This is a genomic window from Providencia sp. NPDC089933 (assembly GCF_049545585.1).
Lineage (GTDB): Bacteria > Pseudomonadota > Gammaproteobacteria > Enterobacterales > Enterobacteriaceae > Providencia > Providencia huashanensis.
In genome coordinates this window covers 140,484-371,169 of sequence record NZ_JBMWDT010000001.1, presented here as the reverse complement: position 1 = coordinate 371,169, position 230,686 = coordinate 140,484, and the positions used below count along the sequence as shown (strand labels likewise).

242 protein-coding genes, 4 tRNA genes, 2 pseudogenes, 1 CRISPR repeat array and 1 riboswitch (1 of these 250 running past the window's edge) are annotated in these 230,686 nt (G+C 39.8%); of the genes and pseudogenes, 94 read left to right on the top strand and 154 right to left on the bottom strand.

Annotated elements, in window-relative coordinates; translation table 11 throughout:
- The 5 genes from thrS to fos form a co-directional block, all read right to left on the bottom strand.
- On the bottom strand, positions 1-335 hold the 5' portion of the coding sequence (gene thrS / locus ACPEH5_RS01945) for a threonine--tRNA ligase (protein ID WP_042844073.1). The gene continues 1,594 nt to the left of window position 1, outside the view; 335 of the gene's 1,929 nt are visible here — the first part of the coding sequence; it begins with the start codon at positions 333-335; its stop codon lies beyond the left edge, outside the window.
- 257 nt (positions 336-592) lie between these two features.
- Positions 593-1,180: a hypothetical protein gene (locus ACPEH5_RS01940; RefSeq protein ID WP_281110927.1), complete on the bottom strand. Its 588-nt coding sequence runs from the start codon at positions 1,178-1,180 to the stop codon at positions 593-595.
- A gap of 73 nt (positions 1,181-1,253) precedes the next feature.
- Positions 1,254-1,703, bottom strand: coding sequence for a methyltransferase family protein (locus tag ACPEH5_RS01935; RefSeq protein ID WP_042844075.1), 450 nt, complete (start codon positions 1,701-1,703; stop codon positions 1,254-1,256).
- Positions 1,704-1,803: 100 nt separating this feature from the next.
- The gene (locus ACPEH5_RS01930; protein WP_042844076.1) at positions 1,804-2,202 is read right to left on the bottom strand and encodes a hypothetical protein; all 399 of its coding nucleotides are present in this window, start codon (positions 2,200-2,202) and stop codon (positions 1,804-1,806) included.
- 105 nt (positions 2,203-2,307) lie between these two features.
- Complete coding sequence (fos, locus tag ACPEH5_RS01925; RefSeq protein ID WP_042844077.1) at positions 2,308-2,721, bottom strand: fosfomycin resistance glutathione transferase; 414 nt, start codon at positions 2,719-2,721, stop codon at positions 2,308-2,310.
- 454 nt (positions 2,722-3,175) lie between these two features.
- On the opposite strand from fos, the gene ACPEH5_RS01920 reads away from it, so the two are divergent.
- Positions 3,176-3,880 (top strand): MarC family NAAT transporter, encoded by a 705-nt coding sequence (locus ACPEH5_RS01920; RefSeq protein WP_042844079.1) that lies wholly within the window; start codon positions 3,176-3,178, stop codon positions 3,878-3,880.
- On the opposite strand, the gene ACPEH5_RS01915 is transcribed toward ACPEH5_RS01920, so the two are convergent.
- Positions 3,874-4,533: a transglycosylase SLT domain-containing protein gene (locus tag ACPEH5_RS01915; protein ID WP_042844080.1), complete on the bottom strand. Its 660-nt coding sequence runs from the start codon at positions 4,531-4,533 to the stop codon at positions 3,874-3,876. The two genes, ACPEH5_RS01920 and ACPEH5_RS01915, sit on opposite strands and share 7 nt — an antisense overlap.
- Positions 4,534-4,817: 284 nt before the next feature.
- Between ACPEH5_RS01915 and ACPEH5_RS01910 the strand changes: the two genes are divergently transcribed.
- The 5 genes from ACPEH5_RS01910 (at position 4,818) to ACPEH5_RS01890 (ending at position 9,599) form a co-directional block, all read left to right on the top strand.
- A complete protein-coding gene (locus ACPEH5_RS01910; protein WP_071548016.1) occupies positions 4,818-5,729 on the top strand; it encodes a metal ABC transporter substrate-binding protein in 912 nt (303 codons plus the stop codon).
- Position 5,730: 1 nt separating this feature from the next.
- On the top strand, positions 5,731-6,621 hold the full coding sequence (locus ACPEH5_RS01905; RefSeq protein WP_042844082.1) for a manganese/iron ABC transporter ATP-binding protein: 891 nt from the start codon (positions 5,731-5,733) through the stop codon (positions 6,619-6,621).
- Positions 6,618-7,508: a metal ABC transporter permease gene (locus tag ACPEH5_RS01900; RefSeq protein WP_042844083.1), complete on the top strand. Its 891-nt coding sequence runs from the start codon at positions 6,618-6,620 to the stop codon at positions 7,506-7,508. The genes ACPEH5_RS01905 and ACPEH5_RS01900 overlap by 4 nt, the downstream gene beginning before the upstream one ends.
- Positions 7,501-8,367, top strand: a complete 867-nt coding sequence (locus ACPEH5_RS01895; protein ID WP_042844084.1) for a metal ABC transporter permease — start codon at positions 7,501-7,503, stop codon at positions 8,365-8,367. The genes ACPEH5_RS01900 and ACPEH5_RS01895 overlap by 8 nt, the downstream gene beginning before the upstream one ends.
- A gap of 362 nt (positions 8,368-8,729) precedes the next feature.
- Entirely contained in the window at positions 8,730-9,599 is an 870-nt protein-coding gene (locus tag ACPEH5_RS01890; RefSeq protein WP_042844086.1) for a fructosamine kinase family protein, read from the top strand.
- Positions 9,600-9,750: 151 nt separating this feature from the next.
- Here the strand turns inward: ACPEH5_RS01890 and ACPEH5_RS01885 are convergent, their stop codons facing one another.
- Positions 9,751-10,290: a YniB family protein gene (locus ACPEH5_RS01885; RefSeq protein WP_042844087.1), complete on the bottom strand. Its 540-nt coding sequence runs from the start codon at positions 10,288-10,290 to the stop codon at positions 9,751-9,753.
- 282 nt (positions 10,291-10,572) lie between these two features.
- Between ACPEH5_RS01885 and hxpB the strand changes: the two genes are divergently transcribed.
- The 4 genes from hxpB (at position 10,573) to ACPEH5_RS01865 (ending at position 14,376) form a co-directional block, all read left to right on the top strand.
- Entirely contained in the window at positions 10,573-11,238 is a 666-nt protein-coding gene (gene hxpB / locus ACPEH5_RS01880; RefSeq protein ID WP_042844088.1) for a hexitol phosphatase HxpB, read from the top strand.
- Between the two features lie 191 nt (positions 11,239-11,429).
- Positions 11,430-12,005 (top strand): metal-dependent hydrolase, encoded by a 576-nt coding sequence (locus ACPEH5_RS01875; protein ID WP_166687177.1) that lies wholly within the window; start codon positions 11,430-11,432, stop codon positions 12,003-12,005.
- A 181-nt stretch (positions 12,006-12,186) separates the two neighbouring features.
- Positions 12,187-13,578, top strand: a complete 1,392-nt coding sequence (locus tag ACPEH5_RS01870) for an L-cystine transporter (RefSeq protein WP_042844090.1) — start codon at positions 12,187-12,189, stop codon at positions 13,576-13,578.
- A 519-nt stretch (positions 13,579-14,097) separates the two neighbouring features.
- Positions 14,098-14,376 carry a DinI-like family protein gene (locus ACPEH5_RS01865; RefSeq protein ID WP_281110928.1) on the top strand — a complete coding sequence of 93 codons (279 nt, stop codon included), beginning with the start codon at positions 14,098-14,100 and terminating at the stop codon, positions 14,374-14,376.
- Between the two features lie 48 nt (positions 14,377-14,424).
- Here ACPEH5_RS01865 and ACPEH5_RS01860 read toward each other — a convergent pair whose 3' ends face one another.
- The 43 genes from ACPEH5_RS01860 to ACPEH5_RS01650 all read right to left on the bottom strand — a co-directional run bounded on the left by ACPEH5_RS01860 (position 14,425) and on the right by ACPEH5_RS01650 (position 47,806).
- Positions 14,425-15,156, bottom strand: a complete 732-nt coding sequence (locus tag ACPEH5_RS01860) for a carbonic anhydrase (protein ID WP_281110929.1) — start codon at positions 15,154-15,156, stop codon at positions 14,425-14,427.
- A gap of 160 nt (positions 15,157-15,316) precedes the next feature.
- Positions 15,317-16,771, bottom strand: coding sequence for a hypothetical protein (locus ACPEH5_RS01855; protein ID WP_281110930.1), 1,455 nt, complete (start codon positions 16,769-16,771; stop codon positions 15,317-15,319).
- A 78-nt stretch (positions 16,772-16,849) separates the two neighbouring features.
- Entirely contained in the window at positions 16,850-17,872 is a 1,023-nt protein-coding gene (locus tag ACPEH5_RS01850; protein WP_281110931.1) for a DUF6453 family protein, read from the bottom strand.
- Positions 17,869-21,552: a phage tail tip protein J-related protein gene (locus tag ACPEH5_RS01845; RefSeq protein WP_281110932.1), complete on the bottom strand. Its 3,684-nt coding sequence runs from the start codon at positions 21,550-21,552 to the stop codon at positions 17,869-17,871. The genes ACPEH5_RS01850 and ACPEH5_RS01845 overlap by 4 nt, the downstream gene beginning before the upstream one ends.
- Positions 21,552-21,950, bottom strand: coding sequence for a DUF6950 family protein (locus ACPEH5_RS01840; RefSeq protein WP_281110933.1), 399 nt, complete (start codon positions 21,948-21,950; stop codon positions 21,552-21,554). The genes ACPEH5_RS01845 and ACPEH5_RS01840 overlap by 1 nt, the downstream gene beginning before the upstream one ends.
- Positions 21,951-22,011: 61 nt before the next feature.
- Positions 22,012-22,653 carry a hypothetical protein gene (locus ACPEH5_RS01835; protein WP_281110935.1) on the bottom strand — a complete coding sequence of 214 codons (642 nt, stop codon included), beginning with the start codon at positions 22,651-22,653 and terminating at the stop codon, positions 22,012-22,014.
- Between the two features lie 12 nt (positions 22,654-22,665).
- Positions 22,666-23,247, bottom strand: a complete 582-nt coding sequence (locus ACPEH5_RS01830) for a hypothetical protein (protein WP_210831430.1) — start codon at positions 23,245-23,247, stop codon at positions 22,666-22,668.
- Positions 23,247-23,840 carry a hypothetical protein gene (locus tag ACPEH5_RS01825; RefSeq protein WP_281110936.1) on the bottom strand — a complete coding sequence of 198 codons (594 nt, stop codon included), beginning with the start codon at positions 23,838-23,840 and terminating at the stop codon, positions 23,247-23,249. The genes ACPEH5_RS01830 and ACPEH5_RS01825 overlap by 1 nt, the downstream gene beginning before the upstream one ends.
- Positions 23,841-23,842: 2 nt before the next feature.
- Positions 23,843-27,184 carry a phage tail tape measure protein gene (locus ACPEH5_RS01820; protein WP_210831428.1) on the bottom strand — a complete coding sequence of 1,114 codons (3,342 nt, stop codon included), beginning with the start codon at positions 27,182-27,184 and terminating at the stop codon, positions 23,843-23,845.
- Positions 27,185-27,411: 227 nt separating this feature from the next.
- Entirely contained in the window at positions 27,412-27,759 is a 348-nt protein-coding gene (locus tag ACPEH5_RS01815) for a phage tail protein (protein ID WP_210831427.1), read from the bottom strand.
- Positions 27,759-28,223 (bottom strand): phage tail protein, encoded by a 465-nt coding sequence (locus tag ACPEH5_RS01810; protein ID WP_210831426.1) that lies wholly within the window; start codon positions 28,221-28,223, stop codon positions 27,759-27,761. Before ACPEH5_RS01810 ends, ACPEH5_RS01815 begins: the two co-directional genes overlap by 1 nt.
- Before the next feature lie 26 nt (positions 28,224-28,249).
- Positions 28,250-28,654 carry an HK97-gp10 family putative phage morphogenesis protein gene (locus tag ACPEH5_RS01805; RefSeq protein WP_281110938.1) on the bottom strand — a complete coding sequence of 135 codons (405 nt, stop codon included), beginning with the start codon at positions 28,652-28,654 and terminating at the stop codon, positions 28,250-28,252.
- On the bottom strand, positions 28,651-29,040 hold the full coding sequence (locus tag ACPEH5_RS01800; protein ID WP_281110939.1) for a hypothetical protein: 390 nt from the start codon (positions 29,038-29,040) through the stop codon (positions 28,651-28,653). The genes ACPEH5_RS01805 and ACPEH5_RS01800 overlap by 4 nt, the downstream gene beginning before the upstream one ends.
- Positions 29,027-29,353, bottom strand: coding sequence for a phage head closure protein (locus ACPEH5_RS01795; protein ID WP_281110940.1), 327 nt, complete (start codon positions 29,351-29,353; stop codon positions 29,027-29,029). The genes ACPEH5_RS01800 and ACPEH5_RS01795 overlap by 14 nt, the downstream gene beginning before the upstream one ends.
- Positions 29,354-29,361: 8 nt before the next feature.
- Entirely contained in the window at positions 29,362-29,664 is a 303-nt protein-coding gene (locus ACPEH5_RS01790; protein ID WP_423727013.1) for a head-tail connector protein, read from the bottom strand.
- 92 nt (positions 29,665-29,756) lie between these two features.
- Positions 29,757-30,977 carry a phage major capsid protein gene (locus ACPEH5_RS01785; RefSeq protein ID WP_423727020.1) on the bottom strand — a complete coding sequence of 407 codons (1,221 nt, stop codon included), beginning with the start codon at positions 30,975-30,977 and terminating at the stop codon, positions 29,757-29,759.
- 15 nt (positions 30,978-30,992) lie between these two features.
- A complete protein-coding gene (locus ACPEH5_RS01780) occupies positions 30,993-31,598 on the bottom strand; it encodes an HK97 family phage prohead protease (RefSeq protein WP_004911618.1) in 606 nt (201 codons plus the stop codon).
- A complete protein-coding gene (locus ACPEH5_RS01775; protein WP_004911621.1) occupies positions 31,588-32,820 on the bottom strand; it encodes a phage portal protein in 1,233 nt (410 codons plus the stop codon). Before ACPEH5_RS01775 ends, ACPEH5_RS01780 begins: the two co-directional genes overlap by 11 nt.
- The gene (locus tag ACPEH5_RS01770; protein ID WP_004911622.1) at positions 32,810-32,971 is read right to left on the bottom strand and encodes a hypothetical protein; all 162 of its coding nucleotides are present in this window, start codon (positions 32,969-32,971) and stop codon (positions 32,810-32,812) included. Before ACPEH5_RS01770 ends, ACPEH5_RS01775 begins: the two co-directional genes overlap by 11 nt.
- Positions 32,968-34,698 (bottom strand): terminase large subunit, encoded by a 1,731-nt coding sequence (locus ACPEH5_RS01765; RefSeq protein ID WP_231068032.1) that lies wholly within the window; start codon positions 34,696-34,698, stop codon positions 32,968-32,970. The genes ACPEH5_RS01770 and ACPEH5_RS01765 overlap by 4 nt, the downstream gene beginning before the upstream one ends.
- Before the next feature lie 2 nt (positions 34,699-34,700).
- Positions 34,701-35,159, bottom strand: a complete 459-nt coding sequence (locus ACPEH5_RS01760) for a phage terminase small subunit P27 family (RefSeq protein ID WP_117162334.1) — start codon at positions 35,157-35,159, stop codon at positions 34,701-34,703.
- Between the two features lie 136 nt (positions 35,160-35,295).
- Entirely contained in the window at positions 35,296-35,643 is a 348-nt protein-coding gene (locus tag ACPEH5_RS01755; RefSeq protein WP_281111331.1) for an HNH endonuclease, read from the bottom strand.
- A complete protein-coding gene (locus ACPEH5_RS01750) occupies positions 35,585-35,878 on the bottom strand; it encodes a hypothetical protein (RefSeq protein WP_281111330.1) in 294 nt (97 codons plus the stop codon). The genes ACPEH5_RS01755 and ACPEH5_RS01750 overlap by 59 nt, the downstream gene beginning before the upstream one ends.
- Positions 35,875-36,330 (bottom strand): hypothetical protein, encoded by a 456-nt coding sequence (locus tag ACPEH5_RS01745; protein ID WP_281111329.1) that lies wholly within the window; start codon positions 36,328-36,330, stop codon positions 35,875-35,877. Before ACPEH5_RS01745 ends, ACPEH5_RS01750 begins: the two co-directional genes overlap by 4 nt.
- 18 nt (positions 36,331-36,348) lie before the next feature.
- The gene (locus ACPEH5_RS01740) at positions 36,349-36,510 is read right to left on the bottom strand and encodes a hypothetical protein (RefSeq protein ID WP_164565499.1); all 162 of its coding nucleotides are present in this window, start codon (positions 36,508-36,510) and stop codon (positions 36,349-36,351) included.
- An 11-nt stretch (positions 36,511-36,521) separates the two neighbouring features.
- On the bottom strand, positions 36,522-36,992 hold the full coding sequence (locus ACPEH5_RS01735) for a lysis protein (protein ID WP_272536959.1): 471 nt from the start codon (positions 36,990-36,992) through the stop codon (positions 36,522-36,524).
- A 1-nt stretch (position 36,993) separates the two neighbouring features.
- Positions 36,994-37,476: a TIGR02594 family protein gene (locus ACPEH5_RS01730; protein ID WP_196725105.1), complete on the bottom strand. Its 483-nt coding sequence runs from the start codon at positions 37,474-37,476 to the stop codon at positions 36,994-36,996.
- On the bottom strand, positions 37,473-37,841 hold the full coding sequence (locus ACPEH5_RS01725) for a hypothetical protein (protein WP_196724991.1): 369 nt from the start codon (positions 37,839-37,841) through the stop codon (positions 37,473-37,475). Before ACPEH5_RS01725 ends, ACPEH5_RS01730 begins: the two co-directional genes overlap by 4 nt.
- Positions 37,841-38,254 carry a putative holin gene (locus ACPEH5_RS01720; protein WP_147675574.1) on the bottom strand — a complete coding sequence of 138 codons (414 nt, stop codon included), beginning with the start codon at positions 38,252-38,254 and terminating at the stop codon, positions 37,841-37,843. Before ACPEH5_RS01720 ends, ACPEH5_RS01725 begins: the two co-directional genes overlap by 1 nt.
- Before the next feature lie 132 nt (positions 38,255-38,386).
- Complete coding sequence (locus tag ACPEH5_RS01715; protein ID WP_281111328.1) at positions 38,387-39,568, bottom strand: hypothetical protein; 1,182 nt, start codon at positions 39,566-39,568, stop codon at positions 38,387-38,389.
- 140 nt (positions 39,569-39,708) lie between these two features.
- Positions 39,709-41,112: an AAA family ATPase gene (locus ACPEH5_RS01710; protein WP_147675572.1), complete on the bottom strand. Its 1,404-nt coding sequence runs from the start codon at positions 41,110-41,112 to the stop codon at positions 39,709-39,711.
- Between the two features lie 112 nt (positions 41,113-41,224).
- Positions 41,225-41,905: a bacteriophage antitermination protein Q gene (locus ACPEH5_RS01705; protein ID WP_209102189.1), complete on the bottom strand. Its 681-nt coding sequence runs from the start codon at positions 41,903-41,905 to the stop codon at positions 41,225-41,227.
- A gap of 32 nt (positions 41,906-41,937) precedes the next feature.
- Complete coding sequence (locus ACPEH5_RS01700) at positions 41,938-42,477, bottom strand: DUF968 domain-containing protein (RefSeq protein ID WP_423727012.1); 540 nt, start codon at positions 42,475-42,477, stop codon at positions 41,938-41,940.
- Entirely contained in the window at positions 42,474-42,860 is a 387-nt protein-coding gene (locus ACPEH5_RS01695) for a RusA family crossover junction endodeoxyribonuclease (RefSeq protein WP_281111327.1), read from the bottom strand. The genes ACPEH5_RS01700 and ACPEH5_RS01695 overlap by 4 nt, the downstream gene beginning before the upstream one ends.
- On the bottom strand, positions 42,857-43,036 hold the full coding sequence (locus ACPEH5_RS01690; protein WP_281111326.1) for a hypothetical protein: 180 nt from the start codon (positions 43,034-43,036) through the stop codon (positions 42,857-42,859). The genes ACPEH5_RS01695 and ACPEH5_RS01690 overlap by 4 nt, the downstream gene beginning before the upstream one ends.
- Entirely contained in the window at positions 43,033-43,380 is a 348-nt protein-coding gene (locus tag ACPEH5_RS01685; protein ID WP_281111325.1) for a hypothetical protein, read from the bottom strand. The genes ACPEH5_RS01690 and ACPEH5_RS01685 overlap by 4 nt, the downstream gene beginning before the upstream one ends.
- Positions 43,377-45,347, bottom strand: coding sequence for a phage N-6-adenine-methyltransferase (locus ACPEH5_RS01680; protein ID WP_423727019.1), 1,971 nt, complete (start codon positions 45,345-45,347; stop codon positions 43,377-43,379). The genes ACPEH5_RS01685 and ACPEH5_RS01680 overlap by 4 nt, the downstream gene beginning before the upstream one ends.
- Positions 45,344-45,589 carry a hypothetical protein gene (locus ACPEH5_RS01675; protein WP_281111323.1) on the bottom strand — a complete coding sequence of 82 codons (246 nt, stop codon included), beginning with the start codon at positions 45,587-45,589 and terminating at the stop codon, positions 45,344-45,346. The genes ACPEH5_RS01680 and ACPEH5_RS01675 overlap by 4 nt, the downstream gene beginning before the upstream one ends.
- Positions 45,589-46,638, bottom strand: a complete 1,050-nt coding sequence (locus ACPEH5_RS01670) for a helix-turn-helix domain-containing protein (protein ID WP_281111322.1) — start codon at positions 46,636-46,638, stop codon at positions 45,589-45,591. The genes ACPEH5_RS01675 and ACPEH5_RS01670 overlap by 1 nt, the downstream gene beginning before the upstream one ends.
- 8 nt (positions 46,639-46,646) lie before the next feature.
- Positions 46,647-46,850 carry a DUF4222 domain-containing protein gene (locus ACPEH5_RS01665; RefSeq protein WP_102140692.1) on the bottom strand — a complete coding sequence of 68 codons (204 nt, stop codon included), beginning with the start codon at positions 46,848-46,850 and terminating at the stop codon, positions 46,647-46,649.
- Entirely contained in the window at positions 46,816-46,992 is a 177-nt protein-coding gene (locus tag ACPEH5_RS01660) for a hypothetical protein (protein WP_168222832.1), read from the bottom strand. Before ACPEH5_RS01660 ends, ACPEH5_RS01665 begins: the two co-directional genes overlap by 35 nt.
- Before the next feature lie 83 nt (positions 46,993-47,075).
- Complete coding sequence (locus tag ACPEH5_RS01655; RefSeq protein ID WP_281111321.1) at positions 47,076-47,534, bottom strand: YmfL family putative regulatory protein; 459 nt, start codon at positions 47,532-47,534, stop codon at positions 47,076-47,078.
- Between the two features lie 50 nt (positions 47,535-47,584).
- The gene (locus ACPEH5_RS01650) at positions 47,585-47,806 is read right to left on the bottom strand and encodes a helix-turn-helix domain-containing protein (RefSeq protein WP_006657725.1); all 222 of its coding nucleotides are present in this window, start codon (positions 47,804-47,806) and stop codon (positions 47,585-47,587) included.
- A gap of 41 nt (positions 47,807-47,847) precedes the next feature.
- Between ACPEH5_RS01650 and ACPEH5_RS01645 the strand changes: the two genes are divergently transcribed.
- From ACPEH5_RS01645 to ACPEH5_RS01605, 9 genes and pseudogenes are all read left to right on the top strand, one after another.
- Complete coding sequence (locus tag ACPEH5_RS01645) at positions 47,848-48,510, top strand: helix-turn-helix domain-containing protein (protein ID WP_094962335.1); 663 nt, start codon at positions 47,848-47,850, stop codon at positions 48,508-48,510.
- Between the two features lie 349 nt (positions 48,511-48,859).
- A complete protein-coding gene (locus ACPEH5_RS01640) occupies positions 48,860-49,069 on the top strand; it encodes a hypothetical protein (protein ID WP_094962334.1) in 210 nt (69 codons plus the stop codon).
- A 34-nt stretch (positions 49,070-49,103) separates the two neighbouring features.
- Positions 49,104-49,292 (top strand): carbon storage regulator CsrA, encoded by a 189-nt coding sequence (csrA, locus tag ACPEH5_RS01635; RefSeq protein WP_281111333.1) that lies wholly within the window; start codon positions 49,104-49,106, stop codon positions 49,290-49,292.
- Between the two features lie 150 nt (positions 49,293-49,442).
- Entirely contained in the window at positions 49,443-50,345 is a 903-nt protein-coding gene (rdgC, locus tag ACPEH5_RS01630; protein WP_281111320.1) for a recombination-associated protein RdgC, read from the top strand.
- An 80-nt stretch (positions 50,346-50,425) separates the two neighbouring features.
- Positions 50,426-50,941, top strand: a pseudogene (locus tag ACPEH5_RS01625) (hypothetical protein); the annotation flags it as partial.
- Positions 50,942-51,150: 209 nt separating this feature from the next.
- Entirely contained in the window at positions 51,151-51,444 is a 294-nt protein-coding gene (locus ACPEH5_RS01620) for a hypothetical protein (protein WP_281111319.1), read from the top strand.
- A gap of 242 nt (positions 51,445-51,686) precedes the next feature.
- Positions 51,687-51,938 carry an excisionase gene (locus ACPEH5_RS01615; protein ID WP_226693683.1) on the top strand — a complete coding sequence of 84 codons (252 nt, stop codon included), beginning with the start codon at positions 51,687-51,689 and terminating at the stop codon, positions 51,936-51,938.
- Positions 51,913-53,046, top strand: a complete 1,134-nt coding sequence (locus ACPEH5_RS01610) for a phage integrase Arm DNA-binding domain-containing protein (RefSeq protein WP_281111318.1) — start codon at positions 51,913-51,915, stop codon at positions 53,044-53,046. The genes ACPEH5_RS01615 and ACPEH5_RS01610 overlap by 26 nt, the downstream gene beginning before the upstream one ends.
- Before the next feature lie 240 nt (positions 53,047-53,286).
- Positions 53,287-53,673, top strand: coding sequence for a YkgJ family cysteine cluster protein (locus tag ACPEH5_RS01605; protein ID WP_042844092.1), 387 nt, complete (start codon positions 53,287-53,289; stop codon positions 53,671-53,673).
- Positions 53,674-53,767: 94 nt separating this feature from the next.
- On the opposite strand, the gene ACPEH5_RS01600 is transcribed toward ACPEH5_RS01605, so the two are convergent.
- Positions 53,768-54,772: a luciferase-like monooxygenase gene (locus ACPEH5_RS01600; RefSeq protein WP_042844093.1), complete on the bottom strand. Its 1,005-nt coding sequence runs from the start codon at positions 54,770-54,772 to the stop codon at positions 53,768-53,770.
- Between the two features lie 275 nt (positions 54,773-55,047).
- On the opposite strand from ACPEH5_RS01600, the gene ACPEH5_RS01595 reads away from it, so the two are divergent.
- Both ACPEH5_RS01595 and ACPEH5_RS01590 read left to right on the top strand, forming a co-directional pair.
- Entirely contained in the window at positions 55,048-55,371 is a 324-nt protein-coding gene (locus ACPEH5_RS01595) for a hypothetical protein (protein ID WP_166687146.1), read from the top strand.
- A gap of 298 nt (positions 55,372-55,669) precedes the next feature.
- Positions 55,670-55,858: a YegP family protein gene (locus ACPEH5_RS01590; protein WP_042844096.1), complete on the top strand. Its 189-nt coding sequence runs from the start codon at positions 55,670-55,672 to the stop codon at positions 55,856-55,858.
- Between the two features lie 61 nt (positions 55,859-55,919).
- Here ACPEH5_RS01590 and ACPEH5_RS01585 read toward each other — a convergent pair whose 3' ends face one another.
- Together ACPEH5_RS01585 and ACPEH5_RS01580 are read right to left on the bottom strand one after the other, a co-directional pair.
- Positions 55,920-56,237 (bottom strand): AzlD domain-containing protein, encoded by a 318-nt coding sequence (locus ACPEH5_RS01585; RefSeq protein ID WP_042844097.1) that lies wholly within the window; start codon positions 56,235-56,237, stop codon positions 55,920-55,922.
- A gap of 2 nt (positions 56,238-56,239) precedes the next feature.
- Positions 56,240-56,896, bottom strand: coding sequence for an AzlC family ABC transporter permease (locus tag ACPEH5_RS01580; protein ID WP_042844099.1), 657 nt, complete (start codon positions 56,894-56,896; stop codon positions 56,240-56,242).
- Between the two features lie 150 nt (positions 56,897-57,046).
- Between ACPEH5_RS01580 and ACPEH5_RS01575 the strand changes: the two genes are divergently transcribed.
- Complete coding sequence (locus ACPEH5_RS01575) at positions 57,047-57,607, top strand: helix-turn-helix domain-containing protein (protein WP_042844101.1); 561 nt, start codon at positions 57,047-57,049, stop codon at positions 57,605-57,607.
- 59 nt (positions 57,608-57,666) lie between these two features.
- On the top strand, positions 57,667-57,843 hold the full coding sequence (locus ACPEH5_RS01570) for a DUF2526 family protein (RefSeq protein WP_071548014.1): 177 nt from the start codon (positions 57,667-57,669) through the stop codon (positions 57,841-57,843).
- A 117-nt stretch (positions 57,844-57,960) separates the two neighbouring features.
- Here ACPEH5_RS01570 and ACPEH5_RS01565 read toward each other — a convergent pair whose 3' ends face one another.
- The 6 genes from ACPEH5_RS01565 to dalD form a co-directional block, all read right to left on the bottom strand.
- Positions 57,961-59,145 carry an amidohydrolase gene (locus ACPEH5_RS01565; protein ID WP_166687145.1) on the bottom strand — a complete coding sequence of 395 codons (1,185 nt, stop codon included), beginning with the start codon at positions 59,143-59,145 and terminating at the stop codon, positions 57,961-57,963.
- A 58-nt stretch (positions 59,146-59,203) separates the two neighbouring features.
- The gene (locus ACPEH5_RS01560) at positions 59,204-60,439 is read right to left on the bottom strand and encodes a Zn-dependent hydrolase (RefSeq protein WP_166687144.1); all 1,236 of its coding nucleotides are present in this window, start codon (positions 60,437-60,439) and stop codon (positions 59,204-59,206) included.
- A gap of 8 nt (positions 60,440-60,447) precedes the next feature.
- Positions 60,448-61,671 carry a hypothetical protein gene (locus ACPEH5_RS01555; protein WP_042844104.1) on the bottom strand — a complete coding sequence of 408 codons (1,224 nt, stop codon included), beginning with the start codon at positions 61,669-61,671 and terminating at the stop codon, positions 60,448-60,450.
- A gap of 637 nt (positions 61,672-62,308) precedes the next feature.
- The gene (locus ACPEH5_RS01550) at positions 62,309-63,598 is read right to left on the bottom strand and encodes an MFS transporter (RefSeq protein WP_042844105.1); all 1,290 of its coding nucleotides are present in this window, start codon (positions 63,596-63,598) and stop codon (positions 62,309-62,311) included.
- Positions 63,599-63,687: 89 nt separating this feature from the next.
- On the bottom strand, positions 63,688-65,157 hold the full coding sequence (gene xylB / locus ACPEH5_RS01545) for a xylulokinase (protein ID WP_129465826.1): 1,470 nt from the start codon (positions 65,155-65,157) through the stop codon (positions 63,688-63,690).
- Positions 65,158-65,168: 11 nt separating this feature from the next.
- Positions 65,169-66,557 carry a D-arabinitol 4-dehydrogenase gene (dalD, locus tag ACPEH5_RS01540; protein ID WP_042844107.1) on the bottom strand — a complete coding sequence of 463 codons (1,389 nt, stop codon included), beginning with the start codon at positions 66,555-66,557 and terminating at the stop codon, positions 65,169-65,171.
- 176 nt (positions 66,558-66,733) lie between these two features.
- Between dalD and ACPEH5_RS01535 the strand changes: the two genes are divergently transcribed.
- Entirely contained in the window at positions 66,734-67,684 is a 951-nt protein-coding gene (locus ACPEH5_RS01535) for a sugar-binding transcriptional regulator (protein WP_210814552.1), read from the top strand.
- Between the two features lie 97 nt (positions 67,685-67,781).
- Here the strand turns inward: ACPEH5_RS01535 and crcB are convergent, their stop codons facing one another.
- Entirely contained in the window at positions 67,782-68,162 is a 381-nt protein-coding gene (gene crcB / locus ACPEH5_RS01530; RefSeq protein ID WP_129465824.1) for a fluoride efflux transporter CrcB, read from the bottom strand.
- Between the two features lie 111 nt (positions 68,163-68,273).
- A riboswitch (Fluoride riboswitch) is annotated at positions 68,274-68,343 on the bottom strand.
- Between the two features lie 117 nt (positions 68,344-68,460).
- Positions 68,461-69,246, bottom strand: coding sequence for a helix-turn-helix transcriptional regulator (locus ACPEH5_RS01525; protein ID WP_042844111.1), 786 nt, complete (start codon positions 69,244-69,246; stop codon positions 68,461-68,463).
- 98 nt (positions 69,247-69,344) lie between these two features.
- Between ACPEH5_RS01525 and ACPEH5_RS01520 the strand changes: the two genes are divergently transcribed.
- Positions 69,345-70,757 carry an MFS transporter gene (locus ACPEH5_RS01520; RefSeq protein ID WP_071548013.1) on the top strand — a complete coding sequence of 471 codons (1,413 nt, stop codon included), beginning with the start codon at positions 69,345-69,347 and terminating at the stop codon, positions 70,755-70,757.
- 165 nt (positions 70,758-70,922) lie between these two features.
- On the opposite strand, the gene ACPEH5_RS01515 is transcribed toward ACPEH5_RS01520, so the two are convergent.
- The 5 genes from ACPEH5_RS01515 to ACPEH5_RS01495 all read right to left on the bottom strand — a co-directional run bounded on the left by ACPEH5_RS01515 (position 70,923) and on the right by ACPEH5_RS01495 (position 76,239).
- The gene (locus tag ACPEH5_RS01515) at positions 70,923-71,885 is read right to left on the bottom strand and encodes a sugar-binding transcriptional regulator (RefSeq protein WP_042844114.1); all 963 of its coding nucleotides are present in this window, start codon (positions 71,883-71,885) and stop codon (positions 70,923-70,925) included.
- A 162-nt stretch (positions 71,886-72,047) separates the two neighbouring features.
- Entirely contained in the window at positions 72,048-72,701 is a 654-nt protein-coding gene (gene dhaL / locus ACPEH5_RS01510) for a dihydroxyacetone kinase subunit DhaL (protein WP_042844115.1), read from the bottom strand.
- 11 nt (positions 72,702-72,712) lie between these two features.
- Positions 72,713-73,714 (bottom strand): dihydroxyacetone kinase subunit DhaK, encoded by a 1,002-nt coding sequence (locus tag ACPEH5_RS01505; protein ID WP_042844116.1) that lies wholly within the window; start codon positions 73,712-73,714, stop codon positions 72,713-72,715.
- A 12-nt stretch (positions 73,715-73,726) separates the two neighbouring features.
- Positions 73,727-74,998 (bottom strand): MFS transporter, encoded by a 1,272-nt coding sequence (locus ACPEH5_RS01500; RefSeq protein WP_226693677.1) that lies wholly within the window; start codon positions 74,996-74,998, stop codon positions 73,727-73,729.
- Positions 74,999-75,126: 128 nt separating this feature from the next.
- On the bottom strand, positions 75,127-76,239 hold the full coding sequence (locus ACPEH5_RS01495) for an MDR/zinc-dependent alcohol dehydrogenase-like family protein (protein WP_042844118.1): 1,113 nt from the start codon (positions 76,237-76,239) through the stop codon (positions 75,127-75,129).
- A gap of 323 nt (positions 76,240-76,562) precedes the next feature.
- Here ACPEH5_RS01495 and rpiB point away from each other — a divergent pair, with 323 nt between their 5' ends.
- Complete coding sequence (gene rpiB, locus ACPEH5_RS01490) at positions 76,563-77,015, top strand: ribose 5-phosphate isomerase B (protein WP_042844119.1); 453 nt, start codon at positions 76,563-76,565, stop codon at positions 77,013-77,015.
- Between the two features lie 21 nt (positions 77,016-77,036).
- Positions 77,037-79,046, top strand: coding sequence for a transketolase (tkt, locus tag ACPEH5_RS01485; RefSeq protein ID WP_042844121.1), 2,010 nt, complete (start codon positions 77,037-77,039; stop codon positions 79,044-79,046).
- Positions 79,047-79,144: 98 nt separating this feature from the next.
- On the opposite strand, the gene ACPEH5_RS01480 is transcribed toward tkt, so the two are convergent.
- The gene (locus tag ACPEH5_RS01480) at positions 79,145-79,909 is read right to left on the bottom strand and encodes an SDR family oxidoreductase (RefSeq protein WP_423727018.1); all 765 of its coding nucleotides are present in this window, start codon (positions 79,907-79,909) and stop codon (positions 79,145-79,147) included.
- 493 nt (positions 79,910-80,402) lie between these two features.
- Between ACPEH5_RS01480 and fetA the strand changes: the two genes are divergently transcribed.
- Together fetA and fetB are read left to right on the top strand one after the other, a co-directional pair.
- Positions 80,403-81,053 (top strand): iron efflux ABC transporter ATP-binding subunit FetA, encoded by a 651-nt coding sequence (gene fetA / locus ACPEH5_RS01475; RefSeq protein ID WP_042844123.1) that lies wholly within the window; start codon positions 80,403-80,405, stop codon positions 81,051-81,053.
- A 12-nt stretch (positions 81,054-81,065) separates the two neighbouring features.
- Positions 81,066-81,842, top strand: a complete 777-nt coding sequence (fetB, locus tag ACPEH5_RS01470) for an iron efflux ABC transporter permease subunit FetB (RefSeq protein ID WP_042844124.1) — start codon at positions 81,066-81,068, stop codon at positions 81,840-81,842.
- A gap of 65 nt (positions 81,843-81,907) precedes the next feature.
- On the opposite strand, the gene ACPEH5_RS01465 is transcribed toward fetB, so the two are convergent.
- A complete protein-coding gene (locus ACPEH5_RS01465; protein WP_042844126.1) occupies positions 81,908-82,936 on the bottom strand; it encodes a LacI family DNA-binding transcriptional regulator in 1,029 nt (342 codons plus the stop codon).
- Positions 82,937-83,173: 237 nt separating this feature from the next.
- Here ACPEH5_RS01465 and ACPEH5_RS01460 point away from each other — a divergent pair, with 237 nt between their 5' ends.
- Together ACPEH5_RS01460 and ACPEH5_RS01455 are read left to right on the top strand one after the other, a co-directional pair.
- Positions 83,174-83,902 carry an SDR family oxidoreductase gene (locus ACPEH5_RS01460; protein WP_042844127.1) on the top strand — a complete coding sequence of 243 codons (729 nt, stop codon included), beginning with the start codon at positions 83,174-83,176 and terminating at the stop codon, positions 83,900-83,902.
- Between the two features lie 45 nt (positions 83,903-83,947).
- Positions 83,948-85,576, top strand: a complete 1,629-nt coding sequence (locus ACPEH5_RS01455; RefSeq protein WP_166685380.1) for an FGGY-family carbohydrate kinase — start codon at positions 83,948-83,950, stop codon at positions 85,574-85,576.
- A gap of 108 nt (positions 85,577-85,684) precedes the next feature.
- Here the strand turns inward: ACPEH5_RS01455 and ACPEH5_RS01450 are convergent, their stop codons facing one another.
- On the bottom strand, positions 85,685-86,008 hold the full coding sequence (locus ACPEH5_RS01450; RefSeq protein WP_225832900.1) for a hypothetical protein: 324 nt from the start codon (positions 86,006-86,008) through the stop codon (positions 85,685-85,687).
- A 1,122-nt stretch (positions 86,009-87,130) separates the two neighbouring features.
- On the opposite strand from ACPEH5_RS01450, the gene ACPEH5_RS01445 reads away from it, so the two are divergent.
- Positions 87,131-87,421 carry a hypothetical protein gene (locus ACPEH5_RS01445; protein WP_042844130.1) on the top strand — a complete coding sequence of 97 codons (291 nt, stop codon included), beginning with the start codon at positions 87,131-87,133 and terminating at the stop codon, positions 87,419-87,421.
- Positions 87,422-87,488: 67 nt separating this feature from the next.
- Here ACPEH5_RS01445 and ACPEH5_RS01440 read toward each other — a convergent pair whose 3' ends face one another.
- Both ACPEH5_RS01440 and ACPEH5_RS01435 read right to left on the bottom strand, forming a co-directional pair.
- Entirely contained in the window at positions 87,489-88,382 is an 894-nt protein-coding gene (locus ACPEH5_RS01440; protein ID WP_071548006.1) for an endonuclease/exonuclease/phosphatase family protein, read from the bottom strand.
- 254 nt (positions 88,383-88,636) lie between these two features.
- Positions 88,637-89,671 carry a LacI family DNA-binding transcriptional regulator gene (locus ACPEH5_RS01435; protein ID WP_210787273.1) on the bottom strand — a complete coding sequence of 345 codons (1,035 nt, stop codon included), beginning with the start codon at positions 89,669-89,671 and terminating at the stop codon, positions 88,637-88,639.
- A 230-nt stretch (positions 89,672-89,901) separates the two neighbouring features.
- Between ACPEH5_RS01435 and ACPEH5_RS01430 the strand changes: the two genes are divergently transcribed.
- Genes ACPEH5_RS01430 through ACPEH5_RS01420 form a run of 3 tightly spaced genes read left to right on the top strand, consistent with a single transcriptional unit; the run spans position 89,902 to position 91,925 of the window.
- Positions 89,902-90,348, top strand: coding sequence for a PTS sugar transporter subunit IIA (locus ACPEH5_RS01430; RefSeq protein ID WP_129465817.1), 447 nt, complete (start codon positions 89,902-89,904; stop codon positions 90,346-90,348).
- A gap of 21 nt (positions 90,349-90,369) precedes the next feature.
- Positions 90,370-90,657 carry a PTS sugar transporter subunit IIB gene (locus ACPEH5_RS01425; RefSeq protein ID WP_042844135.1) on the top strand — a complete coding sequence of 96 codons (288 nt, stop codon included), beginning with the start codon at positions 90,370-90,372 and terminating at the stop codon, positions 90,655-90,657.
- An 11-nt stretch (positions 90,658-90,668) separates the two neighbouring features.
- The gene (locus tag ACPEH5_RS01420; RefSeq protein ID WP_281111315.1) at positions 90,669-91,925 is read left to right on the top strand and encodes a PTS ascorbate transporter subunit IIC; all 1,257 of its coding nucleotides are present in this window, start codon (positions 90,669-90,671) and stop codon (positions 91,923-91,925) included.
- A gap of 169 nt (positions 91,926-92,094) precedes the next feature.
- Here ACPEH5_RS01420 and ACPEH5_RS01415 read toward each other — a convergent pair whose 3' ends face one another.
- From ACPEH5_RS01415 to ACPEH5_RS01405, 3 genes are all read right to left on the bottom strand, one after another.
- Positions 92,095-92,544, bottom strand: a complete 450-nt coding sequence (locus ACPEH5_RS01415; RefSeq protein ID WP_281111314.1) for a GNAT family N-acetyltransferase — start codon at positions 92,542-92,544, stop codon at positions 92,095-92,097.
- Positions 92,545-92,730: 186 nt separating this feature from the next.
- Entirely contained in the window at positions 92,731-93,675 is a 945-nt protein-coding gene (locus ACPEH5_RS01410) for an SPFH domain-containing protein (RefSeq protein WP_042844138.1), read from the bottom strand.
- A 260-nt stretch (positions 93,676-93,935) separates the two neighbouring features.
- Positions 93,936-94,679: an aspartate/glutamate racemase family protein gene (locus tag ACPEH5_RS01405; protein ID WP_071548005.1), complete on the bottom strand. Its 744-nt coding sequence runs from the start codon at positions 94,677-94,679 to the stop codon at positions 93,936-93,938.
- Positions 94,680-94,800: 121 nt separating this feature from the next.
- On the opposite strand from ACPEH5_RS01405, the gene ACPEH5_RS01400 reads away from it, so the two are divergent.
- On the top strand, positions 94,801-95,688 hold the full coding sequence (locus ACPEH5_RS01400; RefSeq protein ID WP_042844140.1) for a LysR substrate-binding domain-containing protein: 888 nt from the start codon (positions 94,801-94,803) through the stop codon (positions 95,686-95,688).
- 66 nt (positions 95,689-95,754) lie between these two features.
- Here ACPEH5_RS01400 and ACPEH5_RS01395 read toward each other — a convergent pair whose 3' ends face one another.
- Positions 95,755-97,038 carry a dicarboxylate/amino acid:cation symporter gene (locus tag ACPEH5_RS01395; RefSeq protein WP_042844141.1) on the bottom strand — a complete coding sequence of 428 codons (1,284 nt, stop codon included), beginning with the start codon at positions 97,036-97,038 and terminating at the stop codon, positions 95,755-95,757.
- An 827-nt stretch (positions 97,039-97,865) separates the two neighbouring features.
- On the opposite strand from ACPEH5_RS01395, the gene ACPEH5_RS01390 reads away from it, so the two are divergent.
- The 5 genes from ACPEH5_RS01390 to ACPEH5_RS01370 all read left to right on the top strand — a co-directional run bounded on the left by ACPEH5_RS01390 (position 97,866) and on the right by ACPEH5_RS01370 (position 102,449).
- Positions 97,866-98,819, top strand: coding sequence for a 2-keto-3-deoxygluconate permease 1 (locus ACPEH5_RS01390; protein WP_042844142.1), 954 nt, complete (start codon positions 97,866-97,868; stop codon positions 98,817-98,819).
- Between the two features lie 10 nt (positions 98,820-98,829).
- A complete protein-coding gene (gene dtnK / locus ACPEH5_RS01385) occupies positions 98,830-100,104 on the top strand; it encodes a D-threonate kinase (RefSeq protein WP_166685377.1) in 1,275 nt (424 codons plus the stop codon).
- A 16-nt stretch (positions 100,105-100,120) separates the two neighbouring features.
- Positions 100,121-101,077, top strand: a complete 957-nt coding sequence (locus ACPEH5_RS01380; RefSeq protein WP_042844362.1) for a D-threonate 4-phosphate dehydrogenase — start codon at positions 100,121-100,123, stop codon at positions 101,075-101,077.
- 3 nt (positions 101,078-101,080) lie between these two features.
- Complete coding sequence (locus ACPEH5_RS01375; RefSeq protein WP_042844145.1) at positions 101,081-101,851, top strand: DeoR/GlpR family DNA-binding transcription regulator; 771 nt, start codon at positions 101,081-101,083, stop codon at positions 101,849-101,851.
- Between the two features lie 166 nt (positions 101,852-102,017).
- Positions 102,018-102,449: a carboxymuconolactone decarboxylase family protein gene (locus ACPEH5_RS01370; RefSeq protein ID WP_048606953.1), complete on the top strand. Its 432-nt coding sequence runs from the start codon at positions 102,018-102,020 to the stop codon at positions 102,447-102,449.
- A 79-nt stretch (positions 102,450-102,528) separates the two neighbouring features.
- Here ACPEH5_RS01370 and map read toward each other — a convergent pair whose 3' ends face one another.
- Together map and ACPEH5_RS01360 are read right to left on the bottom strand one after the other, a co-directional pair.
- Complete coding sequence (map, locus tag ACPEH5_RS01365; protein ID WP_042844148.1) at positions 102,529-103,299, bottom strand: type I methionyl aminopeptidase; 771 nt, start codon at positions 103,297-103,299, stop codon at positions 102,529-102,531.
- Entirely contained in the window at positions 103,292-103,498 is a 207-nt protein-coding gene (locus tag ACPEH5_RS01360; protein ID WP_048606948.1) for a ParD-like family protein, read from the bottom strand. Before ACPEH5_RS01360 ends, map begins: the two co-directional genes overlap by 8 nt.
- 302 nt (positions 103,499-103,800) lie before the next feature.
- Between ACPEH5_RS01360 and ACPEH5_RS01355 the strand changes: the two genes are divergently transcribed.
- Both ACPEH5_RS01355 and ACPEH5_RS01350 read left to right on the top strand, forming a co-directional pair.
- Positions 103,801-104,226: a universal stress protein gene (locus ACPEH5_RS01355; protein ID WP_042844149.1), complete on the top strand. Its 426-nt coding sequence runs from the start codon at positions 103,801-103,803 to the stop codon at positions 104,224-104,226.
- A gap of 140 nt (positions 104,227-104,366) precedes the next feature.
- Entirely contained in the window at positions 104,367-104,795 is a 429-nt protein-coding gene (locus ACPEH5_RS01350) for a hypothetical protein (protein ID WP_048606946.1), read from the top strand.
- A gap of 5 nt (positions 104,796-104,800) precedes the next feature.
- On the opposite strand, the gene ACPEH5_RS01345 is transcribed toward ACPEH5_RS01350, so the two are convergent.
- Both ACPEH5_RS01345 and ACPEH5_RS01340 read right to left on the bottom strand, forming a co-directional pair.
- Positions 104,801-105,574, bottom strand: a complete 774-nt coding sequence (locus ACPEH5_RS01345; RefSeq protein WP_281111445.1) for a nucleotidyltransferase domain-containing protein — start codon at positions 105,572-105,574, stop codon at positions 104,801-104,803.
- Positions 105,555-106,784, bottom strand: a complete 1,230-nt coding sequence (locus tag ACPEH5_RS01340; RefSeq protein WP_131679939.1) for a nicotinamide mononucleotide deamidase-related protein YfaY — start codon at positions 106,782-106,784, stop codon at positions 105,555-105,557. Before ACPEH5_RS01340 ends, ACPEH5_RS01345 begins: the two co-directional genes overlap by 20 nt.
- 230 nt (positions 106,785-107,014) lie before the next feature.
- Between ACPEH5_RS01340 and ACPEH5_RS01335 the strand changes: the two genes are divergently transcribed.
- Together ACPEH5_RS01335 and ACPEH5_RS01330 are read left to right on the top strand one after the other, a co-directional pair.
- A complete protein-coding gene (locus ACPEH5_RS01335; protein WP_042844153.1) occupies positions 107,015-107,560 on the top strand; it encodes a toxin-antitoxin system YwqK family antitoxin in 546 nt (181 codons plus the stop codon).
- A gap of 173 nt (positions 107,561-107,733) precedes the next feature.
- Positions 107,734-108,201 carry a YcxB family protein gene (locus ACPEH5_RS01330; RefSeq protein ID WP_164975490.1) on the top strand — a complete coding sequence of 156 codons (468 nt, stop codon included), beginning with the start codon at positions 107,734-107,736 and terminating at the stop codon, positions 108,199-108,201.
- Between the two features lie 66 nt (positions 108,202-108,267).
- Here the strand turns inward: ACPEH5_RS01330 and fabV are convergent, their stop codons facing one another.
- Positions 108,268-109,467, bottom strand: coding sequence for an enoyl-ACP reductase FabV (fabV, locus tag ACPEH5_RS01325; protein ID WP_042844155.1), 1,200 nt, complete (start codon positions 109,465-109,467; stop codon positions 108,268-108,270).
- Positions 109,468-109,593: 126 nt separating this feature from the next.
- The gene (locus ACPEH5_RS01320; RefSeq protein WP_048606937.1) at positions 109,594-109,908 is read right to left on the bottom strand and encodes a DUF1090 family protein; all 315 of its coding nucleotides are present in this window, start codon (positions 109,906-109,908) and stop codon (positions 109,594-109,596) included.
- A 163-nt stretch (positions 109,909-110,071) separates the two neighbouring features.
- Here ACPEH5_RS01320 and ACPEH5_RS01315 point away from each other — a divergent pair, with 163 nt between their 5' ends.
- The gene (locus ACPEH5_RS01315; RefSeq protein ID WP_042844158.1) at positions 110,072-110,626 is read left to right on the top strand and encodes an SMI1/KNR4 family protein; all 555 of its coding nucleotides are present in this window, start codon (positions 110,072-110,074) and stop codon (positions 110,624-110,626) included.
- Between the two features lie 33 nt (positions 110,627-110,659).
- On the opposite strand, the gene ACPEH5_RS01310 is transcribed toward ACPEH5_RS01315, so the two are convergent.
- The 16 genes from ACPEH5_RS01310 to ACPEH5_RS01235 all read right to left on the bottom strand — a co-directional run bounded on the left by ACPEH5_RS01310 (position 110,660) and on the right by ACPEH5_RS01235 (position 124,807).
- A complete protein-coding gene (locus tag ACPEH5_RS01310; protein ID WP_264402852.1) occupies positions 110,660-111,220 on the bottom strand; it encodes a hypothetical protein in 561 nt (186 codons plus the stop codon).
- Positions 111,221-111,341: 121 nt separating this feature from the next.
- Complete coding sequence (locus ACPEH5_RS01305) at positions 111,342-111,494, bottom strand: hypothetical protein (RefSeq protein WP_042844161.1); 153 nt, start codon at positions 111,492-111,494, stop codon at positions 111,342-111,344.
- Positions 111,495-111,764: 270 nt separating this feature from the next.
- A tRNA-Leu gene (locus tag ACPEH5_RS01300) sits at positions 111,765-111,851 on the bottom strand.
- 132 nt (positions 111,852-111,983) lie between these two features.
- Positions 111,984-112,070, bottom strand: a tRNA-Leu gene (locus tag ACPEH5_RS01295).
- 6 nt (positions 112,071-112,076) lie between these two features.
- A tRNA-Cys gene (locus tag ACPEH5_RS01290) sits at positions 112,077-112,150 on the bottom strand.
- Positions 112,151-112,173: 23 nt separating this feature from the next.
- Positions 112,174-112,249: transfer RNA gene (locus ACPEH5_RS01285), tRNA-Gly, on the bottom strand.
- Between the two features lie 166 nt (positions 112,250-112,415).
- Complete coding sequence (gene pgsA, locus ACPEH5_RS01280; RefSeq protein ID WP_042844162.1) at positions 112,416-112,964, bottom strand: CDP-diacylglycerol--glycerol-3-phosphate 3-phosphatidyltransferase; 549 nt, start codon at positions 112,962-112,964, stop codon at positions 112,416-112,418.
- Positions 112,965-113,021: 57 nt separating this feature from the next.
- Positions 113,022-114,854, bottom strand: a complete 1,833-nt coding sequence (uvrC, locus tag ACPEH5_RS01275; protein ID WP_042844163.1) for an excinuclease ABC subunit UvrC — start codon at positions 114,852-114,854, stop codon at positions 113,022-113,024.
- Positions 114,821-115,507 (bottom strand): LuxR C-terminal-related transcriptional regulator, encoded by a 687-nt coding sequence (locus tag ACPEH5_RS01270; protein WP_042844164.1) that lies wholly within the window; start codon positions 115,505-115,507, stop codon positions 114,821-114,823. The genes uvrC and ACPEH5_RS01270 overlap by 34 nt, the downstream gene beginning before the upstream one ends.
- 202 nt (positions 115,508-115,709) lie before the next feature.
- Positions 115,710-116,942, bottom strand: a complete 1,233-nt coding sequence (gene pepT, locus ACPEH5_RS01265; protein WP_042844165.1) for a peptidase T — start codon at positions 116,940-116,942, stop codon at positions 115,710-115,712.
- A 63-nt stretch (positions 116,943-117,005) separates the two neighbouring features.
- Positions 117,006-118,559 (bottom strand): AbgT family transporter, encoded by a 1,554-nt coding sequence (locus ACPEH5_RS01260; protein WP_042844166.1) that lies wholly within the window; start codon positions 118,557-118,559, stop codon positions 117,006-117,008.
- 292 nt (positions 118,560-118,851) lie between these two features.
- Entirely contained in the window at positions 118,852-119,259 is a 408-nt protein-coding gene (gene psiE, locus ACPEH5_RS01255) for a phosphate-starvation-inducible protein PsiE (RefSeq protein WP_370661220.1), read from the bottom strand.
- Positions 119,260-119,504: 245 nt separating this feature from the next.
- Positions 119,505-119,918: a GFA family protein gene (locus ACPEH5_RS01250; RefSeq protein ID WP_042844168.1), complete on the bottom strand. Its 414-nt coding sequence runs from the start codon at positions 119,916-119,918 to the stop codon at positions 119,505-119,507.
- 96 nt (positions 119,919-120,014) lie between these two features.
- Positions 120,015-120,275, bottom strand: a complete 261-nt coding sequence (locus tag ACPEH5_RS01245; RefSeq protein ID WP_042844169.1) for a hypothetical protein — start codon at positions 120,273-120,275, stop codon at positions 120,015-120,017.
- Between the two features lie 171 nt (positions 120,276-120,446).
- Positions 120,447-121,934, bottom strand: a complete 1,488-nt coding sequence (locus ACPEH5_RS01240) for a DUF3999 family protein (protein ID WP_042844170.1) — start codon at positions 121,932-121,934, stop codon at positions 120,447-120,449.
- A complete protein-coding gene (locus ACPEH5_RS01235) occupies positions 121,931-124,807 on the bottom strand; it encodes a DUF2339 domain-containing protein (protein ID WP_198861305.1) in 2,877 nt (958 codons plus the stop codon). The genes ACPEH5_RS01240 and ACPEH5_RS01235 overlap by 4 nt, the downstream gene beginning before the upstream one ends.
- Positions 124,808-125,414: 607 nt before the next feature.
- Here ACPEH5_RS01235 and ACPEH5_RS01230 point away from each other — a divergent pair.
- A complete protein-coding gene (locus tag ACPEH5_RS01230) occupies positions 125,415-126,338 on the top strand; it encodes an AEC family transporter (protein WP_048606927.1) in 924 nt (307 codons plus the stop codon).
- A 148-nt stretch (positions 126,339-126,486) separates the two neighbouring features.
- Positions 126,487-127,464 (top strand): class II fructose-bisphosphatase, encoded by a 978-nt coding sequence (gene glpX, locus ACPEH5_RS01225; RefSeq protein WP_370661219.1) that lies wholly within the window; start codon positions 126,487-126,489, stop codon positions 127,462-127,464.
- Positions 127,465-127,511: 47 nt separating this feature from the next.
- On the opposite strand, the gene dtpA is transcribed toward glpX, so the two are convergent.
- Positions 127,512-128,984 carry a dipeptide/tripeptide permease DtpA gene (dtpA, locus tag ACPEH5_RS01220; RefSeq protein ID WP_042844175.1) on the bottom strand — a complete coding sequence of 491 codons (1,473 nt, stop codon included), beginning with the start codon at positions 128,982-128,984 and terminating at the stop codon, positions 127,512-127,514.
- Between the two features lie 927 nt (positions 128,985-129,911).
- Between dtpA and ACPEH5_RS01215 the strand changes: the two genes are divergently transcribed.
- A complete protein-coding gene (locus tag ACPEH5_RS01215; protein WP_042844176.1) occupies positions 129,912-130,940 on the top strand; it encodes an SEL1-like repeat protein in 1,029 nt (342 codons plus the stop codon).
- A gap of 240 nt (positions 130,941-131,180) precedes the next feature.
- Here the strand turns inward: ACPEH5_RS01215 and dpiA are convergent, their stop codons facing one another.
- Both dpiA and dpiB read right to left on the bottom strand, forming a co-directional pair.
- Positions 131,181-131,861 carry a two-component response regulator DpiA gene (dpiA, locus tag ACPEH5_RS01210; RefSeq protein WP_042844177.1) on the bottom strand — a complete coding sequence of 227 codons (681 nt, stop codon included), beginning with the start codon at positions 131,859-131,861 and terminating at the stop codon, positions 131,181-131,183.
- A gap of 1 nt (position 131,862) precedes the next feature.
- Entirely contained in the window at positions 131,863-133,491 is a 1,629-nt protein-coding gene (gene dpiB / locus ACPEH5_RS01205; RefSeq protein WP_048606926.1) for a sensor histidine kinase DpiB, read from the bottom strand.
- Positions 133,492-133,859: 368 nt separating this feature from the next.
- Between dpiB and citC the strand changes: the two genes are divergently transcribed.
- The 8 genes from citC to ACPEH5_RS01165 all read left to right on the top strand — a co-directional run bounded on the left by citC (position 133,860) and on the right by ACPEH5_RS01165 (position 142,067).
- A complete protein-coding gene (gene citC / locus ACPEH5_RS01200) occupies positions 133,860-134,936 on the top strand; it encodes a [citrate (pro-3S)-lyase] ligase (protein WP_226693668.1) in 1,077 nt (358 codons plus the stop codon).
- Entirely contained in the window at positions 134,933-135,229 is a 297-nt protein-coding gene (citD, locus tag ACPEH5_RS01195; protein ID WP_042844180.1) for a citrate lyase acyl carrier protein, read from the top strand. The genes citC and citD overlap by 4 nt, the downstream gene beginning before the upstream one ends.
- Positions 135,229-136,125, top strand: coding sequence for a citrate (pro-3S)-lyase subunit beta (citE, locus tag ACPEH5_RS01190; RefSeq protein ID WP_281111182.1), 897 nt, complete (start codon positions 135,229-135,231; stop codon positions 136,123-136,125). Before citD ends, citE begins: the two co-directional genes overlap by 1 nt.
- A gap of 64 nt (positions 136,126-136,189) precedes the next feature.
- The gene (citF, locus tag ACPEH5_RS01185; protein WP_423727017.1) at positions 136,190-137,662 is read left to right on the top strand and encodes a citrate lyase subunit alpha; all 1,473 of its coding nucleotides are present in this window, start codon (positions 136,190-136,192) and stop codon (positions 137,660-137,662) included.
- Positions 137,663-137,664: 2 nt separating this feature from the next.
- A complete protein-coding gene (gene citX, locus ACPEH5_RS01180) occupies positions 137,665-138,204 on the top strand; it encodes a citrate lyase holo-[acyl-carrier protein] synthase (protein ID WP_042844183.1) in 540 nt (179 codons plus the stop codon).
- Positions 138,191-139,123, top strand: coding sequence for a triphosphoribosyl-dephospho-CoA synthase CitG (gene citG, locus ACPEH5_RS01175; protein WP_131679932.1), 933 nt, complete (start codon positions 138,191-138,193; stop codon positions 139,121-139,123). The genes citX and citG overlap by 14 nt, the downstream gene beginning before the upstream one ends.
- A 205-nt stretch (positions 139,124-139,328) precedes the next feature.
- Positions 139,329-140,762, top strand: a complete 1,434-nt coding sequence (locus ACPEH5_RS01170) for an anion permease (protein WP_048606916.1) — start codon at positions 139,329-139,331, stop codon at positions 140,760-140,762.
- 252 nt (positions 140,763-141,014) lie between these two features.
- Positions 141,015-142,067 carry a 4-oxalomesaconate tautomerase gene (locus ACPEH5_RS01165; protein ID WP_071547949.1) on the top strand — a complete coding sequence of 351 codons (1,053 nt, stop codon included), beginning with the start codon at positions 141,015-141,017 and terminating at the stop codon, positions 142,065-142,067.
- 45 nt (positions 142,068-142,112) lie between these two features.
- Here ACPEH5_RS01165 and ACPEH5_RS01160 read toward each other — a convergent pair whose 3' ends face one another.
- The 4 genes from ACPEH5_RS01160 to ACPEH5_RS01145 form a co-directional block, all read right to left on the bottom strand.
- Entirely contained in the window at positions 142,113-143,252 is a 1,140-nt protein-coding gene (locus ACPEH5_RS01160) for an AAA family ATPase (RefSeq protein ID WP_042844186.1), read from the bottom strand.
- A complete protein-coding gene (locus ACPEH5_RS01155) occupies positions 143,252-143,959 on the bottom strand; it encodes an RNA ligase family protein (RefSeq protein WP_042844366.1) in 708 nt (235 codons plus the stop codon). Before ACPEH5_RS01155 ends, ACPEH5_RS01160 begins: the two co-directional genes overlap by 1 nt.
- 227 nt (positions 143,960-144,186) lie before the next feature.
- Positions 144,187-145,005 carry a VanW family protein gene (locus ACPEH5_RS01150; RefSeq protein ID WP_042844187.1) on the bottom strand — a complete coding sequence of 273 codons (819 nt, stop codon included), beginning with the start codon at positions 145,003-145,005 and terminating at the stop codon, positions 144,187-144,189.
- A gap of 265 nt (positions 145,006-145,270) precedes the next feature.
- Positions 145,271-146,587, bottom strand: coding sequence for a CitMHS family transporter (locus tag ACPEH5_RS01145; RefSeq protein WP_042844188.1), 1,317 nt, complete (start codon positions 146,585-146,587; stop codon positions 145,271-145,273).
- Between the two features lie 594 nt (positions 146,588-147,181).
- On the opposite strand from ACPEH5_RS01145, the gene ACPEH5_RS01140 reads away from it, so the two are divergent.
- Positions 147,182-148,273: an NADH:flavin oxidoreductase/NADH oxidase gene (locus tag ACPEH5_RS01140; protein ID WP_042844189.1), complete on the top strand. Its 1,092-nt coding sequence runs from the start codon at positions 147,182-147,184 to the stop codon at positions 148,271-148,273.
- 60 nt (positions 148,274-148,333) lie between these two features.
- On the opposite strand, the gene ACPEH5_RS01135 is transcribed toward ACPEH5_RS01140, so the two are convergent.
- Both ACPEH5_RS01135 and ACPEH5_RS01130 read right to left on the bottom strand, forming a co-directional pair.
- The gene (locus ACPEH5_RS01135; RefSeq protein WP_042844190.1) at positions 148,334-148,654 is read right to left on the bottom strand and encodes a hypothetical protein; all 321 of its coding nucleotides are present in this window, start codon (positions 148,652-148,654) and stop codon (positions 148,334-148,336) included.
- A gap of 236 nt (positions 148,655-148,890) precedes the next feature.
- Positions 148,891-149,763 carry a DMT family transporter gene (locus ACPEH5_RS01130; protein ID WP_048606911.1) on the bottom strand — a complete coding sequence of 291 codons (873 nt, stop codon included), beginning with the start codon at positions 149,761-149,763 and terminating at the stop codon, positions 148,891-148,893.
- 343 nt (positions 149,764-150,106) lie between these two features.
- Here ACPEH5_RS01130 and ACPEH5_RS01125 point away from each other — a divergent pair, with 343 nt between their 5' ends.
- Positions 150,107-150,319, top strand: coding sequence for a 3-oxoacyl-ACP synthase (locus tag ACPEH5_RS01125; RefSeq protein ID WP_166696792.1), 213 nt, complete (start codon positions 150,107-150,109; stop codon positions 150,317-150,319).
- Between the two features lie 70 nt (positions 150,320-150,389).
- Here ACPEH5_RS01125 and ACPEH5_RS01120 read toward each other — a convergent pair whose 3' ends face one another.
- Entirely contained in the window at positions 150,390-151,862 is a 1,473-nt protein-coding gene (locus ACPEH5_RS01120) for an anion permease (RefSeq protein ID WP_042844193.1), read from the bottom strand.
- Positions 151,863-152,549: 687 nt separating this feature from the next.
- Between ACPEH5_RS01120 and cutA the strand changes: the two genes are divergently transcribed.
- Positions 152,550-152,900, top strand: a complete 351-nt coding sequence (gene cutA / locus ACPEH5_RS01115; RefSeq protein WP_042844194.1) for a divalent-cation tolerance protein CutA — start codon at positions 152,550-152,552, stop codon at positions 152,898-152,900.
- A 349-nt stretch (positions 152,901-153,249) separates the two neighbouring features.
- Entirely contained in the window at positions 153,250-153,591 is a 342-nt protein-coding gene (locus ACPEH5_RS01110; RefSeq protein ID WP_042844196.1) for a carboxymuconolactone decarboxylase family protein, read from the top strand.
- A gap of 56 nt (positions 153,592-153,647) precedes the next feature.
- On the opposite strand, the gene ACPEH5_RS01105 is transcribed toward ACPEH5_RS01110, so the two are convergent.
- The 4 genes from ACPEH5_RS01105 to betI form a co-directional block, all read right to left on the bottom strand.
- Entirely contained in the window at positions 153,648-155,909 is a 2,262-nt protein-coding gene (locus ACPEH5_RS01105) for a TonB-dependent receptor domain-containing protein (RefSeq protein ID WP_281111180.1), read from the bottom strand.
- 384 nt (positions 155,910-156,293) lie between these two features.
- Positions 156,294-157,973 (bottom strand): choline dehydrogenase, encoded by a 1,680-nt coding sequence (gene betA, locus ACPEH5_RS01100; RefSeq protein WP_042844198.1) that lies wholly within the window; start codon positions 157,971-157,973, stop codon positions 156,294-156,296.
- A 39-nt stretch (positions 157,974-158,012) separates the two neighbouring features.
- Positions 158,013-159,491, bottom strand: coding sequence for a betaine-aldehyde dehydrogenase (gene betB, locus ACPEH5_RS01095; protein ID WP_048606903.1), 1,479 nt, complete (start codon positions 159,489-159,491; stop codon positions 158,013-158,015).
- Positions 159,492-159,513: 22 nt separating this feature from the next.
- Positions 159,514-160,116: a transcriptional regulator BetI gene (gene betI / locus ACPEH5_RS01090; RefSeq protein WP_042844367.1), complete on the bottom strand. Its 603-nt coding sequence runs from the start codon at positions 160,114-160,116 to the stop codon at positions 159,514-159,516.
- Positions 160,117-160,325: 209 nt separating this feature from the next.
- Here betI and ACPEH5_RS01085 point away from each other — a divergent pair, with 209 nt between their 5' ends.
- On the top strand, positions 160,326-162,368 hold the full coding sequence (locus ACPEH5_RS01085; protein WP_281111179.1) for a choline transporter: 2,043 nt from the start codon (positions 160,326-160,328) through the stop codon (positions 162,366-162,368).
- 54 nt (positions 162,369-162,422) lie between these two features.
- Here ACPEH5_RS01085 and ACPEH5_RS01080 read toward each other — a convergent pair whose 3' ends face one another.
- Positions 162,423-162,779, bottom strand: a complete 357-nt coding sequence (locus ACPEH5_RS01080) for a hypothetical protein (RefSeq protein ID WP_166686064.1) — start codon at positions 162,777-162,779, stop codon at positions 162,423-162,425.
- Positions 162,780-163,280: 501 nt separating this feature from the next.
- On the opposite strand from ACPEH5_RS01080, the gene ACPEH5_RS01075 reads away from it, so the two are divergent.
- Positions 163,281-164,201: a chitinase gene (locus ACPEH5_RS01075; RefSeq protein ID WP_166686063.1), complete on the top strand. Its 921-nt coding sequence runs from the start codon at positions 163,281-163,283 to the stop codon at positions 164,199-164,201.
- Between the two features lie 20 nt (positions 164,202-164,221).
- Here ACPEH5_RS01075 and kdgR read toward each other — a convergent pair whose 3' ends face one another.
- Positions 164,222-165,001 (bottom strand): DNA-binding transcriptional regulator KdgR, encoded by a 780-nt coding sequence (gene kdgR / locus ACPEH5_RS01070; RefSeq protein WP_042844205.1) that lies wholly within the window; start codon positions 164,999-165,001, stop codon positions 164,222-164,224.
- 226 nt (positions 165,002-165,227) lie between these two features.
- On the opposite strand from kdgR, the gene ACPEH5_RS01065 reads away from it, so the two are divergent.
- Together ACPEH5_RS01065 and ACPEH5_RS01060 are read left to right on the top strand one after the other, a co-directional pair.
- Positions 165,228-166,181 (top strand): sugar kinase, encoded by a 954-nt coding sequence (locus ACPEH5_RS01065; protein WP_042844206.1) that lies wholly within the window; start codon positions 165,228-165,230, stop codon positions 166,179-166,181.
- A 2-nt stretch (positions 166,182-166,183) separates the two neighbouring features.
- Complete coding sequence (locus ACPEH5_RS01060) at positions 166,184-166,801, top strand: bifunctional 4-hydroxy-2-oxoglutarate aldolase/2-dehydro-3-deoxy-phosphogluconate aldolase (RefSeq protein ID WP_042844207.1); 618 nt, start codon at positions 166,184-166,186, stop codon at positions 166,799-166,801.
- Positions 166,802-166,865: 64 nt separating this feature from the next.
- Here the strand turns inward: ACPEH5_RS01060 and ACPEH5_RS01055 are convergent, their stop codons facing one another.
- The 3 genes from ACPEH5_RS01055 to cbpA form a co-directional block, all read right to left on the bottom strand.
- Positions 166,866-167,459 (bottom strand): hypothetical protein, encoded by a 594-nt coding sequence (locus tag ACPEH5_RS01055; protein ID WP_129465794.1) that lies wholly within the window; start codon positions 167,457-167,459, stop codon positions 166,866-166,868.
- Positions 167,460-167,601: 142 nt separating this feature from the next.
- Positions 167,602-167,895: a chaperone modulator CbpM gene (locus ACPEH5_RS01050; protein ID WP_042844210.1), complete on the bottom strand. Its 294-nt coding sequence runs from the start codon at positions 167,893-167,895 to the stop codon at positions 167,602-167,604.
- The gene (cbpA, locus tag ACPEH5_RS01045) at positions 167,895-168,836 is read right to left on the bottom strand and encodes a curved DNA-binding protein (protein WP_071548837.1); all 942 of its coding nucleotides are present in this window, start codon (positions 168,834-168,836) and stop codon (positions 167,895-167,897) included. The genes ACPEH5_RS01050 and cbpA overlap by 1 nt, the downstream gene beginning before the upstream one ends.
- A gap of 259 nt (positions 168,837-169,095) precedes the next feature.
- Between cbpA and ACPEH5_RS01040 the strand changes: the two genes are divergently transcribed.
- Complete coding sequence (locus ACPEH5_RS01040; protein ID WP_166686877.1) at positions 169,096-169,542, top strand: GNAT family N-acetyltransferase; 447 nt, start codon at positions 169,096-169,098, stop codon at positions 169,540-169,542.
- Between the two features lie 137 nt (positions 169,543-169,679).
- Positions 169,680-170,399 (top strand): DNA-binding protein, encoded by a 720-nt coding sequence (locus ACPEH5_RS01035; RefSeq protein ID WP_166686876.1) that lies wholly within the window; start codon positions 169,680-169,682, stop codon positions 170,397-170,399.
- Positions 170,400-170,846: 447 nt separating this feature from the next.
- Here ACPEH5_RS01035 and ACPEH5_RS01030 read toward each other — a convergent pair whose 3' ends face one another.
- Together ACPEH5_RS01030 and ACPEH5_RS01025 are read right to left on the bottom strand one after the other, a co-directional pair.
- A complete protein-coding gene (locus ACPEH5_RS01030) occupies positions 170,847-171,560 on the bottom strand; it encodes an RNA polymerase sigma factor FliA (RefSeq protein WP_042844212.1) in 714 nt (237 codons plus the stop codon).
- A gap of 450 nt (positions 171,561-172,010) precedes the next feature.
- Positions 172,011-173,105 (bottom strand): FliC/FljB family flagellin, encoded by a 1,095-nt coding sequence (locus ACPEH5_RS01025; RefSeq protein ID WP_166686875.1) that lies wholly within the window; start codon positions 173,103-173,105, stop codon positions 172,011-172,013.
- A 367-nt stretch (positions 173,106-173,472) separates the two neighbouring features.
- On the opposite strand from ACPEH5_RS01025, the gene fliD reads away from it, so the two are divergent.
- From fliD to fliT, 3 genes are read left to right on the top strand one after another with little or no spacing between them, the layout of a single operon-like run.
- Positions 173,473-174,909 (top strand): flagellar filament capping protein FliD, encoded by a 1,437-nt coding sequence (gene fliD, locus ACPEH5_RS01020; RefSeq protein ID WP_129465790.1) that lies wholly within the window; start codon positions 173,473-173,475, stop codon positions 174,907-174,909.
- Positions 174,910-174,914: 5 nt separating this feature from the next.
- On the top strand, positions 174,915-175,313 hold the full coding sequence (gene fliS, locus ACPEH5_RS01015) for a flagellar export chaperone FliS (protein WP_004909969.1): 399 nt from the start codon (positions 174,915-174,917) through the stop codon (positions 175,311-175,313).
- Positions 175,303-175,692: a flagellar protein FliT gene (fliT, locus tag ACPEH5_RS01010; protein ID WP_042844217.1), complete on the top strand. Its 390-nt coding sequence runs from the start codon at positions 175,303-175,305 to the stop codon at positions 175,690-175,692. Before fliS ends, fliT begins: the two co-directional genes overlap by 11 nt.
- Positions 175,693-175,757: 65 nt before the next feature.
- Here the strand turns inward: fliT and def are convergent, their stop codons facing one another.
- Positions 175,758-176,267 carry a peptide deformylase gene (gene def, locus ACPEH5_RS01005; RefSeq protein WP_166685265.1) on the bottom strand — a complete coding sequence of 170 codons (510 nt, stop codon included), beginning with the start codon at positions 176,265-176,267 and terminating at the stop codon, positions 175,758-175,760.
- Positions 176,268-177,004: 737 nt separating this feature from the next.
- Here def and ACPEH5_RS01000 point away from each other — a divergent pair.
- Positions 177,005-177,454, top strand: coding sequence for a DUF1097 domain-containing protein (locus ACPEH5_RS01000; protein ID WP_281111178.1), 450 nt, complete (start codon positions 177,005-177,007; stop codon positions 177,452-177,454).
- 447 nt (positions 177,455-177,901) lie between these two features.
- On the opposite strand, the gene ACPEH5_RS00995 is transcribed toward ACPEH5_RS01000, so the two are convergent.
- From ACPEH5_RS00995 to ACPEH5_RS00985, 3 genes are all read right to left on the bottom strand, one after another.
- Positions 177,902-178,399: a hypothetical protein gene (locus ACPEH5_RS00995; protein WP_048606812.1), complete on the bottom strand. Its 498-nt coding sequence runs from the start codon at positions 178,397-178,399 to the stop codon at positions 177,902-177,904.
- A gap of 108 nt (positions 178,400-178,507) precedes the next feature.
- Complete coding sequence (locus ACPEH5_RS00990) at positions 178,508-178,867, bottom strand: MmcQ/YjbR family DNA-binding protein (RefSeq protein ID WP_166686874.1); 360 nt, start codon at positions 178,865-178,867, stop codon at positions 178,508-178,510.
- Between the two features lie 431 nt (positions 178,868-179,298).
- A complete protein-coding gene (locus tag ACPEH5_RS00985) occupies positions 179,299-179,616 on the bottom strand; it encodes a hypothetical protein (protein WP_129465787.1) in 318 nt (105 codons plus the stop codon).
- A 556-nt stretch (positions 179,617-180,172) separates the two neighbouring features.
- On the opposite strand from ACPEH5_RS00985, the gene ACPEH5_RS00980 reads away from it, so the two are divergent.
- Entirely contained in the window at positions 180,173-180,304 is a 132-nt protein-coding gene (locus ACPEH5_RS00980; RefSeq protein WP_048606810.1) for an entericidin A/B family lipoprotein, read from the top strand.
- Between the two features lie 231 nt (positions 180,305-180,535).
- Here the strand turns inward: ACPEH5_RS00980 and ACPEH5_RS00975 are convergent.
- The 4 genes and pseudogenes from ACPEH5_RS00975 to fliE all read right to left on the bottom strand — a co-directional run.
- Positions 180,536-180,658 (bottom strand): annotated as a pseudogene (locus ACPEH5_RS00975) (cold-shock protein); the annotation flags it as partial.
- 7 nt (positions 180,659-180,665) lie between these two features.
- Positions 180,666-180,878 (bottom strand): transcription antiterminator/RNA stability regulator CspE, encoded by a 213-nt coding sequence (gene cspE, locus ACPEH5_RS00970; protein WP_042844225.1) that lies wholly within the window; start codon positions 180,876-180,878, stop codon positions 180,666-180,668.
- 347 nt (positions 180,879-181,225) lie between these two features.
- Positions 181,226-181,633, bottom strand: coding sequence for an ASCH domain-containing protein (locus ACPEH5_RS00965; protein WP_042844226.1), 408 nt, complete (start codon positions 181,631-181,633; stop codon positions 181,226-181,228).
- Positions 181,634-182,503: 870 nt separating this feature from the next.
- Positions 182,504-182,815 (bottom strand): flagellar hook-basal body complex protein FliE, encoded by a 312-nt coding sequence (fliE, locus tag ACPEH5_RS00960; protein WP_042844236.1) that lies wholly within the window; start codon positions 182,813-182,815, stop codon positions 182,504-182,506.
- Between the two features lie 244 nt (positions 182,816-183,059).
- Between fliE and fliF the strand changes: the two genes are divergently transcribed.
- The 13 genes from fliF (at position 183,060) to fliR (ending at position 193,999) form a co-directional block, all read left to right on the top strand.
- Positions 183,060-184,745, top strand: coding sequence for a flagellar basal-body MS-ring/collar protein FliF (gene fliF, locus ACPEH5_RS00955; protein WP_281111177.1), 1,686 nt, complete (start codon positions 183,060-183,062; stop codon positions 184,743-184,745).
- Complete coding sequence (fliG, locus tag ACPEH5_RS00950) at positions 184,742-185,734, top strand: flagellar motor switch protein FliG (RefSeq protein ID WP_042844239.1); 993 nt, start codon at positions 184,742-184,744, stop codon at positions 185,732-185,734. The genes fliF and fliG overlap by 4 nt, the downstream gene beginning before the upstream one ends.
- Positions 185,727-186,446 (top strand): flagellar assembly protein FliH, encoded by a 720-nt coding sequence (fliH, locus tag ACPEH5_RS00945; protein WP_042844240.1) that lies wholly within the window; start codon positions 185,727-185,729, stop codon positions 186,444-186,446. The genes fliG and fliH overlap by 8 nt, the downstream gene beginning before the upstream one ends.
- Positions 186,443-187,807 carry a flagellar protein export ATPase FliI gene (gene fliI / locus ACPEH5_RS00940; protein ID WP_129465775.1) on the top strand — a complete coding sequence of 455 codons (1,365 nt, stop codon included), beginning with the start codon at positions 186,443-186,445 and terminating at the stop codon, positions 187,805-187,807. The genes fliH and fliI overlap by 4 nt, the downstream gene beginning before the upstream one ends.
- A gap of 11 nt (positions 187,808-187,818) precedes the next feature.
- Positions 187,819-188,262 carry a flagellar export protein FliJ gene (gene fliJ / locus ACPEH5_RS00935; protein ID WP_042844242.1) on the top strand — a complete coding sequence of 148 codons (444 nt, stop codon included), beginning with the start codon at positions 187,819-187,821 and terminating at the stop codon, positions 188,260-188,262.
- Positions 188,263-189,636: a flagellar hook-length control protein FliK gene (locus ACPEH5_RS00930; RefSeq protein ID WP_281111176.1), complete on the top strand. Its 1,374-nt coding sequence runs from the start codon at positions 188,263-188,265 to the stop codon at positions 189,634-189,636.
- Between the two features lie 164 nt (positions 189,637-189,800).
- Positions 189,801-190,280: a flagellar basal body-associated protein FliL gene (gene fliL, locus ACPEH5_RS00925; RefSeq protein WP_042844245.1), complete on the top strand. Its 480-nt coding sequence runs from the start codon at positions 189,801-189,803 to the stop codon at positions 190,278-190,280.
- A gap of 5 nt (positions 190,281-190,285) precedes the next feature.
- Complete coding sequence (gene fliM / locus ACPEH5_RS00920; RefSeq protein WP_042844246.1) at positions 190,286-191,293, top strand: flagellar motor switch protein FliM; 1,008 nt, start codon at positions 190,286-190,288, stop codon at positions 191,291-191,293.
- Positions 191,286-191,702 (top strand): flagellar motor switch protein FliN, encoded by a 417-nt coding sequence (fliN, locus tag ACPEH5_RS00915; protein WP_042844248.1) that lies wholly within the window; start codon positions 191,286-191,288, stop codon positions 191,700-191,702. Before fliM ends, fliN begins: the two co-directional genes overlap by 8 nt.
- A gap of 22 nt (positions 191,703-191,724) precedes the next feature.
- Positions 191,725-192,183: a flagellar biosynthetic protein FliO gene (gene fliO / locus ACPEH5_RS00910; protein WP_129465773.1), complete on the top strand. Its 459-nt coding sequence runs from the start codon at positions 191,725-191,727 to the stop codon at positions 192,181-192,183.
- 36 nt (positions 192,184-192,219) lie between these two features.
- On the top strand, positions 192,220-192,939 hold the full coding sequence (gene fliP, locus ACPEH5_RS00905) for a flagellar type III secretion system pore protein FliP (protein WP_173424801.1): 720 nt from the start codon (positions 192,220-192,222) through the stop codon (positions 192,937-192,939).
- Positions 192,940-192,947: 8 nt separating this feature from the next.
- Complete coding sequence (gene fliQ / locus ACPEH5_RS00900; RefSeq protein ID WP_042844250.1) at positions 192,948-193,217, top strand: flagellar biosynthesis protein FliQ; 270 nt, start codon at positions 192,948-192,950, stop codon at positions 193,215-193,217.
- A gap of 2 nt (positions 193,218-193,219) precedes the next feature.
- A complete protein-coding gene (gene fliR / locus ACPEH5_RS00895) occupies positions 193,220-193,999 on the top strand; it encodes a flagellar biosynthetic protein FliR (RefSeq protein ID WP_042844251.1) in 780 nt (259 codons plus the stop codon).
- 376 nt (positions 194,000-194,375) lie between these two features.
- Positions 194,376-195,243: a CRISPR direct-repeat array (repeat unit 28 nt; unit sequence TTTCTAAGCTGCCTGTATGGCAGTGAAC).
- Positions 195,244-195,512: 269 nt separating this feature from the next.
- Here the strand turns inward: fliR and flgL are convergent.
- The 11 genes from flgL to flgB all read right to left on the bottom strand — a co-directional run bounded on the left by flgL (position 195,513) and on the right by flgB (position 205,757).
- Complete coding sequence (flgL, locus tag ACPEH5_RS00890; RefSeq protein ID WP_042844258.1) at positions 195,513-196,448, bottom strand: flagellar hook-associated protein FlgL; 936 nt, start codon at positions 196,446-196,448, stop codon at positions 195,513-195,515.
- A 28-nt stretch (positions 196,449-196,476) separates the two neighbouring features.
- Positions 196,477-198,120, bottom strand: coding sequence for a flagellar hook-associated protein FlgK (flgK, locus tag ACPEH5_RS00885; RefSeq protein ID WP_166686867.1), 1,644 nt, complete (start codon positions 198,118-198,120; stop codon positions 196,477-196,479).
- A gap of 142 nt (positions 198,121-198,262) precedes the next feature.
- The gene (gene flgJ, locus ACPEH5_RS00880) at positions 198,263-199,243 is read right to left on the bottom strand and encodes a flagellar assembly peptidoglycan hydrolase FlgJ (protein ID WP_042844260.1); all 981 of its coding nucleotides are present in this window, start codon (positions 199,241-199,243) and stop codon (positions 198,263-198,265) included.
- The gene (locus tag ACPEH5_RS00875; RefSeq protein WP_281111175.1) at positions 199,243-200,346 is read right to left on the bottom strand and encodes a flagellar basal body P-ring protein FlgI; all 1,104 of its coding nucleotides are present in this window, start codon (positions 200,344-200,346) and stop codon (positions 199,243-199,245) included. Before ACPEH5_RS00875 ends, flgJ begins: the two co-directional genes overlap by 1 nt.
- Before the next feature lie 33 nt (positions 200,347-200,379).
- Positions 200,380-201,162: a flagellar basal body L-ring protein FlgH gene (locus tag ACPEH5_RS00870; RefSeq protein ID WP_208292487.1), complete on the bottom strand. Its 783-nt coding sequence runs from the start codon at positions 201,160-201,162 to the stop codon at positions 200,380-200,382.
- An 81-nt stretch (positions 201,163-201,243) separates the two neighbouring features.
- On the bottom strand, positions 201,244-202,026 hold the full coding sequence (flgG, locus tag ACPEH5_RS00865; protein ID WP_042844262.1) for a flagellar basal-body rod protein FlgG: 783 nt from the start codon (positions 202,024-202,026) through the stop codon (positions 201,244-201,246).
- A gap of 18 nt (positions 202,027-202,044) precedes the next feature.
- Entirely contained in the window at positions 202,045-202,800 is a 756-nt protein-coding gene (locus ACPEH5_RS00860) for a flagellar basal body rod protein FlgF (RefSeq protein ID WP_166686866.1), read from the bottom strand.
- A 15-nt stretch (positions 202,801-202,815) separates the two neighbouring features.
- Positions 202,816-204,036, bottom strand: a complete 1,221-nt coding sequence (gene flgE / locus ACPEH5_RS00855; RefSeq protein ID WP_048606790.1) for a flagellar hook protein FlgE — start codon at positions 204,034-204,036, stop codon at positions 202,816-202,818.
- A gap of 27 nt (positions 204,037-204,063) precedes the next feature.
- Positions 204,064-204,921: a flagellar hook assembly protein FlgD gene (locus tag ACPEH5_RS00850; protein ID WP_048606788.1), complete on the bottom strand. Its 858-nt coding sequence runs from the start codon at positions 204,919-204,921 to the stop codon at positions 204,064-204,066.
- 12 nt (positions 204,922-204,933) lie between these two features.
- Positions 204,934-205,338 (bottom strand): flagellar basal body rod protein FlgC, encoded by a 405-nt coding sequence (gene flgC, locus ACPEH5_RS00845; protein ID WP_042844266.1) that lies wholly within the window; start codon positions 205,336-205,338, stop codon positions 204,934-204,936.
- Positions 205,339-205,343: 5 nt separating this feature from the next.
- Positions 205,344-205,757, bottom strand: coding sequence for a flagellar basal body rod protein FlgB (gene flgB, locus ACPEH5_RS00840; protein WP_042844268.1), 414 nt, complete (start codon positions 205,755-205,757; stop codon positions 205,344-205,346).
- A 208-nt stretch (positions 205,758-205,965) separates the two neighbouring features.
- On the opposite strand from flgB, the gene flgA reads away from it, so the two are divergent.
- The 3 genes from flgA (at position 205,966) to ACPEH5_RS00825 (ending at position 207,667) form a co-directional block, all read left to right on the top strand.
- Positions 205,966-206,634 carry a flagellar basal body P-ring formation chaperone FlgA gene (flgA, locus tag ACPEH5_RS00835; protein ID WP_206226935.1) on the top strand — a complete coding sequence of 223 codons (669 nt, stop codon included), beginning with the start codon at positions 205,966-205,968 and terminating at the stop codon, positions 206,632-206,634.
- 280 nt (positions 206,635-206,914) lie between these two features.
- Positions 206,915-207,217, top strand: coding sequence for a flagellar biosynthesis anti-sigma factor FlgM (flgM, locus tag ACPEH5_RS00830; RefSeq protein WP_042844270.1), 303 nt, complete (start codon positions 206,915-206,917; stop codon positions 207,215-207,217).
- A gap of 9 nt (positions 207,218-207,226) precedes the next feature.
- A complete protein-coding gene (locus tag ACPEH5_RS00825) occupies positions 207,227-207,667 on the top strand; it encodes a flagella synthesis protein FlgN (RefSeq protein WP_042844271.1) in 441 nt (146 codons plus the stop codon).
- 370 nt (positions 207,668-208,037) lie between these two features.
- Here the strand turns inward: ACPEH5_RS00825 and flhA are convergent, their stop codons facing one another.
- Together flhA and flhB are read right to left on the bottom strand one after the other, a co-directional pair.
- The gene (gene flhA / locus ACPEH5_RS00820; protein ID WP_042844272.1) at positions 208,038-210,137 is read right to left on the bottom strand and encodes a flagellar biosynthesis protein FlhA; all 2,100 of its coding nucleotides are present in this window, start codon (positions 210,135-210,137) and stop codon (positions 208,038-208,040) included.
- Complete coding sequence (gene flhB / locus ACPEH5_RS00815; protein ID WP_048606786.1) at positions 210,130-211,281, bottom strand: flagellar biosynthesis protein FlhB; 1,152 nt, start codon at positions 211,279-211,281, stop codon at positions 210,130-210,132. Before flhB ends, flhA begins: the two co-directional genes overlap by 8 nt.
- 198 nt (positions 211,282-211,479) lie before the next feature.
- Between flhB and ACPEH5_RS00810 the strand changes: the two genes are divergently transcribed.
- The 3 genes from ACPEH5_RS00810 to ACPEH5_RS00800 are packed head-to-tail and all read left to right on the top strand — an operon-like array spanning position 211,480 to position 212,567.
- Positions 211,480-211,686: a type II toxin-antitoxin system CcdA family antitoxin gene (locus ACPEH5_RS00810; protein WP_072035164.1), complete on the top strand. Its 207-nt coding sequence runs from the start codon at positions 211,480-211,482 to the stop codon at positions 211,684-211,686.
- Positions 211,686-211,994, top strand: a complete 309-nt coding sequence (locus ACPEH5_RS00805; RefSeq protein WP_272663741.1) for a CcdB family protein — start codon at positions 211,686-211,688, stop codon at positions 211,992-211,994. Before ACPEH5_RS00810 ends, ACPEH5_RS00805 begins: the two co-directional genes overlap by 1 nt.
- Positions 211,995-212,009: 15 nt before the next feature.
- On the top strand, positions 212,010-212,567 hold the full coding sequence (locus ACPEH5_RS00800; RefSeq protein ID WP_129465770.1) for a hypothetical protein: 558 nt from the start codon (positions 212,010-212,012) through the stop codon (positions 212,565-212,567).
- A gap of 20 nt (positions 212,568-212,587) precedes the next feature.
- On the opposite strand, the gene ACPEH5_RS00795 is transcribed toward ACPEH5_RS00800, so the two are convergent.
- The 13 genes from ACPEH5_RS00795 to flhD all read right to left on the bottom strand — a co-directional run bounded on the left by ACPEH5_RS00795 (position 212,588) and on the right by flhD (position 225,258).
- On the bottom strand, positions 212,588-212,887 hold the full coding sequence (locus tag ACPEH5_RS00795; protein WP_042844276.1) for a helix-turn-helix transcriptional regulator: 300 nt from the start codon (positions 212,885-212,887) through the stop codon (positions 212,588-212,590).
- 216 nt (positions 212,888-213,103) lie between these two features.
- Positions 213,104-213,742 (bottom strand): protein phosphatase CheZ, encoded by a 639-nt coding sequence (locus tag ACPEH5_RS00790; RefSeq protein WP_042844277.1) that lies wholly within the window; start codon positions 213,740-213,742, stop codon positions 213,104-213,106.
- A gap of 24 nt (positions 213,743-213,766) precedes the next feature.
- Positions 213,767-214,159 (bottom strand): chemotaxis response regulator CheY, encoded by a 393-nt coding sequence (cheY, locus tag ACPEH5_RS00785; protein WP_034782834.1) that lies wholly within the window; start codon positions 214,157-214,159, stop codon positions 213,767-213,769.
- Positions 214,160-214,198: 39 nt separating this feature from the next.
- On the bottom strand, positions 214,199-215,266 hold the full coding sequence (locus ACPEH5_RS00780; protein ID WP_281111174.1) for a protein-glutamate methylesterase/protein-glutamine glutaminase: 1,068 nt from the start codon (positions 215,264-215,266) through the stop codon (positions 214,199-214,201).
- Positions 215,266-216,102 carry a CheR family methyltransferase gene (locus ACPEH5_RS00775; protein ID WP_042844279.1) on the bottom strand — a complete coding sequence of 279 codons (837 nt, stop codon included), beginning with the start codon at positions 216,100-216,102 and terminating at the stop codon, positions 215,266-215,268. Before ACPEH5_RS00775 ends, ACPEH5_RS00780 begins: the two co-directional genes overlap by 1 nt.
- 150 nt (positions 216,103-216,252) lie before the next feature.
- Complete coding sequence (locus ACPEH5_RS00770) at positions 216,253-217,821, bottom strand: methyl-accepting chemotaxis protein (RefSeq protein ID WP_129465769.1); 1,569 nt, start codon at positions 217,819-217,821, stop codon at positions 216,253-216,255.
- Between the two features lie 116 nt (positions 217,822-217,937).
- Positions 217,938-219,623 (bottom strand): methyl-accepting chemotaxis protein, encoded by a 1,686-nt coding sequence (locus ACPEH5_RS00765; RefSeq protein ID WP_131679911.1) that lies wholly within the window; start codon positions 219,621-219,623, stop codon positions 217,938-217,940.
- 104 nt (positions 219,624-219,727) lie between these two features.
- On the bottom strand, positions 219,728-220,225 hold the full coding sequence (gene cheW, locus ACPEH5_RS00760; RefSeq protein ID WP_042844283.1) for a chemotaxis protein CheW: 498 nt from the start codon (positions 220,223-220,225) through the stop codon (positions 219,728-219,730).
- A gap of 16 nt (positions 220,226-220,241) precedes the next feature.
- Positions 220,242-222,308 carry a chemotaxis protein CheA gene (cheA, locus tag ACPEH5_RS00755; RefSeq protein ID WP_042844284.1) on the bottom strand — a complete coding sequence of 689 codons (2,067 nt, stop codon included), beginning with the start codon at positions 222,306-222,308 and terminating at the stop codon, positions 220,242-220,244.
- 103 nt (positions 222,309-222,411) lie between these two features.
- A complete protein-coding gene (gene motB / locus ACPEH5_RS00750; RefSeq protein ID WP_042844285.1) occupies positions 222,412-223,329 on the bottom strand; it encodes a flagellar motor protein MotB in 918 nt (305 codons plus the stop codon).
- A gap of 7 nt (positions 223,330-223,336) precedes the next feature.
- On the bottom strand, positions 223,337-224,224 hold the full coding sequence (gene motA, locus ACPEH5_RS00745) for a flagellar motor stator protein MotA (protein ID WP_042844286.1): 888 nt from the start codon (positions 224,222-224,224) through the stop codon (positions 223,337-223,339).
- A gap of 96 nt (positions 224,225-224,320) precedes the next feature.
- Positions 224,321-224,911, bottom strand: coding sequence for a flagellar transcriptional regulator FlhC (flhC, locus tag ACPEH5_RS00740; protein WP_042844287.1), 591 nt, complete (start codon positions 224,909-224,911; stop codon positions 224,321-224,323).
- Positions 224,908-225,258 (bottom strand): flagellar transcriptional regulator FlhD, encoded by a 351-nt coding sequence (gene flhD / locus ACPEH5_RS00735; RefSeq protein ID WP_042844288.1) that lies wholly within the window; start codon positions 225,256-225,258, stop codon positions 224,908-224,910. The genes flhC and flhD overlap by 4 nt, the downstream gene beginning before the upstream one ends.
- Positions 225,259-226,911: 1,653 nt before the next feature.
- Between flhD and ACPEH5_RS00730 the strand changes: the two genes are divergently transcribed.
- Entirely contained in the window at positions 226,912-227,340 is a 429-nt protein-coding gene (locus ACPEH5_RS00730; protein ID WP_042844289.1) for an antitoxin HicB, read from the top strand.
- Positions 227,341-227,478: 138 nt separating this feature from the next.
- Here the strand turns inward: ACPEH5_RS00730 and ACPEH5_RS00725 are convergent, their stop codons facing one another.
- Together ACPEH5_RS00725 and ACPEH5_RS00720 are read right to left on the bottom strand one after the other, a co-directional pair.
- Complete coding sequence (locus ACPEH5_RS00725) at positions 227,479-227,691, bottom strand: AAA family ATPase (protein ID WP_129465768.1); 213 nt, start codon at positions 227,689-227,691, stop codon at positions 227,479-227,481.
- Positions 227,692-227,783: 92 nt separating this feature from the next.
- Positions 227,784-228,140 carry a hypothetical protein gene (locus tag ACPEH5_RS00720; RefSeq protein WP_042844291.1) on the bottom strand — a complete coding sequence of 119 codons (357 nt, stop codon included), beginning with the start codon at positions 228,138-228,140 and terminating at the stop codon, positions 227,784-227,786.
- 351 nt (positions 228,141-228,491) lie between these two features.
- Here ACPEH5_RS00720 and ACPEH5_RS00715 point away from each other — a divergent pair, with 351 nt between their 5' ends.
- The gene (locus ACPEH5_RS00715; protein WP_048606782.1) at positions 228,492-228,707 is read left to right on the top strand and encodes a hypothetical protein; all 216 of its coding nucleotides are present in this window, start codon (positions 228,492-228,494) and stop codon (positions 228,705-228,707) included.
- Between the two features lie 1,007 nt (positions 228,708-229,714).
- The coding region (locus ACPEH5_RS00710; protein ID WP_423727011.1) for a hypothetical protein at positions 229,715-230,686 on the top strand (972 nt) is incomplete at its 3' end.

Below are 230,686 nucleotides of genomic sequence, written 5' to 3'. Positions count from 1 at the left end.
AGCGTATGGTCTAAATCGACATCATAATAAAAACCGTTGTCGATAGTTGGACCGATTGCCATTTTGGTGTTTGGCCATAATTGCTTGATGGCATGACCTAACAAGTGAGCACAAGAGTGACGAATAATTTCGAGTCCGTCGTCATCTTTACTCGTAATAATTGACACATTAGCATCATGTTCAATCATTTCACACGCATCAACACGTTCGCCATTAATGCGACCGGCGATACACGCTTTTGCTAGACCCGCGCCAATATCGCGAGCCACGTCCATCACAGAAACAGGATGGTCAAACTGACGCTGACTTCCATCAGGAAGAGTAATAACAGGCATTAAAAAATCCTTATCAGCAGTGGTGACCCACACGCCAGATCACTTGCTTGATTATTCCAAAATTATAAATCAATACGTTACTAACGATTTCTCACTTCACTATGCGAGATATGTACACAATTCTAGTTAAATTAAGATAACATAAATTGATACATCGCGAGTAACTCAACTATCAATGATAACACAGACATAATTTATGGCGATAGCGCAAAGCCGTTTATTGTTCTTCTTCATAAGAAAAATCAATACCTTCCAGATTAAATGGCGAATAAACCATCCAAAGCAGGAAATAGTTTTTCTTTTTCTTTGAAATACACCCTATACCAAAGAGATCCACTAGGCGCCGTTAATTCTTCAATGATTAAGTTACCTTGTTTAAGAGTAATATATCGCTGAATTGATACCCATAACGTATACCCAAGATATACCACTCCAATCAAGGTAAGTATTTGTACATTGATATTATCTAATCCCCATATTTGCCAAAGAATATAGCTACAAAATATAACTTGAATGAAAACCCTAATCATAAATGCATTGCTGAAAAATGACTGGGCGTGCTGTAATGTTGCAAAACAGGGGTTAGCTAATGTCTGCCTTTTCTCTTCAACTGGAATACCTTGGATATAAACCATCCAATCTGATGTATCACTGTTTTTTAGTATTACTCCCTTTTCTTTCATTGCATGTATTTTGAACGATACCAATACTGCCCATCCCACACCAATAACCAGTAAATATGCGATAAAAGTACTTACAGAAAAAAATGCAAGGAACAAACTAATAACAATCAAACACGCTAACTTACCTGAATTAATCCAAAATGGAGCAACTTGATAATTCATTAATTACCTTAGCCTGTGCGTTATAGAAAAATAGACTCAATCATAGATGAGAATAAGTCTCATTAATATGATTTTATAACCAACGCCTCGTTTGTTTGTGATAACTATCCCATTCTGCTTTAAAGGATTTAGCTAAAAAGTTTTCTTCTTGCGGAATTGTATATAAATCGGTTACTAGCCAGAATACTAAGCCAGAAACTAAGAAATATGGGGAATGTGTTAATAGAGCCAGTGCCAAACTCATGGAAGTAAAAGCCAGATACATGGGGTTGCGGGATAATCGATATGGGCCATTTGTGATGAGGTGCGTTGCCCGCACACTCGGATTAGGCGATGTTTTATGTTTATAAAAATAAAATAAACTTGTTGCCACCCAACTGACACTTTCTAGAGCAACTAAAATCCCTAAAACCCCCAGCCAGCCAGAAAAATACCAATCTAACGCACCTTGTTTAAAAAGAAAATAAACTGCAACGCCATTCGCAATTAGCCAATTCAACAATGGAAATTTTAGAATTTTCATTATGCTGCCTTAAACTCAAAAATAAGGTAATCAGCATATTATAAAACAATAGAAAGGCTTTGTATGGGATATTACCAAGCAAAATAACTAACCCAAAAAATTAATTATTAGGCCCTAAAGAGAATACACTTTTTAACCCTTCTAATTTGCTATACTCCTGCTGGCATACAAGGTCACGAACATCTGACGGCATTGCATCAATCCTTGCTTGGATATTCGTCAGTTGCTCATCTAAGCTATTCATACCCTTAATATCTACAATGTCTTGGTTAACTTTAAGGTAGCTTGCAAAGTTTTGCAGATTATCCTCTAAGCTATCACAGACATTATTGCTCACTAAACTTTTAGGTAAAATTGTACTAAGCGATGTTGGCAATAGTTGAGATATAGTTGGATAAATATTTTGTTTCCACTGCTGAGGGAAAACAATCAAAATCATTGCGGTAGCCAAAACCAACAACATTGACGCCCCTGCGAATGTCGCTATGAGTTTTTTCATACCTATTCCTATTTCTTTAATAATTCATTAAAAATAGGATATATCACTCTACGTAAAGCTATTTTTAAAATTAAAAATCATTTGTAAAGAAATTCTCAGGCTTATTTAATAAAATTTCATACCCTCATAAGGGGCTTCTTGGCAGCTTTTTAAACGTTGCAATAAGCCACCCACATGCAGTTCTAATTTGTGCCCATCAGGGTCAAGAAAATAAAATGATTTCCCCTCACTCTTATTTTCTTTCCAAACAATGACATTAGCCTGTTTTAGTTTGGCAACACAGATAGGAAAATCTGCCTCACTAACTGTAAAAGCATAATGAGTGTAATCTGTTTCGGTATGTGAAAAAGATAAGCGTGTTTTATCTAACGATAAACATAACCATAAATCCCCACAGGAGATATACGCTCCATTTTTCCAACTTGCATGTAGCTTCATACCAAGTAATGATTGATAAAAGAAGATGCTTTTCTCAACATCAGTCACTGCAATGGTTAAATGGTTAATTCCAACTAACATACTATTTTTCATCCTATATGAACGCTAAACGATTTCTTTTAATGAATTTACATAAACTACCAGTAAATAACATTGTAACCGTTACAATCTATAACACATCAACATTAAGACAACCTGTTAATAGATGCCCTTAACCTTTTTATGACCCCCATAAAAAGGTTTTTTTTTGCCTATTATAATTGAATACTTTTAGCTCATCCACATATGTCTATGTTATTGATAAAGTTAATTGAGTTATTCACAAAGGAAACTGAGGGTTATCCACAGTTAATGTGAACAACTTTTTCGTCCCAGTACTCATTTGTAGTTTACATAAATTCTTAATCGTATTTTGTTTTAATATTAAAACATTAATCTAGGTAGATATGCTAAGGTACAGATCTATAACAAATTTTGTTATCATCTAAGATAAGGGTACTCATCTATCTAAACTGGGAGCTTGTATTTAATCACTATGACAAATTTCCTCGAGCTATTTCAAGCTGTTGGTATTGGCCTTGTTTTATTGCTTCCACTCGCTAACCCTTTAACAGCGATTGCGGTCATGCTCAGTATTTCCGCAAATATGACCAAAGAGCAACGTGATCACCAATCGTTACTCGCTTCTATTTATGTATTCGCAATTATGACTATAGCCTTTTATGCAGGCCAATTAGTGATGAATACATTTGGTATATCAATACCTGGGCTTCGTATTGCAGGTGGGTTAATTGTTGCATTTATTGGTTTTGGTATGTTATTTCCCAGTAATGATTCAGGAGAAGACCAAACAGCAGCAGCTCTTGATGACCCTAATGTCCCTAAAAAACGCCAAGAGTCACCCAGTATTGCCTTTGTTCCATTAGCAATGCCAAGTACTGCGGGGCCAGGTACTATTGCGATGATCATCAGCTCAACGGCCTCATTGCAAGGGAATGTCAGCTTTGCTCCTTGGGTATTAAAAGTAGCGCCAGTACTCACCTTTTTAATTGCGAGTCTAATCGTGTGGATTGGTTTGAGAGGTGCGACATCAATTATGCGATGGTTAGGAAATAGCGGTATTGATGCAATAGCCCGTGTAATGGGTTTCTTATTAATCTGTATGGGAGTGCAATTTGTTATCAACGGTATTGTTGAGATTGTCGCGCAACTCCCACACTTATTGAAGGAATATCAGTAAGACATCGCTAATGCATTGTATGCATTTTTAACTTTCCACAAATAGCGCGGAGCTTGTGGTGCGGGATGCTTAGTTTGAACGTGTTGATAAAACTCTTCAGGTGATAAACTATTAATCATAGCTATTGCCCTACTTTTATCATTATCAAACGTTCTTAATAGTGCCCCTGCGCCATTCACATAAGCCACAACTGTTGCGTAATATAACGTTTGCGGGTGGCTAATACCTGCAAGCTGCTGCTCCCTCAAAATTCGAATATATGCAGTGCCTATATCAATATTTTTTCGAGGGTCTTTTAAATCGCTAGAACTAGGTTCACCGGACTTTCCTTGATAACGATAAGCGTCTCTCCCCGCAGTTGATGCTTTAATTTGCATCAAACCAATCGCATTTGATTTGCTTACAACTTCCGGCCTGAAATTCGACTCTACCTCAATGATGGCCCTAATTAAAGTTTCATCAATACTGTAGCGGGCTGCTGAGTCCCGAATAAATTCATCAAAAGGAGTGCGAGGGAATACACCATTTTGTGTCGTCGCTGGCAAGGTGTTAGGGTTATCCAACATTCGTTGCTTCGCCACTGGTCTATCTGGTTCACTAGAACAACCAGCAAGTAGCAGTAACAGAATAGCCCCGCTAATCATTTTCTTCACTATTATAATCCTCTGCTACTTAAGCCGATGGAAGAATAACTAATCCTAGGAAAAATAAAATTATTTTTACTTAACTTTTACTTCAGGACGTGTTTTAGTCATACAAAATAACAATAAAAACCAGCATTTCATAATGGGTATGTATGTTATTCCACAATATTTGTGTTTATTTACTCAAACGATATTGATTATCATTATCAGTTGAGTTATAAAATGTAATTGTTATAAACCTTAACAACTATATGCTAGAAAACGCTAAACCAATAATGTCAGGGTCAATTTTTATGAAGAAGAATTTATCTCGTTTATCTGCACCTCTAATAACAACCTTATTTGTGCTAACAGCAATTATATTTGCTAGCCAACCCGCCTTTGCGAAAAAGTTTAAAGTTGTTACTACTTTTACAATTATTCAAGACATAGCACAAAATGTAGCTGGTGATGCCGCAATTGTCGAGTCAATAACCAAACCGGGTGCTGAAATTCACGGATATCAGCCAACCCCTAAAGACATAATGAAAGCCTACGATGCGGATTTAATCCTATGGAATGGTATGAATTTAGAAGTTTGGTTCCAACGTTTCTTTGAAAACTTCAAAAATGTCCCTGCTGTCGTGGTAACCGAAGGGATTGAACCCATGCCAATCCGTGAGGGTGAATATAAAGATAACCCGAACCCTCATGCATGGATGTCACCCGCTAACGCTAAAATATATATAGAAAATATCCGTGAAGCCTTAGTGAAATATGATCCTGAAAATGCTGAAGTATATAATGCAAATGCCAAAAAATATGCGGCGCAAATTGCAGCACTTGACGCTCCGCTTCGCGAACGTTTAAACCGTATCCCAGAAAACGAACGTTGGTTGGTGTCAAGTGAAGGGGCATTTAGCTATTTAACTAAAGATTATGGCTTTAAAGAGGTTTATTTGTGGCCGATTAATGCTGAAGAGCAAGGTTCTCCACAGCAAGTTAAAAAAGTCATTGATACTGTACGCAAATATAAGATCCCTGTCGTATTTAGCGAAAGTACGATTTCTGATAAGCCAGCTCGTCAGGTCAGTAAAGAAACAGGGGCAAAATATGGCGGTGTATTATATGTAGACTCATTATCCACTGCTGATGGTCCTGTACCCACTTATATTGACCTGTTAAATACGACTGTAGACACGATAGCGAAAGGATTTTCACAGTAATATGAATCACTCTAATCAATTCGAACACCCGAATCTTATCGTCGATGATGCAACTGTAACCTATAACAATGGCCATACAGCTATCTATGACGCAAGCTTCAATATCTCAGGTGGCTCTATTTGTGCTCTCGTTGGCGTAAATGGGAGTGGTAAATCGACGCTGTTTAAAACGATTATGGGGCTAGTCACCCCATCTTCTGGCAGTGTAATGTTAAACGAACAACCCATCAAAGCTGCCTTAAAAGAAAACGTCATTGCTTATGTTCCACAAACAGAAGAAGTTGACTGGAATTTTCCCGTTTTAGTTTCAGATGTTGTGATGATGGGGCGTTACGGAAAAATGGGTTTTTTCCGTATTCCCAAACAAGCAGATAAAGATGCCGTAAAAATGGCGCTAGATAGAGTTGACCTTACAGGGCTTGAGCATCGTCAGATAGGCGAACTCTCCGGTGGTCAAAAGAAACGGGTTTTTCTCGCTCGGGCTCTCGCACAAGAAGGTAAAGTTCTATTACTTGATGAACCGTTTACCGGTGTTGATGTTAAAACAGAAAATGCCATTATCGACCTATTACGCAGTTTGCGGGATGAAGGGCACCTGATTTTAGTTTCAACCCATAATTTAGGGAGTGTTCCTGAATTTTGTGATCATGTGATTTTAATTAATCGCACTGTATTGGCGAGTGGTCCGACCGAAACCACATTTACACAACGAAATTTACAACAAGCCTTTGGTGGGGTCTTGCGCCATATCAACTTGTCAGGTCAAGAACTTCATGACGACGATGACCCGCGTTCTGTTACTGTTATTACCGATGATGAAAGAGCTGCTGTCTTCTATGGTCATGACCATGATGCGCCAGTTCGAAAAAATCAAACTAAGGGTTCCGAATGATTGAAATGTTATTACAGCCCTTTCAATATGACTTTATGGTAAAAGCCATTTGGGTAAGCGCCATTGTCGGTGCAGTCTGTGCTTTTTTATCTGCATATTTGATGTTAAAGGGCTGGTCATTAATGGGAGACGCACTTTCCCACTCCGTTGTTCCAGGCGTGGCTGGTGCTTATGCGTTAGGTTTACCTTATGCTGCGGGGGCTTTCTTTACTGGTATCCTTGCGGCACTTGCCATGACATTAATAAAACATTTAACGCGGTTACGTGAAGATGCTGTCATAGGCTTTATTTTTTCCACATTTTTCGCTGCAGGTTTATTGATTGTTTCTTTAAATCCGACTTCAGTAAATGTGCAAAGTATTATTTTCGGTAATATTTTAGGCATTGCTGATGCTGATGTCTTACAAGTAGAAATTATTATCGGTGTTTCATTCATCGTTTTACTATGTCTATGGAAAGATTTATTAGCCGTCTTCTTCGATGAAAGCCATGCTCGTTCTATTGGGTTAAACCCGTTACGTCTGAAAATTATTTTCTTCACGTTATTAAGTGCTTGTACGGTCGCAGCATTACAAACTGTTGGCGCTATATTAGTTATTGCCATGGTAGTTACCCCAGGAGCAACCGCATATTTATTAACTGATCAGTTTAAGCGCTTACTTATAATTTCAGTTACCATTGGCACAGTCACGAGCGCAGTTGGTGCTTATATCAGCTATTTCCTTAATGGTGCTACTGGTGGTCTTATCGTCACATTACAAACCATTATTTTCCTGCTGGCATTCTTCTTTGCACCTAAACACGGTATTTTTGCTTCACGCCGTAAGGCAAGGAAAGAAGTCGCCCAGCTCCACCAATCACACCAACAAGGAGCATCTCATGAGTGATTTTATTGACGTATTGATGGCTCCGTTTGCATTTCCATTTATGCAAAAAGCACTCGTTACCGCAATAGTCACTGGGACCGTCTGTGCTATTCTCTCGTGTTTTTTGGTGTTAAAGGGCTGGTCACTAATGGGGGATGCTATTTCCCATGCTGTTTTGCCGGGTATTATTATCGCTTCAGTATTAGGTATCCCTCTCGCTATTGGGGCATTTGCTTCGGGTTTATTCTGTGCTGTTGCAACAGGTTATTTAAAAGAAAATAGCCGAATAAAAGAAGATACGGTTATGGGGATCGTTTTCTCAGGTATGTTTGCCATTGGTTTGGTTATGTTTGCCAAAATCGATACTGAGCAGCACCTCACACATATTCTTTTTGGTGATATTTTAGGGATAACCAATAGTGAGTTTAAACAGATTTTACTGTTTGCCGGAATCACCATCGCAATTATTTTACTGAAGCGTAAAGACTTTATGCTTTATTGCTTTGATCCAAACCAAGCCCGTGTGATTGGCCTACCCGTCAAGCTGATTCATTATGGTTTACTGTCTTTACTTGCATTAACCATTGTCGCTTCACTGCAAGCTGTTGGGATCATACTGGTTATTGCCATGCTGATCTCACCGGGAATTATTGCGTTTGTTCTGTGTCGGAGCTTCGGGAAAATGCTCGTTGTCGCGATTATCGCTTCGGTAACATCAAGTGTGATAGGAACTATTCTAAGCTTCCATATCAACGCTACCACTGGGCCAACAATTGTAGTGACTCAAGCAGTTTATTTTGTAATTGCTCTGTTATATAGCAAATTAGTGTTAGCTCGAAAAAGAAACCAAACTAACCCTCAAAGTATGCATACCGCATAATGCATTGAGAGAAAAAATAAAAGCTGAACCGCTGTATGATAAGTTCAGCTTTTTCCTTTCTGAATAAAGATAACATACAAACACTTTGGCATACTGATATCCCTCCTCTTTTATTGATAAAATTATTAACTAACAACACTATTAAAATGGTTAATTATTTTCTCCAGCAGACCTCGGGGTTAATTAATAAAAAACAAGTAAACCGAACCGCCTCTGCAATAACCTAGATTTAGGTTTTATACCTGATAATTATTCAGTTTTTTCGTGATACCCTCTTATTTTTAAACAATTATCACTGTTAATTCCTAAATTATCACTATAGTATTGTATTAATGAATACCAAAGCAGAGGCGAGGTGAGTCATGTGGCAAGCAATGTGTCGTTTATTAAGTGAACACTTAGGTGAGGCAGAGCTACGTAACAAAGTCATTCTCTCTGGTGGTGATATTCACCATACGCTACGAATTGACTACGGCGACCATACCGTGTTTATTAAGCAAAATCGGCGTGAATTTTTACCTTTGTTCAAGCAAGAAGCCGAACAACTTGAAATGCTCGCTAAAAGCCAAACCATAACTGTACCAAAGGTTTATGGTGTAGGTAGTAACAAACACCACAGCTTTCTTCTTCTCGAATATTTTCCTCTTAAACCCTTTGATAGCACCAACGCTTGGCACTTTGGTCAACAATTAGCAAGGTTACATCAATGGGAAGAGCAACCCAGCTATGGGTTTGATTTTGATACCATGCTAAGCACTGTGGTTCAGCCCAATGGTTGGGAAAAGCGCTGGAATTCATTCTTTGCAGAAAAGCGGATTGGCTTACAATTACAACTTGCCTCAGAAAAAGGGATGGTTTTTGCCGATATTCAGCAAATTGTCGATATTGTTAAACACAAGCTAGCAGGTCACCAACCCCAACCCTCTCTTTTACACGGCGATTTATGGCCTGCTAACTGCTCTATCACCCATCAAATTGATGGCGTACTTTATGACCCAGCATGTTATTGGGGAGATAGAGAATGTGATATTGCTATGCTCCCACTATATAAAGAATTACCAATACAAATTATTGATGGCTACCAAAGCGTTTGGCCACTTCCAAATGGTTTTTTAGATAGGCAACCCATTTACCAGTTGTATTATTTAATCAATCAAGCCCATATTTTTGGTAATGAACAAAGTTATCAATTAGCACGTACTATTGTAGATAACCTACTCAACGAAAAATAACTTTTTAGCAACTCTAATCACAAAGTATCAACCAGCCAAATAAGTTGCGTTATGAATTAGCGGTAAATACTGATATCTCGGGGAGCATACCTAAGTATGTGCCCCGAGTCGCTAAACACAGCCAACACTCTCATAACGTAAAATTTGAAAATCACCAGTTCAAGAAACGTAATAGAAAATACAAGGCAATTCCTAAAACAATAGGCCAAAAATAAAGAATAAAAAATTGTGTAAAAATAGTGTGCCGTGGAATAGTCACTTTTGCTTCGAGTTCTTCTTTGGAAATTTCTAACCCTTTCGCTTTTTCTATAATCACGTGGTCTTCTAAGCTTTCGCGAATAAATTTAATTTGCCGGTACATACGTAAACCTGAAGCACTAAGCGCTAGCCCAACAAAAATAAAGATAAAAATAATGATAAAACCAATATTGCTACCTGAAAAGCCATTCGCGACTTGAGGCACTGGTGAGTTATTCCAAAAGAAATTTAAAAACGGTGTCGTTTGACGTACCATTTCAGCCATTAATTTAATAAAGTCATTGGCAACCGCATTAATACCTTCACCTGCAAGCCCTTTCATGCCAGCAAGTTTAATTAAAGACGCTAACGTCGAAATTAATGCTACCAGAAAAACAACCCACCCAAAAATACGTTTGCCGATCGCGACATAATTGGCATTGTGGTAATTCATTACTGCTTTTCCTCAGAGTTATTATTCTTGATAAACTTTCATGGCTAATAATAGCTGAAATAATGAAATGCCTCCAAATTTCAATTCATTATTGATAGTAATAATTCGACTTTCAGAATGTTCAACATACTAACATCCTGGGTTCAAGGCGATTTATCGCGCAGAATGCCTAATTATCTTGCCATAAAGCTGATAATACTGATGTCAATTAATACGAATATTAGCCCTTTGCTGGTACTATAGTTGGCTCGTTAATTAATACGACCTGAATGGAGTTTTGATATGTACCATAACCTTCCCATCCAATCGGTTATTTTTGATATGGATGGTTTATTGATCGACTCGGAACCTTTCTGGGCACAGGCTGAACTTGAAGTTTTTTCACAACTTGGTGTCGACGTTTCAATTGCAGATACCCTGCCTGATACACTGGGTTTACGTATTGACCATGTGGTTGAACTTTGGTACCACGCTTCCCCTTGGCAAGGATGTAGCCAAGAAGAAGCCAAACAACGAATTATTGACCGAGTTGTTGGCTTAGTTGAAGAAACTCGCCCCATTTTGCCAGGCGTACAACATGCGATGGAACTTTGCCGCTCGATGGATCTAAAAATAGCCCTCGCTTCGGCTTCCCCCCTGTACATGTTAGAAAAAGTGTTAAACTTACTGGATATTCGTGACTACTTTTCTGCCGTCGTTTCCGCAGCGGATTTACCGATGAGTAAACCACACCCAGAAGTTTACCTTAAAGCAGCCTCTGAATTATCAACTAAACCAATTAATTGTGTTTCATTGGAAGACTCTTTTAACGGTATGATTTCTGCGAAGGCTGCAAGAATGCGCTCTATTGTTGTGCCTGATAGCCAGCATTTTAATGACCCTCGCTTTGGCTTAGCCGATATCAAGCTCACCTCTTTGAATGAGTTAAAGGCTGAGCATTTACGTTAAGAATCAGTATGTTGATTAATTATCACTCACCCCTGCCTACTTAGGTAGGGGATTTGCTTAAAAATATAAAATCCTTTCCTTATTTGCTAATAAATAAGAGTTTTTTTACCTTTCTGCCTCTATCATATTCTTTTCAAACACTTTATACTGCCAATTAACTGTATAGATAAACAGATGGTATTTTATCCACCATGACTGCTGAAGGGCATCTGCTTTTTTCCGTCGCCTCTTTAATAATGGCCCATAAACTTCAACTCACCCCTGAGCTTGCTCAAGGTGATTGGCTACACATGGTTCCGGGTGCATTATTAGGCGCGTTATTACCCGATATTGACCACCCTTCATCTCTTCCCGGCAGGTTGCTACGCATTTTTTCATTACCAATTTCTAAACTCTGCGGTCACCGGGGTTTTACTCATAGCTTAGTTGCATGGTTACTAGTAATGGCAGCTTGTTATCAATGGATGCCAATAGAATGGCAAGTGCCAAATGACCTTATTCAAGCCTTTTTATTAGGTTACCTCAGCCACCTAATCGCCGATATGCTTACACCTTCTGGTGTACCGTTTTTATGGCCATTACCTCAACGTTTTTGTTTTCCCATTATTCGAGGGAAAAATAGCAAACGAACAGAGCGTTTTATTGCTGTTATTTTGACGGTTTGTGCCTGTTTTTTGCCTATTGGATACCAACTGGATTTTTATAGCCAAATTGAGAATGTGATAAAATACATTCATTATCAGTTAGATACTCACTTTGCTATCTAAATTAAAGTTTTGTCATATACTGTAAGTATGAATAATACTATCTTATTACCATTTGATATAAGAAAAGTGCTTTTTCTATTGATAACATATAACCAGTTGTTTGAAGCAACTAAATCCTTATAACCATTAAGGATTAAAGGGCAAGTAACATACCTTATAAAAATATGATTTGGAGTTCGGAATGAATATTCCTCTAATTATTAATGTGCTCGGCTTTGTAGCACTGCTAATACTGTTGGCAAAACTGGGAGCTAAAGGCTGGAGCCTATCTAAAAAAGTGTTAGTAGGTCTGGTTTTTGGTGTCGCCTATGGCGTTATACTGCACCTAGTTTATGGCAGTGGTCATCAAACGGTAAAAGACTCCATTCTATGGTTTAATATTGTTGGTAATGGTTATGTTCAGCTATTACAAATGGTAATTATGCCATTAGTGTTTGCTTCAATTTTAAGCGCAGTAGCAAGGCTACATAAAGCGTCATCACTGGGTAAAATTAGTTTTTTAACCATTGGTACATTGTTGTTTACCACGGCTATTGCCGCATTAGTTGGTATTTTAATTGCTAACGTATTTGGTTTGACTGCTGAAGGCCTAGTCCAAGGTCAGTCAGAAACAGCTCGTCTATCCGCTATTGAAAGTAACTACATTGGTAAAGTCTCTGACTTAACTGTACCTCAGTTAATCTTATCCTTTATCCCTAAAAACCCATTCGCAGATTTAACCGGTGCTAATCCAACATCGATAATCAGTGTCGTTATCTTTGCTGCCTTTTTAGGGGTAGCCGCTTTACAACTGTTTAAAGATGACAAAGAGCGCGGTGAAAAAGCATTAGCAGCAATTGATGTATTACAAGCATGGGCGATGAAGTTAGTTCGCTTAGTGATGCGTTTAACCCCTTATGGTGTTATGGCGCTAATGATTAAAGTGGTTGCGAGTTCGAATCTTCACGACATTATTAACTTGGGTACTTTCGTTGTCGCATCCTATGTGGCACTTGCCATCATGTTTGTTGTACACGGTATATTGGTTACCTCTACCGGCTTAAACCCAATTAAATTCTTTAAGAAGGCAGGCCCTGTATTAACATTTGCATTTACGAGCCGTTCGAGCGCAGCAAGTATTCCATTAAATATTGAAACACAAACTCGTCGTTTCGGTATTCCTGAATCTATTGCCAGTTTCTCTGCCTCTTTTGGGGCAACCATTGGTCAAAATGGTTGTGCCGGTATTTACCCTGCTATGTTAGCCGTCATGGTGGCACCAACAATGGGGATTAACCCATTTGATCCCCTCTGGATCGCAACGTTAGTTGGTATTGTCACAATCAGTTCAGCGGGGGTTGCTGGTGTCGGTGGTGGCGCAACATTCGCAGCATTAATTGTGTTGCCAGCAATGGGGCTACCCGTCACTTTAGTCGCACTATTAATCTCTGTTGAACCATTAATTGATATGGGTCGTACCGCATTAAACGTCAGTGGTTCAATGACCGCCGGTACGGTGACGAGCCAACTTATGGGAGAAACGGATAAAACCGTATTTAACCAAGACGATGATGGCGAATTAAAACATGTCTAGTTTTTAAACATTCATCGATACAAAAACCTGCTTATAAGCAGGTTTTTTATTGCTGTAAATTTATGATTAATCACATTAACCCTGCATTTAATAATAAAACACGGGCTTTTATACTGAAAATCATTGCCATCAACTAACATAACATTAGATAATAAAATCTGAGCAACGTTTTCTTGAGCTTCCTGCTTGTGTTGCGTCATCCCATTTTCTATGGGAATTCTATCAACATTTATTTGTGGTTTTTAATATGACTAATGTTCACAGCATGAAAAGTAATGCAACCGATTAATATTAAAGAAATAAATAATCAAAATGCGTCCAAATTAACGCTTTCAAGTGATTCGTTTAACTATATGATAGATCAAGATTATTTAAATAGTTTTGGGGAACTACTTTTAACCTCCTGTTGAGTCTGATTAATAAAATTTCTTGATTTACACTCCACAATTACTGTATATAATTACAGTTGCATTTTGCTGTATATAAAACCAGTTCGTTTAATCTAAGAGGGAGTGTTTTATGGTGACCATCAAGATCCGCTTTAATAGCAATAAAAAAGGTAAATTACCGACAGGTACTTTTGAAGCATTAAGAAATGAGATTACCAAAAGATTAAGCACCAAATACCCCGATCTCAATATCGATATAAACTGGAGCACTCAAGATAATGTGTCTATTGACGGTCTTGGGAAGAATGAGAAGAAAACGTATATTGAAGAAACACTGGAAGAGATATTTATCGATGGTGATTGGCTTCCTGAAACCCAAGAAGCCGAAGTGGAATATTTTGATAAGTGATCTATGTGCGCCAACTACCCGAGCTGGCGCTTTATACCGAAATTTATATCAGTTCACAATTAGCCTACCATGTAATGGCTGAACTGGTCGATTATTTGAATGCTCTAGAGCTTGTTGAAATTGCTTTATTTGTTCTTTTGATGCACTTATAGGCTGCTTCATGACTAACCATACTACACCTTCAGTGCACGGTGGAGTGGTTAATGAACCACTAAAACGGTAATAGCTTTTATCTTCCGGATAAAGAGCTGTTAAGTCGATACTTTTACCTAACTCTTTTTCCTGATTTTTTTCTTTTGGTATATTACTCAATACTTGCTCTATCGCTGGGTTAGCATCACCTTCCTCTAACATGATTGCTAGTACTGAAACTCCCCCATCATTTTTAGAATGAACAAAATGCAGCTCCAGTGGATATTGTTTACCTTTTATTTCATTTTCGCTTGGGCTATGAAAGTGAAATTGTTTTAATTGGTAAGTTGCCCCATCAATGGAAAAATCGTCATCATCATTAACATTGATTTGTATTGAATGCCCATTGTTGATAATTTTTTGTGCGTGCGTATGTATATTTATAGCTAATGGCTTTAAATTTCCATCAATAACGTTATCAATATTAATTGGTGATTGATTAAATCCACTTTCACAAACTTTAAATTCGTCACTCAATTTCCCCCAATTTTCCGGTGCGCCGCTACCTTCGTATGTCCATAATGAATTAGCTTGTGATGAAAAAACGAAAGCAGCCAAAATACATAATATTATTTTATTGTAACTCATGTGATAATAACTCAAGTTTTTAATATGGACTTTAAAATTACACCTTTATTCAGATAAATAGCATTAGGATTTATCTCATTATTTTAGACGAAAGCATGCTCTATCTAAAATAAAGCATGCTATATCCCATCATAATCAAAATATCACTCAAAAAATCAACCTAAATCTCTAAATCCATTTCCGCTTCTTCTTCCGCTAATCGCTCTGCTTCTAGCTTAGCGAGTCTCTCAGCTTCAGCTTGCTTTTGATTGTAGGGTGAGTTAGATGGCATTTCGACACGCATGTCTATCCAGCGCGATTCAGGTACGTCACAAGGTTCGTAGTTTTCGAAGTAAACAGGCACGCCTTCTTCATCAAAGTGCTTAATGCGCTTGTTCTGGAAACGTTCTGGCATATCTGCGTTCTGTTGGTGGAAAACAAAAACTTCAATGTCACCATCTGGTCTCACCTCGTAATCAATGAGAACCATGTTTTTACCGTTATGGTCTTGAGGAATGACAAAGCCGTTATTGATACCCCATGCACCATCTGCATTAAAGCCTACAACGCCTTTAATGAGGTAATGGCCAACACCAAGGTGCTCCATTTCAACACCTTCAGATTCGTCATTTAACTCAATGTCATCAGCAAAGAGCTTAACTATCGGTGATGCGGCTTTTAAGTTGCCGTTTGAATCTTTAGTTGTATTTCCTGTTGAGTAAAACTCAACCCAATCAGACATCACTGTATTCGAAGTTGGTGACTTCAAGAACAGCCTTGTATTCCAGTCTGGGGAGTGTAGAATTTTCGTTGACACCTGCGGATCACGACCAAAGAATATACCACCACCGTATTGGCTTGGGGCTCCTATTGAGCCTGAATTATGATAGAAAAAACCAAATTGGCGTTTTTTTGCAACGGTAAAATCATTTTCGCTCATACCGTCATTAACTGAGCTTCCCCCCAAACCAAAATCACCAGCTCTAATTACTCTAACACCATTAAATATAAGATCTTTATTATCTGTAAGCATTAAAATTGAACTGGCTGCTTGGTTTGCCATAGACATAGTTTTGTCTTTTCCACCAAAGCCTACATATCCCATATTGTCGCTTTCATTTACATCTTTAAATCGTAAATATATGCCAGAATTGCTATCTGTCTTTCTTAATACTAGCACCTCACCTTTACCTGAAATTGACCCACCCGATTTATCAAACTTCTTATCCAACTGCTTATCCATTTCTTTTGTTGTGCGTAGCTGTTGGGTTGTTTGGTCTGGCAATGTAACAGTGATAATGCCTTGTTCGGTCATCCAACGCGTTAATATGTCGCTGAACTGTACATTCGCACCATTCATCGACACAATCTTATTCATGGCATCTGAAACAGAATGAACCATCGTCGTGAGAATGACGTACTTTGCTCCTGTTGCTGCGGCTGGTATTGGGAAATTTAACGTGAGTTCAGTATCTGATTGAATCGACTGAATACTGTTGTTGTGAACCGTGGTGCCAATTTGAATTTGAATTGCTTGCTCTGCTGAAACACGATTAATATTGTTGAGCCATTTGGTTCCAGTACCGACTAATTTAGTACTGTTTGCTGTTGTTGTGACTGTGCCTGTACTGTACATATGATTGATTCTCCGAAATTTAGATACAAAAAAAACCGCAATTAAGCGGCTTAATTTGTGCTTGATGTTTTTTAGAAACTAAAAGTAATCATTAAAATCAATGCAGTATGAACTGGAGTACACTATTTTATTGTACTCTCTATTTGCATACCCTTTATAAAAATCAGATGTATACATTCTTGATGCAATAAGTTTGTTTCCTTCAACCCTAAAGCCTGATAAGTAGCAATTTATAGTTGCACCTTCATTCTCTAGCCATGTATTAGGCATATCCATTGAAAACATAGGCCTTTCAAAAGAACTTACCGCCGTATTGTTGCTTGTGCTTATTGTGTTCCCATTATTAAAAAATGGAATATAATCTGAGTTGAAAACTACTTTGCCCTGTTTATTCCAAATCGTTAACCCATCAGTTGGCTGTAGATTTAAACCGTATGAAAAAACAACAACATATACCCAGCCTGCCCCCCAAGTCATAATCCTGTTGTTGGGCCGGTCATAGCGAAGTACTTGATTTGTGCTTTCCGGTCGCAGGAAAACTAATGCAGAACTACGATTGGGGATATCCGCCGGTAAACTCCAGTACCCTCGGTTACTACTGACATCGATATGGATTTTTTTACGATATACGCAATACGCAACTTCATTTTCTTGAGTAATACTTCTAAAGTTATCTATTGCAGACGAAACACCAGCATTCAAGAAAAGCCCATAAGAGTCGGGTGGGTTATCTTTAAGCGTTCCATATAAAAAGAAATGAGAATAACCATCACTTCCGGGCAAATATCCTTGGTCTCGAGAATAATGACTGTATTCACATCGAAATGTATCGCCATCAATCCAATATCTGCCTATTTTCAGCATTTGTACAGATCCATAAGCCCAGAAATGTGTTAGCGCAGTAGGTACTATTACAACATTATACTTCTCCATTCCGGGGACTTTTTCATACTTCCTATGATCATACCATTCGTTCTTATTCGCCCCCTTCCACGGCCACACTTTTATATGCGCTAAAAAAGTTAATGGGTATCTGTCTTTTGTAATCTCCACATACTTTCCACCATCTTTAGGATTAATAAATAACCCCATATCACTCATGGTCTCCTCCCAACTTTAACCGCCCATCGCCCTGACTGGTCATAAATCATCAGCCCAGTTGCATCTAAAATGACACGCCCAGCATCGCCGCTCACTTTAAAATCGCCGTAAACTTCCAATTTATTAAACTCTGCGCTACCTGTTTCCGCGTCAAGCCTATAGCCTGATTTACCTTTTTCATATTTCTTAGAGCGAATTTCCATACCGATCAGTAATTTTTCAATGTAGGCTTTATTGATAAAAGCTTCATTCATAAATACTTGACCATTTTCAACAAAGAAAACAGGTTCTAGCTTTCCACTCGACGGATTGAAAATACCGAAGGTGTCTGCACTGAAACCTATTTGCGTAACGACTTTGCCATTTTTAACACTAGCCCCAACTAACATAGCAGCATCATAGGATTGGCCGTTGTACATCACCGCAGCTTTAAATGAAATGATAGAAGATGCATTTCCTTGGTGATCGACTTCTACTTTTGACATTTTTTCAATCGCTGCATGAGTTTCATCAAATTGAGCATCAAGACGCTCTATCGACTGCGCAAATGCATGATTGTTATCAGCAACAACTTTATCAATGCGAGTGATTGATGCTTTAGCGCGTAAAAGCTCTGTGCCTTGCACGTTTTGCTGTGCCGTTAACTGCCCGATAGCTTCTACTTGTGCTAATTCTTCATTGCTCATCGTCTGTTCGATATGATTGATTGATGCCTCATTATCTTCAAAGCGTGACTCTGATTGTTGTTTTACTTCTGTGAGTGTTTTATCAGTTTCAGCAATAGCCGTTGTATTTTTCGTAACCGCTGCACTGATGTTTGATAGTTCCCCCTTGTTTTTATCAATTTCATCTTTGTTAGCATTAATATCTTTGCCAAGCTCTGCTCGAACTTGTTCTGTGCGCTCAGATTGAGCCTTGTCTTTCTCAGCAATCGATTTACGCACATCAACAAATTCAGCTTCTGACTGCTCACGCTGCACTTTTACGTTCTCAGCTAATTCGGCTGTCGCTTGCTCATTTGTTGCTGTTGCCGTTGCAAGTCGGGTGACTTCGGATTTTGTTTTCAATAACTCTGAATTAGTTTCATTCACTTGTGCATTGGTTTGCATCAGTGCTTCAGAGAAAGAAAACTCAAGATTAGTGATAGTTTGATTGATATTAGTGATATAACCCGTCATTTCACCGAACTGCGCGGTTGTTGACTGCTCAAACTTCGCTTGCGCTTGTTTTAAATCAGCCGTTGCCGTTTCGACAGTAGTGACACGGCCTTTGATGTTGCCGACTTCTTTGTTTGTTTCACCTAGATCTGCTTTGACTTGACTGATTTGCTGTGCTGTCGCTTTCTCATAAGTCGCCTGAGCATCTTTAATATTCAGAATTTCAGATGCATTAAAGTCGACTTTTGCTGTGATTTGCTCTTGCCAGCGTGCCGCGGCTTCTCTGTCAGTGACCTGTACTTGCTCAATGCGGAATATCTCAGCTCTGCGATCTGCAACTTCTTCTTTTAAGCTAAAGTGAACTTCAGTCGTAAACTTTGTGTTCATCATTACAGCTTCGTTAACAGCTTCTATCTCGCGATCAATGCTGATAACTTTTTGCTTGAAGTCGTCATTGTCGATTTGTAAGTCGGATAGATTGTCTTTGTTGAAGTCAATTTGCTTTTGTAGCTCTTGCCCGGCTTCAGTGCTGAGGAAGTTGTTCCCTATCTCATCAAGCATATCTTGCGGTGTTCCGCTGGCTTGTCCTGCCGCTTCAACAAATTGAGATTTTCCATAGCTGTTAACTGTTCGAACATAAAACCAATAATCAGTGCCGGCTTTTAAATTCTCCTTAGTCCAGAATTGACCCTGACCTTGTCGGTTGGCTTTAGTTGTCACTTCGGTGTCATTCGTGCTTGCCAGTTTTTTGTCGCTGAACCAGAATTCGAACGTATAGCCGTGTTGCGCAGTTTCGCCACCGTGCGGAATACAAGTCAGAGAGAACATGCCGCCAACCATTTCAACGCTAACGGGTTTAGGTGGAGCCTGAATATCAAAATCAACAATCGCAGGGGCGGACATCGCGCCAGCAGCATTAATTGAGCGAACCTCCGCACGATATGAGCCGCGCACAAGGCCCGATAAATCAACTCTATCTTGAGGCACTTGGATTGACTGAATAACTTTGCCACTTTCAATAATGTTTACTGTGTTATAGCGAACATCTGCAGCCGCTGATTGCCAACTCAAATAACCCTGAACAGCTTCACCGATATTGGTGGCCACAAAAGCAAGGTTAAGCGGAGGAGCCACGCCGCCAGTGGGTAAAACAGTGAATGGAGGCCGAACAAAAGGCTTACCTATAATGTCTTCATAAATATAAGCGCCATCCTCCTCGAGGAGAACATCAACGCCCTCTTGCGGGTGAAATTTCCACTCAGCCACACGACACTCAAAGTTCTGTATGCCAATATGTGGTAAGTTCAGCAAGCAAACATCCCCTGGTCGATACGCATAACCATCCATGTCCATTTTTAATTGAATGCGACGACCTGCGCGTTTTTTGCGTAGATAGAGATTGGCTAGTCGTGCTGCTTGGTATGGGCTAGTGACAAAGCGATAGTCTATATTTTCTTTAATCTCTAACCCGTCCTCCTCAACCCACTCATCAATAATAATGGGCTCAAAGTCAGTTTTAACATATTGCTGCTCTGCATCGACAAAGGTACCGTAAATCGCATTAGTTGCATCACGTAGCGCAAGTTCAGGTGTGATGTTAACGGTGTCGATGATTTGATTAGGTTCAATGCGTAATACTGCGGGGCCATTGTATGCTTGCATCAGAATGCCGTGCTTACCTGCAACATAAGTGGGCTCTGCGGCAATGCAGCGGTGCATATGATCAAGTAGTGATGATGGTGATTCAGAAAGCTCATAAGCGCCATTGATAGTATAGCGGGGTTCCGTATTCCCTTCTGGGGTTACAACTGGTTCATAGCTTAAATCTGCTGCCGTTTTAAATTCATCAAAATTTAGTTCTAAATCAGGCACATTGAGATAACTGCGATAGTAATCAAGCGCAATCAATACTCCGTTGTCAGTCCAAGCATCTTTACCAATGCGCGGATCGAAAACCTCTTTGCCCCACATTTCAACTTTGACATTAGGCACACCATAAGGGAATTTTTCCGCATCGTATTTCAGTGTTAACCGCAACCACGCTAAATTTTCGCCGATCATGTCATCTTTCCATGATGGCGCATGCTTCAATAAATATGGGTCACTTGTGGTGCGCCCATTATGAAACTCGTAACTGACCTTGTCGCCAAAGGTTTCTATCAAATCATCATTTAACCAAATGCGACCAATTTTATGAATTGGATGGGCGGCTAGTGCAATGGCCATAAATAAACGTTCGCCATCTGTTTGGTCGCCTTTTTCTTCTTCTGCAAAAAATAATAGGCCCGAACACACGGTTTTTCCCACAATAATCGTTTCTGGCGCAACCGCTGAACGTAGCATTTGCTTGCGTTCAGATTGGTCCCGATAGCGCATTGATGGCATTTTTTCTTGGAAAATAAACGTGCTAGCCGCCTGAACCGCAATACCAGCCACAATTAAAGCGGTACCTAACCCGCCTGTTGCCATAACACCCGCAATCATTAAACCAGCGGAGACGATATTAGAGACAACTTTACCCATTACTCAACTCTCCACGCTTTAATAGGTTTTTGATTAACTGGTCGCGCGCCATTCTCAGTGACAGCCCATATTTTATTAGCCCACAGCACACCAAGGGTTTTGCCGTCGTCACCATCAAACATAACAAGGTCACCACGTATCGCTTTATCGGGTTCTATTTCTTGAAAGAAACCCGAGAGGCCAGTTTCCAGATCTCCGAACTCAGATTTTAAAACTCGCATAGCCCCTGATTTGGTTTTGTATCTGCCTCGAGCCTTTTCTGCGATATCGACACCACACACTGCAATAGCGCAATCAGCAGCAAACAAGCAGCAATCATGCTCACCCCAAACAAACGGTTTTTGCATAGCTTGGCGCAAGGTTTCAGGAAGTTGAGTTGTCCAATTTGGGTGTCGCATTTGCTGATCTCCGGGCATAAAAAAACCCGCCGAAGCGGGTTTGAGTGTTAGCAATTTATATTTAATTAAAACTCAATGATTTTTGTATATGCGTCTGATTCTTTTCATCATAAGTTACCACTGTTATATAATTATCCCGAACCAAAGCGCCAAAACTATTTTGAGCATCAAAATAGCCATTTATCTGGAAAGAACATAATCCAGCACTTGTAATTGAAACTTCCGAATAATGGGGGAATTTGGCGGTAGATGGGGATTTTAATTTAGACTTTATCATTTGCTGTGATGCCAAATACGCCATTTCTTCATTATTACAATAATCAATATCACTACTGCTCTCTGAACCAAAAAACATTTTCAATACAAAGAAAAAAAGAAGTGCGCCAGCAGCAATTATAGTGATATGCATCAATATGTTGCTTTCCTCTTTTTTATTCTCCATTACTGTGTTATCAACTGAACCTTCCTCAACTTTTTTCCTTGTTGCATTCGATAAATTATTCAGATTCACATGATAAATTGGGTCAGCATCTGTTTTTTCACGGCTATAAATGAGTATATTATTATCTTCCATCTCCTCTAAAATCATGCAAGCACAGTTATATCCCACACCAAGTTTTTCAATCAGATCTCTTGCTGTAATACTGCTCTGTCTGGATAATAATCTAAGTGTTCGATTATAAGATTCTTCATATGTTAGCATTGAGTCCATCCGTTACTTGTAGATAAAAGTTGGCGCATCCTTCTTACTCCCCCAGTAAATCGCGCGTTCTGCCATTTGGGCAACATAACGAAATATCCTATCACCCTTGTGCCTTTTAACCCAAGATTCATCGGTAAATCTATCAGGTAAACCATTTGACCACCGCTCAAAACGATTCGATACAGTAACAGAAACCTCATTTAATTTTCCAGTAGACACGCCAATATTAGAAATTTGCCCTGCAAAAATAATTTCAGCTAAACTTGGTTTGCCATCTTTATCCAGTGCTATCAGCATGATACTGACATTCCTGCCGCGGCTACGCTCATTCATGACATCCGCGACTAATAAAGAATCAAAGCCAGAAAGAGAAAGGATTAATTGTTGCGGGCTGGTTGAGTTATTTTCTGTTACCGGCTCAATCTTACCTAAAGAGCCCACACCTTGGTACACCTCACCCGCTATAATTAAATTACCGATTCCTGTATGCGCCCTTGTCGTGCCTGATTTTAATTCTAGCATTGCTGCAATAACTAACTCGGCCCCATTATTTATCGCATTAACCATATCGTTCGAAAAAGGGTGGTATAACATTAATACAAAGCCTCCTTCAGATTTATCGTTACACTTGAGAAAACTCCGGGGCGATATTGAAAACTCCCTTGATCATTACTCGTCAATTTAAAAATGCCGTAAGGCCTGACGGTTTCTATTTTTTCATTAACAGCTGGTGATCTCCGAAGAATAGGTGAAATTGGAATAACAGCACCACCACTTTTATCACTAATCACATTGTCAGTGATCATTTTCAATTCATTGCTTACTGTAATGTAATCGCCTTTTCGTAATACGATAGAATTTGCAAGCCACCCCTTTGTTTGCAATATAGCTCCGGTTTGATTAGCTACGCTCACAGTGGGCTCCCCTTTGTTTAATAAACCAGGTCTAACCCAATTACTTATTTTTACTCGACCACTTTCTCCATCAAGTTGAGCCATTAGCACCTCCAATTCTCTAGAGGTATTTTCCGTTAAGTTATTAAAAGTTAAAGTGCACCGCCAGTGGCTTCCGGGGAAACGCACCGTTTGTTCACTTCCCGTAAATACAGAAGTAAAAGTTTGACTATTACTGAATAGTTGCCAACTCATCGTTGAAGGTGCGACGTTTTCTGGCCATGTTAGCACCATACTTATCTCCCAAGCGTTTTTCTGATATTTCCATTAGATTGAAAGTCACGCTGAATTCTTGCAATAGCATCATCAGAACCTTGCTTAGCACCTGACCTGGCCGCTTGCTGCATAGCCTCTAGCAAAGCCTGATCCCCATTACCTGAAACCTGTATATTTTGATATATTTCAACCTTATTCATTTGGCTATTATCTATGGAATTACTCCCTGCTCTTTTCCCTGCGGCTTTAAATTCACTAGCACCAAAACTAGCATTATTCACTGTTCTCTCTATTCCGTTTCGCCTTATAGACTCAAGGTTTTCCACGCCAATACTTTTGGTTGCCCATGCATCGAATACATATTCTTTGCCATGAACAACCCCAGATATTTCATTGACTCCCTTATCACCGGTATACCCACCACGACTATATCCTTTCCAGCTTGTCGGCATTCCCATCGCGCCTGTTCCTGAAGCGGAACCACTAGCACCAACTGATGCACCTGACACAGCTCCACCAGCTAGTCCCCCCATCAAACCTGTTAAAGCATTCGTTATCATTGCTTGCATTGCAATTCTGACAAGGTCTTGAATAATAGACTGTGCTAAGGATGCAGATATATCTTGAAGGGATTCCGAAAATGATTTTGAGCCTGTTATCATCCCTGTGAGAGAATTTCCCATTCGCTGCTCAATAGATTCAAATAAATTTATTTGCATCCGTTGCCAATTGCCTTGAGCAGCATAAAGCTCTTTACTAGCTTGAAGTTGAGCTTCTTTAGAGCGGGTGCTGGCCGCAGTCATTAATTGCTCATAACGCTCTTTGCTAACAATCCCATTTTGATAAAAAGCTTCGTACAGAGCTCTTTGTTCTTCCAGTTGATTTTTTAACTGAACAACAGGATCGATTTCGCCAAGAATGCTAATATTCGGTAAAGCAATACCCCTCGCTTGCTCTGAAAGTCGATTCTTCGTTGAATCTTGTTCCAAACGCATTTTGGCGTGATGATATTCTTTATCCGTTAATAATCGAGCATCCAATAAAGACTTTAATTCCTTATTGGTATCTTGCTCATTTCTAATAAGTGCTCGGGTTGGTGAATATTTCTCAGCCAATTCGGCTCGTTGCTTCATATGGTTTTCTGCGTTAAGGGTTTTTAATCGCTCAAATTCCCCTTGTTTCATTCCACCAGCTTTATAGCTTTCTTGAAGCTTTCTGAGAGTTTCCGTTTCACTTAATGAAATTTTCTCTAGGCTTACAGCATGCTCCGCTTCGATTTGTCGGCGTAATTGCTGATATTGATTTAACTGCTTTGCCCCTGAAGTCCCTTTTGGTGGTAACTCCTTTGTCCCTGTGGTTCCTTCTCCATCAGGTTCGGGCGGCTTATTCTCTCCTGTTATTTTCCCTGAAATAATAGCTTGACGCGTTTTAAGCCGCTCATTGGCTATTTCTAATCCCTTGTTAAAATCTTCTATTTGGCTTAACAATGAATTTTTTTGCTTCTGAGCCTCATCAGGGTCTTCATACATAAACCCTAACATCCCTTTACTTCTATTTCTTAGTGATGCAATTTTTGTATCGGAGTACCCTTCCAGTTGACGTTGAGCAATTGCTCTTTGTTCAGTGAGATTTTTTATATCATCTTGAATATCATCAATTTGAACGGAAATTTTTACTTTTGATAATTTCATCAATTCTGCAGTGGTTTCAACAACTGCATCTTTTAGACTCAGGGCGCTTTGCCGAGCTTCAATTGATTTATTATGGAAATAATATAATGCAGAACCAGCCAACATGATTGCACCAACAGGTCCACCCATGGCTGCATATGCCCCCCTGAGTGCAGTTGATGTCCCTGCCAAGGCTCGCTGGCTATAAGATAGCCGATTTGTCGCCGATTCTAATTCTCTTGTGTATTTTATTTTTTGGTTGGTAGCTTCAATTTCAAGGCGAGTTAACTTATCTCGCTCTCGTCCACGGTTAAGAGTTTGCATATCAAACTCTTTCATTTTCCTATCATGGTCTGTCAACTTTTCCCCTTGAAGGGCAAGGTACTTTAACTGCTCATTAGCATCGGCTATCCCTTTTAAGGCCGTATCTCTCATCTGTACGGATGCCGCCCTTGATGCTTTTTGTATGTCATACCACGCGGTGGTTTGGTCTTGCAGCCCCTTAGAAAGTCGCCCCCCAAGCAATGGAATAAGCCCATAAGCCGCTACATCCACTACCGTATTTAAATTTCCAGCCAGTGCATTTACTGCATCTGTAGTTGTATTAATCCCTGCTCGCAGTGGTCCAGATGACATTTGCCCGACTTTTATTGCCATACCTTCAAACGCTGATGATAAGCCAAGTAAGTCACCATTAAGATTATTGGTTCTTTCTTTAGCCTGCTCATAAGCCGTATCTGTTCCAGTTAATGCCTGAGTTAACTCTTTAACTTTCTTGGCATTCTGTGAAAGGATCATGGCAGTGTTTACATTTTCAAGACCAAATAATTTTGTTAGTGCCGTTGTTGAATAATTCTTTTTACCTAGATTTTCTAATGCACCGCCAAGACCAACAACCGAGGGTTTAAGGGTTTTATCCGTACTCGCTTCTAGCTTCAAGATCATGTTTCTAAGTGCGGTACCAGCATCTGCCCCTTTGACCTCACGCTCCGCAAGTGTTTGGATTGCCGCATTTAATTCCTCAAAGCTCATTTTGGCATTCGCAGCTGCTACACCACTTTTCTTAATTGCTTCAGATGTTTCATTAACTTCTGAAGAACCATACTTTGCACCGGCTGCTAACACATTAATATAGCGATCTGTATCTGCAACAGACGCACCAAACTGGTTTAAAGACAATGCTAAGGTCCTTGTTGCATCTGGCAAGGTTGTCCCTGATGCCTGTGCTAAAATTAACGCACTTTTGGTGACATCAATTAACCCTGTGCTTGTTTTCATTAAATCTGGCTTAGCTGAAGCCATTAATTTAATAGCCTCAGCACCCTGCATCGCTGAAAATTGTGTAGTGCGGCCCATCTCCTGTGCAGCTTCATCAAATAGCACCATTTGTTCTTTTGTGGCACCAGTTATTGATGCTAAATCAGATAAAGACTGGCTATATTGGCGGGTTGTGTTGATGATTGCGCCTAACGATAAGCCTGTTCCAGAAATAAGTGCCAATTTCCCAGCTACGCTATTTATTGATTTTGATAGCGATGCAAATGATTCTTCTGATTTTTTATTATCAGCACTAACTTTACGTGAAAATCGCTCTGATTCACTGCCTGCATGTCGGTAAGCATCTGCTATTTGTGTTCTAAAGCTAACATCATTGAGCAGTAACCCGACTTTCAGATCAGCTAAATTTGACATGTATTACCTCAGCATTTTCATGACGGCCGAGCACTGTTCATCTATTGATGATGATGCAGGCGTTTGAGTTTCTAATGATTTATTGTTGGTTTGAATGGTTGATTTAAGTTCGAAGTGAGCCTGCCACCCCAATAATGTGGCAGCAGGCAAGGCTAAAACGCGATAAGGATCTATTTCGCCTAGTTGCTCAGAAAGCTCATAAGCGAAACTTAATAACGGTGTATCCGTTAGTTTTTTTTTGCTTCTTCCAGCGTGCCAACAGAATGACGTTTAACTAATGAAATAGCTTCAATCAGCGAGGCGTTGTCATGAATGTCGAGTAATTCTTTTGCCGTTGGTAATTCATTTTTACCAAGCTCCTTGCCATCATCATCAACTATGCAAGACAAAATCATTTCGACATTTTTTAATGATGCTTCTGTGACTTTCCCCTCCATGTTTAACTCTGCCGCTTCTTCTTCCAAAGTAAGCAATTCTGAAGCTGTCATTCGACGGATATTTACATCAACACCAAGGAGTTGAACTTTTTGAACATGAACACGTGGAGTCAAGAAAGCTGCCTTTAAGTTTTTCATTACTTAGTGCCCCCAGTTGTTGCTGTTCCCCAAACCAAGTTATTTTGTTTACCTTTTACTGTAACTTGAATAACTTCGCTCGCTGGAGCGCTGATATCAGCCATTTCCCAACCAGATAATGCCAAAATCATTGTTGCTGTACGCTTGTTGGGTAATTCAATATAAAACTGAACTGTTTTCATTCCTTGAGCTGCATTTAGAAACGCAGTGAAGTCTGCGTTTTGCGGATCGTCAATAAATCCTAGCGTTTTTTCAGGACCTTCTGGCATATCTGAAATGAATTGTTTGTTTTTATCAATTAGCGTTGTGCAATCAACGAAATTACCGGTTAAACCCGTCGCGCCTATTGCTTTACAATTCACAAGTGGTTTTAAAGCTGCAGGAAGGTCACCCACCTCCCCCCATTTAACAACCGTGCCAGCAGGAAGCATGGCGTACTCTGGCGAAGATTTTTGATCTGCCATAATATCTCCTAATTTAAATATGTTAATTATCTAATTCGATACAAGGCGTCTCTAATCTCTGTAGCAAGAATATTGAGAACGGCTTGTTTGTTGTAATCCAATGCTGGACGTATAAATGGGTGCGAAACTTGCTTTACCGTCCCCATTTCTTGAGCTAGTGCTTTCATGAAGTGTTTTTTAGAAGGGCCAACAGTAATCAACACTGAACCATTAAGTTTTTTACTTTTCGTTGAACGAATTTTGATGCTGTCACGCATATGTGCTGACTGTGTTGTTTCATCGAAACCTGCATGTTGCTTCATATCTTGCAACACTGGTTCCATCGCTTTTTTCCCAGCGTCACGCAATATTTTTGTTTTTATTTCCCCCTCAATTCGACTTAATGCATCACCTAGTTCACGTAACCCAGTTACATTCACCCCAAATTTCATTTAGCCCCCTCTGGATAAGTGATAATAAAATCACGCATCACACGCCAAATAACCCGTTTATCCGTCTGTTCTTCTCGGTTCTGCATAAAATTACCTCGCTGAACTGTTTGAACGGGATAACGGCCAATGTGACCATGAGTGATGTTTTCCCATGCATTGAGCACTGCTTTTTCAAGCTTTAATGCTTTTGAATAATCATTAGGAATTTGAAAAGTGATTTGAAATCGCGCTTGAACAAGAGAGGTTTTAGCTAAACCGGTTATCATTTTGGGGTCGCTTATTTTCTGATAAGTCACCCCTTCAAGCACATTTGAAGGAAGCGCGACAGGGTAAGTATTCAATCCCGTTAGTCGCTCTAAGTCTGCCTTGATATCAGTTTCTATCATGTCGACTGTCGACCTCCGCAGTTATAATTAAACGGTCTGGCTGGTTTCTATCTAATGCACGTACCGTGAAATTGCGCTTTTGATAAGCAATTATCCATCCCTCATCAATATCGCTACGAGGCCGAATAGTGAAATGATAGGTTTCGATAACTTGTTGCTGATCTGCTGTGCGAATTTTACGATTAGACATCGCCTCCGCTTTAGCCCATACATCAGTGACTTTTATTAGCTCTGTTTTAGATTCACCAAATTCGTCTCTGATTTCTTCAGGGCGTGATAACGCAATGCGTTTATTAAGTTCGCCGGCTTTCATTCGGTCACCTAAAGATTAATGAAGCGATAAGGCTCAAGTAATGCTTTGAAGCCAGCCGACATTGCTGTCGTTTCCCTACTTTCATAAAAGTGACCCACCGCAAGCATAATGGCCAATTCAATATCATCAGATATCAACAAACCATCGGGATCAGTTTCGGGAATATTTTCATCATAAAGCGTTCTATTAATGTAATTCTCAGCCCGTTTTTTAGCGGCTAATGCATACGTCATCAATAAGTGATCTTCTGCTGAATTATCATCATCAATCCGGCACTGGGCTTTAAGCTTTTCAATTGTTGGAAATGGCATAAATCCCCCTTAAAACCTGCGACCACCCCAGATCGCAGGCACAAAAAAACCGCAATTAAGCGGCACTCGGCTGACTAAATACAACCTAAAAACTATTTTGTTGCAGCTTTACCGACTAACGCTTTAATTGCTGAGGTATCTTCAAGTACGCAGTCAAAGCGGTGGAAAGCTAAGAACGCTGTTTGGTCGAATTCAGCGTAACGCTCAACTAAGCGCTTTAATGTCATATAGGTAACACGACGGACAATAAAGCGGTCAAAATCACCACAGAAGATGAATTTTTTACCCGCTTCCATTTTATCAATGGCCTGATCAACCACATATTGCATACCTAAGATGGTCGAAGGAGCAACACCGGCAATCGATGGCAACCAAAGTGGGCGCTTTTGCGCATCCTCCATTTCTTTCAGGTTTTTTAATGTGTCATCGTTGAACGCTAAACGGAACTTAGGCCCGTTACGGTAGGCGGGATCAAGCTTATGAGCTAACGCGTTGATGTCTTTCCAGCCAAATGCTGCTGATGCCTCAACCGTGCCAGTGACGGAAGCATCCAGACCTTTAGGTTGTAACGGGGTTCCCGCACCAGTACCTTTGACTAAATATTTAGCTTCACCACGACCAATACGCTGAGCGATACGACTGCCTAAGTAAGCTTCAATGCTTACACCGCTATCTTGAAGAAGCTCATTTGAAACACGAATAATTTTAGACGAAAGCTTTTTCGCCCCCAAAATGGCGGTGCCAAACTCAACATCTTGCTCACTAGCCGCCGTGTTTTCGCCTAATAACTCCCCTTCTTCCTCAGTACCATCCGAAGTGGACCATGTAATATCTTGACCATTTGAGGTATTTAAGATTTGAGCGACACTCGCAATACCACCGTACGCTTTCATCTGGTCAATAATTTTATTCAGCATTTGAGTTGGTACTGTGTACCCCCCTTTTTCATCAGGAGATGTACCTTGAGCACGAAGCTCTTTCAGGGCTTGCTTTTCCTCTGCCGACAGCTCACCAAAACCACTGCGTACAAAGCGATCAAAAGCCAAGTTGCGGCATTCAGCTTTTGCAGCCTCTGGGTCATTTTCGGAGTTGTTGCGCCGTTCTTGCTCATTATCATCAACAAACTCCTGGTCTAACGAACGAAGTTGCTCTTCGCGCTTAATCTGCTCATCCAATTTTTCCAGCTCAGTATTAGCCTTGTTCCATTCAGTACGTTGCTCTTCCGTCATCATGCCTTCACCCACTTTTTCATGGATTGCACGCATTTCTGTCGCGATAGTGTTACGTTTTTGTTTTAATTCATGAAGCTTCATAGTCATAGTATTACCTTATGCATTGAGTAAAGTTAAAAGGCGCTCACGCGCTAATTTCTGATTGATGGCTTTTTGCAGGTCACCACTGTTACGGGCTTCTTTCCAAGCTTCCATCGAGCGGACTGCGGCACCTGCATCTTGATAGGCGGGATACGTTACGGGGCTAACATCAAATAAACGGGAAACCTTGTGAATTTCACGAATAATTACCCCCTCATCATCTTGGTACCAATCCTCGCCATCGCGAGCGACTCTAAAAGCAAATGAGCTTTGATTGATATCACCTCGCTGCATGGGAGCGAGTACTAAATCACGGATAGTTTGAGTGTCAGGCGCAGTAATGTCATAGACCAAACCACGTTCACTGACGCTTAACGAAAGCGTACCTGCAGAGGTTCTCCCTAAAATATAGTTAGGATCATGATTGAATAACCCACGAACATCATCTTTAAGTACATCGTCGAAAGCGCCCGGCTTAATAATTTCTTTAAACCCGTACATCAATTCAGAACGTGAATCGAAAACAGAGCCCAACCCGATGATATGGGTGGGTTTATTATCCTCTCCTGGTTCTGCTCTAACTTCGCCTACATAGCAGCGTGTTTCTTGATTACTGCTCATCATTATCTCCTTTGGGTTTTTCTGTCTGACTACCCACAGGCTGAGCAGCGTTAACGCTGACTAACATTTCGTCCAGCCCATCAACGGGGTTCATATCTTCGAAAGCACGCACTTCATTTCGGCTCATCCAACCATCAGTAATACCGTAGTGATAAAACTCAGCACGCTCCTTTGCAGTACCACGCAATAAACCCGCAAGATTAAATCGAACATAGAAACCTGCACGGCGCTCTTGTCGTGTAAATAAACGTCGGTTTAATTCCTGCTCCCAGTTCACTGTCCATGGCATGATTGAATGCCGAACAAACTGAATCGCTTGCTCTGAAATGTTAGAGAAAGTGGCTTTTTCAAGGTCATTTATCATATGAGCGGGCACATTAAAGATACCGGCTATCATTGAACGATTGAGTTTCAGCATATCAATGAGTTGAGCATCAACAGGAGAAACTGTTAATGCTTTATAGTCAAGATCTGCAGGAATGAGCATCGTTTTGTTCTCCTGACTACGGAGGGCAGCACTTGCCTTTTGCCACATATCTTTTATCCGTGCCCAGCCATCTTTATTTAGTTCGCCTTTAACCGATAAAATCCCTGCGGGTCTGGCATTCCCACCAAAAAACGAACTGGTATATTTCTGACCACTCATACCCATACCAATGGTTTCTGCATGCTGAGCAATAGGACTTAACCCCATGCGCTGGTTGTTACCCAAGGCACGAATATGGATCATATCGTCTGGACTGATTGCAAAATTACCAAGTTCATTATAAACACCGTAGGTATAGCGCCCTCCTGTATTGAGCAATGTGGTTTCCCAAGGCATACACGCTTCAAGGTTAGTGACCTCGCCTTTACGGTTACGGACAACCTGTGTGTAGCCATTCCCCCAGCCTAAAATGTGACGATGCTTTGTTTCACGCCATTTATAGCTAGTTTGCCATTCGTTTGGCTCATCATGAACCAAGTAAAATAGTGGATGATCACGTGCCGTTTCGACTTTATTGCCTGATTTGCGCATCACGTGTAGTGGCATTTGAGCAATTGAGGAAGAAAGCACGGAAATACAAGCGTAAACAGCCCCTAATTTCATCGATGTTTCAGGGCTTACATGCACATCTGCCGTAAATATACCGTCAGTATCGATAGAGTCGGCCGTAATCGGTACCGAGGGATTTTCAATATTCGTTAGTTCATCATCACGAAAAAGCGCATTAAGAAGCACGTTTCCCCCTCATTGCCGCCACTAATGCATAAACCACCAGCGTTGAACCGCCGATCATCAATGTATTGGGGAGCCCATAGTTTAGATAACAGCCTGCCATCACCGCCCCAAAACCGACTAAGGCAGTGATATCGAGAAATAAATTTTTCATAGGAATAGTAAATCTTCGTCTGGGTTGAGTGAGGAAAGGAAATCGCTATCTTCATGCAGCATCGCTCTTCCGACTGCCATCATTGTCGAAACCGCACCATCAATTTTATTTTCATTGCCATCTTTGGTTGGCCTAACGACATCATCGCTACCCGGCAAATATTTACCAACCACATTTTGAAAGCACCATGTCATGATAGGATTTCCATCATGATGGAATCGACCTGCAGCAAGTGCGGCTTCAATCTCTTTCATGGGATCACTCATATTTGTGTAGTTTTGCGTAATCGAAATAGGCTCCAGCCCTTCATCCTGCAATCGATGCGAAAGCGCAATAGCACCCGAGGGGTCGATAGGACTTGAAACGATGTTGAAATGCGCTCTCAATTTTAAAATTGAGTCCTCAATGAGCCGATAATCAACTTCTGCGCCATCGCTCGGAATGAGAGCACCTTGATTGACAAAGCTTTGATAGCGTTCAGCTGTTCGTAATTTGTCAGTATCCGTTGAATAAATAGTATCTTCAGGTGCAAAAAATAATGGTGACACTGAAAAATAATGCTTTTTACCGTTAATTTCGCGCTTAAAGATTGGTGCGACACAGTTCAAATCTAGCTTTGTCGCTAAGTCGATCCCTAAATAAACATCCTCGCCGTAGAAATCTTCAATTTTTAGGCTCTTGTCCTCCGCTTTTCGCCAGTGGTCCATGTTATAGAACGCTGATTTAGCGGTTACCCAAATATTGAAATGCTTCGTTTTGATTTGATTGGTCTGTCTGGGGGTTGTTATCCCTAGCTCTTGCTTTGCTAACAGGTAGTCATATTTGACAGAGACGCCACAGTTAGGATTCGATTTAATGACTGCTTCAGGTGCTTTCCAGTCATCCTCTTTATCTATCGTGTAGATGATGCCAAAGATTTGATCGTTAGCCCCACCAGTACGAATCCCCTCAAGAATTTCAGTTACTTGGCTGCGTTTATCATAACAAGGGCTTTGAATATCAAAACCTGCTGTCGTGATAATCAGTGTAAGCGGTTGCTCACGCGCGCCCATACCCGTTGTCATTGTCGTATACAGCGCATCCGTTGAATGCTCGTGATACTCGTCAATAATCGCGCACGTTGGGTTATCACCATCACCAGGATCACCAATTAAGGGCGCAAATACAGAACCATCTGGGCGGGTCATTTTTTCTGCCCATGGCTTGATTTGAAAGCGTTTTCTTAATGATGGAAGCTTTTTGACCATCGCTAAAGCAGGTTCAAAGACTTTCCATGCTTGCTTTTCGGTGGTTGCACCGCAATACACCTCAGCGCCGTACTCACCATCAGCACAAAACATATAATTACCGACCGCAGCCGCAATGAGTGATTTACCATTTTTACGAGGTACTTCGACATACATTTCTGTAAATCGACGATTGCCACATTTCTTTTTTACCCAACCAAAAACCACACAGAAAATAAATAGCTGCCATGGCTCCAGTGTGATCCGTAGCTTTCGCTTTGCCCAATCACCTTTTGTGTGCGGCATAAGCTGAGCAAAACGACAAAACCTCTCAGCCTTATCTTTATCAAATCGATATGGCCAGTTTTTATCTTTCGCTTTCTGGAGGTCGTCTAAATGCCGTTGACATGACTGTTTGACATAGATACATGATGGAATTTTTCCGCTAACAATATCTCTAGCATATTGATTTGCCGCGTTGACGCTCGGATAAGTAGCCATAATTAAAACTCATCGAATTCGTTTCCATCATCATCTTTCTCTTTTGCGCCAGTGCTTCTCATTCGACTCAACGGGTCTAGGCCGAGCAATGATCCCAATCGTGCTATTTGCGAAACGCTGTCATTTCGAACAGCAACAGCTGGGTGCTTTTTAAGCCCACCAGATCCGCTCATTTCAGTAATACCACCACTTTCCAAGTCCATTTTGGCGTGCTTTAAAATAACCTGTTCAGCCGTAAGCATTAGTTGAAAAGCGTTACAATAAGCAACAAGTAATGGGGCATCTTCAAGTTCGAACGTGCCGCGATCGATTAAAATCTTACTTTGTGTTTTCCACAATTTTATTGCCGCATCACCCATCAATTCATCGGGTGGAGCGATTCGAGTAATACTGCTTTTTCCGTTTTTAGCAGGTAAATTTTTGCGTCGACCGCCACCCGAGGCACGGATACCAGTTGCCATTTAGCCTCCTAAAAAATGTTAAAAAGTTTCGAAAAAAATAATCCTTAATTCGCGTCCGTAAAAATTTACCTGAAGCGGCAGTCCTAGAAGGTGAGAGGGGTAGAGATTTGACCCGCCCCCCCACTGTAGATGGTTGTCACTTGCGTAATCGTTCTGTTGCTGTCTTTCTTTTATGACACGGCCAACACAATGATTGCAGGTTGCTATCATCATCAGTTCCTCCATGCGCTTTGGGTATGATGTGGTCAACAGTCTTGGCTTCTACAGCTCGAGGCAGGCAGTTCTGGCACAAATACTTATCACGCTGAAGGATTCTAGGTCGTATCTTATCCCACTTAGAGCCGTAACCTCTTTCATGTCGGCTCTTGCCCAGCTGGTGGTTCTCCCATCCTGTATTCATGTGGTCTTGACAATATCCGCTCCGGTCAGATGTTGTCTTGTTGCATCCACGCTTTCGGCAAGCACGAGGGATACGCGGTGGCATGGGCGACTCCTACTGTAACTTGTGATTTATTTAACAGATCATCAACTATCATCTGCTGTTCTTTTATCTCAGAATCAATAGTTGCTCTTTTCTTTTCCACTTCGGGCGGAAGCTCTTTATCATCAAGCATTGTGATTGCGTTCTTTATTAAATGAAGAACGATGAGCTTGAGTGCTTCATTGAGTCCCTTCGATTCATAGTTATAAACTGGTCGTCTTTGCTGTGAGTTACTCATAATGACCACCCAGACTTAGCTGATTGAATATCCGAACGAATATGCCCTAGAGAGGTTGCAAGTGCTTCATCTGAATTCGCCATAGCCTGGTTTATTGATGCAATGGATGAACCTAATGAGCTAAGTGAGGTCTCCAGTGCCTTGATACGACGCTGGTCTTCTGTTTCTGTTTTAATTACATTCTTTAAAGGACCGCTTTCTGCATACTCAGCAGTGACCACCTTAAGTGCCGCTTCTTTAATTGCATTTGTTTTAATAAATACCTGACCACTTGTAATAAAGAACTTATCAGCGCTAAATCCAACACTTGTTGGCTCCTTCAGCCCAGTGCTAACCATCAGCCCTTCAATGCGCTTTAGTTGTGCTTCCAATTTATCTAAGTCAGTGCTATCGACTGATATCTTTATAGATAGGGTGGCTATTTCTTTTTTATCTGACATGACTGTCTCCATAAATGAAGAGGCCCCTAACTAATTAGAGGCCTTTTGAAGAATATCTTCGGCTATGTTTGTGAATGCGACTATGCCAGCCTCATAATCTGAGTTAATAACTTCCCTGAGCTTCTTTTCAGCTGCATCAACTCTATCTCTATACCCGGGCACTGCATCAACTAACCGATTAAGTTCAACCATTTGATTATCCATTAGCGTTTACACTCCGCAAAGTACCAATCTCTCAAGCCGAGGTATTGCTTTTCGAGTGTTTCAAGCTGTTTAAGGAGATCGAAATAATCTTGTTCAGAGTCTCTCGCCAAGGTGGCGGATCTGCTAGCATCCACGCTGGAGGTGGAACCGTTTTCGGGCTTTGGACAGTCGGCTTTGATCCGCAGGCGCTTAGTGCCATTGATAACATCAATACGCAACTGGTCAATTTCAGCTTTTGCATTTGTGAGTTCCGTTGTGTGTTTGGTGTCGAGTTCGTGAAGGGAGTTAATGCGCTTTTCGTAGTCTTCATTAATAGCAACCTGCTCATTGAAATCACTATTTAACTTAGAGAAACTACTTTCTAACTTAGTGTGTTTATCATTCAACTTGTCAAAGTCATCAGCAACCCACCAGAGCCAAAATAGCAAAATGACACAAGCGGCCATTAATGCTTTAGTTAGCGAACCCATATCACGACTCTTTCACTGACAGTGCAGCGTCACCGATTGGCAGAGGTCGGTTATCAATTTCCACCCCATCTGGCCAGCGGTACGAAAGAACACGCTCTTTTGGGAATGCTTTGATATTAACTGCATCTGATTGATTACCGCCCAGCAACAATGGATTGCCAGATTTATCCTTACCAACAACAAAACCAACATGCCCACCGCCAGTACGCTTGCCAACACAAATACAACCGTATTTTGGTTCATTCAGCTTAATACCAAATGTTAGATAAGATTGTGAAGAGTCTGAACGAGGTGAGCGGATACCAGCTCGTTCTAGCATTGCATTAGCATAGCCAGCACACCAAGGAACATCTTTGGCGGTACCAACTAAGCCACGCAACTTACTATCAATCCACATCTGATCTACAGCTTTCGAGCCTGAATCGGTATGCTCAGACACACCGATTTCTTTTTTAGCCTCAATTAACCATTTTGGATCTGTCATTTTTTCACCATAAAAGTAAAAGGCCGCTTAATTAGCAGCCAGATTGATTTGATTCGGGACATTAACTTACTAATGACAACAATTGACATGATGTTGCCACCAGCGGAAAAGATAACGAGGAAAAAGACACCATCAAAAACAACATCAGATGGTGCTGACACTCGTTCACCACCTAATGTTTCCCATATCTGGTAAACCCAACAAATAATTAAAATAGTGCCTACCACAGAATCTCTTCGCTTCTCATAACGACAAAGAAATACAGTCGCGGCTGAAACAAGCATGAACGAAATATCAGCAGCATCCAACGGGTGAACCTCCACCCAGTGGGTTAAATCCGTGAAGATAGTTAAGAAGGTTTCCATCAGTTACCCCCTTTATTTCGCCAATCTTTAATAGCTTGTACGATACTGCTAAAGTTTCGGTCTATTGATGCTGCAATACGACTAAACAACTTTCTAAGGTTGTCTTTGTTTGCAGCAAGCACCAGAACGGGGATTAATAATGCCGAAATAATAATGGCTGTAATCTTAGGGCTAATTTCCCATGACCAGACTTGAGCAATAAACTCAGAAGCCTCTTTAGCAATGAGGATCCCCGCACCTAGCGCCAAAATAAAATGGAATATCTTTCGTCGGTTATTATCTTTGGATGCAATGACGGAAACTGAAGCGCCAATAACTGCCCCTAGCACAACACCATAGTCGGCACCAATAAGGAAACCGCCCATCGCGCCACCGCCAGCAGCACCGAGGGTTATCCCTATTGATGTGCTCATAAATGATTTTTTCTCTTGATTTAATAGAAGTCCACCAGCAATAAAAGCTAGTGAAGGTTAATGAATTCAATTGAAATTAGACAATAAAAAAGGCCACCTGAGTGACCTATTATTTTTCATTTTACGAAAATTTTATTTATTGCGTTTAGTAATTGATTCTATAACTGATGCAAGCTGCTCAAGCCCATCAAATGTTGATGGTATATTATTTTCATTAGGCTGTATATTTGAGAATATAATATTCTCAAATTTTTCTAGCGCCTCTCTATTATCCTTGCTCTTAGAGAAATCAGAATAATTATCAATAAACATGCATAAATTCATTCTAAGCTTTATTTGAGTAAGCTCAGCTTTAATTGAGTTATAATTTAAAAGTGAGACTCTAAAAAAATAAAGAACTATAATAGTTAATGCCGTAAACCCTAAATAATGAACCACATTAACATCAGATGCTTTAATTGCAGTTTCATTAATTAACTTAAAACTTAGGGGCACTAAAGATAAAAATGCTAGCAAAATAAGAACAAATAAAGAAATCCATCTTTCTCTGTTTTTCGCAATATAGAAATCAGAATATCCCTTTGTTAATCCAGCAAAATTATACTTCACCCCCAGATTTTCCAAATAGTTTTTCAGCTCTATAATTTTATTTTCTTTTATCTCTAAATCATCATGTATTTTTTTTGATTTTTCTTTATAAAAACTATCAATTTCAGATTTATAATCCGCAACCTTACTTTCAGCTATTATGCATTCCTGATGCTTTTCTGTAATGTTGTCTTCTATTTTATGAAATTCAGCCCTTACATCATTAAATTGCTCAATTTTATTTTTTAAATCATATATTGACATGCTAAATACATGGTTTTTATATTCGTATGCAGAATATTTAAGTTGTTTTACAAAATCATCATCTAGCAAATGAAATTTTTCTTCATTACTTTTTATAAAATAAACACTTCTAATAAAAAGATTATAATAAAACCCATTAGGTTGAACTGTTAAATATTCAATGAAATACCTTAAAATCACCACAAAAGAAAATAAAATTTCCATTCTAGTGTTAGACCTAATAAGTAAGTCTTCTTTATTTGAAATAATACAAACCTCATAAATTTTACTTTCATTATTAACGAATAATTCAAAAGAGTCTTTAATTATTTCAAAAAAATCCAATAAAAAATCAACTTCATCTTTTTTTAAACTTTGATTTTTTATTGCTGGAAATAGTTCATTAACTGCCCCTTCACGCGATAATGCTCTTGAAATATTTCTTAAAGAATTAGTTCTTAGACTTTCAGCTTCATTAGTCATTGGATCCCTTAAATCATGCCAAGTTATGAATCAATTTTCTGATTCTAAACGAAACAACTAAGGTATCCAAATAAAAACCCCGCACAAATGGCGAGGTTTCATTTTATGAGCTAAGTGATAACGTAGTAACTCTTATCGTATCAGCGATTTCTTTTCGCGTATTCTTTTGACAGTTCTTTTAGAAGCTCTTTTTCTTGCCTTTGTTGATAATCCACTTCAGCTTCAACCTGAGAAAAACTTTTACTAAATCTAGTGTTGGTCCTTGAATTCGCAGTTGGCTCATTGCTAGTAAAATTCTTCTGGAAGTCTAACTTAATCCCTCTAACTTCAGCATGCATACGAACATAACCTCTCAGCATATTTTCATTAAAGCGGTACCAGCCCTTCCTCTTACCAGCGAAAGCTGGAATTACAACGCTTCCATATTCATCCTTTTTTAAATAAGAAAGTATTCTGCTGAATGCAGAGTCAGTCAAAGGACTAATTTTTAATTGCTGACACACATCTTGATATGACTGCCAAACGTCACCTTTTTTCCTTTGTAGATCTGCAGAGTCAGCAACAGCCCACAGTACATATGCATACTGGGCATCTCTAGCCTCAGTGGCCTGATTATAGGATGACTTCAGACTTTGCTCAACCGACCTTACTGCGCTATCTAATCCTTCAATAAACATTGCATAATTAACTTCTCTGATATCTTCTTCTCTATCAAAAATGTTAAATAATATTTTTTCACATATAATATGGACATAATGAGGAAATCCATCACTTAAACCAGAAATTCTAAATTTTAGATCTTCAGGGATAAATATTCCAAACTCAGTAAAAGCTCTTTCAATTATATTAGCTCTTCCATCCCATGGTAGTGGCTCAAGCTTCAACTCGTGTATTTGCCTAGCGCTTGAGGCGTGCCCATGCAAGACCTCCTGAAATGACTCAGCTATGCCGGTAAATAATATTTTCACCTTGCATCGCCTATCACCAAGCTGCTTCAGCAAGGTCCCAAACTTTTCTCTTTCTTCTGAAGCTTCTATACGGTCAAATTCATCAATAACAATATAAGGAACTTCTGAATGGATTCTCTCTAGGTGCTGTAAAGCATATACAGCGGAAGAAACATCGTAAATTTCGATATTCGTGACTTCTTTTGTGTTTTTATGCTCGAACTTTATTCCATTTCCAGCGAAACCAAGAGTAATAGTTGCAGACCAATCACTCTTTTTTTTATGACCATCAATAGCTCTACGCAATGCTTCGGAAATTATAGATTCTAATGTAGATTTAGAATCACAGCTCAATAAAATAGGATCGGCTTCTTCTTGTAATTGATATGCAACAGAATGAGCTAAAGATGATTTGCCAACTCCTCTGCTACCATAAATAAATGAATGTCTTCCCGGAGCCATTAGAGCATCCGTTATTTCATTAATTTGTTTATTGCGACCAAAGAGAAACTCAGGGCTATCAATAGGCGTAGACGGCCTAACAACCTGATACAAACGATTAAGGAACTCACTTCGCGATAACGATCCGATAGCCATTAAATCTCCTTGATAACAATATATGAACCAAAGAGATAATAACAAAAAACCCCGCAATTGCGAGGTTTTATATATAATTTTGGCAACATACCAAATTAGCCTTAAATATGGCCTATTTTGTTGACTTTTGCAAGTTATGGTACCTATTTTTATTGATTTGTTTAAATCGCATACGCCCCATAGAAAGCAGTGCACATTTATCTAGTTCATAACATATTTGAAGCATGTCATCCCAATATGCTTGATAATTTTTACTCCAATTGTCACGTTCAACACCCACCAGCCGCGCTAGGTCAGTTTGTAAGTAATCACGACCAGTACAAACCTGAACAGATAACCAAACCAATGACCTCAATCTCTCTTTGACCTTTTTGGTTATTTTCTTACCTTTATGCTGTTTTTCAAATTCAGACCATATGTAAACGCTAATATTGACCTGATGGTCAAATTTCAAACTATGCCCATAACAATACTTTATCCATGAGTGTTGCTCTTCACTTAACGCATTGATAGCCCTACGCCATGAACACAGTAAGAAATCTTCATGGTCTATCATCGGCTTTGGAGTTCGGCAACAGCGAGTTTCCAATACATAAACTGGATCCGTATCACGGCAAACAAGGCGACCATTTAATTCCAAGTCCCTTTTTCTAATTCTTGGGGTTGTCCTAGTATCTGTTAGCCCAAAATCTTCAAATGCTGCAAGCTGCCCCTTAGTTGCGACTCTTAAATTTGATGTAGCTACCCATGCCATATCGCTTAAATATTCCAAGTCATGCGCATAAATTGGCATATAAAACCCTCCACTGCGTTCCGCACAACGCATTAACCAAAAACACCCAGTGCCGCTGAACGGTCTAGGAATCGAAATAACAAAACCAACTGACTTCCGTGCTCCCTTTCCCATCCGTTTGGATCCTTATGCAACTCGCTGTGGTGAATGCGACATAATGGAATAGTGAACAAATCATGGGCTTTAGTGCCCATTCCACCCTGACCATGGCCTATTAGATGATGTGCATCATCCGCGATTGAGTTACATATGCAGCAAGGTTGAGATTTAACCCAACTGAGGTACTTTTCACTTTCCCAGCGCTGTAATTTTGGTTTCTTCATAAAGCTTGCTGGTGGCTCTGGATCTACAGACAGCCTTAGCACTGGCTTTAATACTTCAATCTCATTCATCACGTCGCTGAAGCCTTGGTCAGAAAGAGAGATAAGGCCCGATGGTTTATGCTTTAGCTCCTCAGGTAAAGTCATGAGCAACATTCTGCCGACGAATGCATTTAAGTTTGCTCCTGGTCTAAATATCACAGCATTAATTTCAGGAACGATAATTGGAGTTAATATCCATTTGTGGCTCATGATATTTTCTCCACTTCTGCATTAAAGGGTCTTATCTCAATTTCAAATCGACCATCTTTTACGACTTCACACCAAGTGATATCAGCATGCTTTACTTGATCATCGTCATTCCAAACCCCAGCATGTGTTAACGCATCAAATGGTGCTTTCAGATAGTTATCAATATCCCTCCTATGCTTAGTGGGTGGGTACATCTTCACAATGACAGATACATGCTCAGTGATTGCTTTCGGTCTTTTGCGCAATTGTTCATAGATGGCGGCGGCTGCATTTGCTCGGAAAGCCCGCCCCTTTGCACTGATTAACGTTTTACCGTTGATGTTCCGCCAGCAGGCATTTACACTCGGTGGAAATGGCAGTATTAAAGTAATTGAAGATTTCATTTTGATACCACCTCATTCCAAATTTTCACCGCTTCTGTCCTATCGTTTATTGCTGGGCTTTTTTTTCCACAACCATGACAATAAACATAAAACCATGTCCTATATTCAAGAGTTTGAATATGCAGATCTTCACTTCCACACTTGCATTGCTTTAGCTCCGGCATTTTGTTTTTCATACTCTCACTCCAGCAAGCAATGCATTGAATTTTAATATCAGAGGGTCATGCGTTTTCATTAACTCTTTAACGTCACACTTTGCATATTTGTTTGTTTTCTTTCTGAATTTGCCTACTTCAAGCTCTTTTTTTGTTGTTTTTTCATACGCGTCTGGGTTGATAACATAAATAATGTGCTTCCCGTCTTTTTTGCCCGATTTTCTTACTGCGCCGCATTTGTATAAAAAATTAATCGTATTGCTTGAGTGATTGCTTGTAGATGCATACACTTCATTAATTAGTTTCGTTGTAATCTCATTTCCTGTTTTTAAATCTTCAACAATTCGAATATGTAAAGGTTTCATGCTGCCACCCCTAACTTTTTAGCTAACCACTGCGCTTGCTCTATAAATGCCTTACCGCGCTGCTCTAATTCTTCTCTGCTGATGTAATCAAATGCTTTTCCGGTCCATGTTTTATCGAATACAACAATTGCCCCAGCAAAGAATGCACCAGTTGGTTTTTGTTTTTTATCAGCGGGAATAAACCACTTCGGAACGTCAAAACCAAGACGACCCCGGATAAAACAGATGTGATCTGCATTTTCTGGCCACCACACCTCACTCGTTGCCGCTTTCAATAAAAAGACATAACGGCCACCAAGCTCCCGCATCGCTGAAGCATGAGACATAATGTGACGAACGCCAGTGATTGCCTGTTTTTCATGATATGAACTGCGTGAGTACGGAGGGTTACCAAAGGCAACACCGCCAATTTCTTTTAACTTCGCTGACCAGTCTTGAGTGAGGGCGTTATCTTCAGCGGTGTAGAAATGAAGGCACTTGCTATTCTGTCCATCAGTGAATAGATCGAGAGTAAACGGTCCATAGATAGCGTTAATGCCCCAAAATAATTCCTCGGGTGTTCTCCACTGATCCCCAACCTCTTTAAGTTCGTGGGTTGGCTTTGACTTCAATAAATTGAGCTTTTTAACATACTCGCTTTGCGGAATGGCTTGCGCTACAGCATTGCAAATACGCTCACCAATCCAGCGCATTACTGGTACTGCCATGCTATTACCCAAAGCGCGATAACGGTGACCATCTGGGCAATCATCAATAGATTTGTCTTTGAAAGATACTTTAGTGTGATTATCAGGAAAGCCCTGTAGGCGTTCGCATTCAATGGGGGTTAATCTGCGTACGATGTTATTAACACTAACACCGTGGCGATCTACTTTGGTTAATGTGTATGATATATCGCTTTCGTTATAGCCATTTCCATTACCGCCATTTTCAGGCTTGCGACCAATTGTATTACCAGCTAATGCGATAGCAGGCTGCTGAGAGGCTTGCAAACAACCTACCGTTTCAGAACTAGCACCCAGTGTTGATGATGTTTTTCCACCAGCCTGTGGATTGAAAGAAATTACATCAGTAGCTCTACTTACAATGGGTATATACCCACCGCCCATACCCATTGCAGATGTTAGGGTTGGACTAATACCCATACCAATCGCTGCGTTTGGGTGCTCTCCACCAAGTAAAATAATTTCAGTAGGGCTAAGTTCTGGATCTATAATTAAATGCCCCGCTAAAGCTTGGTTATCATCTGCGCCTGTTGCTCCAACGCCATTTGCAGTGAGGGCGGCAACCGTTTGTTTCTCTTCGCTGCACGATTTAATACCCCCAGACAGGCTTTCTCGCTCAAATAATATTTCGGCGACACTGATGTCTTTTCTAGCAGTTGCGACAACGAAGACACGACGACGTCGTTGGGGCACTCCGAAATATTGAGCATTGAGGATTCTCCAGCTAATAGTTCTTTGTGGTCCAGACACAACACCAGCGTTTGACCATTTTCCCCCTGCTGACTTAAGTTCTTCACTTTCCCCGGCAAGTCCAGCAAGAAAGCATCCAAAGGCATTGTCTTTACTACTGAGGACGCCGGGGACATTTTCCCAGACGATGATTGCTGGCTCTTTGCCTTCGTTTTTTCTGATTTCATCGATACAATCCGCTAATTCAACAAATGATAAAGTTAATTGCCCACGCTCATCACTTAAGCCACCGCGTAAACCCGCTACGCTGAACGCTTGGCATGGAGTGCCACCCACCAACACATCTGGTGCGGTTACTTCACCCGCTTTCAATTTGTCGGTAATAGTGGTCATGTCGCCAAGGTTTTTAACTTCTGGCCAGTGATGATTTAATACCGCGCAAGGGAATGGCTCTATTTCACTAAACCACTCAGGTTTCATGTTCAATGGTTCCCAAGCAATGCTTGCAGCCTCAATGCCAGAGCAGACAGATCCGTAGGTTAATTTCATCAGATAGTACCTCGCTGCTGGTGGGATTTAACATACTCGCGCATATGCTTATAACGCTGCTGAACTTGAAAATCGTCAGCATAATGATTTAAGTGGCGAAACTTCCTGCATGTAACCAAATCACGACGGGATTGATTCCATCTGTTACGAAGCTTGCGAATAGTGCGCCATTTACGTAGCTGTTTGAACATGGCAATCATGCCTAACACGTCAACGCCATAGATTGTTTTAGTTTCACTACGCATCACGCTGTCACCTCTTTCGCTGCTTGCTCTGCTGCCTGTTGCCAAATGCCTGCCCATGCCTTACGACCTACAAAATCAGTCATGCGACGAACGCCTGATTTCCCAGCCAGTTCACTTGCAATTTCCTCAATACGATTTTGAGGTTTTGAACGGGAACCAATAATTCTTGTGAATGCTTCATCACGCTCAACAGCATCGACCTTAACTTTTTGCCCACCAGCAAGGCGCAATGTGAGGTCGTCCCACTGGTTACGCAGTGTTCTTGGGCACTGAACATTTTTCTTCCAAAACTCGTCTTGGCTAATACGCTTGTAAAACTGACAAATTTCTTTGTGACTGTGACCATCAACGGTAACCATCAAGCGAACATCGTTTGCCCAATCAGTAAGATTTGGGGCTTTAGGTTCTTTCAGGCCAAGCTCTTTGAATACCTCGCACTTGCGCTCAAATAACCATTCCGCGCATTTGAGGTCATTGGCTGAGCCCCATTTTTGAAAGTTAGTGCTGTAAATCACCGCCTCTGGGTAACGATTTAAAAAATCAATTTTTGACTGGTCGCTGGATTCGTTAGAATTCTGCGACGAAGAGTTAGTTACTGATGGATCATGTATTGAAGTTACTGACGGATCGCCCCCAGATTCTGGCGGGTCAAAACGGTTATTTTTGCTTAATTCTGACGGGACAGATTTTGATGCAACAGATTTTGATGTGTCAGGATTTGACGTATCAGAAACTGACGCTTGAGAAAGTGCAGCCATTGCCGCTGAAGCTAATTTATCAACGTTTAATTGATAGATATTGCTCGCATTGCGGTTACCTTTACGTCGCTTTTCGCTTGATAACCAACCCGCTTTCTCTAAATTTTTAATTGCCGTGCGCACAGTACTTTCCCCTGCCCCAATTTGACGAGCAATTGTCGGTACCGATGGCCAACAAACACCATCATCATTTGAAAAGTCGGCGAGACGGGCCATTATCGCAACAGAGGTTATTTTTAAACCTGCACTTGCGCAGCCATCCCATACATAACTTGATAGTTTTACGCTCATGCTGTTACCTATTTAACTTCTGTATAATATTTCTTGAATTGTTCGAGGGGCTCAAAACAGGGGTGCTCATAGTCATCAAGCATGAAAACAACCCGTTGCCTTGGTTTGTCCCACTCAACAACATGGACGACGCGTCCCCGCTTATCTCTAAAGTAACGATTGAGGTTCTTATGTTTTTCATTGGACACGATTCCCTCTCCCAAAAGTTGCATTAAAATCATCTACCAACCACTCAACAAACTTGTAGTTGGTCTCTTGCCGCCCTTCTGGTACCTTTAGTTCATAGACAAAACGACCGTCGCGGATAGATGCGCGTACTTGCGTTCTACCCCGTAAATTCGTTAAACTGCTCATGCTAGTTACTCCACACAAGTTGTTATTAGCACTCGACGCTCGGGACCGCATATCCTGAGCGTCACCCTTTCTAGTTATGCTCATCATTGTTTAATCCCATAAACCGTTTTTAATGACTCAATAAACCCTGCAGCGTACCCAAACACCTTTGCCAACTTGCGATCTATTGCCTTAATTTCCTCGTCAGTAAGAACGCCATCAGAAATGCTATTTTGAATCAGTACAGATAACGCACCTTGCATAGCGCCAAGATTCATGCGTATTTCAAAAAGTTCGACTGCATCTAAATTCTCAGGCTCGACTTTAGTTGCAGGAACCATTGAGTGGCGATCCATGTGATATTCCACCAGCAACTTAGTGCCTGATAATTCTTCAATTGCTTCAAGCTCATCATTTTCAAAGAAACGACAGCCGTTTTTCTCATACAACTTGTTATTGAAGGTGGTTTCAGAAATACCCAATGCGCCAGACATTGCCGAGCGCCCACCGGGGAATGCTTTACACATCTCTTTCACGACTTCTTTTAATGTTTGTTTGCACATATCTACAATTCCGTTGTTTTGTTTGTAGTTAACTCAGTTAGTTGGATTTGTTATTGTTTGCCTGTTCCAATTAGTTCATACAGATCTGGTCTTATTTCATGAGGTAAAACAGCATTGTTGGTAGCTTTCACAATAGACATAACCAACCTTGCGTCTACACCACCTCCATGAAGCCAACGCCAAACTGTAGGTTGGCTAACGCCGCATAAGTCAGCTAGTTTTTTTTGCCCCCCAGCAATATCAATTGCTTTTTGAATTGCTTTGTTTTTCATTTTTTAACCCTTTTAGTATTGTCGTGAGATAAATAATAGCAATGAGTATTAATTTATACAATAGCAATGAGAATTTGATTTTTAATACGCATGACTATAAATTCGCATTCATGAAAACGACACTGTCTGAACGCCTTCAAAAGGCTATGAAATATAGGGGCAATATGACTCAGGGTGCTTTAGCTGAAGCATCAGGTGTTGCTCAACCTACTATCTGGCGTTTAGTTAATGGAAAAGCTAAAGGCTCTGTTAAATTAGTTGATATAGCTAATGCTCTTGGCGTGAATGTTGATTGGTTGGCGAACGGAATTGGGGAAATGGAAGGGTCTAATAACGAGCAAAAATTTAGGCTAGATAAATCTCTTAATATTTCAGTTTGGGATGAGACTGGTGAGACTGACGATTTCGTTTTATCCCCCATGGGCAAGCCATTACCGTCTTACCGTGCATATGTCCTTAGTCGCAATACAGGGTGCGCTGAGGCACCTAACGGGAGTATCGCCATTGTAGATACTGAGATAACACCAGGAACGGGGGATCTGGTGATAGCGCAGGTCAACAATTCTATTTCTGTATATAAATTTTTAGATGGTGGTAGTCACGGCTTCCTGTCAGTTGATGATAATAGAGTGCCATTGATTGATTTATCCTCTGCACTATTTATCGGAGTAGTTGTCTTTCTTGTTCGTGATTTCAGGAGGTAGCTTGTTTTCTTTTTTTTACTAACAAGCACCTCTCTATACTCACCAACCCCATCTCTCACCAAAACTATCACCATCGTCTCATTCCTCTCGAATATAACATCGTAGCTTTTGGTTATTTACTGTGTATTTATACAGTAAATTGTTTTATACTTTATATTCTCAAGTAAAATTTGCAAGAATTATTCTATAAAAATTCTAATAGCCTTTCGTATTATTATAAAAATAAAAAAATAATCCTTTTAATTTCAATTAAATGCAATCTATCTTAAAATAAATAAAATATACTTATTGCTATAATTAATACTCATTGCTATATTTATTCCATCAAGACAATTACTAGGTGGATATCATGCAAACCAATTCAAATGAACCAATCGTTACTTTTAGTGTGCCAATGTCGCAGGATGATGTACGCGAGTGGATACTAGAAAAAGCTAAACAAATTAATAACCTGCAAAAACTACGCAATGAACGTGATGAGCTGCAATCTAAACTCGAAAAGCTCGACGAAGAAATTGCAGAGTGCATGGATATGTGTGCAGTTACTGTTAGTGCTTAACTGAATTCAATTGTGTGGAGTGCTTAGTATGGGAATGCTTATTTTGACACGTCGAATTAATGAAGAAGTTATGATCGGCGATGATATTAAAATTAGAATTTTGGGTGTTAAAGGGAACCAAGTGCGGATTGGTATCGCTGCCCCAGAAGATGTATCAGTACATCGTGAAGAAATTTATCAGCGTATCTTAGCTGAAAATAGTATTGCCACTGCTAGTAATTGACCCTTGTAGTTTTTGGCGGTGTTGTGCCGCCCTTTTTCATAATACATAAGGCCGCTGATATTCAGTGTTCATACTAGGTAAATATATTCATTATTTGTCAGTGGTCTTATTTATTGTGTGGAGTGTTAATAATTATGCGGAGATTAACAGATGAAGCGTTTTCCAATTACTAGCTGTGTTATTTTTAAGGCTGAATTACCCAGTGCCGAAGTTTTAGAAAGTCATTTAAAAGAATTACCCTTTGTTGATATTTTAGAGTCACATTCTATTAGCTACGGATTTATTCCTAATAAAATCACTGGTGAATTAGTTACACCAATTGAAGGTGGCTATATTATTACTTTTCGTATTGATGAAAAGATAATCCCTAAAGCGGCTATTGCATTTGAAGTTAATAGACGTATTGAGAAATTGAAAGAGCAAGGCGCTAATGACTTAAATGAAACGGAAGTAAAGCGAATCGCTATAGAGGAAATGCTAAAGGTCGCTTTAACTAAAACAAAAATCATCACCGCCCTTTATCACGTTAAAAAAGGTTTTCTTATTGTATCGAGCACTCGCAAACCAGAGCACCAAGCGCTTGTTAGATGCTTAATTAAGGTTTGTGGTTCGGTAAAAACAGAAACAATCCATGTTGATGATGCTAAGAACGGTATAACAACTCGCCTGATTAACTACATAAACAATGAACCACCAGCAGACTGCTTTGGCGGGAAGTTATATCCTTGCAACTTCTACTTGCTGCAAAGAAAAGTAGAGAAAAAATTAGAGTCTGTTAAATACGACGCTGAACTGCACTATGTCCAACGCGAATTAAGTGAGAGTCTATCAAATGGATTTCGTGTCAGCCTATTGGAATTATCAACCCTAGATATTGTCTTTAAATTAAGTGATAACTTCGAATTCAAGGGAATAAAACCAATTAGTGAAGTTGACTGTGATGGTGATAGAGTTTTCCGTCATCGGCATGTTAATTCTTTATTTATGTTTTATATGATAGACACCATTGAGTTATTAATTGAATTATTAAAATACAAAGAAAAAACAGAGTAACTATTTAACCAACACCAAGGAATTTAACTCTCTTTATTAAGAGACAGAATCTTATTATCTAAATTTTGTGTGGAGTAATTATGTCTTATATTTCAACTTTTACAGGCAAGCATTTTGATTTTATCAATATCAGTGCGGATGATATCGATATTAATGATATTGCTCAGGGTTTATCTAATGAATGTCGTTTTGCTGGGCAAATTAGCCAATTCTATTCTGTTGCTCAGCATTCCGTTTATGTAAGTCAAATTGTCCCACCAGAATATGCGCTGGAAGCATTACTACACGATGCATCAGAAGCCTATTGCAAAGACTTACCTAGCCCATTAAAAGCTCTGTTACCAGAATATAAAGTGATTGAAAAAAATGTTCAGAAAGTTATTTGCTACAAATGGGATATACCAAGAGCTATTAGCGATGTTGTTCATTATGCAGATTTAACAATGCTGGCAACAGAACGCCGCGATCTAGAAATTGATGGTGATAATCTCTGGCCTATTTTAGACGGTATTCCGGCAACTGATTTAATTACAGTTAGCCCATTGTCACCTATACAGGCAAGAGCAATGTTTATTTATCGCTATAACCAGCTAACGGGAACGATACCTAAATTCGATGCAGATATAAAATTAATCACAATCCGTGGTGAATGCGCTTGGGGTGACATTTATTCCGATAAGAAAAAACGCTTTCAAGATGGTGACCCTATTCAAACATCACGAGTTATCAATATCGATACCTATCTTGCTGATGGTTATATACAAACAGTTAACTCAGTTTACAGAATTATTGTGTGAGGCGCGTCATGACTAATAAATATAATTGCCCTGAATGTCGTTCAGTGGTTAACGCATGGGCTGATTTAGACGCAACACTAATATTTCAAATCAATAAAAATGGAAAATTAGTAAAGCGTAAAATTAAAAATGCACATCAATCAGATTGTCGCTGTGGCGTTGAATGTACTGAATGTGATTGGATTTTATATGCTGACAGTGATTATTCAGAATATCCTCATTTTGAAGAGTTAGCATCACAGGCTCTTGCTCATCAAGAGGAAATAGAAACCTTAAACATAAAATCTAAATATAGTGACTGACTCGCTGGGATGAATATGAGTGATAACCAGAAATACACAGCAATTAATTACAGTCGCAGGTCAGCTTCAAGGAAAAGTTATTATCTGTGGTTATGACAACGATCTATATAACGGCCAACTCTCGAGCTGGCGAAAAGAAATAAAGACAACAGCAGCAAACGGTCATGCCGGATCAGTAAAGCGTACCGAGTGCCTCTGGTTGAATTTTTAAATCTGTATGCGGCAGATGTGTGGAGGTAATTATGTCTAGAATGGTATCTCTAGAAGCGTGGGCAAAATTAGAATTTGGTGAAAATGCTCCCAGCCCACAAGTACTAAGAAAGTACGCTAAAGCGAACATGATGGTGCCACCAGCCCTAAAAATGGGTAAAAAATGGGTGATAGATCGTGATTCTCGATGGGTTGGGGTTGTATCAAAGCCACAATTACCTAACGGTGCAAGCGATAAACTAAAAAGGATATTATCTGATGGCTGCAAGACCACGCTCTCATAAAATTACAATTCCTAATCTATATCGAAAGCTTGATAAACGAAACGGAAAAGTTTACTGGCAGTACAAACACCCGCTAACTGGAACCTTTCACAGCCTTGGCACGGATGCCGAGGAAGCCGCACTTGTGGCATCTCAAGCAAATACAGTTATCGCTGAGCAACAAACAAAACAAATACTCAGCGTTAATGAACGATTATCTACAATTAAAAACAAGAAAGTGGGAATTAGCGTTACAAACTGGATCGATAGATATCTAGAGATTCAGAAAGAGCGAGTCGAACTAAACGAATTAAAACTAAACTCATACAAACAAAAAATAAAGCCCTTAAATTTATTTAAACAGCATTGCGGGACACTACCACTCAAGGATATTACAGCATTAGAAATAGCTGGGATCATTGATGAAGTAAAAGCACTAGACCACAACAGAATGGCGCAAGTTGTGCGTTTTGTTCTTATCGATGTTTTTAAAGAAGCACAGCACATGGGCCATGTTCCTCCCGGTTATAATCCTGCTCAGGCCACCAAAAAACCAAGAAACAAGGTCAAGCGTGAGCGTTTATCATTTGAAGAATGGGAAAAAATTTATAAGCAATCTGCAAACCACCAGCATTATTTGCGCTGTGGGATGTTATTGGCGGTTATAACAGGGCAACGGCTTGGTGATATTACTAACATGAAATTCTCAGACATCTGGGATGGAATGTTACATGTACAGCAAGAAAAAACAGGGACCAAGTTAGCAATACCTCTATCGCTAAGATGTGATGCGTTGAATTTAACATTAAGTGATGTTGTTTCTATGTGCCGAGATCTTGTTGTTAGCCCCTATCTACTACATTACAAACATACTGCAGGTAATGCAAAAATTGGAGGGCAAGTATCAAACGCCTCATTGACTACATCATTTAAGAATGCACGAAACAAATGTGGGCTGGAATGGGAGGATGGTGCTGCACCATCTTTCCATGAACTTAGATCATTATCTGAAAGACTGTACAGAGAACAAGGGATAGATACACAAAAATTACTTGGTCATCGAACCCAAATAATGACAGATAAATATAATGATGATCGTGGAAAAGAATGGCAAATTGTTGTAATTTAATCGACTCGGTTTCCATACTATTTTGGGGATAAATTTTGGTGGGGTTTTGGGGAAGTTTTTTAAAGCACTAAAAACAACCCCAAATGCAGTACCATTTCTTATGTGATTTCAACATTGCATATGTCCACCATCAATACATATTACTTCAATACAATGAATTACCAAGTTTAATTCAATATCTATATTTCGATTAACATTAACATTTCTAATCGTTTTAAATATTTGGAGTTTTATCTTTATATGACTAATGTCCATATACTAAAAACTGATCCTTCAGATAACCCCTGTATAAGCTGCGGTGCTTGTTGCGCCTATTTTCGTGTCTCATTTTATTGGGCTGAAGCCGAAAGCGGCGGCGGTGTTGTTCCCCAACATTTAACTGAGCAGATTACGCCGTTTATGAGCTGTATGCAGGGTACTAACCAAAAACAAAACACCCGTTGTACCGCCCTAGAAGGTACAATAGGCAAATGTGTATCTTGTTCCATTTATGCTCAAAGGCCTACGCCGTGTCGTGAATTTGAGCAATCTTGGCAGGATGGAATATATAATGAAGCCTGTGACAGAGCGCGAGCAGCGCATGGTTTACCGCCTTTAGAGCCTCACCACCCGCAAATCGCTTGCTAACCGTCAATGACCCAGAGTTCTCTGGGTTATCTTTTCTGGTTATGAATAAAAGTTGATTGCCCGCGCTCTTGCAAACAAATGCTATGAAGCTAATTTAAACAATTTCATTCATGACTTGCATAGCTAACTCGAAGGAATATAAACGTGCTTGATGATCGAAAATTTGACCATTTACCATGATTTCATCGGCTTGAGTTTGGCGTAAAATGGTTTGTAAACCGTAACCCACCTTAGTTTTATCCCCCACTAATGACATCCCCAATGCTTGTTGCACACCAAATTCCTCTGCTGGCGACCAAATGTTTTCCATACTTTCAACAGGGGCGGGAAGCTGCGATGGCTGACCTCGGCGCAACATAACGAAAGCTTGTTGCATCGACGTAAATAAAAACTCAGCCTCGCGCTGGGTGTCTGCCGCAATAATATTAATGCAGACCATGGCATAAGGTTTTGACAACCGTGATGATGGCTTAAAGTTAGCACGATAAACCTCAAGTGCTTGCAGCAGCAAGTCCGGTGCAAAATGTGAAGCAAACGCAAATGGCAACCCCATTTGAGCCGCTAACCTCGCACTGTATAAGCTTGAGCCGAGTAGCCATACGGGGATTTTCTCACCATACCCAGGAACCGGGCGTACCGCAGGCTCTGGGTTAGTTGCATCAAACCAACTCACGATTTGTGCTACATCTTGCGGGAAATTATCAATATCCGTATTCATATGACGACGTAATGCTTGCATTGTCCTTTGGTCACTTCCAGGGGCTCGCCCAATACCTAAATCAATTCGCTCAGGATACAACGTATTAAGTGTGCCAAATTGCTCGGCTATCACCAATGGTGAATGGTTCGGTAACATGACGCCCCCAGAACCAAGTCTCAAAGTGTGAGTATTCGCGGCAAGGTAGCCAATTAACACTGAAGTCGCTGCACTAGCTATCCCTGTCATATTATGGTGCTCTGCCAACCAATAACGGTGATAACCCAATTTTTCCGCTAATTTTGCGATATCAAGGGAATGAGCGAAAGCCTCCTTGGCTGTGGAACCTTGAATAATTGGTGCTAAATCAAGCAAAGAAAGGGGTGTTTTTTTATCAGACATATACGCTCACTTTGTTAGGGTTTTATTGATATAGAACCTAACTTACCATCGTAGACTATCCGATTTGATGTCTCCAGTGCTTAAGTTCCCATTAGCACAAGAGGTCTAAAAATGTAAAAAAAAGTCTACTAACCCACTGTTTTCTCATGAATATGAATTAAGATTGAACAAAAAGTGCAGTAATTAAGGAGCTTCAGTCAGCGGAGGTAAAAGCGATTGCGGGTGGAAATCAATTGGTTAACTATTGGTTCATCACCAATATAAAGGAAATCGCAATGAAAAAAATAACTACCAGTTTATTCGCCCTAACGTTAATGTCTATCGGCTTTGCTGCGACAGCAGCAAACATCGGCAATGGAGGGAATAACCACATGCCACGTCAACATATGGGAAATGGCAATCACCATAATATGGTTTATAGCGTGGCGGAACAGACAACTACCCCAAATGAAACAATAAAAAAGCTGGCGGATAATACACCTAAAATTGAAGATGGCAAACGCTACATGGTTAAAGTAACCGTGATGGAAGTCCCTGAATTTAAGAACATAACTCCAATGCCGATGCCTAAAGCTAACAATACACCAGTAACCCAGTAGTAAGCTATATCAGTTAACTTACATGGCGTTATCGGCAAAACCTTTTTTATCGATAACTATAATCGACTAGCCTTATAAGATAGAAGCCGATATCTTAGCCACATAATAAAGAGTTCTATATATCCTACGATTGCCTCTGTTTATCAGGGGCTTTTTTTTGAACTTTTTCTGAATTTTATCCCCTCTTCTAGTAATAATACCTAATAGCGACTAACCTTATTTAAGCAGATATTTATTTGCTGCTTATGATTTATTCCTCGGTTTTCATATTTTTAACCACAAAAGTCAGGAGCCTACCATGGGGTATTATGAATTAAAAAAATCTACCAAAGATGTTGCTCAGCCTTATTATTTCGTTTTAAAAGCAGCTAACCATGAGATCATTGCGACAAGTGAAATGTATGCATCTAAACAATCTGCATTAAAAGGTATTGCGTCAGTACAAACCAATGGCCCTTCTGAGACGATTAAAGACTTAACCGCTTAATTGATAGCCCCTACTTTCTTTAGGTAGGGGCTTTATCGCGCTAATTACAATTAGTTGTATTCTAAATTAACCGAAGTAGCGCAGTGACAATTGCCGCAGACAAAACTATGACAATAAATGGTTTTTTATACCATGTAAGTACGCCTGCAACTAACACCCCTACTATTTTTTGCCAATCCGACAACTGTTCTCCTGAAAATAATGTAGAGGTTACGGCCACAGAAAACAAAATAATAATTGCTGCCGCTGAAAAAAGGGCTTTGCTATTTTCCGATAAAATCACCCGGCCTCTAAGTAATGCACCAGATGCGCGCATTAAATAAGTACCGACCGCTAGTAGTAAAACCCCGCAAAATATTAACCATGGGCTGTTTGTCATGACTATTTCCTTATATAAATAACTAGGCTCAATAATGCGAGTAAAACAGGTATCCCAGCAGGTAAGACGGGGGTTACCAAAACAGCAATAACGGCGCCCACAATGGCCGTAATCCGTAAGCGTTTATCCGTGAGCGCAGGCAATGAAAGCGCTAAAATAATCGCAGGAAACATAGCATCCATGCCATAGACATGTGTGTCACTGATTAAACTGCCTAATACTTCCCCAATCAGTACACCTATAGGCCAACAAAGTAAAATCCCGACCCCACACAGCCAAAATGCGGCGCGTTTTTCTGTATTTGTTTCTTGTGCTAAGCCAAATACAACGCTTTCATCGTTCATGATGTGGTAACCCAATAGCGCTTTTGCCCCCTTGCCTGTTAGGTCACTAACCGCAAAACTAAAAGGAATATGCCTTGAATTAACCAGTAGACCCGCTAAGGCAGCTGAAATGGGGCTTCCCCCTGAAAAAATAACCCCAATAAATAAAAATTCAGAGGCTCCAGCAAGTACTAAAATAGATAACGTCAGAGGGACCCACCAATCAAAACCTTGAGAAAGGGCAAGTGCACCATATGAAATACCGACAATTAAGTCCGCAATACAAACGAGAGCGATATTTTTCACTGTGCTATTATTAAGTGTTGAAGTTAGCATTTTCCAATCGTTCGATATAAAATACATTTGTTCATTATGTCGATCTTTACTATAAAGTGCAATCAATACTCAGAAAAATTCAAGTTGCAGGTAGGTGACAAATGCGTAAGCCTCATCATCTGTAGCGAGTATTATAAATAGGATAAAAAATTGAACTTACCTTCGCCCCCCATTGAGTTGATCTCCAAAGCACTGGCTCGTGAAAGGCAAAAAAATGGGTTATCGTTGTCCGAGTTATCTCGTAAAGCAGGTATTGCGAAGTCGACCTTATCGCAATTGGAATCTGGTAGTGGTAACCCAAGTATCGAAACCTTATGGGCGCTTTGTGTTGCGTTAGATATCCCTTTTGCTCGTTTAATTGAAGAAAAACAAGATGCTGTCACTGTGATACGCCACGGGGAAGCCCTTCCCGTCAGTGCGGAACATGCTAATTATTTAGCATTTTTATTATCATCTGCACCTAATGATTCACGACGTGATATTTATACTGTTATTGCCCAACCGGGTCGTGACCGTATTTCAGAACCACATATGCATGGTGTAAGTGAACATATCATTATTATGGCCGGTAGGGCTTTGGTTGGCCCATTAGATAACCCTGTCGAGTTAAAAGTTGGGGATTATATTCATTATCCAGGAGATGAGCCGCATATCATGCGAGCCTTAGAACCCAATACGATGGCCGTTATGGTCATAGAGAAACAAAATTGACATCATAAATACCTATAACACTCTAATAGCCATAGACTATATTAATTGGAGCTTAAAACATGCCCTACTATGATGAAATTATCGAAAAAGTTGACCGGCTCATTGGTGAAAACTCTGTTCACCATATGAATGAAATGCTAATGCAGTTATCCCATGACCCACAACTCAATGAAGACCAACGTTTTACACAACAACAGCGTCTAAGGGAGGCTATATTTGCCCACCATAATGTATAGCGACCAAATACTTAGCCGCTATACTGAGTGTTAATAAACAAAATAAATAGGCAACAAAGTCAAAGGGAGGCCCGGTATAGGTAGAATAACGAGCCCTAAGAACATTAACATACTCAATTAAAATTCCTGCTGCTGTAAATAGGCCCATGCATATTGTGCATGTAACTCAGCCCCCGTCGCCATCGTATCTTCATCGATATTAAAACAGCCGTGGTGATGTGCCCATTGCGTATCCTTCTCAGCATTCCCGGTACCTAGCAACGCAAAACACCCCGGAATATCTTCAATGTAGAAGCTGAAGTCCTCGCCCCCTGGGGTTGGCCTTTCGTTGATCAACGCTTGCTCACCAAAGGCTTGCGAAATAACTGACTGAGCAAGCAGTGCGCTGCGCTCTTCATTGATCACAGGTAAAGTCCCATAAATATAATCGACTTGTGCTGTTGCACCATAAATCGCTGCAGTATGTTCTGCATAACGGCGGATAGCGGCTTCAATACGATTACGCGTTTCAATATCGAAACACCGTACCGTTCCGTCCAATACCGCATTTTCAGCGATAACATTAAAGCGAGTTCCCACTTCCATTTTACCAATCGTTACCACTGCTGAATCTAATGATGAGGTTTCACGAGAAACAATAGCTTGTAAATTCATCACAAAAGCCGAAGCAACAACCGCAGCGTCTATTGTCGCCTCTGGCATAGAACCGTGCCCACCTCGCCCTTTAAAGGTGACTTTTAATAAATCCGCAGACGCAAATGAACCGCCAACATTACAAGAAACTTTGCCTGATGGCGTCGTTGTCCAAATGTGCATACCAAACACGTTATCCACATTTTCGATAGCCCCTTGTTTGATCATCGCTAATGCACCCTGAGCAATCTCTTCCGCAGGTTGAAAAATCAAACGCACATTGCCGGCTAACTCTTCACGTACCTCGTATAGCGCTTTGGCCGCGGTTAACAACATGGCTGTGTGTGCATCATGACCGCAGGCATGCATTTTCCCTGCTGTAGTGGATTTATATTCTAACGAATCGTTTAATTCCAATACGGGTAACGCATCAATATCAGCACGTAATGCAACGGTTTTGCCTGGCTTCGCCCCCTTGATTTCAGCGATAACCCCTGTTGGCTCAGTTAAGCGATATTCTATGCCTATTTTGTCTAATTCTTCGGCAATACGTTTTGTTGTACGTACTTCTTCAAATGGCAATTCAGGATGAGCATGTAAATCACGTCGAAATGCAATCATTTCTTGAGTATGTTTTTTGATTGCGGCTGTAATAGTTTTGCTGATCATTTTTCTACCTTTTACCCCATCACAAAATAACGTTTTGCATGGCTTATATAATTAATAATTAACATTCTATGAGTGACTTAACGGTTTCAAACATCACATCAACACCGCGTGCAATTTGTGCATAATCAGTCCATTCATCCGGATGATGACTAAGCCCATTGCGACTTGGGACAAATATCAGTCCCGTTTGGGTGATCTGTGCAAAAATCATCGTATCATGCCCTGCACCACTGACCATGCTACGAAAACGTAGCTTTTGAGCGCTGGCATGTTCTTGCATTAGAGTATGAATCTCGCTATTTAGCTCAGTCGGTTGAACATATAATGGCTGAATAATGTCACTGCTTATTCCCGCTTCAGTACTTTCTTGCTCTGTTAAAGCCATAATTTGAGCGATGACTTTTCTAAGGGCTTCATCGTTTTTAGAACGAATATCAACACTGAAGGTGACTTCACTTGGGATCACGTTAGCCCCATTTGGTAAAACCGCCAACCGTCCCACTGTCGCGACAGTATTATCCCCCGCAGCTTCTGCAAGCTTAGGGATTTGGCTGATAATTCGGCTAGCGCAAACAAGGGCATCTGCGCGCATATTCATCGGTGTTGTGCCAGCATGCCCTGCTTTACCTGTGAGTTTTATTTCTAACTGGCTAATACCAACAATTGTTTCGACGATGCCAACATCTTCATTCGCCTGTTCTAATACGGGACCTTGCTCAATATGTAATTCTAAAAAGGCTTTCACTTTTTTAGGGTCAAGCACAGCTTCTGACGCTTTGTCGGCATTAAAACCCGCAGCAGCCATTCGCTCAGCGGCACTTACCCCTTGCCTATCTTTTAATTGGTGCAATTCTTTGGTGCCAATTAGCCCCGTGATCACACTTGAAGCCATCAAACCACGGCCAAAACTGGTTCCTTCTTCTTCCACCAGCGCAATCACCTCTAATGGGTACTTTGGTGTTAAGTTTTGTTCGCGTATCCGAGCAACAACATCTAACCCCGTGACTATCCCCGCTGGTCCATCAAATGCACCACCGTGAGGAACTGAATCAAAGTGAGAACCAATAATAACTGCCGGTAAATCAGGCTGTTGACCTTCCAAACGCCCATAAATATTCCCGATCGCATCTTCGCGAACGTGTAAACCTAACGCGGTCATTTCCTGCTTTAAATAATCACGAGCTTGTTTATCTTGCTCGCTATAGCTCATCCGCGTTGTACCTTGACCTGGTGTCGCAGTATATTCTGCCAATTGTTCTAAATGGCGCTGAATTCTTGAAGTACTTGTTTCCATTGTTTTATTTACCCCGCTACTGGAACAATATACGCAACCATAATGCCCGCTAATACCACAGAAACCATAGTGACAGAAATAAAACCACCCACTAACATTGGCCCTAACATATGGCTAGTTAATACTTGGCGCTCTTTTTCATCTTTTGTTAATGCATTAATCGCTTCATTGGTAATGATGTAATCTGCAGGGAAACCATACAATGCAGTGAGCGCAACAGCAAAAGCCATTTCTTTAGTCACGCCTAGAATTTTGCCAACAATCCATGATGCGATAAACATTCCAATCACTGCAGCACAAATTAATACCACCATCGGATAAACTAGGCGTAATAACATATCTGGGGTGGCATGGTTTAATGTATCAAAAATAAACAACATTAACGCCATAATAGCAAAGCCAAAGCCATTAGCCTTTTGCAATGGCTGCCTTTCTAAAAAGCCTAATGAAGATGCAATTACACCGAATAATAAGCACAGTACAAAAGGGCTAATACTAACAAAAGGTGCGGCAAAACTGGACGCTAAATATGCTAAATACCCTACGAAAGCTAGACGTAAGAATTTGAAATAGCTTGTATTATAGTGGCTAGGGATTTTTTTAAACATACGAGGCATTTCGTCTTCAGAAACGAGTGTTTTGACTTCAACCTCTTTTGTTTCTCCAGTAGCTAATGTTTCTTTCCATTGACCATTACGGTATTTTTCCAGAACTCGGCGCCCTTCTTTTTTTAACATTATTGCGGTTAACGGATAACCCGCAAAACCTTGCATAACATAAATTAAAATAGCGAAAACCGATAAATCAACCAAACCAGCTTCCGCTGCACCTTTTGACATAATTAGTGAAGAGACAATACCACCAACTAATGGAGGTACAGCAACCAATACTGTATTTAAATCGAATAGCATTACGCCAATAATTAAGGTAAAAATGATGATCCCTAAAATACCCGCTAATGAAACTAAAATAGTTTTCCACTGACGCAATAATTCTTTTAAAGATAACAGTGTTCCCATATTGGTAATTAGCAAATACATTAAGGCAATTGCCACCACTTGAGGAATACCCGCAATACTGACAATATCTTTTGGGAAAATAGTCCAATAACCGATTAAAAATAATACCGCACACACGAAAACAGAAGGAACCCATGCTTTCGTTCTAACCGCAATAGCATCCCCGATATATAATATCCCCACAATCAGAAACAGAGCTAACATCTGTGACATAACTTTTTCCCCGCATTTATCTTTTTTTATTAGATTATTTTTTGGTGTTATAAGCTTTTAATTTATCTTTTAACTTTATTAAAAAATTTATTTTGTTTGATAAAACATCAGTATTAAGAGCAATTCGCTGCAAAAATACAAAATTGCAACAAAAATCATAATAACACCGAAAATACAGATGTATAGATAACAAAACAGGAATTAAGTAGGTTAGAATAAAGGTAATAATCTTGTTCAATAGTCAGATATAACAACAGAAAGCATCGTCTCCTTAATATCATCTTAATGATAGTTCAGATATTAATATTTAATCTCACTTATTAGCTTATTTATAACAAGATCGACTATAGACTAAATTTTAATCTATGAAATTATATTCTATTGCTTCAGGATGTATTTTCAATAAATCTCGCGATAACAGCAGAAACAGCCTTACAAATATGACTAATATTTCCATTTGCGTGGAATATTATACTTTATTTAACCGTTAATCTGTTTCTCTTTATATTGCCACTGTAAAGGAGGATATACCTTTCGCTTTTTTTGCCTTTTCTAATACCTTATTTACTCTCTAAATGAGAAAAGCCCTATAACCATAATATGGCCATAGGGCTCGATTTGAGTTTAATAAAATAAGTTAATTACTCGTTTGCTGCTCTACTACAGACTTAGTGGTTTTTACCTTACGATTATTTTCAAAACCCGGTTGTGGGACTTTAATAAAGAATGTCAGAACACCTGCAAAAATATACAACCCTGTATACGCCCAAACCACACCAACAATATCAAAGAAAGGTAAGACCAAACTGGCGATCGCAGGCGCAGCAAAGTTACTTAACCCAGCCGAAAGATTATAAATAGAAACCGCTGCGCCTTTATGGTTAGGCTCAATACTTGGGAAAACCGCAGTCATAGGTACAAAGGCAGCGACAAAAATCCCTAATAAAATGGCAGGTATTAAAGCAATCGCAAAGTTATGCCCAAAATAGACCGGTAAGTAGTAAAACATCAGGCTTGAGATAGCCATACCTAAACAGCCAAACCACCTGACTTGGCGTATCCAACCTATATGCTCCCCAACAATCCCCCAGAAAATATTAGTAAAAATAGTCACAAAGAAGAACACGGCCCAAATTTGTAACCATTCTGAGATGGTAAACCCTAAGCGGTCAACAAATAGCAATGGCATGATGATCGCAAAACCAAACAGAGAAATCGTGTTAATGATGCGAATCAAACTGGCCATAAAGATATCTTTATTGGTGAATAAAATGGTCGCAGCACGCGACAATTCCGCCATTTTATCCTTCATGGGTAAGTTTACTTTTGAACGGTCTACTGGAACATGGCGTAAGCTAAAATAAGCAATCGCACCACCAACTGCGACCCAGCCGATTGCCATCCATAATGTGCCGGTTTCCCCTATCATTGGAATAGAAAAACTAGGTAAATAGCTACCAATTACGCCTATCCCAACAGAATACATCGCCCAAAACCACCCAGTTGCGGCAGCAAGGTGAGCTCGGGGGATCACCTGTACTAACATCATCATAAATGAGTAAATAAATAGCGGGTAAGCCAACCCACGAATACCGTAAAATAATAACATTAGAGTATAGCTTTTCAGGCCTAAACCAAAAGCCATAAATAAGGCATGCATCACTATCCACAGAATAAACCCAATCATCATCGCTTTAAGTGGAGTAATAATTTCAGCCACCACACCCGATGCCCATGCGGCAACCGCTGCCATTAAGCCATATACCGTAAATACCATAGCGGATTGCGTCGGTGTAAAACCTAAGTCAGTAATATGTTTGGATAAAAAAGCCATTTCAAAACCATCACCACTCATAAAAATAGCGATAGCGATGAACCCCCAGAACAAATGCTTAGGTAAACCAAGCCAATACTGCTTCTGTTCCATTGCAGTTTCCTCATTGTCATTTTGTTATTTTAATCAATCGCGAAGAGTTAACAGTAATGGCGGTGTGTAGGGAACACCGCCATACTGACTTACTGTGGCAGTAATTCCCTTGCTTGTTTTTGCTGTTGGTACAATAAACGGAATACATCAAGCCGTTGATGTAACCAAGTTTGGTATTGTTCTTGCGGTGAATAAGTGTCTAACACATCAGGTTTTTGGCATACTGTTTCGGTATCTCCGCCATCCGCCAGCCACGCTAGGCGTGCTGCACCTAACGCACCGGATGAACTTGCAGGGTGTGTAACAATCGGTATATCAATCACATCGGCAATTAATTGTGCCCAGACAGGGCTACGAGCTCCCCCGCCAGTTAAACTACAACGGCTAATTTGTGTGCCCGTTTCAGTTAGAACTTTCATGCCATCTGCAAGGGCAAACGTCACTCCTTCTATCACCGCATAACCAAGCTGAGCACGTGTTGTTTCATTCCTTAAGGCGAAAAAAGACCCCATTGCGTAAGGATCATTATGCGGAGTTCGTTCTCCAGAAAGGTAAGGTAAAAACACGGGAGATTGTTTTTTTTGCTGTTCAGTCAATTGGCCTACTTCATCCATCAATTGGTTTTCCGTTGTAGACAACAACTGGCAAAGCCAACGTAAACAGTTGGCGGCGCTTAGCATCACACTCATTTGATGCCAACGGTCTGGTAAAGCATGAGCAAATGCATGCACGCCTTGATGTGGTGCCGCCTGCAATTGATTGTTCACGACAAAAATGACACCTGACGTGCCAAGAGAGATTAATGCATCCCCTTCATTAACGGCACCAACCCCCACAGCGGAGGCGGCGTTATCCCCACCGCCTCCCGCCACAATAACATCTGCACTGAGCCCCCATTGGGAAGCTAAATCTGCACGAAGTACACTGCTTTTCTCTGCACCTTCCACTAAAGTAGGCATATGTTCGCGAGTTAAATTTGTTGCAGCCAATAGTTCATCAGACCAATCACGCTTTGCGACATCGAGCCATAGGGTTCCTGAAGCATCTGACATATCACTGATAAACTGTTCAGTCATTTTCCAGCGCAAATAGTCCTTTGGTAGCAATACCTTAGCAACTTGATTAAATACCTCAGGTTCATTACGTGCTACCCATAATAATTTGGGCGCAGTGAAACCGGGCATGACAAGGTTGGCACCTATTGTCAAAAACTCTGGGTGGTTTTCCATCAGCCATTCACATTCATTCGCGCTTCGGGTGTCATTCCATAAAATACAATCCCGTAGCACTTGATGATGATTATCAAGTAATACCGCACCATGCATTTGCCCAGATAAACCTATCGCTTTTACTGCTGCCCATGCTTCTGGTGCTTTTTGACGAAGTGTGGCTACCACCGAATTAGTCGCTTCCCACCAGCTATCTGGCGATTGTTCCGCCCACTGAGGGTGGGGCCTTTGCACGGTTAATGCCATATGGCTAGAGGAGACAATTTCTCCCTGCCTATTAATTAAAACTGCCTTCAATTCTGAAGTGCCGAGGTCTATTCCAAGGTACATCGACTTTCTCCTTACAGAGGTTGATGTGGTGATTTCAACCAGCGTTCAACATCTGCCACTGTATTTTTCATTAATTCATGAAACTGCGTTGAATGCGCTAATGTGCTAAATAGCATTTCACTGGAAACGAATTTTTCCAATGCATCACTGGCATTCATCAAGGGTAGATAATATGCAGCATCAAGCACGCCATCTTGGTATTCATACGGTAATTTGCCTTGTGCCCAACGCTGTAAAAAGACAAAAAATAGTGCGGGAAGTACTGCTGTTGCTGCAGGAACTTGGCCTCGTTGATAGCATTCTTGTAGTGTTGGAGTGATAAAGCCTGGAATTTTTGATAAACCATCAGCGGCAACTCGCTGATTAGTATCTTTTATGTAAGGATTACTAAAACGAGCTAAAACGACATCGCGGTATTGCTCAAGATCTAACGGGCTTGGTGATAACGAAGGGATGACATCTTGCGTTACATAGTTCCAAGCCATCTGTTTAATAGCCGCTTCACGGGTGCTATCATCAATAAAATTCAAACCAATGAGTGTTCCCGCCCAAGCAATACAGCTATGGCTTGCATTCAAAATACGGATTTTGGCTTCTTCCCACGGTAATACTGAATCCACCATTTCAACATCGACATTTTCTAGTGCTGGACGCCCATTAATAAAGTCATCTTCAATTACCCACTGAATGAATGCTTCCCCCATTACCGGAGCTTTATCATCCCAGCCTGTATGTTGTTTTACACGTTCAGCCACATCTGGTGTTGGCCGAGGTGTGATCCTATCTACCATGGTATTTGGTGAGCGAGTGCTTTCTTTTACCCACTGATATAATTCTGTTTCACCTTTTAATTGTAAAAAAGATAAAAAACCATGCCTGAAACGCTCACCGTTATGACGTAAATTATCACAGTTTAATAAGGTTACCGGCTCACCATGTGCGGCTAAGCGTGCCCGTAAAATATGGGTCAATGCACCATAAATAGTACACATTGCGCCTGCCAAATCAGCCTTGATATCTGGTTGCTCAGCATCCAGCTCATGCTGTGGAGTCAAATAATAACCTGCTTCTGTTACGGTAAATGCGATCACTCGAGTCGCTTTATCACAACCTTGTTCAACGAGTTGGCTTAAATTAGAGTCCCAATGAAGGATTTTACGCACCGAGGTAATTTTTTCGTACTGACGTTCCCCTTCAGGGGAAACCGTTTCGAGTGTGTATTCTCCATTTTGTTTAGCTAAGTTATCAAGCAATATATTAGCATCATTGCGGATATTCCCTAATGCGATTGACCAACTATCATCACCTTGTTGAATTAAGCGGTGTAAGTACCAAGCTTGATGAGCACGATGAAATGACCCAGCACCGATGTGCATCCACACTGATTTTTGCTTTAACATTGTGACCCCTTAACTTAGAATAAATATTTGCTACAAGTTTGGGCATATGCCCGTTTGTTATATTTTAGTTTCAACTTGATCACAATTACTGCGATAATGCTCACAATATTGACTTTTGCCCTTTTAATAAGCAATTGCCCAGAATTACAATGTCGTAAAAAAGCAGGAGACAGTCCATGCAGAAAGAATTAAAAAAAATGGAGCAAGCAGCGCGTGCAGCATGGTTATATTTTGTGGCAGGCAAAACTCAACAAGAAATTGCTCATGAACTTGGTTTATCACGACAAGTAGCACAACGCCTTATTTCACTAGCCAAAGAACAAGGCATGGTCCATGTTCAGATCACTCACCCAATTACTGAGTGCCTTAAACTCGCCAATGAAATTCAACAGAAATACCAACTAACACATTGTTGTGTGGTTCCATCAGGCCAGCTTGATACTGGCTCAACCCTCGATATGATTTCAGTGGCTGGCGCTGAATTAATGGAACAATTAATCGAACAAGACAACCCCCAAGTGATCGGTATTGGTTCAGGCCGAACATTACGAAGTATTATTGATGCCCTTCCTTACCTAGAAACCCCGCAACATCAATGTGTTTCATTGATTGGCGCTATCGCTCGGGACAGTTCGGCAACACGTTATGATATTCCACTGCGTTTTGCAGAAAAGCTGCAATGTCGACATTATATCTTACCTGCCCCGCTATATGCAGATAGCCCAGAAGATAAGGCCATGTGGTGCCAACACCGTGTGTATAAGGAAGTAACAGAAAAAGCCTTAAATGCAGACATAACTTTTATTGGTATTGGTGAGGTGGGAAAAGGCTGCCCGCTGAATTCGGAAGGCTTTGTCACCGATGAACAACTGGAAATGTTACTTAAGAAAGGCGTAGCCGCTGAGCTATTAGGCCATTTTATTCAAGCCAATGGGGAAAGGCTATCGACAGCGTTAGATGACACACACACCAGCGTCCCTCTATTTGCACCACCGAATAAACCTGTTATTGCTTTTGCTGGGGGTTCTCATAAAACTCACGCGATACAAGCGGTATTAAATGGCGGTTGGGTCACAGGGTTAGTAACCGATGAAGCCACAGCTCATCATTTATTAGAAAATAATTAAAACAGAAACTCAGGCGATAATGCATCGCTTGAGTTTCTTCTTTTTTATAACGAATCATTCCATTAAAAAATGGTTTGTTCAGTTTATAAGGTTAATATTACCCCTGTGCTAACCAGTGATGACACAGCATACCGAGCAAAGTAAAGACCAACGCGCCAATAACATGGATGGCAATGGTGCTGATGGCAAAGCCAAATTTTCCCTCTTGAATTAAAACGAGCACTTCAAGTGAAAATGTGGAGAAAGTGGTGAATGCACCACAAAAGCCCGTCACAATAAATAACTTATAGGCGGGGCTAATATTGGCGTTGGCAAAATAAGAAATAGCAAAACCAATAACAAAGCCACCCACTAAGTTGACAACAACAGTACCAAGGGGAATATTGGGATAAAAGTGATTAAGTTTCAGGCTAACAAACCACCTTAACCACCCACCGAGAACAGAACCCAGCGCTATTGCAAATAAAGAGGCATACATAGAAACTTCCTTTAATGTCTGGCGGGATAAATGAAAGGAAAGTTTCCTATTAGATCATTCATGCCCTAAATTCAGGGCACATAATACCTACGTACCCTATCTTTTGAAAAGGTTAACGTAGGCATCATCAGCCCTACATGGGCGGTTTTGTAACAGGAGGAATGCCATCTCCCATAGTTCTACATAAAATCATAATGTTATTTATTATATTATGTGAACTCTTTTTAAAAACATACTCCTAAATAATTCAAGTTGCAACTCGTCAAGGCGAGAGATTAAAAAGAAGTAAGCATATAATTTATTTAGGAATATAAACTAATAGTCGATTCCCTTTTTCAATATCAAACGTCAGTGATGTGTAGTCATAATGTTCTAAATTTCCTTGATAAACCAATTCACGGACACCAGTACAAGGCTGATAAATCTCATGCTTATTCCATAATTGATTAAATAGCGCAGATTGCCCCACCAGCGTTTTTACTAATGTTTTGATATTAGGGTCATTTTTAGTCAAAGCATAATCACGACGAAAACTTGCGAGTAACTGTTTAGCGACTAACGGCCAATCCGCAAACCGTTCTTGATAGCGAAGGTCGGTGAATAATAAATAAAGAAAATTACATAAATACGGTTCAGCTTCGGAAAAATGAAAATAATCATCAGCACGTGAATTATAAGCCAGTACATCCCAATGCAAATTAAGCACATAACATAAATAGTTATCTGGAAAATCAGTGATCATTTTTGAAATTGCCGAAGGCACACAGTGTTCTGTATTTCCAGTCGCTATAGGCTCTCTGTTATGCGTAAGTAGATAAAGATGCTGGCGTTCAGCCGTATTTAAATTAAGTGCATTTGACAGGTTATCAAGAAATTGCGTTGAAACCCCTATCTCTCGGCCCTGTTCAAGCCATGTGTACCACGTCAAACCAACACCAGCGAGTGCGGCAACTTCTTCTCGGCGCAATCCTGGCGTTCGACGGCGAGTTGTGCGTGGTAAACCGACTGATTCAGGAGAGACACTTTCACGTTTTTGCTTTAAAAAATCAGCCAACTCAGGGCGGTTACGTTCTCTATTTTTCATAGCCTATTGCTTTTAGTAATAGTATAACTAGTTAAATTGTATCAGGATAATGCATTCATTATAGTCCCCATTTATTTGTCTGTCTAAATGGGAAAAATATGAACCGACACCAAAGTATTGCGCTATTTGTTTTATTACTGGCAGGTTTTGTGACAATTTTTGATTTGTTTGTTGTCAATGTAGCCATTGTAAGTATCCAGCAATCATTGAATGCCAATCTGACACAAATCACTCTCATCATTGTCGGCTATGAATTAGCATTTGGGCTGCTGCTGATCACGGGGGGACGATTGGGCGATATTTATGGCAAAAAAAGCTTATATCGTGTCGGAATGACGCTGTTTACAATCACCTCTCTACTTTGCGCTTTAGCACCAACGGCATCTTTATTAGTCACTTCTCGGTTTCTACAAGGGTTATCTGCTGCCTTATTGTTCCCTCAAGTCTATTCCAGTATCCGCATTAATTTTAATGAGCAGACAGCTAAAAAAGCCTTTGGCTATCTGGGAATGAGTTTAGGATTGGCCGCTATTGCTGGGCAAGCTTTAGGGGGTTGGTTAATTACACTCGACCTGTTTGGCTTAGGCTGGCGGACAATTTTTCTAGTCAACCTCCCCATTGGTGCGGTAGCTGTTTTTTTATCGGGTTTTCTACTTGAAGGCCATCGAATGAAAGTGAATTTAGATTGGTATGGTGTATTCCTGTCCAGTAGCGGTATTTGTTGCGCATTATTTCCATTACTCATGCTACCCGTCTGGGGATGGTCAACGATAGGCACAGTATTACTCATTAGTGGGATTATGCTTCTTACCTTATTCGTCTATCAAGAAAAACGATTAGAAAAGCAAGGAAAAGCACCGTTATTTACCCTATCCATTTTAACCCATCGTGACTTTGTCATTGGGCTTTTGGTTGTCATGAGCGTGTACGCAACATCATCTGCTTTCCCTTTGATGCTATCGTTGCTACTGCAAAAAGGCATGGGCTTAACCCCGTTTTTATCCGGTTTAATATTTGTTCCTTCAAGTATTGGTTTTGTTATCTCATCAATTATAACGCCATATTGGACCCGTCGTTATGGTGACCGAGTCATATTTTGGGGGGCCATATTCTACGCAATAAGTTATGTGCTACTCCTGATAGCATTGTATGCTTTTTCATTAAACAGCCCAGTGGAATGGCTATCTCCAATATTATTCTTCATCGGCTTTACACAAGGCATGATTATGACGCCAATGTTAAATCTCGTGTTAGCAAAAGTCACCCCTGAGCTTGTCGGCCAAGCATCTGGTTTTACCGCAACACTACAACAAATTGGCGCGGCGATGGGGGCGACAAGTGTTTCGGTCATTATGCAATATGCATTGGCGGCTATGCCAAAACAATTACCATTTGAACAATTAAAATGGGCCATCAGTTGGGGGCTAGGGTTTAATGTATTGATGGCAATCTGTGCCGCTGTTTTGTTATTGATGATCACTGGGCGGTTGACCTTGCTGTATAAAAAATAGCTTACAGCACGGTTTCGCTATCAACGTAGCTCTCGGCATGGTGGTTTGCTTTTACAGCATCACCATGCCGCTTAAAAAAGACAAAATCAATCACCCTTAGGAGGATTGTCATGTGCCATAGGCTCACCAACAGAGTTATTGCTTATTTAAGATAGGTCTCGTCCATTATTGGGACATTTTTAAAATCGTCCGCACATTGCTGGCACTAGTGGCGATAATATCAATCGCCCCAGTACGTAAGGCCCCCATGATCGCCATCGCTTTTGATGACTCAGATGCAATCGCAATTACACAGGGGATTTTTCTCAGCTCATCAATACTTAAACCAATCACCCGGTCATTCATGACAGTGTCTACATGTTGCCCTTGTGCATTAAAAAAATCATAACCCGCAATATCCCCAATAACCCCTTGATTTAAGCTGGCATCAACAATTTCACGAGGCGTAAACCAACCTAGCTTAACCATATAGCTGTCTTCATTCATGTCACCAATACCAATCAACGCTATATCCGCTTTACGGGCGCGATCTAAGGTTTCCTTGATGGTGCCGTTTTTCATGAATGACTGTTTTAATTCGTTATTTTCAACATAGGCTGGTGCATATAAGGTTTCACTGGTTCCACCAAATTTTTTCGCTAATCGGCGGCTGATATGGTCTGCATTAATCGAATCACCAGGGCGATGAGTCCCGCCTATCCCACAGATAAAACGGCAATCTTTTTCAGGTACAGCTCCTCCGCTGTCTGCCACAACCGCCACATTGCGCCCTTGCCCTACAGTAACAATCATATTGTCGCGTAATGTGGTTGATAAATAATTGGCAACCAACGTCCCAACTTGATAGCGTTGCTCTTCTTCATCTGGATGGTCTAATGCGATTAATGCACGGGATATTGGAAAACGGGAGAGTAATTGTTGCTCTAACTGAGTACTAAAAATAGGATGATAGCGTACGTTGATCTCAACAATGCCTTCCTCTTTGGCACGCTTTAATAGGCGCCCCACCTTAATCCGCGATATACCAAACTTATTGGCGATCTCTTCCTGAGTAATTTCATCACGATAATACGCTATCGCAATTTCAGTGAGTAGCTCGATATCGGAAGATGTTTGTGATCTATCCATAAGATAGTGGTTTCCTCTTTATTGGTGTTAATCGCAACAAGGATAATAAGGTTTTAGTATAGCGTTTCTAGTGGCAATTAATAAGTAAGTTGTAAAATAGAGTGGATATATACGCCTAAACAACAGTGACGTATATATCCATATAATGACTAGGTTAGGTAATCAGGCATTAGCTAGAGCAGCTTGTTTTTCGACACTTTGAGCCAATTGACATAACAAGAGACAGCAAGAGGTTGCTCCCGCATCTAACACGCCTCTTGAACGCTCACCTAAACGGCTTGCACGACCAATTTTTGCCACTAAATCCAATGTGGAATCACGCCCTGCAATCGCAGCTTCTTGCATTGCGTCAAGCGCTTGTTTAAAGCTTTTACCTGATGTTGTCGCTTCTTCGAATGCTTGGGTCGCGGGGATCAACGTGTCCATTAAACACTTATCACCAACAGTGGCACTGCTGATATCTTGTAATTCAGATAACCCATTTTGCAGCATGGCGAGAAAATCTTGTTGCGTTAGCTCTGTTTTACCTGAAATGCTGTCAGACATGCCCATAAAGAAGCTACCATACAACGGCCCCATTGACCCGCCAATACCTTCCATCAACGCATCTGAAATTTCTTCAAACCCTTCACTCAATGATAGTTGACGACCTTCTATTGCCTTGGCACATAAATTGAAACCTTTTGCCATATTGATCCCATGGTCACCATCACCAATAGCACCATCAATTTCGCTCAGGTATTCACGATTTGTCACAATAATATTCACTAAATCAAGGGTTACTTCACTGCCACAATCCGTTGATATAACTTGCATAACTGGCTCCTTTACTTAACCTGAGTTAAACCTAATGAATACGCAGGTACATCCATCAGTGTTTTTAATTCATCATCTACCTTCATTAAGGTTAGAGTAACGCCCATCATTTCTAATGAAGTAAAGTAATTACCTACGTAATTGCGAACAATGCGCACACCTTTCTCACTCAATTGTTTTTCAACTTCTGCGTAGTAAATATACAGTTCCATTACGGGAGTCGCGCCCAATCCAGAAACTAGCACCACGACTTCATCCCCTTGTTTTGCCTGCATATCATCTAAGATTGGCGTTAACATGGTTTGAGCCATTTGTGCAGCAGATTGAATTGGCATGATTTCAATACCCGGCTCACCATGGTGCCCAATGCCTAATTCCATCATGCCATCTTCAATATGAAAATTAGGATGCCCTACCGCTGGAATGGTACAAGACGTTAGACCGACACCAATAGAATGGCAGTTATTAATAGCTTTTTGCGCTGCGCCAATCACGCCATCTAGGTCATAACCTTTACTGGCGGCGGCGGCACCAACTTTCCACATTAAAATTTCACCGGCTACACCACGACGCTTTTCTTTTTCGCTGGCGGGTGCTGAGGCAACATCATCGGTTGCCACCACCGTTTTAATTTTCATGCCCGCTTTTTCAGCTTTTTTCATCGCCATTTTGACGTTCATGTTATCGCCTGCATAGTTGCCATATAAGCAAGCAACACCAGCGCCACTGTCAGCCGCTTTAAAGGCATCTAAGAATGCGCCTGCGGTTGGTGAGGAAAAAATTTCGCCAATCGCCACCGCATCTAGCATATTTTCGCCAACATAACCTAAAAATGCAGGTTCATGACCAGAACCCCCGCCGGTGACAATCCCTACTTTTCCTGGTACTGGCGCTTGTGGATATTTTAAAACCCGAGCGTTCTCCGTTTGCGCAAAATATTCAGGGTGCGCTTTCAAATAGCCTTGAATCGCATCTTCAACAACAAGATCAGGTTCATTAATGATTCTATTCATAATTCCCTCAATTTACTTATTTTCTGGTGTTAGCTGCATCTTTGCTGACTGTTCAAGCAGTTCTTGCGGTACAGTGATAAATTTCATCAGTATCGCACTAAATAAATAAAGCCCTGAGAAGATCCAAATCACGCCCAATGCCCCAACACTACTAATGAATATCCCTACTAATGCTGGACCAACAAAGGTACTTAACCCAGCACCTAAGTTAAGTACTGACATTGCGGCACCTTTGTTTTCAGGAGCTAGCGTTGGCATGATAGCTGAAAGTGGCACATATCCTGCCAAGCATGCGCCAAACAAACCGGCGGCAATCATCATCAGGGTATAACTGTGACCGAAATAGTACGGTACGTAATAAAACATTAGGGTACAAATCATACAACCGACACAACCGAACCAAATCACAATATTGCGCCAACCAATTCGGTCACTCACAACACCAAAAATAAGGTTAAAGGCAATATTGACAGTCCAAAGTGCGGCATAGATATGTAACCATTCTGTTCGAGAAAAACCAAAGTCAGCGAGAAACATTGGCATGAAGATCACAAAACCATATGCCGCTGATGTGTTAATGGTTCTTACAATGCCCCCTAAACCGATTTTAGGGTTTTCAAATGCGATGGTAATTCCTTTAAATAAATAGCTGAGCGAAACTTTTTCTTTTGGTTTTTCTTGTACATCGCCCGCTTTATTGCGATTGAGCGCTATCGCTATAAATGCCCCAATAGTGACAAATATCAGCCCACTCCATAACGTCGCCATTTCACCGAGAATAGGTAATGCATAACTTGAATACATCACGCCTAATACACCTAGCCCGCCACTATAAACGAACCAGAAAATTCCGACGGCTGAACCTAATTTTTTAATAGGTGCTTCATACGCTACCCAAACTAAAAAACCATAAGCAAACATTGGATAACCAAACCCGCGTAAGGCATAAGTTGGGACCATGATAGATAAACTATTGCTTGGCAGCCCGACGGATAAGAAAATAACCGAGCCAATCACAAACATCACAAAGCCAAAAATCATCACTCGACGCGCCGTATAAATCTCAGCAAGCACCCCTGATAACCATGCGGCAACCGCTGCAAAAAAACCATATACACTAAAAAGTAATGAAGATTCTTCAATACTCATTCCACGGCTAATAATAAAAGGCGATAGCCAACCTTGTTCTAGCCCTTCCCCCATCATAAAGATAAGGACGCCAAAATAGCCAAGTAGTAACTTTGGTGAAAAACCCGTTACTTTAGACAATTTATTGATTATCATATCGTTAACCTCAGTGCTTGTTCGCTGGGTTAGGACCTGAATAACAAGCCTTGGTAGGGTGACATTTATTCAGGTCCAATTTTTATCGTTATTTTTTATTTCGCGTTTAATTTGAACCGGCTACAGCATTATAGGTTCGGGTCTAAAACCACTTTAATATGCGGGTCACCTTTCGCCATCATAGAAAAGCCTTCTGCGAATTTTTCTAATGGTAAGATATCAGTGACGACACCTTTTGTTGGGAAATCACCATTACCGATACCTTCAATGACTAACGGGTAGCAATATGGGCCTAGGTGAGAACCTAATAAGTCCAGTTCCTTACGGTCGCTAATAATGCTCCAATCAACGGTCACTGGGTCTTTAAATACAGAGAACTCGACAAATGTTCCAAGTTTACGGATCATTTTCAGCCCCTGTTCTACAGATTTTGGTGCGCCTGTCGCTTCAATGTAGATATCGCAACCGTAGCCTTCCGTCATGTCTTTAACGATTTTATCCACATCATCACGTTTCGGATTCAATACGATATCCGCGCCAAATTCTTTTGCTAGTTCAAGGCGTTTATCAAAGAGGTCTAAAACAACCAGTTTTCCAGCACCAGACTTTTTAATCGCACCAATCATTCCTAAGCCTAATGTTCCTGCGCCTGAAAGTACTACCACATCCCCCAATTTGACATTGGCGCGCTGCACTGCATGTAAGGAGCAAGCATAAGGCTCAATCAAAATGGCATCTTCAATTGGCATATCAACAGGAACATGGTAGTTAATCGCTTCTTTAGTGAATTTCATGTATTGAGCCATACCGCCATTCACATTTTTTTGGAAGCCATACAGGTCATGTTTTTCACACATCCAATATTCACCACGTTTACAAAAACGGCACTCCCAACATGGGACGATTTGTTCGGAAATAACACGGTCGCCCAATGCAAAACCTTCTACCTTTGAACCAAAACCAACAACATGACCAATAAACTCATGCCCTGGGATCATCGGCGCTTTAATATACGCAGGTTGTTCATCATCCCCCCAAAAACTTGGGGCACCTTCGAAGGCTTTCACATCACCTGCACAAATACCGCAAGCTTCTACACGCACTAGAATTTCTTCTTCACTAATTTTTGGCACATCCACCGTTTCTAAACGGTAATCTTTCGGTGCATAAGCAACCACGGCTTGCATTTTTTCTGGGATGCCTGCGCTCATCGTTGCTTTTGAATCACAGTGTTCACACATAGTTCTATCCTCGGCGGTTTGTAAAATGAACATAAGTTCAATGAAGATACAAATTAACCATACCTTCTTTTCTTTATCCTTGCCCATAACCAGATTGTCAAAGTGTGATTTAGAGCAAATATTCTTATAAAATAGCTTTTAAACGACTACTTTTCGCTATTTATCGAAAAAAAATGTAATTTAAAGCCCTAGATCACAGAATCAAGCATACCAAAAATAAAAACATATGTTCACCTATTGATTATTTGTTCATAAGATCCTATTTTCTATTTAGTACAATTGAATAGTTAATGAACATTTGTTCAACCATAAGGATCTCTATCATGCTATCTATTGCCATTGGTGCTGATGACGCTGCATTTGAAATGAAAGATTTAATTAAAGCTCACTTAAAAGAGCTAAATATTGAAGTGACAGATTACTGCTTAAAGACTGGGGTTGAAGATGAAATGTACCCCGACGTTGCTCATGCCGTCGCCACCGCCATCACACAAGGTAAACACCAACGCGGAATTTTAATTTGTGGCACGGGTATTGGGATGTCTATCGTAGCCAATAAAGTTGCGGGGATACGTGCAGCGCTTTGCCATGATACTTACTCAGCAGAGCGGGCACAAAAAAGCAATGACGCGCAAATTATCACTTTCGGAGCACGGGTAATAGGCCCCGAATTAGCCAAAATAATCGTCGACACATGGCTAGCTTCCCATTATGAAGGGGGACGTTCAGCACCCAAAGTAGCCCGTATTAGTGAATATGAAAATGGGGAACGTTAGTTTTAATTTGGGAGTTTTGTTATGTGCACACAAACACAAAATAAATTAGCAAATGCAATCCGCTTTCTTTCAATCGATGCTGTACAACAGGCAAATTCGGGTCACCCAGGTGCCCCTATGGGGATGGCAGACATTGCTGAAGTATTATGGAGAGACTACTTACAACATAACCCAGCCGACCCCTGCTGGCCTAATCGCGACCGTTTTGTGTTATCAAATGGCCACGCCTCAATGTTGCTATACAGTTTGCTTCATTTAACGGGCTATGATGTTTCTATCGAGGACTTAAAGCAGTTTAGACAATTACATTCAAAAACACCTGGTCATCCTGAATTAGGCTACACACCGGGAGTTGAAACCACCACAGGCCCTCTGGGACAAGGTATTGCTAATGCAGTAGGAATGGCTATCGCGGAAAAAACACTAGCGGCTACCTTTAACCGCTCAGGTTTCCCTGTTGTCGATCATTTTACTTATACTTTCCTCGGTGATGGCTGCTTGATGGAAGGGATTTCCCATGAGGTTTGCTCTTTAGCAGGGACTCTTAAGCTCAATAAGCTGATTGCTTTTTATGACGATAACCAGATCTCTATTGATGGTGATGTACAAGGCTGGTTTACCGATGATACCGCACAACGCTTTGAAGCCTATGGTTGGCATGTTATTAGAGCCATTGATGGGCATTCGCGTCCTGCAATTAAAGCCGCGATTGAGCAAGCCCATCAACAAACCTCTAAACCAACATTGATTATTTGTCGCACCACTATCGGATATGGCTCCCCCAATAAAGCGGGAACAGCGAGTTCACATGGTGCTCCCCTTGGGAACGATGAAATTGCATTAACGCGTCAACAATTAGGCTGGGAGTACCCACCTTTTGAAATCCCTGAAGAGATTTACCAACCATGGAATGCAATAGAGCGTGGTGCTGAACAGCAATTACGTTGGGAACAGGCTCTACGGGAATATGCCAAGCAATATCCAGAATTAGCCCTTCAATTAAACCAGCGCTTATCAAACCAACCCACCGGATCATTTAGTTCAGTTATCAATGAGTACATTCAGCACCTGAATAATAACCCAGCAGAAATTGCCACTCGTCAGGCTTCACAAAATGTTCTCAATATTATCGGCCCTGTTTTACCTGAGCTAATGGGTGGCTCGGCAGATTTAGCGCCGAGTAACCTGACTTACTGGTCAGGCTCAAAACCTATCAATGAATATCCTGCGGGTAATTATATTCATTATGGTGTACGGGAATTTGGCATGACTGCCATTGCCAATGGTATTGCATTACACGGAGGGTTTCGCCCTTACACCGCAACCTTTTTGATGTTCTGTGAATATGCTCAAAATGCGGTACGCATGGCCGCCTTAATGAAATTACCGCAAATTCTGATTTACACCCATGATTCGATTGGCTTAGGTGAAGATGGACCGACTCATCAACCGGTCGAACAATTAGCCGCATTGCGGGCTACTCCCAACCTTTCCGTATGGCGGCCCTGTTGCCAAGTAGAAACCGCAGTTGCTTGGCAACAAGCCATACTGCAACAAAATAAGCCGACGGCCTTAGTCCTTTCAAGGCAAAATCTCCATCAGCACTCACGTACCTCTGAGCAACTTACCTGTATCCAGCGTGGGGGGTATATTTTACGAAGTAATAGCCAATCACCTGAGTTATTGTTAATTGCGACGGGCTCTGAGGTCACCTTGGCGGTTGAAGCCTGGCAGGTTTTAACCGCACAGGGTTTTAACGTCAATGTTATATCAATGCCATCCACTGATACTTTTGATAAACAACCTGATGAATATAAACAACAGGTTTTACCTAATCATGTTCGTCAACGTATTGCCATTGAAGCTAGCATTGATGATTACTGGCGTAAATATGTTGGCTTGGATGGGTTAATAATGGGAATGAATAGCTTTGGCGAATCTGCACCTGCTAAGCAGTTATTTGACTATTTTGGTTTCACTGTTGAAAAGCTAATTAGTATGTCACTTTCATTATTACAGGCCGATAAATAATTAAAGCTAAGTTTTATTAAAATTCGTTATCCTACTTTGTAATTATTATTACAAGCCAAATAATAACATTATTATTTGGCTTATTTTTAATTAGATAATTATTGAATACTATATCCACCATCAATAACTAAATTATGTCCAGTGATCATATCAGATGCATCACTGGCTAAAAATAACGCACATGCCGCAATTTCTGACGGTTCAGCAAAACGTCTAGCAGGAATTTTTTCTTTCATTTCATCACCTTTCTCCCCTTCCCATGCTTTTTTACCTAATTCCGTCATCACAATAGTTGGAGAAATTGCATTAGTTTGTATCCCTTTAGGGCCCCACTCCAGCGCTAATACTTGAGTTAAGCCAATGATCGCTGCTTTACTGGCACAATATGCGGCATGCTGATCTAAAGCAATGACCCCTGCTTGGGAAGCCATATTAATTATCTTCCCTTTTCCTTGTTTAATCATGATATTACCAACTGACTGACAAACAAGAAAGGTACCTTTTAAGTTCACATTCATGGTTAAGTCCCAATCAGACTCAGCTAAATCTTCCGCAGGGGCTAATGCCACAATCCCCGCACTATTTACAGCAATATCCAATGAGCCATAATGCTGTAAAACCTGTTGAACCATTTGTGAAACTGACTCAGAATTTGTGATATCACATTGAATACCTAAGCTATTTCCTAGCGTTTTAGCTACCTTAGTAACCTTTTCTGATTTATCAACTAAGGCAACTTTAGCCCCTTTCTCGGCATATAACTGAGCAATGGCGAGCCCAATACCTGCGGCTCCCCCTGTGATCACGGCCACTTTACCATCAAGAGAAAAGTTGGTGTTATATCCACTAAATTTTTTCATTATAATTCCTTAACATCATGATGTGATATTTAATAAAAATATAATATGAATACGATGGTGAAACTGAAACACCATGATATTCGATGAGAGTTAATTAATATTTAGTTTTACTAATATAATAGTGTTACAGGTTTAAATCTATATTTATAATTTATAAAAATGAGCCACTTCTCATATTATTAGAAATGAAAAATAAGATTAAGAACATTTGTTCATAATTAAATTCAAACTGATTATTTGTTTATATTAACATGAGTATTTAATCCATTTTTTCGATAGCACAATGACAGATTATAAAACAATCATAGTCCCCTATTGATAGTCCTTTAACCACTATCTGCATAATACAGTATAAATTTAGCAATAACTGGCGCATAATATTAGTTATATCTAAATTGATATTGAACAACGTAAATGTACTGTCATCAGATAAAATAATGGAATGGGTATCATTCGCGTTAAACTGCGTATTTTAGTTAAATAGGTCATTGATAATATGGAACAAAACCATTTACTGCTACAATTGAAGGATATTGGTTATACCATTGATGGGAAAACAATTCTCGATAATGTGCAGATTAACCTACAAGCAGGTGATTTCAAATTAATCACAGGGCCTTCCGGTTGTGGAAAAAGCACCTTATTAAAAATAGTGGCATCTTTAATTTCCCCCACTCAAGGTTCGATCACCTTCAAGGGAAAAGATATCAATACTATTTTACCAGAAACCTATCGCCAACAAGTTTCATACTGTACGCAAACGCCTGCTTTATTTGGCACAACAGTATATGATAATTTGGCATTTCCATACCAAATAAGAAAGTTACCTTTCAATAAAGATAAGATAATAAGTGACTTAAACTATTTCTCACTGCATGAAACTATTTTAGAAAAAGGTATCAATGAGCTTTCTGGTGGGGAAAAACAACGTATTTCTCTTATCCGTAACTTACAATTTTTACCGCAAATTTTGCTATTAGATGAAATAACCAGTGCCCTTGATGAAGAAAATAAAATCAAAGTAAATGAATTTATTCACCACCTTACCACTGATAAAAAAATCGGGGTGTTGTGGGTAACCCATGACCAAGATGAAATATCTCATACCAATGAGGTTATTACCCTTCCCATTCATCATGAAGAATAATAGGATATTACTGTGCACCAACCAGCCATCTCCAATGAATCACTAACATTTTCGGTCATGTTAGTTTTAGTGGCTATTTTTATTAGCCATAAAGAAAAACTTTCCCTAGAAAAAGATATAATTTGGAGTACCTGTCGAGCTATCATCCAGCTACTAATAGCGGGTTATATCTTAAAATACATCTTCAATGTTGATCATAAACTGCTCACCATCGCCTTAGTCATGTTTATTTGCGTTAATGCTGCGTGGAATGCCAAAAAAAGAAGTAAGTATATTGATAAAGTTTATGTTACGGCATTAATAGCGATTACATCTGGTACATTCCTAACGCTGCTTATCCTAATATTATCCAACGCAATAGAATTTACGCCTATGCAAGTCATCCCTATAACGGGCATGATAGCCGGGAATGCGATGATAGCCGTAGGATTATGCTTTAATAACCTTGGTCAACGTTTTGCCAGCCAACAGCAACAAATCCAAGAAATGCTGAGCTTGGGAGCAACACCGAAAGTGGCTTCTGCTTCCATAATCCGCGATAGTATTCGCGCATCATTAATCCCCACGGTTGATTCAGCTAAAACAGTTGGAATTGTTAGCCTTCCCGGCATGATGTCGGGGTTAATTTTTGCAGGCGTTGACCCACTGCAAGCGGTCAAATACCAAATTATGGTGACATTTATGCTACTGGGAACCGCCAGCCTTTCAACTATCTTGGCCGGTTATATGACTTATACGAAGTTTTATAATCAACGGCATCAACTCTTAGTCACAACACTCAATAAGTAATTCGCCATAGCCCGCCTGTAAGTTAATTTTGTGCAGGCGGTTTCAATCATCATTATTAGCTTGGATTAGCTTATTCCTACTGGCAAGACTTCAATCAGTTGAGCTTGGCTATTTTCGTTATCAATTAAATTAAAAATATGATTAAGCATAGTAGGCACATCTTGTTTAACCATTTCAATATCATTACCTAGCAATGCAACAAATGGGTCCCAGTCGAAACAACCTAAATTAGGTTGCTGTAACCCAGTATACCCTTTATGCCCTAACCAACGCATCACTCCTTCTAATGAAATTGTTGAATTAATAAATAAGCCGCATTCCGCTATCTTTTGCGGGTCATTATTATGCTGCTTAAAGAAAACAGAGAGCGCTTTTTCTGCTTTTTCAGGCGCATAGCCACAAGCCAAAATATTTTCACTGGGGACATCTATGCTTAGCTCGCGATGGGCATCAATAAACCCGCGAATACGCTCGCGAGTATTATGATCATGCTCACGTCCACCAATAAAAATTAGAGCGGCGCCCTGTATAAGTGGCGTTTTTTGTTTGCGCAAAATACGTTGGGTTAGCGTTTTCGCCCCGAGATAATTGTCTGAAATGACCGAAGGCGCCAATGTGCCCGGCAAGTCTAAATTCAAAGTAGGCACGCCGGAGACTTGGCAGATTTCCGTAATTTTATCGGGGTTGGTTGCCCCTGTCGAAATCAACCAATCCACCTGATATGAAAGCATAGCGCGTGCCGCTTCAATTTCGAGTTTAGGATCACGTCGCGTACAGGTGATAATAGGAAATAGCCCTCTTTCACGTGCCATTTCCTCAAAATGCTCAACAATTGAACCGAAATAACGGTTGTCATATTTGGGTACTAACATGCCGATAATTTTAGACTTATTGCTGCGTAATAAGCTGGCCTGCTTATTTACAGAATAATTTTGTTCTTCCGCGATACGCATTACTTTCTGTGCAAGCTGTGCGCTAATCCGCCTTTTTTGCCAATTTCCATTGAGTACAGCACTCACCGCACTGGCTGAAACCCCCGCTAATTCTGCAAGGTCGTAGATCGTTGTTTTCTTATTTTGTCTGATCTTTGTCACAGATTCATATCTCCATTTTTTACTAGCTTGACACCAAAGTAGAAAAGTCGCAATACTGCTACATCGATTGAGCAGAACTGAAATTGATGAATTCTGAGCTGATATAAAACAAAAAAATATTATCAGTCTTTCATATGTAGCCACCTATCCGTTCCTGTGACTCATTGTCATTTCATTGATTTCACAATGCTTTTTATTCTTATATTTCCGCTAAAATACCCAATTGGAGTAAAAATTATGGCTATTTCCATTGAAAACAAAGTCGCAGCAATCACAGGTGCCGCTTCTGGTATCGGTCTTGAGTGTGCTCGTACACTGATCAAAGCAGGCGCTAAAGTCGTTTTGATAGACCGTGCTGAAGAAAGATTGAATCAACTCGTGGCTGAACTTGGCGAAAACGCTATTCCATTAGTCATCGATTTGATGAACCCCAAACAAGTTGATGGGATGTTAGATGAAATCCTAAAAAAAGCAGGTCGTTTAGATATCTTCCATGCCAATGCGGGTGCCTATATTGGTGGGCCCGTTGCTGAAGGCGACCCCGATGTATGGGATAAGGTATTGAATTTAAATATTAATGCAGCTTTTCGTAGTGTTCGTGCCGTATTACCACATTTTATTGCTCAAAAGTCTGGCGATGTATTATTCACCAGTTCAATCGCTGGGGTCGTTCCTGTGATCTGGGAACCAATTTACACTGCATCAAAATTTGCCGTTCAAGCGTTTGTCCATTCTACACGCCGCCAAGTCTCTGAGCATGGTGTGCGTGTTGGTGCAGTATTACCAGGCCCTGTTGTCACCGCACTACTCGACGATTGGCCGCAGGAAAAAATGGATGAGGCATTAGCTAATGGCAGTTTAATGCAACCGATTGAAGTGGCTGAAGCCGTTTTATTCATGTTGACGCGCCCCAAAAATGTCACTATCCGTGATTTAGTTATCGTTCCAAATAGCGTCGACCTCTAACCTACCAACTTGTCATAGATTACAGCCCACATCTTGGAGGAAAAAATGAGTAATCCAACGACCTCATTAAATAATAATGACAATGTCGTTATTGGTATTGATGTTGGCACCGGTAGCGCGCGTGCCGGTGTTTTTGATATGGCTGGTAATATGCTAGCCTCAGCCAAACATGATATTTCACTTTTTCGCGATAGCGCTAATTTTGCGGAACAGTCGAGTAATGAAATATGGGAAGCAGTTTGTTACTGTGTCAAACAAGCGATCACCTCTTCTAATGTAAAACCACAACAAGTGGTTGGAGTCGGTTTTGATGCAACCTGCTCACTGGTCGTCATTGGACACGATAAGCACCCGATCACTGTTAGCCCGTCGAATGACCCTGAACGTAACATCATTGTGTGGATGGATCATCGAGCGACTGAACAAGCAGAGCGTATTAACCAGTTAAAACACCCCGTTTTAAATTATGTGGGCGGCAAAATTTCTCCAGAAATGGAAACACCAAAGATATTGTGGTTAAAAGAAAATTTACGCCAAACCTATGATAACGCATGGCAGTTTTTTGATTTAGCTGATTTTTTGACATGGAAATCAACGGGTTCACTGGCACGCTCAACCTGCACCGTCACCTGCAAATGGACCTACCTTGCCCATGAAAAACGTTGGGATGCTGATTATTTCCAACAAGCTGGTTTATCTGAACTGGTCGAAGAAAATTTCTCCCGCATTGGGCAACAAATCGTTGAGCCGGGCACGCCTTGTGGTTCAGGGTTAACAGAACAGGCCGCACAGCAAATGGGCTTACTCGCAGGCACTCCTGTTGCTGCCGGTATGATTGATGCTCATGCAGGAGGGATTGGGACTGTAGGTGTGAACGGTGATGCAACTGCAAATATGGCCTATGTATTTGGTACCTCTTCATGCACCATGACAACCACCAAAGAACCTGTTTTTATACCTGGGGTCTGGGGGCCTTATTATAGCGCTATGGTTCCTGGTATGTGGTTAAACGAAGGGGGACAAAGTGCCGCTGGTGCTGCAATAGACCAACTGCTTTCATTACACCCAGCCTCAGCGCAAGCTCAAATAACAGCCAAAGGACAAGGGAAATCATTACCTGTCATGCTAGCAGATTTAGTTCTAGAAAAAGCTGATTCTCCTTCTCAATCCGTTGAACTAGCACAAAAAATACATGTTGTCCCAGAATTTCTAGGTAACCGAGCGCCTTTTGCCGATCCACATGCAAGAGCTGTGATTGCAGGTTTAACAATGGATAACAGCATGGAAAATTTACTGTCTTTCTATGTTGCCGGTGTTTGTGGTATTGGGTATGGTTTGAGGCAAATTATTGAAGCACAAGCTAAATCAGGTGCTTCAATCGAAAATATCGTTGTTAGTGGTGGAGCGGGTCAACACCCACTAATCCGCCAATTACTTGCAGACGCATGTGGTGTGCCAGTTATTTCAACCCGAGCAAGTGAACCTGTATTGCTGGGTTCCGCTATCCTAGGTGCTGTTGCAGGAAAAGTCTGTAATGATGTCGCACAGGCTATGAATAAGTTTAGTGCGATTGATTTAACTTACCACCCGAATAAGGCCTATAAAGCGCATCACGATATACGGTTTGCGTCTTTTTTACACTTACAGAAATGCGCTAGAGAGTTAAAAGGTTAAATAACTATTAGCTAGCCTTATAATGAAGAAAGCCGCTTTATGGCTTTCTTCTCTCTGTTCCCTGTTTATTTGTATGTTGAACGGATAAAAAGCCCTTACCGACTAATCTCAAAAGCAATATTTTTGCCATAATGCATTTACCATCTCCATCGGTAATAAGTCATAGTCCCCTTCAACCATTGGAATAGACATTGTGACTCTACCATCATTATAGGTATACGCTTTCACAATAAATTTTTTGTACCCTTCTAACTTAGCATTTTTTACGCGAAAAACTTCGCCACAAACATAGCCTAAGTCCCCTTTGTCTGCTGTTTGCCGAATAAAATTATATTTCACTCCTTTAAATGACGCAGATTCAGGATAAGACAAGTAATCTTCCACACTACTTTTTGCCATTTTTACCAAATCAGGTGTTGGTGCATAATTCATCGTTACTCCTAAAATAAAAGAGCACCCAGTTAACAATAAGATTGTGAGCAACTTTATGATATTCATGTTTTTAAGCTCTCATAAACGCAATGACACAGCCAATTGACCAAAATGACACAACAGTACTTCTCTCAAAAATACCTGAGTAGTTATTTTTAGCTAATTGTAAGTAAATAAGAATTAATTTAATAATAGATGGTACTACCTACTTAAGAATACCTTATTAGACAACCGCATTTGACCTAATCGCTATTTTCCGTAATAGTAATAATCTACGTAAATAGACACAACTAGTTTCATATAGGTTATTCGTATTTATACTTTATTTTACCCATCACATGAGTAAGTATACCAGCATTAAGCTAAAAATATAAATAGTACCCGAAAGATTAACTGTTTCAATTTGTATTTTTTTCACAAAAAGCGTTTCTCTTTTATATGATAGAAACAATAATTGGACTTAATTGTTAATTATCATTTAATAGTAATCACTTCAAATATATTATTAAACAATTCGAATTAAGAATTAGTGTGTCTAATTGTTAATAAACTCATATAATGCGTATATAGACTCAGTATATGAGTAAATTATTTATTTATTTTATTATTGAGTAATTTTATAAATAAGATTATCTCTTCCAAGAAAAACACACAAAAAATAAAAGTAAATATAAATCAATAAATTACAACCAAAAGGAAAGTTAGGTTATCTTCTTCTACTAGTTTCATAAGTAGCGTCATTACCTTTCCATTATCAATATTATTTTACATCCCATATTGCCCACAGCCCAAAAAACCAAAACAAAAAATATCGTAATGAATTGATTAATAATTGAAAATTATCGATAATGAGATTGCAATGAGCATTTTGAAAGTGATAAAAAACAGATTAATACAATAATTTAACAAATAAACCATAAGAATATTTAACGATATCATTATGATTTAAATCTTGTGTGTACCTCAAACATCTCCCAATTCGTCTAGTTAAACTAACCCAAATTACAGAATATTCCTATAAAAATCCCCTATTAAACTAATACATAAAATTTTCCGACTAAAAATGACAAATTTAAATTTCAAATTCAGGTAGCATTGCCTTCCAAAGAAAAAGGGTATGCCATGACACAAATTCAATTACTTTTGCTTGCAACCAACAATATAAAAAACAATACAGACCTAAGCCATTCTCAAGAATCTTATGTTTACCAATACTATTATGCTAATGTGGCTAATCAGTTTGGTTGTATTAAAAGCTATATTGCTGAGTTTATTAAACAAACCTCTTCCGCCTTAGATAATGACCCACAGTTATCGGAACAACGTCAACAAATATATTCAACCGTTGAACGTTATTTGGAAATAGCTGAAAAACGTTATATTCAGAGACAGAAATTGCTTCAGAAAAAATGAAAGTACAGATGTAACAAAGGCCTGCAAATGAGGCCTTTACCGATACAACTCCGTTTTACCTACCTATCTACTGCTCTTGTAACTCCAATTCCGCTATCACTGGCAGATGGTCACTGACACTTGACCATTGAAACTCTTCGCTATCCGTTGGTATTTGCATTTCATTTACATTCCACACTTGCCCTTTAAATGTAAAAATGTGGTCTATGTCAATCGCTGGATTAACTGCTGGCCAACTACGATAATCCGTCCCTTTTTTCTCAACGGGCTGCCACATATAACGGATTTCTTGAATAGGTTGTTCATTAGCCGTTGAGTTAAAGTCACCAGCTAATATTTTTATTGATGCAGCTATATTATCAAAACCAGTGTCTGTATCCCCAATGCTCGCATCTAAAATATGACGAACCTGCCCAATACGCACTGTTGGGTCTTTTTGCCAATCAAGATGAGTCCCCATTATAATAATTGGCGCATCAAAACCCGGTTTTGTTATCTGAGATAATAATACAACACGTTGCTCCGCATCGCCTGAAGGCAAGTTAATGACTTTTGATTTTTCAATTTTATATTTTGATAAAATTCCTACGCCATATTCACCACCATCAAAATCTAATGCTTTACCAAATGCAAAGTGCATCTTGTTAGCCTTAGCGATTTCCTCCAGTTGATTAACATGTTTACTGCGCGCCGTTTTGTTATCAATTTCGGTTAAAACAATGACATCTGCATCAATTCTCGCAATTGCTTTATTTAAAGCATCGAAATTTTTCACATCTGATGCCAACTCGTTCTTTCCGATATTATAAGTTGCAACTTTAATCGTAGGCTTATTCGCGGTATAGACCTTATTCGGCGTACCTCCGTCTTGCACCTTAAGTACTTCAGACCCCGTGGTTGTTGCTAATGCACCGCAAGAAACTAAAATTGCGGTAGAAATAACTGTTTTTAATAATTTCATTATATTTCCCCTGCTATTGTCTAAAGCTATAAAGAGGTCAATACCCGTCAAAAGTCTAAACTTAAGTACAGGTGAAATATGACCTACTAATATACTGTAGCAAGGAATAAGAATGATGCAGTGACCAAGTCGACAATCTTATTTTGAGAGGCAAAAAAACAATCTTTTTTAGAACAAAAAAGTGACTTATTATAGAATTTCTTGTTTAAGAGACAGTTAAATAACAAAATAGTGTGACTAAATCGATAGCCCCCCTATGCACTTTGCCTAGCTTCGAACTTATAAGGGAAAATGACTTCTTCTTGTCTCTGTGAAAGATCACCGTCAGTATCCGCTAACCATCTTTGCAACTTCTTGGCAGCTTCTCTCGCCATTTTGCTATAATCAATGCGTACCGAAGTCAAGGATGGGTGAATATGGTCGCAATTTGCGGACCCTTCAACACAAGCAACAGCCAACATTTTCGGCACTTTAATCAAGCGCCTTTGACATTCAAAAATAACCCCTAACGCAATCATTTCGTGGCTACAAATCACAGCCTCAAGTTCAGGCTGACGAGTTAGTATTTCGCTAATCGCCTGACGTCCAAAATCCATGGTAGCAACATAAGGAGTCGTAATGCTTTGATCTGCACTTTGGTTATATTCGAGCATGGCCTTATTCCAGCCACTTAGTTGCTGGCTTTGCATTTTATTATCCATTTGAGCCCCAATATAGCCTATCTTCTTATACCCTTTTTGTAACATATAATGTGTTAAAAAATTAACCGCTTCCCCTATATTACTTTTAATATTCAATGTAAATGGATGACTCCCTCCCCCAGCAACACTGATAACAGGTATATCTACATTTTTAAGGTAGGTGTATACCCCCTCTGAATTAATCGCACCAAAAATGATCAAGGCCGCAGGGTTACTCTGTAATAATGTAGATAAAACTTCAGATTCTTTTTTCTGCTGATAATCATGACTACCAATGACAACTTGATAATTATTTTTATTCAAAACCTCTTGTAATGATTGCAGAAATACTGAACTAGCATTATCACGTAACGACGGAATTAAAACGGCGACTGTTCGGCTTTGGCCTGACGCCAAAATACCCGCAGCTGAATTTGGAATATAACCCAGTTCTTCAACTGCCTCGTTGATTTTTTCACGTAATTTGTCTGAAACCAATTCAGGCGTACGAAGCGCTCGGGATACTGTCATTGACCCAACACCTGCATATTTTGCAACATCTTGCAGCGTGACTCGCCCTGTATTTTTTCTTTTTCGTGTTTTTTCCATAAAATACTTTTAATTAGCCTAAACTTATTATTAACCCGAGTAACTTACCATAGGTTGAATTTGTTAATCAGCCAACAAGTGTCCTGAATTAGTATTTGTTCGCTATTTTTATTCAAAATGATAGCGCTATCACGAAAATGAAAGTTTAAGCTAGATAGCGCTACCATAGATCACTACTATTCATTCAACCATTAAAAAAGATAAAAATTCAGCATACCAGGAGTAACTCTATGCTAACGACATTACTGACCCCTAACGTCATTCAGGTCGTCGAAAGCGCCACTGATTGGCAAGATGCGATAAAAATCGCCTGTAGCCCTTTGGTTAATAATAAATTCATCGAACCAAGATATATTGATGCCATTATTAAATCACATAAGAAAATTGGCCCTTATTATGTATTAGGACCTGGCATTGCGATGCCACACGCACGCCCAGAAGATGGCGTAAATCAATTATCACTAGGTTTAACTGTTATTAAACAAGGCGTTGAATTTGGTTCTGAAGGCAACGACCCAGTTAAGTTATTAATTGTTCTCGCAGCAACAGATAGCAACAGCCACATTGGCGCTATCGCAAAGTTGGCGGAGCTTTTTGATAATCAAGAAGATATAGACAGCATCATGCAATCAGAAAACGTAGATGACATTCTTAGCATCATCGCTAAATATGAATAATTAAATATTAAGGTAAATATTATGAAAATCACTGTTGTTTGTGGAAATGGTTTAGGCACAAGTTTGATGATGGAAATGAGCATCAAAAATATTTTGAAAGACTTACAAGTAAGTGCTGATGTAGATCACGTCGATTTAGGCTCAGCAAAAGGAACTGTAAGCGATATTTTTGTAGGAACAACTGACATTGCAGAGCAATTGGTTGCCCAACAAGTCGGTGGCGAAATCGTAGCGCTCGATAACATGATTGACAAAGTCGCGATGAAAGAACGCCTGTCTGTTGCTTTACAAAAACTTGGTGCAATGTAAGCGGAGGCACTATGTCATTTTTTCGTTTTCTGATGCAGGATGTTTTATCTGAACCTGCTATTTTAGTCGGTTTAATCGCCCTTATCGGTTTAATAGCGCAAAAAAAACCGGTGACTGAATGTATTAAAGGCACCATTAAAACCATCATGGGTTTTGTCATTTTAGGTGCAGGTGCTGGTCTAGTCGTAAGCTCATTAGGTGATTTTTCAGCTATTTTCCAACATGCATTTGGTATAAATGGTGTTGTACCGAATAACGAAGCAATTGTTTCCATTGCACAAAAAAGCTTCGGCCGTGAAATGGCAATGATTATGTTCTTTGCGATGTTAATCAATATTTTGATTGCTCGTTTGACGCCTTGGAAATTCATTTTCTTAACCGGTCATCATACCCTATTCATGTCAATGATGATTGCAGTGATCTTAGCTACAGCAGGAATGGAAAGAACCTTACTGGTTACTGTAGGCTCACTGATTGTTGGTTTCTGTATGGTCTTTTTCCCAGCAATCGCTCACCCCTACATGAAAAAAGTCACGGGCTCAGATGATGTTGCAATCGGCCATTTCTCGACAATTTCTTATGTATTGGCCGGCTTTATTGGTAGCAAATTCGGTAATAAAGAACACTCTACCGAAGATATGAATGTACCAAAAAGCTTATTATTCCTACGTGATACTCCAGTCGCCATTTCATTTACCATGTTCATTATCTTCATTATTACTTGCTTATTTGCAGGTGGTGATTTTGTACGTGAAGTCAGTGGCGGTAAAAATTGGTTCATGTTCTCATTGATGCAATCTATTACATTCGCTGCGGGTGTCTATATTATTCTGCAAGGTGTGCGTATGGTTATTGCCGAGATAGTTCCTGCATTTAAAGGGATTTCTGACAAATTAGTACCAAATGCAAAACCCGCTTTAGACTGCCCAGTAGTATTCCCATATGCCCCAAATGCTGTATTAGTAGGCTTTTTAAGTAGTTTTGCAGCAGGTGTTTTAGGCATGTTTGTATTGTATGCATTAAACATGACCGTCATTATTCCTGGTGTTGTCCCACATTTCTTCGTCGGTGCAGCCGCTGGGGTATTCGGTAACGCAACAGGCGGCCGTCGCGGGGCTATTTTAGGTGCGTTTGCTCAAGGCTTGTTGATTACTTTCTTACCTGTATTCCTATTACCTGTTCTGGGTGATATTGGTATTGCTAACACTACATTCAGTGATGCTGACTTTGGTGCAATCGGAATTTTATTAGGTATTATTGTTCGTTAAAACACATAAACTCCCCAATATTGTTATACTATTGGGGAGTCATTGATTAATCCAGAAACATTAAGCATCACAGCAACTCCTTGATTACGATATAGCACAACTATCAAATAACTATCACAAAAATACAAATTAGAGCTACCACCTTAGCGATAAAGCCTGACTTTAATGCCTATAGGTTCAAAGCATATATATGCTCACCATCAATAATCTCACCAGTAAAGCTGAACCCATGACTGCAATATATTTTTTTAGCAATCATATTTTCCTCATCTAACCCAAGAGAGATTCTTCGTATTCCTAAGCTATTTAAATACACCAAAATTGCAGAAAAAGACTGTTTTCCTAAACCTTTACCAAGGTATTTATAATCCAACATAAAACGACAAATAAAAGCATGAGTTGGCTGTTCATCAACTATTTTGTACATAAAAAAGCCAATTAATTTATCATCCCAATAAAGTGCTTTGGGGATATATTCCGGATAATAGTGAGACTCCGCTATTGAGTATGCATTGCAACATACGTGCTCTTCTAATACGATAGCAATACCATTTTTATTTGATGTAAGTTCACATACATCCCAAAAATTGAGTTTTGTTATTTCTTCAATATGAACCATAGATATTTTACCTAATTTTTAATACCGCTAAATACCGGTTAATTTCTGTTGTTAAATAATCGGGGAAGCTTATTAGACAACAAGTCGTTGGTCGATTTCGCGTCAATTGTGCTCAGTAAAATAAAAAACCAGCCCTAAATGAATAGAGCTGGTTTCAATAATATAATTTTTGTTAATCAGTGTTGATTATTGGCTATTTCGCATATCCATAATCATTTTACCGTCATAATCTGCGCCAACAACAATGTTAGGCACTTCACCTTTATATTTATGTGCTTTAATTTGTTCAATTTCTAACTGTTTCCAGTTAATCATTTCACGGGTGATTGTGCGTTGTAATATCGCATTAGCCTCTGCTTCCTTCTGAGCCGCATATAATTTTGCATCAGCCTCTTGACGCATCGCAAAAGAACTTGCTTGCGCATTACGTTCCCTCGCTATCGCTTGCTGTTCCGCTGATTCCCTTTCAGCTTCAGCAATCACCACTTTTTTCTGTGCTAACTCACGCTCTTTTTCGGCTTCTGCTTTCGCTTGGTTGATCTGCTCTTGGCGCATTTTAGTGTTGACCACTTGTTCCTGAACAACTTCTGGTAGAGTAATATCTTGGATCATGATTTCTTTTATTGTATACCCATATGGGGATGCATACCCTTGAATTGCATCACGGATAGACTCTTGAAGCTTCCTTTGTGTATCAGCCGTATACAGGTCTTGTGCATTAGCGACGTCTTTACCAAATTCGAGAATGGTTGAAATAAGCTTTTGGCGTACATATTTATCCAATGCCTCACTTTCAGTACCACCATTAATACGCAATACTGGTGCTTTAGCACCATCAAACTGTAGCATTACAGTAATATCGACAATCGATTTTAGCTTATCCTGTGAAGGCACTCTTAATTCCTTTAATGAAACACGAATGTCTTTCGTCGAATATGTATCGAAAGTAGTAAATGGGTTAATAGGGAAATGCAAACCTGCATCATAAGCGACAGGGTCTACTTTACCTAGAAATGTTCCCACTTTAACAGAACCGTCTTGCACAATTGTATATGAATTAATACCAATAATACCGATTACAAATAGCAATACTGCACCAACAACCAATTTAACCATTGATTTAAATTGCATGAGTTAATCCCTATCTAACAATATTAGTCATTATAATAAACCGACTATTGTCACTACTTATCGGACAACTACAAGTCTAATATTCCTAAAGTTAAAGGCTAACCCATCTATCCAACAAGATAAAACAGCTCAAATTACAGTCAATTAAAAATTGAATGCAAAAAAATCACAATTACATGTTATACATGCATTATTATATATTTATTATTTAATAGTTTTTATGTTTATCAGATTACCCCAGTGATGGCGAATGATAATTTTCAATGAAATTCAATTAATTTATTTGTTTTTTCTTCATCTACCTCTCTTTTCTCATCGATAGTATACCAATTAATAGCTTCTTTTATTAATGCTTCTGTTGCATCAATAAAATCCTCAGGGTTATTTTTTGAAAGCTCTTCTAATATTAAAGGAATTTCAGTGCAACCCATTACAAACTTATCAATACCACGTGATTTTAGTTGGCTAATATAAGGATAGAGCAACTCTCTTGCTTTAGCTAAATCACCCGATTTATATAAAATAATACTCTGCATTATTTTATATTGATTAACCTCATCGGGAACAATACATTCAATATTGTTCACATTTAGTTTTTCTTGATATAATTTAGTATGAATGGTTGCTGTCGTCGCCAATAGTGCTACCTTTTTAACATTATCCTCAATTATTTTTTTACATGCTGCATCAATAATGCTGATAAAATTAATATTAATTTCTTTCTTTAAGTCCTCATACCAATAATGTGCCGTATTACATGGCATAATAATGCAAGATACACCTGCACTTTCAAGTATTTTAAGTGAGTGTATCATTGCTGGTAATGGTGATGGCCCATTATAAATAATATTTTCTGTTCTATCTGGAATATCAGGCAATGACACAATAATAATAGGAATATGTTCTTGGTCCTTACTTGCATGTGTATTATTGATTAATTTAATAAAAGCATCCGCGGTTGCTCCGGGTCCCATTCCCCCTAACATACCTAATATTTTTTTCATAAGCCCTCCATCAAATTAATGATATCATGACATATTGTTAGCATTAGGTAATTGCAGAGTTTCTATAAGTCATGCTAAATTTGCATAGTAGATTAATAACTAAAAACCATTAGAGGACACAATGATCAGTAATCTTGAAATTAAATGGTTGCACGATATTGTTGTACTAGAAGAATGTAGAAGTTTTACGTTAGCTGCAGAAAAAAGAAATATATCACAGTCTTCTTTCAGCCGAAGAATTCAATCAATTGAATCATCGGTTGGCTTTGAAATATTTGATAGAAATACCAACCCATTACAACTTACCACACAAGGAAAAAGCTTTATTGTTTATGCCAGAAATTTACTTGATGACATTTATTTTCAAATAAACCGAATTAAAGGTATAGATAATGACAAGCAAAAAATTAATATTTCGGCTGCGCATTCACTTTCAGTATTTTTACTTCCTGACTTTATTTCACAATTTTCAAAAAATGTAGATAAGATTTTTTTTGTAGAGTCAATAAATGTTGATGAAGCAGTACATAAACTCAAAGAAGGGCAAAGTGATTTTATATTATCATTTTATAACGAAGAGTTAATGTCATCACCATTCTTACACACGAAAATACTAGAAAGCCGGCTACATCTTGTCTCTCCCTGCGACGAAAAAAAACGCCCTATTTTCAATATTGATAGCTCAACATTGCCTTTAATGAAGTATACAGATGAAAGCTATATGGGGAGGCAAGTCAACCAATTAATCAATAAATCAGATAACCTTCCCTTTGAACTTTCTTTTGTTTCATCTATGAGCGATGTATTAAAACGCATGATACTAACAGGTAGCGGCGTTGGTTGGTTACCTGATTACTCAATTAAAAATGAACTTGAAAAAAATGAATTAGCTATTTTAGACCCAAAATTATCAGTCACTATGGGGGTTTATATCTATCGAACCGAAGCTAGGTTAAATATCTCATCAGAACGCTTTTGGCAGTTTATGAGAAACCAAACTGCGCAATAACTACCAATGCTTAAAGAAATAGCCCTTCTGATAAGAAGGGCGTTAACTAGATAATAGTGACCATCACTATAAAGTTGTGGGTGTTTTTTCGCTCATCACTATTTCAGACTCCTCATTTACACGCCCTTTTCTCTCTTCTAAACGAGATATAACCGCGGTAGAGATACTGTTACCAACAACATTTGTTGCCGTTCTTCCCATATCAAGAAATTGATCGATGGCAAGTAATAGTAAAATCCCAGCTTCAGGTAAACTAAACATAGGTAATGTCGCGGCAACAACCACAATAGATGCCCTTGCTACACCAGCCATACCTTTACTCGTTACCATTAAGGTTAACAAAATAAGTATTTGCTCTGTGATACTCAAGTCAATCCCATAGGCATTCGCAATAAACAATACGGCAAAAGACTGGTACATCATTGAACCATCAAGGTTGAAGGAATAACCAAGAGGCAATACAAAACTTGTCACTTTTTTAGGGACACCATACTGATTTAAAGCTTCCATTGTTTTTGGATAAGCTGATTCACTACTTGCAGTTGCGAAAGCGAGAGCGACAGGCTCACGAATTAATTTCCCCAAACTAAAGACAGATTTTCCTAAGAAAACATAGCCAGCAAAGAAAAGTACTGCCCACAATACCGCTAAAGCAATATAGAAAAGCCCAATTAATTTCCCATAGTCATAAAGTAAACCTAAACCTTCAACCGTCACGGCTGAAGCAATTGCAGCGAATACCGCAATCGGTGCAAAGCTCATCACATAATCGGTAATACGGAACATGATGCGAGATAAGTCTTCAATTAAAGTCACTATGGGGCTTTTTTTGTCTTTACAAATAAATGCAAGACCAGAGCCAAAAAAGATTGAGAAAACTAATATCTGTAAAATTTCATTGTTCGCCATTGCTTCCGCAAAGCTTTTAGGGAAAATATGTGTGATGAAAGCTTTCAGAGTAAACCCTGATGTATTTAAACCACTATCTACCGCAGCCGCTGGAACTGTTAAATTTAAACCTACACCTAGTTGGAATACATTGACAAAAACCATTCCAATTAATAATGAAATTACAGCTGCTGAAATAAACCATACCATCGCTTTAATTGTAATACTACCAACAGAAGAAGAGCCTCCCATTGATACAATCCCTGACACGATTGTTGCAAATACAAGTGGTGCAATAATCATTTTTATTAAACGTAAAAAAACATCAGTAATAATATTCATATAAGATGCGATATTTTTTGCTTCTTCTACTGATGCGGCATAATTATGAAACCCCCATCCTAATATAATACCTAGAATAATAGCTATCATAATTTGTTTCATGAGTTTGTGTCTGTTCATTCGTACCCCTATTTTATTTATTTAAAGTCATAGTTATCACCTATAACCTTTTATTGGATGCGACTCTTGAGCCTGAAATCGATAGTTACATTTTTTTAACTTAAAGAGAAATGCAAATGGGCGAAATACCATGCAAAAAATGCATAAGACAATAATTTAATTTAACACACTGAGATATAAGGCTTTAAATAGAATAGACCTTACAATAAACCTAACATTATATTTTAAAAATTATCCTTTTTATTTAAAAAATTTATTTTATTTCAATGTTGATAAAAATAATTCTGTATTAGATTAAATACTGTTTGAATAAAAATAAGTTTAAAGACCGCTATCTACTTAACTAAAGCAAGTATGACTTATATAATGTTTGATACTTCTGATCCTTTCTTGTGGTCCTTTCTTCTACTGCATTTATTCATCTGGAAATTAGCCATAAAATAGAAGTGGTAATGCTAATTATTATAGTCAGTGAACAGTTAAATTTAGCAACGCTTATTATCTCACCTATTCAACTCCTCCTTTAAAATACGACTTTTATCCCGCTAAATTTGAACCAAGAAATGTTAGCTAATATGCCATCAATAAGCTTATGTGCATGATTGCAGTCATTAAATAGTCAACATGATCGATTTCAATCAAAGTATCGGTGCACTCCATACGCCCTATTTCTGAAGTTATCTCACTATATTTAACGATAAAAAGGCTGTTTATGAGTGAAAATGATACTTCTCCACTAAAAATCATTAATGAGATCTAGGTCACGGCTGTTTTATTTTGATTGAATATAATCATTATGACTAAAATAAATCATGGCGGAGAAAACCATGCAAATAAAAAAATCGATAGAACGCATACCTGGCGGCATGATGGTTGTGCCATTAGTCATCGGTGCTCTGATCAATACCTTTGCACCCCAGTCTCTCGAAATAGGAGGCTTTACCACTTCACTATTTAAAAATGGCGCTCCCGCACTGATAGGGGCGTTTTTACTGTGCATGGGGGCAGGCATTAGCTTCAAAGCAGCCCCTCAAGCCCTATTACAAGGCGGTACAATCACATTAACAAAATTAATTGTCGCTATCGCTCTCGGGCTCGGTGTCGATTACCTGTTTGGTATGGACGGCATCTTTGGTTTAACTGGCGTTGCAATTATTGCTGCTATGAGTAATTCAAATGGTGGCTTATACGCTGCGTTAGTGGGGGAATTTGGTAACAAACGGGATGTCGGTGCTATCTCAATTTTATCTCTCAATGATGGCCCTTTCTTTACCATGATCGCATTAGGTGCCGCAGGGATGGCAAATATTCCTTTAATGGCCTTAGTTGCAGTTCTCGTCCCACTGATTGTTGGTATGATTTTAGGTAACTTAGATCCGCATATGCGTGACTTCCTGACAAAAGGCGGGCCAATATTAATCCCTTTCTTTGCTTTCGCATTAGGTGCAGGGATCAACTTAGAAATGCTATTACAAGGGGGCTTAGCGGGAATTTTATTAGGTGCCCTCACCACATTTGTTGGAGGTTGGTTCAATATCAGAGCTGACCGTTTAGTTGGCGGCTCAGGTATTGCTGGCGCAGCCGCATCAAGTACCGCTGGCAATGCCGTTGCAACGCCACTGGCAATCGCCCAAGCAGACCCATCCCTTGAAGCAATTGCGCTATCTGCAGCCCCATTGATTGCAGCCTCGGTGATCACAACAGCCATTTTAACCCCAGTTCTGACGTCTTGGGTCGCTAAACGTCAACAAGCTAAACAGCCTCAAGCTGCCGAAGAGTGAGGAATTAGTCATGAAACTACTCGTTATTGCGGACGATTTTACAGGCGCCAATGATACTGGCGTCCAGTTTGCAAAAAAACAGGCTCGAACTGAGATATTACTCGATAGCACACAAAAACATTCGTGGTTTGCTGATGTCGTGGTGCTCAACACCGAAAGCCGTGCACTAAATGCAGAAACTGCCTCGGATAATCTCCGAGGTAGCTTAAAACCCTTTTTATCACAAACTGAAAAGCCTTTAATTTATAAGAAAATTGACTCAACATTCCGCGGTAATATCGGCATAGAAATTGAAACGGTTATGTCTGAAGCCAATCTTAAACTCGCTATTGTTGCCGCAGCTATTCCTGCTGCTGGACGAGTAACCTTAAACGGTGAGTGCTTAGTTAATGGAAAGCCACTGATAGAAACTGAGTTCGCATCTGACCCAAAAACACCCGTAGTTTCATCACGTATACAAACGATAATTCATCAGCAAACTGCTCTTCCCGTGATCGAGATCTCTTTAGAACAAATACGTTCAGGGCAGTTCGCAACATGGCTACAAGCACAAGCGCCTACACAAGCAACTATTATTGTTACCGATGCCGAAAATGAGCGTGATTTAACCTTAATCGCTGAGGCCGTTTCCTCATTAGTTGAACCTTGCCTATTAGTCGGAGCCGCTGGGTTTGCAAATGCCTTACCTGAAGATAATTTTATGAGTAAAAGGCGAGGATTACCGCTATTTATCGTTGCAGGCTCCATGAGTAGCGCGACCATTGAGCAAGTAAATTATGCACAAACACACTGTAATGCCAGCGTCATTGATATTGATGTAACACAGATCCTTGCATCCAATACACAAAATGACTACATGGCTGCACTTATTAAAGAAGTTAGTCATACATTAAACCAACAAAAACACACCATCATACGTAGTAGTCGAGATGTGCAAGATAGGCATCATATTGATGAGCTATGCATAACCTATGGCATGACGCGTAATGAATTGGGAAAAACAATCAGCGACTTTATTAGTTTGCTGACATTAAACACGCTGTCTGTTGCCAGCATCGGGGGACTTTTTTTAACTGGTGGTGATATCGCTATTGCGGTTGCCAATACTTTGGGAGCAAAAGGTTATCGAATCCAATCTGAGGTTATGCCATGTATACCTTGTGGCACCTTTATTGATAGTGAAATCGATGACTTGCCCGTCATAACAAAAGCGGGAGGGTTTGGCCAAATAACCACTTTATGCGAAGCCATCAAATATATTGAGGAAATTTATTGTGAAAAATAATGTCGTTGCTATTACTATGGGTGACCCTGCGGGAATTGGCCCTGAGATTATCGTTAAATCCCTTGCCGAAGGTGAATTAGCAGGAGCTCCCGCTGTTGTTATTGGTTGTGCAGCAACAATGCAACGTTTAATTACATCGGGTTTGGTTCCTCAAGTAAAACTTAATATCATAAACAATATCAATGAAGCCCAGTTTTCGGCCGATACTATCAATATCATTGATGAACCTTTAGCTGCCCCTGATGAACTTGTCGCGGGCAAAGTTCAAGCACAAGCCGGTGACTTAGCATTTCGCTGTATCAAACGAGCAACTGAGCTTGCGCTGGCTGGTGACGTTAAAGCAATTGCTACTGCGCCATTAAATAAAGAAGCTTTGCACCTTGCAGGGCATAATTATCCTGGGCATACCGAACTCCTTGCCCAGCTAACGAATACTAAAGATTATGCCATGGTGCTTTACACTGAAAAATTAAAAGTCATTCATGTCACAACCCATATCGCATTACGAAAATTTTTAGACACATTAAACAGCGAACGTGTTGTTACTGTGACTCGCATTGCATCGGATTTTTTAAAACGAGTTGGCATTGAAAAACCACGTATTGCTATTGCAGGGGTTAATCCCCATGCTGGAGAAAACGGTTTATTTGGTGACGAAGAAATCGTATATTTACAACCTGCTATAGAACAGGTAAGGTCTGAAGGCATCGATGCGTATGGTCCTTGTCCCCCAGACACTGTATTTTTACAAGCTTATCAAGGGCAGTACGATATGGTTGTTGCAATGTACCATGACCAAGGCCATATCCCATTAAAATTATTAGGTTTTTATGATGGTGTTAATATCACTGCTGGCCTTCCATTCTTACGCACATCTGCGGATCATGGAACCGCATTTGATATTGCTTGGACAGGCAAAGCAAACCCTGAAAGCATGGCTATTTCCCTTAAACTTGCAATGAATGTAGTGTAATCAATGAGCACAATGGATAGATTGGATTTAATACTTGAGTACCTTAAACAGCATAACCTTGTGACTGTTGATGAGCTTGTACAAGCATTATCTGTTTCTGCGGCCACTATCCGGCGTGATTTAATTAAACTAGATGAAACTGGGGTTATATCTCGCACTCATGGTGGGGTAACGCTAAATCGTTTTATTCCAGTGCAACCCACGACAGTCGAAAAAAACCAACGTAACCTAAGAGAAAAGCGGGCTATTGCAAAAGCAGCAGCCCGTTTAATTGAACCGGGAAACACCGTCCTTCTTGATGCAGGGACTACTATGCTTGAGCTAGCTCGCGAGCTAACGCATATGCCGCTGCGCGTTGTGACCGCCGACCTTCACATTGCCCTTTTCCTTTGCGAGTTTAAACAGATAGAAGTAACCATTATTGGTGGGCGTATTGATGATAGCAGCCAATCCTGCATCGGTGAGCATGGACGAAGCCTTCTTCGTAGTATCTACCCGGACATTGCATTTATTAGTTGCAACTCTTGGAGCTTGAGTAAAGGGATCACGACACCAACTGAAGAAAAAGCAGGTCTAAAACGTGATCTTATTAAAAATGCAACACAATCTGTTATGTTAGCGGATAGCAGCAAGTACGGGAAATGGTCATTATTTCGCGTTGCCCAAATGGATGAACTGACTCATATTATTACAGACAATCACCTTCCTCCCGATGTTCAACAGCAATTTAGTCACTCTTGTAGCGCTAAACTATTACTGGTCCCCAGTAATTAATCTGTTAAGCAGCCTATACAACCATCACTCCTCTTCGTCGGCGAATAAGTATATACTCACTTAAAATTAGTATAAAAATATGACTAAAAGCCCGACTAATAAAAGATTCATAAAAATATTTTTAATATTGTATTTATCTAATAACGGAACTTACGAGGAATTATCCATGAGTGCACTAAGACTGGCTTATCCGACATTATCCCCTGATGCCTATAAAGGGCTTATTGATTGTAAAAATGCACTCAATAAAAGTGGATTAGGCAAAGAACTTGTTGAACTTGTTTACTTAAGGGTTTCTCAAATCAATGGCTGCGCTTTTTGCCTAGATATGCATGCCAATTCCTTACGCTCTTCGGGGGTTAGCAATAAAAAAATTGACACGCTAGCAGGTTGGCAAGTTAGCCATCATTTCGACCCGAAAGAACGAGCCGCATTAGCTTGGACTGAAGCGGTTGTGAATATCGCCACAAGTGGTACATCGGATGAGCTATTTGAAACACTAAAAACCCATTTTACCGATGTACAAATTTCAGACCTTACTATAGCCATTGGGTTAATGAGTGCATTTAATCGCATAGCAATCGCACTAAGGCAATAATTAATAACAATCAGCCAGTTTGCCATCGATTACTGATCACAAACTGGTATTTTAGTTTTATCTAATAATTTATAAGGGGCTATTTTTCTTCATCTCGTAATGTCAGTACTTCATAACCGTCTTTAGTCACTAATACTGTATGCTCTGATTGCGCTGATAATTTTTTGTCTCGAGTCACTACCGTCCAACCATCTTTTTTGGTTTTAATTTTCATTCCACCTTGGTTAATCATCGGTTCTATCGTAAATGTCATGCCTTCTTTTAATTCAATTCCTTTACCGCGTACACCATAATGCAGCACTTGTGGATCTTCATGCATTTCACGCCCAATCCCATGTCCGCAATATTCCCTAACGACACTATACCCATGAGACTCCGCATAATGTTGGATTGCTGAACCAATATCACCCAATGTGGCACCTGGTTTAACTTGTTTAATTCCTTCCCACATCGCAGCATAAGTATCTTTAACTAGCTTACGTGCTAAAGGGGAGGCTTCTGGCATAACATACATTTTGCTAGAATCAGCAATAAAGCCATTTTTTTCTAATGTGATATCAACATTAATAATATCTTTTGCTTTTACTATTTCATCTGTTTTAGGAACGCCGTGGCAAACAACTTCATTCAATGAAGTATTCAAAACATACTGGTAACCATATTGCCCTTTACTTGCAGGACGTGCCTGCAATTCATTAACAATGTAACTCTCAACTTTGTCGTTAATTTCCATCGTCGAAATACCCGGAACCATAATAGAATCGAGCATCTTAAATACGCTAGCTAAGAGCCTTCCTGACTCACGCATGAGTTCAATTTCATCTGCTGTTTTAATTTTAATGTTATTCATGAACTTTTCCTTTTGATTCAATAGACTCTTTTTCTAGCATTTCGCTGATTAGCATAGTAAATGTTTTATGCGGATTTAATTCAGCTTGCATACCAACTTTGATCCAAAACTCTGCCTGTGAGTTAATTGAACGAGACATTACTTGGCTTGCATGACGTAAATAATCATGTAATTCATCTGAAATTTTAACAATCCCCAAAATACCCTCACAATACAAAATAGATACAAACCATATACGGATCATATAACATTGAATTAACCGATAAAAGAGCGATAACGGTCAATAGCACAAACCGCATTAAAATTTTTGATTGCGTATTGAGTAAGTTATTGAGATTGAATACTTCATCAAAGTATTTGCCTAATTAACATGCTAACCTTAGTTTTAGAGGCATATTTTATTCTATAATTAGCTATGTCTATTTTATCGGTTTACCGCCCTATTTTTGTAAAAATAAAGCTTAATGGTTGCATGTTCACAAGATGATAGCTGGAGAAAAAATGTACACTAAAATCTTAGTCCCCATTGATATTACAGAAAAAAGCTTAGCTCATTTAGTCATGCCTCATATTCAGCACCTATCTGAGTATGAAAAATCGCAAGTTCATTTTTTAGCGGTTATCCCTACCATTCCCTTTTATACAACAATGGGTTTTGGTTTTGCAGAAAAAGCCGATAGCGAACAAGAGAGCGTAACCAAAAAACTAGCAGAGATTATTAAAGAATTTAAAATTCCCGCTGATAAATATAGTGCACAAGTTCTGATGGGTACCCCAAGGGATGAAATCTTACGAGTTGCAGAAGAAATTAATGCAGATTTAATTGTTATCGGCTCACGTCGACCAAGTATGTCCACTTATTTCTTGGGGTCGACCGCCTCAATGGTTATTCAAAACTCTAAAGTTTCTGTTCTCACAGTACGATAAAACCCTTATCAAAAATAATAAAATGCGGCTCCAGCCAAGTTAGCTTACGTTTAATCATTTATCCTAAATATATTTAAAATAAACCTAGTTAACTTATAATCAATACAAATAAAACTTTATCTTTTTACTTAAGGGATTTAATGAAAAAGTATCTACTCGGGGTCAGTATTACTATAAATGTTATTTTAGCTATTGCTTTAATTACTACTATTATGATGTTTTTCAACATAAAAAGTAAAATTAATACCATGGTTGAACAGATAAAATCAGGGGAATATATTGAGCTGGTTAAGCAAAACTCACAACAACTCTTACCTGATTCACTAAAAGAACTGAGCACCATAGAAATCACTGACAACCCATGTGGGTATTTCTACCAAAAAGTTGACAGTACAGTAGAATATTTAAACAACAACCCTGACATAATTGGCGCTGAAACTTATGCAAGCCAGCTAACAAGCCTAAAAGGTGCAATCGATAAAACACCATCAGTTTTAAAAGAGAAAGCCTGTAGAAAAGGCATTTCAAGCTTCAATTACATAATTGAATCAATACAATCAGAAAAATAATAAGCTTAACCCGCTATATTTCTTTCATGATCTAACCAATTAATAAAGGCTATTAAATTATCTATAAATTGGTTAGTATCAGCTGAAGGATGTAAACTCTGAGTAAAAAAATAATCTAATCGACTTTTTTGCTCAGGGTATCTACCCGTAAATTTTTGCATATAATCCTTTAAACTACTTGACCAATCCCGGTCAGTATCTAACCTTAATACATCTGTTGAACGTATTAATTTCCTTGCAGCCGCTCTTTGTAATAACTTTAATTCATCGAAATTATTGCAATTTTTTATTTTCTGTATATAGCCATTTAGCACCTCAACAAAATCACCATTCACCGCTTCAGCAATCTGCCGTGAAGGCATAAAAGGATTAAATTGGGTAGACAAATCCGCCCCGTAAATACAACGGCATTGGTGCTTTATCCAATACCCCCAGCTATATAAATTATCTTTATCGACAACTTCAGAGTATAAACCTATATCAAAGTCTATTTTACTAACGTTGCTGTACTGAGTGACTAATTGTAGTTGCATTTCAGTTAGCCCAGCATTCTCTTGTACAGTCGCTGGTTGCAATAAAATGACACAAAGGTCGAGATCCGATTGCTGAGGCGTTGCGCTTCCCCTCGCAACGCTTCCATATACATAAACACTATGTAATTTCGTTTTGAATAGCCAAGCGAGTTGCTCCACTGTTTCAGTAATTATTTCCTGAAATGCCGATTGGATTGGAACCTCTTCTAGCATTGGAATATAACCATTAAGATTTAACGTCATCATTTAGCTCATTATCCAGAACCAAAGTCTCAACTTGAACTAACCACTCATAATAACCAATAACTTCTCGAGCATTTAACCAGCGCGACAGCATATCTAACATTAACATGACGCTCACTTCTTGTTTTTCTTTTTGGCTATGATTATTAGGTAAGTAGTGTATCCGCTGTGCATAGCTTCCTGTTGGTGTTGATAGCGCTACATTTAAGTATTGGTCATGATAATCACCAATTGCGAGCCCAATCTGTACGGATTGTTGAGCTGCATTATCTTTGGCTTGTTGCAATAGGCTTATTAAGCTTTGTTCCGACTGCGGAACAATAACTTGACCATGATGCACTAAGATATTAGCCGCATTTAATGTCCAATTTAATAAACCTGCGCTAAATTGTTCACTCAGCGCTATTTGGAGCCCCCTATCTTGTAATTGTTTAGCAATTTTCTGAGCAAAACCTTCCGTCCCCTCAAAAATCATATTATCGCCAACACCTTGTTTAATCGCATGCCAGCATTTCTCCATTTGTTGGCGTCGTGATGCAGGCCCTGTCAGTTTTAATTCAATAATTGGCATTGATGAACGATATCCAAGCACACAATCATCCGGTAAAGAGATACTATCAAACTGTTTTGCCAAACTACTTTCGCTACGCCCAAAACTAGTTAAACGCAAACAAACTGGCGGTTCCGGTAATGTAAATTTCTCACGTATTTGAGGTAAGATTTGTTCAGTAATCATGACCTTAAATTCTGAAGGAACCCCAGGCGTGAAAAAAAGCACACAATCATTTAGTTTTAATGAAAAACCACAAGCAGTTCCAACGGGGTTATCAATTAATTCTGCATTTTCAGGTAATAATGCCTGCTTGCGATTCGTTTCAGGCATGACTCGCCCTCTCGCAATAAAATAGTTTTCCATAACCGTAACCCACTGTGAGTGTTCTACCAGAGGAACTCCCACAGCTTTAGCCGCTGCTAATGCACTTAAATCATCGCTTGTTGGGCCGAGCCCTCCATTAACAATCAGAATGTCTGCATGTAAGCTGCGTTCAAGAAAAGTAGAGATTAAACTCTCTAAATCATCCCCAACTGTCGTTCTGCTAGATAAAGGAAGCCCTTGCTGAAAGAAATAATCCGCCAACCAAGCCGCATTTGTATCGATTATTTGCCCATGTAAAACTTCATCGCCGGTACTTAACATTTCAACAACTAACATCCATGACTCCCTTTTTTACAAAATCACTTAACTTCATTAAATTACCTTATAATCGTCCTGACTAAAATCAGTTATTTAAAAATGTTCAAATAAACGATAAAAACAAATGCTGGGCTTATAACTAAAAATGAATAAATTAAGATAATTCTCACAACACGCCGTTATAAAAAGGCTATAGTCATATAGTTATTTGAATCAATTATTTTTTTACAGCAAATAATAGGGTTTATATGTTAATGCTAAATCGTTTTAAATCAGTTGTATTATGTTCTCTAGTTTTATTTATCTCAGGGTGCCAACTCGCTACTTCCTCAAAATCAGAATCCAAATTTTCATCCTTAGATGAACTTAAAAATATTGAATTTCCGTCCACAAAAGCACCAAAAGGTATTTCGGATGGGCCATTTGGAATGGAATATGATAATGGTAAACCAGAATTCAAAACATGGATAAAAAAAGGATGTTTCGACAAATACATCAAAACCTATTATGAAAATGGGAATCCAGAATCTGACATTCAACTTAAAGATTGTTTAGTCAACGGAACTATACGTAATTATCATAAGAATGGGCGTATTGATCTTGAGATGACGGTAAACAAAGGTAAATTATCAGGTCCATTTACAATTTTCCATGATACCGCAAGCAATAAACCTAATATTACAGGTACATTTAATAATGGTGTACTCGTAGGTACGGTAACAGAATTTGATGAAAACGGTACAGTCACTGGCAGAGCCGTCATTCGAAATGGCGAAGTTTTTATAGAACAATAATCACTTAGCTTATTTTTTGAAGAAACTAATCTGATTGTTTATTTTATATAAGCGATCAGATTTACACCTCCCACAATTATCGTTACTATCCTCACTATAACCACTCTATAAAACAACCTAAAAACCTGATTATGATAGATCCAATTTCTGTAATACTTAATCGTGCAGATTATATGAAATTCAGTCGTTACAGCCATAAAAATCATTATTTCACTAAAGATAAAACCAATAATTTACCTTTTTTAGTTTTAGTCATGATTTTTGTCGTTGCCTGTGTTTTCACTTTTCGGTATTTTAATGCAACCTTACCAATTATATTCACTTCATTTTTACTAGCAGTACTGCTGTTTATCACTTTTGCATTACGTCTTGTTCAGGTCCTAAATAAAGCAATTCCTGATGATAATGGTTTTTTATTTACTGAACGAGAATATTGTATTGATGAAGAAGGTATACATGAGAAAAGTATCCATGGAACTTCTTTAATAAAATGGAGTGCTGTACAATTTATTAGAACCGATGGTGATTTATTATATCTGTACTTGGATAGAATCTACGCAATTATTATCCCCGCTCGTAGTTTCGCATCAGAACAAGCCAGCCAACAATTCATCCAATATGTGAAAAGTAAAATAGATTAATAGATAATATAAAACCCGCATTGATAAATGCGGGTTTTAATCACAGCTTTTATGATATTAAAGCAATTAAATGAGTTCTTTTACTTCAAAGTTAACTTCACCGCTTAAATCAGCATCATAATCAACACCATCTAAGCCGAAACCAAATAAGCGTAAAAATTCAGCTTTATACCCTTGGTAATCTGTTAATTCATTGATGTTATTATCATTAAGCTGCTGCCAAATTTCGCGACATGTACTTTGTACATCATCACGCAGCTCCCAATCATCTAAGCGCAAACGGTGCTTTTCATCTGTTTCAGGTGACGTGCCTGTAAACAATTTAGTTGCGAATAAACGTTGGATTTGTTCGATGCAGCCTTCATGTATCCCCTGCTCTTTCATGATCTTAAATACAATTGAGATATAAAGAGGCATCACAGGAATAGCTGAAGACGCTTGAGTAACGACAGATTTTAATACTGCGACGTACGCAGCCCCACCCTTCGCTTGCAATTTTTGGTTGATTGCATACGCAGCGCGGTCTAAATCTTCTTTAGCTTTACCTAACGTCCCATGCCAGTATATTGGCCAAGTCAAATCTGTACCGATATAAGAATAAGCCACAGACTGTGCATTGTCTGCCAGAACACCGGCTTCATCTAATGCGTTCATCCACAGTTCCCAGTCTTGCCCGCCCATCACCTTAACGGTATCAGCAATTTCTTGTTCATTTGCAGGTTCAACAACGGCTTCAATCAGCACATCTTTGTTGGTATCCAACGCAACTGATTTATACGGTTCACCGATAGGTTTTAACGCAGAACGTACCACTTCACCTGTCTCTGGCATTTTACGAACGGGTGATGCAAGTGAATAAACAACAAGGTCAATTTGGCCTAAATCTTGTTTGATTAAATCAATGACGGTTTGACGGCATTCATTCGAGAAGGCATCACCATTGATGCTTTTTGCATATAGCCCCTCTTCTTTTGCTGCTTTATCAAAACCGGCTGAGTTATACCAACCTGCAGAGCCTGTCTTACTTTCACTGCCTGGTTTTTCAAAAAAAACGCCGATAGTAGCCGCACCGCTGCCAAATGCAGCATTGATACGAGATGCTAGACCATAACCGGTGGATGCCCCAATAACTAGAACTTTTTTAGGGCCATTTTTCAGCTCGCCGCGTGATTTCACGTAGGCTATTTGCTCACGTACATTGGCTTCACAGCCTGCTGGATGAGCTGTAGTACAGATAAAACCACGAATTTTAGGTTTGATAATCATAATAATTTTTTCTTGGTAGCTAACAATCAGGTTCTAATATACCTGATATTATCCATTTACTTAAGACAGAGTGAGCATAAACATAGTGAACAGACCAGTTTATTTCTCATTTTGCCAATAATATGTCTATTTTAAGTCGTTCAAAGCTTCAAGAACACGCCTCAGTGAATCCAGTTCTCTCTCAAGCTCACTGGCTTTTCCTCTAGGATAATAATCATATCCCCTTGTTGCTCCTGAATAACTGTCATAACATTTATCACCCAGCTTATGGATTTTTTTCTTTATTTTATAAATTTTATGTTTATTACCATGAGATACAGCACTACGAAACTCTTTCTCTAATTTTATCAGTTTTTTCTCACAACTATAATAACTAGAACCCGCTTGTGACGATAAGGGTATCAACATGACAAATAATGTAAGTAATACGGCTTTTTTCATTATATTTTCTCAGTCTACTTAATAAAATATTTATCATTAGTCCATCACCTAATGATATTTTCATCTACAAGACTTTTCTTAGTTGGAAAACGATCGCAATTTATGTAAAAAATCCGGAAAATAACGCACTTTATATACCCATCAGATTAAGGAGTATTTCACTATGCCCCCAGAACAATTTCATGAACTGATTTGGGAAACTCTGCAGCAAATAAATAAAAAAGATTTTCACGTCGTTGCGGCACATTCACCGACTGAGGAAGCAATTCGTGATTTAGAGAATGTAACAGGCATTACGCTACCCGAAGATTTTTTGCGCTTTTCACAACGTACTAATGGGCTATGTGTCTTAGCTCAAGAAGACGCTTGGCCAGAAGCAAAGCTGTTTGATGTTGGCCCTGCGTGGACATTTCATCGTGGTTTAGTCATTTTAGGCATCGAAACTGAAGAACTACCTGAGTGGGCAAGTATTAAAACTGCTTATAACAGTCTAAGGGAAATTTATGAGGTTACTGATGTCTTACCATTATTAAAAATCATTGGGGACGGCAACCATTACTGGGGAATTAAACAAGATGGTAGCTATGTTGAAGTCTTCGATGGGGAAGCAACTTCTTTAGAATGTCATTTCACTGATATCTACCACGCGGAGATTGAGTCACTTATTCAAAGGCAGAAAGATATGAGCGAGCTGATTAAAAAACGCAAAAGCAAATAAATCTAAGAAGTTGCGTACTTGCTTAGAAGCCGCCTATTGCGGCTTATTTGGAATTAAACTATGAATAACCATAACTGAATAAATAATGTTTTTTTTGTCTTGTATCTTTCTGAAATGGGAGTTACTCACAATCCCGACCATAATTCGCATATCACCTTGTTCATATACTCGCTTAAATGGTGTCGTTTCATCATCTGAGATTTTATCTAAGAAAAACACGTCTCGCTTATAACGTTCAATGGTTTGTTTTGGCAAGCCATATGATTCAAACATTCTCTGGTTAATTTCATCATATTCATTAAGGATCACCATCTGGTCACGACTAGCATTTCCCTGTGCTGAAATTAACATCAATGTATTATTTTCCCGTGAAAATATTAATAGAAAGGGTTTATTATGAAATTCAGGAGAACCTACAACAGAGCATAGCGCCCCGCCTTCTTGAAACCCAGTGCACTGGGTTTCTTTTAACCGTAATTTTTTTAAATCACTTGGTTGTAGCCCCCACTGAAAACCATAAGGGGCACTCTGTTTATTTGTCATGCAACCAGAGGTTAATACAACCAAAATAGAAATCAAAATTCCCTTTATCATTGCTTGTAGCATCCTAATTAAATTATCTCATTGGATACTAACAAAAGTAGTCGATTAATCAAAAGGTAACCTTCCTTTTATCAAATAAAATAACCTCGCATAATAAAGGTAATTTACAACTTTATGCTTCTTTGTTTTTTCGTTGTTTTGCCTCAGCCATTGCAATTTCTTTCAACCAGTCAGCTAATAGCGGCTTTGTTTTCACCGTATCTAATAGCGCTCGTTCGTGTTTAGTTAACCGTACAACGACAACTTCTGTTTTCATGTTAGACATAGTCAGGTCCTCTTTTAAAGTTAGAATACTGACATAAAACACTGGCGGAACGGTCTGACTTACGGTTTTTTACACCAATTTAGTGTTAATTTACATGGCATACCCATGTGCTTTCTTTTGGTGGGTGATATATGAGTGGGAAGCGAAAAATGGCTGGGCAGTTAAAGCATCACGTAACACTAACTTTGTTAAGCCAAAATTTAGATACAAAAAAACCACCTCAAGGTGGTTAAATGTTAAACTTAAAGAGTAACCTCAATTAAGTTTAGATGGTGCCCAGGGCGGGACTTGAACCCGCACAGCCTAAAGGCCGAGGGATTTTAAATCCCTTGTGTCTACCGATTTCACCACCTGGGCCAAATTGTCTTTCTTACAACATCTAGGTAAATTACTCATTTACCCACTAATCAATATACTGTGGTAGACAATATATATTGACCAGTTATAACTTAAAATAAAACACACCATTGAGGCTTGTTTACTTCAAGATGGTGCCCAGGGCGGGACTTGAACCCGCACAACCTAAAGGCCGAGGGATTTTAAATCCCTTGTGTCTACCGATTTCACCACCTGGGCTAAATTTGGAGGCGCGTCCCGGAGTCGAACCGAGCTACACGGATTTGCAATCCGGTGCATAACCGCTTTGCTAACGCGCCTTATCCTAATTTCTTGCGAAATTTGGAGCGGGAAACGAGACTCGAACTCGCGACCCCGACCTTGGCAAGGTCGTGCTCTACCAACTGAGCTATTCCCGCTTAAAGCTTTACTTTTCAGCTTATGCTTTTCAAACTGGCTGATTTACTTATTTATTTTGGTAAACCATGTTGCCGTTCGATGCGATGCATTCTACTGATTTCACCTTTCGAGTCAATACAATTATTGAAATAATTGGATCGTTCGCTGTTTTTTCAATCATTTCGATCACGCTTCGCTCAAATCAGCCCAAGCAGCCTTTAAATATTGGAACATTGACCAAAATGTTAAGATAGCCGCGATGTACATTAATGCAATTGAAAGGTTTTCAATTAATGGCGTTGGACGCCACAATAGCCCCACTAGTGACATCATTTGTGCTGTCGTCTTAAATTTACCAATCCAAGAAACAGCCACACTGCTACGTTTACCAATTTCAGCCATCCATTCGCGTAAAGAAGAGATGATAATTTCACGAGCTATCATCGTTGCGGCAGGTAAAGTCACATACCAGACATCATAGCTTTCCGTGACTAATACTAATGCCGTAGCAACCATAACCTTATCAGCGACAGGGTCTAAAAACGCACCAAACTTGGTGGTTTGCTTCCATAGCCTTGCTAAAAAGCCATCAAACCAGTCAGTAACCGCCGCGATGACAAAAATAAGCGCGCATGCGAAAGGCCCCCAACTGACAGGGAGATAAAAAGCTAATACAAAGAATGGTATTAGGATGACGCGAAATAATGTCAGCCACGTTGGTATGTTTAATTTCATCACGCTCACTAACTTTTTGACCAAGTTGGATATTATGAATATGTTGCCCTAAGACACTCACTGTTTCAATGCATTATAGATCTTTTCTGCTAGTGCGTATGAGATCGAGGGCACTTTTGCGATTTCTTCTATACTTGCATTACGTAATGGCTGCAAGCCACCCATATATTTTAATAACATCTGTCGGCGTTTCGGCCCAACACCTTCAATCGATTCTAGTGCACTGGTATTCTTTACTTTTGCCCGTCGCTGGCGATGCCCTGTAATTGCATGATTATGTGACTCATCACGAATATGTTGGATCACATGTAATGCTGGCGAATCCGGAGGTAATACAAACCCTTCCCCTTCCGGTTTTAAAAATAATGTTTCCAGTCCTGCTTTACGGTCGGTACCTTTAGCCACCCCGATTAATAACGGGTGGTTTTTATCCCAATCCACCTCAAGTGAAGCAAAAACATCTTTGGCTTGCCCAAGTTGCCCCTTTCCGCCATCAATAAAAATGATATCCGGTACTTTACTTTCATCAATATGTTTACCATACCGACGGGTCAACACTTGATGCATTGCGGCATAATCATCCCCAGGCGTGATCCCAGTAATATTATAACGCCGATATTCTGATTTCACTGGCCCTGTTTTATCAAACACAACGCAAGAAGCGACCGTTTGCTCCCCCATGGTATGAGAGATATCAAAACATTCCATTCGGTTGATCGACGTTAAGTTAACAACTTTCCCAAGTGAATCCAGACGTTGCTGTATTGTTGAGTGTTGAGCTAACCGTGTAGAAAGCGCTATTGATGCATTCGTACGTGCTAATTTCAAATAACGCGCTCTTGCTCCACGTGGTTGGCTTTGAATATTAATTTTTCGCCCTGCTAGTTCAGACAATGATTGTGCTAATAGGTCTTTTTCTGTTAATGCAAAATCAAGCAGAATTTCACCTGGCAAGGTTCGATTTTCGCTGCCTTGTAGATAAAATTGCCCTAAAAATGTTTGGACGACCTCTTCAAGTTGAGTATCTGTTGGCACTTTAGGAAAATAGCTTCGGCTGCCAAGCACTTTACCTTGGCGGATAAAAAGAACATGAACACAAGCCAAACCCGATTCAAAAGAAACGCCGATGACATCAAGGTCATCACTATCACCAGAAACATATTGCTCTTCCGTCACTGCGCGCACTGCTTGAATTTGATCTCGAAAACGAGCAGCCTCTTCAAAACGCAATGCTTGGCTGGCTTGTTCCATTCGTTCAACTAACCCAGCTAGAACTTGTTTATCTTTGCCCGTTAAAAATAGGCGTACATAATCAACTTGTTGCTGATAATCTTCATCAGACACTAACCCTTTTACACAAGGGCCTAAGCAGCGACCAATTTGATATTGCAAACACGGCCTTGAGCGGTTTTTATAAACACTGTCCTCACATTGGCGAATAGGGAACAGTTTCTGCATTAAGGCTAATGTTTCCCTAACCGCGTAAGAACTTGGGAAGGGGCCAAAGTACTCCCCTTTCGCATGTTTAGCGCCTCGATGCATTGAAATACGCGGGTGGGCTTCTTTGCTTAAAAAAAGATAAGGATATGATTTATCGTCTCGTAACAACACGTTATAACGAGGTTGGTATAATTTAATATAGTTATGTTCAAGGAGTAATGCTTCCGTTTCAGTATGGGTCACAGTGACATCAATAGAAGCAATATGCTTAACGAGCTGCTCTGTTTTACGGCTGCCCACATTTTCACGGAAGTAGCTTGATAAGCGTTTTTTAAGATCTTTCGCTTTACCAACATAGATAACAGTGCCCCCAGTGTCATACATTCGATAAACACCCGGTTGATTCGTTACTGTTTTTAAGAACGCTTTTGACTCGAACTGTTCTGCCACTCGGATAAACCCTGTTTTGCTGTAATTAAACCATAACCAATAGCTATATGTGTTAATTCTACATCACTACCGATATTAAGTTTACTAAACATTCTATATCGATAAGTATTTACTGTTTTTGGGCTTAGAGATAGAGCCTCCGCCACGACCTTAATCGGCATACCTTTGGTGATCATCAACATGATTTCGAGTTCACGTCCCGATAATAAATCACATAAATCTTTCTGGTGACTATAATCTAACCGGTGCAGAGCAAGGTCTTGTGCTATATCTGGAGAAATAATTCGGCGCTTTACATTAACTACCCGTATCGCCTCTATCAGGTCTTCTTCTGTGACATGAACACTCAACAAACCAAAAATACCTATATCTAATGCTTTTAAAAAAAAGGCATAATTATTTCTTACATTATAAATAATTATCCCAACATCTGGTTGAGTTCGTCGAAGTGTTTGTAATGTTTTCAATGAATCATATTGTAATTTAACACTACTGATTAAAATAATATTCGCTTTTTGGTTTCGATTCCATGTAATCACTTGCTGAATAGATGGAAATGAAGCGATAGTTTTGTAACGTGAATGCCGAGAAAATATAGCTTCAAAACCGCGAATAGTAATATTATTATCATCAATGATTATAATATTAATCAATTACTCCCCCTGTGTTTATTTAGAGATAACAGTTAGAATAATAAATTAAATAGTTACAAAGTCATATATTCTTTTTCATTTATCTTATTTTAAAGTTAAAAAAACTATAACTACAAAGTATTCACCGAGTAAATAATATTAACTATTCAATAAAAAAGGCCACTTTATAACATGGCCTTTTACGCATAATATCAATACTAAACTATTTTTGCCCAACTAAACGGCAAATAGTCTCTGATACCAAATAACTTTTCTCAAAAGAACTCACAGGTAAAAATTCAAAACAGGAGTGGAAATTGAGTGCCCCTGTGAAATAGTTTGGTGTTAAGATGCCTCGAGCCGATAAAGCAGAGCCATCAGTCCCTCCACGCATAGGGATTACATTTGCTTCAACACCTTGAATTTTCAGTGCATCAAAAATCAAATCGATAGCAGTACGGTCATCCCCTAGAGAATCACTTATATTGCTATAAACATCATCAATTCTAAATTCAATTTTAGCTTTAGGGTGACGGGCTCGGATCAACTCAATACTTTGTTCAATAAAACGCTTACGCGCTTCGTAGCTATTGCGATCAAAATCACGAATAGCCATTTTGATTTTTGCGTTATCGGGGTTTGCTACTAAATCTGTCACATAGAAATACCCTTCGCGCTGTTCCGTATGTTCCGGTGTATCAAAACGATCAAAACAGCCAATAAAATCATGCGCAACACGAATAGGGTTTAATAATACATTCTTAGCTGACATAGGATGCGCAGTAATACCTTTAATTGATACCTCAATAGAGGCCGCATTAAAGGTTTCAAAAACAACTTCACCTAATGCACAACAATCAATAGTGTAAGCAAAATCTACCTGAAAACGGGATAAATCCATGATTTTCGAACCACGTAAACCGATTTCTTCATCAGGTACAAACGCGACATAAATATCCCCGCAATCAAAATCAGCATGTTGCAGTTTATTCATTAATTCCATCACAACGGTAATCGCTGCTTTGTTATCTGCACCAAGTACACTGGTTCCATCACTGAAAATAATATTTTCACCTACATAGGGTGCCGCTTCAGGATGCTCTGCCGTTTTGAACCAGATATTTTCATTGGCATTTAAACATAAGTCTTTCCCCTCATATTTTAATGTCTGTGGTTTAATCACGGGTGATAAGCCAACATCAACGGTATCTAAATGGGTGACGAAGCCGATTTTTGGCGCAGTAGGCTTATTGCCTGGTCGCATCGCATATAATATGGCGTGCTCATCAATATAAATATCTTTTAAGCCGTAACTTTCAAGTTCTTCCGCTAACAGTTTAGCTAATTCACGCTGCCCTTCTGTACTTGGTACAATAGTACTTGCTGCATCACTTTGGCTTTCAATTGCGAGGTAGCGATAAAAACGCTGCTCTAATTGTTTACCTAACTCATTCATTTTATATTCCTTAACTTTTTTATATCTACCCGACATATCAAGTATGTCGGGTATTAAGCCCGCTTATTGTGCAGGGTGCCATGTATAACCACTGTCAAAACCGATTGGGATATCGAATGCCCAGAAAAGATATAACGTACTCGTCAGAATAATTAATAACCCGATGGTAAATGGGATCATCATAGAGCACAACGTCCCTATCCCTGCATTTTTATAGTATTTCTGGCAATACATCAGTATCAAAGGATAGAAAGGGAACATCGGTGTGCTTACGTTCATCGCTGAATCACTCACACGGAACGCAGCTTGAGTTAATTCTGGCGAAATTCCTACTGCCATAAGCATTGGTACTAATACTGGCGCCATAATTGCCCATTTAGATGTCGCTGATGTGATCATGATATTTAATATCGCGGTCAACAAAATAACACCAAAAACAGTCATGCCAGAAGGCATATCTAATGTCCGCAATAATTCAGCACCTGATAGTGCTAATAATGTACCTAAATTAGAATGCTGAAATGAATATAGGAATTGAGCGGCAAAAAAAGCAAAAACAATAAATGGGATCAATGATTTAGTAATGTTTTCCATTGCCTTAACGACATCTCTTGTTGATGTAAAAGATTTCGTCATATACCCATAAACAATCCCTGGTAACGCAAAGAAAATGAATAACAATGGCACAACGATTTGCATGATCGGGGCTTTCGGGCTGGTTAAACTGCCATCAGGGCCACGTAATGGAGAAGAATCTGGCCATAACAACGCAAATAAGCCAATACCTAAAGCAATCAGAACTAACCCTGAAATACGAAAAGCACGATGTTCAACTGCGGTAATCATCCCTAATTTTTTCTCAGAGTCAGTATCAACATCGCTTGAAGTAATCGGGCAATTTTTATTTAACCAAGGCTCAACAATTTTTTCAGTAATAAACCAACAGGTGAAAATAACACCAAATGTTCCACCCAAACTAAAAAAATAGTTACATAGCACATTAACGCTATAACCGGGGGCCAACATTTGTGCGGCATCCTGCGTAAAACTCTGCATAATTGGGTCAATTATAGAAGGCGTATAACTTGCAGTAAATCCACCTGCTAACCCCGCAAAAGCTGCCGCAATACCAGCTAATGGATGACGCCCACTGGCATAGAACATCATAGCAGCAACTGGCATTAGAATGACATAAGCAGAATCAGAGGCAATGTGAGAAACAATACCCACAAAGACCACGGTTGGAGTCAACATTCTTGGGGAAATAAACGATAGCATTTTTTTCAATGCCGTATTAATAAACCCACTACTTTCTGCAATGCCAATACCTAGTGTGGCAACAATTGTTATACCAAGCGGAGGGAAATTAATGAAGTTTTTAACTGCCGCTGTAATAAATAGTATTATTTCCTCATACTGAAACATATTAACAATAGAGATTTTATCTTTTGATATTGGGTGGTAATAATTGAAATCTACAAATGAAAGTAGATAAGATAAAAACCAACATATAATAAGGGCATAAACGAACAGCATGGTAACATCTGGCATAACATTACCGATCCGTTCGACACGGTTTAAAAACCCTTTTTTCTTAGAGAGTGTATTAGTTGTCATATTTACAAGTTACTTATGTTATTAGAATTGGGACTTTATAACAGTAAATAACCTATATTCAAAAGTAAAACACTTTCGTTATTAGTTTTTATAGGATAAACCAGATAAATTCAATTTCATTAATAACATTTAAGTTTATTAGTTTTTAGCTAATTTACCGTATCTTAAATTTTATTAATTTATAGTATGACATCCAATATATATTGCTTAAGTATCCACCAGAATCATCTATAGACAAAAAAGAAATCAAATCTACTCTTTTTTGCCTATGGATAAATTAGCTTAATTAATATTACTCTCGTTTTAGTTTTTCAGTGTTTGCAATAAAAAGGGCAATGACAAGAACCAGAATTGCACCAGCATGCAATAAAGTTGTCATTGGGTCACTATGATCGACAATGATAAGGCGAATGATTGCCGTTATACCGATATAGATAAAATACCTTAGTGGGAAGTGATAACCTGACATAAAATACTTGATTATTAAGGCAATAAACTCAAAATACAGAAAATATATGACAATGCCTTCTAATAATTCATACGCTGTTGCCCCATTGGTACTTCCAAACATCAATGAAGCCATCGTAACGGTTTCTTTTGCTAAAAAGAAAACAAGCACCGCGGCTAATGCTATCAAACCAAGGTTTAATATCCACTGCAGTACCCACGCGATATTGCTAGCGTGACGCATTCCTTTCATACTGTTCATTTATTTTCCCTCAAAACAACCTGCGGATGATTTCAATAATGCAATGCCCGACGACTAATGAGCAATATTTAAACTAACTTGCCGAGGCGAGCCCATGCCCTTAATTATAAATCAAATTTAATGCACACGCATAACATACAAATTAAATTTAACAAAAGAAATAGAAAACAAAATACGAAATGAGGCTTTTTGCCCTGTTGTTTATAGCATATAGTTTAATCCATAAGCTGTGCAACTTAATCCGATACCCCTCCCATTAGTTTTATGATGTCTTGCTCTGTAAGCATAGGGGTTTTTTCAACGAAATTATAATACTTTGGCTTACTTTCAATATAAATCTGCATACTCATTTGCGCATTTTTACTTTCTTCGAATAAAGCTGCGGACACATAATAAGTGGATGGGGAAATTAAGTGATAAAAAAGATGGGTACCGCAATGTTTACAAAATGCTCTTTCTCCCCAAGACGATGAAGCGAATACCGTTATTGCCTCCTTTCCTTCGATAGTTAAATTACTTCCCCCATCAATGCTGAAACCCGGGCCCCCGTTCCATTTTTGACACATACCACAATGACAAACACTAATTTGATCAACAGACTTAGACACGCTGATTGTTACAGCACCGCATAAACATAAACCCTTATACATGTTTTATCCTCATACTGATTGAGATTGTTTTTTTCGTTATCAATACGGATTTTAGTGATTAGTTATCTTTAAAAACATCATAGATACTTATTTAACTTATATTTCAAACTGCCGTCCAGTAAATCGTTTATCATTCGTGATGCTACGCAACTGGGCACTATCTAACTCTTTAGTTTCACGTTCTGACTCAATATCAGCTTCGTTTTGAGTGATATTTAACACACTGTATTCATAAGCCGTTGTCTTATGTAATGCTAACTCCGTTAATACTGTGTTATCTGCTGCCTGAGCGAATATTGAAGTCCCCGTAAAAAAAATGATTGCAACAAATAAACGTGTTAGTAATGATTTTTTCATAATGCATCCTCCCTTTAACCACAGTTTTAGCGCAAATGCTTGTCAACGAATACAGATTTTAAGTAATTGTTCTCATGATAAGGTAAAGGGATGTCAGGTTTATTTTATTTAAATTTTATTAGCAAAAAGGGAGCAAAAGCTCCCCCTTTAAGTTAGTGAACAAAAAACTATTTAGAGTTCATCATTATTGGTTTTATTTGTCGAATTCACTTCTTTTAAAAGGTACCAGCAGAAGTACAATAACGCGAGTATCCCTAAAAATAATAAGACCCATAACGAAACTGTTATCCAATTAGAGGTATCATCGACTTGTTTGGCTACGGTTAACCTTTCAGCACCACCGAGCTCAATCACTTCATTATTAGGATATAACTGGGGATAATGCGACATTAACTCGTCAACACTATAAGCCTGCCCAACTAGTTGGTTATATGTTAATTTATCAAGCTCTGCTTGCTTATTCCCCCACACTAGCAAGTAAGGTGCAGCGCCTTGTAAATTAACGATAAGATTATACCCATCACGCTTACCGATAAGCCGCGGCGGCTGATCTTCCCAACTACCTTTAAGTGCAGATACTCTAACTTTATTAACCATTTCCCCATAAAGATTGATGCTTGGGTTACTGACTAGTTCCCCATCTATTGTTTGGTTATAAGCAACAAGATTAGCTAATGGTTTCCAAACATCCCCTTTATCTGATGAATATTCAACCTTTAATGGAATAACTCGATTTGATTGCTGTAAATGAATTTGCAATTCACCTAATGGTTGGGTCGTGGGTAATTGATATATAATATGGTCTTTTGAAACCCCATCATTTGTCATTTCAAAATTGAATATTTCTTGTCGGCGAGTTGAGTTCAGTGTGTTAGATAGCGCCTTGACCTTCACTAACTCAGGTAGCGTTACATCTGGCGCACTGACAATAACGGCCATTAGATATGGCGCGCTTAGCGCTTTAGAATTGCCATTTAACAGCTCAATATTATTACTCGCAATTGTTTCTGAATTTAATTTCAAATTCATGATAGGTTGATTAGTTGCGATATTTAACCATTTTTCTTTATCATCACTTGCAAAAACAAAGACTTTTCCTTGCCACTCTTCCTCCGTTTTTGCCCACTCCAATGTTAATTTTTGAACTGGCGTATTTTGGGCTTGGCTTTGATCTCGTGTTAATAAATAAGCATGATAAGCAGCATTATCTTTTAGTTGTATATTTGGTAATTCAATACGATCGACTTTACCTGGTACCGTCTCAACTAGCAGATGCTGCTTTTCTCTACGGATGTCCTCACGAGAATTTACATTATCCAGTTGAGTCACTAAGCGCTGAGGAGCAAATGAGACTTTATTGCTAGAAATAGACTTTTCAGCATCATAAAAAAGTACAGAAGGTATTTCATCCCCCGTACCATTAAATACCCGAACATCTTGCAATGTATTTGGATATGCTGAATTTATATAAGCACTTGTAGGAACTTCTAACCAATAAAATGGCTCTGATGTATCTGGAATATCAATTTCCATCCCTTGGTAAAAACTATAAGGCGTATTTTCTTTCGGTGTTCCAGCATTAAGGTAGCTAGAAAACAATGATGACAACAAGAAGACAGCAAATAGCCCTCCTAGCCTTTTACTTTTTATTTGTCTCATGATTGCGTCTCCTGTTCGACTTTCTCTTTTATATCCTTTGGCGGTAATGGTGAAAAATACCCAACAATTAATATCAATAATGCAACACCGATAAAGGAGATAGCGCGAGATATCCCCCCTTGTCCATGAATATCCACTAAGAATAATTTAGCGATAACACATGCGAAAATACTGGCCCCCATAAACCACCAGATACGACTTTTTTTCATCGCTGCAATAACAATGCAAAGCAATGCAGCAAGCGCCCAGCTAATGGATAAAACAGTTTGAATCAAACGAGAATCATAAAGCACCGCATAATTCCAACTTAGCCCAGCAAAATCAGCTACTGCGCGAATTAAAATACCGTTAAACCAAAATGCTGATAATAGAATAATTGAGACCAATAAACCTCGGATTATCCAATAATCTACCTCTGTAGCCTTACGTATTTTTTGCACAAAACCTTTTTGCATCAGAATAAGGGCAGCAATACTGAATAAGCCCGCCTCATCTAATGGATTAATTAATGGAATATAATTCCAGAATGTTAATTTGCCATCTTCTAAATTAGCGTAAGCAGATAATATAATTAACCCGATAGCAACAGGAAGCATCCAATACCAATACATTAACCCATTACGTTTCATTGGTGGCATTTTATTTTGCTGTAACCAATACAGGGCTAAGATAGTTAAGGTTATCGCCATCACATAAATAAAATAGCCCATCTCATGCATACCCCAAGGTAAAATAGAGACAAACCAATTTACTTGGGTCAAAATAAATACAAGGATTAACCACAAGTTAGCGCCATGGAGGGTCCATTGCATCCATTGATTACGAAGTTTATACGCATGAATAACAAACAAAATTGAGCTACCGAGTATCACCGCCCATATTAATGAGTTTTCCCCGCGCCCCATTGGGTTTTTATCATATAAGAAATCTAAACCAAGGTAATAGTAACCAGCAACCCATAAAATTGATTGGCAAAATAACAAAGGTATCCAGTTAATTCGAATAGCATATAGACGCCATAACCAGACGGAGATCACCACTAACACTAATATTATAAAGCCTTCAGACTCCCGACTCCACGATAAAATATCAGTAAATAGTGGTAACCAGCAGAGCCATGTAAGCAAACCTAAAAATAAAAAACCATAACTAAATAGGGCAAAGTTACTGTTTTCTTTGCGGCGAATATGAAATAACCCACCAGCACCAAAACAAGCTACCAATAATAATGGCACCATATAAGTACTGCTTCGGCTCCAATATACATAAGGGTAGTCCATTAGTAACGTAATCGCACTGATTACAATTAATAATGAACCAACCGTAGCCATTTTTTTCTGCCCCTGTTGTAAACCAAGCCAGAGTAGTAATAACCCTTCTAATGACCAAACAATTGATGTCCATTCAAGTGTCAATGCCAATGGGATAGCCAGTGTTACAAAACCTGCACCAATAAGAATATTTGCTAAAGCCATATTCTTACCGACCTCTTTATAGCGCTTATGTACCTGCAACCCAGCAACCAAGTACAATAAACCAATTAACAGAGAAATAAATGCAGGCAATAAACCTACATCATCCGCAATAAAGAATTGAAGGGCAATACTGATTAATGGCGGTACAAACAACAATGTATTATCAACAATTAATTGCTTATCGTGCTCAAAGCGGAGTGAAAATAATTGTGTTAACGCATTAAATACTACTAAATTAGCAATGATAAATAATTGACAGGAGATGTAATAATCAGATTGGTAATTGCTCAAACCCCATAAAATAGCGACACCATAGGTCATCACCATACCAACTAAATTCAGAGGGCGCCAAGCTTGCCATACACTAATAATTAAAATCCCAATCGACAACATTAGGTAATAAGAAAACAAAATTACATGGCTACCCCCTCCCGTCGAAAGTAAAACAGGAGCCAAATAACCACCAAGAGAAGCAAGAATAGCCAAGCTAATCGTACGTTGTAATAATGCTAAGGCAATACTCGCTGCACAAATCAACAACATAAACACAAATGCCATGCTATAAGGCAACATGGTATATAACTTAAAGGCAGCAAAAATGGTGATATATAAACAGCCTACCCCTCCACCTTGAAGGATAAGCCCAAATAATGGTTTCTTATTACGTAATCGCCAGCCAATTCCTAGTAAAACTAAACAACCTACCGCGCTAAAAATTAAGCGTATTTGGGGGGAAATAATCTCATTTTGCACACTGTAATTTAATAAATACGCGACCCCTAGGAATAATAATAGTATCCCTATTTTGGCAACTGGGTTCCCTTTTAGTAACCAACTAAAGAAATGCCCAAATATAGACTCATTATTTCCCGTCGTTTTTTGATTAAATTGACCCTGAGTAGATGTATCTACTTCCTGATCATTAAAACGATTTGGTTTAGTCGCTTTATTAAACCGATTTGGGTCCACCCCGCTACGTGCTTGAGAGCCTACAATTGCTGATTGCGTATATGCCGGCACTGGAATGGTTTGGTTTGTAGAATCAGCTGCTTTTTCAGATTGCTGATATGCAGTATCGCCGGATAAGGGTTTAAATGATGGTTCAGGCTCACTTACTGGACTAGATTGGATTGGTACGTTTGTAACTGCCTGTTCTAGCTCATCTGTTACCCCAAAAATGCCTTGTTGGTCATCAGACGAACTGGCAACATTTTTCGAAGGCGTAACATTCGATTGCTGATATTGGCCTAAACGAGTTTCTAGAGAGAAAACTTTCTGGTTTAATTCAGAAATTTGGTACTGCATACGGCCCGTTCGGCTGATTGCTATGATAGCCAATATTGGTGCTAACACAAGCAAACATACTAATACGACTCCTACTAGTATCCAAGTATCCACAAATAGGTTTCCTCAAAATAAATTTCACAATCTAAAATACAGCTAGAATAGGGTTTTGTGATCACCGCTAGTGTAGATAGCATTGATTATCTTGCCAACTCAATGTAATAAACTGTTACAAAATAACCCTTATACTACGTATTTAGTTGAAAAAATACGCTTCCTACCCTTTCAATCTCAGTTACTAATACCCCCATTGAAAGTTTTAGTAACTAAGAAAATCCTTAATCATCATTTAATGATGATTTGACATATTAAATTAACACTTACCTATTTATTTTTAGTTCCTCTAATTATAATTAGAGTTGCTCTGAATAACAAAATTAGTCTAATTATGATATTTATATCATGCTTCCATGCTTCAAATATTCATACAGAAAAACACCATCTTTAAACGATGGTAGTTATTTATTATTTTATCAATTATGATTTCCATCAATTATAAGTTTATCTATTGATAGAGGTTAAATATCTACCACTTCCAACGTGAAATGAGTTTATTTAAACCACAGTAATATGAGAGATATTCGATACCGCTTTAGTATGAACAGGCTCATAACTAATTATTGACACATCAAAATCTGACGAATAGTTTAAGGAACATATAATGCTACTCCACATTATTCTAGCCGCCCTTGGTCCTATCGTTTTAGGGTTAGCTGTTGGTTGGTTATCAGGTAAATACGGTTTTATTAAAAGAGAATATTCACAAGCATTCGCTGACTTTGTTGTCAAAATAGCCTTACCATTTGCATTATTTTTAGCCGCCGCACAAGCACCACCCTCAGTACTCTTAAATATTGATTATTTGTTAGCATTGGCCGTCGGTTTAATCGCTACATACGTTATTGGTTTCATTTTCGGTAAGTTTATCTTCCGGCACAATAAAAAAGATGCAGCAATGCAAGCGCTATCTGTTTCTTTTCCGGATATGGCTTATTGTGGACCACCAGTCTTACTAGCTACTGTCGGTTCATCAGGTTTAATTGCTATGGTGCTAGGAAACCTTATTTATACGGTGATTATTATTCCATTTACTTTGCTGATGATCAGTGGCTCGCAACAAGGGCATAGCGTGATTAAATCAATCGGTAAAGCTATTGCCCAACCTTTAGTATTCCTTCCTATTTTAGGCGCCTTGCTCGCTATTTTTGGTGTTAAGTTACCTGAAATCTTACAGAATTCAGTCAATGAACTTGGTAAAACGGCAGGAGGTGTTGCTTTATTTTTCCTTGGTTTATTGCTATCCGGTATTAAGTTAACTATTAGCAAAGAAATTATATTTAACGTTTTTATTAAAAATTTTGTTCAAGCCGCGTTGATTTTGGCAACAGGTCTTGCAGTAGGTTTACAAGATGACCTCCTAAAAGCCGCCTTTATCATTGGCGTATTACCCACCGCCACTGCGGTTCCCGCCTTAGCAATCAGTAATCAAGCTTATACTGAAACCTCCGCAGGCACCGTGTTATTAAGTACACTTGCCGCTTTAATCTCCATTATCGGTGGAATCGCTATTGTTGAAATGCTTTAAATTGAGCGGCGGGTTTATATTCACCCGCCGCCCCTCAACTTTTCCCCGTTGATTTAATCACCAATTATTTGCCAGATAGATCACAAAAAACGTATCATATCCCTAAGTACTTTTCTTTTATGCACCTGGGATATTTATAAAAATGAAAATTAGTGATGAGTTAGCTGTTGCTATTGCTTCCGTCACCGAAGTTGCCGCTGTTGCTGCCTTCGATTGGGTTGGTAAACAAGATAAAAATGCAGCCGATAAAGCCGCTGTAGAAGCCATGAGAAATCGTCTTAATGAAATTGATTTTCATGGTAAAATTGTGATTGGTGAAGGTGAAATTGATGATGCTCCGATGCTTTATATCGGCGAGCAAGTAGGTAAAAAATCAGGCACCCAAGGGCTCGATATTGCGGTTGACCCCATTGATGGCACTCGTATGGTTGCGTGTAATGAACACAATGCCATAGCCGTACTGGCTGCTGCTCCAACAGGTTCATTACTCCAAGCACCAGACATGTACATGGAAAAACTCGTCGTTGGTGCCGCTGCAAAAGGGGCTGTTCATCTCGCTAATCCCCTCGAAAAAAATTTAGAATTCCTTTCCGCTGCATTGAATAAACCCATTTCAAACTTATCAATCGCAGTATTAGATAAACCACGCCATCAGCATATCATCAAAACCATTCGTAATTTTGGTGCTAACGTGATTACCATTCCTGATGGTGATGTATTGGCATCATTGCTGGCAATACTACCCGAGCATTCAATTGATATGATGTATGGCACTGGTGGCGCACCTGAAGGCATTATTAGTGCGGCCATCGCTCGTGCATTAGGCGGTGATATGCAAGCAAGATTGGTCCCTCGTGACAAAGCAAAGGGGGATAGCGAAGAAAATAAACTACTCGCCGCTCAAGAAGCCATTCGATGCCAGCAAATGGGCATTGAGATTGGGGAAATTTTATCATTAGAGCAAATGGTAAATACAGATGATGTAATTTTTGCCGCAACGGCAATTACGCCAACAGTGTTAATGGGCGGAATTTCAACAGATGCTTATAGCCGTTTTTCAAATACCCTTTTAGTTAACGGCCGTGACCGCTCATTAAAAATCATTAATAACCGCTTATTTAATTAGCCTTTCCATGATATTAAAAAAGGGCCTTTCGGCCCTTTTTTGAATCATTATTCTGCTCGTTCCAGCGTCATACGATTTAACAATGGTGCAGTTAACACCATGACTATCGCAATAGCCCCTGTCACTAAACCAATCTTCAAGAATACATCACTGTACACCGCTAATGACTCAAGCTTACTGGTCAGCTCCCCTTCTGGCGCTGCTGCCATAGAAGCGACATAACCCGCAATAAATGCAGCCGCTGAGTTAGTTAAGAACCACGCGCCCATAATAAAGCCCATCAAACGCTGTGGAACTAACTGAGCTACCATTGCCAGCCCAAGACCAGAGATCATCAGTTCACCAATGCTTTGAAAACCATAACAGATAATCAACCATTCAACAGAAACAATCCCCGCTTCGTTTGCAAATTTGGCGCCAAGCGGTAGTACTAAGAATGCCGCAGAGCATAACACCATACCAATCGCGAATTTATGCGGCATGGGTAAGTTATCACCCATTTTATTATAAATTGCGGCTAATATTGGGCTACCAATCATAATCCATAATGGGTTTAGTGCTTGATACTGTGCAGGTTCGATAGAAAAACCAAACACTTCATGCTCTACGTTATGTAATGCAAAGAAGTTGAGTGAGGTTGGCATTTGGCTATACAAAACAAAAAAGACAATTGCTTCGAGCATCAAGATCAGAGCCACCACCATGCGCCGACGTGCAATCCCCTGAAGAGCTAGCGTTTCTTTAATAAAGATAACCAAAATACCTAAAGAAATAACCGCTAATGCTGTACGCGCTACCCCTAGGTTATGCAATAACCAAGTCGAAATTGCAATCAAGGCAATAACACCCGCGACTGTTGCAACTAACCGTGAAATAATGACCGGAGCAAAGTCAGGTTTTGACCCATGTTGGGAAACCCACTTCTTACACATATAGAAGTTAATCAGCGTAATAATAAGGCCAACAACACTGAGTGAGAATGCAACATCCCAACCATAGTGTTTTGCTAACCACGGTGTTGCAAGCATAGAAAAGAATGAACCAATATTCACAGACATATAGTACATGGTAAATGCACCATCTAACCGCGGGTCATCTTTATCATAACAGGTTGATAACAGTGATGAAGGGTTCGCTTTAAAGAGGCCGTTACCAACGGCAATAGTCGCTAAACCTACATACACCATTGAGACATCATGCCCTGAGAAGGCAACAAACGCATACCCCGCAATCAACGTTAATGTTCCAAGAACAATAACCCGTTTTGTACCAAGTATTTTATCACCTAACCAACCACCAATTGCAACAAAGCCGTAAACTAATGCCGCAAATGCAGAGAATAAAGTGATGGATTCAGTTTCTGACATACCAAGAACTTGGCTAAGATATATAGGTAGAATACCTTGTAAACCGTAGTAACCAAAACGTTCCCAGAGTTCGATGGAAAAGATGAGATAGAATGAGCGAGGTTGCTTAAACGCGTTAAGACTGACTTCCTCTTTGTTATTTGTTGTGGACACAAGTTACCTCTAGTACAACCTGTAGATATGCAAAAAAAACCACGGAACGCTCTATGCGCTCTCGCATTGTTATTACCCCAAGAATTCAACGTCGGAAAGATTCACTTTTGGTAGGAGGAGCATCATTCCTTGATCTCAAAACAAACAAAACTGTGTGCAAACTTGTTTCTGGATCTCAAGCATAAATTCAATGAGTTAAAGCACATTTGATTATTTATTCAACGTTGACTGGTAGATAACCCGCCAAGAACGCAATAATCAATTAAGCCATATACGCTATTTATGCACCAAAATTAAAGAATTAGCTAGTATTAATTACTGCATGGATAAAATCTTATCGTGATTTACTTCAATTTTTAACAAAATAGCGAAACTATCAACGCCCACTATTTAATCACTTGTATACTTAATGTTAAGAATATTATTCTGCCATGAAACTATCGCACCACCGATTATTAACATTAGTGATATGAACGAAAAGCATAATTCAAATAAATAAAAACCAAGAATATATTGAGTGCAAGAAAATGGTTCGAGGGTTTAATGAGTGGGAAAAATACGTAAAATTTTGACAAAAAAAAGCCCAGTAACAAACTGGGCACAATGCATTCTACTCAAGGATCTTTTTACTAAATCAAACTATCACTACGTAGGTGCATTATTACATTACTTCGTGTAAAGAAATGAATGATGAGGGTAAATATATGAATGTTTACGCAAGCAAACAGTATATAGATACTAGTAAGACATGCTAATTTCAGAAAAAGTTCATATTTTTTCTCTTTTTTTATTTTTTCACTTTTTAGCAATATTTAACCATTTGATTTGATAATCATAATGTACAATTTGCTTTAACCCTTGCAGGTCTGAACAAAACCAAATAAGTTACCCGCTAAACTGTGACAAAACCAACATTGAGGTCGCCTTGTGAAAAAAAAACTTCTTCCTTTAATTATCATCGGCAGCCTCTTTGCACACTTAGCTTTTGCTGAGCCTACGCCAACCCCTCTAGATGAAAAAACATTATTAGGGTTAGCAAATGAAGGGCAAGCCGAAGCCCAATTCAATTTGGCCATGTTTTATCAATCCAATAAGCAATTTGAAAATGCAATAAATTGGTACCTCTTATCAGCCCAACAGGGGTTTACAAAAGCGCAAATTAACCTTGCGCTCATGTACCAACAAGGTACTGGCATCCCAAAAGATGAAAAACAAATGCTGCACTGGATGAAGATAGCCGCTGAAAACGGCGACCCTATTGGCCAGATGAATATGGCAGAATACACCTTATATGGTATCGATAAGGCTCTTGAGAAAAACCCAGCAGAAGCAGAAAAATGGTTAAAAAAAGCGGCCGAACAGCAATTTCCAGCGGCTATGTTAACCCTTGCTTACTGGTATGAAGAAGGTAAAGCAGTAACTAAAGACCCGCAGAAAGCACAAAAAATATACCTTGAACTTGCTGAGAAAAACCATCCACAAGCCCTCTACTTGCTTGGCTATCAATCCGCAACAGGTATGTATGACAAAGTCAATTACCCACAAGCTTTCCAATATTTTACTCGCGCAGCGGAGCAAGGCTTTTCCCCTGCTCAAAATAGTTTAGGTATGCTGTACCTAACCGGGCAAGGCACCGAAAAAGATCCCCAAGCGGCAATAAAATGGCTAACTTTGGCGGCCGAGCAAGGTGAGGTTTCCGCACAATTTAATATTGCGCTTATCTATGCTCGCGGTGATGGCATTAAAACTGACCAGACTAAAGCCTGTCACTGGTTTATCAAAGCGGCGCAGCAAAATAGTGCTGATGCCCAATATGCAGCTGGGGCATGCTACCAGTATGGGATGGGGGTTGAAGCCGATGATAAAAAAGCGCTACGTTGGTATAAGCTTGCCGCCGCTAAAGGTGATGAACGAGCTGCAAAAAAAGTATTAATTTTGGAAAACCAGCGCAAATAACTTAATGAGGATGCAATTTATGTGCAGCGATAATTGGATGGGGCGAACAAACGTTTTTATAGGCATTTCGCTTTACTCTCATAATGTAATTTAATCTACATGCCCCCCATTTAACTCCCTTTTATATCATGACGTTATCGTTACCCATTGAGCCAAAGTGGTGCTATATACAAGAAGTTCTGCATTGAATATATACCCCATGCAGAACTTTTATCGATATGCGCAGATTAATACAAACATTCACATTTTTCTGCGGTAGACTCGCTGTGGTCGCCCCACTTTCCCGTATTCAATTTCAGCCTCAATTTTATTTTTTGCCAAACAATATTCCAAATAACGTCTTGCTGTTGTGCGGCTCAATTTTATTGTTTCAGCGATACTTTCAGCTGTATATTCTGCTTCTGAATCAGCAAATAGCGCTAATATTTTTTCTAATGTAATGATGTCAATCCCCGTCGGTAGCTCTTCTTTCGATTCACCACGCGCATAAGTATTAAACATATCATCAATTTTACTTTGGTTAGTTTTACTATTCGCTTGCAGAACAGATTTACGTTGAATATACCTATCTAATGTTTGCCCTAAACGCTCATAAGCGATAGGTTTCACTAAGTAGTCAAAAACCCCTAAGCGAATTGCTTCAGAGACCGTTTCCATGTCGCTTGCTGCGGTTGTGAAAACAATATCTGCGTTGTTTCTTTCTTGTATTAATTCATGAACCAAATCAATACCTTTACCATCAGGTAAATAGTTATCTAATAAAATTAGATCGGGTTTCATATATTCAATCATTTTCCTAGCTTCAGCTAGGTTCCCCGCAAGCCACACTTTGTCACATGCAGGGTACGTTTTTATATACTCGCCATGCATTTCTGCCAGAAGTAACTCATCTTCCACAATGAGGATTTTTATCTTAATCATTTTATATCTTCACTTTCGGAATAAAAATTGAGAATACTGTACCATGCGGTTGATTTTCTTCAATAATCACCGCGCCATTACAGCGCTTAACATAAGATGCAACTAAATAGAGCCCAATACCATGGCCATCTGTTGCATCTGTCTTGGTTGTCACTCCACGTTCAAACCATTTATTTTGAAGCTCTTCGGGGAAACCACAACCTTGATCCACAACTTCAATAACTATTTCCTTTCCTTCATCAGAAAGGTATAACTCGACCTGCTTATTCCCTTGGTTGCTTTTCAAACTTGCTTCAAAAGCATTATCCAATAAATTACCCAAGACAGCACAAAATTCAGTACTGTTTAATGAATCAGGTAAGTCGCGCAGTTGGCTACCCGCCGTAAACTTTAATTGTAACCCTAGCTCTTTGGCTCGATGATACTTACCAAATAATAAGCCAGCAACTTGCTTATCAAAAAATTGCCTGCGTAACGTATCAATCAATTGTTGTTGGGACTCTGATTCACCTTTAATTAGAGCCAAAGCTTGGTCATACTCTTTCATCTGCAATAAACCACTTAATGTTGACATCCAATTAAGGTGTTCATGGCGTAGTGTGCGTAAATTTTCAACATACTGACGCACTTGTGTTAACTGAGAATTTAAGGATTCAATATCATTTTGACTACGAAAGCTGATTACAGCCCCCACAAGTTGCTCACTATCACGAATAGCTACTCGATTTGCAATCACATTTAGCCCATTAAATTCACAAATCACATCATGCCGAGTTGTCGCAATATCGGTCATAAAAAAATCAGCGGGCGATATTCTTTCTGAAACGCGCATACCCGTTAGTTGCCCTAATGGCTCACTCAACATGAGCATTTTTCTAGCATTCGAATTGATATTGATAATCTGCCCTTGGGTATTAACAGCGATGACCCCTTCAAAAACGGCATCAAATATCCCTTTTTGTACTAACACTAATTGTGTGATTTCCTCTGGCTCCATGCCCAACATTTGTTTCTGTATTAGGCGTGAGAATGCCCAAGATAAAAACAATAAAATAATCAATATACCGAGAAACGTAGCGCCAGTTTGTACAAATAGTTCACTGCGGGAGGTGTCAATTTTATTGGTTAAATAACCAATAGAAACCACCCCGATAACTTTACCCTGCTCATCAAAAATGGGCGTTTTTGCTCGTACCGCATTTCCCATCGAACCTTCACCATTGATGAAGTAACTTTCGCCCCGCTCCAATGCACCTGGTTTGTTCCATTGCATTTTGTAGCCAATTTTCTGGCTGTTTGGGTGATATAGGCGAATCGAGTTTTCATCACCAATCACCACATAATCATAATTCGAATCTTGATTGAGTTTATCTGCAATAATTTTCAGTCTTGGGATATCTTTATTTTTTACAGATTGCACCACCCCTTCAATTGAAGCGATTAGCTTCGCTTGGCTCATCGCTAGAGACCTAATATTCGCAATCAACCGGCTTTCCGCAGTATCTGTAAAATATTTACCCAACCCAAACGTCAAAAAGACAGAGACAAGTAATAGAAGAAAGAATACTCGTACTGAAAACGAAATCGAGCTTACTTTTTTCAGTGAGGAGAATGCATATTCTTTTTTCATGTTAAATCTCGTTACACTATGAAAAGTAAAAAATTTGTTAAATACAAAGATAACAATATAACGGATAACTCAGGTTAAAGCCAAAGGTATAATACACATATTAATAATTAAACACATAAAAACCAAGCAATAAAAAACATATCCAATAATTAAAAACTTTAAAACCATTAAACAAATACAAACTCATTTAAGAAACATGAAATAGGTCAAGTATATTAAATACAGCTTCTTTAATATTAATATTGAAAAGGGAAATTAAATAATTACTTATATTAAGCGCACTAAAAAATTCTAAAAATAATTATTTAATTAACTTTAACATTAGCAACATTTTAAAAACATCTCTAAATGAGATGCAGGATACTATTATGTTCGAAAACATAACGTTTAATCAGGTAAAACGTCATGAGAACAGGAAACTTGCTGAAATTACTCAGTTTTTAAAGGAAAACGATTTAGAGCTTGATTCAAGTATCGACGTTTTTATTACTATAACCCGTAATGAAAAATTAATTGCATGCGGGGGATTAGCTAAAAACGTGATTAAATGCGTTGCAATTAGCGATGATGTTCGTGGCGAAGGCCTTGCATTAAAGTTAGCAACAGAACTTGTTAATCTCGCTTATGAAAATAACACAACACATTTATTTATTTATACCAAATTTCAGAACGAAAGCCTATTTCAACAATGTGGTTTTCATACTATTGCAACTGTCCCTGATGTCATGGTGCTGATGGAAAACAGTTGCTGTTATCTAAAACGCTATATTGAAAGCTTAAAAGCACAGCGTAAAGATGGGAAAAAAATTGGCGCCATTGTGATGAATGCCAATCCATTTACCCTTGGACACCGTTATTTGATAGAACAAGCGGCAAAAGCGTGCGATTGGCTACATTTATTTGTCGTCAAAGAAGATACCTCGCGCTTTCCTTATAAAGTTAGGCTTAATTTGATTGAGGCGGGCACAAAAGGGATAGACAATCTCACTATCCATAAAGGCTCTGAATATATTATTTCTCGAGCGACTTTCCCTTGCTACTTTATAAAAGATAAAACGGTTGCCAATAACTGTTATACCGAGATCGATATTAAAATTTTTCGTCAATATATCGCCCCAGCTCTTGGGATCACCCATCGATTTGTAGGTTCTGAGCCTTTTTGCCAAGTCACTAATCAATATAACCAAGACATGCGCTTCTGGCTGGAAACGGACGCTATGAATTATCCACCTATAGAACTCATTGAATTTCCGCGAATAGTCATCAATGGCACGGCGGTTTCCGCCTCGCAAGTTAGAAGACTGCTCGCTAAAAAAGATCTTGCGGCAATTAAAGCGATTGTGCCTGAAGCGACATATCAATATTTACAAGAAATGCTCGCTAACCAAGTAACAACCACAATAAACCGCACCGAAAGTTCTGAATTAGCCATAGGTGAAATATGAAGATTAAACACGCAGCAATAGCTGGCACGCTTGAATCAAGTGATGTCATGGTTCGCATAGAACCTTTAGAAGATACTCAAGAAGTTTCAGTGCAAGTAACCAGCAGTGTCGAAAAACAATTCGGTGATGCCATCACGCAGATCGTACAAGAAATGATACAGCGGCATGAAATCCAAGGTGCACAAATCATCGTTGATGATAAAGGTGCATTGGAATGCGTACTCAGAGCACGTCTTGAAGCATTATTCGCTCGCGCTTGTGATATCGACTACCTACCTTGGGAGGAAAAATAATGACTCCACAACAAAAATCACGGACACGCAGAAGCATGCTTTTTGTTCCTGGCTCAAACGCAGCGATGCTAAGCAACTCCTTTATTTATAAAGCAGATGCGCTGATGTTTGACCTTGAAGACTCCGTTACACTGCGTGAAAAAGACACGGCTCGACGTTTAGTTTACCACGCATTACAACATCCGCTTTATCAAGATATTGAAACTATTGTTCGTATCAATGCATTGGATTCCGCATTTGGTGTCGCCGATCTTGAGGCCGTCGTTCGCGGTGGCGCCGATATTGTTCGCTTGCCAAAAACCGATACTGCGCAAGACGTTATTGATATTGAAAATGAAATTCTACGTATTGAAAAAAGTTGTGGTCGTGAGGAAGGCAGTACTGGATTACTGGCCGCCATTGAATCCCCTATGGGGATCACCCAAGCTGTTAATATTGCACATTCATCACAACGACTTATTGGCATCGCACTAGGTGCCGAGGACTATGTCCGCAATTTGCGCACCGAGCGGTCTCCTGACGGCGTTGAACTCCTCTATGCTCGGTGCGCCATTTTACAAGCCGCACGCTCAGCTGGTATCCAAGCTTTCGATACCGTTTATTCTGACGCTAATAATGAAGAAGGCTTTCTACGCGAAGCCGCTCACATTAAACAACTCGGCTTTGATGGCAAGTCATTGATAAATCCAAGACAAATTGAGTTACTTCATAACCTGTATGCACCTACTCAAAAAGAAGTCGACCATGCTCAACGTGTTGTTGAAGCAGCTGATTCAGCTGCCCTTGAAGGTAAAGGTGTTGTGTCTTTAAACGGAAAAATGGTCGATGGCCCAGTGATTGATAGAGCCCGTCTTGTATTATCACGCGCAGCATTATCAGGCATTCGGGAAGAGTGAGGCAAATAAAATGACAAATAGTACTCAGCGTCAGGCTCGCGTATCAGCCTACCTACAACCAAATATGGATGAAACTCAACAAGAATTCCAAGATATTGGCAAAATACAACAGCAGGTACAAAAACCGAGAAATCGCAAACTGTGCGATGATTTACAAGTTGCTATCCGTCGTTCTGGCCTCAAAGACGGTATGACGATTTCATTCCATCACGCATTTCGTGGTGGCGACCTTACCGTTAATATGGTGATGCAAGTGATTGCCGAAATGGGTTTTCGTAACCTTACCCTTGCTTCTAGTTCATTAAGTGCATGTCACTCCCCCTTAGTTGAACATATTCGCCACGGCGTTATTCGTAAAATTTATACCTCAGGTATTCGGGGGCCATTAGCTGAGGCTATTTCATGTGGAGAATTGGATGAGCCAGTACAAATCCATTCACATGGCGGACGAGCAAACTTAATACATAGCGGTGAGCTATCAATCGATGTAGCCTTTATTGGTGTTCCTTCTTGTGATGAGTACGGTAATGCCAATGGCTATACAGGAACTGCAAGCTGTGGTTCTTTAGGTTATGCCAAAATTGACGCAGAAACAGCTAAAAAAGTGGTCATGCTGACAGAAGAATTATTGGATTACCCACATAACCCATCCAGTATTAAACAAGATGAAGTTGACTACATTGTGAAAGTAAAACGCGTAGGCGACGCAGATAAAATTGGCGCCGATGCGACCCGTATGACATCTAACCCTCGGGAACTTCTCATTGCCCGTACCGCCGCGGATGTGATCGAAAAATCCGGTTATTTTAAAGATGGTTTTTCATTGCAAACAGGGACTGGCGGTGCATCTCTGGCAGTAACTCGTTTTCTTGAAGATAAAATGAGACGTCACAATATTACCGCAGGCTTTGCATTGGGCGGGATCACGTCAACCATTGTTGATTTACATGAGAAAGGCTTAATTCGCAAATTATTAGATGTACAAAGTTTTGATAAAGCCGCCGCAGAATCATTAGGCCGCAACCCTAATCATATTGAAATCAGTGCGAATCAATATGCTTGCTTTGATTCTAAAGGGGCCTCCGTTGATATGCTTGATGTGGTGGTACTCAGTGCGCTAGAAATCGATACTCGCTTTAATGTCAATGTATTAACCGGCTCTGACGGTGTCATTCGTGGAGCTTCAGGTGGTCATAGTGATACAGCGGTGGCCTCAAAACTCTCCATCATTGTGGCACCATTAGTTCGCGGGCGCATCCCAACCTTAGTTGATGAAGTATTAACTTGTGTTACTCCAGGCTCAAGCGTTGATATTCTCGTGACGGACCATGGTATTACAGTAAACCCAGCTCGTCCTGAATTAAAACAACAACTTGAAAGCCAAGGGATTAAAACTGTTTCAATGGACTGGTTAAGAGAACGAGCACAACTCTTAACTGGTACTCCTAATCCAATTGAATTTACCGATAAGGTCGTGGCCGTTGTTCGCTACCGCGATGGTTCGGTCATTGATATTGTTCATCAAGTGAAGGAGTAACTATGTTTTACCCACTGCCTGATACTCAAGAGCAATTTGAAATTTCCTTACCTGAACTGCTAGATAGCCGTGATGCCCGTCAGGCTCGTCAGCAACAATGGATTGGTCTCCATCAGGTAACCTTGATTTCATTTACTGTCGTTTTCCCGGGAGCGGTTAAAGATAACTCCCTTGTTAGACATGTTTTTAATCAAGGACTAAATGCGCTTAAACAAATTGCTTCACGCAGGCAGTGGGTGTTTTTATCACAACAATCATGGGCATTAAAAACAGGACCGGAATGTTTGGCTGCTGTTGATGTCGATGCAATTGAAATTAAAAAAGCGTTAATTGAAATTGAAGAGTTATCGCCAGTGGGACGGCTATGGGATTTTGACGTTTTTGATGCGAACGGACAGCAGTATTCTCGCTCACAATTAAACCTCTCTTCAAGGCGTTGTTTGGTTTGTGAGAATGAAGCTAAGGTGTGTGCTCGACATCGAACACACCCACTTGGTGAGATCCTTAACCGTATTGAGGAGTTAGCTAATGCAACACGCTAAACAGTTAAACTCTATCACTGAAGAACAAGTTCAGCATTACAGCCAATTAGCTTGGCAAGCTTTGCTCGCTGAAGTGAATTTAACCCCTAAACCGGGGTTAGTCGATAAACATAACACAGGTGCCCATAAAGATATGGCACTGACCGATTTTCACTTAAGTGCCAATGCAATTGCAAAATATTTCCCTTATTTTCTACTCGCAGGGGCTCAGCATAAAGATTTACCGATAGAAAACGTTTTAATCAATATCCGTAGTATTGGTATTAATTGTGAAACGGCCATGTTCCGTGCAACTCAAGGTGTAAATACGCATAAAGGCAGTATTTTTTCCCTAGGGTTGGTATTAACTGCAATCGGCCGTTTAATTGCCTTACAGCAACCCGTGCTGCCTCAATATATTAGTCAGTTAGTGGCAGGAATGTGTGTTGGAATTACCGATGAATTAAAAAAACCAACTGATACCCCAACGGCAGGGCACCGCCTATATCAGCAATACGGGCTAACAGGTGCTCGAGGTGAAGCGCAAAATGGTTACGCGTTAGTCACTCAACATGCACTCCCTTACTATTTACAACAACTCGCAAAAGATAAAGCAGACGATATTGCCCTACTTGATACCTTAATTTTATTAATGAGCCTGAATGATGACACTAATATTGTTAATCGTGGAGGTATTCAAGGGTTAGAGTGGGTAAAACAACGCGCTATACAATTATTACATCAAGGGATTAATACCCACAATGATTTAATTTTTGTAAAAAATTTCGATAATGAATGTATTCAACAGAATGTCAGCCCCGGCGGCAGCGCAGACTTATTAATATTGACTTGGTTTTTTTCCCGATTAGCAAATCAACATCACGGTTTAACATTACAAAAATTCAACATTATTAATATAGGAAGAAATAAGAAAAATTAAATTAATTAAGTAAATAAAAACCAATTAAATATTTATTAATAAAAAACATCCGCTTTAGAATGAATTACTAATAAAACCAATTTATTATTTTCATTCAAGATGCAGCCATATTAAAAATTGTTATTTTAACAAATTCCTAATATTAAAGTTCATTCAATTTAATATTAAATAAATTTAATATTGATTTAATCAAGGAAATTGGCTTATGCAAAAAGAAAAAATATGGAAGCTATTTATATTAATAGCGATTCCAATTATCATTGCTTTAATACCAACACCAACTGGGCTCCCACATATTGCTTGGTTATTATTTGGTCTTTATCTTGCCGCCATTGTAGGGTTAGTATTAAAACCCTATTCAGAACCCGTTATCTTATTAGCCACTATTGCAGCAAGTGCTGTCATTATTGGTATTACAGGTACTAAAGATGTCAAAGCAAGTGAAGTGCTCAGCGGTTATGCGTCTGGGACCACATGGTTAGTATTTGCTGCATTTACACTGAGTGCCGCATTTGTAATTACCGGTCTCGGGAAACGTCTCTCGTATATATTAATAGGTAAGCTAGGCGGAACAACGCTTGGGTTAGGATATGTCACTGCTATTCTGGATTTAATTATTGCTCCTGCTACCCCATCGAATACTGCACGAGCTGGGGGAATTGTTTTTCCTATCATCAATAGTGTCGCGGTTGCTTTAGGGTCAGATCCAGAAAAAAGCCCTCGTAAAGCAGGTCACTATTTACTGGTTAACGTATATATGGTGACTAAAACCACCAGCTATATGTTTTTAACTGCCATGGCACCGAATGCTTTAGCATTAGCGATGATGACCGACATCATGGGGATCCATTTAAGTTGGGGTGGATGGGCACTCGCCGCTTCAGTTCCCGGCTTAATCATGCTGATTTTAACTCCCTTAATGATTTATAAGCTTTACCCACCAGAATTAAAAAAAGTAAATAACAAAGAGATCGCGGCAAAAGGCCTTGAAGAATTAGGCCCGATGACTATGCGTGAAAAATTACTCAGCATTGTATTTATTATTGCGCTTTGTGGCTGGATTTTTTCCGACTTAATCGGCGTAAGCGCATCCAGTGTTGCTATTGCCGTCATGGCATTAACCCTGATCCTTGGTGTTGTTACTTGGGATGATGTCTTAAAAAACAAAGGCGGCTGGAACACGCTGATTTGGTACGGTGGGATCATCAGTATGTCTGGCGTACTGACTAAAGCGGGTTTCTTTAAATGGCTAGCTGATACCATGAGCCAATACCTTTCTTTCGGCGACCAAGCCATGCTTGCCTTCTTCGTCATCATGTTTATCAGTGTCGCGATACGTTACTTATTTGCCTCTGGTGGTGCATATGTCGCCGCGATGGTTCCAGTATTCGCGACAGTCGGTATGGTAGCTGGTGCACCTCCAATGCTACTGGCTCTAGGCTTACTTTTCTCTAATGCCTACGGTGGTAGTGTAACTCACTATGGTGGTGCGGCTGCGCCTATCGTATTCGGGGCGGGTTATAACGATATTCGCTCTTGGTGGATTATTGGTGGCCTTGTCGCATTCATTAGCTTACTTGTTCATATGACTATCGGTTTAGGTTGGTGGGAAATTTTAATTAACACTGGGTTAATTTAATCCTCACTCCTTTATATAACGGTATGGGCACAATGATTATTGTGCCCAATTTAACTAAACATTATTTCTCACGCTTCTATGGTTATTTGCAGCCTTTAAGCTATCGCGTAAATATTTATCGGCTTCCCCTAAATAGTTCTCGTTGTGGCTAGGCGGCAAATGAAGGCATCCCAAGGAGCATACAAAGGTATGTGACTTGGGTAACTGAGTGTAGCCAACACCGCCACAGCGGGAAATATAACGGGTAAACAGATGAAAAAGATCCCTTGCACATTAATGCGTGGCGGCACCTCGAAAGGTGTATTCCTACTCGCAGATTCTCTTCCCAACGATATTCAACAGCGCGATAAACTCATTCTTGCATTGATGGGTTCTGGTCATGCTTTACAAATTGATGGCATTGGAGGTGGTAGCCCACAAACCAGTAAAGTCGCCATTATTGGCCCCTCTTCTCACCCTGACGCTGATATAGACTATTTATTTGCACAAGTTTCTATTATGGAAGCGATTGTCGATACAGCGCCGAACTGCGGTAATATCCTGTGTGCGGTTGGCCCTTTTGCCATTGAAAAAGGCTTAGTCCCTATTCATCATGACACGACCACGGTAAGAATTCGTAATGTGAATACCAATACCTTTATTAATTCAACAGTACAAACACCTAATGGCGAAGTGAATTACCTTGGTGAAACCTCAATTGCTGGTGTACCTGGGTATGCAGCACCTGTTGCGCTAACATTTTTAAATGCCTGCGGTACTAAAACTGGGAAACTTCTGCCAACTGGGCACTCAATTGATACCTTTGACGGTGTTGAGGTGAGTTGCATCGATATGGCAACGCCTGTGGTACTCATTGATGCCCCTCAGATGAATAAAACCGGTTATGAGACGGCTGAACAATTAGAAACAGATAGCGAATTTATGCAGAAATTGGAAGCTATTCGCATTAAAGCGGGGGCAGCAATGGGTTTAGGTGATGTGAGCAAAAAAGTGATCCCCAAACCTATTTTGGTCTCTCCTGCTATCCATGGTGGTACCATCAACGTACGCTATTTTATGCCTCATAAATGTCATGGTGCCCTTGCTGTAACCGGCGCTATTGCTATTGCCACCAGTACCCTTTTACCTGACAGTATCGTGAAACAATATATTGATTCTGTGGATATGAAAAATATCGCTATTGAGCATCTCAGTGGAATGTTTGAAGTCTCATTAACTCCAAAAAGTGACTTTCCTGAGGGGCTACAGGCATCAATTATCCGTACAGCAAGGAAGTTATTTGAAGGTGATGCGTTTATTCCATAATACAAAATGAGAACCTGCCTCTTACCTAGAGGCAGGTAAACCATGCTATATCTCCCCGAACAACTCAACAAACTCACTATTAATATAATAAGAAACTTGGTGCGCTTCATCGGGAGTGGGTAATTCCAACTTGCCTGCCATTCTTTCCATAATATTATCTGGAACAGCATATTGCCGTTGTTGATTTTGTTGCCGCCATTGCTTGAATGGCACTTCCAAATAAACTAAATGAACTTTTGCTTGATAACGTTCAAATAGGCTGATCATACTGGCTCGCAAAGAAGCGCTTAACGAAGTCGCATTCCAAATAAAATCCGTTTTAGTGCGCAGTAAACCTTTAGCTTGCTCTTTCGCTTGTTGAGCCACCCACCCTTGTGCATTTTTATCTGCAGGGTTAATTTTATGTTCTCGACGAATATCATCGAGGCAAATTATTTGAGTTTGTGGATAAAACTGTTTTACAAAGTGATCCTTCCCCATACCGGGTAAACCGCATAACATAATCACTTCGCTACCAAACTCCTCAAAAGGGAGGTAATCTGCCGTGCCCTTCTGGTAATGAAAATATTGGAAACGGCCCGCTAAAGAGGCAAATGATTTAGGCTTATCCCAACAATCTTGCTCACGACAAAATAATTCAAACAGCTCAATTCTAGCGAGTAAATCAGCTTTATCTTCACAAGTTCGGCCTATTGCATCCGCTTTCGCCAACATACACAACAACGGCATTTCGACACGTAAAGAGGCGGCAAATAAAGTACGCTCAGGGTCTGGTTTTTCCATTATCCATAACGGTAAGCCGTGAAAACGCACTAATGCAGCAATATGTTCACGAATGGCAAAAGGTGTTTCTATTTGACGAAATAATATATTCCGTACAGATAACTCACCTTTTTTAGCGTGCCCCGGTGAATGAATTCGCCCCTCTTCATCTTCACGTGTGGTACTGCGCTTTTCTACGTCATGCAATAATGCCGCAGTCCAAACCACCTGCTGCTTAAACGGTGATAGTTGCTGATATTCAGGCAAACTTTCAAGCGCGGCTAACACCATTTGGGTATGAATAGCCACATTACCCTCTGCATGGTGCAAGCTATCTTGTGGTACATTTTGCATGTCGCGGATAAAATCAAATTGAGCTTCAAGCTGCGACCAATCGCGGTTTTTTGTCAATTGCCAGCTCATCATTGCCCTCCTTGATATTCAAAAGCCAGTTTGGCTCTTTGCCAATTACGCTTCCAGTGGATATCTGTTTTGACATGATTTTTACGCACATATTTAAATACATGCGACATAAAATCATCTACTGGGAAGGCTTGGCTATCACGGCTAACAATACCTTCCATGCTACATGCTTTGCCTGTATGTGTATCATAGGCAATAAATTGGCTATCTTGGGATGCGGCTTCTATTAATCCACGGGTATATTCTTGCTCAGACATATTCTTATTCAATGATAAATCCAACTGAGGCACCGTAGGGAAATCAAATAATGCTGCATAAAATTGCACTTCTTCCCAACTAAGCCAATAACCCCCTTGCCTAACGGCAAACAGATAAAAATAGTCTTCAATATGTTGATACTCAATGGAATGCACAGCATAAAGATTTTCACCGAATAGTTCGATATCACCTAAATCATCTTTAATTAACTGCCAACGCTGACGTATCTGTTGGCTCCATGCAGATTGTGTTGGCGCGCCATGAGAGCGTGCAAACACACCATAGCGATTTAAACAATTGTTTTCGCCATCGAGTTTTTCTGTGTGAATTAATTGCCCAATATTTTGGATGTGCGACCACCAATCGCTATTGATGCGATCGTCACTAGTCGTACCGGGTGAGAACGGATAATGATACGTTCTACCATACTTTCTTGATTGCATATTCATCATGCTTTCTCTAAAGAATAGAAATCACAACAAATCTTTTGCAAGATTTGCTTCTTTTATTGTTGAGAAATCAAGTGTTGGTATTACATATCTAGTCCGAGTGTCGGCCTCATATTGATGCTGCCTAGCGTTTTCTCTAGGCCTGTTTGTGTTATATTCAGTGAGATCCTAACTTAACTGTCAAGGAAAAAACTATCAATTTATTCCTAAACTCATGAAAAACGCAGTTATTCGATAACAATTCGGCTTTCATCAATAGGGTATTTCACTACGACTTTATTGCAGTACAAACAATTATCTTGCAAAGTGACTGGCTCTTGCCCTTTAGTCGTCACTTTTTGCCAAATTTCATTATGGCGATAAATCACCCCTTTTTCACGGGTAAATTTATGGTTTTTCTCATAAATATGGTATTTCGCCTCTCGCGGATCACTGCATAACAACTCCCCTTCAAGTTGGTGCTCAGCAATATTAAAAACCAATTGAAATGCACTTTGAGTTGGGTTGTAAAAGACAAGGTCGATGTAATTATAAAAAATGGCAGCGCCTGAGCCAAACGGCAATACTCTGCCCTCATCAGGAAAAGGGTCAAAACTATGATTAGCACGCTCAACCACCTGTAATGGTGAGTGCAAAATCATCCAGTGTATTAGGTTGCTGAGCTGGCAAATTCCACCACCAATACCACTACGAGCTTCGCCAAATGATAATTCCATCCCCTCAAGAAACCCCCTACGCGCTGTGGGCTTTCCCACTAATCGACAAAAGGAAAAATACTCCCCAGGGTATATCGTAATACCATTCATGGCTTTAATGGCTATGCGCAAGTTAGTCACTTTGTTGTACTGCAAACGTAAATCCGACTCACCTAATTTGCGGATTAATTTGGATGTGTGCTTATTGTAGCGATATTCAAGACGTTCAGAAGATTTCGCTTTCGCATAATATTGAGAGGAAAATGCCCAATGCAGTCTTCGAGCTAGACGTTTTTGAGTCACACGCAGCCAATAGAGGATAGGATGATAAGAAGAAAGTGGCCGACGCATAACAAAACCTTATTGATAATAATTAACCAATAAATCATGTCATAACCGTAAATTTTACGACATAGTAACTATCTGATAATTCGCAATATAGCTATTCAATCACCTTGGTACCTGTACCGACTACAGATTACAAACCAAAAAATAAACTGGATGTATTCTAATCTGATGCTATTGCAACTAGGCGACAAAAAGTAACCCCTAGAACATACCAATGTATGACTAGGGGTTACTTTTAAAGCCAACAACACTGCGGCGCGAAAGCCAATTAGTAGAGACCGAGTACCGCACCAGCGCCAAGTAAAAATAGACTAAATAGCCAAATCCACCCAAATGAATAACGCAGGTGACGCCCCATATCAATCCCCGCTAGCCCCATGGCTAACCAAGCTGCCGGTGAAAATGGGCTAACAAAAGTCCCTGCATTATTACCAATAGCCATAGAGTAAACAACAGCAGATGGGTCTACCCCTACAGTGGCTGCAATTTGTTGAATTATCGGTAATAAAGCAAAATAATAAGCATCTGTACTGGTGAATATATCCATCGGCACACCCAAAATACCAACAAAGATATGCACTTTTGATACCCATTCCATTGGTAAAATAGCAGTTAAATCTTTTGCTATCGACTCAAGCATTCCCCCTTCAGATAAAATCCCCAAAAATGCTCCAGCTGCAAGTATAATCGCGACCATACCGAGTGCTTGTGGCGCATGAGCAGATAAGACCTTCATTTGGTCTCTAGGGTTAGGGAAGTTCACCATCAGTGCGATTGATAGTGCTATCATAAATACATATGGAGCTGATAATAAACCAAATGCCAGACACACCACCGATGCAACAATTAAACCACCATTAATTAATGGCTTTTTAGGCTTTTGGATAGTTTCATTGATTTCGCCAATTTCTTCACTCGCAGGTAATAATGAATCCATCTCATACGGCGTCGTCCCTTTCAACCGTGCGGAAGCTATGCGGCGTTTCTCGCGCAAACCCATAATAATAGCGAATACCACAGCGCCACCCATACCAATTAATTGAACAGGTATAAGTTGCTGCCATAAAGTTGATGCGTCAATTCCAGTGACTGCAGAGGCGCGCCCTAAAGGCCCTCCCCAAGGCACCATATTCATCACCCCCATGCTTGCACACATCAGTAATAACATTAAATATGGGCTCATACCTAGCTGTCGATATAAAGGTAATAATGCAGGGATAATAATTAAAAATGTTGCTGCTCCTGAGCCATCTAAATGGACAATACCCGCGATTAGGGTAGTCATAATACAAACAACAACAATATTTCCACGAGTCATTTTGACCATTATCCGAATTAATGGGTCAAAAATATGGAGATCTTTCATCAAGCTAAAAAACAAGATGGCAAATAAAAACATTGCAGCGACTTTCGAGACTTTATTAATCCCACTCTCGAAGAAAACTGAAATTTCCGCTACAGAATATCCTGCAAATAATGCACCAATAAATGGTATACAGGACATTGCGATAATAGGGCTCACTTTTCCCATCATGAGCAATGTCACGATAGATACAATGATTAAAATACCAATAATTGTTAACACATCGACTTCCTTCTTAGAATTATATTTTTCAGGTGAAATAAGCTTTAATTAACTAGCCTAATTATTTAATGCTATTTTACGACTATGCAAATTGCGTAATTAAATTGTCTATTTGATTCAATATCAGTATGTTGCTTATATAAACCATTAGAGACAAGTGCAAGGCTATTTTTATATTTTTGCTGCGATAACAACTTGTTCACACTAATTAAAATCACTATTTAAAATAAAAAACCAGTGTATTTTTCTATTACAACCATTAAAACCATAAGGTGAAATTAAAACCATTATATATTGGTGATTATTTATTTAATTTATAAGTGACAGAATTATAAATACCAAGATAATATATTTACTCTACTATTTTATTTTTTATGCTATTTTTTTAAGTATTTCAGCTATTTTTTAGCCACCAACACAGGGATTTATACTTTTTTTTATGTTTTTCAAAGATCCAAAAAACTACTTGCTTTTTAGTTTCAACTTTATGTAAAGGTAAGGTTGATTTGCAATATCACACCATCTCACAAAAAGACCAAAATAAACTAGGTATAATATAAGAATAACTAAAGTTATCTAAAAAGGAATGTTCCTATGAGTCATCTTTTTTCATCCGCATCAATAGGCCAAGTTTCACTAGAAAATAGAATTATCGTTCCACCTATGTGTCAATATTCAGCAGACAATGGGATGCCAACGCCGTGGCACAAGGCGCATTATATGAACCTCGCTTTGTCTGGTGCTTCATTAGTCATTATGGAAGCTAGTGCAGTTACGCCCGAAGGACGTATTACACACAAGGATTTAGGGCTGTGGAATGATGAACAAATGGCCGCCATGCAGCAAATGCTGGTAGATATTAGGCAATATTCGAATGCACGTTTAGGAGTGCAAATAGCCCATGCAGGTAGAAAAGCCTCTACTGATTTACCTTGGTTTGGTGGAAAAAGCCTTCAAGCAACTGACCCTCATGGGTGGCAAACCGTTGCACCATCCGCGCTTGCTTTTGGTGATAACTACCTACCACGTGAGTTAACTATTGAACAAATTATTGAAATCAAAAAACAATTTATTGATGCAGCAAAACGAGCAGAACAAGCTGGATTTGACGTCATTGAAATTCACGCAGCTCATGGGTATTTATTGCATGAATTCCTATCCCCAGTTTCAAATCAACGCCAAGATGAATATGGGGGGAGCTTCGAGAACCGAAGTCGCTTATTAGTGAATATTTTTCATGAAATTAGAGAAACAATTAGCCCAAATATTGCAGTTGGCGTACGGATTTCCGCAACTGACTGGCTTGAACACGGATGGAGCGTTCCCGAATCTATCGAGCTTACTGAAATATTAGAAGATTTAGGTTGTGACTATATCCATGTCTCCTCAGGTGGCCTATCTGCGGAACAACAAATTCCTTTAAGCCCTAATTACCAAGTTCCATTGGCTCAAGCAATTAATGAACATACTATGATGCCTGTTATTGCTGTTGGCCTTATTACAGAGCCATTACAAGCAGAGGCTATTCTGGCGACTCATCAAGCGGATTTTGTCGCTATTGGGCGGGGGATTTTATTTGAGCCACGCTGGCCATGGAGAGCTGCTTGTGAATTAAATCAGCAAGTTAATGTTGCACCACAATATTTACGTTGTGCACCACATCAGTTTAAAAATTTATTTAAATAGAAATAAAAAACCCGCAGCACTTATACGATGAATAGCCATCAAACTGCGGGTTTAAAGCGACTAACGTGCGTTTTGCGAACACTGCTGAACAAATTCGATCATGGATTTTTGGAATTCAGGTTCTGCATCACCTGACTTAGCCAATTCACCATCAATACGTTTAAATTCAGCTAAGCCATATTTCTCAATTGTTTTGTCATAGGCACATCCGCATATCGCTGAAACAGCATTTGCTGTTTCGCCCTGTGGATTCCCTGACCCTGCAACACAAGTATTCACAAAGTTAGTTTTATATTCAGCAATTTCTGCCTTTTCATCAGAACATGCAGATAACACAGCTACTGCCCCAACCATACCCAATATTAATGCTAATTTTTTCATCTTATGCCCATTTTCTCATTAAGCGCTTGACCCAAGAAGACAACAATAAACAAATTATCGTCTTAGTACTTCGCTATTTTGGATAGATAATTTATATTTACAACACCATTAATCTTAATATACAAAATAAGAACTTCTAATTTAGATAAATATTCCTATCTATGATTGTTACTATTAATCATAGACGTTTTCCTATAAAAGATCTGCAATCATTAAGTTATTTTTATAATTTAATTTCACTTAGGTAGCGAATTTGAACAACGCCAACGATAATAAAATAAAGCACATAAAATCAATATACAACCCACGATTTGAATCAAAGGCATCCGTTCGTGATACCAAATAGCCGCAACAAATACTGTCATAACAGGCTCTAGGATCATAATAATTGCAGCGTTTGCAGCTGTTGTGTTTTTCTGGCCAATAAGCTGTAAAATAAACCGTAAACTCGTCGCTATCACCACACTTGCAATAAACCACATCATCGTCGGTGCAGTAATACTGGCAGGCCACTCTTCCAAAAAGATGGATAGCACCAAGCCTACAGTACCTGTGCAAGCTAATTGTATTGTCGTTAAAGGTAAAAGCGGCACGGTTCTGGTATATAAGCTGGTATAACAAAAATAAATAGCTTGGACGATAGCAGCACAAAGAAACCATAGTTGGCTCGCCTTAAATTCAAGTTGTGCCTTAAATAAAGTTAAGCACGCCAAACCCACTACAGCAACAGGAAGGGCTTGCCAAAAATAACGCACTGGCTTATTTTTTAAAATGACCCACGCAACTAAAGGAACAAATAGCATGGCTAGGCTCATAATGAATGCCCCTTCCCCTATCGAATCCGTTGTTGCCACTGCGTAGATCCATAACACCATATTCAATGCCATCCAACCGCCTGTCATTAATATTTTTGGCAGTTGTTGAAGAGTTACTTTATTTTTCTTTCCGCGACAAAATGGCAGTAAAATTATGGCGGCTAATAAGAAGCGGCTGCCGAGAAAGGCGAATATAGGCATTCCCTGTACAGCTTCGCGAGAAAAAACCCACCCCCAAGCTGCAATTATCGTGGTCAGCACTAAGAAAAATTCTGCCTTTCTTTGCGAATACATGTGTTCCTCTAAATAAATTCACCCTCAAGCACTTACATCATACTGGCTTTTGTAGGCAAACCAATCATATTTATTCGCTTTGTTAATTCATTTTCCAAATAAAAAAATACTTATCCAAAAAGCATAAATATGACCTTAGATGAGTAACCATTTCCTCTTAATGAAGCTAATTTAGCGCTTAAACTTCCTTTTCCCTTATTTATTTAACTGAAACCGAGTTTTATCGTAAAAAAGGAGGAAGTTTGTATAAAACCCCATCAATTTTTCTGACTTTACATATCTGAAATAATCACAGCAGACAAAATAAGCCACATATCATTACCTTAATAAAAGGCAAGTAATCATGATGATGCAAAAAAATGCCGACACTGCCACTGATATAGTTAATAACGTTAAAAATGCCATTAATACTCGCAAATATGCACATGCTGATGAAATAAGCTTATTATGGCAACATGCAATGAAATCCCCCCATATGATCAGTTGGGGGCATGTGATGTTAATTGCGCTAATCGTCGCGGCTATCATTACTGTGATTAGCACATTATTTTTTTAAGTTAAAAACACCAATAAAAAATCGGGCTGTTCGCCCGATTTTTTATTCTAACTAGATAAATTTTTCACTATTACCAGTAACCTAAGAATTTCCACCAAATGCTACCGATAAAGAACCAAACGGCTAAATTTACAACACTCATGACAAAACCCGTTTTCCACCATTCGCCTAACGTCGCATAACCCGAACCAAAAATAATCGGCGCTGTCCCTGTACCATAATGCGTTAATGACATCATTAGTGAAGATGAGAAAGCTAACGTTAAAGCTAATAACATTGGCGGGGCACCAAGTGCTAAACCTGCGGAGAAAAATGCCGCATACATTGCTGTAATGTGCGCTGTGGTACTTGCAAAGAAGTAATGCGAATAAACATAAATTAAAACAAGGATTAGCATCCCCCACACCCAGCTTATTCCCATACTGTCAATCGTGCTACCAACAGTCACTGACATCCATTTAATTAAGCCTAGTTTGCCTAAGAAGGTCGCCATCATAACCAAAGCAGAGAACCATACTACCGTATCCCAAGCCCCTTTATTTTTCAGCACATCATCCCAATTAATAACCCCTGTTGCTAATAAAATACTCAAACCAATAAAAGCAGCAGTGGTAGCATTAACACTATAGGCTGGACCAAAAACCATGGCGGGCACACCAGCCCACATCAATAATAGCAGCCCGAAAACAGCAAGGGTTATTTTTTCGGGTAATGAAACCGCACCCAACTGTTTCAAACGCTCTTTAGCAAAATTCGGGGCATCAGGTGTTGAGGTAATTTCTGGTTTATACATAAAATAGATCACCAAAGGCATTAAGATTAATGACACAATGGCAGGTACAAATGCAGCTATTGCCCACATACCCCAAGTCAATTCATTACTTTGACTAGTTTCACTAATGATCAAACTTACTATCAATGGGTTTGGTGCAGTGGCAGTAATAAACATCGCAGAGGTAATGGGGTTAATATTGTAATTAACCAGCGATAAATAACGCCCTATTTTACTTGAGGTCCCATCTTCAGCTTTTGACCCAAAGCTATCCGAAATAGAACGCATAATGGGGTGAATAATCCCCCCGCCCCGAGCGGTATTACTTGGCGTTACTGGTGCAAGAATGGTTTCTGCAATTGCTAATGAATAAGCTATACCGAGTGTTTTTTTACCGAATAGGGAAATCACATAATAACCTATCCGAGCCCCAAGACCTGTCTTATTTAGGCTCATGGAAACCATAATAGAAATACCAATCAACCAAATTAAGTCATTGGAAAAACCACTTAATGCGTCAGCAATAGCGCCTTTGGTTGATTCTGGATTAGTGACTCCGGTTACAGCAACTAAAGAAATAGCCACAATAGAAACACCACCAATAGGTAATGCTTTACCTATAATGGCGGCAATTGTGCCAACAAATAATGCTAAAAGGTGCCAAGCATTTGGATTAACCCCTTCAGGTACAGGGATCAAGAACCAAATTATTAGCGTAATGGCAACTGCGATTAAGGTCGGTACAGGCTTTAAAGGTGTTAACTTATTCATAAGGTTATCCATGTACGTATAAAGATGGAAATACAGATTAATTTCAGTTATATATTCTGATTTTTATCATTATGTTAACAATACAGCTCAAAAACTTTGATCATTATCAGTGAGTAGCTTGGTTTTATTAAAAATAGCCAGACTATTTTGTAACAATAAGTAATATATAATTATAAGGTTATATTGACTCATTTTTAAAAAAAATAGAGGACCACACTCTTATTTTAAAGAGTGAACCTATACAGCGAATTAATAATTCTCACATTTGATGATGTCAATACAGTTAACTATTCATTGTAATCAGTAAATTATTTCGATATTACCTAATATACTAAAATTTCAATTTTATTTATGTTTTTTCCTCTATTTTTGCAGGCTGAATCGAATTAATAAAATAAAAATAGTAAATAGTGTTATTTTTTTTGAGTGGATAAAAATACCACACCACGCACAATTGATTAAAAAAAAACCAAAATGAACAGTAATAATACTTACACAGCTTAAAAACAAACCAGATAACCGAATTAAACCAATATGACTCTCTTTATTAAAAGTATTGTTACCTAACCTAATAATTCCAATTAGAAATAACTATAAATATTATGCCTTGTTTCCATACACAGTGTGAATATTTAATCTAACATTAATAGTAGTTTCATTTCTAAATATGACTGATAAGGAAATTAAATGTCTACCATGAACACTTATACCACTAGTAATCATCAACCTTGCATTGTGCTATGTACAACGAATAGCCATGAAAGTGCAATTAAAATTGCACAACATATTTTAGCGAATCGCCTTGCAGCCTGTGTTTCACTATTACCAGAAGTGGTATCTATATATCTTTGGCAAGGTAACATTACACAAGATAAAGAAATTTTGCTTTTGATTAAGACAACACACGATAATCAGCTCAGTTTATTTAATGCAATAAAAGAAATTCACCCATACGAAACACCAGAACTTATTCGTCTTGACCCAAGCCAAGTCGAAGATAATTATTTACAATGGTTAATTAATTCCGTTAAAAAATAGCTATCTACATGAATTAATAAACATTATTTTACAGCTCAGCGCTTATTTATTTTTTTACAAAATTATTTTACTGGTCGGGTATGGTTTATACATAATTAGTGGTATACCAATAGGCTCGCTTTATATTTATTTTCCCTCCTTAATGTTTGGAGGGTTTTTTTTACCTAAAATTCCAGAACACTTTTCTATACGCCTTAAACTCACCACCAAACCCAAAAACCCAACATAAGCTAAATTTAACATATTTTAATTCATTGTTTATATTTCACGCAAATACCAGTTGATCATTTACATGATTACATTATATTAAATTATATAATATAAATAACATAAATATAGTGAGGAAAAAATGTCAGACTTCAAACAAATAACAACTCATATCAGCCAAAATTTGCCTGAACTCGCTAAGCATATTCCTGATGTGATGAAAAATTTTTCTAACCTAGTTAGTTCAGGTAGCCAAGATGGTGCATTAGATAAAAAAACAAAGGAATTGATTGCTATCGGTATTGCTGTGGCAAATCGTTGTGATGGCTGTATTGGTTTTCACACCAAAATACTGGTTGATTTAGGTGTTACCGAACAAGAGTTAGCAGAAGCACTCGGTGTGGCCATTTTTATGGGGGGTGGGCCTTCTGCAATGTACGCAGCAGAGACCATGAGTGCATACAAGCAATTTACAAGTAAATAAATATATAATGTTGTCTCTGAACCTACTGGCTCAGAGACAACTAAATTGATTGCAATTTAAAAAGTCGCTTCTAACCCAAGCCTGAAGGTTCTTCCTGGAATCGGCATATAAATAACGGTTCCTGGGTCAAATGCATAACGATTCGTCAAGTTATCAATATTAAAATTCACATGGATATTTTTCTGAATAGAGTATTTACCTAACAAATCAAATGTTGTCGTGGAATACAGCTTGGTAACAGGTGCTGCAGCTGTTCCAGCTAGCCATTCTTGTGGGTAATCTTTCCCTGAGTTATAACGTACACGTAAACCTGTTTGTAATTTTTGATCAAACATTTTTATTCCAACAATTCCGGTGACAACTTTCTTGGGTGGAATACGTGAAGGTGATAACCCCCATGCAAAACCAACCGAATTACAAGCAGATGGTAAACTCCCTAGCGCCATTTCATCCCGAGAGCAAAGTTCTGCATTGTTATAAAAAGTGGCATCAACGGAACCAAATGCATAATTTGAATTGTATTTTAATTCAACCTCATAACCTGAAAGCTTAAACCTGTCATAGTTTTTGGTTATGACGTAAGGTGATGACCAATCCTCCAATTTAGGGTTCACACCTTGTGAAAGATAGTCTTTGATATCATTATTAAAATACGCCACCCGCAACTCGGCAACATCTTCATCGGCAATCAAGTTATTTTTTTCAAGGTTCATGCCAACCTCAAACGACTTGGCATGCTCAGGTTTTAGTGGGGAGTTAGGGCTATAAGAGTAAGTCTGACCGGATGCCGTTGTTTCAAATAAACTAGGTTCTCTATAACTATCTGAATATTTAGTATAAATATCCAATTCATTCGTCATATGAAAACGCAATTCACCGAATAAATCATTCTTTGGCCCGTAATGAAGGCTTTTCCCTTGAACATGGTCATCAACATCAAACGAGTGGATGCGCCAACCCGCCAGCGCCGTGACCCAATCACCTTGGTACTCAACGTTAGTAAATGCGGATGTATTAATACCTTTCGCATTACGTGTTACCGGCGTCAGTTCGTCCCCCTCTAGTGTTCCGTCGGGTGTCCATATCGGCTGATAAGTCTTACTAAGTGGCTTTGATTTCTGCTGCATATATTCCACACCATATGTAATCCCGATGGGATACGCGGCAAGCTCGGAAGTATTTTCTAAATTAAATCCAAGCCGCTCATCGGTATAACGGTGTTTATATTGATCACCATAATGAGCATTTACATTATCCGATGTACCATTACGTTGCCTAAACTTACCTTTCGTCCACCATACTCCTAAATTCATATCAACCCATAAAGAATCAGGTTTATACGAGTAGTTTAATGACGCGGTATCTATATTTGCGGTTCCTAACGACCACTGTGGCATTTTATTATCATACTGATACCAATAAGCAGCTAAAACTTCGCCAGCTTGCTGTTCGTGGCGACGATAATTTAATTCAATACTAGAATATGGGTTAAGATAAATATTCGTCTTTAATAATGTTGACTGACTTTCATAACTCGTATTAACCACTTCTTGCCCGGGTTTTATCGGTGCATCTGTGGATGAATATTTATGATAACCATTTTTCCCTGCAAAAAAATTGCCTTGTTTTCTGTCACTATGCGCAATTAACACGTCAAACTTATCATTTCTATAGGCAATACCAGTGGTTATGGAACCATTATTAAAATGACTATTTTTAACCCAATTAGATAACCGATACTCTGACTCCCGCCCTTCCTCTGATGCTATAGAAGGCCGTCGGTTATTGTTATAAATATTTCCTTTAAATAAAAACCCGAATTGCTCTCCTTGGGGGATAATACTATTAGCAGATAACGTTTTTAATTTAACTGTTCCACCGATAGCACCGCCGGAGAATTTACTCATCGATGCTCCTTTTTCGATCTCTATGGTATCAACCAAATCCATATCAATATAGGTTCTATCGGTGCTACCTTGATAACCTCGCCATGTATTCGTCGATTGCAAACTACCATCGATAATAATAGGCACTCGGCCATTACCTTGTAGACCTCGAATACCAATATCTAAAGCACCTGCTTCATTTCTGGCATTATTTATTTGAAGAGAGGTTTCATTAGCAAATATATCCGAATTAGTTGTGCCTCTTACTACCGAAATATCTTTAGTCTCTATTCGCTTACTATTTGACTTTATTTTACTCGCAGTAACGAGAAGTTTATCTTTCTGCTGTGCTGTATTGGCTTCATCCGCTAAAACCGTCCCTGAAGAACATATAACAAGTAAGCTAATTATATTTTTATTTTGAAATATCATTTAAGTAATGCCTTCATTAATTAATGAATATTTAATACAAATGAAGAAATATCGTACAATCAGCTTGAAAATATCCCCTGCTATACTTTAATTCGTCAATTAAAAGTGAGATGTAAGTGCAATTAGATAAATACAGCTAACACCAAAAACCTTATTTATTGAATGGTTAAGGGCGATTTTTTCCTCGTATTAATCAATTATCCTGAAATATACACCAATAATAACAATAATCAAGATCATAATGAATATCATTTGCATTCTCATTAATATAACTATTGTTTATTAATTCCTTTATGATTTCACCCCATAAAAAAAGCGGCTGATATAACTATCAACCGCTGTTGAATAACCAAAAACCGGGTTTAATAATATGCTAGTGCCTTATTACCCCCTTAAAGGCGTTTTTCTAACCGGCGTATTCCCCGCCACAAAATAATCCGCTTGGCTGACAGGTAGTGGTGCCCGATTACGTATTTTATCTGCTATTTTTTCAGCAATCATAATCGTCGTTGCATTCAAATTACCGGTAATAATTAATGGCATTATTGATGCATCAATCACCCTTAACCCTTCAATACCGTGTACCTGCCCTGCACCATTAACAACTGCCATTTCATCATTACCCATTTTACAAGTACCACAGGGGTGAAATGCGGTTTCAGCGCGCTCTCGAACAAAAGCATCCAGTTCTTCATCGGTATTCACCTGTTTACCGGGGCTTATCTCTGCACCACGATATGGGTCGAGAGCTGGCTGAGCCATAATTTCACGGGTAATACGGATAGCTGCACGAAACTCTTCCCAGTCCTGTTCCGATGACATGTAGTTGAATAAAATACTCGGGTGTTGCCTAGGGTCTAATGATTTTAAACGTACTCGCCCACGGCTAGGAGAACGCATTGAGCCGACATGAGCTTGGAAACCGTGCATATTAACTGCATTACTACCATTATAATTAATTGCAACTGGTAAGAAATGAAACTGAATATTCGGCCACGCAAACTTATCACTAGTACGAATAAAACCGCCCGCTTCAAACTGATTACTGGCACCAATTCCCGTCCCTTTGAACAGCCACTGAGCACCAATCATCGGTTGATTATACCACTTTAATGCTGGGTATAATGAAACTGGCTGTTTGCATTCATACTGCAAATACATCTCAAGATGATCTTGTAAGTTTTGCCCAACACCGGGCAAAACATGTACTTTAGGGATATTAAACTCCGCCAATACATCTTCAGGACCAACCCCTGAGCGTTGTAATATTTGTGGCGATGCAATCGCCCCTGCACATAATAACACCTCTTTACGCGCTTTTATCACCGTTGCAGTTGTACTGTTACCTGGGTAATACTTCACGCCAACCGCTTTTTTTCCTTCGAACTCAATAGTATCAGTGGTTGCATGAGTCACAATCGTTAAATTTTTTCGCCCTTTCGCTTGGTCTAAATAACCACGCCCCGTACTTGCTCGACGTCCTTGAGGGGTTACTGTGCGATCCATAGGACCAAACCCCTCCTGTTGATAGCCATTTAAATCATCAGTTTGCGGGTAGCCTGCTTGAACCCCAGCCTCAACCATTGCATGAAATAGCACATTATTGCCATTTTTAGGCGTAGCTACACTTACGGGCCCATCACCACCATGGTAATCATTTGGACCAATATCCCGCGTCTCCGCTTTTCTAAAATACGGTAAGCAATCTAAATAGCGCCAATCTTCTAGACCGGGAGCTTCAGCCCAGCCATCAAAGTCCATCGCATTTCCACGGATATAACACATCCCATTAATCAGTGATGAGCCGCCAAGCCCTTTTCCTCGACCACACTCCATACGGCGGTTATTCATATGTGGCTCGGGGTCAGTCTCATAGGCCCAATTATAACGTCGACCTTGTAATGGATACGCTAATGCCGCTGGCATTTGTGTGCGAAAGTCGAACCGATAATCCGGTCCTCCTGCTTCAAGGAGCAGCACAGTAACTTCAGGATCTTCTGTCAGGCGGGTAGCAAGAACGTTACCGGCTGAACCAGCACCGATAATAATATAGTCATAGACCATTGTTATCTCCTCTGTTTCAGTCAAAATAAAATGATGTGATTAAAAAACCGATGAAAACTCCCCAAGTTCAACTTGAATAGATTTGATTTGTGTATAATTTTGCAGCGTTATCACGCCATTTTCACGACCAACACCTGAATGTTTATAGCCACCAACGGGCATCTGTGCAGGAGATTCGCCCCATGTATTAACCCAGCAAATACCTGCTTCTAATTGATTAATTACACTATGCGCTCGCGTTAAATCTTGAGTAATAACCCCCGCCGCCAACCCATACACACTGTTGTTGGCACGAGCAATGACTTCCTCTTCCGATTGATAACCTAAAATACTCATTACTGGACCAAAAATTTCTTCCTGAGTAATTTGCATTTCATCATCACAATCTGTAAATACCGTAGGAGCAACATAAGCGCCATCAGCAAAGTGACCATCCACTAAACGCTGCCCACCACATAACAAACGAGCCCCTTGCTGCTTCCCTAATTCGATATAACGCAGTACATTTTCCATATGCGCAAAACTGACTAATGGCCCAAAATTCGTGTCCTCTTCAACAGGAGAACCGATTTTAATCCGCGCAACACGCTCAACAATTTTATGTTCAAATTGTGATTTAAGAGAATTAGGTACAAATACCCGTGTACCGTTCGTACAGACTTGGCCTGAGCTATAAAAATTAGCCATCATAGCGATATCAGCAGCTTTATCTAAATCTGCATCATCACAAATAATTAATGGTGACTTACCACCAAGCTCCATGGTGACTTCTTTCAATGATGAAGCAGATGCATTGGCCATGACTTTTTTACCCGTAGCTATCCCACCCGTAAATGAGATTTTAGCAATATCTGGGTGCTCTGTTAGCCATTGGCCGACTTCCCCGCCTGCTCCAGTGACCACATTGAACACCCCAGCTGGTAAACCTGCTTCGGTATATATTTCAGCCAGTTTTAAAGCCGTTAACGAAGTCACTTCACTCGGTTTGAACACCATCGCATTTCCAGCTGCAAGCGCTGGCGCCGACTTCCATAAAGCGATTTGAATTGGGTAATTCCATGCACCAATACCAGCAACAACACCTAATGGCTCACGACGGGTATAAACCAATGCGCTATCACGTAACGGAATTTGTTGCCCTTCCAGCATCGGTGCTAGCCCAGCATAATATTCAAGGACATCAGCCCCTGTCACAATATCGACATAACGAGTTTCAGATAACGGTTTACCGGTATCCAAGGTTTCAAGATAAGCCAGCTCATCATTACGTTCGCGTAAAATATCAACAGCGCGGCGTAAAATTCGTGAACGCTCCATCGCTGTCATTGCCGCCCACACCTTTTGGCCTTGTTTGGCGCTTTCTACTGCCCATTGAATATCTTCGAGGCTAGCAGATTGTAACTTGGCAATGACCTCCCCATTTGCGGGGTTGATTGCCGAAAATTGACTGCATTCTGGTTGTGAGCTATCGACGTAACCACCATGAATATAAAGCTTATGGATTGGTGGATGTTGCATATTATCTCCTTTGAATTGATATTTAGGTTTTTGTTACCTCTGCCCGATGAAGTTGCATATCGATATATTCATTAGTGATTTTCAGTGCCTCTAGGACTGGGAATACTTCATTACTTAAAGCACTCCTTAACCATAAACCATCAATTAGCGCCGCAAGCCCTTTTGCAGCCATCCGCGCATCGGATTTGCTTAATACCCGCCCAAATTCATAACTTAAATTCGAATAAAGCCGCCTATCATTCACCTGTTGTAGTCGGTTTAAGTTAGGCTGGTGCATACTACTAGCCCAAAATGCTAACCACGTTTTCATCGCGGCTTCGCTAGTCTGTGTTGGGTCAAAGTTACCTTCAACAATCGCCTGTATTCGCAATTTTGGCTCTGCATCCGGTAGCATTCTTAAGCGCATCGCAACTGCAAGCCCAAGTTGGTATTGAATATGGCGCATAGCCGCTTCAAGTAACCCGTTTTTATCTCGAAAATAATGGCTAATAATACCTGTAGACACCCCAGCTTTACGGGCGATTAACACAAAGCTGGCTTCTTGCATTCCAACTTCGTTAATCACAGCCAAAGTGGCCTGAATTAACTGCTGTTTACGTATCGACTTAATTCCTACCTTCGGCATAGTATTTAAACCTAAAAAATACACTGTTCCCTTTTATTAAACGTTTTTTTAATTGAATGTTCAATCAATATTCTCTATTGTATTTTACAATTAATTCACAATATATGCAGGAGGGATATGGAGGAAAACCAAATTCACACTAATTAATCAATTAGTTAGAGTGAAAAGTAATTTTAACCTGTTAAATAAATAAAAATGTGGAACTGCCGATGACAACTCAACATAGTTCGAAAAATCAGCAGAAAGACAAATTAAATTCTGTGGTTTTTTTCACTTCCGCTGGTCTTATTCTAGCGTTTTCTTTTTTTACAATTCTGATGACCGAAACAGCAAATCAGTGGATCGTCGCCACCTTAGGTTGGGTATCAAAAACCTTTGGTTGGTATTACCTATTAGCGGCAACCTTGTACATTGTTTTTGTTATTTTTATTGCAACATCACGCTTTGGGAATATCAAACTCGGTCCTGAGCAATCCAAACCTGAATTTAGCGTTCTTAGCTGGTCTGCAATGCTATTCGCTGCGGGGATTGGTATTGATTTAATGTTTTTCTCTGTAGCTGAACCCGTCACTCAATATATGCTTCCGCCAACAGGCGATGGAGAAACCTTAGAAGCAGCCCGTCAGTCGATGGTGTGGACACTATTCCACTATGGCCTAACGGGCTGGTCTATGTATGCATTAATGGGTATAGCTTTAGGGTACTTCAGCTATCGTTATAATTTACCTCTGACCATTCGGTCTGCACTTTACCCTATTTTTGGTAAACGCATTGAGGGGCCTATCGGCCATACCGTTGATATTGCTGCAGTACTGGGGACTATCTTTGGTATCGCAACGACACTTGGTATTGGGGTAGTACAACTCAATTATGGGCTAAAAGTGTTGTTTGACTTACCGCAAGGCTTAACGGTACAAACTGGCTTGATCTTTCTATCCGTTGTCATGGCGGTGATTTCAGCGACCTCTGGGGTTAATAAGGGTATCCGTATACTCTCCGAGCTCAATGTGCTTCTAGCTTTAGGCTTGATTTTATTCATATTATTTGTCGGTGATACTGAGTTCTTGCTCAATGCGTTAGTGCTCAATGTAGGGGATTACGTCAACCGCTTTATAGGGATGACACTCAATAGCTTCGCATTTGACCGCCCAACTGATTGGATGAATAGCTGGACACTGTTCTTCTGGGCTTGGTGGGTGGCATGGTCGCCATTCGTTGGGTTATTCCTCGCCCGCATCTCTCGTGGCCGAACGATCCGTCAATTTGTGATTGGTACTTTAATTATTCCTTTTGTTTTCACTTTATTGTGGCTATCCATTTTCGGAAATAGTGCTTTATATGAAATCATTCATGGCAATAGTGAGTTAGCACAAACTGTACTCGAAGCCCCTGAAAAAGGGTTTTATTCCCTACTTGAGCTCTATCCTGGCTTTGGTTTAACCGCCTCAATCGCCACCATCACAGGGTTACTTTTTTATGTTACTTCTGCGGATTCCGGCTCATTAGTATTAGGGAATTTCACCTCGAAACTCAGTGATATCAATAATGATGCACCTAATTGGTTGCGTATATTTTGGTCCGTCGCGATTGGCTTACTAACTCTAGGAATGCTAATGACTGATGGGGTTGCTGCCTTACAAAATACCACGGTGATCATGGGGCTACCTTTTAGCTTCGTCATTTTCTTCATTATGGCAGGGTTATATAAGTCATTAAAAGTCGAAGATTTTAGGCGCGTTAGCTCATTAAACACCAATGCACCCGCACCACTGTATGGCAATGGTACCCTCAATTGGAAACAACGTTTAGGCCGTGTGATGAACTTCCCCGGTACGACTTATACGCAACGGATGCTTGATTTAGTTTGTATCCCTGCGATGCAAGAAGTGGCGAAAGAGTTATCTTTAAGGGGAGCAAAAGTGGAGTTTAATACGATGCCACCAATTGCAGATGAACGGTTAGAACATTTAGAGCTGACCGTTGACCTTGATGATGAACAAAGCTTTATCTATCAAGTCTGGCCGCAACGCTATTCTGTTCCTGGCTTTACTTATCGCGCCCGCTCGGGGAAATCCCATTATTACCGTTTAGAAACCTTCTTATGGGAGGGTTCCCAAGGGAATGATTTAATGGATTATACCAAAGAGCAGGTAATTAGCGATATTCTCGACCAATATGAAAAACATATGAATTTCATTCACTTAAGCCGTGAAGCTCCGGGAGCAACATTGACTTTCCCTGAATCAAGTTAACTTAAAATCAATAAGGGAGCCTATTGCTCCCTTATTTCTCAGTAAACCTGCTTATCAGTAGCGCCCCGCTTGCTCCAACATTTTCTTCATTTGTTGTCGGTCATTCACCCAAGGCCTAGAGTTTGGGCACCCTGCTCCCGTAGGGTTGGCATCACAAGCATTAAACTGATGTAGTATTGAATTTTCATCCGCATTACGTTGGTCTAATAAAGCTTGATAACTTTGTTCCTCTGCTGGAAGTTTCTTCTTGGGATCAAAGACAAACTTTTGTTGTGCCTGTAATTTTTTAGCACCTTGGTAGTCTTGATTAAACTCGCGATCAGCGGGTGATTTTTCTTTAAAGGTAAAATCGCTGGCAAAGCCGTAAGTAGTGAAACTAAGAAAAATAACAAAAATAATCTTTTTAAACATATGAATATCCTACTGTGCCTGTAAGTCAGTATTATATAACGCAGAATTATCACATCCAAAAATGATTAAAATAAAATATAATATAATCTTATTATTCAATATGTTAATTATAATAAAACATCAAATCAATTGATTGATATAGATACTATTAGTAATGAACTATTAACATGACATTAATCATGCATCAGTAATATAAATACAGTTCACCTCAATCACAACCAATTGTTCTTAATAATTACCTCTCACATGAAAGACCAATGATGTGATGATATGAAATAAGCCAAGATGCAAAAAAGACTAACTACCATCATTCAAATTAACCTAATAATTTGTATCGAATTACCTCCATTATCATGATCATAATAGGACTGTAACCTATTAGATTACTAATAATTTTTAGTCTTGTTCCTAAGCCTATTTTCTATAAAAGTGACCTTGCCCTATTAGTTAGTATTGGGCACCAATTTCACTTTATCTAACTCATTAGACTAGGAATATACAATGAATAAAACCTATTTTGGTCCTTATATCGATGTCAGTGTCGATGCCACTTGGAACGATTGGCAAAACTACCCTGATGGCAGGCCAAATGCTAAATACAGCCAAGCTGCAATCCAATATGGGGTTGATATACTTTACCTTGGTTTTTTAACTGCGGACCGAAATAGACAAGCGGCATGGTCCGCCCAACCCACAATGCCAATAAGCTGGGCTAAACCCTTGTGTGACGAACTTATTGCTGGCGGAGTAAAAGTTGCAGTGTCATTCGGAGGAGCCGCTAATCAAGATGTCTCATTGGTACAGACACAAGAAGAACTGATCAAAACCTATCAAGAAGCTATCGATAAACTAAACGCATCGCATATAGATTTAGACTTCGAAAATGGCCTCTATGATGCTGATAATGCATTTTCTGCTTTAAAAGTGATTGTCGACAATAACCCAAAAATCACCTTGAGCCTAACCCTACCCACCCTACCGACAGGGTTAACAAATACTGGATTAGCATTAGTGAAAAAATCTGTAGAAGCAGGTTTGGTCATGAAAGTTAATGGAATGGCAATGGATTATTATGACCCAAACATCATTAGCTTGGGCGATGCCGCTATCAAGGCTGCCATCAGTATTAAAAACCAATTAAAACCTTTCTACCCATCGGTAGAAGATAAGGAAATGTATAATTACGTTCAAATTACCCCGATGATTGGCCTAAATGATGACCATGCTATGTTCAGTTTCCATGATGCCGACATTCTAAGCGAATTCGCAAAAAAAATAGGTTTGAACCTCGTGTCGATGTGGAGCTTAACCCGTGACCGTCCTGGTAATAAACCCTACCCAGAAGCAACAAGCTCAGGTAACCCAGAACAAACCTATGATTTTCAATATACAGAACTATTTACTCAAAAACTTAACTCATAGATAACCCGTTATCACCAATATTATGGGTATTGGTGATAACCCATTTTTTCTGAAATATTACGCCCCGCCGTTTTTAGTAATTCAACATAATCATCAATACATTGTTCATCAAAGCGGATCGTTGGAAATGAAATGGATAGCCCTGCAATCACATGCCCTAACCGGTCATATACTGGGACAGCGATACAACGTAAGCCAAGCTCTTGTTCTTCCCTATCCTGCGCATAATGACATTCGCGAACGGTGGCTAATTCCGCCAGCAAATCATCCAACGTTAAAATCGTGGTATTGGTTTTTTTGGTAAATAATTCATCTTTTAATGCACAGCGGATAGCGTCTTCACTTTGCCAAGCCAATAAAATTTTACCTATCGCGGTACAATACAACGGGTTACGGCGACCGACCCGTGAATACATACGTAAATTATAACTAGAATCTATTTTGTGAATATAAATGATAGCGTCTTCATCTAATGCGCCTAAATGCACGGCCTCATTGGTGAGTCGGCCAATCTGGCGCATTTCTTTATCTGCAATTTCAATCAGGTCAACGTACTCGAGGGATTTCGCCCCTAATTCGAAAAGCTTCAATGTCAGTGAGTATTTATCTGCCTCACCTTCTTGCTCCACATACCCCAGCTGTTTCATGGTTTGTAAGAAACGAAATGTTGTCGCTTTTGACATCAGCAAACGCTGGGAAAGCTCCGATACACCGATTTCCTTTTGTTCACCAAGAGCGCTAAGTATGCTAAATACTTTGACTACAGCTGAAACGGCGTCCGTTTGAGTCGTCTTATCCATTGCTTTTCCATCATCCAATTCAATTGATAGCGATATTATAGCGAAACCAGCCAATACCACTCTAGGCTAAATAGCATAATAGGCAGGTCACAGAAAAACAAGAACAGTGATTCAATATTTTTAAAACAGTGTTTCATTTTTATTTGAAGTTATGAATAAAATGAGTTTTAATAGCTCTATCAGGTCAGTATTAGTTTACTAAGTCGTAATCGCGCAGGTGGTAAATATGAGTACACATCCGCAAGTTGCCGTCATTGGCGAATGCATGGTTGAATTACAAAAATCGGGTGAGCTTTACAGCCAAACTTTTGGTGGGGACACGCTAAATACCGCGTTATACCTCTCACGTTTAACTCAGAAACACGGAGTGACAACCCGATATATTACTGGTTTAGGGAAAGACCCATTTAGCCAACAAATGCTTACCCGCTGGCAGCAAGAAGGGATCAATACCGATGATGTGTTTATTTCTGATACACGGTTACCGGGTATGTATTTAATTGAAACCGCCCCCAATGGTGAACGCCGTTTTTTCTACTGGCGTGATAACGCAGCAGCAAAATTTTGGTTAGATGAAAATAGCAAAGCACACACACAGCAACAGCTTAATGCACAACAATTCATCTATTTAAGTGGCATTAGTTTAGCTATTTTACCTGACGCCACACGCCAATTGTTATTAGAAATTTTACAGCAAGCCAAACAGCATGGCGCAAAAATTGTATTTGATAATAACTACCGCCCAGCTCTTTGGCCTTCAAAACAAGCGGCACAGCAAGCTTACCAGCAAATTTTAAGCCTAACCGATATCGCTTTTTTGACCTTTGATGACGAACAATTGCTATACGGTGATAATCACGAAACCGATGCAATTCTTCGCACTCAACAATATGGCGTTAATGAAATCGTGATAAAACGCGGGGCTGATGCTTGTTTTGTGGTTATTGATAACCAACGCTTTGAAATTCCTGCAAATAAAATTAGCCATGTTGTTGATACAACTGCCGCAGGGGATTCCTTTAGTGCCGGCTACCTAGCTTGCCGCATTTTAGGTGGCAGCCCTTGCGATGCGGCAAAAACAGGTCATTTACTGGCTGGAAGCGTCATCCAACACCGGGGAGCGATTATTCCATCCGAGGCCATGCCAACCATTACTTTAGCCCCCATTGAAAAGGTTTAATCATGAATCAATTAATTGAAAAAATTAAGCAGCTGAAAGTTGTCCCTGTGATCACCATTAACCACGCAGAACATGGGGCGCCACTAGCTAAAGTGTTGGTGGAAAATGGCCTACCGTGCGCAGAAGTCACTTTCCGCACCCCAGCCGCGGTACAAGCTATCAAAAACATGCGCGCTGCCTACCCTGAGTTGCTGATCGCAGCAGGTACCGTATTAACCACACAGCAAGTTGACCAAGCCATTGAAGCAGGCGTGGACTTTATTGTCAGCCCAGGCTTTAACCCGAAAATTGTTGCCTACTGCCAACAAAAAAATGTGATTATCATTCCGGGCGTCAATAACCCAAGCTTGGTAGAGCAAGCCCTTGAGTTTAACCTCACCACCTTAAAATTCTTCCCTGCAGAAGCCTCTGGTGGGGTTGCGATGCTCAAAGCACTCGGCGCCGTTTACCCTGTTAAATTTATGCCAACAGGTGGTATCGGTATGAAAAATATTAAAGAATACACCGCATTACCGTCTGTATTAGTGTGTGGCGGTTCGTGGATGGTACCAAATGCATTAATTGACAGTGAAAACTGGGATGAACTTGCAAAATTAGTTGCTGAAGCAGCGGCTATTTAATTAATAATAAAAATCTCGTTGTTATTGCGCCCTTACTGGATGGTAAGGGCTTTTTGCTAACGGCTTAGATAGAATACATTCGAGTAAAATATTCGCTGATTTTGTCATTATCTAACAATCTATCTTTGGTAAAATCTAAAGTATCAGAAACGACAATGTATTGCCTTAGAGGGATAGGTATATCTGATATTGTCGCATAAATCGTTGGCACTAAATGGCGAAAATAATCTCCCATTTTTGTTTCACCATCATAGCCCACAGGAAAGTCTTCCCCTTGGTTATAGCCTTCAATGCCTTCAAATACAAATATTCCCTTTTGTGTTGCAAGATAAGCATCTGTCAGTTTATTACCTTCATCTAAGCAATTTTTATAACTGGTAAAAACAGTTTCTTGGGAATAATGCTTGTATCTCCAATAGGAAAATAGATCAACTGAAAAACCACCATTTTTCTGTATGCTATTTTCATATTTAGCCGATTCACAATATATAAACTCTCTTAAATCAACATATAACTCACTAATATTAGGTATGTTGATATACACTTTGGGTAACCATCCCCAGCAATTATTCAGCATAAATGCTAAATAACCGTTTTTATCCATTGCAACCCATGAATAAATATTCCCCCATTCAGGTCGCCAATCAGTAGTTAACATAAAAGCCTCTTATATCGTTCACAATACAATTAAATTTTTATAGATATTGAGTGAATTGGCCCTATACTTTAATTCAATGCATAAGGCCAAAATGAAACAGACTCTATATAAAAAGCTCAATAGTCATTAAATTATCAGAAACCTAACCAATAAAACGCTGCAACTGTAAACGCAACATCTCATTTTCGCGCCGTAGCCTTTCATTTTGGTCCATCAGGCTCATTGCCATTGCGATGCCCGGCCAGTCAATCTCTAATTCATGATAAAGGCGTACCGCCCTTCTCACGACCACCACGGCTTGGTCGTCAAATAACCATTCATCTCTAATTTCAATAGGTTGTACAATCCCAAGCCCGACGATTTCCTGTAATTCATCTTCAGCAATCCCCGTATGAAAGCAGAAATCAATAACGGTTAATGTAGTTAACTGTTCCATTATTTACCTCCCCAATTTTTACGTGGGTCAAAATGCGTTTGAGCCTCCGCCAACTTCTGCCACAATGCTTTCGATTCCGCATCATTACTATCGGGCATTACAATTTTTATAATGGCGTATAAATCCCCTGCACTATCTTTATGTTTCAGCCCTTTACCTTTAAGTCGCAATTTTTGCCCCGCTTGGCTATTGGCGGGAACCGTAATAACAATCGGGTCCTTTAAGGTTGGTATAGTAACTTTAGTTCCGAGCGCCGCCTCCCAAGGGGCTAATGGCACAACCACTTCTAGGTCATAGCCTTTAATATCGAATAAGGGGTGTGGCGCAATACGGATGGTTATCCATAAGTCACCGTTTTCACCGCCATTTTCTCCCGCGGTCCCTTGCCCTTTTAAGCGAATGCGTTGCCCATCAATTACCCCCGCAGGGATGGTCACATTGAGTGTTTTAGGGATTTCATTTTCGATAAAACCAAAAGCGTTGTAGACCGGTAAGTTATAACTGATAGTGCGTTTATGTGACTCTTGGCTTTCTTCAAGGAAAACGGCTAATTCAACCTCTAAGTCATGGCCACGATGGCTGCGTGCTTGCCTTGTACTGCCGCCGCGTGCGCGTTGGGAAAACATCGATGAAAAAATATCATCAAAGCCCCCCGCATCAAACCCTTGTTGGGAATAGCCTTGGCTTTGTTGACCTTGGTGCCTTTGATTAAAATAAGGGTCATTTCGATGTTCCCACATTTCATCGTATTCGGCGCGTTTTTCTTTGTCACTTAATACCGCCCACGCTTCTGCTATCTCCTTAAAGCGGGCTTCGGCATCCGATTCTTTACTGACGTCGGGGTGATATTTTCGCGCTAAACGGCGATACGCGGTCTTAATGGTTTTTAAATCATCGGTGCGTTTTACACCCATGATGCTGTAATAATCCTTTAGTTCCATAGTCATATCTCGTTCACTTATCTGTTGAATAGAATTCATATGGTGTTTAGCTTTACTGCTTAAATGGGCTAAACATAACGACTTACCTTGAATTTAACTTAAGACATTTATATGGCAATTGGAATAGTAGAACAATGATAAATATTAAATATATTGGCAAATAATGAAGATGCAAATCGATAACATCCCACAAAAACAGGAAATTTTCGCTATTTAGAGCTAAACCTATAAGAGAGCTCACGTCTTGCAAGGGGAATTTATGGATGCCATCGCCAACCGATTGACCTATAAAATGAATTTTGCCATTAACATTGAGGATTTTATTCGCTTAATCCATCAGTCATCATTTAAAGAAACCGTACCTACCGATAACCTAACCAAATTAGATGCAATGCTAAATAATGCGGACTTATTAATTAGTGCATGGGATGAAGAGCAAGTTGTGGGTTTTGTAAGAGCGGTCACCGATTTTAGTTCTTGCTGCTATATCTGTGAGCTTGCCATAGATACCAATTATCAAAAGCACGGTATCGACCGTCATTTAATGCGCCTTGCCGCTGAAGAACTGCCTTCTGAATGCAACCTTTTATTTTTTTCGACCGACAGTAACCTCACCGAGTACCTAAGACTGGGGTTTACTCAATCCCCAAGAGCGTGGCACACCACGGCAGAGAATTTTTTGGCTAAATTAATAGAAGGGGAATGATAAATAGACTATCTACATAGCCTTTCTTTTGCGTCGAGATCAGTAAATAGCGTATAATATTTCACTTATGTCACCTAGCCGCCTGTGTGGCGTAGTGAGTTTGCGATAGCGCGTACACCTTTTAGTCAGGATGCAATATGTATTATTTTTTAGCTGTCTTACTCCTTATCTTTAGTATTATCCTTTTAAGAATACGCGCCGTTAAAGCAGCAAATAAAAGCCAAGTTATTCCTTTTAAAACCTTTAGAGAATATGAAGGCATTGATGATTATGAAAAAGCGGTAAAACATGCTGTTTATGCCATATCGAAATGCCACACAGTCATGGATAAAATGAAATGTTATTTTGACCTGCGCGTTTTATCCTACGCTTTATATTCCGATTACGAACATGAAGAGAATATGGTCACCGCCCTTGAAGGACTACTGACTCAAAAATTCACATTTACGTATTCTTCTTTTATTATCCCCTACCCTGAACCCGTTGAAGAAACTGCCTTAGCGCGCTTTTATTTGACTCAAACACGAGCCCATTGCCCCCAAAATATTTGGGATTACCTGCTTGATGCTTCTGTCATGACCAATGAAGAAATTGACGCCATCAATACCCTCGAAAATGCCCTTGAAGTACATCATACGTTAATGGGAACGATATTATATGATGAGAAAATAGGCTGTTATTTTGATGAGGACTACACTAAACCCGCAATTTACGATAATGATGTGTATACCGTGACTGAAGCACAATTAAACCAATGGTTAGATGAGGAGCTGGATTTGATGGCTTTTTATTGTGAGTCACTTTTAAAAGTGTGCATCGAATATATCAAAAAAGAGAATGGCATTATTCGCGTTTAGCTACCGGATAACGCAGATATCAAGCGGCAAGCCACGAATATTGTAGAAAATAGATTTAATTTAAATGCTTTTTAAAAGTACCTTTTGAACTAATACGTTAAATAATTCATTCTGTGATACAAAGCACTCAAAAAATCAGTTTCTATTTAGAGGGTATTAAAAATATCCCCTTATGCAGATGCTCTAAATAATTCGTGTTGTGGGTAGAAGACCAGTGAGGATATCTCGGGGAGCATACACAAGTATCGAAAACTCAGGGAATATCTAAAAAACAGTTTCAATTTAGGTTTTATTAAAAATTCACCCTATGCGGATGCTCTAAATAATTCGTGTTGTGGGTAGAAGACCAGTGAGGATATCTCGGGGAGCATACACAAGTATGTGACCCGAGTAGCCGAGCGCAGTCGACACCCCCACAATGCGAAGTATGACGAGCATCGAGGAGCATCACTTAAGGCGGCCACGAAGTCGTTTCACGGCCTGACTATGAAGTTGACTCACCCTAGACTCCCCCACATCCAACACCGCACCAATCTCTTTTAAATTCAGTTCTTCTTGGTAATACAGCGTTAGCACCATTTTCTCACGCTCAGGCAATTGCTCAATAGCCGCTGCAATTTGGTCGCGTAAACTGGAATCCAATAACAAACTCAATGGGTTGCCACCATCATCTTCATCCATTTGCGGCTCACAGCTTTCCCCGTGAACCTCATGCCACTCATCATAAGAAAACAACTGGCTATTATTCGTATCTAATAATGCTTGACGATACTCCGCAAGGTCGATATTCAGTGCTTTGGCGATTTCCGGCTCGGTAGCACTGCGCCCTAACGATTGCTCCAACGCACCAATAGCTTTGGTCATTTCACGCGCTTGGCGGCGCACACTGCGCGGCACCCAATCACGGCTACGCAGCTCATCGAGCATCGAACCTCGAATACGTTGCACCGCATAGGTGGCAAACGACGCCCCTTGGGTAACATCGAAACGTTCCAATGCATGCAATAAACCAATGCCCCCCGCTTGAATTAAGTCGTCAATATCAACACTGGCAGGTAGTCTGACTTGCAGTTTCAGGGCTTCATGGCGTATTAGAGGGTAATAACGCTCCCATAGGCTATTTTTATTGATCACACCTTCGGCAGTATACAAATCACTCACAACCTGAATCACCCTTCAAGCTTTATAAAAGGTACTCATTATCAGTGTTGGATTTGAATTCAATCCGTAGAGTAAGGCAATAAATAGGGCTTTATTTGCCTTATCCTAAATAGGTAAAATTTGAATGATTACAATGTTAATTATTGTTTTAACACAATTTTTAGGGAATTTTACTGGCAATACAAGTGAGAGTGGTGGTTTTGTTGAGAAGCAATTTTTGAACCATTTTTAGCTTTTGGTGTTTTGGCTTTAAAAACATGTTTCTTTAGCCTATATAGTTCGTGCTATAGCTAGGCGGCAAATAAGTTTATACCGATGAGCGTACATAAGTACGTGATTCGGATGAACTTATGAAGCCAACAACGCTATGGTGCGAAATATGACGGCTAATATGACGGGCAAAGAAAAGGCCAGCATCGCTGGCCTTCAATATCATCCACCAATTACGAATTAACGTAACAGACTTAAAACACCTTGTGGAACTTGGTTAGCTTGTGCTAATACAGCAGTACCTGCTTGTTGCAGAATCTGACCACGGCTCATGTTAGAAACTTCAGTTGCGAAGTCAGCATCTTCAATACGGCTACGTGCTGCGCTCAGATTGTTAACAGAGTTGTTCAGGTTGTTGATGGTAGATTGGAAACGGTTTTGAATCGCACCTAATTTAGAACGGCTTTCATCAACTTTGTTGATAGCGTTATCTAAAACAGCTAGTGCATCATCTTTAACATCTAATCCAGCTTTACCGTCAGTAACCTTAAATTCACCATCTTCAACATCGATAACAGCTTTATCTACATCTGCCCCTGTACCTACTTTCAGTGACGCAACAACTTCAGTACCATCATCTTTCGTTACAACAAATTTGTCCGTAACATCTACGCCATCTTCTTGATATTTACTGATCGCTGTAATACCTGAACCGAAACCAGTTGCACCTGCAATCGCACCATTAGCAGTTGCTGCATCTATTGTAGCACCTTTAGCGGTAGCTTTACCCGCAGCTTTCACATCAAATAATTTATCGCTTGCTACACCTAATTCAGTTGTATCAACCTTATCTAAGTTAAATTTGATAACTTCTTTATCGTTAGTACCCACTTGGATACTCATTTCAGTTTTTTCGCCGCTCAGGACATTAACACCGTTAAACTGTGTTTGTTCAGAAATACGGTCGATTTCAGCTAAACGCTCAGTCACTTCATTTTGGATTGAAGTTAAGTCAGAGTTAGAATTAGTCCCATTTTTAGCTTGAACAGTTAACTCACGGATACGCTGTAAGTTATCGTTGATTTCATTCAATGCACCTTCAGTGGTTTGTGCAATAGAAATACCGTCGTTGGCGTTACGTGCAGCTTGAGTTAAGCCTTTAACGTTTGAAGTAAAACGGTTAGCAATCGCTTGGCCAGCTGCATCGTCTTTTGCGCTGTTGATACGTGAACCAGAAGATAAACGCTCAATTGCAGAACCTAGTACGCCTTGTGAACGGTTTAAATTGTTCTGAGTGGTCAGAGACAAAATGTTAGTGTTGATAACTTGTGCCATGATGTGATCCTTATTATTCAAATTAATGCGTTAAGCCCAAATGCTTAACTTGATGAATTTCGTCAGCAACTAGGTTATCGGCTACAAAAAAGTCCCCTTTAGGCTTTTTAGTGAAAATTTTTCTTTTCACGGGCAGAAATGGCTTTATAACCCGCTTTTTAGCCCTTAATTTTTTAGCAAACAAATTTGTTTTTATTAATTTTCTTATTATTTAATTCCAATAGTAATAATTACCTACTTTTATCTTCTCAGTTCTTGCCATCACTCTTTTTCAGAATAGTCTAAAATTTTGCTCCATTTCGCCGATAACAGTCTAAATAGATTTTATGTTCAAGGTTTATGTCACAGACATAGCGTAGGAGAAAACATGGCAGGAATATCTACACTCGGTATCGGAGCAAACTTAGATTTAAATGTGCAAATGGACCAAATTGAAGCGATGGAACGCCGTCGACTTGATCCATTAACCACCCAAAAAGCCAGTTATGACGCACAAATTAGTGCCTATGGCAAAATGCAGTCATCATTAGAAAAACTGAAAAAAGCGGCGGAAGACTTAAAAAAATACGGCGATATCAGCACCACTAAAGTCACCGGAGAATATAAAGCTTTTGATGTGAAAACTGACGGTAAAGCCGTGGCAGGTGTCCATGATGTACTGGTCACACAACTAGCTAAAGCACAAACTATTGCGACTAAAGGCCATTCTGACAATAAACAATTATTAGGCAGTAATGCTAAAGAACGTACCATTACCATCACTCAACCATCACAAAAAGAAGAAAAAGATAAAATTGTTATCAAACTTGATAACCAAAGTACGTCGTTGATTGAGCTTGCCGATGCAATTAATAAAACTGATAAAGGTGTTACCGCCTCCGTCATTAAAGATAAAAATGAGCAATATCACCTCGTTGTCACATCGAAAAAAGAAGGTACGGATAACCGTATTAGCATCAATGTCGAAGGCGATGATGAGCTTGCTGCAATTTTAAACGTTGAGTCAGAATTAGACGCTGATAAAAATGTAATACTTAAAAACCCGGCTGGCATTGGTATGGAGCAAAAAGTTGCCCCGCAGAATGCTCATTTGACGATTGATGGATTCGAACTTGAGTCTCAAACTAATGAAGCCAAAGATTTATTTCCTGGTTTAACCTTAACGCTAAAAAAAGAAAGTGAAGACAACAAAGCAGATCATTTAATGGTATCCGAAGACATTGAACCCGCAAAAGCGAAAATTAAAGCGTGGGTGGATGCTTATAATGAATTTCAAACTTTAGCGAAAGAACTCACTAAATACACACCAAATGAAAGCGGTACAGCACCAAATAAAACCAATGGGCCACTCATTGGCGATTCAACTTTACGTGTTATTCAAAGTACTATGCGTACTCAAGTACGTTCATCACAAAATAGTGGTGAGATAGATCTACTGAATAAAATGGGAGTTAAACAAAAGGTAGACGGCACGCTAGAAATTGACAATAAAATATTAGATAAAGCGCTTAAAGAAAACCCGTCAAGCGTTAAGGTATTTTTTGCTGGTGACGGCAAAGAAACTGGTTTTGCTACCGAAAACTTTAACTTCTTAAAAGACACTTTAGACAGCAAAGAAGGCACGTTACACAATGCTACCGATGGTATTCAAAAGAAAAAGAAAAGCTTAGACAAACGTATTGAGCAAACTAATAAACAAATCGAAAATACCATGGACATGCACCGTCGACAGTTCCAAAACCTCGACAAAATGATGAGCTCACTCAATAGTACCACTAACTCTTTAGGTCGACTTTTAGGTTAAACATTATGTATCAAAGACACGCACAGCAAGCCTATCAGCAGGTTGATTTGGAAAGTGAAATTACCAATGCGACCCCATACCAATTGATCCAGATTCTGTTTAAAGGGGCGCTTAGTGCCCTGAAACGCGGTGAGATTTTTATGCAGCAGGGTAAGGTGGCGGAAAAAGGTAAAGAAATCTCAAAAGCTATCGACATCATTGACACAGGGTTAAAGCAGTCGTTAAATTATGAGGCTGGCGGCGAGCTTGCTGAAAATTTAGCAAGCTTGTATGAGTATATGACAATGCAGTTACTTCGCGCCAACCTCGAAAACAACGTGGCTTATGTCCAAGAAGTTTACCAATTACTCTCCGATATCGCTTCTGCATGGCAGCAAATCGGTGCAAATGTGGATGAAAGATAATCAGGTGGACAATAAAAATCCTATCGATTTACATGAAATATACCGTAATGTCTTAGTATTGAGTGAAGAGTTAGTTGCCTTAGCGCAATCCGGGGAATGGGAGACATTAGTCTCCCGCGAGACAGAATATGTCCTTGCGGTGGAAAACCTCACCCAGTTGACCCAAGCGTTCGAACAACAACAACCAATCACTGAAGAATTTATTCAGTTATTGCATAAAATTATTGAAAATGAACGTATTACTAAAGAATATTTACAGCAGCATTTAAATTTCTTAAGCAAAGAAATGAAACAATTAGACCAAAAACGGGTACTCAATAATAGCTACGGCCAATTTGATGAGCCAGATACCCCGATTGTCATTCGCCCCATGGAATAAAAACCAGTCCGTGTGTCAGGCCATTAGACCTGACACGCCATTTCGGATATAAATACCAAAAACGACTATTGTTGCTGTTTTAAACGCTGTTGTTTTTTCAGCTTTTTCAATAGCATATTACGTTTTAGTGGTGATAGGTGGTCGAGGAACACTTTGCCGTGTAAGTGGTCAATTTCATGCTGCATCACAATCGCCAAGAACTCATCAGTATCGACTTCAAACGCTTTGCCATGCCTATCGAATGCTTTAACTTTAACACGCAGAGAACGCGCTACATCCGCATAAATTTCAGGGACTGACAAACACCCTTCTTGGTAGCTAGTTTCCCCTTCACTTTCCACGATTTCAGGGTTCACAAACACCATTGGTTGGTCGCGGTTTTCTGAAATATCTATCACCATAATCGACTTGGTTTCAGCAATTTGGGTTGCAGCAAGGCCAATTCCATTATCAGTGCTGTACATGGTATCGATTAAATCGTCAATTAAGGTTTGAACTGCGGCGAAATCCGTCACAGGGCTACATTTAATACGCAGTCTCTCATCAGGGATTTCAATAATTTCTCTTACTGCCATGGTTTAAATCCTATTAATTCAGTCTTTATTCTCAATAATTAAATCTATTGCTCAGCTAAAGTTGCTATATCACCACAATGGCGGCCACAACCACTTAATAAATATAGTAAAAATAGATATTAAGAGTTAAATAGGCTGACACATTAGGTTATTTAGCTATTTTTAAAAGAATAAGTATAAAAAACATTATCGGCTTTTTTATTTACTAACAATATGCAAAAAATGACATCTAGATTGAACGCAATTTATTCAACACCCTATTAATGATAAAGAAAGTGAACAAATTGAGTTAAAATTCCCTGAAAAAACAAAGTATAGTGAAATTTGACAGAAAAATACCATGTTATTTAACAAACTGCATCAAAAATTGGCAAAAAGTGTCATTCTATACATCGTCCTGTTTACACTCTATCAATATTGGTTCACTTATCGCAGCGCTATCCCCTTTAAGCTAAGCTGATATTTTACACCATTGTGCGATGTAATCGATTGCAATTGATCTAAGCGTAAATAATCGCGGATACAAATTGCAACGCTTTATTTATCTCTATACAATGCTCGCCTTTACAAGGAGGCATCCTCCTCATTCAAGCAATAATCACCTTATTATTAATAAGTTAACTTGGTGCTATACCCATTAACAGCATCAGGCTATTAAAAAGAACACAAAGCTGAATCGAATCAACTTAAAGTCATACAACCTAGAGATATACTCTACATAACTTAAAGTGCATATTGTGAAATTACTATTTTGTCTTTCGTTAACCACCGCCATTCTCTCTGGTATTTGGGCTTGGGTCGCAGACTCTTTAGGGTTAATTAGCTGGGCTGGTTTTCTTGGCTGTACAGCTTATTTTGCTTATCCAAAAGATGGCGTTAAAGGGCTTGGTATTACTGCTTTAACGGTTAGTAGTGGCGTTATTTGGGGGTTAGTGATCCTCAATAGTGGCCATTATATTCAACATCTACCCAGTTATGTGGGTTATTTTATTACAGGCTTAGTTGCTTTTTTTATGTGTATTCAAGCCAAAAAGCAGTGGCTAGCTTATATACCCGGTACTTTTGTGGGGACATGCACTATTTTTGCAACACAAGGCGCATGGTTAATTACCATTCAATCATTACTTGTTGGCATACTTTTTGGTTTTGCGATGAAAAAGAGTGGGCTTTGGATATCGGATAAATAGTAAAAAAAACCGCCACTCAGGCGGTTTAAACATAAATATAACCAAGGGAATTTCAAACAAATTCAATATTACATTAAACGGGTATAACAGCAACACTTAACATAATGATTTAATTAGGAATTACTAATAACCTCCACTAAGTAACCCTACTTAAATCAAAATATTAAATAAACTAAATATTATTAATGAAGCAATTAAAAATCAGATTAATACTCTTTTTTTGACTAAAAAAGATTATGACTTTGAGCAAAAACACCCCAATATCCATTGGGGTGTTTTTCAATATTTCATAATTAAGATTAATCTGCCTTAATTAATAACCATTAATGCTTTAACTGCCAATTAATAACATTAGTTTACTAATTTAATAACCATATACCGCTTATATTTAAATTAAATTTATTATAAAAACGACCAATCAAGTTATTTTTAATATAACCCAAAGTATTAAGGTGTGAATGTTACAACTCCAATAGGGTTGTGTGTTGATTTAGTTGTCAGCCAAATACTAATGTTACCTATAGGTGTTGTGAACCTCTCACTTGTTTTATCGCAAGCCTCACTGTTTTGGCAATTTTGCTTTATCTTAGTGATGAGGTCTGCATTGAAACCATTTTTTTGCAGAAAATCAGCCTCAATATTCAGCTTTTCATTAAAATTCTGGAAACTGGGATTACGCCCATCAATCCCCGCGAATGTAGAAATAACTTTGACCAGCGCTCCTTTATCAAAGGTGAGTTCATTTGAATAGGACCATTGATTAAAAGGCTTCTGATTTTCAAACTTACAAGTTGTGATATTTTCTTTCGTTTCACAGTTACCATCTTTAACAAAGTTGATACTTTCCATTGACTGCCCCCAAGTTAAGCCAAATGGAGCATCAGGCTTGCTATCACAGCCAACTAATAAAGCTGTAAAAGCCATTGCGACTAAAATTTTTTTCATCATCATGCCTTTTTAGTGATCTATCGTTTGAAAGTAGTAAATGATACTAACAACTGGATACCATAACGCTAAAGAAAAAATACAGTAACAAGTTTACAAACCAACCCGCTATTTATAGGTTAGTTTATAACTTTCATCGATCAACAAGGTAAGCTCGTGCTTATTAAAATCACTATTCAGGTGTACCGTCACCCAGTGCTCCTTGTTCATATGGTATGCAGGGTAAACACCTTTATTTAGCTTTAAAGAACCAACTAATTCAGGGGCAGCTTTCAGGTTTATAATGTCAATTATCTTACCCCCTCCACCTTCATATAATTTATTTGCTGGAATACTCATCATAACAGCAAACCACTTTGAGTTGTTTGTATGCCGAAAAACAAGGTATTTAGGTAGCTTAGCCCATGGGTGCTCAGGAGCTACACCATAATGGCTCTGTATATAATCAATGACCTCGTCTCTCTTCATGTTTTGCCCTCATCAACTCACTGCAACCATGTTAGATCAGTAAAAATGCAAATTAAAACCAATAAATACCTTGATGCTTTGGAAATAGGGTTATACAACTAGAATACCAATAAGTGCCTAATCTACAGATAAATACAGCTCTCACTTTCTAGATTACTTATTGAATTTTATTAATTATTTTTAAGAATATAGTCTAGTTAACTTTGATAACGTTACTCTTGCTGTTAAAAACTTACAAAAAGAAACATATTTTTAACTATGTATTCATAAGCTAACTAAAGAAGCGGTATAGTGAACACCAATGTTAATCTCATTTAATACATTCCTTTCGGCTCCTACTCGGAGCCATTTTTTTCTTGATATAATCGTTAACCTAAGCAAACCCGATAGAACACTTCACATAGGACAAAATTAATTTTTTAGCCGTAATCTTATTCACAACTATCACCCCATCTCTTTTGAAAGTCATTCTCTGACATTATTTCACCTTCAAAATCAAATAATGGAAAAGAATACACGCATGAGCCCTGCTTACTTGCGGCCACTTGGACGATAAACCGTTTATATTTATAAGGGCTCCCATCCTTAAAAGTAAAAACTTCGCCGCAGACATGACCAATCACTTTATTTTTCATGCTAGTGCCGTTTGAATAAAACGTGACATTTTTAAAACTAGCCGCTTGAGGTTGATACATAAAATCAGCAACCATCGCTTTTGCGCCGTCAATAACGCTCGGGTTTTTACTCACATTCAGAGAAACGCCAAATATAAATGCAAGCAATACCAATAATAGAACACATAAGAAACGCAAAATCTTAGTTAGCACAGCAAATAACCATGAATGAAATACAGGCTCAAAATGTACTCTTTATAACCATCCAGAGCAATAAAAACGCGTATTCATCAGGCAATTACATTAATTGAGTGATTAGGTGACATGGATAAAACTCGCGTAAAGGATAAATGACCAAGCAACGTTAGCTCAAACCTTTACAAAATTATTCTGGTCATTTTTTAACCATAACTATACATTAATATTCTCAGCTGAAGAATGTTAAAAACACTGAGTACATAGAACCAAGCAATAAATTACTCTCGATAGCATACTAATAAGACAGTCTAGTGTATTTAAACCTTGATACCCTGCGATCCCTTAACCCTATTGCAGGGTTCTTTTTATTTCCTGAAATACTCATTTATTTACATCGGCAAAATGAGCCAAAAATGACACTGTTGATATTCTGCTATAATTAAATAAGCACTATCTGATGACTTGTGTTTTTTTACAACGAGAGGAAGAAGATATGTTAAAAAAGATCAGTTTATTCGTATGCTCAATCGCGGTTATATTCTCTTTAACAGCCTGTAATACCACCAAAGGCGTCGGTGAAGATGTCGAGGCTGGAGGCGAAGCGATACAAAGAGCGGCTCAATAGTGACCCAAGGCAGGCTGAATTAGCGTCACTAAAGGCTACTTAATGTAGCCTTTATAATATGAATAGGGTTATTATTTTATTAATTATCTGAAGATCATGCATATATATTATTGGAATTTAATCGCCATATAATAAGTTATCGTAAAAACCTAACCTATTAATGTCAAAAAACCCCGCACTTGGCGAGGTTTTAAATATTGACCTAACTAGCAGCTAATTAGCTTGAGCTTTCATCGCACTTTTGCAAAAAATACATTTTGCACCATGTGGATTACTTACTGAAATATCAAACTGTGAAGTCCGATATTGTGAGCCGCTACAGCAAGGACATTTAAAATAAAAATAAATTTTTATTGTGCCCTTAAAGCGCAACTACATTTGCAGCAGCTGGACCTTTCATACCATTTTCAATGGTAAATGAAACTTGTTGGCCTTCAGCTAAAGATTTGAAGTTATCGCTCTGGATTGCAGAGAAGTGAACAAACACATCTTTACTGCCATCAGCAGGAGTAATAAAACCAAAACCTTTATCATCGTTAAACCATTTTACTGAACCAGTCATTGTATTAGACATAGAATTTCCTTTAATTTTTTAATTTTGCCATAAGGCATATGTGCGGTTTGTTTGGTATTTTTACTTATGGGAATTAATTAGAAGGAATTCGCAATGAAGAGGTATCTGAGATAGCGCTTAATGGTGAACATCTTAAAACTGACTAGCATAAATAGGCCTGTACTTCCAAACCAGTGAACGAATTAGACCACAAATATTTAGAGATAGCAAACTTTATTATACTAACCATTAAATAACTAGCTTTATAAGAGAAGTTTAATGACCAGGGTTTACGGCGCATAGGATAAATATGTTTATTTTATATTCCATCCAATAAAAACCCACTGTAAGCGGGCCTTGTAAGTTTTTTAAATGACTTCAATTAGCTCAAACTCTTCAGCAACTAGCTCCATATCATCAGAAAAACAGCCTTCTCGAGTAAAAAAGTCCTTATGACCCGCTCTCCAAAAATCTAAGCTTAAATCACCCTCACCTTCTTTCCTCGCAAACTCTTCAGTAACTTCATTAAACTTAATTAGTTTTAATGCTGTTGTCCGTATCACACACTTAGGCTCTTTAGCCCCATTAAGGATAATATTGATGCCACCAATTTTAATTAAATCTTCAGATAAATAGGATTTCAATGAACTACATGACGCTGTTTTACGCCCATTAACTACAAGAGCAACTAACTCATCAGCAAGTTCGGGGCTATCACCGAATGACCATACCGATGCATTTGGGTATTTAGTTTTTAATTTATCCAAAGTATTCATTATCAATCTCTCTATATTCTTTATTAGCCTGACAATATATATTTATTATGGTCACTTGTCATACTTGTGGCATATCACTAAACGTCCTAACTATTTCTTCATGAGGTTTTGGTAGATGGATAATAGAGCGCAAATCTTTTGGAAAAGAAAGTCAGTGATAATGGAAACTTTAATGAAGGTTATGGAAATGGAGCAAGACTAATCACATGGCTAACGGACAAGCACGTGAAAGAGGCCCATTCAGGAAAAATTAAAAGGCATTAATAAAGATATAAACCGACAAATCACTCAGGCTGTTAACGCTGGGAGCCGTAAAAATGCCCTCGATAAGCTCACTGGAATGGTTGTGATGACAGCCAAAAATCAAAACGCTATCAAGCACAAGTAACCCACCGCACCAACACTAATGTATAAACATAATAATGGAAACCGCTTTCCCAACACTTTCAGCTAACGTGAAAGGATGCGTAGGGAATAATTGCCCGAAAAATTGAATAGCAACAAATGAAGCTTCCATAAATAACACCTATACAAATCAGAATGCAATCATTTAAACAGAATAAATAATTGTTATCAATCGATAAGTAATGGTTTCCCACATCCAGAGGTAAGCATGAATATTGATAAATACAAATTACGTGTAACCCTAAACGTAAGTACACCATGAACCCCATATTTTAATTGCCTAGCCATAACAATAAAATCAACTCTTCAACCTAAAGTAGAGCTTGAATGGTTAATAATATATATAGTGTGGATAACTGAAAATGATGCCAGCTAAATTGATATTTTGAATAGAAATGCCCCATCACTGCCCCAAGGAAGCAATGACAAGGCAATAAATTCATAATATTAAAGCAGGTAATTAAATCACACTGGCATTGACATAATTTCTTGGTATGCAGCCACCAGCTTATTTCTGACTTGTATGCCCATTTGGAGGCTTAAACTCGCTTTTTGCATATCAACCATCACATCATTCAAAGAAATATCTTGTTTTCCCAACGTAAAGTTTTCAACTTGCTTAGCAGAATCATTACGTGTTTTATTTATTTGATTCACAGAGGCGACCAGATGATCAGCAAAACCGACGGGTTCTATTATAGGTTTTGTTGGGTTCGTTGCCTGAGTTGCCACAACATTTAATTGTGATACAACTCCTTCAATCGCTTGAACTGTCATTTTATTCTCTTCTTATATAGTGTGAATTTTTGTCACAAATTTATTTAGCAAGCTTACCCTACCACACCCTTTTTAACTTGAAGCCGATAAATAACACCTAAATTATAGGCTGATTCCGTCATTAGAACCCTACAAAACAATAAATAATAGCAAAGTGAAAAAGTGACGTTACGAAGAGGGAAATAACATTGTTTCACCAAAAGTATTTTCATCCGTCTAGTAGTCTGCCAAGCAGGGAATATTTATGAGTGCCGCATCTAAAGACACGGGGGAGGCCAAAAAGGGTTTTGCCTCAATAATTGATCGTATTAAAGCTGATCCTAAAATACCGTTAATGATTGCGGCGGCTGCAGCTGTTTCAATTATTGTTGCCCTACTTCTCTGGTTACGCAGTCCTGACTATCGCGTACTTCTTAGTAATCTTAGTGCTAAAGATGGTGGCGATATTGTCAGCCAATTAACTCAGATGAATGTGCCATATCAAATCGCTGATAATGGTAGCGCCATTTTAGTTCCTGCAGATAAAGTGCATGAATTACGTTTGAAGCTCGCCCAATCTGGTTTACCTAAAGGGGGGAATACTGGCTTTGAATTATTAGATAAAGAACAGTTTGGTATTAGCCAATTTAGTGAACAAATTAACTACCAGCGTGCTTTAGAGGGTGAATTATCTCGCACTATCGAATCGTTGAGCCCCGTGCAAAGTGCGCGTGTACATTTAGCAATCCCAAAACCGACACTATTTGTCCGTGAGCAAAAGTTGCCTACAGCTTCTGTCACGGTAGGTTTATTACCTGGAAGAATGCTCGACGAAGGGCAAATTAGCGCCATTGTGCATATGGTCTCAAGTAGCGTAACAGGATTAACTGCAAGTAATGTAATTATAGTCGACCAAGCGGGACGCTTGCTCACAAATAATGATAACAGCCAGCAATCAGCTAATAGCGCACAAATTAAGATGACCAAAGAGATGGAATCTCATCTCAAACAACGCATTGAAGATATTTTGTCACCATTAGTTGGGCGTGCCAATATTCATGCACAAGTCACCGCGCAAATGGATTTCTCCAAGGTTGAGCAAACCTCCGAAGAATATAAGCCGAACCAAACACCGGACAGCGCCGCTATTCGTTCCCGCCAGAACAGCCAAAGTATGCAAAACAATAATGGCGGCACGGGCGGTGTCCCGGGGGCATTGTCGAATCAACCGGTTAGCGCACCGAATGCGCCAATTGAAACTAACAAAGACAATAAAGACGCACAGCAAACCACCAATAACCGTAATAACACGACTAACTCGCAAAGCGATGAAACCACAAATTACGAAGTAGATCGCAAAATTAGCCATACTCAACGGCAAATTGGCGTCATTGATAGGCTCTCGGTCGCAGTTATTGTTAATTACCATTCACAAGAAGGCGAAAATGGGCCAGAAATGAAACCATTGCCGCCAGAGATGCTACAGCAAATTGAAGCGTTAACACGAGAAGCGATGGGCTTTTCTTCAGCACGAGGAGACTCAATCAACATCACTAACTCCTTATTTACTGATGATACGCCTGTTGAAGTAGAGCCATCATTACTGTCCAATCCACAGTTGATTACACAACTTTTGGATTACGGAAAAATATTGCTCATCACCCTCATTGCTTGGTTTATGTGGCGCTTCGGTATCAAACCTCAATGGGTTAAATATCGTAAAACACAACAAGCCCAAGTTGATGCTGAAATTTTTGTCGCAACTCAGGCAAAAGCACCGTTCGTGGTAGATGAAGAAATAAACGAAGACATGGATGAGCAAACACGCCGCCGTCTTACTCGCCAGCGTGTTAGTGCAGAGATCCAAAGCCAACGTATACGTGAAATGGCAGAGAAAGACCCACAAGTCGTGGCAATGGTTATCCGTCAGTGGTTAGGAAAATCCCTATGAGTTTAAGTGGAACAGAAAAAAGTGCCGTAATGTTAATGACACTCGGTGAAGATCAGGCTGCGGAAGTATTTAAGCATCTAAATCCTAAAGAAGTTCAACAATTGAGTATGGCGGTGTCTAACATGCGCCAAATCTCCAATAACGAACTTGCGGAAGTGCTAACTGAATTTGAAGAGTCAGCAATTCAATTCGCGGCCTTAAATATCAACACAAATGATTACCTGCGTTCTGTACTTGTCAAAGCGTTGGGTGAGGAACGCGCAGCTAGCTTACTTGAAGATATCTTTGAAAAACAAGAAACCACCTCAGGTATCGAAAGCCTCAACTACATGGAGCCACAAACTGTTGCCGATATTATCCGTGATGAACATCCACAGATTATCGCCACAATTTTAGTCCACTTGAAACGTAACCTCGCTGCGGACGTACTTGAATTATTTGAAGAGCGCCAACGCAATGACATTATGCTACGTATCGCTACTTTTGGTGGAGTGCAACCTGCAGCCCTAGCGGAACTGACCGAAGTCTTAAACAACTTATTGGACGGCCAAAACCTCAAACGCAGCAAAATGGGTGGCGTAAGAACAGCAGCAGAAATTATCAACTTAATGAAAAGCCAACAAGAAGAAAGCGTTATCGATGCAATGCGGGATTACGATGGCGAATTGGCTCAACGCATTATTGATGAAATGTTCCTGTTCGAAAACCTTATCGAAGTGGACAACCGCAGTATCCAACGTATTTTGCAAGAAGTGTCAACCGACTCACTGGTCATTGCCCTCAAAGGCAGCAATCAAGCCCTGCGCGACCATTTCCTCAACAATATGGCGGTTCGCGCTGCCGAAATTGTTCGCGACGACTTGGAATCGCGTTCACCGGTTCGCATGTCCCAAGTGGAAAACGAGCAAAAAGCGATCCTGCTTATCGTTCGTCGTTTAGTAGAAAAAGGCGAAATCGCCATCGGTGGTGGAGACGATGTGTATGTCTAATTCAACAACGCCTAACGACCAATGGCAGCCTTGGCAACTGCGTGAGCTTAACCAATGGGATCTTAATTCAACTTTAAATGAAGCTCCTGAGCCAGACGCACCAAAAGTGCCATGCTTAGAGCCGAAAGAAGTCTTAGAGCAAATCAACTTGCTCGATAACATAAAAGAAGATGCGCAGCGTACAGGTTATCAACAAGGCTATGAACAAGGCCAAAAAGAGGGTTATCAAGCCGGGTTTGAACAAGGTTTACGTGCTGGCGAAGAGCAAGGGCGTGAGCAAGCACTTGCTTTGCAACAACCCGTCATTGAGACATGGCAAAAATTGTTATCTGAGTTCAATTATTCTCTTGATACCTTTGATACGGTTGTTACCACAAAGCTGCTACAAATTGCATTAACAGCTGCAAAACAAGTGTTGGGTCAATCTACTGTATGTGATGGTACTGCATTACTTGAGGAAATCAGTAACTTATTACAGCAAAAACCTATTTTTGCGGGTCAACCAGAATTACATGTTAACCCCAATCATTTTGAGTTGATTGAACAGCACCTTGGTTCACTCTTAAATCTGAATGGTTGGCGGTTAGTCGCAGACCCTAAGCTGCATATTGGGGGTTGTCGTGTGGTCGCTGAAGATGGCGAAATCGATATGACCGTCGCAACACGTTGGCAAGAATTGTGCCGTTTATATGCACCGGAGAGCTTTACATGACCGCACGTTTGGGACGCTGGATTGCCTCGCTTGACGATTTTGAATCGCGGATGAAAGGCATTCCGATGGTACGCCGTTATGGCCGCCTAACAAAAATTACGGGCTTAGTCATGGAAGCCGAGGGGATTAAAATGCCCTTAGGGGCAACCTGCTTTATTGAACGCTCCATTAATGGCGGTACAGACGAAGTTGTGTGTGAAGTCGTCGGTTTTAGTGGGCCTAGAATGTTGTTGATGCCATTAGCCGACCTCGAAGGTATCTCCCCAGGTGCTCGTGTCTATGCTCAATCAACGGGGGATGACGGGCAAACCAGCCGCTTACTCCCTATTGGTAATGAACTATTAGGGCGAGTGCTTGATGCACAAGGCACCCCATTAGATGGCAAAGGCCCACTCGAAGTTAAAGCGCGAGCCCCATTAATCACCCCCCCCATTAATCCTCTTGAACGCACACCAATCAGTAGTGTGCTCGATGTCGGTGTACGAGCAATCAACGCGTTATTGACTGTGGGTAGAGGGCAACGCATGGGCCTGTTTGCTGGCTCAGGCGTAGGGAAAAGTGTATTACTTGGCATGATGGCACGCTTTACCCAAGCCGATATCATCGTCGTTGGGCTGATTGGGGAACGTGGCCGTGAAGTTAAAGATTTTATTGAAAATATTTTAGGCACTGACGGTTTAAAACGTGCAGTGGTGGTTGCTGCACCTGCTGATGTTTCCCCCCTCTTACGTATGCAAGGTGCATCTTATGCCACGCGTATCGCCGAATATTTCCGCGATCAAGGCCTCAGCGTGTTGCTGATCATGGATTCCCTTACTCGCTACAGTATGGCTCAACGCGAAATCGCCTTAGCCGTCGGTGAACCACCAGCAACGAAAGGCTACCCCCCTTCTGTTTTTGCCAAGCTACCCGCACTCGTTGAGCGCGCAGGTAATGGCAAGAATGGCGGCTCGATCACCGCTTTTTATACCGTATTAACAGAAGGCGATGACCAGCAAGACCCGATCGCAGATTCTGCTCGCGCCATCCTTGATGGTCACATTGTGCTTTCTCGTTCTTTAGCAGAGTCAGGGCACTACCCAGCTATTGACATTGAAGCGTCCATTAGCCGTGCAATGACTGAACTGATCCCAAAAGAACATTACCGAAAAATTCAGCGTTTTAAACAACTCACCTCTAGCTATCAACGCAACCGCGATTTAATCAACGTGGGGGCTTATGCAATGGGAAGTGACCCAATGCTGGATACTGCAATTCAATATTACCCACGTATGTCTAAGTTTTTACAGCAAGATATTGATGAACGTTGTGATTACCAAACTGCTTGCGAGCAATTACAGCAAGTGGTACCTAGCGAGTAACGAGGGGATAAATGGCCAATAACAATGCCTTAACGACATTACTCAGTTTAGCCGTAGAAGCCTCCGAAGAGGCAGCAAAGGTGTTAGCGCAAGTACGCCAAACTCATACACAAATGGCGCAACAATTAACCATGCTGGAGAATTATCAAACCGAATATCGGCAAACATTAAACCAGACATTGCACAGCGGAATGGCCTCCGATAAATGGCAAAATTACCAGCAATTTCTCGTCACGTTAGAGCTAACCATTGAACAACAGCAGCAACAACTTAATTTGTGGGAACAAAAAGTGGATGAGGCTAATCGTCATTGGCAAGAAAAACAACAACGGGTCAATGCGTTTGATACTTTGATACAACGCGCTGAACACACCGAACATCAACGTCAAAATCGTATAGAGCAAAAACAAATGGATGAATTTGCCCAACGAGCGACTTTACGGAGACCACAATAAATGGACATCAACGCGACTATCGTACCTGTTGCACCGCCAGCAAAGACCATAAAAAGTGCTAATGAACAGCAAAATGGCCCCAAGGATGACGAAAACCAAGCTCCCGCATTACCATTTCAAGCGCTACTTGATAACCAACAACCCGCGCCCAAAAATACGGCTGTAAACACGGCCGTTGATGAACAAGCGCTGAATAAAGAAATTGTCGCCGATAAGTTAGCGGTTTCAGATAAAACAAGCGCGTCCCCGGCAAGCAAAACACCCACTCATGGTGAGAACACCCTTGAGCAGCTTAATTTCACCCGCAATCTTAGAGGTGACGGCGTACAAACCGCTCTACAATTTGAGCTGTTAGTCGGGGAGAATTCAAGCGAACAACCTTGGCTCAATAATTTAAAGTTATCGCTTTCTAGTCAAATACATCCATCAGCTAATGGGCAACTTGCCGCTGAGTCGCTCCCTAAGTTAGGCACGTTTAACCAAAAGATGCAGCAACTAAATGGTGACCTTGAAGATATCACACTAACTAGTGACAAACTGCTAGATAAGAGCCAATTAGTGCTTGATGAACAAGAAGATAAACCGGCAATAACGACGTTTATTAAAAACGAAAAGGATGAGCGTCGCGACCAGCCCCTTTTACCTTTAGATAATCAACGTGACGTTCGTAGTAAAAACCTGACAGCGGATTTTATGCCATTAAATAAAAAAGTGAGCGATAAAGAGCCGCAGTCTGGCCTACCCACTTTTTCGACTGATATGCTTGGTTCAAACGGGAAAGGTGCTTTTGTCACACAAAGCGAAACGAGTGCCTTTACCACGGCCACAACACACCAGACATCAACTCAACCAATTAGCATGATGCCAACAACCTCTGCCGCACAAGCCGCTGCAATGAACGCTCCGACCGCAGCGCCAACCTTGCATCTCACTAGCCAATTAGGCAGCGAAGCTTGGCAACAACAGTTAAGCCAACACATGTTATTTTTCTCCCGACAAGGTGTTTCTCAGGCGCAAATTCGCTTACATCCTGAAGAGTTAGGCTCACTCAATGTGCATTTACGCATTGAAGATAACCAAGCCGTCATGCACTTTGTTTCGCCTCACAGCCATGTTCGCGCCGCGATGGAGTCCATGATGCCTGTATTACGTAATGCGCTACAAGAAAGTGGCATTCACTTAGCTCAAGGCTCTGTGGGGCAAGATAACTTGGGTAACTCATCAGATAATCAACAGCACAACACGCATCAACATGATGGCCATATTCAAGCTACTCATGCAACGGCCGGTGCCGTTGGTATCAGTGAAGCGAATGCTTCTGTTGCCGCTCAAAAGTCGGTATCTAGGCAAGGTGGGATTAACACTTTTGCATAATAAGTAAACGAAATGCGGTAATTTCCTAGCTAAAGCGCCGAGTTACCGCCTTTTTGTTTCGTTTTTCACTCCTTTAACTCTTAGCAATCAAGCGATAATGCTAGAGATCATAAAGTAAAAAACCCATTTGGGTTTAGCATCCAAGAAACAGGAATTCAGCTAACATGTCGTCACGCAAAGAATCAAAAAGTTCTCATAAAGGGTTGATCATTCTGCTTGCCCTTATTGCCTTAGCAGGGGCTGGTTTTGGTGGTTACACCTGGTGGACGACACAGCAAAACACTCAAACGGCTAGTGAAGAAGAAAAACGTCCGAACATGCCACAACCCATTTTTATGGAGTTAGAGCCATTTACCGTGAATTTAGCCGGTGCTGATAATGGCCCTGATCGTGTGCTCTATATTCATATAACCTTGCGACTTGCAAATGAAAAATCTCGTAAACAACTTCATGAATATCTCCCTGAAGTACGTAGTCGCTTACTACTATTACTATCAGAACAAAAATCAAAAAATATTGAAGTTCATGAAGGCAAGTTGCAGCTAATGAAAGACATTAAGCAAACACTCACCCCTACCCTGATCCCGGGGGATACCGATCAGGATATTTCTGATGTGTTATTTACTACTTTTATTCTGCGGTAATATTCATGAGCGATAATATTTTATCTCAGGCTGAAATTGATGCGCTTCTTAATGATGATGCGCCTTCAAACGATACGCCGGTGCCAGAGAATCAAGGAAAAGATAATATTCGCCCTTACGACCCAAATACGCAACGTCGGGTCATCAGGGAGCGAATGCAGTCTCTTGAAATCATTAACGAACGTTTTGCGCGCCAATTCCGTATGGGGTTATTCAATATGTTACGCCGTAGTCCGGATATCACGGTGGGCGGAATTAAAATTGAACCTTATCACGAGTTTGCTCGTAACTTACCAGTACCAACCAACCTAAATTTAATTCACATGCCACCATTGCGGGGCACTGCGCTCTTTACCTTTGAGCCTGCTCTCGTTTATATCGCGGTTGATAATCTATTTGGGGGAGACGGTCGTTTTCCTGTTCGTCAGGAAGGTAAAGAATTTACCAATACTGAGCAACGGATTATTAACCGAATGTTGAAGTTAGCATTAGGGGCTTATCGCGATGCTTGGAGACCAATAGCGGATATAGAAGTGGAGTATGTACGCTCCGAAATCCAAGTTAAATTTACTAATATCACCACATCACCAAATGACATTGTGGTAACCACGCCATTTTTAGTTGAGATAGGCAATACGGTTGGTGAATTTAGTATTTGTATTCCCATTGCCATGATTGAACCATTGCGTGAGCGTTTAATTAACCCACCAATGGAACAAGGGCACCAAGAAAATGAAACTTGGGTGACAAATCTCGTCACACAAGTAAAACGTTCTGAACTTGAATTGGTTGCCAATTTTGTTGACATTCCAATGCGAATTTCTCGCTTACTGCAACTGCAAAAAGGGGATGTGCTCCCTATTGAGAAGCCTGACCGCCTCATTGTCAATGTTGATGGCGTTCCTGTACTAACCAGTCAATACGGAACTCAAAATGGCCAATATGCGTTGCGTGTAGAACATTTGATTAACCCTGTTTTAAACACTCTAGATGAGGAAAGTACCAATGAGTGAGGCGAAGAACTCTCCTGATGCATCAACCAATCACGCTAGTGAAGACCTATGGGCTGAAGCGCTGGAACAGCAAAAAAAAGCGGAATCCGCCTCAGCTGGTGCACAGGCTTTTGATAACCTTGATGGGCAGAATCCATTAAATCAGTTGTCCGACATCGATATGATTATGGATATCCCAGTTCGCCTATCCGTTGAGCTAGGGCGTACTAAAATGACCATCAAAAAATTACTCAGTTTGTCTCAAGGCTCTGTCGTTTCTCTCGATGGTTTAGCTGGCGAGCCATTAGACATTTTAATTAACGGTTATTTAATCGCTCAAGGGGAAGTCGTCGTCGTTTCAGATAATTATGGTATTCGCATTACAGATATCATTACGCCATCCGAACGTATGCGCCGCTTAAGCCGTTAATAGACAATATGAGTCACTGAAAATGGCAATAACCAACCAAGCTGAACAGGCACCAGCATCCGTGCCTTTTTTGTCAACTAGCGTTCCTTCCAGTGAATTGAATGCGCCAGCTATCGACCATAGTAATAGCTTAACGCAAATTTCAGGCTCATTGGGGGTCATTATTTTATTGATTCTGATTGGCGCTTGGTTGGTTAAAAAATTGGGTTTTGCCCCGAAGAAAATGGGGAAAGAGCAAATTGTGAAAGTGACAAGCAGTTGTTCATTAGGCAATAAAGAACGGGTTGTCGTGGTTGAAGTCAATAATGAGTGTTTAGTATTAGGTGTGACAGCTCAAAATATTAGCCTGTTACATCAATACCCTGCACAAAATAAAACCACTGTATCTTCAGTTATTGAGCCCCTTACGTTCCAATCCGTATTAAAGAAAAAACAAGATGCGGCGGATCATGCGGCATCAGTAACACCTTTGTATAAGTAATTGGAAGCACACATGTTACCACGTAAATCCCTACTGATGATTGCTGTGCTTCTATTTGCATTGCCAAGTTCTGCATCAGCAGCACTCCCTGCCGTTATCAGCCATAGTTTAGCCGATGGAGGCCAAACTTGGTCATTACCCGTTCAAACCTTACTATTTTTAACCCTGTTAGGCTTTATACCCGCCTTACTCTTAATGATGACCAGTTTTACACGCATCATTATTGTTCTCGGTTTATTACGAAATGCCTTAGGGACACCCTCTGCACCACCAAACCAAGTATTATTAGGTTTAGCGTTGTTTTTGACCTTTTTCGTTATGTCCCCCGTTGCCGACCAAGTTTATCGTGAAGCATACCAACCCTTTAGCGAAGATAAAATCAGCCTTGAAGTCGCACTAGAAAAAGGGACTGCCCCGTTAAGGACCTTTATGTTAGGGCAAACTCGCGAATCCGATTTAGCGCTTTTTGCTCGTATTGCCAAAGTGGGGGAGATTCAAGAGGCGAAGGATGTTCCTTTACGGATCCTCGTTCCCGCATTTATCACCAGTGAATTAAAAACGGCATTCCAAATCGGCTTTACCATTTTTATTCCATTTTTAATCATAGACTTGGTTGTTGCTAGCGTCTTAATGGCCTTAGGGATGATGATGGTTCCACCGGCAACCGTTTCACTTCCCTTTAAATTAATGCTGTTTGTATTAGTCGATGGCTGGCAATTATTACTTGGTTCATTATCGCAAAGCTTTTTTAATTAGGAGTAACGATGACACCTGAATCTGTCATGGCAATGGGCACTGAAGCAATGAAAATTGCCTTAATGCTAGCGGCTCCATTATTACTGGCGGCACTAGCCGCAGGGTTGATTATTAGCTTACTGCAAGCCGCAACACAGGTTAACGAAATGACCTTATCTTTTATCCCTAAAATTTTGTCAGTCATTTCAGTGATCATCATTGCGGGGCCTTGGATGCTCAACCTACTAACCGACTATATGCGAACGTTGCTTAGTAATTTACCCTTTATTATTGGCTAACAATGTTAACCATTACCAGTGAAACGCTCACGCTCTGGTTGAGCCAAGGTTTTTACCCTTTCATACGCCTTTTGGCGCTGCTCGGAACAGCGCCCTTTTTTAATGAAAAACAAGCCATTACCAAGGTTCGAGTTGCCCTTGCTTTTTTTGTCGTGTTGATTGTTTCCCCGCAACTTCCCGTGGTAAATATTCCCCTATTTTCTGCAATGGGGTTATGGGTCATTGTGCAACAGATTGTGATTGGTGTGGCGATGGGTTTAACCATGCAAATCGCCTTTGCCGCGGTTCGCCATGCAGGAGAAGTCATTGGTTTGCAAATGGGGTTATCTTTCGCGACCTTTTTTGACCCAACCGGTGGGCCCAATATGCCTATTTTAGGGCGCATCTTCAATGTGATTACTATTTTATTGTTTCTCGCCTTCGATGGCCATTTATGGTTAATTTATATTATCGTCAATTCATTTGAATTGATCCCCATTCAAACAGCCCCACTGAATAGAGACGGTTTTTGGGTATTTGTTCAATTTGCCAATACCTTATTTATTAATGGGTTAATGTTAGCGCTGCCTTTTATTACATTGTTTTTAATTCTCAACCTTGCGCTCGGTATCCTAAACCGTATGACCCCACAACTGTCCGTATTTGTGGTAGGTTTCCCCCTCACCTTAACTATAGGTATCAGTATGTTAGGGGTAATTATCTCCATCCTTCCCCGATATACTGAACGCCTTATCCACCAAGCTTTTGAGCAATTGTCATTGATGTTTAATTTGTTTATTTGAGTCGTGATGTTTGTATTTTTTAATTAAATGCAGGTTTATAAAATTATTTATAAAATCGAATGATGATTGAAAACCAATAACAATTTATTTCAAACTCAAAGCTCATAACCCCTCCTAGTTATCCCTATTATTATCTGGTTATCCGATCTATTTTTCAGGTATTTATCTCTAATCAAAATCTGCCTTTGTGGCAGTAATATAATACCCGTTCTATATTTCATTTCTAAGCTATCGAATGATAGATACGTATTATATTTGATATTAAATTTAACTTAAGGAAGAGTGGTGTGGCTACTCATTACACAAAAACTAGTTTTAACTCATATTTATTTTTTTCACCAATTAGAGAATCTAGATATCTATTCTTTAATATTCTTCTCTAAACTGCCTATACGGCAGTGAACAGCGATTGTTATTTAGGTTCTGGTGTTGGTGCTTTCTAAGCTGCCTATACGGCAGTGAACAGAGAACATCCTGATCCCATTCATCAGCATGATTTCTAAGCTGCCTGTATGGCAGTGAACATGCAATCAGTGAATCACCAATAGTGATAGATTTTCTAAGCTGCCTGTATGGCAGTGAACCTAAGTCTCAGTCTGTAGTAGCTAAAACATTATTTCTAAGCTGCCTGTATGGCAGTGAACCCTCATCGGGCTCAACAATACGGCCATCAAATTTTCTAAGCTGCCTGTATGGCAGTGAACACTTAAAAGGTTCAGAGTTCGTTTTCGATGATTTTCTAAGCTGCCTGTATGGCAGTGAACTATTGTTGACATTGAAAATTTTAGATTTGTCATTTCTAAGCTGCCTGTATGGCAGTGAACCAAGGCTGGCATAAGTCGATTTCTAACGTGCCTTTCTAAGCTGCCTGTATGGCAGTGAACCGGGTTTCACTACTCATGGATTTACTAGTTTTTTTCTAAGCTGCCTGTATGGCAGTGAACAACAACGAAAACCCGCCGCCAATAAGTTTAACTTTCTAAGCTGCCTGTATGGCAGTGAACGGATTGACGAATTGACTTTGATGTTTTTCAGCTTTCTAAGCTGCCTGTATGGCAGTGAACTAAATGGGGGTGTTAGTATTTAAGCATCAATATTTCTAAGCTGCCTGTATGGCAGTGAACAGTTGGGCGGTTACCACTGGCGGTAGTGGCACTTTCTAAGCTGCCTGTATGGCAGTGAACCTTTTTTTGAACTGTTTTTTCCGAAAAATTTTTTTCTAAGCTGCCTGTATGGCAGTGAACTATTAGTTAAATAAGATAAAACAAAGAAAAACAATGTACTAGTTTTATAAACGCCAAAATACCTTTGTTTTGGGAGGGCATTCTAACTTATTGTTTAATAATTAATTTTTTAAATAGCAAAAAATAAAGGTTAAACTAGGGTAAAACAAATCGGGATTTATGCAATATGCACTAAACAAAAATAGTGCGTAAATATAGGTACCTCAAAATAAAAAAACCGCGCTCGAATCACTCCAAAGCGCGGTGAGTAAAATTAAACCTTTAATTTATTAACGGTTACCAAAAAGTGACATACTGTTTAAATCTTTAAAAATACTTTGGGATGCATCAAACATCGCCTTTTCTTTATAGTAATCCGTCGTAGTACCCGTCCAGTTGGTCTCAAGCAGCTCACTTTTACGAGCTGCATTTTGAATCGAACGGGTATCTGCCAAGAAATCTAATTTATCAATTTCTTGCAGTTGTAAGCCTTGTTTCGCTTCAATATTAGAAATTTGGTCAAGCGCTGCTTTAATTCCACGGTTAGCTTCATCCATCCCTGCTTGAGCGCGGTCTAAATCAGCTTGAGGCGCATCTTGTTGTGGAATTTTCAGCGCATCAATACCTGCATTCAACGCTTTGAAAACATTAACAACATTATCGCTGCCCGTCTCAAAAACTTGCGCACCCGTAAAATAGGTGGTCATTTCTCGGTCACTAGCGACATTTTGCATAATTGGTTTATCGCCGCCGTGGTACAACACATTACCATCAGCGTCAATTTCAAACGGGGGCTTATCCGATTTAAAACCAGCAAAAATATAACGGCCATTACCATCCGTTGTATTACCTAATCCCACCAGTTGTTCTTTTAAACCTGTTAACTGTTCTGCCAGTGAATGACGGTCTTTATCACTTAAAGCACCTTGGTTAGAAGCTTGAATGATAGTGGTATCAATTTGTGTGGTCACATCCGTCATTTGAGTCAAAATACTCATCTGCAATGTCATGCCCGTTTTTGCAAACCCACGGCTTGCGACATATTGCTGGTTACGGTTTTCTGATTGGCTAATTCGCACCGCTTGTGATGAGGCTTGAGGGTCATCAGACGGTTTACTCACGCGCTTACCCGAGGCTAATTGGCTACCTGCATCCATCCAACGCGCCTGAGCATTATTCATGTCTTGCAGGCGTTGGTGATAAATCATATTTGTACTTAAACGCATCGCTAAACCCTTATTATATTGCTAAAACTTAGAATGCACGCATCAACGCATTAAACAAATCATCCACCGTTTTTAATACTTGCGCATTCGCATTAAAAAACTGCTGGATCTTCTGCATTTGAATACTTTCTTCATTCATATTCACGCCTGAGATAGCCTGCTCTTGGGCATAAAAGCTCTCAGTCATTTTATTTTGTGTTTCCGAATCAATTTGGGCTTGTTTAGTTTTACTACCGACATCATTGACTAAGGTTGCGTAGAAATCAGAGAAGGTCGAGCCGCCATCAATCAGTTTTTGGTCTTGTAATTTAACCAGCTCTTTAATATTTTCATTATCACCTGGGCCACTATCTTTACTCCCCGCGGCAGCAAAGCCCGATGCATCACTAATCAATGTTTGCATACCGTTGATAACACCGCTCACAGGCTTAACAAGGAAAGAATCACCTTTTGTCATGCCTTGGCTATTGCTTATTTTGACTTCTATACCATCAAATTTCAGTGTGCCTGCGGTTGAATCATCTACCGAAATTTTAGTGCCTTCAGGTAAACGAGTGACATTCCATTCGCTACCATCAAAACGCATTTCATAGTTATTGCCTGTCACCTTAGAGACATCGCTATAGCTCAAATCGAAATCCGCTTTACCACTATTATGGGTATTGCTAACAACGCTGCCTTTACCAATCTCAAAAAAGTCTTTACCCGTATTACCATTGGCATCATAGCCTTTGCTATGAACTTCATTGAATTTCGTTGCAAAAACTAATGCTAATTTATTGAGTTTTTGATAAGCCGGGTCAATCACTTCCTGACGAGAACGCAAAATACCGCTTAGCTCTCCCCCACGAAATGACCCATCTGGGATTTCACGCGCTTGGCCATTTGCTCCCACAAAACCGATACTAAAACGGCTATCGTCTTTTGATGAAGGGACTGCTTCTAAACGGTTAGCTTTTTCGCCAGTCACCAGCGGTAAACCATTGGCAAACGTCACATTATAGTTGCCGTTTTGTTCAATGACCTTAACCCCAACTAACGAGTTAACTTCATTTACTAAGCGATCACGCACATCCAATAAATCATTAGGTTCAGAACCGCTGACTGAACGTACACGGGAGATCTGCTGGTTTAGACCAGCAATTTTTTCCGCATATGTATTGATATCTTTCACCTTATTTTCGATTTGGTGATTAATATCCCGCTCCATTTCTTGTAAACGGCGATCAGCGTCTTTAAATTGACTTACCAACGCATTTGAATTGCCCAAGAAAACGTCAATCAATGTTTTATCACTGGCGTCACTGGTTGCTGCATCTAATGAAGTGAAAAAACTACCGATATTACTGGAGATATCTTCAATATCATTAGTAAGCAAATCATCGACTTTATTACAGTTTTTAACGTACGCCTCATAATCACCGCTGCGAGCGCGTGATTGGCTGTACTGTGCATTGATAAATTCATCAAACTCACGGCGAACATGGCTGAAATAAGTGCCGTTACCAAAATAGCCATTAGGTGTCATCGTACCGGGATTCTCCCCGAAAACAGCACTTTGGCGGTGATAATAACCTACACCTGCGTTCGCTAAGTTGTTAGAAATCACACTTAACCCGCCTTGTGCAGCGTTCACACCACTGAGCGCATTATTCATTACATTGTTCAGCATAAGCTTTTCCTGTTCTAGATGCTGACCCCTTTAATTGGCTGACACAATCAAAGTGATAAGCAACTCAAATTATTTACAGCATATTTGGTTATCGGAAATTCAGCGTAATTGTTTAGGCCAAACTCGCATTAATTCCGTGTTTTTAAAAAATATCGTTTAAGTCTATGGTATAGGCTTGCACTGCCCTTGATGCCGAGGTATTTGCTGTCGGTTGATGACCGCGAATTTGGTTAATCAAGGTGATCAGTTTGTCTGAATAACTTGGGTCAGTGGCGTAACCGGCTTGATGTAAGCGACGCGCAGCAATTTCAGGCGTCGGCGCTTTTTTCACATCTTTATAGCGCGGGTTTTCGGTTAATAGACTGATATAATCAGCAATCGCTTCTTCGTATGAACCATAGACTCGGAAGTCATCGCGCATTTTTATTGTTTTGCCATTAATGACTTCGGTTGTCATGATATTAGTGACGGGTCCCTGCCAGTTTTTCCCAGCTTTAATACCAAATAAGTTATGGCTGGTTTTACCGTCACTTTTCAAAATTTCCCTCTGTCCCCAACCACTTTCTAATGCCGCCTGCGCTAAGACGAGAAAGTGTGAAATACCACTGTTTTGACTTGCAGCCTTTGCTGGTTCAATTAAGCGACGAATAAAATTACTGCTGTTAAGCGATAACGCTTTGATTTTTTGAAATGGTGCTGAAAGCGTATCCCCCATAGGCGAAAAATGGCGCATCATCTGCTGCATATTAAATGGTGGCAATGTTTGGATGGCTTTTTCATCGAGCGGTAACATGCTATTGCTGAGCGCTACATTAGGCTCTATTTGCTCGCGCGTTAACTGTTGGTACATCATCTCACCAAAACCTAAGCCTTTTTGTGAAAGATCTTGGGCGATTTGCTGGTCATACATGCTGGTGAGCATACGTGTTTGGTCGCTGGAAAATAAACCATCTTGGGGTAATGCGTCACGCATACTTTTTAGCATCATTTGGACAAATGTTGCCTCAAGTTGCTGCGTGACTTGGCGCAGCCCTTGCTCTGGGTTTTTATTCAGTTCGCCTTTTAGCTGGCCTAGCGACTGTAAATCAAACGCGGCACCTTGCAATAGCTGCATATCACTCATTAGATGATCTCCAATTTTGCACGCAAGCAACCTGCACTTTCCATAGCTTGCAATATTGACATCAAATCGTTTGGCGTCGCACCTAAAGTATTTAAAGCCTGAATAACTTGGTTTAATTGCACACTCGCATTCACTTTTTGCAATGAACCACCTTGGTCGCGTATACCGACATTGGTGTTACGGGTTACGACCGTTTGCCCACCTGCAAATGGGGTATCAGGTTGGCTGACTTGTGTTTGTCTTTCAACGGTAACCGCTAAACTACCATGAGCCACCGCACAGCTTTCGAGTGTCACACTGCGGTTAATGACAACTGAACCGGTCCGTGAATTGAGGATCACTTTTGCTTCTGCCATTGGTGTCCGCACGTTAAGTTCCTGTACCCGAGACAAAAAGCGTACTTGGTCACGGTTGTTAGCCGGAACTAATAATTGAACCGTACGCGAGTCCAACGCGGAAGCTGAACCGACTCCCCCCATACGGTTTATTGCATCTGCAATATCTTGCGCTAATGTGAAGCTATCTTCGTTTAATTGCAGGTTAATTGCGCCACTTTGCCCAAAGTTACTTGGTAGTTCACGCTCAATCGTTGCCCCGCCAGTAATGCGTCCACCATTAAGTTGATTCACTTTAATGCTGCTACCACCACCGCTTGCGCCAGCTCCACCAACCAGAATATTTCCTTGCGCCATGGCATAGACTTGCCCATCAACACCTTTCAGTGGCGTCATCAATAATGTTCCACCCCGCAAGCTTTTTGCATTCCCCATTGAAGAAACAACGATATCCACAGACTGACCAGTACGCGAAAAAGGTGGTAATTTTGCGGTTACCATCACCGCTGCCACATTTTTCAATTGCATGTTAGTACCGGGGGGGACCGTAATCCCCATTTGCGACAACATGTTATTTAAACTTTGGGTTGTAAATGGGGTTTGCATGGTTTGGTCACCCGTGCCATCGAGCCCGACAACAAGTCCATAACCGATTAATGCGTTATCACGTACCCCTTGAACCGTGGTTAAATCTTTAATACGTTCACTGTGCGCTGCAAATACAAAACAGCAAAATAGCGATAGCAAAATTAATACTTTGTTTTTCATTGAGTTCTCTCGGCTATTCTCTCTTATGTTCAATTAATAAGGCGAAACATTTAAGAAAAAGCGTTGCAGCCAGCCCATGTTTTGCGATTCATTGATGTAACCATCACCCACATATTCAATACGTGCATCCGCCACCTGTGTGGAGCTTACATGGTTATCTGACCCAATGGTCCGTGGGTTAACCACGCCAGAGAAGCGGATCGACTCCGTCCCTTGGTTAATGGCAATACGCTTCTCACCGACGACATGTAAGTTACCGTTCGCCAGTAATTGGTCTACCGTCACGGTAATCGTCCCTTTAAAGGTGTTATTGGCATTCGCTCCGCCCTTACCACTAAAGTCACTATTACCTTTAATATCGAGTTCGGTATTCTTACCGCCAATCCAGCCTTGCATAAAGCCGGGCAGTATCGCAGCCAAGAAACCAGTTTTCCCAGTGCGATTCGCATTTGCAGACGAGTTTTTGCTAGCACTGACATTTTCTTGCAGATTGATAGTCAAAATATCGCCAACATTACGAGGGCGCCTATCTTCAAATAGGGGCTGATAGCCATAATACGCCGGCTGAGCACTTTGAAATATTGAGCCATTCGGTGCAGGTGCCGTCGGTGCACTTGGAATTGCCGTTGTCTGTGTGTCCACTAACGGACGTGATTTTATGTGTGCGCAGCCACTGGTAATCAAAACCAAAGCAATGACTAATCCCACCTGTTTGGTTGCGATTAAAGGCGTTTGCAACGCTATTTTTTGCTGTTGAGAAATCGTGCTGCTTTCAATCATCATGCTACTCTTTTGCCGCAGTGTACGTTCTACCATCACGAAGAGATCCCTCTCATAGGTAACTCACCATCGTGATTGCAAGTTACCTTTCTGTGTCTTTCCCGCTCAATAAACCAATTACAGCTGAGTTAAACGCTGTAGCATCTGGTCAGATGCGGATACTGCCTTACTATTAATTTCATAAGCACGTTGAGTTTGGATCATATTCACTAACTCTTCGGCAACATTGACGTTAGATGTCTCTAGCATATTTTGATAAATCAACCCTGCACCATTCGTTCCCGGAGCACTTTCATTAGGGGCACCTGAACTTGCCGTTTCCATATACAGGTTTTCACCCATACTTTCTAAACCTGCATCATTGATGAAAGTAGTTAAGGTGATTTGACCAATCTGTTGCGGCTGATTATCACCATAAACGGTGATAGAAACCGTACCATCACGTGCAATTGACATGCTGTTTGCGTTATCAGGGATCATAATCGCAGGGACAATTTGGTAACCGCTTGAGGTTACAAGCTGGCCATCTTGGTTGGGCTGCAATGCCCCATCGCGGGTATAGGCGTCGGTACCATCTGGCATTTGTACATGCAAGAAACCTTGGCCTCGAATAGCGATATCGTTGGTATTACCCGTTTTGTTTAACGCACCTTGTGCGTGAACTCGCATTGTGGCAACGGGACGAGCCCCCGTGCCCATTTGTAACCCTGACGGTAACGATGTTTGCTCAGAGCTCATCGCGCCAGGTTGGCGAATATTTTGATACATTAAATCTTCAAAAACGGCACGTTGGCGTTTAAAACCATTAGTACTGACGTTTGCCAAGTTATTAGAAATAACATCAAGGTTGGTTTGTTGAGCATCAAGCCCTGTTTTTGCAATCCATAATGAACGGATCATAATAATTCCTTACTGAATTTAGCTGACGGCAAGCAATTGGTTTGCCCGTTGTGCATTTTCATCAGCACTACGGACTACTTTCATTTGCATTTCAAAATGCCTTGCATTGGCAATCATGGAAACCATGGCTTCAGCAGCATTAACGTTACTTCCCTCAATCACACCAGCGGTAACGATAGCGCGCTCACTTTGTGGAAGCACATTGCCATTAGCCGCTTGGCCTTGAGGTGATAAATGAAATAACCCATCTTCCCCACGAAGTAGGTCTTGTGGCTGTGCTTCAACCACTTTTAAACGGCCAATCTGCCCTAGCATCGTTGGGGGGTCGGTCGCCAATAGCGCTGTCACTGTGCCGTCTGTGCCGATAGTTAATTCTGCATTCGGCGGAACATTAATAGGACCACCATCCCCTTGTAAACGACGCTCGCCAATCATTAACTCGCCTTCACTCGAAACCTGAATATTACCGTTACGCGTGTAGGCTTCGCTGCCATCGGCAAGTTCAACAGCCAAAAAGTGCTTGTCATTTAACGCCACATCTGTTGACTTGCCTGTATAGTTCAGTGGCCCTTGGCTCATATCTGCACCGGGTGTTGAGGCAACGACCAGTGTCCTTGTTGGTTCGCTGTCCCCGTTAATGGGCACAGCACGCATTGCCGATAGTTGTGCTTTAAAGCCCGCCGTTGACACATTAGCAATGTTATTTGAAACAATCGCTTGGTTTTCAAGCGCATGACGCGCCCCACCCATGGCAGTATAAATGACGTGATCCATGCCCACCCTCTCGGTTTATCGTAAATTAACCAATGTTTGTAACATTTGATCTTGCGTTTTGATGGTCTGCGCATTGGATTGATAATTACGCTGCATCACAATCATACTGATCAACTCTTGGCTCATGTCCACGTTAGAAGACTCCAGCGCACCACTGGTTAATTTGCCGTATTGCCCTACACCCGGGACACCATCCATTGGGTTACCTGAAGCATTTGAAGAAGCCCAAACGTTACCACCTTGAGAAACTAAACCATTCGGGTTAGCAAAAGCAGACAGCGCAACTTGCCCTACCACACGTTTTTGTTGGTTAGAATAATTCGCAGTAATTAAACCGTTATCTTCAATTTTAAACGTGGTGTATTCACCGGCAGGAAAGCCATCTACATCAATAGCACTGACCGAGGATTCACTGACTTTCTGTTGGCGAGTTTTACTCAGATCGACATTTAACGTTCCATTATCCGCCCCATTTAACCCGTTATAAGCAAAGGCAAATGTGGCTTTATCAGCGTCTTTTAGCTTGCCGTTACCGTCAAACTCTAATTCACCTAATTTTTTAGCTTCTGTGTCGTTAGTATCTTTTGCATAAGCCGTCCAGTTATTGTCAGACTCTTTGACAAAATACACTGAAATTTCGTGAGTATTACCTTGACTATCAAATGCAGTCATTGTGGTACTGAAATTATAAGTTGCTGAATCATCAGGTTTTGTTATATCAAACTTTTTATCTTTAACTTTATCTTCTGAATTAAGGTTAACTGTCAGTTTGGCTAAGTCTGATTTTTTAGCATCCATCATATCGGTTGGAATGTTAATTCCCGCAGGAACACCACCACTTTGAATAGTGACATTACCGTCCTCATCAACACCTGCCGGATAACCTGTGACGATCATGCCTTGGTTGTTCACTAAGTTACCGCTTTTATCACGTAAAAACTGGCCATCACGGCTATAGTAAATATCGCCATTTTTGTCTTGCACACGGAAAAAACCATTGCCAGAAATAGCGACATCCGTTGGTCTATCCGTACGTGTGATAGGGCCATCTTTAAAATTTTGTGTTACTGCTGCAACATTAACACCCAGACCAACGCCTGATCCTGCGAACATATCGGCAAAAGAGGTTGTCGCCCCTTTAAAACCATTGGTCGCGGAGTTGGAAATATTATTACCAATTGAATCCAGCCCCGCTGATGCTGCATTTAAGCCACTGACTGCTTGTGAAAAAGACATATTTTCTCCATGAGTATTGGGGATAAATTAAGATGAAGGATAAACTTTGAAGATGCTGCTCAGGGGGACACTTTGCCCAATACCAACATCTAATAATGGTGCGTCAGAACCTGGGGTCACGCCGTTGACGCGGGTATAACCTAGTTTTGTGACTTCAACTTCGGCTCCGGCTCTGACGGCTTTCACATCAAAGTAATATTTCCCTTTTGTATCTGCCACTAGGTTTCCTTTGTTGTCGCGACCATCCCAAGCCATATCATAAATATCGGGTTTGACTTCGGTATCATAAGTAATGGTGCGTACCACCATTCTGTTTTTATCGCGAATAGTAATTTCAACGTTATCTGCCAATTTCGGCAAAAAGAAACCAAACGGAGATGAGATAAATTCGGACTGTGGTTCTTCGCTGCCACCTTCATCACCCATCACACTTTTATCACTCAGTGCAAAGTTTGAAGGACTATCAGGGCTAATCCCCTCATCCGGTAATGGATTTGAAGGTTTAATGATTGAACTATCTTCGCCAGTGCTCTCTTTTTTAAGTGGCGCTAAAATAATTTCGTTGCGAGGAATAAGAACACCTTTGCCAACAAGCTGAGTGGCTTGTAATGATTGCCCTGAACCGATTTGTTGGGAAATACCACTAACGCTATCACTTAACTTATTCATACTCTCAAGCGTTGCGATTTGTGCCAATTGACTGGTCAAGTCGGTATTTTCCATAGGGTTAGTAGGGTCTTGGTTTTGCATCTGTGTGACAATCATCTTTAAAAATGTGTCACGCATATCATCACTTTGACTTTTCTTTGGCACATTACTGGCAGCCGGCTCTGGACCGGCTGTAGTATTATCCAAAGAGTCGTACATTGTGGCGGCAATTCCCATTACAAACCTCCCTTACTGGCCTATTGTTAATGTCTTTTGCAATAACGTTTTTGCCGTATTCATCACTTCAAGGTTGGCTTGATAACTCCGAGAAGCCGAAATGGTGTTGATCATCTCCCCGACCATGTCGACATTTGGCATTTGCACATAACCTTTTTCATCAGCCAGTGGATGGCCAGGCTTATATTCCATACGCGGCGGTGCGGGGTCTTCAATGAGTTCACTCACACGCACACCACCCACTTCATTGCGCCCTTGTGGTGCCATTTGAAAGACCACTTGCTTTGCACGATACGGCTGCCCGTCCGGTCCTGCGACGCTTTCAGCGTTTGCCATGTTGCTTGCACTGACATTTAAACGCTGAGACTGCGCTGTTAATGCAGAAGCAGAAATATCAAAAATACTCAGTAACGCCATGCTTATTACCCTTGCTGTAGAACAGCCAACATACTTTTAACGCGGCTATTAATAAATGTGAGATCAGCCTGATATTTCAGGGTATTATCAGCGAATTGACTACGTTCAATATCCATATCTACCGTATTACCATCCATCGATGTCTGATAAGGAACACGGTATTTCAAGTCTAAATTTGGCGCTTTAATGCCTCGTCCTTCGATATGGCCTTTAGCTGTCACGGCAAGGGTGACGCCCTTTGAACCAACGACACCTTTGTCCATTGCTTGTTGAAGTTGACGATTAAAGTCAATATCACGTGCTTGATAGCCCGGAGTATCCGCATTTGCGATGTTTGAAGCCAAAACAGTCTGCCTTGCTTCGCGTATTGATAACGCCTGCTGCTGAAAAGCAAACGTGGCATTTAATTTATCAATCATGATGGCCCTCAATGGAAATAAAGCGACTCCTGAATCTGAACATTCGCTCATATAATTTAAAATTCGACCTGCATATCTTAGCCGTCTACTAAAAAATCTAATGGCAAGATAAAGGCAAAATAATTGACCTATTTGGCTCATTCATTATTAAAGACCTGCGTAAACTGCAATCGTGAAAAAGTTTGCTTACCAAGGAGGCTATCCCTACATGCGTTATCGTCAAAAGCTGTCATTTAGCATTGTAATTAGTGTATTAGGGTTAACCATTAGCCTTGCTCAAGCCTCATTACCTCAAGATATCAATCACTATTTCCGCCAAATTCACGGTAAAAAAAACCAAGTTTCTATTGAGATCAAAACGCCGATTGAACGTTGGCCAAGCTGTGAGAAACCCCAAATCAGTCCACCTATTGGGGGCAGAAATATGGGAAATGTATCTATTCCAGTGCAGTGTGGTAAGAAAAAACAATTTATTCAGCTAATTGTGAATGTGACGGGGCAATATTTCGTTGCAACACGTAATATAAATCGTGGTGAATCTATTGAGTTTGTGGATATTGGCAGTAAAAAAGGCTTATTACATAAGCTTCCCGCTGGAGCGAGTACTGATAAAATGGCACTACGCGGCGCAATAGCACTTCGTAATATCCCTGCGGGGCAAACATTTACCAAATCGATGATCCGGCTCCCTTGGGCAATAAAAGCAGGTCAAACCGTATTTGTTTTTGCTAATGGCGATAATTTCTCGGTGAAGTATGAGGGGCGCGCCATTAATAATGCCACCATTGGGCAAAATATTCGTGTAAGATTACTCAATGGTCAAGTAGTCAATGGGTTAGCACAAGAGAATGGCAGTGTTAATATCGCATTAAAATAAATGCCATCAAGACCGAATATGACGAGTCTGTACTTAATGTCAACTCACTCAAAATGAACCTTTATTCTAAATAGTTCAAGTCGCATCAAGGCGACAAGTGAATGAGTCGCTAGGAGCTTACATAAGTAAGTGACTAGTGCGAATGAGCGTAAGTTAACGCAGAGGCGGCTTGAAATATGACGAATAAAGGCAATATTTTGTAACACTATAAAGACTAAAGATCCCACAAAATACGCCGATAACTCTCATATGATAAAAATCGGGAACAGGAAAACACATTATGGCTATTGAGCAAACACCTGCAATTTCTGCGCTAACTCAGGTAACAAACCGTGACCCACAAGATACGGCTACCCCGATGCGCGATAAAAAAATTTCGACAAATGAAATCATTAAAGAAAGTACATTTGTCCCGAGTGAGCTGCAAAAAAAATTATTACAGCCCCAAGCTAGCGATATTAACAGCGCTAAAGTTGAACAAATTAAACAAGCTATCAAAGATGGCACCCTGAAAATGGATGCAGAAAAGATTGCTGATGGCATTTTACGTGATGCACATGAGTGCATGTTATCAATGAAATAAATAACTACCATGACTGATGAACTATTAATCTTGCTAGAACAGCAACATGCTCATTTACAATCATTGCAAATCGTGATGAAAAATGAGGAACTACTATTAGGTTACCAGCGTGTTCCGCCTTCGCCTTTTCAGGAAACGACTGAACAAAAACGTTTCCTTGTTGCGGCGATAGGCCATGGGGAGACCCAGCGGCTACAACTCGAATCACAAGCAGAAATTACCGCGCCTTATGAAGGTAATACTGAATTAGCCAGTGTATGGGAAGCGATTAAAGTATTAACAACCAGCTTAAAAGAATTAAACTATCGCAACCACCAAATGCTGCAATTACATATAGAACTCAATGCTCAACGCCTAAACTTTGTAAAGAAACACAATAACCAATCCACTTATGGTGCTGATGGTTTAGAATCAAAACGCCCTGTTTTAGGTAAAAAAATTTCGATTTAAGCTGTGTTCTGCCTAGTTCAAAAACCCTTTTTTATCATCTCAAAGCCTATCAGACAGCTTACTCAATGACCTGATATAGCTTCAACATTAAGTCGACTAAAGGAAACCTACCGCCATTTAACCGACCTGCTGGCTATCCCCTGATATGCAGCCCATCTAAGAAGCCTCTGATAAAGGCCTAATTCAGTTTCCCCTCATAAACAAATTGGTTCATTTTAATCAGCTATCAAATGCGAAAAGGCCACTCGAATAAGAGTGACCTTGCATACTTTCTTTACGCTTTAACGTGGGTTCAAATACACGCCTTCGGTATATGCCTTAAAACAATAACATACCTATCCTACTGGCCATATAGGTTGGCGCAACAGGGTTAGCTACCACTAATCATCGAAGTCATTCTAATCTTACGGTGGTCAGTCATTTCTAAATTAGACATCACCACTAACTGCGGCAAACTTCGGCGTAAGAAACGCGATAAAATTAGGCGTAAAGCATGGTTAACTAATAACACTGTAGGAGCCCCCATCGCTTCTTGGTGAGAAATTGCTTGTTCTGCTTGAGTTTGAATAAACTGCGCAAGGTTAGGCTCTAAGCCCCCACCATTTTTGGCCGCTTGCAATAAAATTTGTTCAAGCCCCGCATCTAAACCAATAACTTGAATTTCTTCTGCATTACCAAACCACTGTTGAGTAATAGCGCGGCCTAATGCAATTCTCACTTGCGAAGTTAAATAGTCCGTGTCTTTTTGCTCGCCATTTTCCCCCGCCATTTCTGCTAGTGTTTCAATAATGGTACGCATATCGCGGATCACTACGTCTTCCATTAATAAATTCTGTAGAACACGGTGCAAAATTGTTAATGAGATGGTATCGGGGATCAGGTCATCAGCCAGTTTTGGCATCTCTTTTTTCACTCGGTCATATAACATTTGTGCTTCTTGGCGACCAAATAACGTGCTTGAGTTTTGCAATAAAATTTGATTGAAATGCGTTGCTACCGCGGTACTCGCAGACACTACCGTATAGCCTTGAATTTGCGCTTGCTCACGTAAATCATCATCAATCCAAACGGCAGGTAAACCAAATGCAGGTTCTTTAGTCTCATCACCTTGCAATGACCCCGCCGCATTACCAGGGTCGATAGCAAGACTACGCCCCGGTTGTGCTTCACCACGCCCAACTTCAGCGCCTTTAATTAAAATACGGTATTCACATGGGGAAAGTGCTAGGTTGTCACAAATATGGACAACAGGGGGCAAATAGCCTACTTCTTGAGCGAATTTCTTACGTAAACCACGAAGGCGACCCAGCAATTCACCTTGCTGCTCACTGTCAACGAGCGGTATCAATCGATACCCGACCTCCATCGCTAACAAGTCTTCTAATTGCACATCATCCCACGTTGCTTCAACAACTTTGTTCGCTTCTTGAAAATGTTGTGCTTGGTTGTTGTCCCCCGCGGCATTTTCCGGTTGCTGAGCTTTACGAACTAGATACCAACCCAATGCCGCTAACGCTGCAGTAAACAACAGGAAAACAAAGTTAGGCATTCCAGGTATTAAACCTATTAGCCCAAGGACCCCTGCACTGAGCCACATCACTCGCGGGTTATTGAAGAGTTGGTTGACCATCTGTTCACCCACATCTTCATCCGTTGCAACACGAGTGACGATAACCCCTGCCGCGGTCGAAATAATTAATGCCGGAATTTGGGCGACTAAACCATCACCGATGGTTAACAAGGTATAGGCACTGGTCGCATCCCCCAGAGACATATTATGTTGACCGACCCCAACAATTAAGCCTCCAATCACGTTAATCACCATAATCATGATCCCCGCGATAGCATCGCCACGGACGAACTTACTCGCCCCGTCCATTGAACCGTAAAAATCAGCTTCTTGGGTTACTTCGGCACGGCGTTTTTTCGCTTCGTCATCACTAATGATGCCAGCATTGAGGTCTGCGTCGATAGCCATTTGCTTACCCGGCATACCATCAAGTACGAAGCGTGCGCCCACTTCCGCAATGCGCCCCGCACCTTTAGTGATAACCATAAAGTTAATCAATACTAGGATGATAAATACCACAATACCGATAGCAAAATTACCGCCGACTAAAAAGTGGCCAAATGCTTCAACGACTCGCCCTGCTGCGTCTGGCCCTGTATGACCATCAAGTAAAATAATCCGCGTGGAAGCAATGTTAAGGGAAAGACGTAACAATGTGGCGAATAACAAGATGGTTGGAAACGCGGCAAAATCGAGGGTCCGTTTAGTGAACATCGCCACTAGCAATACCATGATGGAAAGTGCGATATTAAAAGTAAACAATAAATCCAATAAAAATGCCGGCAATGGCAGTACCATCATCGACAAAATCAATAAGATAAGAACCGGACCCGCAAGTATTTGCCACTGCGTTCCTTGTAAGTTTTTCGGCAATTTTAAAAGTGAAGCCAAATTAGCCATCTCGATTGTTATCTCCAGCAAAGTCCAGTGTTGGTGGCACTGGTAAATTTTTCGGTTTTTTCGGTCTGAGCCCACCTTCACGACGCCAACGACGTAATTGGTAAACCCATGCTAAAACTTCTGCTACCGCAGCATATAAGGCAACAGGGATACTTTGTCCTATCTCTGCATGGCGATATAATGCACGTGCTAAGGGCGGTGCTTCTAACTGCAATATTCGGTGTTCTTCACCGATTTCTTTAATACGTTGAGCAAAAACCCCGGCACCTTTTGCTAATACTTTTGGCGCTCCCATTCTTTTATCATCATATTTTAGCGCCACCGCATAATGGGTTGGGTTGGTGACTATCACATCCGCATTGGGGACATCCGCCATCATCCTATTACGCGCGATAGCACGTTGCTGCTGGCGAATTTTGGCTTTTATCTGGGGGTCACCCTCTTGCTGTTTAAATTCATCTTTGATTTCTTGGCGGCTCATTCTTAATTTTTTCAAATGAGAGCGAAATTGGTAAAACACATCAAACGCCACCATTGGGATCAGTAAAAAGACAATTAAGTAGCCAGCAAAAATTACTTTTTGTAGTGCATTACTAAGGGCGGTAATCGGTGATTCCATCACTAAATGCAGCAATGATGGCCAACTTTCCCATAAAAATATAAAGGCCCCTAACCCAACAAATAACGATTTCAAAATTGCTTTAAATAGCTCAGATAATGCATTCATTGAAAAAATACGTTTTAACCCTTTCAACGGGTTAAGTTTTTTCAAATCAAACTTAATCAATTTGCTATTAAATACTAGCCCGCCCACCAGTGACGAAGCCGAAATCCCAACGAGCGCCAACCCACCAATCACCGGAAGTAAAGCAAATAATGCCTCACTAACGACCCTACCTAAGTAGCTGATCATTAAGCCCGTATTTTGTAAATAATGCCCATCAAAAATAAACCCTTGACGAGCTATTTGTCTTAGTTGAGTTGCCAGATGCCCACCACTTAGCCACAGTAAGCTAATACCCGCTAACATCATCATTAACGAGCTCAATTCCTTTGAACGAACTATTTGCCCATCATCTTTGGCTTTCTGCTTTTTATGGGGAGTGGGTTCTTCTGTTTTTTCTACATCACTCTCGTCGGACACATCTGTTCCATCATTTTAAAATACGAGTTATCGCATAGCATGACAGAGTGTAAGAAAATCAATGGTGGAAAATAGACACACTTCGAGGGGGTTATTTGCCCATTGAGCAATAAGCCAGCAATCTTGCGAATAGCTTCGCAAACATGAGCGCTCACTGAAGATAATCCTATATTTCGTATTAATAAAGAATAAAAAAATATCAGTGTCACTGTAACGCCTGAGCTCTGCGAACAAGCATGGCGGGCTAAACTCAACTTATCTGCAATACTAACTTGTGCCTTACAAGCTGAATTAAAACGCCTAGAAGCACAAAAGTGGAAAAATGAAAATATCGAAGGTTTTAATCAATTAAATAGGAACAATGAAGAATACGGATTACTCTCAGATAAATACAAGGGTTTTTAATGCAATATTGCCTCTATCAAAATCGAGAAGATACAGTCAAACACCCGTATTTACTGGACATTCAAAGTAATATTATTGATATATTGAATACTCTTTTAGTCATCCCGTTATTCGATAGCAGGCTAGCTAAAAAACCATTACCTACTTGCCTTAACCCCCAGTTATTTAGCAACGGGGAGGTGTTTGTTTTAATGACACACCAAATGGCTTGCGTCCCTCATTCATTATTAGGGAAAGAAATCGTTGACTTGAACTGCCAACAAAACACGATTAAACACGCAATTGACTTACTTATTGATGGCTTTTAACAATAAAAGGTTATTATGGATATTTGTCATCTTGTTGCCCCTGATATTCCCTTAGAAGATGCCCCTAAGCATGCGCAGCACATACTTAATTGGCTAAAGCAACAAGGCATTATTGACCCACATTTTCAACATATTGAATATGGTGAAGTCATTTATCGCCCAACGCCCGCCTATAAAGAGCCAATTCTCTATGTTGTCAATGATGAGATAGTACCGACTCAATTACCTGAAGAGACATTAAAAAACTATTTAACTATCGTCACCGAACGCACCGTATTCCACGCAGGGGGAAATGGTCTTGGTATTTATTGCCCACAATGCGCCAAAGAACAAAGTGAACATAGTAACGCATGGGGCGATACCGTTTCCGATTGGTACGAAGGGAGACCTGAAATTCTTGGGTGTTTTAATTGCAACTTCAATGCCCCACTTTCCGGTTGGAATTTTGACCCACAATGGGCTTTTGGAAATTTAGGTTTTAGCTTCCATAATTGGGACATACAAGACTGCTTTATCGACCAACTAGAACAGGTGCTCGGCAGCAAAATCATCACGGTATATCAGCATGATTAATATTCGCTGTACCTTTCAACTTATTTGACCGTGACGCTCAGTGAAAGGCGCATGCCTAATGCATCTGCATACTTTAGTAATGTGCCAAGCTTAGGGTCAAATTGCCCTTTTTCTAAACGTGAAATATTTTGCTTTTGCGTTTTCATTTTTTCAGCGATTTGGACTTGGGTTAAATTATTGGCAATGCGGGCTAATTTAAGCTGGTTAATCATCTCTTTGCGTATTTCTAATTCTATATAAGGTGATTCAATATCAGTCTCATTATGTTGTTCTGTTTCAGTGTCCCTGACTATAGTAGAGATTAAATCGTTATTTATCATTACAATACCCCCTATACTCTAAATAACTCAAGTTAGCGCTAGCCAATAAATGAACTCGTCGATAAAGCCTCTATCAACAAAGTGACTAAGGTGAATGAATGTAGTCAACAGCGCAGCCGCTTGCAGCCTGATGAAGATATAATTCAACTAAATTGAAGCTACTCTAGCAGGATGACTATTAGGGTAGCTCCATAAACAAAGGCTTAAAATGTTCGGTTAGAAACCGAGTTCATCAAGAAGATCATCAACCTGTGACTGTGATGCCATTACGTTCACACCTTCTTTATTAATTTGAGGCCCATTGAGCAAACCTTCATTTTGCGTTTTGACGCGCATTTCTGGTGGCGTATTCTCCATCAACAAAGCCAGTAATTGTTTTTCCGCTTCTTCAACAACTTCCATCATTTTTTTGATGACTTGCCCTGTTAAATCTTGGAAATCTTGCGCCATCATAATTTCAAGTAGTTCAGCTTTAGTCGTTTCGCTGTCTTGGATCACTTGGCTTAAAAATGCCTCTGTTGATTGTCGCAATTGAGCCGGGACAGCATCATTTTCCGCTTCTTGCCATTGCTGTTGTAACGCTTGTGCGTTTTTATTCATATCAACTTGTAATGGCTTGATAACATCAATGCCATTTAACGTTTTTTCTGCCGCTTGCGCAGTCATTTGAGCAATATAACGTAACCTATCTTTACCATCAGGAATGCTGGCAACCGCCTGTTGAACACTTTTTTCAAGACCAAGCTCTCGCATGCTCTCTCTTAGCGTTCTCATTAAGGTACCAATCCGCGTAATGACTTGTTTTAAATCATCATTACCATTGCGATTGCTCCCGATACCACACTGTTCTGTCATGACAATCTCCTTTGGTATACGCGTTTATTGCAGACCCATTTTTTCAAAAACTTTATTTAATTTTTCTTCCAAGATAGCTGCGGTAAACGGCTTAACCACATAACCACTTGCTCCTGCTTGCGCGGCTGCAATAATATTTTCCTTTTTGGCTTCTGCGGTGACCATTAGAACTGGAATATGTTTCAGGGCATCATCACCACGGATAGTTTTAAGCAGTTCTAAACCATCCATATTTGGCATGTTCCAATCTGCAACAACAAAATCGATATTGCCTGTGCGGATCTTCTCTAATGCATCAACGCCGTCTTCTGCTTCTTCTATTTTATTAAACCCGAGCTCTTTTAATAAGTTACGGACGATACGACGCATTGTAGAAAAATCATCGACAACCAAAAAACTGAGATCTTTAGCGGCCATAACCACTCCTTCAAAAAACAATTGTGAATTTCTGCATCGTTAAACCGACACAGAAGAAAGTCTTGCTAAAACGCTAGGGGCAATTTTAAGAATATCTTGCACCTCATCCGCCGCATCCATTTCTATCGCAGCACGCGGCATACCAAATACAACGCAACTACTTTCGTTTTGCGCATAAGTGATAGCCCCCTGCTGGCGTAAATTAAGTAGCCCTTTTGCCCCATCCATTCCCATTCCTGTCAGCAAAATGCCAATACATTTTCGGCCAACACACTGGGCAACAGAATCAAATAACACATCAACAGATGGGCGATGGCGGTTAACCGGCTCACTCTGTTGCAAAATGACTTGAAAACCTTTGCCTTTATCTGCAATTAGCATATGTGAGTCGCCAGGAGCAATGTACGCATGGCCTTTTTGCAGCAATTCGTTGTGCTCCGCTTCTTTGACTGTCAACACGCAAAGTTTATTTAGTCTTTCAGCAAACGAGCGAGTAAACCCTGCGGGCATATGCTGGGTGATCACTACGGGCGGGCACTCTTTAGGGAGCATTTCAAGAAATTGACGTATCGCCTCTGTCCCCCCAGTCGATGCACCAACCGCAATGACTCGGCTATTACAAACATATAGAGACAAAGCTTTAGCCTGTGAAATCGGCTCTGTAACTTTTTTCTCTGCACGCGTAAAACGACTGCGCTGTGTAATTTTTGACATCGCCGCTGCACGAATTTTTTCACCAATCACATCGCGATAACTGATCATCGTTTCACGGATACCAATTTGCGGTTTGGTGACAAAATCTACCGCGCCTAATTCCAGTGCTTTTAACGTCACTTCGGAACCTTTAGAGGTTAATGTCGAAACCATGACGACGGGCATTGGGTGTAAACGCATTAATTTTTCTAAGAAATCAATACCATCCATACGTGGCATTTCGACGTCTAGCGTAATGACATCAGGCTCATGTTGTTTAATTAAGTCACGTGCAACATAAGGATCTGGAGCGGTATCCACCACTACCATGTCTTCATGACTATTAATAATTTCGCGCATTAATTGACGCATCAGTGCTGAGTCATCCACACATAGCACTTTAATTTTTTTCATTACCCCCTCCTCGCAGCTTGCAAGCTGTAGACGGTTTGCCCTTTAATCACAAAACTTTGCGATAACTGAGATAAATTTTCTGAATGTCCAATAAATAACAAACCATCTGGCTTAAGCAATGGAACAAAACGCTCTAGCATTTTCATTTGCATTTCTTTATCAAAATAAATCATGACATTACGGCAAAAAATAGCGTCAAAACGATGCTGTAATTGCCAGTCATGGTCGCTAAGATTTAAGTAACGAAATTCAATCATTTGCCGTAATGCGGGTTTCACTCGGGCATAGCCATCAAACTCACCAACACCTTTCATAAAATAGCGCTGTCGCTGTAATGCACTTAGGTTCTTCAACTCTTCAATGCGGTATACACCCTGCTTAGCTCTTTCCAAGACTTCAGTGTCAATATCACTAGCAATCACTTTGGCATTAACAGCATTAGGCCCCAGAACATCACTCAGTGTCATGGCGATAGAGTAGGGTTCCTCACCAGTCGAAGAAGCTGCACACCAAACATTAATAGGGCTGTTTTTCCGTGTACGGATAAACTCCGCCAGCGTCACAAAATGATGCGGTTCGCGGAAAAAAGCCGTTAAATTGGTGGTTAAAGCATTTACAAAAGCTTGCCACTCTGGATGCTGAGGTTCACGCTCTAACATCCGCAAATAATCCGAAAAATTGCCGATATTACAATCCCTTAACCTCTTTAATAGCCGGTTATAGACCATATTTTTTTTATTCATGGTAAGGACAATGCCTGATTTTTTATGAATAAATCGACAAACCCGACTAAACTCGTCATCAGTCAGTGGTTCCACCTGTGGTACAAAAAGCATCGTACTTGTCGTCCTATTCAATAAAAACCCAGAAGCAGCCGGATATTCAGGCTGCTCTTGATGGCGGAGGAAATGAAAATTGTGTTTCACTTCCTCAGCCGAAAACCAATAAATTGATTCACTTAAAACTGTAAATTAAAACTCATCTACTCAACGTCGAATTCGCTGAGTCCCATTTTCGGGGAGTTCAAAGAACGCAACGGTATCAACTAAGTTGTTAGCCTGATCTTCTAAGGCGGCAGTAGCACTAGTAGATTGTTCCACTAAAGCTGCGTTTTGCTGGGTGACAAGATCCATTTGGCTTACAGCGGTAGCTACTTGCTCAATACCCCGACTTTGTTCATTTGAGGCTGAAGCAATATTTCCCATCAATTCAGTAACTTGGTTAACAGCTGCAACCAACTCACTCATTGTGGTACCCGCTTCATTCACTAATTGAGAGCCTTGGCTTACACGGCCCACGGACTCATCAATAAGAGTTTTAATTTCTTTGGCGGCTTCGGCACTGCGCTGGGCTAAGGCCCTAACCTCCCCTGCAACAACAGAGAAACCTCGCCCTTGTTCACCCGCTCGCGCAGCTTCAACAGCAGCATTTAGCGCTAAGATGTTAGTTTGGAAGGCAATACCATCAATCACACTAATAATGGCACTGATTTTTTGAGAGCTGTTTGCAATCGACGTCATGGTATCGATGACATCTTCTGTAATTTCGCCCCCTTTCGTTGCCGTCTTAGAAGCACTCACCGCCAATTCACTCGCCTGACGCGCGTTGTCTGCGTTTTGCTTAACCGTTGCTGTCAGCTCTTCCATACTAGCCGCCGTTTCTTCCAAAGATGCGGCTTGCTGCTCAGTACGTGAGGATAAGTTATTATTGCCTAAAGCAATTTCGCGGATACCCGTATACATTTGGTCGGTATTTGAACGCAGCGCTGTCACTGATGTGACTAAAGACTCTTGCATTTGCTTTAACTTGCCAAAAACCTCGCCAATTTCATCACCCGTTTTCACTTCGATAGTTTGGTTTAATTTCCCATCTGCGACTAATGCAAAGTGTTCTCCCATACTTTTAAGAGGAGTGATTACCTTGCGTTTCATCCAATAGTGGGCAAATGCGATGACTACTATGATGATCACGATAACAGAGATAAATGAGCTCCAAGCGAAGGTGTTGTACATCCTTGCCGCAGATAAAGACTCTTCATTCTCGATTTTCAGTAAATCGAGGTAATCGCGAATCCCTGCTTCAAGTTGTTCTTGGTTTTCTTGAGCGGGTAAGGCAATGTAAGCTGGAACATCTTTATTATCTAAATGCGCTTTTAACGCTTTTAATGTGATAACAAAAGCTTGGTACCTTTCATCCAGCGCCGCGAGGTTCTCTTCTTCACTAAGGATTGGCTGGTTTTTAAATTCGGTGTAATCTTTAGCCGCTTCCGCTAGTAAATTATCGAATGTCACCTGTGTTTCTTCTATCAGGGGCTCATGCCCCCCAACTTTATTCAGTAATGCAATTTGCGTCAGGCTGTTACGTGCCTGCATTAAGTGTTTATTCGTTTCTTCTAATAGTGCACGCTTATTTGACCCTAAATCGATGCGTTCCAATGAATTTAATTCACTAACAACTATTCCAACAGAAACCCCGCTAGACACGATCTGCATCCCACAAAATAAAATGAGAAGTAGATATAAACTCACTGAAATCCGGATATTTTTACCAAACATTGAAATCCCCACTTGTGCCAGCTAAGAGAACTGATCGCCTAATACATTGCCTTGTTTTCTAATGCACAGAAACGCTGCAAAACCGAAGCTTTGCAGCGTAAAACTGAGCTTAATCGTTAGAAAGTTTCCCAATTGTCATCATCTTTATGTTCCTTCGATGATATTTTTGTTAAATCCGGCGTTTTAACGATATTCGAAACCGTTCTTTCTGCCGGTTTAATATTACGTATTTCACTTTGTTTTAATGGTGGTAAGCGGAAGATAGAAATCAATTGCGACAGTTTCGCGACTTGTTCTTCCAATACATTGGCAGCAACTGCCGATTGCTCAACTAAAGACGCGTTTTGCTGTGTGACTTTATCCATTTCGGCTACGGCGATGCTGACTTGGGCAATCCCTTTGCTTTGCTCATCGGAAGCCGTTGCAATATGAGTCATAATGTCTGTCACACGGGTAACCGATTCGACAATTTTAGTCATTGTCTCACCTGCGTCTTCAGCTTGGCGTGCCCCGGTATCCGTTCTTGATACTGAATCTTCAATAAGCGTTTTAATTTCTTTTGCCGCATCCGCACTACGCTGAGCTAAGTTACGCACTTCATCGGCAACGACTGCAAACCCGCGTCCATGCTCACCCGCTCGTGCAGCTTCTACTGCTGCATTCAATGCTAAGATATTGGTTTGGAAGGCAATGCTGTCAATGACGGCGGTAATATCAGAAATTTTTTGCGAGCTATCCGCAATGTTCAACATGGTACTCACCACATTGGAAACAACCTTACCGCCCTCTTTCGCAATAACCGATGCTTGGCTAGCAAATTCACTGGCTTGATGTGCATACTCAGTGTTTTGTTTCACCGTTGCCGTCAGCTCACTCATACTGGCAGAAGTCTCTTCCAAGCAAGCTACTTGTTGCTCTGTTCGTGCAGATAAATCATTATTACCCGCAGCAATCTCAGTAGTGCCTTGGTAAATAGTTTCGCTACCATCCAATACGCCACGCACCGTATTAATCAACTCCTGCTGCATGTGCTGGACACCATTCGCCAACTCACCAATTTCATTGTTCGCCGTTGTGGTTATATTTGGCGTCAAATCCCCTGAAGCAAAGACTTGAATTCGTTGGTTTAATAAACTGAGAGGTTCAATAATTCCCTTACGAACATAGCGATAACTGAAGAATCCAATAAAGGCTAACGCAATCGATAACGTCATCAACATATATAATGACTGGCGATAATTATTGTCTGCATTTACGACTTCGGCTTGAAAGTCAGAGGAGATATCAGCAAAATATGCGTTAAATTGCTCTTCAAATTTCACTTGATGCCCTGAGGTTCTATGGGCATAAAAGCCTTCTAAATCACCTTTTTCTGCATATTCACCTAGCTTAATTAGTGCATTTCGGTAGGTTTCATAAGTGCTAAAAAGCTGTTCAAATTTGGCTTTATCATAATCCGAACTTTGCATTAGCTTCTTATAACGGTCATAAGCACCATCCGCCGCTTTGAAGTTATTTTTCGCAGCCTTAATCAGCTCTTCATTGGTGGCATCGTCTTGAATTTTGCGCCCTTCTAATAAATAAGCGTTAATTGACCGATTTAAATTAGCTCGAGCTTGTAATAAATTAACCCAACTTTCTGTTAAGACTTGCCTTTGGCGTTGTAATGAATTCAAGTAATTTATACTGTCGCTGTTATCGCCCAGTTTGGTAAACATCAAACCACTGGATACCAGCTGCAGTAAAATAAAGATAAAAATGACGGACAAAAGTCCTGATACGATTTTAATTCGACTGTACATGACGTTTTACTAACATAATTTTGTTGTATTTTGGATATCGGTCATCAAGCCAAAAACTTTAGCCAATGACTTATTATTATTTGCACAAATAGTTAGGCTGAGAATTACTCAGCCATGCTGTCAATTAGTGCCATTTCATCGCTTGTTAGTAACTTTTCAATATCGACTAATATCAACATACGGTCATTAACTGTCCCAAGACCTGTTAAATATTGTGTCGATAAGGTCACTGCAAAATCAGGTGGCGGTGCGATTTGTTCTTCATTTAATACCAGCACATCAGAAACACCATCCACAACAATTCCAACGACTCGGTCTTTTAAATTCACCACAATGACAACGGTATTATCGTTATACACCACGTTTTCATGGGAGAATTTCACGCGTAAATCAATAATAGGGATAATCACACCACGTAAATTGGTCACGCCCTTAATAAAATCTGGTGTATTCGCGATACGAGTAACCTGCTCATAGCCACGAATTTCCTGCACTTTTAAAATTTCAATGCCGTACTCTTCTTCACCTAAAGTGAAAATAAGATAGCCTTCGCCGTTCTTTTCTTCTTCGTGTTTATTTAAATCATCATCTAACATAGACATGGTGTATGGCCTCTATTTAGTGCACGACAGGTTGAGAAACCTGTTGTTTCTTTTTAATCAAAATGCTGTTATTCATTCTTTGCAGCTCGGCCACATCTAAAATCAATGCAACAGAGCCATCGCCCATAATTGTTGCTGCAGAAATACCTGGGATCTTGCGATAATTACTTTCAATATTTTTCACCACCACTTGTTGTTGTCCTACTAGCTTGTCAACTAATAAGGCAAAGCGATGACCTGCATTTTGGATAATCAACACAATGCTGTTATCTAAATGGCGTTCAGCCCCGTCAATTGAAAAAACATTATGTAATTCAACGAGTGGTAAGTATTCTCCACGCACAAGCAACATTTTTTCTTCACCCGCTAAACGGTAAATATCTTCCTGACGTGGTTGTAATGTGCTGATGATGGCGCTTAACGGCACGATAAATACGTCTTCCGCAACTTTTACGGACATACCATCGAGAATAGCCAAAGTTAAGGGGAGTAAAATACGGATGATTGTCCCTTTACCTTCGGTGAAACCTATCTGAATACGCCCTCCCATGTCTTGAATGTTCCGCTTAACAACATCCATTCCAACACCCCGACCAGAGACATCCGTCACGACCTCAGCAGTTGAAAAACCGGGTGCCATAATCAGCATGGCTACTTCATCATTGCTCATCCCGTCATGCACATTCATGCCTTGAGACTTGGCTTTTGCCAAAATGCGTTCACGGTTTAACCCCGCACCATCATCACGAACTTCAATGCAAATATTGCCGCTCTGATGTGCCGCAGCCAACGTCAATGTGCCAGCTTCTGGTTTACCATTGGCTAACCGAACTTCTGGTTTTTCAATTCCGTGATCAAGACTATTGCGTACCAAATGATTTAGCGGGTCAACAATCCGCTCTATTAAGCTTTTATCTAGCTCCGTGGAGCTACCTTCCACTTTGAGTTCGATTTTTTTGCCTAATTTCGATGCAATATCGCGTACCATGCGAGGAAAACGGCTAAAGACATAATCCATTGGCATCATGCGAATAGACATAACAGATTCTTGTAATGCCCGTGAATTCCGCTCTAATTGCACAATCGAACTTAATAAATCGCTGTATTCGTTTTGGTCTACTTGCTGGCTATGTTGCGTCAACATAGATTGGATAATGACTAGCTCGCCAACTAAGTTAATCAGTTGGTCAACTTTTTCGACTGCAACACGAATACTGCTAGAGTCCCCTTTGGGTTTAGCTACAGCAGGTTTTTTCGATGTATTCGTTGTTACAGCAGTAGCCGGTGATGTGGCTACTGGCTTAGTTTCTTCCTTCGGCTCAACAACGTTGGCGTTGGCTTGGTTGTCAGGTTCACTAGCAGTGATTTTTTCAGGAGCAACAGCCTGGCAGTCGCTAAAAGAGACCGTTTGATGAGTAATTTGTGACTCGTCAACCACAAAACATAATACGCCACAAATATCATCAATATCTGTATTAGTTCCAAGCCAAGCCTGTAGGCTATCAGCGGTTTTTTCAGTGTGGTACAGATTGCCAAATAAACTTAATTCATCGGCAAGTAAATCAACTTCACTTTCTTTTAGTTGATTTAATGTGATCATAAAATAGTGTGAAAACTCGCCTTGTGACGTGGCCGTTTCAGCAATCTCAGTTTCAACTAATTGTTCCGTTTGCGATGGAGCTAGCTCAGTGACCTCCTCAGCATGGTTTTCAACCCGGCTAAGGACCTCGCAAATCCGCTTAAATGTTTCCTCATCAGGTAAAGAATCATTTTTATACGCATCTAACTGTGACGCCATTACATCTTTTGCATCAAGAAATACGTCAATGATGTCAGGTGTGAGCGTTAACTCATCATGACGCGCTTTATCCAGCAAGTTTTCCAATGTATGAGTGGTGTTTTGCAACTGAGTGAAACCAAAGGTTGCAGCTCCTCCTTTTATTGAATGGGCACTGCGGAAAATGGCATTTAGCTGTTCGCTGTCCGGGTCAAAAGGATCAAGCTCAAGTAAATGTTGTTCCATATCCCTGAGCAACTCATCGGCTTCATCGAAAAATGTTTGATAAAACTCGGTAATATCCATGGTTTTTATCCAGTTTCGCTTAGGTTTCACTTAACGCTGTCTGCCGGAATGACCGGCAGACAACTAAACAAATCATGTAATAAATTCAAATTACTATGATTTATCACGGTATTTTTACCGCAGATATTTCATCCACAATGGGGTCAGACGATATTTTTTGCGGTTTATTCAGAACATCGTTGATGGGTTTTGCCCCACTGTATTCACGTAATATTTGTTTTGCATCTTCATCATTTAACACGATAATGCTTATCCGGCGGTTAATAGGTGCAAGTCCATCTTCGGTATCTAAATGGATTGCAGATGCCATTCCTACAACTCGTAGTACCTTGTTTTCATCCATCCCTCCACGAATTAACTCACGACGAGAAGCGTTTGCTCGGTCAGATGACAGCTCCCAGTTACTATAATTTGCCCCATTAGCATAAGGTAAATCATCCGTATGACCGGAAATGCTGATACGGTTTGGGACATCATTCAGAAGCGGTGCAATCGCACGTAGGATATCGCGCATATAAGGCTCAACAGTGGCAGACCCCACTTTAAACATGGGTCGATTTTCACTATCAACAATTTGGATACGTAAACCATCATTAATCATATCAATGAGCAAATGTGGTTTTAATTCGTTCAAACGAGGGTCTTTTAAAATGGCTTGTTCAAGGGACTTTTTTAATTTTTCAAAGCGATAATTTGCGTCACCGTCAATAATATTGTTTGGTTCTGGCATCACATCCCCTTCGCGGAAAATAGGGTCTTTACCACCACCGGGAATTGGGTTTGTAGCATCCCCACTTTTTTTACCTGGGTTAATTGCGGTACTTAATGGGGTGCGAAAATACTCAGCAATCTGAGTCAGTTCCTGAGGACTTGAAATTGAGATCAGCCACATCACGAGAAAGAACGCCATCATTGCAGTCATAAAATCGGCATAAGCAATTTTCCATGAACCGCCATGGCCACTTTGCCGATGTGAATTACGCTTTTTAACTCGGATAATATGAGGAGTATTGGCTGCCATCCTAATGCTACTCCTCAGTCGTTTCTTGTGTGCGAGCGCCTACTTTCACCTCACGAACTCTATCCTCAAGTTCAACAAAGGAAGGTCTATCTACGCTAAAGAGTACTTTACGACCAAACTCAACGGCGATTTGCGGCGCATAACCTTGTAATGCTGAAAGAAAGGTCACCTTAATGCACTCCATCATTTTCAGTTGTTCGCTACTACGCTGCCTAATCAGTGCTGCTAATGGCAGAATAAATCCGTAAGCGACTAAAATACCTAAAAATGTCCCAACCATTGCATGGGCAATTAAAGCGCCTAACTCTCCCGCAGGACGGTCGGCCGAGCCAAGCGCATTCACTACGCCTAAAACTGCAGCAACAATCCCGAATGCAGGCATCGAGTCTCCAACCATGTTTAAACCTGAAGCTGGGACTTCATTTTCTTGACGAAAGGTTTCTAATTCTTCATCCATTAACGCCTCAATTTCATGGCTTTGTAAGTTACTACTTACCATCAGACGCAAATAATCCACCACAAACATCATGGTTGTTTCATCTTTTAAAATACGAGGGTATTGGGAAAAAATTTCACTTTCTTGCGGGTTCTCAATATCTTTCTCAAGGGCAAGTAACCCTTGTTGACGTGATTTATTGAGTAATTGAAATAACAACGCCATTAAATCCATCGACATGGTTTTGTTATAAGAAGAACGGCGAAAGAGTTTTGGTAATACTTTGCACAAAGCGATGATAGATTTGCCACTGTTACCAACAACAAACGCACCTAAGCCTGCGCCTAAAATAATGACAAATTCAGCTGGTTGATATAACGCACCTAAATGGCCACCGACCATTATATATCCGCCAATAACCGCTACTGTAACAATGAGATACCCGATGAGTATTAACACAATATTCCCTTTCACTCCGTTGGTTAACAGATGGCAGTCAAAGGGAATTTTGGAAATGACAGGCAAAAAGCTTTGCCTGTTGACCAATCAATCCAATTACATTACCGCTTTAGTAATGCCATCCTGTCGATATACCGTAATATCGGCTAGATGCTCGGAAAGTTTACGTTTTTTTATTGCTCTTGATGGCGGCTGGCATAAACTGCAAGTGAAACTGTTTTCAGGGATATGTGCATAAGTAATAAATGACCCATGGCAACAACTGCATTGTGAACTTTGCAACATGCCACTTTCAACAAAACGGACAAGCGTCCAAGCACGCGTTAAAGCTAACAAAGGTTCCTGATCAGGCTCTGGAATACATTGCTCAAGGTATAACCGATACGCTTTTAATATGGCATCAACCCCTTTGCATTGGCCACTTTTGAGTAAAAATTGATAAGCATTATAAAACATGGATGAATGAATATTTTGCTCCCATGTCATAAACCAATCTGTCGAAAAAGGTAGCATTCCTTTTGGTGGAGGGCAGCCTCTTAGCTCTTTGTACAAACGAACTAATCGGCCACGACTGATTTGAGTTTCGCTTTCTAACATTTGAAGACGAGCCCCTAAAGAGATTAACTCCATTGCTAAGCGAATATCATTCGCTTCTTTAACAATACTTTTCTCAGCTGCGGTACTCATCTTTTTCTCGCTATTTCATTGTCGCCTTCATTATGCGTTTGCAATAATCGGGTCGAAAGTAAGATACCTGTATGAATTTGTTGCAATTCATCCACCCTTGAATCACGAGTTAGCTTTTCTATCGTATCGCTATTCTCAAATCTAAACTGACAGATTAGCTGGTTTGTTTCTGCTAATTTGACTAATTGAGGAAGCGTGAGTTCTGCTAAAGTAGTTGCCATTGCATCAGAGATACCTAAACGGAACATCGCAGAGGCTTTCTCTTGAGAGATGAGTTTTTGGGCTAATAGCAAATATGAGAGGTTAATATCGTATATATGCTTCAGAAAATCTGTCGTCGAGCTCATTTTTTTTCCTTTACGAATATTTATCAACATCTGTGTGCAAAAAGAACAAATATGAATTTGAAAGTATTGTGTGTAGCCAAATTATTAAATATAAAAAGTAATTAAATTGGGTATATGTATTCCATTACTTTCCCATGTTGTCCATTGGTGAATACCCAGTTTGGAGTATAAAAACACAAAGTTTCAAACTTAAATTAAATACATTTCCTGAATACCTACAACAATAAAGAATGACTAGAAAGTTAGCATTTTCGGTAAAAGTCAGAATTTGCCGATGTCATTATTAGTCGTCAATTATTATGCACCACTAAATTAACTATTCAAGGTACTTATGTTTCTTTTTGTACCATTGGGGCGATTACCCATTAATTCATTAAATAATCTTTATTATTTCTTTATCTTCTTTCATCTTATCCCAAATATCTACAACATTTTGAATCAACCTAAGGTAAATGGCAGGATTTTAATCAATCTGTTCACTCTCCTTATGCGATAACTAAGCAATAAAAACCAATCACAACATCAAAGCCAACATATTGATCCAAATCAAAGTTTGGTATTGAGAAACTGAATTGTTGAAATTACATTTAAGTCAATATCGGCATAAGAGGAATAAAATTTAGTCATTAATTTTCAATACGTTTAATTGAAAAACGAACCATCATTCAAAATTATTCAATCGTGTATAGATAAAAAATAATTATATTGTCATACATATTATCGTCACCCCACACAAATTTCATTAGAATCATTAAACATTGTCTATTATATAGTCACATCATAATATTAATAAAATTAATTAACTTTGTGAGTATTGCATATAATTAATCATTCATTTAACTTAAAATTCATTGTTATATATTTTTGCTTATTTTATATTTTCAGTAATCATCTTGTTATTACTTCATTAAAGTCTATTTTTGTATTAATTCGATTTTATTTTTCTATTTAAATAGTCGAATATTTATTTTTTTTAATAAAATGATCAACCTACGATAACTAATCTCTTTTATCATCTTGAGAAAAAATAGAGGTTTCAATTAAGAACATTCTGTTCAGGATATGTTTTTTGTATCATTTTAATATACTCAAAATATGATCAAAATAATTGCCGATAAACACATTTTTACTGGTAACAATACTTATTTTTTTAAATGGCCCCCAACTGTACACTGCTCACCTAATAACTATGTGTTATTATTTACAAAGATTACTATATACTTTTATTTTAACAAATGGTGCTGACTAAAAACCAAATCTAAGTAAACCCCGTAATTCAATAACAACAACAATAAAAATAAATTAATTTTATTTAAAATAATTCAGTTAAAATAATGCTTATAAAAGATACAAATTTTGCTGCATTTTAAGCTTAAAAATATTGTTAAGTTTGTGACTTAATTCACATATATTTCTTGTCTTTCTTAATAGTTTCCGAATAAAACTATTCCGCTATTGATGCATTTGTGTTAAGGCGACCATATGAAAAATTATCGGCCTTCCCATCAGGTTTTTAGCTAGTCTGTTTTTCCTTGGCCTACCTTATAATGGTTAGAGATAAGCATACAAACTCGGAAGTCATGTGTTATCCCTTGTTTTACCCTCAAGCAAATGCAACACTTCCTCCCTCATTAAAAAAGCAAAAGGAAAGGTATGTTTACTTATCAAGCAACAGTCGAGTTTGTCGAGGAAGAAGGAGCATATGAAATCAGTTTTGCTGATTTTCCTGATCTTCAAGGTGTGAGCTATTGTAGAGAAGATGTTGAATTAGAAGCCCAAGAAATATTATTAGCCACTTTTGCAGAGTATATTGAAGGGAAAAAACGAATACCTACGCCAACTCAACCAACTGAGAATGCATTCACTGTCTACCTACCAATAACTTGCTGCCTAAAAATTGCCTTACATAATGCGATGCTAGATTCAAAAATTCAACGACTCGATATCGCCCGTAGGTTAAATATCAATGCGCAGCAGATAGAACGCTTACTCGATATCCATTATGCTTCTAAGCTCGATATTTTAGAGCAAGCTTTGTATTTATTAGGTTATGAAGCCTCAGTCACCGTCACCCCAAGGTAGTATTGAGACCATTCATATTGGCGTATTGAAATATAATTGTATGGTTTAACTGGTGGTTTTCACCACCAGAAAATCACTTGTTTTAGTGATAAAAGAAAGGTTTATAACATACAGTTTTAAAAAACACTTAACAAAAAGTTAGTACCTATCAAAAACACCATAATCTGGTTTTTCACCTCTCATCACTGCTCTTTGTTGTTCATGTACAGCTTCTCTATCTATTCTTTTTTGTTCAGATGTGCGCTGATCTTTATGTGGCTTTGGCCATGTTGATTTATTCGCTTCAAAACTAGGATTAAATGTACACCCAGCAATCAAAAAAGAACAAAAAAGTGAAGAAATAAGTTTCATTAAGTCTATTTACCTAAGCGCGTATTAGAAGAAGCAAAACTTATCAGAATTAGAATATCACAACAAGCTTGAAAGGTAGGTGTAGCCTGTTATTAAGGCACTATAGGTAGTTGGGTAATAACTAGTTGGGTTTCACTTTGCTTATGGCACTCCACCCTATCCCCATCTTTATATATAAAATAATAACGCTTATTGTCACCTAGGGTTTTAATCAAAGAATCACCGTTTAAAAAATCGTAGATATTATATCTTGCATCTTCCTTGCGATACCGGATAGTCGGTCGCGATACAAAAAACTCGCTTCCCCATTTCAAAGTGGTAATTAAATAATTCGTATGTAGCACTGTCATTATTCCACGATCAGGGCAATCCAGTTGATAGGTTTTCATCGCATAAGTAGGTAAACTCATACTGTACAGTAATACAAAAATAGTGATTACCTTTGCCATTTTTACTCCGTAGGTTAGCTTATTGCTCGCATTTCAAGTTAAGCTAACTAGGTTCCTATCTACGTTGTTACAACACAAACATAAAAAACTGATATTCAATACAAGAAAAATGTGTAAAAACTATTTTTCTTATCGAAAAACACCCTCAACCCTGTGTAACATTCTCCAATGCAGCAATAAATCCAGTTATCTTTACCTGAATATTTTATATTTTTCAAATAATCTTTGACTTATCGGTGGGCATTATTTTTTATAGGCTACAACCGTCCCCTCATAGAATATTAAAAAATCATTTTTGGCATAATTATTCACCTTGATGAATCCTACTCTATATGTTTATTGAAGTACGCAATGAAACTGACAGCAATAGACCATGTACATGTGTATGTCGATGGCCTTGACGATGCCATAAAATGGTATAAAGACATTTTATTTTTTGAAGTAACGCCTAAATTTAAGTTTTGGTTTGACCTAGGTGGGCCATTAGTCATCAACAACAATGATGTTCACCTACCCTTATTTAAAAGAACAATCAAAATATTGGTAACACAATCGCTTTTAGCGTAAACAAAGTGACTTTGTTAAGATTTATGGAACATTTGAAACATTGCAATGTTTCAATCTCTGCGGTTGACCATGATGTGTTTATATCTACTTTACTGACTCATATGGTAATATGGTATGAAATCATAACGTATAAGCACTTTACGCTATAAAGTTTAAACCGATTAAAAAGCTAACAGAGGTAGTGGAAATTGCGTCCCATAACGGTACACTTAACAATACTTGAAAATGATTTAAAGATCACTTAGTCCCAACCACATCCCATTACTTTTGTGTCACAATTTATCACAGCCACTTACTCATCCATTTTCTTCTCCTATATTGCTGGTGCTCAGTTGCATTAATTAAAATAGTGAGCCACCTCACAAAGAGTTAGTGTTCATCTATGTTTTCTATAAAACTGAGACAGAAAGCAAAATTATTCATACCAACGAGTTTATACCCCACAAAAAAATAAATGTAACAACCTGATATATAAAACAAAAAAGGCAATCCACATTAGGCTTTCTTAATATGAGTTCAGTATTCAAGGTATCAAATCTAAAGGTAGGATGAGTTATAAAAAATAAAAAGCTCGGTGAATTTATTAAATCCTTGCGGATAGCCCAAAATATCTCAACTAAAGAAATGATAAAATACCTAGACGTGCTTGAAACTAAATATATTCAATATGAAAATGGAAAATAATCAATATTCGTAGATGACCTATCCATGATAACAGGTATTCTGGATGTGAGTATTCAAGACTTATTGGATGCATATAGCAAGTAAAGTCACTCTCTGCGGCTTTTTTCTATCTTATTACACAAAGTATCATATTCACTAATACACTCAGAACACACATTGCTGAACGGATAAAAAATATAACTCTACTCTTACCCATTATAAATGTATCCATTACTTACAAATGCTAATACAAATTCTCTCTTAGCATTTCGTTATATGCTCTACAATACACTATTATACTTATTTTACGCTTATATTGACTTTCTACAGCAGGCATAACGAATATGAAAAAAACATTACTCTTGCTCAGCACCTTATTAACCCTATCCACACAGAGTCATGCCATTGAATTAAAAGTGCCGGTTGGTGCAACTGGATATTTAGGAGAGGTTGTTCCTCCTGTTGCAGTAACTACAGCCTACCTTATAACATCAGCGGTGCTTGAAGCCAATACTTATTATTATGGACTTAGAATCACTGAACGCTATGTCGTTTCAGGGTTACCCTATTATTCTGAAATAGGCACAACGGGTATTCCCTTTGTCAATGAGGACGACCCTAACGGTGCGATGATTGTACTTACCGTCAATGGAGCCTTTAATGCACAATTTATGCGCGATTATGGGGCAATGCAACATGTTTCTGCAACTCTTAATAAGACGAAAATAACTTCATTGAATGGACTTTATATTTTCAATAATGCCTATGAAAAAGGGGAGGGCTCTTGGGGGATAAACCCGAGAAGTGGCAATAAAAAATTTTTTAAACCTACAGGTATTAATGATAGTCAAAACGCATCGGTCTTTACTGTATCAAGTTATTCTGCTTATGCTGTTGGCGGTAAGTTAAAACCGGGGACATATAAATTGCGCTCAACTATTGACTCGGTAGCTTTGCGAGCTACATCTGGTGGCATAACTAGTGAAAGTCGACCCGTTTTATTTACTCGCGGTGATAACTTCACTATCACCGCACTCAAAGCGTGCAGAGTCACCCCTATAACACAAACTGATATTACTTTTCCAACACAATTAAGCCAGAATTTCCCGACACCGAAAAAATTAGCCAGTAACCTAGCTTCTATACAGGTAAGCTGTAACGAGGCCGGAAAGGAAGGCTTTTTAACGTTATCCCCCGGGAATGCACTGGTGGAAAATAGCACCACAGGAATGGTGTTAACGAGTAGCACTGCTAATGCTGTAGCAGACTTGCCTTATATCGCCACATCATTAAGCTCTCAAAGTGATACTGTTTGT

Bases quoted from the DNA above. Each gene is read 5' to 3' on its own strand.
- ACPEH5_RS01535 (WP_210814552.1), top strand. From the start codon at position 66,734: ATGCAGAAAGAATTAAAAAAAATGGAGCAAGCAGCGCGTGCAGCATGG.
- flhA (WP_042844272.1), bottom strand. From the start codon at position 210,137: ATGGCTAATTTGGCTTCACTTTTAAAATTGCCGAAAAACTTACAAGGA.
- flhD (WP_042844288.1), bottom strand. From the start codon at position 225,258: ATGAGCTCGACGACAGATTTTCTGAAGCATATATACGATATTAACCTC.
- ACPEH5_RS01555 (WP_042844104.1), bottom strand. From the start codon at position 61,671: ATGTCACAGATGTTAGCTCTGTTTCTGATTGTGGGGATATTATATATC.
- ACPEH5_RS01500 (WP_226693677.1), bottom strand. From the start codon at position 74,998: ATGATAATCAATAAATTGTCTAAAGTAACGGGTTTTTCACCAAAGTTA.
- ACPEH5_RS01700 (WP_423727012.1), bottom strand. From the start codon at position 42,477: ATGAGCCACAAATGGATATTAACTCCAATTATCGTTCCTGAAATTAAT.
- betA (WP_042844198.1), bottom strand. From the start codon at position 157,973: ATGGTCTATGACTATATTATTATCGGTGCTGGTTCAGCCGGTAACGTT.
- betI (WP_042844367.1), bottom strand. From the start codon at position 160,116: ATGCCGAAGGTAGGAATTAAGTCGATACGTAAACAGCAGTTAATTCAG.
- ACPEH5_RS01790 (WP_423727013.1), bottom strand. From the start codon at position 29,664: ATGCCATTTCCAACAATTGAAAAGCTTAAAGCCCAGTGCCGGATTGAT.
- ACPEH5_RS01330 (WP_164975490.1), top strand. From the start codon at position 107,734: ATGAAATTCAGTCGTTACAGCCATAAAAATCATTATTTCACTAAAGAT.
- ACPEH5_RS01520 (WP_071548013.1), top strand. From the start codon at position 69,345: ATGAACCGACACCAAAGTATTGCGCTATTTGTTTTATTACTGGCAGGT.
- ACPEH5_RS01170 (WP_048606916.1), top strand. From the start codon at position 139,329: ATGCAAAAAGAAAAAATATGGAAGCTATTTATATTAATAGCGATTCCA.
- ACPEH5_RS01610 (WP_281111318.1), top strand. From the start codon at position 51,913: ATGGCTGCAAGACCACGCTCTCATAAAATTACAATTCCTAATCTATAT.
- fliQ (WP_042844250.1), top strand. From the start codon at position 192,948: ATGACACCTGAATCTGTCATGGCAATGGGCACTGAAGCAATGAAAATT.
- fetA (WP_042844123.1), top strand. From the start codon at position 80,403: ATGGAACAAAACCATTTACTGCTACAATTGAAGGATATTGGTTATACC.
- ACPEH5_RS01125 (WP_166696792.1), top strand. From the start codon at position 150,107: ATGATGATGCAAAAAAATGCCGACACTGCCACTGATATAGTTAATAAC.
- citD (WP_042844180.1), top strand. From the start codon at position 134,933: ATGAAGATTAAACACGCAGCAATAGCTGGCACGCTTGAATCAAGTGAT.
- ACPEH5_RS01940 (WP_281110927.1), bottom strand. From the start codon at position 1,180: ATGAATTATCAAGTTGCTCCATTTTGGATTAATTCAGGTAAGTTAGCG.
- ACPEH5_RS01595 (WP_166687146.1), top strand. From the start codon at position 55,048: ATGAAAAAAATAACTACCAGTTTATTCGCCCTAACGTTAATGTCTATC.
- cheW (WP_042844283.1), bottom strand. From the start codon at position 220,225: ATGTCTATGTTAGATGATGATTTAAATAAACACGAAGAAGAAAAGAAC.
- ACPEH5_RS01810 (WP_210831426.1), bottom strand. From the start codon at position 28,223: ATGGCAGATCAAAAATCTTCGCCAGAGTACGCCATGCTTCCTGCTGGC.
- ACPEH5_RS01845 (WP_281110932.1), bottom strand. From the start codon at position 21,552: ATGGGTAAAGTTGTCTCTAATATCGTCTCCGCTGGTTTAATGATTGCG.
- ACPEH5_RS01230 (WP_048606927.1), top strand. From the start codon at position 125,415: ATGCTACTCCACATTATTCTAGCCGCCCTTGGTCCTATCGTTTTAGGG.
- fliD (WP_129465790.1), top strand. From the start codon at position 173,473: ATGGCAGGAATATCTACACTCGGTATCGGAGCAAACTTAGATTTAAAT.
- ACPEH5_RS01795 (WP_281110940.1), bottom strand. From the start codon at position 29,353: ATGAAAGCCGGCGAACTTAATAAACGCATTGCGTTATCACGCCCTGAA.
- ACPEH5_RS01420 (WP_281111315.1), top strand. From the start codon at position 90,669: ATGTCATTTTTTCGTTTTCTGATGCAGGATGTTTTATCTGAACCTGCT.
- ACPEH5_RS01450 (WP_225832900.1), bottom strand. From the start codon at position 86,008: ATGAATTATGCACCAACACCTGATTTGGTAAAAATGGCAAAAAGTAGT.
- ACPEH5_RS01390 (WP_042844142.1), top strand. From the start codon at position 97,866: ATGCAAATAAAAAAATCGATAGAACGCATACCTGGCGGCATGATGGTT.
- psiE (WP_370661220.1), bottom strand. From the start codon at position 119,259: ATGAAAGGAATGCGTCACGCTAGCAATATCGCGTGGGTACTGCAGTGG.
- motB (WP_042844285.1), bottom strand. From the start codon at position 223,329: ATGGCAGCCAATACTCCTCATATTATCCGAGTTAAAAAGCGTAATTCA.
- ACPEH5_RS01430 (WP_129465817.1), top strand. From the start codon at position 89,902: ATGCTAACGACATTACTGACCCCTAACGTCATTCAGGTCGTCGAAAGC.
- ACPEH5_RS01760 (WP_117162334.1), bottom strand. From the start codon at position 35,159: ATGGCAACTGGTATCCGTGCCTCGGGTGGCGGTCGACGCAAAAATTTA.
- hxpB (WP_042844088.1), top strand. From the start codon at position 10,573: ATGTACCATAACCTTCCCATCCAATCGGTTATTTTTGATATGGATGGT.
- ACPEH5_RS01415 (WP_281111314.1), bottom strand. From the start codon at position 92,544: ATGGTTCATATTGAAGAAATAACAAAACTCAATTTTTGGGATGTATGT.
- fliG (WP_042844239.1), top strand. From the start codon at position 184,742: ATGAGTTTAAGTGGAACAGAAAAAAGTGCCGTAATGTTAATGACACTC.
- ACPEH5_RS01410 (WP_042844138.1), bottom strand. From the start codon at position 93,675: ATGCAATTTAAATCAATGGTTAAATTGGTTGTTGGTGCAGTATTGCTA.
- fliS (WP_004909969.1), top strand. From the start codon at position 174,915: ATGTATCAAAGACACGCACAGCAAGCCTATCAGCAGGTTGATTTGGAA.
- ACPEH5_RS01850 (WP_281110931.1), bottom strand. From the start codon at position 17,872: ATGAGTGATATGGGGTTATTTATTAATCCTAAAGATGGTGGAAAGTAT.
- ACPEH5_RS01400 (WP_042844140.1), top strand. From the start codon at position 94,801: ATGATCAGTAATCTTGAAATTAAATGGTTGCACGATATTGTTGTACTA.
- ACPEH5_RS01830 (WP_210831430.1), bottom strand. From the start codon at position 23,247: ATGTTATACCACCCTTTTTCGAACGATATGGTTAATGCGATAAATAAT.
- ACPEH5_RS01765 (WP_231068032.1), bottom strand. From the start codon at position 34,698: ATGGCTACTTATCCGAGCGTCAACGCGGCAAATCAATATGCTAGAGAT.
- ACPEH5_RS01495 (WP_042844118.1), bottom strand. From the start codon at position 76,239: ATGTGTGAACACTGTGATTCAAAAGCAACGATGAGCGCAGGCATCCCA.
- xylB (WP_129465826.1), bottom strand. From the start codon at position 65,157: ATGTACCTTGGAATAGACCTCGGCACTTCAGAATTGAAGGCAGTTTTA.
- ACPEH5_RS01740 (WP_164565499.1), bottom strand. From the start codon at position 36,510: ATGGTTGAACTTAATCGGTTAGTTGATGCAGTGCCCGGGTATAGAGAT.
- ACPEH5_RS01615 (WP_226693683.1), top strand. From the start codon at position 51,687: ATGTCTAGAATGGTATCTCTAGAAGCGTGGGCAAAATTAGAATTTGGT.
- ACPEH5_RS00875 (WP_281111175.1), bottom strand. From the start codon at position 200,346: ATGAAAAACAAAGTATTAATTTTGCTATCGCTATTTTGCTGTTTTGTA.
- dtnK (WP_166685377.1), top strand. From the start codon at position 98,830: ATGAAACTACTCGTTATTGCGGACGATTTTACAGGCGCCAATGATACT.
- ACPEH5_RS00725 (WP_129465768.1), bottom strand. From the start codon at position 227,691: ATGAAACTTATTTCTTCACTTTTTTGTTCTTTTTTGATTGCTGGGTGT.
- ACPEH5_RS00775 (WP_042844279.1), bottom strand. From the start codon at position 216,102: ATGCTTTTTGTACCACAGGTGGAACCACTGACTGATGACGAGTTTAGT.
- ACPEH5_RS00720 (WP_042844291.1), bottom strand. From the start codon at position 228,140: ATGGCAAAGGTAATCACTATTTTTGTATTACTGTACAGTATGAGTTTA.
- flgL (WP_042844258.1), bottom strand. From the start codon at position 196,448: ATGCGTTTAAGTACAAATATGATTTATCACCAACGCCTGCAAGACATG.
- ACPEH5_RS01460 (WP_042844127.1), top strand. From the start codon at position 83,174: ATGGCTATTTCCATTGAAAACAAAGTCGCAGCAATCACAGGTGCCGCT.
- pgsA (WP_042844162.1), bottom strand. From the start codon at position 112,964: ATGAAATTAAACATACCAACGTGGCTGACATTATTTCGCGTCATCCTA.
- ACPEH5_RS01840 (WP_281110933.1), bottom strand. From the start codon at position 21,950: ATGCGACACCCAAATTGGACAACTCAACTTCCTGAAACCTTGCGCCAA.
- ACPEH5_RS00790 (WP_042844277.1), bottom strand. From the start codon at position 213,742: ATGACAGAACAGTGTGGTATCGGGAGCAATCGCAATGGTAATGATGAT.
- ACPEH5_RS01335 (WP_042844153.1), top strand. From the start codon at position 107,015: ATGTTAATGCTAAATCGTTTTAAATCAGTTGTATTATGTTCTCTAGTT.
- ACPEH5_RS01650 (WP_006657725.1), bottom strand. From the start codon at position 47,806: ATGAAAAACAAAGCAATTCAAAAAGCAATTGATATTGCTGGGGGGCAA.
- ACPEH5_RS01105 (WP_281111180.1), bottom strand. From the start codon at position 155,909: ATGATATTTCAAAATAAAAATATAATTAGCTTACTTGTTATATGTTCT.
- ACPEH5_RS01770 (WP_004911622.1), bottom strand. From the start codon at position 32,971: ATGAAAAATTTATTTCTCGATATCACTGCCTTAGTCGGTTTTGGGGCG.
- ACPEH5_RS01605 (WP_042844092.1), top strand. From the start codon at position 53,287: ATGACTAATGTCCATATACTAAAAACTGATCCTTCAGATAACCCCTGT.
- ACPEH5_RS00980 (WP_048606810.1), top strand. From the start codon at position 180,173: ATGTTAAAAAAGATCAGTTTATTCGTATGCTCAATCGCGGTTATATTC.
- flgK (WP_166686867.1), bottom strand. From the start codon at position 198,120: ATGCTGAACAATGTAATGAATAATGCGCTCAGTGGTGTGAACGCTGCA.
- ACPEH5_RS01660 (WP_168222832.1), bottom strand. From the start codon at position 46,992: ATGAGCAGTTTAACGAATTTACGGGGTAGAACGCAAGTACGCGCATCT.
- ACPEH5_RS01240 (WP_042844170.1), bottom strand. From the start codon at position 121,934: ATGAGACAAATAAAAAGTAAAAGGCTAGGAGGGCTATTTGCTGTCTTC.
- citE (WP_281111182.1), top strand. From the start codon at position 135,229: ATGACTCCACAACAAAAATCACGGACACGCAGAAGCATGCTTTTTGTT.
- ACPEH5_RS01815 (WP_210831427.1), bottom strand. From the start codon at position 27,759: ATGAAAAACTTAAAGGCAGCTTTCTTGACTCCACGTGTTCATGTTCAA.
- map (WP_042844148.1), bottom strand. From the start codon at position 103,299: ATGAATAACATTAAAATTAAAACAGCAGATGAAATTGAACTCATGCGT.
- cbpA (WP_071548837.1), bottom strand. From the start codon at position 168,836: ATGGAACTAAAGGATTATTACAGCATCATGGGTGTAAAACGCACCGAT.
- ACPEH5_RS01140 (WP_042844189.1), top strand. From the start codon at position 147,182: ATGAGTCATCTTTTTTCATCCGCATCAATAGGCCAAGTTTCACTAGAA.
- ACPEH5_RS01515 (WP_042844114.1), bottom strand. From the start codon at position 71,885: ATGGATAGATCACAAACATCTTCCGATATCGAGCTACTCACTGAAATT.
- ACPEH5_RS01885 (WP_042844087.1), bottom strand. From the start codon at position 10,290: ATGAATTACCACAATGCCAATTATGTCGCGATCGGCAAACGTATTTTT.
- ACPEH5_RS01435 (WP_210787273.1), bottom strand. From the start codon at position 89,671: ATGGAAAAAACACGAAAAAGAAAAAATACAGGGCGAGTCACGCTGCAA.
- fliR (WP_042844251.1), top strand. From the start codon at position 193,220: ATGTTAACCATTACCAGTGAAACGCTCACGCTCTGGTTGAGCCAAGGT.
- flgC (WP_042844266.1), bottom strand. From the start codon at position 205,338: ATGGCGTTACTGAGTATTTTTGATATTTCTGCTTCTGCATTAACAGCG.
- dpiA (WP_042844177.1), bottom strand. From the start codon at position 131,861: ATGATTAAGATAAAAATCCTCATTGTGGAAGATGAGTTACTTCTGGCA.
- ACPEH5_RS01560 (WP_166687144.1), bottom strand. From the start codon at position 60,439: ATGGAAACAAGTACTTCAAGAATTCAGCGCCATTTAGAACAATTGGCA.
- ACPEH5_RS01355 (WP_042844149.1), top strand. From the start codon at position 103,801: ATGTACACTAAAATCTTAGTCCCCATTGATATTACAGAAAAAAGCTTA.
- ACPEH5_RS01735 (WP_272536959.1), bottom strand. From the start codon at position 36,992: ATGGGTTCGCTAACTAAAGCATTAATGGCCGCTTGTGTCATTTTGCTA.
- flhC (WP_042844287.1), bottom strand. From the start codon at position 224,911: ATGAGTACCGCAGCTGAGAAAAGTATTGTTAAAGAAGCGAATGATATT.
- ACPEH5_RS01890 (WP_042844086.1), top strand. From the start codon at position 8,730: ATGTGGCAAGCAATGTGTCGTTTATTAAGTGAACACTTAGGTGAGGCA.
- ACPEH5_RS00850 (WP_048606788.1), bottom strand. From the start codon at position 204,921: ATGGGAATTGCCGCCACAATGTACGACTCTTTGGATAATACTACAGCC.
- flgB (WP_042844268.1), bottom strand. From the start codon at position 205,757: ATGATTGATAAATTAAATGCCACGTTTGCTTTTCAGCAGCAGGCGTTA.
- fliT (WP_042844217.1), top strand. From the start codon at position 175,303: ATGAAAGATAATCAGGTGGACAATAAAAATCCTATCGATTTACATGAA.
- ACPEH5_RS00995 (WP_048606812.1), bottom strand. From the start codon at position 178,399: ATGAAAAAAATTTTAGTCGCAATGGCTTTTACAGCTTTATTAGTTGGC.
- ACPEH5_RS01585 (WP_042844097.1), bottom strand. From the start codon at position 56,237: ATGACAAACAGCCCATGGTTAATATTTTGCGGGGTTTTACTACTAGCG.
- citX (WP_042844183.1), top strand. From the start codon at position 137,665: ATGTTTTACCCACTGCCTGATACTCAAGAGCAATTTGAAATTTCCTTA.
- ACPEH5_RS01310 (WP_264402852.1), bottom strand. From the start codon at position 111,220: ATGATAAAGGGAATTTTGATTTCTATTTTGGTTGTATTAACCTCTGGT.
- ACPEH5_RS01865 (WP_281110928.1), top strand. From the start codon at position 14,098: ATGGTGACCATCAAGATCCGCTTTAATAGCAATAAAAAAGGTAAATTA.
- ACPEH5_RS00805 (WP_272663741.1), top strand. From the start codon at position 211,686: ATGCAATATTGCCTCTATCAAAATCGAGAAGATACAGTCAAACACCCG.
- fliP (WP_173424801.1), top strand. From the start codon at position 192,220: ATGATTGCTGTGCTTCTATTTGCATTGCCAAGTTCTGCATCAGCAGCA.
- ACPEH5_RS00870 (WP_208292487.1), bottom strand. From the start codon at position 201,162: ATGGTAGAACGTACACTGCGGCAAAAGAGTAGCATGATGATTGAAAGC.
- fos (WP_042844077.1), bottom strand. From the start codon at position 2,721: ATGTTAGTTGGAATTAACCATTTAACCATTGCAGTGACTGATGTTGAG.
- ACPEH5_RS01715 (WP_281111328.1), bottom strand. From the start codon at position 39,568: ATGACTAATGAAGCTGAAAGTCTAAGAACTAATTCTTTAAGAAATATT.
- cheA (WP_042844284.1), bottom strand. From the start codon at position 222,308: ATGGATATTACCGAGTTTTATCAAACATTTTTCGATGAAGCCGATGAG.
- ACPEH5_RS01920 (WP_042844079.1), top strand. From the start codon at position 3,176: ATGACAAATTTCCTCGAGCTATTTCAAGCTGTTGGTATTGGCCTTGTT.
- ACPEH5_RS01085 (WP_281111179.1), top strand. From the start codon at position 160,326: ATGACAACTCAACATAGTTCGAAAAATCAGCAGAAAGACAAATTAAAT.
- ACPEH5_RS01655 (WP_281111321.1), bottom strand. From the start codon at position 47,534: ATGTGCAAACAAACATTAAAAGAAGTCGTGAAAGAGATGTGTAAAGCA.
- ACPEH5_RS01690 (WP_281111326.1), bottom strand. From the start codon at position 43,036: ATGAAAAACAAAATGCCGGAGCTAAAGCAATGCAAGTGTGGAAGTGAA.
- ACPEH5_RS01590 (WP_042844096.1), top strand. From the start codon at position 55,670: ATGGGGTATTATGAATTAAAAAAATCTACCAAAGATGTTGCTCAGCCT.
- ACPEH5_RS01260 (WP_042844166.1), bottom strand. From the start codon at position 118,559: ATGACAACTAATACACTCTCTAAGAAAAAAGGGTTTTTAAACCGTGTC.
- dalD (WP_042844107.1), bottom strand. From the start codon at position 66,557: ATGTTAAAGCAAAAATCAGTGTGGATGCACATCGGTGCTGGGTCATTT.
- ACPEH5_RS01895 (WP_042844084.1), top strand. From the start codon at position 7,501: ATGAGTGATTTTATTGACGTATTGATGGCTCCGTTTGCATTTCCATTT.
- ACPEH5_RS01110 (WP_042844196.1), top strand. From the start codon at position 153,250: ATGTCAGACTTCAAACAAATAACAACTCATATCAGCCAAAATTTGCCT.
- ACPEH5_RS01725 (WP_196724991.1), bottom strand. From the start codon at position 37,841: ATGGAAACCTTCTTAACTATCTTCACGGATTTAACCCACTGGGTGGAG.
- ACPEH5_RS00765 (WP_131679911.1), bottom strand. From the start codon at position 219,623: ATGTACAGTCGAATTAAAATCGTATCAGGACTTTTGTCCGTCATTTTT.
- tkt (WP_042844121.1), top strand. From the start codon at position 77,037: ATGTGCACACAAACACAAAATAAATTAGCAAATGCAATCCGCTTTCTT.
- betB (WP_048606903.1), bottom strand. From the start codon at position 159,491: ATGCAACATCCACCAATCCATAAGCTTTATATTCATGGTGGTTACGTC.
- ACPEH5_RS01135 (WP_042844190.1), bottom strand. From the start codon at position 148,654: ATGAAAAAATTAGCATTAATATTGGGTATGGTTGGGGCAGTAGCTGTG.
- ACPEH5_RS01455 (WP_166685380.1), top strand. From the start codon at position 83,948: ATGAGTAATCCAACGACCTCATTAAATAATAATGACAATGTCGTTATT.
- ACPEH5_RS01425 (WP_042844135.1), top strand. From the start codon at position 90,370: ATGAAAATCACTGTTGTTTGTGGAAATGGTTTAGGCACAAGTTTGATG.
- fliJ (WP_042844242.1), top strand. From the start codon at position 187,819: ATGGCCAATAACAATGCCTTAACGACATTACTCAGTTTAGCCGTAGAA.
- ACPEH5_RS01040 (WP_166686877.1), top strand. From the start codon at position 169,096: ATGGATGCCATCGCCAACCGATTGACCTATAAAATGAATTTTGCCATT.
- ACPEH5_RS00795 (WP_042844276.1), bottom strand. From the start codon at position 212,887: ATGATAAATAACGATTTAATCTCTACTATAGTCAGGGACACTGAAACA.
- ACPEH5_RS01565 (WP_166687145.1), bottom strand. From the start codon at position 59,145: ATGATCAGCAAAACTATTACAGCCGCAATCAAAAAACATACTCAAGAA.
- ACPEH5_RS00730 (WP_042844289.1), top strand. From the start codon at position 226,912: ATGTTTACTTATCAAGCAACAGTCGAGTTTGTCGAGGAAGAAGGAGCA.
- ACPEH5_RS00990 (WP_166686874.1), bottom strand. From the start codon at position 178,867: ATGAAGAGAGACGAGGTCATTGATTATATACAGAGCCATTATGGTGTA.
- ACPEH5_RS01395 (WP_042844141.1), bottom strand. From the start codon at position 97,038: ATGAACAGACACAAACTCATGAAACAAATTATGATAGCTATTATTCTA.
- flgM (WP_042844270.1), top strand. From the start codon at position 206,915: ATGGCTATTGAGCAAACACCTGCAATTTCTGCGCTAACTCAGGTAACA.
- ACPEH5_RS01930 (WP_042844076.1), bottom strand. From the start codon at position 2,202: ATGAAAAAACTCATAGCGACATTCGCAGGGGCGTCAATGTTGTTGGTT.
- rdgC (WP_281111320.1), top strand. From the start codon at position 49,443: ATGAAGCGTTTTCCAATTACTAGCTGTGTTATTTTTAAGGCTGAATTA.
- ACPEH5_RS01350 (WP_048606946.1), top strand. From the start codon at position 104,367: ATGAAAAAGTATCTACTCGGGGTCAGTATTACTATAAATGTTATTTTA.
- ACPEH5_RS01075 (WP_166686063.1), top strand. From the start codon at position 163,281: ATGAATAAAACCTATTTTGGTCCTTATATCGATGTCAGTGTCGATGCC.
- ACPEH5_RS00715 (WP_048606782.1), top strand. From the start codon at position 228,492: ATGAAACTGACAGCAATAGACCATGTACATGTGTATGTCGATGGCCTT.
- ACPEH5_RS01305 (WP_042844161.1), bottom strand. From the start codon at position 111,494: ATGTCTAACATGAAAACAGAAGTTGTCGTTGTACGGTTAACTAAACAC.
- ACPEH5_RS01570 (WP_071548014.1), top strand. From the start codon at position 57,667: ATGCCCTACTATGATGAAATTATCGAAAAAGTTGACCGGCTCATTGGT.
- ACPEH5_RS00965 (WP_042844226.1), bottom strand. From the start codon at position 181,633: ATGAATACTTTGGATAAATTAAAAACTAAATACCCAAATGCATCGGTA.
- ACPEH5_RS01745 (WP_281111329.1), bottom strand. From the start codon at position 36,330: ATGGAGACAGTCATGTCAGATAAAAAAGAAATAGCCACCCTATCTATA.
- ACPEH5_RS01800 (WP_281110939.1), bottom strand. From the start codon at position 29,040: ATGATAGAAACTGATATCAAGGCAGACTTAGAGCGACTAACGGGATTG.
- ACPEH5_RS01375 (WP_042844145.1), top strand. From the start codon at position 101,081: ATGAGCACAATGGATAGATTGGATTTAATACTTGAGTACCTTAAACAG.
- ACPEH5_RS01805 (WP_281110938.1), bottom strand. From the start codon at position 28,654: ATGAAATTTGGGGTGAATGTAACTGGGTTACGTGAACTAGGTGATGCA.
- def (WP_166685265.1), bottom strand. From the start codon at position 176,267: ATGGCAGTAAGAGAAATTATTGAAATCCCTGATGAGAGACTGCGTATT.
- ACPEH5_RS01870 (WP_042844090.1), top strand. From the start codon at position 12,187: ATGAATATTCCTCTAATTATTAATGTGCTCGGCTTTGTAGCACTGCTA.
- ACPEH5_RS01720 (WP_147675574.1), bottom strand. From the start codon at position 38,254: ATGAGCACATCAATAGGGATAACCCTCGGTGCTGCTGGCGGTGGCGCG.
- ACPEH5_RS00825 (WP_042844271.1), top strand. From the start codon at position 207,227: ATGACTGATGAACTATTAATCTTGCTAGAACAGCAACATGCTCATTTA.
- ACPEH5_RS01820 (WP_210831428.1), bottom strand. From the start codon at position 27,184: ATGTCAAATTTAGCTGATCTGAAAGTCGGGTTACTGCTCAATGATGTT.
- ACPEH5_RS01675 (WP_281111323.1), bottom strand. From the start codon at position 45,589: ATGCGTAGTGAAACTAAAACAATCTATGGCGTTGACGTGTTAGGCATG.
- ACPEH5_RS01380 (WP_042844362.1), top strand. From the start codon at position 100,121: ATGGGTGACCCTGCGGGAATTGGCCCTGAGATTATCGTTAAATCCCTT.
- ACPEH5_RS01080 (WP_166686064.1), bottom strand. From the start codon at position 162,779: ATGTTTAAAAAGATTATTTTTGTTATTTTTCTTAGTTTCACTACTTAC.
- rpiB (WP_042844119.1), top strand. From the start codon at position 76,563: ATGCTATCTATTGCCATTGGTGCTGATGACGCTGCATTTGAAATGAAA.
- cutA (WP_042844194.1), top strand. From the start codon at position 152,550: ATGTCTACCATGAACACTTATACCACTAGTAATCATCAACCTTGCATT.
- ACPEH5_RS01165 (WP_071547949.1), top strand. From the start codon at position 141,015: ATGAAAAAGATCCCTTGCACATTAATGCGTGGCGGCACCTCGAAAGGT.
- fliN (WP_042844248.1), top strand. From the start codon at position 191,286: ATGAGTGAGGCGAAGAACTCTCCTGATGCATCAACCAATCACGCTAGT.
- ACPEH5_RS01785 (WP_423727020.1), bottom strand. From the start codon at position 30,977: ATGAAGCTTCATGAATTAAAACAAAAACGTAACACTATCGCGACAGAA.
- ACPEH5_RS01155 (WP_042844366.1), bottom strand. From the start codon at position 143,959: ATGAATATGCAATCAAGAAAGTATGGTAGAACGTATCATTATCCGTTC.
- dhaL (WP_042844115.1), bottom strand. From the start codon at position 72,701: ATGCAAGTTATATCAACGGATTGTGGCAGTGAAGTAACCCTTGATTTA.
- ACPEH5_RS01645 (WP_094962335.1), top strand. From the start codon at position 47,848: ATGAGTATTAATTTATACAATAGCAATGAGAATTTGATTTTTAATACG.
- ACPEH5_RS00780 (WP_281111174.1), bottom strand. From the start codon at position 215,266: ATGAAAAAAATTAAAGTGCTATGTGTGGATGACTCAGCACTGATGCGT.
- ACPEH5_RS01405 (WP_071548005.1), bottom strand. From the start codon at position 94,679: ATGAAAAAAATATTAGGTATGTTAGGGGGAATGGGACCCGGAGCAACC.
- fliH (WP_042844240.1), top strand. From the start codon at position 185,727: ATGTCTAATTCAACAACGCCTAACGACCAATGGCAGCCTTGGCAACTG.
- ACPEH5_RS01060 (WP_042844207.1), top strand. From the start codon at position 166,184: ATGAATCAATTAATTGAAAAAATTAAGCAGCTGAAAGTTGTCCCTGTG.
- ACPEH5_RS01245 (WP_042844169.1), bottom strand. From the start codon at position 120,275: ATGAAAAAATCATTACTAACACGTTTATTTGTTGCAATCATTTTTTTT.
- ACPEH5_RS01730 (WP_196725105.1), bottom strand. From the start codon at position 37,476: ATGACAGATCCAAAATGGTTAATTGAGGCTAAAAAAGAAATCGGTGTG.
- ACPEH5_RS01620 (WP_281111319.1), top strand. From the start codon at position 51,151: ATGACTAATAAATATAATTGCCCTGAATGTCGTTCAGTGGTTAACGCA.
- dpiB (WP_048606926.1), bottom strand. From the start codon at position 133,491: ATGAAAAAAGAATATGCATTCTCCTCACTGAAAAAAGTAAGCTCGATT.
- csrA (WP_281111333.1), top strand. From the start codon at position 49,104: ATGCTTATTTTGACACGTCGAATTAATGAAGAAGTTATGATCGGCGAT.
- ACPEH5_RS01685 (WP_281111325.1), bottom strand. From the start codon at position 43,380: ATGAAACCTTTACATATTCGAATTGTTGAAGATTTAAAAACAGGAAAT.
- fliL (WP_042844245.1), top strand. From the start codon at position 189,801: ATGTCGTCACGCAAAGAATCAAAAAGTTCTCATAAAGGGTTGATCATT.
- ACPEH5_RS01780 (WP_004911618.1), bottom strand. From the start codon at position 31,598: ATGAGCAGTAATCAAGAAACACGCTGCTATGTAGGCGAAGTTAGAGCA.
- flgA (WP_206226935.1), top strand. From the start codon at position 205,966: ATGCGTTATCGTCAAAAGCTGTCATTTAGCATTGTAATTAGTGTATTA.
- ACPEH5_RS01755 (WP_281111331.1), bottom strand. From the start codon at position 35,643: ATGCCACCGCGTATCCCTCGTGCTTGCCGAAAGCGTGGATGCAACAAG.
- ACPEH5_RS01320 (WP_048606937.1), bottom strand. From the start codon at position 109,908: ATGAAAAAAGCCGTATTACTTACATTATTTGTCATGTTGATACCCTTA.
- flgJ (WP_042844260.1), bottom strand. From the start codon at position 199,243: ATGAGTGATATGCAGCTATTGCAAGGTGCCGCGTTTGATTTACAGTCG.
- ACPEH5_RS01695 (WP_281111327.1), bottom strand. From the start codon at position 42,860: ATGAAATCTTCAATTACTTTAATACTGCCATTTCCACCGAGTGTAAAT.
- citF (WP_423727017.1), top strand. From the start codon at position 136,190: ATGGATGAAACTCAACAAGAATTCCAAGATATTGGCAAAATACAACAG.
- ACPEH5_RS01035 (WP_166686876.1), top strand. From the start codon at position 169,680: ATGTATTATTTTTTAGCTGTCTTACTCCTTATCTTTAGTATTATCCTT.
- cspE (WP_042844225.1), bottom strand. From the start codon at position 180,878: ATGTCTAATACAATGACTGGTTCAGTAAAATGGTTTAACGATGATAAA.
- ACPEH5_RS01935 (WP_042844075.1), bottom strand. From the start codon at position 1,703: ATGAAAATTCTAAAATTTCCATTGTTGAATTGGCTAATTGCGAATGGC.
- ACPEH5_RS01855 (WP_281110930.1), bottom strand. From the start codon at position 16,771: ATGTACAGTACAGGCACAGTCACAACAACAGCAAACAGTACTAAATTA.
- ACPEH5_RS01445 (WP_042844130.1), top strand. From the start codon at position 87,131: ATGACACAAATTCAATTACTTTTGCTTGCAACCAACAATATAAAAAAC.
- ACPEH5_RS01905 (WP_042844082.1), top strand. From the start codon at position 5,731: ATGAATCACTCTAATCAATTCGAACACCCGAATCTTATCGTCGATGAT.
- ACPEH5_RS01505 (WP_042844116.1), bottom strand. From the start codon at position 73,714: ATGAATAGAATCATTAATGAACCTGATCTTGTTGTTGAAGATGCGATT.
- ACPEH5_RS01600 (WP_042844093.1), bottom strand. From the start codon at position 54,772: ATGTCTGATAAAAAAACACCCCTTTCTTTGCTTGATTTAGCACCAATT.
- ACPEH5_RS01440 (WP_071548006.1), bottom strand. From the start codon at position 88,382: ATGAAATTATTAAAAACAGTTATTTCTACCGCAATTTTAGTTTCTTGC.
- ACPEH5_RS01875 (WP_166687177.1), top strand. From the start codon at position 11,430: ATGACTGCTGAAGGGCATCTGCTTTTTTCCGTCGCCTCTTTAATAATG.
- cheY (WP_034782834.1), bottom strand. From the start codon at position 214,159: ATGGCCGCTAAAGATCTCAGTTTTTTGGTTGTCGATGATTTTTCTACA.
- fliE (WP_042844236.1), bottom strand. From the start codon at position 182,815: ATGACAGTTCAAGCGATTGAAGGAGTTGTATCACAATTAAATGTTGTG.
- ACPEH5_RS01640 (WP_094962334.1), top strand. From the start codon at position 48,860: ATGCAAACCAATTCAAATGAACCAATCGTTACTTTTAGTGTGCCAATG.
- kdgR (WP_042844205.1), bottom strand. From the start codon at position 165,001: ATGGATAAGACGACTCAAACGGACGCCGTTTCAGCTGTAGTCAAAGTA.
- ACPEH5_RS01750 (WP_281111330.1), bottom strand. From the start codon at position 35,878: ATGAGTAACTCACAGCAAAGACGACCAGTTTATAACTATGAATCGAAG.
- ACPEH5_RS01370 (WP_048606953.1), top strand. From the start codon at position 102,018: ATGAGTGCACTAAGACTGGCTTATCCGACATTATCCCCTGATGCCTAT.
- fabV (WP_042844155.1), bottom strand. From the start codon at position 109,467: ATGATTATCAAACCTAAAATTCGTGGTTTTATCTGTACTACAGCTCAT.
- ACPEH5_RS01710 (WP_147675572.1), bottom strand. From the start codon at position 41,112: ATGGCTATCGGATCGTTATCGCGAAGTGAGTTCCTTAATCGTTTGTAT.
- ACPEH5_RS00930 (WP_281111176.1), top strand. From the start codon at position 188,263: ATGGACATCAACGCGACTATCGTACCTGTTGCACCGCCAGCAAAGACC.
- ACPEH5_RS01670 (WP_281111322.1), bottom strand. From the start codon at position 46,638: ATGAGCGTAAAACTATCAAGTTATGTATGGGATGGCTGCGCAAGTGCA.
- ACPEH5_RS01315 (WP_042844158.1), top strand. From the start codon at position 110,072: ATGCCCCCAGAACAATTTCATGAACTGATTTGGGAAACTCTGCAGCAA.
- ACPEH5_RS01150 (WP_042844187.1), bottom strand. From the start codon at position 145,005: ATGCGTCGGCCACTTTCTTCTTATCATCCTATCCTCTATTGGCTGCGT.
- ACPEH5_RS01580 (WP_042844099.1), bottom strand. From the start codon at position 56,896: ATGCTAACTTCAACACTTAATAATAGCACAGTGAAAAATATCGCTCTC.
- citC (WP_226693668.1), top strand. From the start codon at position 133,860: ATGTTCGAAAACATAACGTTTAATCAGGTAAAACGTCATGAGAACAGG.
- ACPEH5_RS01055 (WP_129465794.1), bottom strand. From the start codon at position 167,459: ATGTTAACTACTGATTGGCGACCTGAATGGGGGAATATTTATTCATGG.
- ACPEH5_RS01860 (WP_281110929.1), bottom strand. From the start codon at position 15,156: ATGAGTTACAATAAAATAATATTATGTATTTTGGCTGCTTTCGTTTTT.
- crcB (WP_129465824.1), bottom strand. From the start codon at position 68,162: ATGTATGCCTCTTTATTTGCAATAGCGCTGGGTTCTGTTCTCGGTGGG.
- fliI (WP_129465775.1), top strand. From the start codon at position 186,443: ATGACCGCACGTTTGGGACGCTGGATTGCCTCGCTTGACGATTTTGAA.
- ACPEH5_RS00800 (WP_129465770.1), top strand. From the start codon at position 212,010: ATGGATATTTGTCATCTTGTTGCCCCTGATATTCCCTTAGAAGATGCC.
- ACPEH5_RS01050 (WP_042844210.1), bottom strand. From the start codon at position 167,895: ATGGAACAGTTAACTACATTAACCGTTATTGATTTCTGCTTTCATACG.
- ACPEH5_RS01665 (WP_102140692.1), bottom strand. From the start codon at position 46,850: ATGCAACTTTTGGGAGAGGGAATCGTGTCCAATGAAAAACATAAGAAC.
- ACPEH5_RS01900 (WP_042844083.1), top strand. From the start codon at position 6,618: ATGATTGAAATGTTATTACAGCCCTTTCAATATGACTTTATGGTAAAA.
- ACPEH5_RS00770 (WP_129465769.1), bottom strand. From the start codon at position 217,821: ATGTTTGGTAAAAATATCCGGATTTCAGTGAGTTTATATCTACTTCTC.
- ACPEH5_RS01525 (WP_042844111.1), bottom strand. From the start codon at position 69,246: ATGAAAAATAGAGAACGTAACCGCCCTGAGTTGGCTGATTTTTTAAAG.
- ACPEH5_RS01340 (WP_131679939.1), bottom strand. From the start codon at position 106,784: ATGTTAGTTGTTGAAATGTTAAGTACCGGCGATGAAGTTTTACATGGG.
- ACPEH5_RS01550 (WP_042844105.1), bottom strand. From the start codon at position 63,598: ATGGAACAGAAGCAGTATTGGCTTGGTTTACCTAAGCATTTGTTCTGG.
- pepT (WP_042844165.1), bottom strand. From the start codon at position 116,942: ATGAATGAGTTAGGTAAACAATTAGAGCAGCGTTTTTATCGCTACCTC.
- ACPEH5_RS01130 (WP_048606911.1), bottom strand. From the start codon at position 149,763: ATGTATTCGCAAAGAAAGGCAGAATTTTTCTTAGTGCTGACCACGATA.
- flgE (WP_048606790.1), bottom strand. From the start codon at position 204,036: ATGTCTTTTTCACAAGCAGTCAGTGGCTTAAATGCAGCATCAGCGGGG.
- ACPEH5_RS01345 (WP_281111445.1), bottom strand. From the start codon at position 105,574: ATGATGACGTTAAATCTTAATGGTTATATTCCAATGCTAGAAGAGGTT.
- ACPEH5_RS01025 (WP_166686875.1), bottom strand. From the start codon at position 173,105: ATGGCACAAGTTATCAACACTAACATTTTGTCTCTGACCACTCAGAAC.
- ACPEH5_RS01835 (WP_281110935.1), bottom strand. From the start codon at position 22,653: ATGCTAACATATGAAGAATCTTATAATCGAACACTTAGATTATTATCC.
- ACPEH5_RS01910 (WP_071548016.1), top strand. From the start codon at position 4,818: ATGAAGAAGAATTTATCTCGTTTATCTGCACCTCTAATAACAACCTTA.
- ACPEH5_RS01825 (WP_281110936.1), bottom strand. From the start codon at position 23,840: ATGGTGCTAACATGGCCAGAAAACGTCGCACCTTCAACGATGAGTTGG.
- ACPEH5_RS01065 (WP_042844206.1), top strand. From the start codon at position 165,228: ATGAGTACACATCCGCAAGTTGCCGTCATTGGCGAATGCATGGTTGAA.
- ACPEH5_RS01120 (WP_042844193.1), bottom strand. From the start codon at position 151,862: ATGAATAAGTTAACACCTTTAAAGCCTGTACCGACCTTAATCGCAGTT.
- ACPEH5_RS01160 (WP_042844186.1), bottom strand. From the start codon at position 143,252: ATGAGCTGGCAATTGACAAAAAACCGCGATTGGTCGCAGCTTGAAGCT.
- ACPEH5_RS01705 (WP_209102189.1), bottom strand. From the start codon at position 41,905: ATGCCAATTTATGCGCATGACTTGGAATATTTAAGCGATATGGCATGG.
- fliM (WP_042844246.1), top strand. From the start codon at position 190,286: ATGAGCGATAATATTTTATCTCAGGCTGAAATTGATGCGCTTCTTAAT.
- fliF (WP_281111177.1), top strand. From the start codon at position 183,060: ATGAGTGCCGCATCTAAAGACACGGGGGAGGCCAAAAAGGGTTTTGCC.
- flgG (WP_042844262.1), bottom strand. From the start codon at position 202,026: ATGATCCGTTCATTATGGATTGCAAAAACAGGGCTTGATGCTCAACAA.
- citG (WP_131679932.1), top strand. From the start codon at position 138,191: ATGCAACACGCTAAACAGTTAAACTCTATCACTGAAGAACAAGTTCAG.
- fliO (WP_129465773.1), top strand. From the start codon at position 191,725: ATGGCAATAACCAACCAAGCTGAACAGGCACCAGCATCCGTGCCTTTT.
- ACPEH5_RS01250 (WP_042844168.1), bottom strand. From the start codon at position 119,918: ATGTATAAGGGTTTATGTTTATGCGGTGCTGTAACAATCAGCGTGTCT.
- ACPEH5_RS00860 (WP_166686866.1), bottom strand. From the start codon at position 202,800: ATGGATCACGTCATTTATACTGCCATGGGTGGGGCGCGTCATGCGCTT.